Raw genomic sequence first — 225,713 nt, 5'->3', positions numbered from 1 at the left:
AAGAAGCGGTTGGTCTGGCGGTCCCAGAACTGGTTGCTCTCGGCGATATTGGCATCCAGCGCCGCAAGCTCCGTCGTCACCGATGCCACAATCCCCGGCTTGTCTTCGCATGACAGGGTGAGGACAAAGCTGTGCGTATAATCAGAAGGCTGGCGGATAGCGGGCGATGTAGGGGACTGATGATCCATTGGTTCAAACTCCAGAAAGCTCTTTCAGAAAACGGTCCAGTTCGTCATGCGGAATTCCAACCACATGTTCGGCTCCCGGATAGTTTTTTGCATGCACGTCTGCGACAAACTCCGAGAAGGCTGCGACCCTTTCCTGTTGCAGGCGGTCATATTCGGCGGAAAAGTTGCGATAGACTTTCGCGTGGCGCGGATAGTGGCCGCGGTTCGACCCCAAAATATCTTCGGCGAAGAGATATTGCGCATCGCAACCTGCACCTGCACCCATGGAGATCATGAACAGGGAGGTCCGCCCGGAAATGGCGGTTGCGACCTCCACCGGCACCACTTCAATTTCAGCGGCAAAAGCACCGGCTTCTTCCAGCGCTTTGGTCTGGCGCCAGATGTCGAGTGCGCTGATTGCCGTTTTGCCGACGGCCTTGAAGCCGCCCGTCCACGTTGCCCTTGAGGGAATCAGCCCGACATGGCCGCAGACTGGAATGCCTTCATCGCGCATGCGCCGGATCGTCGAAAGGCTGGCGGCGCAATAGACGGCATCACCGCCCGCGCGCAATGCCGTAAAGGCCGCACGCATATAATCCTCCGCCGTGACGAAATCCCCGTACTCAAGGCCGGGTATGGCAAAGCATGATGGTGCGGCATCGCGGAAGGCGGGGGTCAGCAGCGCTGGCGGCACGGAAAGGATATCAACCCGCGCACGCTCGGCCGCTTCCGCTTCCTCAAGCGTTTCGACCCGCAGCATGGTCAGCTGGCGGCGGCCTTTCATTGCGAGAATGTCTGCCACCGTGGGGCGTTTGCTGGTCATGATTGTTCCCGTCCGTTTCAAGCTGCGAGCAATGATTTGAGTTTGATATCCGATGCGGCAAGATGAGCCGGATCGGGGCGGGCGGAGCGGGCAACCAGCATTTCCGCCAGCCGGATATCCCGGGCGACGCTGTTTCCCGGACCGATGCCGCTTGCCGCGACAAGGCGTCCGTCGGCCGCGAGATGGAACAGGATGAAAGCACCTTCGTCGAGATCCCGGCGGATTGTCCGGACACCCTCGTCGGCAAGTCCGGCCACCTGCAATCCCAGTTCATACTGATCGGACCAGAACCATGGGACAGAAAGGTGCGGCTCGGACAGCCCAAGCATGTTGCGGGCGGCCAGAGTGCCCTGTTCCTGCGCATTGCGCCACGCTTCCAGCCGCACACGCCGCCCGCCATAGAGGGCAAGCGGGAATGCGCAGCAATCACCGGCGGCGAAGATATCCAGGTCGCTCGTCTGCAGATGTGTGTTGACGATGATGCCATTGGCGGTTTCAAGACTGGCAGCCTCGGCCAGATCAGTCACCGGTATGGCGCCTATGCCGATGACGACAAGATCAGCATCGAGGCTTTCGGCATTGGTAAGGCTGATGGTGACATCATTGGCTTTGTCAGTGATTGCCGCAATGCCGATGTCGCAACGGATTATAACGCCTTCCTGCTGATGGCGTTCGGCGATGCGTTCGGCGATTTCCTCCGGTACGCCGCGCATCAGGACCCGCGCCTGGGTTTCAAGCACTGTCACCGCCGCACCGCGCTTGCGTGCACTTGCGGCAAGTTCAAGGCCGATAAAGCCACCGCCGATAATGACAATCCGGGCGCCCGGCTGAAAACGTGCCCGAATGGCCAGCGCGTCATCATAGCTGCGCAAATAGGCGCAATGTCTGCTTGCCGCCGCCAGCGGCAAGGGGCGGGGAAGGGCGCCGGTTGCGAGCAGCAACTTGTCATAGGCGAGGCTGTTTCCATCAGCGAAGGCAACTTTCTTCGCTTCCCGGTCGATACCAGCCACTGTGGTGCTGGCGAGAAAACGGATATTGCGTTCGGCAAACTGGTCTTCCCCAGCGATGGTTTTGGCGGGGGGATGGTCTTCTGAAGTCATTGTCTCTTTGGACAAGGGCGGGCGTTCATAGGGAAGGTGCTTTTCCGCGCCAATCAGCGTGACCGGCCCGTCATATCCGTTCTCCCGCAGCGCGAAGGCCGCGCGCGCACCGCATTCGCCTGCACCAATGACGACCATACCTGCTGCCATGATCATTGGCTCAACTGGATGAGGACTTTGCCGGCCTCGACTTTTACCGGATAGGTTTTCAGATTGACGCAGACCGGTGCACCCTTGGCCTGACCTGTCTTGTAGTTGAACCGGCCATTGTGCTTGGGGCACTCGATGATGTCGTCCATGACAAGCCCGTCGGCCAGATGAATATGCTCATGCGTGCAAAGGCCGTCGGTGGCGAAGAATTCGTCATCGGGGCTGCGATAGATCGCAAAGGTTCGGCCCGCATGGTCGAAACGCATGACATCCTCCTCGTCGATATCATCAGCCGTGCAGGCCTCTATCCAGTCATTCATGGTGTATCCTCCCTTTGGTAAGAGCCGCTAAAGCTCCGCCTGCTGGTTCTTATTCGTAAGTATCTTCTTACTGATCTTATTCTGCCGCGGCGCGGGCCGCCTCGCCGTGGAATTCTTCGCGGTAGGGTTTTGCCGTCAGAGGCAACTCACGCCTGAGGTAATAGTCCTCGTTGCGCAACTGGTGCAGAAACGCCGGTACCATTTCGCGGTAGCCGTCCAGAATGGATGGATTGGGTGCCGGAAGATCATGCTTGATCATGGCATGCAGGCGCGGCAGCGCGTGATAGGGCACCATGGGAAACATGTGGTGTTCGACGTGATAATTCATGTTCCAGTACACGAAACGGCTGACGGGATTCATATAGACCGTGCGGCTGTTGAGCCGGTGATCGGTAACGTTGTCGGCAAGGCCGCCATGCTGGAGCAAGCCGGTCAGAACATGATGCCATGCGCCGTAAAGGCGAGGCAGACCGACAAGCATCAGCGGCAGGATCGAGCCGGTGTAGACAGCCACGACAATCGTGACCGCATAGATCGCGAACCAGATGCGGGCGATGCGAACAACCTTGTGTTGCTCTTGCTCGGGAATGAAGGTCTTTTCCTCGGCGCTGACGACACCGGTGGCATTGCGCAGCATATCCACAATCGCATGCCAGGCATCGAGAATGCCGAAGAAGTTCAAAACGACACGGAAAAGATCGGGCGGCCGCATGACTGCGATTTCCGGATCACGACCGACGATGACCGTGTCCGTGTGGTGACGCGCATGGCTCCAGCGCCACGTCACCGGATTGCGCATGATCATGAAGCAGGCGATCTGATAGACGGCATCATTCATCCAACGGGTTTTGAAGGCCGTTCCGTGGCCACATTCGTGCCAGCGGGAATCCGACGCGGAGCCATAAAGCACGCCATAAGCGAGGAAGAAGGGAATGCACCAGATCGTGCCCCACAGGACAACACCCAGTCCAGCAAGGACAACCATGCTGCCGAGCCAGACTGCCGTATCGCGTATGGCTGGCCCGTCCTCGCGCTTCATCAGCTCTTTCATGTCCTTGCGGGGAACGTCCGTGTGATACCACTCGGCTGCTGCCAATCCGGTTTCGACAGCGCGCTGTGAATCGCGGCCAACAAGGCTGTAATCGCGTGATACCGGTAATGCTGCGTCCATGGCAGGACCTCCCAATCCTTTAGGCTCGCAAGGTTCAAAAACCTCCGGCCACGGGATAAGTCTAGCGGCAGCATAGTGCAGGCTCAATTCGTAATGATAATATTCTATCATTACCCATCATTGGATGGTACGGTTTAATGATAGAATCTATCATTCGAGGCATGGATGGCGAACAGACCGACGATAGCAGATCTGGCACGGGTGTCCGGTGTCAGTGTGGCGACGGTAGATCGCGTGCTCAACAATCGCCTGCCCGTGCGCGAGGAGACGGCCCGCCGTGTCTATGACGCCGCCAACAGCATCGGTTATCACGCGGCCGGCCTGATCCGCCAGCGCATGCGGCAGGAGCTGCCGGAATACAGGCTCGGTTTTCTCCTGCAAAAATCCGGCCAGCATTTTTATCAGGATTTTGCGCGGGAGATTGATCATGCGGTGAATGCGGCGCCGCATTTTCGCGGTGTGCCGGTGGTCGACTTCTGCCCATCGCTGGCACCCGAGGATATTATCGTCAAGCTGCGGTCGCTGGCCGGGCGTGCGCAGTCCATCGCACTTGTCGCTCCGGATCATCCGTCGATCACCGCAGTGATCGACGAATTGAAGGTCCGGGGCATCGCAGTGTTTTCACTGCTCTCCGATTTTGCAGCGGGCGTGCGGGAAGGTTATGTCGGCCTGAACAATCGCAAGGCGGGACGTACGGCGGCATGGATGATTGCCAAGACCGCCCGCCGTCCGGGAAAGGTGGCAATTTTTGTCGGCAGTCACCGGTTTCAGGGCCATGAGCTCAGGGAAATCGGGTTTCGCTCGTACTTCCGAGAAGAAGCGCCGGAGTTTACCGTGCTCGATACGCTGATCAATCTGGAAACGCGGCAGATCACTCATGAAGCCATGCTTAATCTGTTGGAACACCACCCGGATCTGGCGGGCTGTTATGTTGCCGGTGGTGGTATGGAAGGGGCGATTGCTGCCTTGCGCCAGAGCAACCTGCCGGAACTCCCTGTGATGATCTGCAATGAGATTACACCGGAGTCCCGTGCCGCATTGGCGGACAATACCGTCATGATGGCAATCGCCACGCCTCTACCGCGCCTCTGCCGTGAACTGGTGGATCTGATGGGGCACACCATCGAGACCGGGGCGGCCAACACGCCGGGGCAAACCTTCCTGCCCTTCGATATTTACCTGCCCGAAAACATCTGAAACAGCCGAATCTATCAGAGATGATAGTTTTTGAATCGCAAGAGCGATTGACTGGCCAGTGAATGGAACAGATGTTTCGCGCGGCGCCAGCGCTGTGCTGGCATTTCATTTCTGGGAGATATTCCGATGAGCGCGACACGATCCGCACCGGTATTTGCAATCAATCACATGGTCACGCCCGCTTTGCGGCCGCAAGCATTCTTCCAGCTCGCCCGTTCCCTCGGTTTGCAGGATGTGGAAATCCGCAATGATCTCGCTGGCAATGCCATTGTTGACGGGACGCCGGCTGCGGATATTCGTGCGCAGGCTGCGGAAACCGGTGTAAAAATTGCTACGATCAATGCGCTGCAGCGCTTCAACGAATGGACACCCGAGCGCGAAAAGGAAGCCATTGAACTGGCTGATTACGCCAGGGACGCGGGCGCAGCGGCACTCGTTCTCGTGCCGGTCAACGACGGAACGGGGCGGCAGGACGGCGAGCGGCAGAATAATCTGCGTAAGGCACTGACAGCGCTTCTGCCCGTTTTGAATGAGCGGGGGCTTAAAGGTTTCGTCGAACCGCTCGGCTTTGAAATCTGTTCGCTGCGTTCGAAACGCGAGGCTGTCGAGGCCATCGAAGCGATTGGCGGACAGGACACATTCCGGATTGTCCATGATACCTTCCATCACCATCTTGCCGGAGAACCGGAGCTTTTCCCGCAATGGACCGGCCTCGTTCATATATCCGGCGTGACCGACGTTGCTGTCTCCATAGGTGATATGCGCGACTCACACCGGGTTCTTGTCAATGCGCAGGACCGTCTCGGCAATATCGCGCAAATCCGGAAGCTCCTGGCCGAGGGCTATACGGGGCTTTTCTCGTTCGAGCCGTTCGCTGAGGAAGTGCATCAGCTTGAAAATCCTGCAGCTGCCTTGTCGCAGAGCATCGTCTTAATCAAATCCCAGCTGCAGGCCTGATGCTCCGGACCGGATATGGAAAGGAGCGGCCGGGAGGGAACTCTGGCCGCTCTGCGATTTCGGATTTTGCACTATGGACGCGATTTTGCCCGATGCTCACGCTCTGTCGATGACCGTTCGTCAAAATGCACAGCAGTGCAAAAATTCGCGCTGGGAAATCCGGGCTAGCAACTGCTGGGTGATTGGCAAAAACTTCAGTCCATTCCTCGTTTTTGTGATCCGCCGTGATGGAATCGCGCTTGACGCCCTCTTTGGAAAATGGAATAAATATTTCACAAACTGGATGGAACGGTTTTTATATTCCGTATGACAAATCCAGGAAAGTTTGCGCGACGTTTCGCGCACTTCGGGATGGAGGTGTCGCTAGCAACAGGGGTTGCGTGGCTGCGATGCTGAAGTTCGCGAAGCTTCCGGATCAGGACGGTGTGGCCGGGCACCATGTGGAGGAGAAGAAATGAAGAAGCTGATTTTGACTATGGCTGTTTCAGCCCTGATGAGCACATCGGCCCTTGCCGCCAATATCGGCGTGTCGATGGCGCAGTTTGATGACAACTTCCTGACGGTTCTGCGTAATGGCATGCAGGACTATGCCAAGACACTGGATGGTGTGACGCTGCAGGTGGAGGACGCGCAGAACGACGTTGCCAAACAGCAGAGCCAGATCCAGAATTTTATCGCTTCCAAGGTTGATGCTATCATCGTCAATCCGGTCGATACGGATGCAACGGCGGCGATGTCCAAGCTTGCAACTGCAGCGGGTATCCCGCTGGTCTACGTCAATCGTGAACCTGTCAATGTGAACGAACTGCCGGCCAAGCAGGCATTCGTTGCATCTAACGAAGTCGAGTCCGGCACACTTGAGACCAAGGAAGTCTGCAAGCTTCTGAAGGGCAAGGGCAAGATCGTCGTGATGATGGGTGAGCTGTCGAACCAGGCGGCACGTCAGCGCACGAAGGATATTCATGACGTTATTGCCACGGACGAGTGCAAGGGCCTGACCATCGTTGAAGAGCAGACCGCCAACTGGTCCCGCACCCAGGGTGCCGATCTTATGACCAACTGGCTTTCTGCAGGTCTTGAGTTCGATGCGGTGATCTCGAACAATGATGAAATGGCCATTGGTGCGATCCAGGCTCTCAAGGCTGCCGGGCGCAAGATGGACTCGGTTGTCATTGCCGGTGTCGACGCAACACAGGATGCGCTCGCTGCCATGGCTGCGGGTGATCTTGATGTGACCGTATTCCAGAACGCAGCTGGTCAGGGCAAGGGTTCGGTTGATGCCGCCCTGAAGCTGGCGAAGGGCGAAAAGGTTGAGGCGAAAGTCTACATCCCGTTCGAACTCGTCACACCGGACAATCTGTCGAAGTATCAGTCCAAGAACTAAGACGCTTCGCCTTGAACCGGAACGCGCTTTTGGGTGCGTTCCGGCCTCTGATCAATGTCTCGGGAGGAGACGACTATGGCAGTCAGCCCAACGACGATGGCTGCGGTTCGCGCCAGTGGTGCGGTGCCGAAGGCCGAATATCTTTTGAATGTTGAAGGTATCCGCAAGGAATTTCCCGGCGTTCTGGCGCTGGATGACGTCTCGTTTCGCCTGAAGCGCGGTACGGTGCATGCGCTGATGGGCGAAAACGGTGCCGGTAAATCCACCCTTATGAAGATTCTCGCTGGAATATATGTTCCAGATCAGGGGGAAGTATTTCTAAAAGGGCTTTCCATCCGCTTGAAGTCGCCGCTCGATGCGCTGGAGAACGGCATTGCGATGATTCATCAGGAACTCAATCTGATGCCCTTCATGACCGTCGCCGAGAATATCTGGATCCGGCGCGAGCCGAAAAACATGTTCGGCTTTGTCGATCATGGCAAAATGTTCGAGATGACGGCCGATCTGTTCAACCGGCTGAACATCGCACTTGATCCGGAAGCGCAGGTGCGGGATCTCAGCGTCGCCAACCGGCAGATGGTCGAAATCGCCAAGGCGGTTTCCTATGAATCCGATGTGCTGATCATGGATGAGCCAACCTCTGCGCTGACCGAGCGCGAGGTAGCGCATCTCTTCGAGATCATCCGAAGTCTGCGCAGCCAGGGCATCGGCATTGTCTATATCACCCACAAGATGAACGAGCTGTTTGAGATCGCCGATGAATTCTCGGTGTTTCGCGATGGCCGCTATATCGGCACGCATGCGTCCACCGACGTGACCCGTGACGACATCATCAAAATGATGGTCGGGCGTGAAATCACACAGATGTTTCCGAAGGAGACTGTGCCGATTGGTGATGTTGTCCTCTCGGTGAAGGACCTCTCGCTGAAAAATGTGTTCAGTGGTGTTTCCTTCGATGTGCGGGCAGGCGAGATTCTCGGCATTGCCGGTCTGGTCGGATCGGGACGCTCCAATGTTGCCGAAACCATATTCGGTGTGACGCCTGCGACATCAGGTTCGATTGCCATTAACGGCAAGCCTGTCGCCATCGCTTCGCCGAACCAGGCGATCCAGCACGGCATGGCCTTCATTACCGAAGACCGCAAGGAAACCGGCTGCCTGCTCATTCTCGACGTGCTGGAAAACATGCAGATCGCCGTGCTGCAAGACCGGTTCGTCAAATTCGGCTTTGTCGCGGAAAAGGAGATTTCCGCTGCCTGCAAGGTCATGAGTGAAAAGCTGCGGGTCAAGACTCCCAATCTGCAGGAGCGGGTGGAAAATCTCTCCGGCGGCAATCAGCAAAAAGTGCTGATCGGCCGTTGGCTGCTGACAAATCCGAAAATTCTCATTCTCGATGAACCGACACGCGGCATCGATGTCGGCGCCAAGGCGGAAATCCATCGCCTTGTCTCCGAACTCGCCAAACAGGGTGTCGCCGTCATCATGATCTCGTCGGAAATGCCCGAGGTTCTCGGCATGAGCGACCGGATCATGGTGATGCATGAAGGCCGCGTCACCGGCTTTCTGGATCGGGAAGAAGCAACCCAGGTAAAAGTTATGGAGCTGGCTTCCAAGTGAAGCCGCTGCCTGACGGGGAGGAATAACAATGACGAGCGAACAAGCAACAGCCAAGGCACCCGCGCCCACGACGTCAAAGCGCGGACGACGACTGCCACCTGAGGTTAGCATCCTTCTGGTATTGATCGGTATTGCCCTGATCTACGAGATACTCGGCTGGATTTTCGTCGGGCAGAGCTTTCTGATGAACCAGCAGCGCCTGACCATCATCATCCTGCAGGTTTCCGTCATCGGCATTATTGCGGTTGGTGTGACGCAGGTCATCATAACCGGGGGTATTGATCTTTCGTCGGGTTCGGTGGTGGGTATGACCGCCATGATCGCGGCGAGTTTTGCGCAGGCCTCGACTTGGGCAAGACCCGTCTATCCCGGCCTGACGGACCTGCCGTTCATCGTCCCTCTGATCGTCGGCCTCGGCATTGGTCTGCTTGCTGGTGTCGTCAATGGCGCACTGATTGCGCAGACTAAAATCCCGCCATTTATCGCGACGTTGGGGATGATGGTATCGGCGCGCGGCGTAGCCAAATGGTATACCAAGGGCTCGCCCGTTTCGGGCCTGACCGACCAGTTCAATTTCATCGGCACCGGTATCTGGCCGGTGGTGGTGTTTCTGGTCGTTGCCTTCATTTTCCACATCGCGCTGCGCTATACGCGCTACGGCAAATTCACCTATGCGATCGGGGCCAATGTGCAGGCGGCGCGTGTCTCCGGCATCAATGTTGAGCGGCATCTGATCAAGGTCTATGCCATCGCCGGTGTGCTGGCCGGTCTCGCGGGTATTGTCACGGCAGCGCGCGCCCAGACTGCACAGTCTGGCATGGGCGTGACCTATGAGCTGGATGCGATTGCTGCTGCTGTTATCGGCGGGACGTCGCTCACCGGCGGCGTGGGACGGATCACCGGAACGGTCATCGGAGCCATCATTCTTGGCGTGATGATATCAGGTTTCACCTTCCTGCGGGTGGATGCCTATTATCAGGAAATCATCAAGGGTGTGATTATCGTTGCCGCCGTCGTGGTAGACGTTTATCGCCAGAAGAAGAGAAAAGTCTGAAACTAATCTGCAATGCCCGGAACCCGTCCGGGCTTCTTTCCAAGAGGTAATGAAATGACTGTACGCTTTGGTCTGCTCGGTGCGGGCCGTATCGGCAAGGTTCACGCAAAGGCCGTGATTTCCAATCCGCAGGCGAAACTCGTTGCGGTTGCGGACGCATTCGAACAGGCGGCGAAGGATCTCTCCAGCGCCTATGGCTGTGAGATCCGCACCATCGAGGAGATTGAAAAGGCAGGTGATATCGAGGCGGTCATCATCTGCACGCCGACCGATACCCATGCGGATCTGATCGAGCGCTTTGCCCGTGCCGGCAAGGCGATTTTCTGCGAAAAACCGATTGACCTCAATGTAAAGCGCGTCGAGGAATGCCTCGCCGTCGTTGATGAAACCAAGGCCACCCTGATGGTCGGTTTCAACCGCCGTTTTGACCCGCACTTTGCCGCCGTGCGTAAGGCTATCGATGACGGTGCCATCGGTGCGGTGGAAATGGTCACGATTACCTCGCGTGATCCGGGTGCGCCGCCAGCCGAATACATCACCCGTTCTGGCGGTATTTTCCGCGACATGACGATTCATGATTTCGATATGGCGCGGTTTCTGCTGGGTGAAGATCCAGTGGCCGTGACAGCTCACGCCTCTGTGCTCGTAGACAAGAAGATCGGCGAGCTTGGTGACTATGACAGCGTCAGTGTCATTCTCTCCACCGCCTCCGGCAAGCAGTGCGTCATCTCCAATTCGCGCCGCGCGACCTATGGCTATGACCAGCGTATCGAAGTGCATGGTTCCAAGGGCATGGTTGCCGCAGAGAACCAGCGTCCGGTCTCGATCGAAGTTGCCAATGGCAGTGGTTACACACGCCCGCCGCTGCATGATTTCTTCATGACCCGCTACACGGAAGCCTATGCCAACGAGATCGCCGCTTTCATCGATGCGATTGCAACCGGTGCCAAGGCTGCTCCGAGCGGCAAGGATGGTTTGATTGCTCTGGCTTTGGCCGACGCGGCCCTGCGCTCGGTCAAAGAGGGCAAGACGATCACGGTTTGAGTTCTATTGAAAACCGCTCTGCCGGTGCATGCACTAGCAGAGCGATTGTGCGTGGTTCGACAAGTTCACCATGAGGGAAAGTGGAGCTGCAAGGCTAATCGGAGATATTGCGCGATAGCTCGCTGCAATCTCGCTCTCCCTCTTGGAGAGCCAACCATTTCCCTCATGGTGAGCTTGTCGAACCACAAACCCGTAATCCGTTGGGTGAAGAGAGAAATCTCCCTCCTACCGCACATCCACCCAGCGTTGTTCATCGAATGACCGGGCCATGGCGTGGACAGTGCGCTCGATTTCCAATCCATCTTCAAATCCGATCAGATGCGCTTCCTGCCCATTGATGCGTTTGATCAGTTCATGGCACTCGATGATCTTGAGATCGTTGAAGCCGAGGCCGTGGCCGGGAGCTGGGATGAAACGGCCGTAGGGATCATGATGCGGCGCGGTCAGGATCGTCCGGTATCCCTGTTCCGTCGGACGGTCCGCCGTGACATAGAGCTGGAATTCATTGGCGCGTTCCTGATCAAACAGGATCGATCCTTTCGAACCGAAAATCTGCAGGGCAATGCGCCCCTTGCGGCCCCAGGCGGAACGGTTGACCTGCAGTGTGCCGGCGACGCCGTTTTCCATATGCAGGAGCACGCCAGCACTGTCATAGGTTTCAACGGCTTTCGTACCGCCGTCCTGGGTTTTGCGTTCGGCATAGGGTTTTGACATGTCACACATGACCCGGCTGACCCGGCCGAACAGCGCCCAGAGCAGCGACAGGGGGTGAACCGCAAAATCGTCAAGCGCGCCATAGCCGGATGTGGCCGCATGTTTCCAGTAGAACAACGCATCGGGATCGGCCATGAAATCCTCGTCCATCTCGATACGCAGATGGTTGACATCACCGATGATCTTTTCCGCCAGCAACTGACGGATATGGCGGATGGCAGGGCCCTGGATGTAGTTATATCCAAGCGCTGCGATCTTGCCGGATTGCTTCGCTGCCTCGGTCATTGCCTTTGCATCGTCGAATGACGGTGCCATGGGCTTTTCGCACCAGACGTGTTTACCGGCCTGAAGCGCGGCAAGCGCCATTTCCGGATGAAACTGGTTGGGTGTGGTTATGGATACGACATGGACGTCGGGGTCATTGATGACAGCGCGCCAGTCGCCCGACGCTTTGCCAAAGCCGAACTCAGCGGCGCGCTGGCCGGCAAGATCGGCATTGGCTTCGCCGAGGTGTACAAGCTGGACAGGAGGGACATCGCCGAAAACTGCGCGGACGGAATTCCAGGCCAAGGCATGGCATTTGCCCATGAACCCCGTTCCAATCAGCCCTATGCCCAGCGCGCGCGCATTCCCATGACCCGACATGTCTTCACTCCCACGACATTGAGGATGTCTGCATCTCTTGCAGATGTTGATTGAAGTAATCTATAACGAATGAAAATGGAATAACTGATCCGTTTTGTGTGTCGGAATATTTTGGTAGTCTCATCGCCGGGCGCACAAAACCAAGGGGAACGATTCGCAATGGGCAGCACCGTCAGCCAAGCATCTCTGCCGCAGGACTTCGATGCCTTGCGTGCGCTGATCCTCGACCGCCGTCAGCTCCTGCCCAAGCGGCTGGCCCAGATCGCAGCCTATGCCCTCGGCAATCCCGATGAGATCGCGTTTGGTACGGCGGCAAGCATCGCCCAGTCAGCCGGTGTGCAGCCCTCAACGCTCATTCGTTTTGCCCAGCATCTTGGTTTTGACGGGTTCACCAGCCTGCAATCGGTGTTCCGCGAGCGTCTTCGGGAACGGCAGGGCTCCTACGAGGAACGGCTTTCAAGCTTGCGCGGCGATACATCGGGCCTTTCCAAGAACCGCGTCATCCTCAACGGGTTTCTGACGGCGGCAAGCCAGTCCATTCAGACTATTTCCCGCAGTGTCGAAGATGATGTGCTGGAGCGTGCGGTGGAGGTTCTGGCGCAGGCGGAAACGATATACCTGATCGCCCGCCGCCGGTCCTATCCCATCTCCGCCTATATGGCCTACGCCTTCGGCAAGCTCAAAATCCGCAATCAGCTGATTGAATCCACCGCCGGTATCGATCCCGAAATTCTTTCCTTTGCCACCCCGCAGGATGCGGCCATTGCCATCAGCTTTTCGCCCTATGCCTCGGCGACTGTGGAGCACGCGGCGGCACTGGCTGCACGCAGTGTGCCTGTCGTTGCTATCACTGACAGCGCCTTTTCTCCGCTGGCGCAATCAGCCAGCGTCTGGTTTGAAGCAGCGGAAGGGGATTTCTCCGGGTTCCGGTCTCTATCCGGGACAATGGCACTTGCCATGGCATTGACTGTGAGCGTGGCGGAGCGGCGGCGCAGTCTTTAATGGTGAGCTTGTCGAACCACGAACCACTTACAAAGCCAACGCAATCGCGCAAATGAAATGCGAGAAACGCAAAAAGAATATACATTCCATATTGACGATTTGATAGAATTATTATTTCATATAGGAAAATTCCCCGCCTGTTTTCAGCGGGAGAGATCAGCATATCGGGAGGACCGTCATGAGCAGCGCTGCAACAGGCAAAAAGCTTGATGTCATTACAATTGGCCGCTCATCGGTTGATCTCTACGGCCAGCAGATCGGCTCGCGCCTCGAGGATATCGCATCCTTTGCCAAATCCGTCGGCGGCTGTCCGGCCAATATCGCCATCGGCACCGCCCGACTCGGATTGCGTTCGGCACTTCTGAGCCGTGTCGGCGACGAGCAGATGGGCCGTTTCATCCGCGAGCAGATGCTGCGTGAAGGTGTGGCTGTTGATGGTGTCATCACTGATGCGGAACGGCTTTCGGCGCTGGTTATTCTCTCGGTCGAGAACGACAAAAGCTTTCCCCTGATCTTCTACCGCGAGAACTGCGCCGACATGGCGCTCAACGAGGACGATGTTGATCCAGAGTTCATCCGCTCCGCCCGCGCCGTGGTGGTGACGGGTACGCATTTTTCCAAGCCCAATACCGATGCGGCGCAACGCAAGGCGATCCGTCTGATCAAGGAAGCGGGCGGCAAGGTGGTGTTCGACATCGACTATCGGCCAAACCTCTGGGGACTTGCCGGTCATGGGGCAGGCGACAGCCGGTATATCGCGTCCGATGCGGTATCGAGCCATTTGAAGACGGTACTGGCCGACTGTGACCTGATCGTCGGGACGGAAGAGGAAGTGCTGATTGCCTCGGGTGAAGCTGATCTTCTGGCAGCATTGAAGACAATCCGGGCGCTTTCAACCAGTGCCACCATTGTTCTCAAGCGCGGCCCGATGGGCTGTATCGTCTATGAAGGCGCCATATCGGACAATCTCGAAGACGGCATTGTCGGCAAGGGATTTCCCATCGAAGTGTTCAACGTGCTCGGCGCGGGTGATGCCTTCATGTCCGGTTTCCTGCGCGGTTGGCTTGGCGGCGAAAGCCTCGCCACGGCGGCGACCTGGGCCAATGCCTGCGGCGCCTTTGCGGTGTCGCGCCTCTTGTGCTCGCCGGAAATCCCGACATTCGAGGAGCTGCAGTTCTTCCTTGAGCATGGCAGTCCGCAGCATGCCCTGCGCAAGGATGAGGCGATCAATCATGTGCATTGGGCGACTACGCGCCGCCATGACATTCCATCGATGATGGCCTTTGCCATTGACCACCGCGTGCAGCTTGAAGAGCTTTCCCAGAAATTTGGCACGGATATCGGCCGTGTTCAGGCGTTCAAGGAACTGGCGGTCAAGGCAGCCGCCCGGGTCGCCGATGGCCGCAGCGGCTACGGTATGCTGCTCGATGAAAAATTCGGGCGCGAAGCAATGTTTGAATTTGCCCGGCACAACTTCGACTGGCTCGGCCGTCCGGTTGAACTGCCCGGCTCGCGTCCGCTGCGGTTCGAATTCTCGCAGGATATCGGTTCGCAGCTGGCCGAATGGCCGGTGGATCATTGCATCAAGTGCCTGTGTTTCTATCATCCGGATGATCCGGCGGAACTGAAGGCGGAACAACAGGCCAAGCTGCGTACCCTGTTCGAAGCGGCGCGCAAGGTTGGACGTGAACTGCTGATCGAGATCATTGCCGGAAAGCACGGGGTGCTCGACGACATGACCATTCCGCGGGCGTTGGAGGAACTTTATGCTCTTGGCATCAAGCCGGACTGGTGGAAGCTGGAGCCGCAGGCTTCCGCGGCCGCATGGAAGAAGATCGAGAGGGTGATCGAAAAGAACGATCCGTGGTGCCGGGGTATCGTCCTGCTTGGACTGGAGGCGCCGCAGGATGAACTGGAAGCGGCTTTTGCCGCGACCGCCAATGCACCTGTCGTCAAAGGCTTTGCAGTCGGGCGGACTATTTTCATGGATGCCGCCGAACAATGGCTGGCGGGAAAGATGTCCGATGAGGCCGCGATTGCCGATATGGCCGATCGTTTCGAAAAATTGACCAGAGCCTGGCTTGCCAGCCGCAAGCAAGAAGCGGCATAGCATCAGGGCCGGGAGGAGATTAACATGACCAAGACGATACGCCTGACGATGGCGCAGGCACTGACGCGTTTCCTTGCCAACCAGATGACAATGATCGATGGCCGGAAGGTGCCGGTTTTTGCCGGTGTGTGGGCGATTTTCGGTCACGGCAATGTGGCTGGTATCGGTGAGGCATTGTATCAGGTGCGCGATGAACTGCCGACCTACCGCGCCCACAATGAGCAGGCCATGGCGCATGCGGCCATCGCCTTCGCCAAGGCCAGTTTCCGCCGCCGCATGATGGCGGTGACAAGTTCCGTCGGGCCGGGCGCGACCAATATGGTGACCGCTGCAGCTCTTGCCCATGTCAACCGTCTGCCGCTGCTGCTTCTGCCCGGTGATGTCTTTGCCAACCGTATTCCCGATCCAGTTCTGCAGCAGGTGGAAAGCTTTGGCGACGGCACGGTTTCGGCCAACGATTGCTTTCGCCCTGTCTCGCGCTATTTCGACCGGATCACCCGGCCCGAACAGATCATACCGGCGCTCGCCCGCACCATGGCAGTGCTCACCGATCCGGCTGAATGCGGCCCGGTGACACTGGCTCTGTGCCAGGATGTTCAGGCGGAAGCCTATGACTATCCGGAAAGCTTCTTCGACGAGCGTGTGTGGTCAACGCGCCGCCCGCGTCCGGACCACGAAGAACTGGCTGCCGCAGCCGCATTGCTCAAATCGGCGAAAAAGCCGCTCGTCATTGCCGGTGGCGGTGTCATCTATTCGCAGGCATCGAACGAACTCAAAGCCTTCGTGGAAGCGGCGGGTATTCCCGTCTGTGAAACGCAGGGCGGCAAGTCTTCCCTGCCTGATAACCATCCCCTGAACATGGCCGCAATCGGCGTGACCGGTACATCAGCGGCTAACCGCCTGGCGGAAGAGGCGGATGTCATTCTGGCTGTCGGCACTCGGTTGCAGGATTTCACCACCGGTTCCTGGGCGCTATTCCGCAACGGAGACAAGAAGTTCATCGGTCTCAACGTGCAGGCTTTCGATGCGGGCAAGCACCGCGCGGCGGCTCTTGTGGCCGATGCGCGGGAAGGGCTGCTGGAACTGGCTGCCGCGACCGCCGGATACAAGGCACCTGTGAGCTGGACCGAAAATGCCAAACAGGGCAAGGCGGAGTGGCAGAAGGCTGCCGCCGAGGTCACCGGACCAACCAATGCGGTTCTGCCGTCGGATGCGCAGGTGATAGGTGCCGTGCAGCGGACTATGGGCAGTGAAGCGACAGTCCTGCATGCGGCGGGCGGATTGCCGGGTGAAATGCACAAGCTCTGGCAGGCGGGCGCACCAGGCTCCTACCATGCCGAATACGGGTTCTCCTGCATGGGCTACGAGATCGCGGGCGGCCTCGGTGCAAAAATGGCCAAGCCGGACGACGAGGTGGTCGTCATGATCGGTGACGGTTCTTATCTGATGCTGAATTCGGAGATCGCCACCTCGGTGATGCTGGGCCACAAGATCAATATCGTGCTGCTCGACAATCGCGGTTTTGGTTGCATCAACCGGCTGCAGATGGGCACGGGTGGTGCGAACTTCAACAATCTCTTGAAGGACAGCAAGCACGAGGTTCTGCCGGATGTGGATTTTGTCGGTCACGCAAAAAGCCTTGGTGCCATTTCTGAAAAGGTGGCCTCGATTGCGGAACTGGAAGCAGCACTTGCACGGGCCAAACATAACGACCGGACGACGGTTATTGTCATCGATACGGATCCGCTTGTTTCCACCGATGCCGGCGGCACGTGGTGGGATGTGGCGGTGCCGGAGGTGAGCCAGCGCCCGCAGGTCAATGCTGCGCGCAAGTCGTATGAAGAGAACCTGAAACTGCAGCGCGTCGGCGATTAACGTGATTTGTAGCTGAACCACGCACACAACAACCGAAGGAAGACAAGAATGATCCGTATCGGGGCGAACCCAATCGGCTGGTCCAATGATGACATGCTCGAAATCGGTGGAGACATCCCGCTGGAAACCTGTCTGGAACAGGCGAAGGCGGCCGGGTTCACCGGCATGGAGCTGGGCAACAAGTTTCCGCGCACGGCGGAAAAATTGCGTCCGATCCTCGATGCTTTCGGCCATAATCTCGTCAGCGGCTGGTACTCGACCGAACTTCTCGTGCGCGACGTGGATGCCGAACTGAAGGCTGTTGTCGGTCATGCCACACTGCTGAAAGACATGGGCTGCACGGTTCTGATCGCTGCCGAGACGTCCAACGCCATTCATTCCAACAAAGACCTGCCGCTTTCCGCACGGCCTGTTCTGGAAAAGTCCGCGTGGACGCAGTTCGGCGAACGCTATACGGCGTTTGCTGAGGCGATCAAGCAGACCTATGGCCTGCAGGTCGTCTATCACCATCATATGGGCACCGTGGTGCAGACCGAGGCCGAAATTGACCGGTTCATGGAAGTGACGGGCGATGCGGTCCATCTCCTGCTCGACACCGGTCACGCCACATGGGGCGGCGGTGATCCGGCACGTCTCGCCCGTCATTACAAGGCGCGCATCAGCCATGTGCATTGCAAGGATATCCGCGAGGCCGTGATGTGGCAGTCCAACCGCGAAGACTGGTCGTTCCTGGATTCCGTCCTTGCCGGTGTTTACACGGTTCCCGGCGACGGCATGATCGACTATGTTCGCGTTCTCAAGGAACTCAAAGGCTATAGCGGCTGGGTGGTTGTCGAGGCAGAGCAGGATCCTGAGAAGGCTGATCCAGCCGTCTATTCCAAGCTCGGCCATGCCAATCTCAGCCGCTTCATCAAAGAGGCAGGATTGGTTTGACCAGCGATTCCAAGCATCCGTTTTTTCGTCCCCTGTGGCGGCGCGTCGCCGTGGTGGTCTTTTGCTTTGCATGGGCCATTTTCGAGTTCGTCACGGGTACACCGTTCTGGGGGACGATAGCGCTTGGTTTCGCCGGCTACGGCATCTGGCAGTTTTTCATAGCCTTTGACGCATCCGAGCCGGTCAAACCGGCGGATGCGGATGAAAAAGAGGAATAGAACCATGTCGAAATTGTTGCTCAAGGCGAAAGCCGGGACGGGCCATGTAGCGCACGTCACACCGGAAAGCGCAGGCTGGACCTATGTCGGGTTCGATCTGCATCGCGCCACGGCGGGGCAAACCATTGCGGGCCGCAGTGGCGACAAGGAAGTCTGCCTCGTGTTCGTCACGGGCAAGGGATTTACGCAGGTGAATGGCCACGATCTCGGCTTACTGGGTGAGCGTATGTCGCCATTCGAGGGCAAGCCGTGGTCGGTATATATGCCTGCCAATTGCGACTGGTCAGTGGTTGCCGATACCGCGCTGGAACTTGCTGTCTGTTCCGCGCCAAGCTTCGGCGGCGACTTGCCGGTGCGTGTGATTGCACCTGACGATCTCGGTCAGGAAACACGCGGCAAGGGCACAAATACACGGTATGTCACCAACATTCTGCCGGAAGGTGAACCGGCGGATTCATTGCTGGTCGTCGAAGTGATCACACCGGGCGGTCACACGTCCAGCTATCCGCCGCACAAGCACGATCAGGACAATCTTCCAGCGGAATCCTATCTCGAAGAGACATACTATCACCGTCTCAATCCGCCGCAGGGTTTTGCCTTCCAGCGGGTCTATACGGATGACCGGTCACTGGACGAGGCGATGGCGATCGAGGATGGCGATGTGGTCATGGTGCCCAAGGGGTATCATCCCTGTGCTGCCTGTCATGGCTATGATCTCTATTATCTCAATGTCATGGCCGGCCCCAAGCGCACATGGAAATTCCACAATGCACCCGAGCATGAATGGCTGATGAAAAGCTGATTGCAGGTAGATAAATGGTTCGTGGTTCGACAAGCTCACCATGAGGGAGAGTGGTGCTGAGGAGCCAATCGGAAAAATTGCAGGTATAGTTCCCTGCAATCTTCGCTCTTCCTCATGGTGAGCTTGTCGAACCACTCACTGTCAGTCCTGCAGTGGCTTCGATCTACCACCGCAGGACGAACCGACCGGCAATCGCGCCGATCAATCCGGATGAAATCACCCCCAGCGTGTACCAGATGGCGATGAATGGCATGGCGCTTTCATCGCAGTGGAACGAGTAGATAAGTGCCGCAATCGATCCTGCCGCAAGGCCTGCGGCGGTTCCGGCAACGGTTGGCCGCGTCGGTGCCAGACCGCGCAGTACCCAGAATGCACCGAACAGCAATGGCAGTGACAGCACGACGATATTGAAGGTGCACACGGTAATCGTGTGGCCCTTCATCATGTGGGCGTAATGGTCACGCGGCGACATGGCAAGCTGCGCAAAAGCAAGTGCGCAGATGAGGGCGATGGCGGCTGCCATGACGACAAGACTGATACGGATGCTGCCAAGCGGGTAGGCAATGCGCTTGACTGCCCAGGCGCCGCCCATGGCCAGCACAAGCGTGTAGGCAAACTTCACCCAGAATGCCATGGTGCCGGCGGCAGTCATCAGATCCGGGCGCATGCCAAGCCAGGACCACATGAGAACAGCTGAGGCGACGGAACTGATGCCGAGGCCAATGCCGACTCGCCGCAGCACGGCCCGCCGCGATACCGGCTTCAATTCGCTGGCGAGACGCTCGATCAGATCATTTGTCGTCATCGGCTGTCTGTCCTCTCAACTTCGCGGCTATGGCCTTCAGTCCTCTGTGAATGCTGACTTTTACAAGCGATTCCGAAAGGCCCGTGCTTTGAGCAACTTCGGCAATCGATTGTCCTTCGATCTTCGTCCGGTAAATCAGGTCCCGTGATTTTTCCGGTATGGTCTGCAATAGGCGATCCACATCCATGCGGTCCGCCGCGGCGTCTGCATTGTCCTGCGTGAGCAGGTCTTCCGCATCATCCAGCGGCACTGTCGCCCGGATACGGTTGCGCCGGAAATGGTCGATCAGCTTGTAGCGCGCAATGGCATGCAGCCATGCGGTAAACGGCCTATCAGGCTCATAGGTCTGCCGCCGGGTATGCAGGGCGAGCAGCGTTTCCTGCACCAGATCATCCGCGTCGCCGCGATGGGCATCGGCGAGACGCCGCAGAAAGTATCCGCGCAAAAGCTTGGCCACTTCATCCAGCAACACACGATAGCTCTGCGCGTCGCCCGCAAGGCTTGCGAGCATCAGTTCCTTCAAACGCGCTTCGACCGAATGCACCCTGGTTCATTCCTTTATTCGCAGCGGCGGCGAAAAGGTTACAGATGCACGGATCATATCGACAGGTGCGGCTGCATGCCAGTGGCCGACAGTCGAACTTTCCGATCACCAATCCGTGATCGATGTAACCAAATTCCACTGCCCGACGAATTGCCTGAAGTGACCGGTGAATATTCCGGTTCACGCCATGAAAATCAGGAGGCCGTTATGGGGTCGCGCAGAAATATCGGATATGTGTGCACAGCGATAATTGCGGGTTTGCTTGGCTTCGGCGCCAGCACAGCCTTCGCAGGCAGTGCCAAGCCATTGACGGTCGTTGAACTCTTCACAAGTCAGGGCTGTTCTTCCTGCCCGCCTGCCAATGCCAATCTGATCGAAATCAGCAAGCGGCCGGATGTTCTCGCCCTGAGTTTTGGCGTGACCTATTGGGACCGGCTCGGCTGGAAGGACATATTTGCGACGCCGGAATATACGGATAGGCAGATCACCTATGAAACCCCGCTCGGCCGCGACGGACCATTTACACCGCAGGTGGTTGTCAATGGCCGTGCCGATGTCGTCGGCAACCGGATCGGCGAGATCGACAATCTGATCGCCACGGCGACAAAGCTCGATCCGTTGCCCCTGACGATCAACGGTAACTCCCTCGCCATCGGTGCGGGCAAGGCGCCGGCGCATGGCGCCGATATCTGGCTGGTGACTTATGACGACAAGACCGTCAATGTTCCCGTCAGCCGGGGCGAAAATACCGGCCATACGCTGCCGCACAAGAATGTGGTTCACAGCCTTTCCAACCTTGGGAGCTGGGACGGCAAGGCGGTGACCCTCGACATTTCTTCAGCCAAACCGGGCCTTCGCACGGCGGTCCTGATCCAGGCCCCGCACGGCGGGCCGATTCTGGCCGCCGCTACCAATTAGTTCCGCAACGCGGACAGAAGAATTCCTGGCATGAAAAGCTGTGAGACACGCAGCGCGATGCCCAGGAAAGTGTGGATGACCATGTGGCCATCCGAAACTCAATGGCACGCAGATACGTGTCTTATTCAAACGAGGAAACTACCATGAACATTCTTGCACGCCGTATCGCCCTGTCGGCTTTCGTCCTCGCATCCGGTTTTGCCGGTATCAACAGCGCTCTTGCAGAAGATGCCATGAAGGCAGACCCTATGAAGACGGAAAGCATGAAGGCTGACTGCATGAAAAAAGCCGGCATGGAAAAAGACTCCATGAAGAAGGATGCCATGACCAAGGAATGCGACAAGCAAGCCATGGCCAAGGATGCGATGAAGCCCGATGCCATGAAAAAAGATGCGATGAAGCCAGCCGACGCCATGGCGCCAAAGAAGAACTAGAATCCTTCCGGTGCCGTCTCACTGATGGAGCGGCACCGGATCATTGCCTCGATAGCCAAGGAAACAATCATGACAAGCGTGACTGATCATGAACCGGCACGGCCAAAGAAAATTCTGTTCTATCGCCATTCGTTTGCCGTGCGTCTGACCCATTGGCTCAATGTCCTGTGCCTCAGTTTTCTCCTGATGAGCGGCTTGCAGATTTTCAATGCGCATCCCGATCTTTACTGGGGGCAGTATGGCGCCGACGCGGATCACTCCTTCATCTCGATCGGTGCTGTCAGCGATGGCGATACGATCAAAGGCATTACGCGTGTGGGCTCGATCTCGATCCCGACGACAGGCGTTCTCGGCGCGTCGACGGTCGATGGTGAACTGACGCCGCGCGCCTTTCCAAGCTGGACCACGATTCCAAGCTACCAGGATCTGGCATCGGGGCGGCGCTGGCATTTCTTTTTTGCCTGGTTCTTTGTCATCAACGGGTTCGTTTATCTGCTCTATGGGCTGATTGCCGGACATTTCCGCCGGGATATCGTGCCGACCAAGGATCAGTTGACGCCGCAGCATCTGGCGCATGAAATTGGCGAACATGCCCGCCTGCGCTTTCCCAAGGGCGAAGAGGCGCGGCGCTACAACAGCCTGCAGAAGCTCACCTACATGGCTGTCATCTTCATCCTTCTGCCGCTGATGGTTCTGACCGGTCTCACCATGTCGCCGGGTTTCAATTCCATCTTCCCGTGGCTGCTCGATGTTTTTGGCGGGCGCCAGTCCGCGCGCACCATTCACTTCATCACTGCATCGCTGCTTGTCGCCTTTGTCGTCGTGCATCTGGTGATGGTGCTGGTCTCAGGCGTCTGGAACAATCTGCGGTCGATGATAACAGGTTATTACGGCCTGACTGTCGATACCGACAAGGAAGCAGCCAAATGAAATTCGAACTCACACGCCGCCGTTTTCTCATCGGCTCCAGTGTTGCTGCGACAGGGCTTTTGACCGGGTGCGATGCGCTGGTGGAAAATGCCAGCGTCAACGATATCCTGCAAAAGGCCGAAGCCTTGACCATGGGCTCCCAGCGTCTCCTGCAGGCACACGAACCATTGGCTCGCGAATTCACCGAGGCGGACCTGTCGCCCACATTCAAGGCCAACGGCACGCAGATGCCTGACAGTGAAGACTATGCCAGGTTGATGGAGGGCAGCTTTGCCGACTGGCGGCTTGTGGTCAACGGCATGGTCCGCACCCCTCTCAGCCTGTCGCTGGCCGATCTGAAGGCGATGCCATCGCGCACCCAGATTACTCGGCATGATTGTGTCGAGGGATGGAGCGCGATCGGCAAATGGACCGGCGTTCCCCTCGGCCTTGTATTGCAGAAGGCGGGCCTTGCCCCCGGCGCGCGCTATGCCGTGTTTTACTGTGCCGACGAGTACGAGAAATCACTGGATGGCAGCGGTCAGTATTACGAGAGCATCGATCTTGTCGATGCCTATCACCCGCAAACCATCCTGTCCTACAGCATGAACGGCAAAGACCTTGAGGTTGCCCACGGCGCGCCCCTACGTCTGCGGGTTGAGCGGCAGCTGGGTTACAAGCATGCCAAATATCTCATGCGCATTGAGCTGGTGGACAGCTTCAAGGGCGTGTGGGGCGGAAAGGGCGGTTTCTGGGAAGACCGCGGCTATGAATGGTATGCAGGAATCTGAGCATGGCGTTTGACTGCAGTCAGACGCGGATCAATAACTGTCGCTGGTGATGCGAAGAACACTCAGAGGTAATGCGGGTTCCACTCCTTTTGACGGACCAGTCCTGTATTCCATAGGCGTCATATCGGTCCATCGGCGGAAGGCGTGACGGAAGTTCGAAGCGTCACTGTAGTCGAGACGACTGGCAATTTCGTCCATCGTCAGTTCGGTTTCGCGCAGATATTTCTTGGCAAGCCCCAGCCGGGTTTCGTCGAGCAGGGATTGGTAGGAGGTGCCTTCGCTGGTCAGCTTGCGCCGGAGGGTTCGCGCGCTGATACCCAGCTGCTCGCAGGCGAGATCGATAGCCGGGAAGCGCCCGGCACTTTGCACGAAGAGTTGGCGCAGGCGGCCCGCCACGCCCGCCGATGACGCCATGCGATCGACCATTTCGTCACATAACTGGCGGACCATGGAAAACGTCATCTCATGGGCCCGCCTCGGCGTTTTTTCCAGCCACGCCACATCGACAAGCAGTTCATTGACGGGCTGATCGTACTGGATCGAGCAGTTGAAAACCCGCTCATAGACAGTAGGGTCCACGGGTTTGGGGCAGCTTAACCGGATGGCTGCAGGACTGAAATCGGGATCGGCAATATCCTTGGCAAAGGAGATTATGGTTCCCAGGACATGTTCGACCTTGAAGAGATAGAGCTTGGGATCGGTCGTTCTGTTCACATCAGGCTCGGTTGACCATATGCCGTGTCTGCTCGTTTCCCGGAACGTCTGCTTGCCCATTGGTACCGTGAGGGCGTGGTATTTTTCGGCAAAATGGCAGGCGCTCCGGCATGTGGCGCTGCTCAGGAGCGCAAAGCCGTAAATCCCGTACATGGTAATCTGCATGCTCAGGCCGAGCCGCAACCCGACATGGGGGTCGTCCGACAGGGTGAACGCGTTGCGGATGGCCGTCAGCATCTGGTTGATGGAGATCAGCGTATCGGGGGATGAAAGCTCCTTTTCATCCAGACCCGTTCGTTGCAATACAAGCGCTGCGGGAATGCCATCACCGGTCAAAAGGTCAACCAGCGCCAGCAATTCTGACGCTGCGTGGATCCTATCGCTGGCGCTGTGGATCAAATCCCGATTCCTCCCCGGATTTATTGGGGAAAATTAGCACGGAGATATCCCCACGGAAACGTATTGTTTTGCTGGCTGGCCGTTATTCACCGGCCATTGACCGTCGCGAACCTTGAAGCCTGGGAATGTCTCCGGCAATGATCGCTTTGATCACGCGCAGGCGGTTTCGTTGAAAGTGCTGACGGGAAACATGACATCCGTGATAGAACACAAGGCGGAGAAGACCGGAGGAAAACACCATGGACATGAATGCCACACCTGCTGATGCATTGGTGCCCATCCTCAGCCGTCTGCGGGCCTCGTGGCTGGCGCATCGCCCTGATTACGCCCAGCGCCAGGACGATCTCAAGCGCCTGCGTGCGGCGCTGAAGGACCGGCTGGAACCCATGGTCAAGGCGATCAGTGCCGATTTCGGCCATCGATCGCGTCACGAAAGCATGCTTGGCGAAGGCATGACTGTCTTTGGCGAGATTGACCACATGCTCTCGCATCTCAAATCCTGGATGACGCCGCAGCGCCGTTCCGCCGGCTGGCGCATGTGGCCTGCCAAAGCGGAAGTACGGTACGTTCCGCTTGGCGTGGTGGGTGTCATTGCTCCCTGGAACTATCCGGTCAATCTGGCTTTGACGCCGCTTGCCACAGCTATCGCTGCGGGCAACCACGTTTTCCTGAAGCCTTCCGAACATACACCGCGCACCAGTGAATTCCTGCGGGAGTTGCTTGCCGATGTCTTTCCGGACGACCGGGTTGCCGTGGCGCTCGGCGGGGCTGATGTGGGCGGTGCGTTTGCCGGCCTGCCCTTTGATCATCTGCTGTTCACCGGCTCCACGGCTGTCGGCCGCAAGGTCATGGCGTCAGCGGCACCGAACCTCACACCCGTGACCTTGGAACTTGGGGGGAAATCGCCCGTATTCATTGGTGAGGAAGCGCCCTTTGCCAAGGCTGTGACGCGCATCGTTACCGGCAAGCTCTACAATGCGGGCCAGACCTGCATCGCACCGGATTATGCGCTGATTCCCTTGGCGCGGCGCGATGAATTTGTCGAGGCCGTGCGCGCGGAGGTCAAATCCCGCTACGCGCAGCTCGATGCCAATCCTGACTATACCCATATCGTCAATGAGGGGCAGTATCGCCGCCTGCGGGGCCTGCTTGATGACGCGCGGCAGCGCGGGCTTGATGTGGTGACGCTGGTCGAGCCGAAAGATGCAGCGCGGGCGGAAGCCGAGCGCCTTCTGCCGCCGACGCTGGTGCTGGATCCGGGCGACGACAGCAAGATCATGCAGGAGGAAATCTTCGGGCCGATCCTGCCGATCAAGACCTATCGCGACGCCGATGAAGCCATTGGCTATATCAACGGACATGACCGGCCGCTGGCGTTCTACTGCTTCAGCAATGACAAGGCGGAAACGGAAAAAATGCTGTCGAATATCGTGGCTGGCGGGGTCTGTATAAATGAGACCTTGTTCCACAATGTCTGCAATGACCTGCCGTTCGGCGGCGTTGGCGCCAGCGGCATGGGCCATTACCACGGTCACGAGGGCTTTCTGACGTTCAGCAAGATCATGCCTGTACTGCATCAGGCGAAAATGCCGCTGACCGATCGGGTAAAACCGCCTTACAAGGGATTGGCGAACACGGTGGTCAAGCTTTTCGCACGCTGAAAATCAAGAAAATGGCAGTGTCTGCCAGCGGTCGATGATCCTGCCTTTGGCATAGACCGCGATTGTACTGAACTGCTGCAGCACGAACTCGCTTTGTGTCGGCCGCAGGAAGGCAAAATCATCCGGTTTGATCGTGGCGCTGGCAGGCAGGCGCATGAATTGCTGATTGGTTGAAAACCCCATGGTTTTGTCGGGCTTCATGCCGAAAGGATAGACGGGCTTTGCCATCCACTTGCCGCCGTAGAGAAAGCAGCCACGCTTGGGAAACAGGCCGAGCTTCTGCATGATCCACGTCCTGTCATCAAGCCCCGGCACCAATGGGTCGACCACCTTCAAGACCGGTGCCGCGATGAAAATGGCGGGTGCCAGTTTGTTAAGGCTGGGTACATCGAAGTCAGTCGGCAGAACGAAGGCGGAGCCCATGGAAACATCGTTGGCGGCTATTGCAGAATCATAGAGCAGGGCGGTTGAACTGCCGCCGAGATTGAGGATCGAGCGCTGATCCGGACCAAGGCAGGCGGCGAATTGTTCAAACAGTGCCTTCGTCTTGGCCAATGCTTTCTTTGGACCGCCAAAGAGACCGGGAATATGATTGATATGGGCCTCGTAAGCCATGAGGCCCTGACAGTGCAGCCGGGGATGGCTTTTAAGCAATTGCAGTGCCTGGGTCAGTGCAGCACCGTCGCGATATCCCCCACGGTGCAGGCCGACATCCACCTCGAAGCAGAAACGCAGGTCGGTGCCAAGCTCATCGGCGAGGGCACCGTAGGCGGCCAGCCGCTCATCCGTGTCGACCAACCATGAAATCCGCTGGGTTGCGTCTTTCACACCATCAAGAATTCCGCCTTTTTTCAGGGCATGGCGCGCGCCGGCGACGGGCATCGGCTTGCCAAGAATCGCGGTGGCATCCGGAAACCCGTCGAGAACCGCTGCCGTCACAGGCAGATGGAATGTCATGAACCGGCGGTCAGGGAACGTTTTGCCGATATGGGCCAGCAATGACAGGCAGGGCAAGGATTTGTCGACAAGCCGCAGGGTCAGGTTCGGCGCCAGACCACGCTTGATCGCTGCGATATTCTGATCCAGCCGATCCAGATCGAGCACAAGGCTCGGCTGATGGATATCCGCCTGCTGAAGCGCTTTCGAGATCGCGGTGAAATAAGGAACGCTCACAGATCAATTCCCAGAAGATCGGCCAGATAGGGCGAAACAAAACGGTTGCCGGGATCCATGTCCCGGCGGACCGCCATGGCGTCAGCCCAGCGCGGGTAAAGGGCGCTTAGTTCCTTCGCCTTGAGGTTGTGCATCTTGCCCCAATGCGGGCGGCCGCCATGGGCGCGGAAGATGGTTTCCGCTGCCTTGAAATAGGGCTGGGGATCCTCGCGCGCATCGTGGTGGATGGCGATCGAACAGCTGGCACGCTTGTAGAACGGGCTGAGCCAGATGTTATCGGGCGCAACGACACGCACCTCGATAGGGAAATAGACGTGCGGGAATTTCTCCTCCAGCAAACGGATGATCTGGTGCAGCACCGCCGCACCTTCTTCGAACGGCAGGTGATATTCCATCTCGTTGAATTTCACATTGCGCTCGGAGGCGTAGACATTGAGCCATTCGCCCACATAATCCTCCTTGGGCAGGCGGGCGATGGCGCTGCCGATCAGCTTGCGGCGCAGCCACGGGAAGCGCTGGAGACAGGTGCGCAATTTTCTCAATGTGCCGAGTGCGTCATCGTCTTCCGTTGGCGGCCGGGTACCTGCGGGTGCTTCGGTTATATCGCTGGCCAGAAACAGCGCCTGCCCGGAAAACGGGATATAGTAGAATTCTGCCGAACGGTGGGCGGCCATGCGTTTGTCGAACTGGTCCAGCACGTCCTTGACCGGCTCGGCCCAGCGGCGGCGGCGCAGGCGATAGTTTGCCATATTCTGGATCGTCACTTCCGTGATGGCGCCGAACGCGCCAAGGGATGCCCCCATCGCATCCATCGCATCGGAATCCGTGGCACGGTCAAACTCGCGGATCTTGCCTTGCCCGTCGACAATCTGCATCGCGGTCAACTGGGTATGATAGGCACCAAGCGTAACGCCGGAGCCATGGGTGGCTGTCCCGAGCCCGCCGCCGAACGCCTGCTTGTCGATGTCACCCATGTTGGGCAATGCTTGGTTAATATCATACAGCAGTCTGGTGAGCGCGCCGATCTTGGTGCCGGCACCTATGCGGGCCTGCAGCTTGTCACTGTCATGCGAAACGATCCCGCTGAAGTAATCAAGCGAGAGTATGGTTCCCTGACTTTTCACCAATGGTGTGAAGGAATGACCCGTGCCCGCGATGCGGATCGGCCCGGGTGCTGATTTGATGGTGGTGCTCAACTGATCCAGGTGCTTGGGATGCGATATCAATTGCGGTTGCGCGGTGACGGAACCCGACCAGTTTTGCCAGTCATTGCCAATTGCGATGTTCATGAACTGTGAGCCCCTTCAATCAAACGGTGATGGCGCGGCGGCGCGAGAACAGAAGAAATGTGCCGAACAGGGCGAGGCTGCACAGCAGCGCACCCATACCGAACACAGGCACAATGCCGACGTCATCGTTTGTTATGAACAGTGACGCCGCGATCGGTCCCATGGCTGCGCCCAGAATCTGGGCAGCGGGAACAAGAAGAGCCGAGCTGCGTGAGGAGTCCGCTGCAACGGCCAAACCGATATGATAGGGGGCAATGAACATCCACACGAACGTGATTGCCAGAACAGCAATCCAGAACATCTGCAGGGACGGGTTGGCAGCAAGGATAGCCGCCGCACTCATGGCAACGAGAGAGCAGGCAACAATTGCCAGCCGGTAATCGAGACGCCGATCGATCCAGGTTGCGCAAAGCACACCTAGGACCTGGAATGCCAGTCCAGTGGATACCAGCAATCCTACGGATCGAGCTTCGATGCCGTAACGTGCACCCAATGGCTCGAGGAAGGCCCATAGAGCGCCGATGAACAGCCAAAAAGTAAAGAGCGCGAGCAGTGCCAATATGGCGCGCACGGTCAGGACGCCATCCATATTGCTGGGCTGTTTGGGCAGGTCCCCATATTCGGATGGAACAAAATAGGCAACGATCAAAGACAGAGCAAAGACGGCGGCGAGCACATGAAAACCACCACTGGAACCCATTGCCGGTACCACCCAAAGCGCAAGCAGTGCGGCAAGGAGACATTGCGCCAGGGTCTGCAACAAGATGAAGAAGCCGCCCAGACGCTCGGCATGGTGAGAACGGGCAATCAGTTCGATCGAGATGGCCACGGTGCCGCCTTCGAGAAGGCCGGCAACAGAGCGAAGGATCAGGAGCTCGTTCGGTGTCGTGGCATAGGAAACAGCATAATTAAGCACCGCCAGTGCAGCCAGAAGCACAGCCGATTTTGTGCGCAGGTGCCGCGTTGAAAGCAGCATTCCGGCTATGACCGAACCCAGCGCGATTGTAATGAATTCAGCCGTGGCGATCATGGCGAGTTCGTCGAAATTGACGCGTTTTTCGGAATAGAGAGCACCGAGGAGAATGGGCTGCAGTCCGAGGATCTGCAATCCTGCCGATCCGATCCACAAGGCGGCCCATTGCTGCACACGGGTGGGGTTTCCGACAAGCCAGTCAGAATGTTGGGACGACGAGGACTGGGCAGGTGCCATGTTATGGCTTCCCTTCATAGTGAGATGGATGATCGCGGCCGATCGGGTATCCGGATACTGTTTGCAAAAGAACCGCGTCTTGGCTGGGTCTATGGAAACAGCTTACCACTTAACCGCGTAGCCAAGGTTCCCCGCAATGGCCCAACCGGCGTCAAATGCCGCGTTGTTTGGGCCATATTTGGTTTCTTCGACTGCAGCCATGTAGCTCACGCCGAGGCCGCCCCGCAGTTCACCGCCGATCTTGTCTTTCCATGAGGCGCCAACTGCGAGCGTCCACGTTTCTCCCGTGGTGTCCCAGCCAGTGGCGACACCCTGATCCCAACTCAAGCTCACGCTGCCTGCGATATCTTTGGTAAATTCGTGGGCGATCCCGCCGGTAATGGTCCAACCGTCGCGCCAATTATACTGGTCGACCGTGCCACCAGCGTCCGAAGTGACGATCAGCGATTTCGTGACGCTCCAGTCGGTCCACTGTACCGCACCGAAGGCCAGCCAGCCGGGGGCAATGCCGCTTTGCAATGCCAGTTCGATGTTCTGGGGCAGATTGCCGTAACCCTTGGCTGCAAAATCAACCTTGGGTAGGGGAACACCAACGAGTTCGCCCGGCACAGACAGGGTACCATCAGCGCCATAGGACGTTGCCGAGCGGTATTTCAGCTGGGCGCGGAAGGCAATGTCGGGAATATCGTAGGCGACGCCCAGCCGATAGCCGGTATCCTGCCCGCCAAGATTGAGATTGATACCGCCGAAATCCTCTCGCTCATAGTCGAGCTGCTCGAGAAACATGCCGCCAATAAGATAGAAGTTGCCCTTGCCCGCCGAGAATTTCACAGCGCAGGTCGCGCCGAATTCATCGATGTGGAATTTTTCCATCAGTTTGCCGTCATAGGTCGGCGCATCGTACTTTTTGCTGCCGCCATAGGGCTGGGTGTAGGTGCCGGCGCAACTGACGCTGTCGGTCAGTTTCAGCTTCACGGCAAAGGATGGAATGACGTAGGTTTCATAAGGGTCCTTGCCGACCAGATCCGGATTGCCGTTCTTTGAATATTTCTGGCTGGGGCGCACGAATGTCACGCCGGACCGCATGTTGAAGTTGCCGTCTTCATAAAGGATTTCCGTGTCGGCGCTGCCGCGGGCGAACCCGCCGGCCTGTGCGGATGTCGCGGCGCCGGCGACCAGTGCGGTCAAAAGCAAAGTCTTGAGATTCATCTGATGCATACGCTCCCCATCATAGCTGCATGTATGATCCTGAGGACGCTGCCGGATACCGTAGTGTCTCCGCCGTGCCGCACGGGTGCGGACGAGGCATACGGTTTTGGTCACGCAATCATCAACCTCTGGTGCAGGACACGCCCTCACGGTCTGCCAAGCGGGTTGTTGTGATCACGCGTCAGCGCCATCAAACAATCATGGTCAGCCTAGAGTGCCGAATTGTATGCCGGCTTCAAAGGTTTGCTGCGGTCAGGGGAAGGTTAATTCCGGCCAAAACTGTTGATCACTTCAAAAAAGTGCGTTGAATCCGGCCCTAACGCCTTTTCGCGGGGCGCATGCGGACAAGAACATGGTCATTCAGGACATAATGATGAATGAGCGCTGCAATGGCGTGTAGCGCCGCCACCACAATGATTGTCCAGCCAACCAGATTGTGCAGTTCGCCGAAGGTGGAACGCAAAGCCGGATCAACGGTGAAGAGGTGCGGAATCGGAAACAGCCCAAAAAACTCGAATGGCTCGCCCTGTGCCCAGCGGAACAGGAATCCCAGTATGACCTGCAGGCAGAGCAGGACATAGAGTGCCACATGGACGAGCCTTGCGGCGATTTCCTGCAGCCCGGTGGTTGCCGGAGGAAGATCCCCTCTACGGACGGTTCTCCAGATGACGCGCAGAATGATGGTGACCGCCAGCAATATACCAAGGGAAATATGGACCGATTGCAGATCCTTGCGCAGCCATGTGCCTCGTTCCAGCTGTTTCCAGATTTCCGCGCTGCCGAAGAGGGCAATCACCAGAAGTGCGGTTAACCAGTGGAATGCGATCGTTGCATGATCATAGTGCAAACGTGCTGCTGGAGTGATGCTTGTATCGGGATTGGCCATCGCGCGGAAACTCCATTATCGGTACAGCCGCATGAACAGCCGAAGTCACTGTATTATTCGGGTGAATAAAGAAAATATTACGGCGGGCATTGTCGTCATCCCCTTGGCCGCTTGTTGTGTTTCGGCCGGGGAAATGACTTGATGCAGCAAAGGCACTGAATGCAGCTTTGGGAGGAGCGCCATGGTGGGGACTGTCGATTATATCGTCGTGGGCGCCGGACCTGCTGGCTGTGCGGTGGCGTCGCGGCTCGCCCGGGCACCCGGAAGCGGCAGCGTGGCCCTGTTCGAGACGGGACCAAGGCAGGCGCCGCACCTTTCCAACATACCGCTTGGACTTGCGGCATTGGTGCCACTGAAGAGCCGGTTCAACTATGGATACCAGACCACTCCGCAAGCGGCCCTGAACGGGCGACGCGGATATCAGCCGCGCGGACGCGGCGTTGGCGGAAGCAGCCTCATCAACGCGATGATCTATATTCGGGGACAGCCGGAAGATTATGACGGCTGGGCGGAGCTTGGCTGCAAGGGGTGGAGCTGGCAGGACGTTCTGCCCTACTTCAAACGCTCGGAGGACAATGTTCGCGGCAAAGATGCATGGCACGGTGCAGGCGGTCCGCTGCGTGTCAGCGAATTGTCCAACGACAGTCCGGCAACTGCCGCATTCGTTGAAGCAGCTGTGCAGGCAGGCTACCCCTACAACGCGGATTTCAACGGTGAAAGCCAGGAGGGCGTCGGCCCATATCAGGTGTTCCAGAAGGATGGTGCACGATACAACGCCGGACGGGCCTATCTCGATGCAAGGCCCGCCATGACCAATCTGCAGGTATTGGCTGGTCAGCAGGTCCGCCGCATCGTGTTCGATGGACGCCGTGCAATCGGTGTGGCTTTCGGTCCGCCGAACCGTGAAGAGATGATGTATGCCAAACGTGAGATCATTATTTCCGGCGGGGCATTCGGTTCACCGCAATTGCTCATGGTGTCAGGCATTGGCCCCGAGGATCAGTTGCGTCAGCATGGTATCAATGTCATCTCGCACGCGCCCGATGTGGGTGCCAATCTTCAGGATCATCTCGATTACATCCATAATATGTGGTCGAAGGCTCCAGGTCTGTTCGGTATGACCCTTCCGGTTCTCCTGCGCGGCGCCAGCTCTTTCCCGGCATACCTTTCCAGGGGGAAAGGGATGTTGACCACCAATGCTGCCGAAGCCGGGGGTTTCATCCGCAGTTCACCGGAGATCGAGCGGCCGGATCTGCAGCTGCATTTCTGTATTGGATTTGTCGATGACCATAATCGTAAGCTGCATCTTGGCACAGGAATGGCATTGCATGTCTGCATTCTCCGGCCGAAAAGCCGGGGCAGTGTACGCCTTGCCAGCCGGGATATTGCAGACGCACCGCTGATCGATCCGAATTTTCTCTCGCATCCGGATGATCTGCGCACGCTGGTGCGTGGTGCGCAACTGACACAAAAGATACTGGCCGCACCCGCGCTTGCTGCCATGAATGGCCGGGCGCTTTATGGCACCGGTGATGAAGACGAAGAGGGGCTGGTCGCGCTGATCCGGCAGCATTCGGATACGATCTATCATCCCGTTGGAACATGCCGCATGGGAGCGGACAGCCGCTCGGTGGTGGATCCTGAACTCAGGGTGCGCGGGGTCGAGGGTCTGCGTGTGGCGGATGCATCGATCATGCCGAATCTTATCAGCGGCAACACGCAGGCTCCATCGGCGATGATTGGCGAAAAGGCCGCTGATCTCATTCTGGCCAAAGGATTGGGGTGAGAGAGTCTGTCTTCCCGCTCACCCTTCATGGCCTAGGCGGTGGCCTCGCTCAGGCGTTTGCCGGGGCCAAAGATGATGAAGCTGACCAGCGCCAGAACCCAAACGCCGATGCCGCCGTAAAGCATGATGAGACCAAAGCCATTGATCAACGCCGCATGGACAATCTTTCCCGACGCGTCCAGCATTGCCAGCTCCGGAAAACTTTGCGGAAGGCTTGCAAAATTCCCCGCAGCAATTTTTTCAGCCAGCGGACGCAGACGGGATGGATCGAATGATCCGGCAAACGCGCTCTTCAGATAGGACAGGGTGCCCTCCAGCAGGATAAAGCCCATCAGGGCTATGTTGATTGCCAGAGTGATCAGCCGTGCGCTCATGTCGATACCGGACGCCATACCGGCACGCGCACTGGAAACCGAACCTGTGGTCGTGTTGGTGACGGGTGTATTGGTCAAGCCAAGCCCCATTCCGGCCAACAGGCTGCCGGGAAGCATGGTGAGCCAACTCGCATGTTCAGCACCGCTGCCAAACCACATCAGCATGAAGCCAAGGCCGATGGCGAACAGACCCAGCGGAATGATGATGCCCGGGCGATACCGCAGCGACAACCGCTCCGCCAAGGGCGGAATAGCCAGTGTGGGGAGCGTATAGGCCAGCAGGGCGAGGCCCGCCGTGACGATGTCGTAACCGAGACCACTCTGGAAATAGATCGGCAGATAGATCATCAGCGGCCAAAAACTGAAATTCATGCCGATAGAGCCGAAGATGGCTCCGGAAAAGTTGCGGATCCGGAAGACGGAGAAATCGAACATGGGGTGCGGGCTGAACTTCTCCGCCAACAGAAACATGATGAAGCTTACGACAGAAGCTCCAATGATGGCGAGGCCTGCCGTACTGGTGAAGCCAAGATCAGGCCCCTGCGTGATAAAGTAGGTCAGGCCGAAGACCGCCAGCGACAGGGTTGCAATCCCGAGAACATCCAATTTCCTGGCTTCAGGGTCACTGGATTCCTCAACGCTGCTGAACACGAGAATGAGGGTCAGGATGGTGAGCGGTACGTGCACCAGAAAGACCCATTCCCAGCTCGTGAGGGCGACGATGATGCCGCCGATGATCGGTCCGAATCCAAGGCCGATGCCGAAAACAATACCCCATATCCCAAAAGCCTTGCTGCGCTCGCGCCCGGCCTGGAACTGGTGGGAAAGAATGGCGATCTGGCAGATCAGCATTGCACCGGCCGCAGCACCCTGGAGAAACCGGCTGATGATAAGAATTGCTGCATCCTGTGCCAGTCCGCAGATGAAGGACGTGATGGCAAACAGCACAAGGCTGATAATGAAGATGCGCTTGCGCCCGTAGCGATCGGCCAGCGTTCCGACAGCCATAAGCACTGTCGTGCAGGCAATGGTATAGGCGTTCATGATCCATTGCATGTCTTTGAGCGTGCCATGCAGTACCTTTTCAAGTGTGGGCAGAATGACGGGTACGCTCGAAATTTCGAGGCCAAACATCAGGGATGACAGGCAAATGGCGGCCAGAGCCACCATGTTCCTGCCGGAGTGGGAGAGACTCATGAAATGTTCTTTCCTAAGTTGGACTTGGCAACAGGATCCAGCCTCCCCGGAACATGTCTGTTGCCGGAGAGCTTTGGACCAGGTCAGGACGAGAATGTGCCCGAGCGGGTGGGGACCGTTCGGACGCTCGACGAAGCAAGTAATGAGACTCACTTTAAGTCAGTCGTTATCATGATAGAAATGATTTAATTTACTAGAATAAATTAGCAATTGTCATTAATCTACTGACATGGATTTCGATCCCACACTCCTGCGTGCCTTCGTAGCCGTCAAAGAAGCCGGAAGCTTTACCCGTGCAGCGCGGCGGCTCAATCTGACGCAATCAGCTGTCAGTCACCAGATTCGGCGGTTGGAGGAGCAGGTGGGGCGTTCACTGCTCTACAGGACAACCCGGAGCGTGACGCTGACGCAGGACGGCAGCGATTTCCTGCGCCATGCGGAGCAGATCCTGTATTCGCTCGATGCGTTGAACCGCCGCTTCCAATCCTCACCGGTGTCGGGTGTCGTCCGCTTCGGCGTTCCTGAAAATTTCATCGGTGACCGGCTGCCGACACTTCTGTGCCAGTTTGCCCGCGCCTATCCTGCCGTTCAGCTGGACGTAAATGTCAGCATGAGCCTTGATCTCGGCATGATGGTCAATGCCTGCGATCTCGATCTTGCCGTGGTGCTGACCTTACCGGAGGCTGCGAATGGCAAGGTGCTGAAGGAAACCCAGTTTGTCTGGGTGGCGGCCGATACCTTCGAGGTCAAGCCTGACGTATCCCTGCCTTTTGCATTCATCCCGGCACCGTGTCTCAACCGAAAGGTCGGCGTCGAGGCGCTGGATCGCACCTCGATCGACTGGCATGTGGTTTTCACATCGGCCAGCATGAAGGGGATTTCCGCGGCCGTGCTTTCAGGACTCGCGATGACCGTCATGACGAGAGACGATGTGGAGCCGGGAATGAAGATCATGGATGGTCAATATGGCTTGCCCTCATTGCCCACAGCGGTTTTCACCCTCGTTTGGAGTGACGAGGGCCAGACACCAGCCACCCGTGAATTCGGGCAGCTGGTTCTGGACATGCCGGAACAGGCTGCAGCGGCTACTCCAGAACGGCCACAACCGCGGCGCAATCCCCGGCACTGACCAGGCCGGGAAAATGCCGGGCAGCAAGGATACCCGAAAGTCGGGCCTTGATCTCCGCCGGCGCTGCACCGGTTCGCCCGATGGGATAGATACGGGCGATAACCTGACCCGCAATGACCCGATCACCCAGATCGGCCATCGTTTCGATCATGCCTGCATCTTCGGCAAACGAGAAACAATCTGCCGAGGGCATGTCGATCCAGCGCGTTTCATGCAGTTCGGCATCGCCGCTCAAAATGCCCGTATGCCGGAGAAAATTGCTGACTCCGCGCTTGGCAATGCGGATTGTTTCGGCACTGGCGGTGCCACCGCCGCCAAGTTCGGTTGTAACGAAGGTCTTGCCCAGTTCTTCAACCGTGGTGTCGTACATGCCCACCGCATCGATCTCCAGCATCCGCATGGACCAGGGCGCTGAAAACGCCTTGACTGCATCGAAACCACGCGCCTCCTGGGCCTTGTCAGGCAGGATGTGGGCAGCGGCAAACGGCAGGAAATCGAGTGTCTTGCCGCCCGAATGAAAATCCAGAACCACGTCGGCGCGGGGCAACAACTCTCGCGTGAAATAGTCGGCGATTTTCTGCGTGACTGTCCCGTCGGGCCTACCAGGGAAACTGCGATTCATGTTGCCCTTGTCAATGGGTGAGGTGCGTGTTCCGGCCCGAAAGGCTGGATAGTTCATGGCGGGAATAATGATCACGGTGCCGTTGACATCTTTAGGGTCGAGCGTTCGTGCCAGATCCGAAAGGGCGATTGGACCCTCATACTCGTCGCCATGGTTTCCGCCGGTCAAAAGCGCTGTCGGGCCATTGCCGTTGCGGATGACCGCAATGGGGATCATGACCGACCCCCATGCGGAATCATCCCTGCTGTAGGGCAGGCGCAGGAAACCGTGCTGCACACCATTCCGGTCAAAATCGACGGTCGGCGTGATCGGGGATGGCGCTGGAAGATTTGCTGACGTCATGGGTATCAATTCTTCACAAAAAGTTGCCGGGGCACGTTGGCAAGACATTCGACGCCGGTGTCGGTAATCAGGATGCTTTCGGTGATCTCGAGACCCATGGTTTCAAGCCAGAGACCGGTCATGAAATGGAACGTCATACCCGGTTCCAGTACTGTCTTGTCACCGGGGCGCAGGCTCATGGTGCGCTCGCCCCAATCCGGTGGATAGGAAATCCCGATGGGGTAACCGGTGCGGTTGTCCTTAACGATGCCGTATTTCCTGAGCACACCGAAAAAGGCATTGGCAATGTCTTCGCAGGTGTTGCCGGGTTTGGCGGCTGCAAGCCCTGCTTCCATCCCCTCAAGCGTTGCCTTTTCCGCATCCAGAAAAGCCTGGGTCGGTTTGCCCAGGAAAACCGTACGGGACAGCGGTACATGGTAGCGGTTGAAGCAACCGGCAATTTCAAAAAACGTACCTTCGCCGCTCTTCATGGGCTGGTCATCCCAGGTCAGGTGGGGAGCAGATGCATCCGCTCCTGATGGAAGCAGCGGCACGATAGCCGGATAGTCGCCACCGAATGTATCGGTCCCGCGAATGCCGGCATCGTAGATTTCGGCAACCAGATCGCATTTGCGCATACCGACTTCGACCTTGTTGACGATGCGCTCGTGCATGAGTTCGACAATGCGTGCGGCCTTGCGCATATAGTCGAGCTCTGTCTTGCTCTTGATGGCACGCTGCCAGTTGACGAGCGCTGTTCCATCGACAAACCGGGCATTGGGCAAATGCTTTTGCAACGAGGCGAACGCTGCTGCCGAGAACCAGTAATTGTCCATTTCGACGCCGATGGTCTTCTTGCCCCATCCACGCTCTTCGAGAAGCTTTGACAGAAAATCCATGGGATGACGTTCGGTGGATTGAACGTAATGATCGGGATAGCCGACAATGTTGTCGTGCCTGAGATAGGCGGTGCGCTTGGCACCATTGGCATCCTGACCGCGGCCGTACCAGATGGGTTCGCCCTCCGGTGGAACGATTACTGCCTGATGCACGTAAAATGACCAGCCGTCATACCCCGTCAGCCATGCCATGTTGGACGGATCGCTGCAGATCAGTACGTCGATGCCCTTTTTCTCCATGGCCTTGCGGGTTTTTGCCAGCCTCTGCGCAAACTCATCGCGGCTGAACTTCAGATTGGGCTCGGTCATTCTGGTTTCCTCACTTTCGAATATCAACTTTCAAACGCTGTGCCGGCGCCGGCCTTTTTGGCGCGGTCACGGGCAAGCGTGGCAATGGCGGTGTCCTGAACGCCGGTTCCGGTCAGATCGGCAACGCTGATCGCATGGTCCGACCGCCGGCCGGCACTGGTGCCTGCAATGATGGCGCCGAGTTCCGGAAAGGCCTGGTTTTCGGGAATCAACCCTGCCGCTATGGCGTGATGGAGTTCGCCCAGCCGCCTTGTCTGTTTCAGGCTATCGGCGACATACAGATCGGCAAACCGGATAATAACCGGATCGATTTCGTTCTTGTGCTCGGCATCCGACCCCATCGCGGTCACATGTTGACCCGGTTCCAGCCATTCCGCCCGAAGCAGCGGCTCCTCGGACGGCGTTGTCGTGACTATAATATCGCTTCCCGCAACGGCCTTCGACGGATCGCTTTCAACGGATATCTGGATGCCAAGCCCGGCCTGCATACGCTTGGCGGTCGCTTCAGCCTTTTGCGGATCACGCGCCCACAGACGAACCTCGTCAATGGGACGAACCAGTGTCAGTGCCTTGAGCTGCAGTTCTGCCTGTACACCGGCGCCAAAGATCGTCGCCACGCTTGCGTTCTTGCGGGCAAGATATTTCGCAGCCACGGCTCCGGCTGCCGCTGTGCGAACATCCGTCAGATAGCCGTTGTCGAGCAACAAGGCTTCGACCAGTCCGGTCTTGCTGGAGAACAGCACCATCATGCCGTTGACGCTGGGCAGGCCGATCTGGGGGTTGTTGAAAAAGCCGGGGCTGATCTTGATCGCAAATGCATCGATACCGGGGACATAGGCGGTTTTGACATCCACTTCGCCGCGATGTTCCGGGATGTCGAGCCGCAGAATCGGCGGCATGGCAACGGCCTTCGTTGCAAGGGCTTCGAAGGCAGCTTCGACACACGCAACCGCATCAAGATCGAGAGAAACGATACGGCGCAGATCGGCTTCAGTGAGAATGGTCATGCGCGACATGGCACGGTCTCCGTTGCATGGTATCCGGCGACGATGCGGCGATGCTGGCCCATGTCGATATTGCGCCCGGAAAGCAGGGCAACCACTGGTCCCTGCAACCTGATCTTGCCCGCAAGAAGCGCACCGATACCAACGGCTGCCGCGCCTTCGATGATTTCCCGCTCCTGCGCGTAAGCGTGGATGATGCCCGCCGCTATTTCTTCTTCGGAGAGCAGCACGACCTCATCGACGAGTTTACGCACCATGCCGAAGGTCACACGGTTGTCGAGGCCGATGCCGCCGCCGAGGGAATCGGCCAGGCTTTGCTGTTCCTCAACGCTGACGGGATGACCGGCTTTGAGGCTGGCAGCCATTGCCGCGCCGTTCTGCATCGAAATTCCGATGACCCTTGTCTTCGGCTTCAGAGCTTTAACCGCTGCGGCGATCCCCGCGATGAGCCCGCCGCCGGAAAGCGGGACGAGAACGGTTTCAACGTCCGGCAGGGCATCAATGATCTCAAGCCCGATTGTTCCCTGACCGGCGACGATGGCCGGGTTGTCAAAGGGTGAAACCATGGCGAAACCATCCTGCGCGACGATTTTCTCGACTTCCTCCTGGGCGTCATCCTGCGATGTGCCGACAATCCGGATTTCTGCACCAAGCTTGCGGATCTCATTCACCTTGTTGCCAGGCACAAGGTTCGACATGCAAATAATCGAGCGAATGCCTTGCAGGCCGGCGGCATAGGCGAGGGCGCGGCCGTGATTGCCGGTTGATGCGGTGACAACACCGCGCTTTCTTTCATCCGACGACAAGCTGTTCAAGGCATTGAGGGCACCCCGCAGCTTGAATGCTCCCGTGATCTGCCGGTGTTCAAGTTTGAGATAGACCGGCACCCCCACCCTTTCGGTCAGGCTTGCCGACAGAAGCGTGGGTGTGTGCAGGATGTGCGGCGCAATCACCGGGCGCGCTGCCTCGATCTCGGTCAGGGTGACAAATGTCCGGGCCATGCTGATTTACCAGGCGCCCATGGACCGGGTCATCAATTGACCAAGTTCCGGTCGCGGCTGATTTTCGCCGCACAGGTGCAATGTTGCCCATGCCGTGGCGAGATTACTCGTGACAACAGGCTTGCCGATCGCCGCTTCGATCTGCGGGGCGGCAATGGCGGCGCGCAATGCGGTGCAGGATATGAACAGGGCGTCGCAGTCCGGGGCCATGGCTTCGGTGGCTGCAGCCACGAGTGATGCGGGCGTAATGCGTGCCATTTCCCGGTCGTCTTCGAGGCCGAAACAGGTGAAACGGGCGATATCGAAACCCTTGGCTTGGAAGTAAGCCAGCATCGGTGTGCTCGTTTCGACGGTATAGGGCGTGAGCACACTGATACGCCTGGCATCGAAGGCATGCAGTGCGCGAACGGCGGCAAGCGGCGGGGTAATGACCGGCACGCCGGGCTTGGCGGCTTTGATTGCGGATTCGATCGCATCGTCACCGATGACCACCGACGCCGATGTACAGGAATAGCAGATCGCATCGAGATTCTCGCCGGGCAGGATCAATCCCGCGCCCACCGTCAGTTCAGGCTGCATGCGACGCAGATTTTCCGGGGTCGTCGGATTGGCATAGGGGATGCGCGCCGTATAGAGGCCGATTGTGTCGCTCGCGACCATGCGCTGAAAGTCCGGTTCCGTCGTATGGTCCGTGGCGAGGATCACGAGGCCGACGCGCTTGGCAATGGGGCGGTCATCGAAGCCAAGCGGCGTCATTGTTTGGGTGACCTTGATCGGAATACCCATGTTATCTCTCCTCGATCCGCCCATAGCGGCGTTCGAGCCAGCGCAGGGCAATGACGGATACAAGACTGATCACCAGGAAGAATGCGCCCACCAGTGTGATCGGCTCAATGTAGCGATAGTTGTAATTGGCGATGCTTCGCGCCTGATTCATCAGTTCAAGCACGGTGATCGCGGAAAGCAGCGGCGTTTCCTTGAACATGGCGATGAAATAGTTGGCGAGTGCCGGGATCATCGGCGGCAAGGCCTGCGGCAGAATGATCCTTGTCCAGGTCTGGAATGCCGAGAGATTGCAGGCGCGAGCAGCTTCCCACTGGCCGCGTGCCACGTTGTCGATGCCACCGCGATAGACCTCTGCCGTGTAGGTGCCGTAATGCAGGCCGAGGCCGATTACACCGGCGACCAGCGGGGAGAGGGTAATGCCCGCATCGGGCAGCACGTAGAAGATGAAATACAGCTGCACGAGCAAAGGCGTGCCGCGAATGAAGTCGGCGAGAAAGCCAACGGGCTTCGAGACAAAGGCATTCTTCGAGCGGCGCAGGATAGCCAGACCAAGGCCGATAATGGCGGCAAGCACCGATCCCAGAAGGGTTGCCAGAATGGTGATCTTCACGCCCTCGATCATGGTCGGAAGAATTTCGATAACAAAGGCCCAATCCCATTCCATCTCAGGACCTCACGCCGTCAAGGCCGCGGGTCAGATAACGCTCCAGTCCGCGGATCGCGGCGGAGATGACCGACGACATAAGGAAGTAAAGAACAAGAATGGTCAGGAAAGGCATCAATGTGCTGCCTGTCTGGGCGCGTACGACCTGCGCCTGGAACGTCATGTCCGAAAGGGAAATCAGCGATACGACAGCGGAGGCTTTCAAAAGCTCGATCGCATTGTTACCGAAGGTCGGCAGCATCAGTACGAAAGCCTGCGGCAGAATGATATGGCGCAAGCTCTGCCAGCGGTTGAAGTTCAGAGCAATGCAGGCCTCATACTGTTCCCGTCCGATGGACTTGATTGCACCGCGCACGACTTCGGCGCCATAGGCTCCCACGTTGAGACCGAGCGCCAGAACACCCGCCTGCAACGGCGTGAGCGAGAAGCCGAACAGCGGCAGCACGAAATAGGCCCAGAAGAGCTGGACGAAGATGGAGGTACCGCGAAAGAACTCGATATAGGTGGTGGCCAGTGCGCGCACAGCCCGGAATCGCGATATCCGGCCGAGGCCGGCGATAAAGGCCATGATCAGCGCAAGCACGGACCCCATCAGGGTCAGCTTGATGGTAACCAGCGCCCCTTCCAGAATCAGCTGTAAATATCCGGCCCACTGGCCCATCGGTCATGCTCTCGTTCGTGACGGAAATTGCGGATGGTCACTCCGGTATCCCTGCCGGAGTGACCATGACAGGGTGCTTGTCAGCCGGCGCAAAGCTTCTCGCGCGTTGTTGACATGGCTGCCTTGGCCGAGAAGCCGTAAGGTTCGACGATCTTCTCAAATTCACCTGATTTCTTCATCTCGGCGAGAACCTTGTCGAACTCGTCGCGCAGGGTGGTCTGGTCCTTGCGGAAGGCCGCGCCATCGCAATAGACCGGTGCGTTCACGACGGGGGCGAAGACTTCGACATTCGGGTCATTGGCCTTCTTGACCAGATCATTGATGGAAAGAACCGGCAGGGAGTAGACATCGATACGCCCGTCCTGCAGCATCTTGATGCCGCTCTGGCCATCGGGAACAACGATCACGCGGTCACGTGGCACACCGGCTTCCAGCGCCAGCCGTTCTTCCGTGCCGCCACCGGGTGCGCCGATGGTTGCTTTCGCATCCACCGCGATATCCTTGTAGCTCTTGAAGCCCTTGGGATTGCCCTTCTTGACCAGAAAAGCTTCGGCATCGCACAGAATTGGCTCGGAATAGGCGACGGCCCGGCAGCGTTCCGGTTTCATGAACAGCCCGGCCGTCACCACATCATGACGTCCGGCCTGAAGGCCCGGGATCATGGCGCCATATTCGGAGATGGATGCAACCACATCGGCCACGCCGAGCTTCTTGAAGACGGCTCGTGCAACATCAGGCCCTGCGCCGGACACTGTGCCATCCGGCTTGACCGCGGTGAAAGGTGGCTCATTGGCAATCGCAATGCGCGCAAAGCCCTGCGCTTTCAGTTTGTCGAGCGCTTCATCCGCTTTTGCAGGCACGGAAAGCGCCAGGGCAGACAGTGCAATCGCTCCGATCGATGCACTCATTGTTTTCAAGTTCAACATGTTCCCAACTCCTCAGTTTTCTTGTGTTTTAAGGTGTGCAGGTGCCGTGCCGATCAAACCCTGTGACCGGCGGCGATGATCTTTTTCAGGAATGCCTGCGTGCGTTCCTGTTTCGGATTGCGGAAGATTTCATCGGGCTTGCCATCCTCGACGATCTTGCCCCGATCAAAGAACAATACCCGATCGGCGAATTCGTGGGCAAAACCCATCTCGTGGGTGACGAGCAGCATGGTCATGTCCGTTTCCTCGGACAGACGCCACAGGACATTGAGCACTTCTTCAACCAATTCGGGGTCGAGCGCCGACGTCACTTCGTCGAAAAGCATGATCTTGGGTTGCAGTGCCAGGGCACGGGCAATGGCGACACGCTGTTTCTGTCCGCCCGACAATTGCGAAGGCATGGATTTGGCTTTATTAGCCAGCCCGACCATCTCGAGCAATTGCATGGCCTGCTCTTCGGCCTGCTTGCGCGGTGTGTTTTTCGTCAGCATCGGTGCCAGCGTCACGTTATCGAGAACGCATTTGTGGGGAAAGAGATTGAACAGCTGGAACACCATGCCGATCTGGGCGCGCATTTTGTGCAGATGGTTTTCGTCAGCCGGTTGCAGGCCGCCATTCTTCTGCATCTGATAGAGATTTTCGCCTGCAACGCGAATATCGCCGCTGTCGATGCCCTCCAGTGTCATGAGAATACGCAGGATCGTGGTCTTGCCGGAACCGGAAGGTCCTATAAGCGCGAGCTTCTCACCCGGCGCGACGTTGAATGACAACTGATCAAGAACCTTGAACGCACCGAAGCTTTTGCTGATGCCGTCGATCTCGATGATCGGCGGGTGGCCCGTCGTTCCTGTTCTTGTCTCGTTGATTGGCGGCATGCGTCTCTCCCTCTGGTTGAGACCGGCTATGCCCTAAACGATGAGAGACTTATCAAATCATGTCAATTATAAAAATTAAATCATGACAATATAAGTTTTATTGCCATGAAATTGCGCGCTTTGACTAAATGGCGAGCAACAGGTGTTCGGGATCACCCTGCAGCAGACTTCCGACGACCGTAAGGCCACGCAACAATTCGGCTTCCGTGGTGGAGCCGAGCGATATGCGCACGGCCGGTGTCCAGTCTTCCTGCGAAATGCGGAATGATGCACCGGGTGCGATGGCGACATTCTGCAAGCGTGCCTGAGCGACGAAGGTCTCTTCCGTTCGCCCGTCGGTCAGTGGCAGCCAGATATGCAGGCTTTGCGGGTGCGAGCGGAAAAATGTACCTGAAAGCACCTGCGACGCAATCTCGTGTCTGCGCCGCAGGGCTTCGCGCTGCCATTGCACCAGTTCCATGGCCGTGCCGTCCTCGACCCAGCGTGTGGCGATCTCCGCAACCATAGGTGTTGCCATCCAGTTGGAAACGAGATGGCGGTTGGCGACAGCGGCAACATAACGGTCAGGCGCTGCCAGATAGCCGATGCGTAAACCCGGTACGACAGTCTTGGTAAAGCTGGTGAAATAGAGCGTCCGCTCGGGAGCCAGTGCGGCAATCGGTGGCGGACGATCCTGGACCAAAGGGCCGAGTATATCGCTTTCGACAATCGCAATATCGCGTTTGCGCGCAACCTCGACAATCTCGGCGCGGCGGACAGATCCCATCACTGTTGCGCATGGATTGATCGCGGCCGGCTGCACAAACAATGCGCGAATGCTGGATTCCTTGCATGCCGCATCCAGCGCTTCGGGGATTATGCCCTGATCGTCAATGGCTATGCCCTTGAGTGTCAGCCCAAGATAGGAGGCCAGCGGCACAAGAGTATGGTGCCCGGTAGCTTCGGTCGCAATGATCGAACCGACAGGTGCAACACTCATGATGGCGACGGTCATCGCAGCGGTCGCACCGTTGGTGACGCTGATATTCGACGCGGGGACATCAAGGCCGCACTCGCGCAGCCACTTGACCGCCGTGGCGCGGTGGCGCGGGAAAACCACGTTCGGACGGAACGACAAAGCGGAACTTGCGGGCAGGGTTTCAGAAAGCCAGCCCAGCGCCTTCTTCAAACGCTCATGATGCATTTTTTCGCAGACGGGCTTGAGGATCGAAAGGTCAATCACTTCGCCAAGACGCTCCGGCAGATAAGGCTGATCGATTTCGCGCCGCTGCGCCTTGACGAAACTGCCACGCCCGGTTTCGCCCGAAAGCATGCCCCGGCGAATGAGCTCCTCATAGGCACGGCTGACCGTCTGCACGGACAGTTGCAGATCTTCCGCCATCTTCCGGTGGGTCGGCAGACGCGTACCTGCTGCCAAGGTGCCGTCACCCACGGCGCGTGCAATCTGGTCCGCCAACGAGAGGTAGGCAGGGCGGGTGAGTGAGCTGATATCAGGACGCCATAATGTCATGATTTCAGATTGATTGAAATCAGGTCAATTGACAATGAGAAAAACACAAGGCCATGATCAATCCACTCTTTGAACTGGAACGGTAATGGGCGCACCTAGGCTTGACGCAATCGATATCCGCATTCTCGATGCCATCCAGCGGGATGGACGGATCACCAAACTCGCCCTTGCCGAACGGGCGGGTATCTCGCCGACACCGTGCTGGACAAGGCTTCGCCGGCTGGAAAAGGCGGGGATTATCACCGGTTATCATGCGCGGCTGGCGCTCAGGCTGGTTGCGCCAGTCGCCAGTATCCTCGTGGAGGTCACGCTCGCGTCGCACAAGCAGACGGATTTCGAGCGGTTCGAGCGGGCGATAAAGCTTTTGCCCGAGGTAACCTCGTGCTGGTCGGTTGGCGGCGGTGTCGATTACATTCTGAAAATTGTCGCCCGGGATATCGATGCCTATCAGCGGCTTATCGATGATCTGTTGCAACGGGAGCTCGGTATCGACCGGTATTTTTCCTACATCATCACCAAGACGGTGAAAGAGGAAACAGCTCTGCCTGTTCATGACCTGATCCAGCCGCTAGTGGAACGAAATTGACATTCGCATCTCATGCGACACGCAAATCTTAGAACGGACCACCCGACTGACACCCCGGTCCATCTCTCCAAATCACGGGGGAAAATCGGACAATCTCTCTCTGCAGGCGGCGCATTACAGTCACTCTCTCCTGACGGGATCGGTGAGCATTGCGGTCTATTCTCAGGGAGAGCCCGATGTCTGCCCATTTCGCACGACCCGAACGCCACGATGGACTTGACCGCCTGCAGGATCGCAGGATGTTGCGCGATCTTGCCTATATCGATGGCCATTGGGTCTCAGGCAAAGGCGGGCAGACATTTGAGGTGCGTGACCCGGCATCGGGAATGCCGGTTGCATGGGTCGCTGCGCTCGGTCAGGAAGAAACCTCTCTTGCCATCGAGGCTGCATCACGCGCATTCCGTTCATGGCGCTCGTTGCTGCCGCAACAACGTGCTTCCATCCTGCGCAAATGGTACGATCTGGTTCTGGCGGCAAAGGAAGATCTCGCGCTGATCATGACGCTCGAGCAGGGTAAACCGCTGGATGAGTCGCGCGGGGAGATCGAATACGCTGCTTCCTTCATCGAATTCTATGCGGAGGAGGGGAAGCGGCTGAACGCAGAGGGCGTAACCAGCCATCTGCCCGGTGCGCAGATGATGGTCAGCCGCGAAGCCATCGGCGTTGTCGGTATCGTTACCCCGTGGAATTTCCCGTCTGCCATGCTGACCCGCAAGGCAGCTGCTGCTCTTGCAGCCGGTTGTACCATTGTCGCGCATCCCTCGTCCGAGACGCCGTTGTCAGCCCTTGCCCTTGCCGAACTGGCGGAGCGGGCCGGGGTGCCAGCGGGTGTTTTCAATATTGTCACCGGCAAGGCAGCACCTATCGTCGAGGCGCTTTGCGCCGATCCGCGCGTGCGCGCCTTGAGTTTCACAGGTTCAACCGAGGTCGGACGTCTGATTGCCGCACAGTGCGCACCAACAATGAAGAACCTCGTCATGGAACTGGGTGGACACGCGCCCCTGATTATCTTTGCCGATAGTGACATTGATCGCGCCGTGGAGATTGCGATCGGTGCAAAATTTGCCACCTCAGGTCAGGACTGTCTGGCGGCCAATCGCATTTATGTGGAACGGCCGGTTCATGATGTTTTTGTCGCTGCGTTTGCTCGAAAAATTAAGGCGTTGAAAGTGGCATCCGGCCTGACAGAGGGGGCGGAAATCGGTCCGTTGATGCATGAAAGGGCCGTGCAGAAGGTCGAAGAACAGGTACAGGACGCACTCGATCGCGGTGCCAGGTGCCTTGCCGGCGGCAAGCGGCACACAGCAGGCCCTTTGTTTTTCCAGCCGACGTTGCTGACGAATGTTCCCGATACCGCTCTGATTATGCGCGAGGAAACGTTCGGTCCAGTGGCCGCTGTGACCGTGTTTGATGACGAGGATGAAGTCGTTCGCCGTGCCAACGATACGGAATATGGTCTTGTGGCCTATGTCGTTACCCGCGACGGCCAGCGCATGCTGCGTCTGGGCTGTGCGCTCGAATACGGCATGGTTGCGATCAACCGGGTCAAAATCACCGGTGCGCCGATCCCCTTTGGCGGCGTGAAGCAATCCGGTCTCGGACGGGAAGGATCGCGCCACGGCATCGAAGCCTTCACGGAACTCAAATATCTCTGCCTCGAAGCAAGCTGAGGCAAAAAGCAGGAGCAATAGACATGTTGGACCGTTCGAACGAGCTGAACGCCTGGGACCGCGACCACTTTTTCCATCCCTCCACCCACATGGGCACCCATGCACGAGGCGAAAGTCCGACGCGGGTAATCAAGGGCGGCGAAGGCGTGCATATTTTTGATGTGAACGGCAGGAAAAGCCTTGATGCCTTTGCTGGACTGTATTGCGTCAATGTCGGTTACGGGCGGCAGGAAATAGCCGATGCGATTGCACAGCAGGCCAAAGAGCTTGCCTATTATCATGCCTATGTCGGCCATGGCACCGAAGTCTCGATCAAACTCGCCAAGATGATTATCGACCGGGCTCCAGAAGGCATGAGCCGGGTCTATTTCGGTCTTTCCGGATCCGATGCCAACGAGACCAACATCAAGCTGATCTGGTACTACAACAATGTGCTTGGACGGCCGGACAAGAAGAAGATCATTTCCCGCTGGCGCGGCTATCATGGCTCAGGGGTGATGACCGGAAGCCTGACCGGGCTCGATCTCTTCCACAATGCCTTCGACCTGCCGCGGGCACCGATCCTGCATACGGAGGCACCTTACTATTTCCGCCGGGAAGACCGCTCGATGAGCGAAGAGCAGTTCTCCCAGCATTGCGCCGATAAACTGGAGGAAATGATCCTTGCGGAAGGGCCGGAGACAGTGGCTGCATTCATCGGCGAACCGATCCTCGGCACCGGAGGTATCGTGCCGCCGCCTGCCGGATACTGGGAGAAAATACAGGCCGTCCTCAACAAATACGATGTGCTTCTGGTTGCCGATGAGGTTGTAACGGGCTTTGGCCGTCTGGGCACGATGTTCGGTTCGGATCATTATGGTATCAAGCCTGATCTGATCACGATCGCCAAGGGTCTGACCTCGGCCTATGCGCCGCTTTCCGGCGTCATCGTTGGCGACAAGGTCTGGCAAGTGCTGGTGCAGGGCTCGGACAAACTCGGATCACTCGGTCATGGATGGACCTATTCAGCTCATCCGATCTGCGCTGCCGCCGGTGTTGCCAATCTGGAGCTGATCGACAAGCTGGATCTCGTGACCAATGCCGGAGAAACCGGAGCCTATTTCCGCAAGGCGCTTGCCGATGCGCTGGGAAATCATCCCATCGTTGGTGAGGTGCGCGGTGACGGCATGCTGGCTGCGGTTGAATTCGTCAGAGACCGGGATGACAGGGTATTTTTCGACGTGTCGCAGAAGGTCGGCCCGCAAATCGCGGTAGCTTTGGCAGAGCGCGGCGTTATCGGGCGGGCAATGCCACAGGGTGATATCCTCGGATTTGCTCCGCCGCTCTGCCTCACGCGGGAGGAGGCGGATATCGTCGTCAACGCCGCAGCTGCGGCTGTCGATGCTGTTGCAAAAACACTCTGAGGTCCGGGATGATGGATATGGTTTCCCGAACAATGTCAGCCGTCCTGCTGACGGGCCACGGTGATCTCGACAAGCTGGTGTACCGAACAGATGTGCCCGTTGCGCAGCCGGCCGCCGGAGAAGTTCTGATTGAAATCTCCGCCTGCGGCATGAACAATACGGATGTTTGGGTGCGTCAGGGCGCCTATGGCACCGAGAATAATGCGAACGCCGTATCCAGCTGGCGGCGGCAGGAGCCGACGCTCGCTTTCCCGCGAATCCAGGGCACCGATATTGTCGGCCACATCGTGGCCGTAGGCGCTGACGTCGCCGATAGCCGTATCGGCGAGCGCGTCATGGTGGATTTCTCCATCTATAACCGCGAAGACGACAGCCTTGCCGACATTGATTACATCGGCCATGGCCGCGACGGGGGATATGCCGAATATGTCGCGGTGCCTGCCGAAAACGCCCACGTGGTCAATACTGATCTCAGCGACATCGAACTGGCCACCTTCTGCTGCGCCTATCTGACCGGTGAACAGATGCTTGAACGAGCCGGGTTGAAATCCGGCGAACGGGTTCTTGTCACGGGCGCGTCGGGTGGCGTCGGGTCGGGCATCGTACAGCTGGCACGGGCGCGCGGTGCCATTCCCTATGCCGTGGTCGGTGCCGGCAAGGAGCAGGCGCTGCTTGATATCGGCGCCGAGGCGGTGATTACCCGCGGTGATGGCGATCTTGTCACTGCCGTGGAACGTGTTCTCGACGGCAAGCCAATTGATGTGGTGGCCGATCTTGTCGGTGGCCCCATGTTCAACGATCTTCTGCGCGTCCTGCGGCCGGAAGGCCGTTATACGACGGCTGGTGCCATTGCCGGACCCGTGGTGCAACTCGACCTCAGGACCATGTATCTGAAGCAGCTACAGCTGCACGGATCGTCCCAGGGCACGCGCGGTGATTTCCGCCGCATTGTCCGCTACATTGAGGAAGGCAAGATCAAACCGCTCGTCGGCGGCGTTTACCCGCTCTCGGAATTCCACCGGGCGCAGAGTGATTTCATGGCAAAGGCCTTTGTCGGCAAGCTCGTCGTGGTTCCCGATGCGAAATATGGTGAAGGCAGCTGAACCTGCTCGTCTGGTACGGCTTACGCCCGACACACTTCAGTGACTTTTCATCGTCGGGACAGCGGGCTAGCTTTTGGGTATGCGTATAGCCGCCTTGCAACGGTTCCCGGTTTTTGGCGCTATCGAGCGAGCCATGCAGGGGCTCTTGCATGATCTGGGCGGATGAACGAAGTGTTGATCTGGCGTCGTTCAGGCGAGAACCCTACATCGAAAGTCTGGAGGCCTGCGCGAAAAGAACAAACCGTTGAGTTATGTCATCGGAGGTTGCTGGCGAGGGGTCGGGTGGCTGGACGAGTTTTGGCTGTACTGCAATTGTTTGTCCTGATGGATTGATTGCTCGAACGGCTGAGCTCATCGCAGATATCGTGATTTGCCGGAGCTGTAGCGCATGACTGATATTCTGGTGGTTGAAGCGACTGAGTCTGATTTGCCCCTGATCTTGCGGGCTGAACGCCTTGACGGATATGATGCTGTCGTGGGCCGTTGGGATGAAGTGCGCCACCGATTGGCGCTTGCCGACAAAAAATACAGATATTTCCTTGCCAAGGACGGCAACGAGGTCGTTGGTTTTGCTATCGTGCGGGACTGGGCATCGCCGGATCGTGTGTCATTGATCAAGCGCATTGCAATGCTGAAGCCGGGCCAAGGATATGGCAGCAGGTTTCTGCAATCTGTCCTGGACCGCATTTTCAATGAAACTGACGTGCATCGTGTTTGGCTCGGTGTTTTTCCCGAAAATGTGCGTGCCCGCCGTGCATATCTCGCCGCAGGCTTTGTACCCGAGGGTATTGCGCGGGGAAGTGCTTACTTTGGGGGAAGCTATCGGGATGAGCTTGTCATGGCTGTTCTGCGTACCGAATGGGATGCTGCCGGATCATGACACTATTTTGACGCCGGGCAGAAACCTGCTTATTCTGAAACCAGTGTCAAAAAATCAAAATCGTGCGTCTGTCCACACTTCGCAACAATGTGAACGGAAAACCGCCTTTTTTGGAAAGGAAATGGTAGCGAAGGAGGGATTCGAACCCCCGACACAAGGATTATGATTCCTCTGCTCTAACCTACTGAGCTACTTCGCCCCATATGTCATGCGACCCGTGAACGGCTAGCCTGCAAATGAGGACCGGGGGACGCGCTGTCAATTGACAGGGACGGGGCGGATATATGTGGGGAGCAACGGCCTGTCAAGCAATCTTCTCCTTATCCAAGACTTGTGTTCGTTTCTTCCTGCGGATAATGGATGCCGACATGAAAAAGGCTGAAAAGATGTCTCCACGGATTGCAGTGCTGGGTTGCGGCTATTGGGGCAGCAACCATATCCGGACATTAAAGAGTCTCGGAGCGCTATTTGCGGTCTCTGACGAGAATACCGATCGCGCTGCCGGCTTTGCCGCGGAGCAGAATGTTCTGCACATTGAAGTCGAGGATCTTTTCACACATCCCGACGTTGATGCCATCGTCATGGCACTGCCACCGCAGTTTCATGCGGCTGCAGCGATTCGTGCCGTTACCAATGGCAAGGACGTTCTTGTCGAAAAACCGATCGCACTGACTGTTCCCGACGCGGAAGCTGCGGTGAAGGCGGCACGCGACAATGGCCGTATCTTCATGGTTGGCCATGTGCTGCGCTTCCACCCGGCTTTTGAAAAGCTTCTGGAGCTGATCAAGGCAGGCGATCTTGGCGATGTGCGCTATATCCATTCCCATCGTCTGGGCCTTGGAAAATTCCACACGGAAAATGATGCCCTTTGGGATCTGGCGCCGCACGACCTGTCGATGATCCTCGCCATTACAGGCACGGAGCCTCTGGAAGTACGCGGTGAGGGTGCGGCGGTGCTTGATCATCTCAGCGACTTTGCGCATCTGCACATGCGCTTTCCCAACAATATTCGCGGGCACCTCTTTGCCTCGCGCCTTAATCCCTATCGCGAACGCCGTCTTACGGTTGTCGGGACCAAGGCCATGGCGGTCTTCGATGACATGGAACAGTGGGACAAAAAGCTGGCGGTCTACAAGCATTCGATCTGGCAGGACAATGGTCAGTGGGCATCGACAACGGAAGAGCCAACCTACATCAAGATCGCACAGGGCATGCCCCTGACACGCGAATGCCAGAATTTCATCGACAGCATCAACACGCGCAGTGAGCCGCTGACCGATGGCGAAGAAGCGATTCGCGTCCTGCGGATTCTTACCGCCGGTACCGTTGCTCACGGCAAGGTCAGCTGAGTCATTGGCAGGACGTAGCCTCGTGGTTCGACAAGCTCACCATGAGGAAGAGTGAGGATTGCAGGGAGCTGTATTCTGCAAAACCTTAGATGGACCTTGCAGCACCACTCTCCCTCATGGTGAGCTTGTCGAACCACGAACCAAAAAATGCCGCCAGATTGCGCTTGACGTAAAGCGTTGTTACAAGACCGGACAAACTTTGAACGACAACGTCTGGCAGTCCTCCCACGGCCCTTCTAAAGAGTTGTCTTGACCGTTTTCCGCGACGGATTCGCGGAGACATTTGATATTGGAGCAATGATGCAATTCATCGATCTCGGCGCACAGCGTGAACGGATTAGCAGCAAGCTTGATGCGGCAATCGCCAAAGTGGTGCGCGAAGGCAAATATATTCTCGGCCCCGAAGTTGCCGAGTTCGAAAAGCGTCTCGGCGAATATCTTGGTGTTGAGCATGTGGTTGCCTGTGCCAACGGCACGGATGCACTGCAGATTCCGCTCATGGCGCGTAACATCGGCCCGGGTGATGCGGTGTTCTGCCCGAGCTTCACCTTTGCCGCCACAGCCGAAGTTGTCGCGCTTGTCGGTGCCGAGCCTGTCTTTATCGACGTGGACGCCGACACCTACAACATCAATACCGAGCAGCTGGAAGCGGCCATCAAGGCAGTATTAGCGGAAGGCCGCCTTCAGCCGAAAGCCATCATCCCGGTTGATCTCTTCGGCCTTGCTGCCGACTACACATCGGTTTCGGCGATTGCGGACAAGTACGGTCTGTTCGTGATCGAAGATGCGGCGCAGTCGATCGGCGGCAAGCGGGATAATGCCATGTGCGGCGCATTCGGCCATGTAGGGGCTACAAGCTTCTATCCAGCCAAGCCCTTGGGCTGCTATGGCGATGGCGGTGCCATGTTCACCAATGACGGTGCGCTGGCTGATCTCCTGCGTTCCATTCTTTTCCACGGCAAGGGCGAGACACAGTACGACAACGTGCGTGTCGGTATGAACTCACGCCTCGATACGATCCAGGCGGCCATCCTCATTGAAAAGCTCGCCATCCTCGAAGACGAGATGGAAGCACGGCAGGTTGTGGCCAAGCGTTATTCCGATGGGCTGAAAAGCGTCGCCAAGGTCGCGCATGTGCCGACAGGCTCGCGCTCGGCCTGGGCGCAATATGCCATTGAGACACAGAACCGCGATGCCCTGAAGTCGCATCTGCAGGCCAATGGCATTCCGTCGGTGATCTATTATGTGAAACCGCTGCATCTGCAGGAAGCCTATGCGCACTATATGCGCGCGCCGGGTGGCCTTGAAGTATCAGAAACGCTGCCGAAGAATATTCTGTGCCTGCCGATGCATGCCTATCTGAGCGAGGCCGATCAGGATCGGATTATCGGAACCATTCGCGAGTTCCACGAAAAAAGCGCCGCCTAGGCGCTTTGGAGGCTGCGTGGTTCGTGGTTCGACAAGCTCAGCTTGCAGCTGCCCTATCCCTCATGGTGAGCTTCCTGAGCCTGTCGAAGGGCGAACCACAAACTACGCAGCACAGATTTGCAGCATGGCCCGCTTTCATCACCGATAGGAGCTTACCGGATCAGGCGACGGCCTGACCCTGCTGGGCCAAACGCTTGAGCATGGCTTCTGCCTGCGGCGCACGTTCCGAGCGGCCGATAAAGCCGCCGCCGAAGACCCTGGCAGTATTGCTGTCGTCGGAATAGAGAACGCAGGCCTGGCCGGGTGCAATGCCACTTTCGCCATCGACCAGTTCCACCCATGTCTCGCCATCACGGTTATGCAGAACGGCAGGGCGGGGTGGACGGGTTGAACGCACCTTGGCATACACTTCAACGCCGCCTTCCGGAATGCTGTCCAGCGCATCATCCCCGAGCCAATTGACGTTGCGCAGGAACACCTTGCGGGTTTCCAGCGCTTCGCGCGGACCGACAACAACGCGCGCATTGGCGGCATCGAGATGCACCACATAGAGCGGATCACCTGTCGCAACACCAATACCGCGACGCTGGCCGATCGTGTAATGCACGATGCCCTCATGGCGGCCAAGGACGCGGCCGTCGATATGAACGATATTGCCGGGATTGGCAGCCTCAGGCTTCAGCTTGGAAATAATGTCGGAATATTTGCCCTGCGGAACAAAGCAGATGTCCTGACTGTCCTGCTTGTTGGCAACGGACAGGCCAAGCTCTTCGGCAATGGCGCGGGTTTCCGGCTTGGTCAGCGCGCCGAGCGGGAAGCGCAGATAATCGATCTGTTCCTGCGTTGTCGCAAAAAGGAAATAGCTCTGGTCCTTGTCGGCATCCACGGGCCGATACAGGGCACGGTGCGCTCCATTGGCCTGGCTGCGGATGTAGTGACCCGTAGCGAGTGCGTCGGCGCCAAGATCGCGCGCGGTCTGCAGGAGATCGGCAAATTTAACGGTCTGGTTGCAGGATACGCAGGGGATCGGTGTTTCGCCGCTAACATAGCTGTTGGCGAACGGATCGATGACAGCTTCCCGGAAACGGGCCTCGTAATCCAGAACATAGTGCGGAATACCAAGCCGCTCGGACACGCGGCGCGCATCTTCGATATCCTGACCGGCGCAGCATGAGCCTGCGCGGTGGGTCGATGCGCCATGATCGTAAAGCTGCAAGGTAACGCCAACGACGTCATAACCCTGGCGTTTGAGAATGCCCGCGACAACAGAAGAATCCACGCCGCCTGACATGGCGACGACGATACGGGTGTCTTCCGGCTTGCCCGGCAGATCGAGATTATTCAGTGTCATAAGCGGATCCGGTTCTTGCAGCGACATAACGGCGCAGGGATATTCAAGGCCCCTATATAGGTCAATTGACTCGATCTTGCCAACAGGAAGTGGCGGGTGCCGCATTTTTCTCACGCAAAGGTGAGCGATGTGTCGCCACGGCCACGGCCGGAGGCGGAGGCCAAAGCAGGCAAAAATGCCATTTTCAACAATCTTTTGGAATTTGCAGAAGTTACCAGAGAATGACTCGAGGTTTAGGCAATTATTAAAGCCCTGCATGTAATGTCAGCTGCGATAGGTCTTGAAGTTTAGTGTAGAGAGTACAATGACCGATCTTGTTCGACCGAGAGTAAAATACGTAATCGGCCCGGATGGCAGTCCGCTGACCATCGCCGATCTTCCACCCGCCAATACGCGGCGTTGGGTTATTCGCCGCAAGGCTGAGGTGGTTGCCGCTGTGCGCGGTGGTCTTCTTAGTCTTGAGGAGGCTTGCCATCGCTATACATTGACGGTGGAGGAGTTCCTGTCCTGGCAGTCCTCGATCTCCGATCATGGCCTGGCTGGACTAAGAACGACCCGGATACAGCAATATCGTCATTAGATGATGTCGCCCTGAGTTTGGCTTAGGCTGGTCGTTGAGACCGGCCTTTTCCTTTTTAAGGCCGGGCGTCTGCTTTTTCCTGCTGCACGATGAAATGCGTGGCGACAGCCGAGAGAATCGCCGATGCCGCAAAAAACCACAGGCCCGGCTGGGCAATTGCCGTGGCCAGTCCGCTGGTCTTGGCGGCAAAAATAACCAGCGCAACCAGCAATACATCCAGCATGGACCATTTCGACAGGATGCCGATCCAGCGATGCAGCACATGGGCGGCGATCGGTTCGTGTGCTGCGGCCAGCTGCGCGACCGCGAGCTTGCCAATCGGCAGAATCACCGAAAAAAGCGTGACGATCACCGCGAGCAACCGGTCGCCGCCTGACCATAGGGCTGCAATCAGACCAACCAGTGACGGATTCGCATCAAAGAAATAGAGCTTGCTGACATTCATCAGCGGCATGGTGAGACCCAATGCGAGTGAGAAAGTTGCAACAAAAAGAATGATGGGAATCAGAATTCTCTTGAATGCCATGATGTTCCGCCACACCTCAAAACCTGATCTAACAGATGATGAATGACTGCAAGGCACTTTGGACGTCAAGGAGAAGATCAATGACGAGCGATATCACTATCACCAAGGAAGAAACCGCAACGGGCGGACGCTATGTGGCCGTCGTCTCGGGACATGAGGCGGAAATGACGTTTTCCCGGGTGAATCCCGAACTCGTTATCGTTGATCACACAGGTGTGCCCGACGCATTGCGCGGCCGGGGTGTGGGGCAGGCGCTGGCGCTGCATGCGGTAGAAGACGCAAGGGCAGGGGGATGGAAGATCATTCCCCTATGCCCGTTCATGCGCGCCCAATCCCTTCGACATCAGGATTGGGCCGATGTGGTGCAGCAGAACTAGACCGTGAATCCGGCTTTCGTTCTCGATCAGCCAATCATGGCGCGTTTGTCAGTGACAGGCATTTCGTCCAGATCACGAACCTTGCCGTCGCGCTGTTCCAGCGCCTCGGCCTTGGCCAGTTCAGCTTCTGATTCGGTTAGTGCCGCCTCGGCATCGTCTTTCTGAGTCTTCAGATCACGGATCGAATCAAAGAGATTGTCACGACGCTGGCGGGCAGCCTTGGCGAATGTCGGGTAGGCAAAATGCGACGTGTCGGTAATGCCCGCCTTTTTTTCCTCGGACATAATCTGCGCGTCCAATTCGGCAGCCATGCGTTCGAATTCACCCATCATAAGATCAAGCTGACCGAGTTGACGGCGCTTTTCCTTGACCTGAAACAGCTTCAATCGAACCAAACCTTCATGCGACTTCATACTCTGTACCCCCACAAAGCCGGTACACAGACCCTCGAACTGGAGTCATCCGGCTGGCGTTTCACCCGAATCACTTCGGAAAAATGAAACAAAAACTTAAAGGTTGCCGCGTCTGGTAACCTTTCCTTTACGTTCAGCATTAATCATACGCCTTAAGACTTAAAGCTCGGTAAACCGAAGTCAGTTGTGTCTGGCTAAAAATTTATTGAGTCGAATGAATCGCTTAGGCGCAGAACCTGAAGCTTTGGCTGATGGTTTTTGACTGGGTGACTCACCTTATGAATCAATGCGGTGTCTGCGATTTTTAACTTATGAGTCAAAGACACTTGCAAAGCTGAATTAGATTTTGTTAACCATTCGGTGGCAATCTTAACGTTATGGAAACGGCTTGTTTCGCGACCTGACTTCGGGATTGCACGGCAACCCATTTCAGCGGCGGGAAAAGGGGAATGATATGCGGGTTCTTTTAATCGAAGACGATAGTGCGACGGCCCAGAGCATCGAGTTGATGCTCAAGTCGGAAAGCTTCAATGTTTATACGACGGATCTGGGCGAAGAGGGTGTCGATCTCGGCAAGCTCTACGACTATGATATCATCCTCCTCGACCTCAACCTGCCGGATATGTCCGGTTATGAAGTCCTGAGGACCCTGCGTCTCTCCAAGGTAAAGACGCCCATCCTGATCCTCTCCGGCATGGCCGGTATCGAGGACAAGGTGCGCGGCCTTGGTTTCGGCGCAGACGACTATATGACCAAGCCTTTCCACAAGGATGAACTGGTCGCCCGCATCCATGCGATCGTTCGCCGTTCGAAGGGCCACGCCCAGTCGGTCATCACGACTGGCGACCTGATCGTCAATCTTGATGCCAAGACAGTCGAAGTCACCGGTCAGCGCGTTCACCTGACGGGCAAGGAATACCAGATGCTGGAGCTGCTTTCGCTCCGCAAGGGTACGACGCTCACCAAGGAAATGTTCCTGAACCACCTTTATGGCGGTATGGATGAGCCTGAACTTAAGATCATTGACGTTTTTATCTGCAAGCTGCGCAAGAAGCTCGACAGTGCTTCCGGTGGTATCAACTACATTGAGACCGTCTGGGGCCGTGGTTATGTACTGCGCGAGCCAGATGCTCAGGATATGCGCGAAATCGCCTGATCTCCTATAACAGGTCAGTCAAACAAAGGCTCCGCCATTGACGGAGCCTTTTGTATTCAGGCCAGATTCAACGTGAATCAGATGGCCATTTCAATCTCGCGGCTGCGGCCAATGCGGGCCATCCACTCGAGATAATTCGGCTCGCGCTTGATCTGCCAAGTATAATGACGGCGGAGTTCATCGACCAGCTTGCCCTTGCGGCCGAGAAGATCATCGGCGTACTGGATCATCAGAGAATTCGGCCAGGCTTGCGGGCGTATCTGTCGCAATCTTTCAAACAGCCGGTCTTCCGAATCGTGCGGATAGGTCTGGGCGAGCAATGAGAGCATGGCCGCCGTCGAGCGCGATATTCCCATGTGGCAATGGATCAGCAGGTGGCCCTCGGCGCCCTCAACCTTTGATTCGGCAAGGCTTTTGCCGAATTTGAGGATTTCCGAAACGTGATCAGGTTGAGGCAGAATCTTGCCTTCATCGGCGTCGATAATGTCGTGAAAGTTCAACGTCGTGCGGTGGTGGGTGCCATAGGCATGAAAGGCTTCGAGTTCCGGCCAGTTCGGATCGAGAATGGAAAGAACGTGGGTAACAGTGCGGCTGCTCTGGGCCGGCAATTCGTCAATGCCGCAAATGGTCAATGTGGAGATGGAGAGAGGTTTCATAGGGAATCGGTAATCCTGATGATTGCGTGGGACCGGCCTCATTGTGGAAGCGTTCAGGGTCGATAGCAAAGATTATCCGGAATTTTCCGACAAATTTACGACGTATGGGGCTGAATCCAACGATGACCGTTCATTTGATCTGCATCAGCTCAATGCGGTTGCCGAAAGGGTCGTTGACGAAACGGCGATCGTATCTCTCAAGCGGCTGGTCCTCGGTAATGGCATAACCTGCCGCTTCCAATGCGCGTGTGAGCGCCGAAAGATCGTCCGTAAGCAAAGCCGGATGTGCCTTTTTTGCAGGCAGGAAGTTCTGCTCGACGCCAAGATGAATCCGCACGTTGCCGATTTGGAACCAGCATCCACCGCGTGCGGCAAGCTGTTCGGGCTTCTGGACCTCGGGAATGCCCAGAAGCCCGTGATAGAATTCCCGGGCCGCCTGTTCTTTGCCCTGCGGCATGGCCAGTTGTATGTGATTAATGCCGGTTATCGCCATCTTCTTGTGCTTTCGGATTTGCTCGTTCCTATCATGCGAGCCTAGCGATGACGCGGCGGGGCGGCAACAGGCGTGAGTCACGTGGTCAGAATGACACTTCCCGTTGTCTTGCCGGCTTCAAGATCTGCTTGTGCCCTGGCTGCATCATGCAATTGGTATTCAGCCCCGATTGGGCTCTCGAGGCCATCCTGCAAGACAGCAAGAAGGGCTTTTGAACCGCGTTCGTAGAAATCCGGATTGTTGACGGAGGCGATGACGCTGGGACGCATGACGGCAATATTGCCCAAATCTTCGATTCGTATCGGGGGAACCGGCCCCGCCGGTTGTCCGATGGAGCCGAGAGTTCCAAAGGGGCGCAGTGTCTTCAATGTTTCCATGAAGAGGGAGCCGCCGATACCGTCTATGGCGAGGTGAACACCCTTTCCGTCGGCGATGTCGCGTGCCCTGTCGATCCATCCCGGCGATTTATACAGCAACACCTCGTCTGCCCCGGTCGCCTTTGCCTGGGCAATCTTGCTTTCCGAGCCCACCGTGCCGATGACGCGGGCACCAAGACGCTTGGCCCAGCGGATAAGTAGCTGGCCGACACCACCTGCGGCCGCGTGCATGAGGATCCACTCATCCCGCTTTATCGCGCGTACCTCGTGCAGAAGCATGTAAGCGGTCAGGCCCCGCAGCAGCGTGCTTGCGGCGACGCGATCCGAAACTGTGTCCGGCAACTTGATCAGGCGTGATTGCGGAATCAGCCGCACTTCCGCATAGCCGCCCAGTGGCATGCCGGCATAGCCGACGCGATCTCCGGGTTGCAGATGGGGAACATTGGTTCCGACAGCTTCGACCTTGCCAGCGCCTTCGAACCCGAGCACGGCTGGCAGGGTTGGCGGCAAATAAAGTCCGTTTCGATAATAGATATCGACAAAATTGACGCCAATCGCCGTTTGGCGGATGCGCACCTCATCTGGTCCCGGTTCCGCCACACTGACATCCCTTGGCTGCAACACTTCGGGGCCGCCATGGCCGGTCATTTCCACAATCAACGACATGATCTTCTCCTTTGGACAGGAGCATTGGAACACGGAACACTCTGTGAGGAAATTCCGTGTTTTATCGCTTCTTCTGTGCAATAATTCACAAATGATCGATTGGCAGGATTTGCATTACTTTTCTGTCCTGGCACGGACCGGCTCGTTGTCTGCAGCTGCCCGTGAGCTTGGTGTTGATCACGCAACGGTCGGGCGCCGCGTGGCATCGCTGGAGCAATCCCTGTCCTTGCATCTCGTTGACCGTTTGCCGCGCCGTTCGCCGCTGACTGCGGAAGGAACAGCCATTGCAGAACTCGTTGCGGAGATGACGAGCCTGTCGCAATCCGTCGAGCGGCGCGCACGCGGTCTGGTTGTCTCGGCGACGGCTACGGTGCGGATCAGCGCGCCACCTGCGGTCGCGGCAAGGCTCATTGCGCCGCACGTGGTGGAATTTCACCGCGAGCATCCTGACATAATGCTGGCACTGGCCGGTGCGGCGCAGAATGCGGCGCTCGACCGCAGCGAAGCTGATCTGGCCGTCCGCATGATAAGGCCGACGGAGAAGGATTTGCTGATCCGGCGGATCGGCGCCATGCGCTTCGCTCTTTATGCCACGCGCGAACAGGCGGAGCGTCCGCCGGCCGCTTTGGCCTTCATCGCCTATGATGCGACGCTGGATCATCTGGCCCAGCAGGTCTGGTTGCGTTCGATCCTTGCAGGCCGCCCCATCATCTTTCAGGCCAGCGACCTGTTTGGCCAGCAAGAGGCAGCGCGCGCTGGTCTGGGAGCAGCGGTGCTTCCCTGTTTCATGGGGGATGGCGACTCCATGCTGGTGAGGCTGCCGGTGGATAAGCCGCCACCGGTCCGTGATCTGTGGCTGACGGCCTATCCGGATGTCAGCCGTTCACCTGCGATGCGGACAGTCATGACGTTTCTTGCCGATATCATCGGCAGGGAATGCCCGATCAGAGCGTCCCGTTCGCCAGAGTAGGTGAAGGCAGGATTCCCGAAATCGATTCACGGTTGAACGGCTTGAGGAGATAACCGGCTGCGCCCGCCCTTTTTGCCCGCATGATCTTCGTGACATCAATTTCCGCGAGGCAGAGATAAACCTTGGCTGCGGCGCCGCCGGGAAGGGCGCGAATCTGGGTGATAATATCGACGGACGGCATATCCGGCAGGGCACAATCCAGAATAATGATGTCAGGCATTTCCACGCTGCAGGCGGAAACCGTCTGGAAGCCGGTGTCGGCAGTCGTAACGACAACATTGTCGCTGGCGAGCAGCCGCGTTGCAACTTTTCGAACGACCGGTGCCCCGTCAACTACCATGCAACGTAACAATGCCAACTCCCCCCGGAATTGCTGCAGGATTGCAGCCGCGCCGGGGAGAAGGGTATCAGGCATTCCATGAAGAAATGCCCAAGGCGGATGGTAAATTTTAGAGCAATTTTTGCCTATTGCGGCCTGATCAGGCGGCCGCAAACACGATTTCTTCCGGCGTGGCATGAATGGAGATCGTCATGCCGGCTTCCTGCGCCAGAAGCAATGTGTAGTAAGGCTGCACCGCATGGGCGTCGATTGGCTCTTCCGGAGTCTTGCCGCTGTGCAGTTCGAGGAACTTTGGCGGAACGCGCAACATCGGACCGCGGGATGTCAAAACAAAACGCGGTTCGGTTTCCGGGGTCTCGAGGGCGACGTTCAATGTGCCGCCGCGCGGCAGGGCCGCATTGCCGATCAGCACGAGATTGAGCAGCAGCTTGACCTTGTTCTTAGGCAGCAGCACGCGGTTGCCCGTCCAGGTGAATTCGGCTTTCTCGCCCTTCATATATTCATTGGCGACATTCTGCGCGTCGCCCGTGTCGATCTGCACGCCGGCGGAACCGGCTGCACCAAAAGCAATGCGGGCAAACTGGAGCCGGGCAGACGCGCTGCGGGCACTCGACTTGATGAGGTTCATCGCATCTTCGTCGGCGCCGCCCTCTTCGAGCAGTTCCAGGCCGTTGTTGATCGCACCCACCGGCGAGATGATGTCGTGGCAGATACGGCTGCTCAGCAGGGCTCCGAGGTCCGTTGCCGAAAGAATGACGGGCAATGTCATAAGAGAGTCTCCTGAAGATTGCTGGCGGTTGGGGTCTGCATATTGAGGTTGAGCCGAATCAGATGTTCATGCCGAATCACTCTGACTGTTGCTGCATTTGGATACATAGCTCAGTCCGCATGGGCAAGAACGACGTCGAAAATGCTCGCTAGCTGCTGAAATCGCTATCTTTTTCTCGTCCTTGGCAAGTCATTGAAATGCCAAGATCGATTCATAAACTTTTATACAAGGTTTAGACCTTTAAATGGTGCTTCAATTGTAAAGCGAACACAAGATTCGCAACTGGCGTCAGACAAAGAAGCGAACAGCCAAAAGGAATTATGATGGCGTCTCTATTCTTGTCTATGAACCGTTTTTTTCTCCTGATCCTGACGATGGTGTCACTCGTTGTCGCGCAACCGCGTATGGCAAGTGCTGCTCAGGACCAGTTCACGATGGACGAGATCGTCAATTCGGGGCAGAGGTTCTTTGGATCGACTTCCGGCGGTTTGGCATCGGCAGTCGAGAAAATCTTCCAGAGCTATGGTTTGCCGAACGGTTATATCCTCGGTGAAGAGGGGTCGGGCGCCATTATTGGCGGACTCACCTATGGTGAAGGCTCGCTTTACACAAAGAATGCGGGCGATCACAAAACATTCTGGCAGGGGCCATCCATCGGATGGGACTTCGGTGGTCAAGGCTCGCGGGTCATGATGCTCGTCTACAATCTCGATGATGTGCAGAACCTGTACGGACGTTTCGTCGGCGTGGCCGGTTCGGCCTATCTCTTCGCGGGCGTTGGCTTCAATGTGCTCAAGCGCAATCAGGTTTTGCTCGTGCCGATCCGCACGGGTGTCGGCGCGCGGCTTGGCGTGAATGTGGGCTACCTCAAGATCACCCAGTCGCCGACCTGGAACCCGTTTTGATCCCTTCATTTTGCTGATCTATAGCTAAGACGCGGAAATCCCTCCGCGTCTTAGTCATTTGATGCCTGACTGCCGTTGTGCCAGATTGAGCCACCAATAGGACCCTTATCGTGATCCAGACTGCGCTTTATTTTGCTCTTGGATTTTTGAGCGCCGTGTTGTTGGCGCTGGTATTCGCGCCCCCTGTCTGGCGTCGCGCCATGCTGCTCACACGGCGCCGGGTTGAGGCGGAAACGCCGCTGACGCTCAACGAGATACAGGCGCAGCGCGATGGTCTGCGCGCCGAACATGCGGTCAGCGAACGCAAGCTGGAAATGACGCTTGGGGAGATGAAGGAAAAGGCAGCGCGCCAATTGGTGGAGTTCAGTGAAAAAGACCGGCAGGTTCGCAGGCTGACAGGCGATCTCACAGTTCGCGACGCTACCATTGCCGAACTGCAGGCTTCGCTTGCCGCGCGCGAGGAAGTGCTGGACAAAGCCGGAAAGGATTTCAGCAGCACCGCACAACTGTTGGAGCAACGTTCGGCGGAACTGGAGCTTTCGCAGCGCCGCCTGACCAGCACCGCAACGAAGGCGGATAGTCTGCAGATCGATGTGGCGGCGCAGAGCACCCGCATCGAAAATCTTTCAGACGAGCTGAAGGAAGCGCGTCAGGCCAGGCGGGACAGCGAAGAGCAGAAACGCAAGCTGGATGCAGAGCTCAAGGCCCTGCAACATTCGTTAGAACAGGAAAAAAGACGTGGCGACGATGCGGAAACACGGGCAAATGCACTTGTGACACAAGACTCGGATAGTGAGGCCGAGCTTTTGCGGCGTGAAAAGGAAATCGAGCGGCTCAATGAGCGTTTGCGCAAGGTGATTGCGGAAGGCCGCAGGCAGGGTGCGGCAGCCACGGAAACGCCCCGTGGCAAACAGGCTCTAGTACAGGCTGAAGAAAGCAAGCTGTTGCGCGAGGAAATGAATACACTCGCCTCACAGGTTGTCGCGATGGTCACCCGGCTTGAGGGACCAGCCTCGCCCGTTCATACGCTTCTGGCTGATACGAAGGACACTTCACTCGTTTATGACGACAGTGGTGAAGCAATAGTCAGCCTCGCAGACCGCATCCGGGCACTGCAAAAGGCTACTTCTGCCATGGGCTCAAACGCCGGAGAACCGGCTAAACCGTGACAGGGCGATTCCCGAAGCAGTGGCAACATTCAAACTGTCGAATGCCTGCGACATCGGAATTCTGACCGTCCGCAGTTTTTGCATCAGTGCTTTCGGCAGGCCTTCTCCCTCCGTGCCCAGCAATAGGGCGGTGCGGGCGCCGGGCTGGGCGGTGTAGATCGTTTCTCTGCCCGACGGGCTCAGCGCATAGATATCAAAGCCAGCCTGCTGCAACTTGCCAACGAGATCTTCAATCGAACCTTCGCGCGCAAACGGGACTTTGAGCGCCGCCCCTACCGAAACCCGGATCGCCTTGCGATAGAGCGGGTCACAGCTGGTTTCGTCCATGAGCAGGCAATCGGCTTCGAAAGCCGCGGCGTTGCGGAAGATCGACCCCATATTGTCATGGTTGGATATGCCGCAAAGGACGACGGCAAGAGATTTTTCCGGTAGCGCGTCAAGCAACTGGCTGGCGGAGCAGGGCGCACTGCGCCGGCCGACGGCAAGTATGCCGCGATGCATGGGGAAGCCGGCAATCGCGTCCATAACCGTGCGGGATACGCTATAAACCGGGACGTCAGCGGGGCAGAGGCCGATTTGCCCAGTCAGTCCCGTCAGCCGGTTTTCCAGAACGAGAAGCGACTCCACAGCAAAACCAGCATTGGCAAGCAGCACGTTGAGCACAACTTTGCCCTCGGCGATGAAGCGACCTTCACGTCCGACCAGATCCCGCTCCCGGACATTGCGATAGGGCGCCAGCCGCATATCCTCGGCATCGTCAATGCGGATGACGCGCTGTTCCAGCCAGCCTTGCTCTTTCGATGGCATCGCCTCAGGCCGTTTCGCTGGGGGTGCCCAAGCCCGTCCGCGCTTCGCCTGCCATGCGAACAAGGCTCATATGCATATCTCTGGCGGAGCCGAGCGGCGTGGAAAACCAGATACGCTGCACGTCATCGCCATCGGCGATGTCAAAACCCTCGGCATCAATACCTGATATATGCCAGCTGCCATCGGGTGCCTTCGCGTAAAACCGCGCATAAAGGGCAATCGCATCGGCATGATCGCCGTTCATGTGTTCCACGGCAGACTTTTCCGCTGTTGCCAGTTCTTGATTGGCAGGATGAAGGCTGAGCAGCTCATCGGCGGCCAATTGGTAAGCCTTGCCAAACCCGCCATTCAGACTTGCGCCAGTGGGTTCCAGACGAAAGAAACGGAAATCCCCCAGTCCAACATAGAGCTTGGCCTTGGGTTGGTGTGAGACGTAGCGCCATTCGAGGCGAGCATGTTCGGCAGTTTCACGGGCAATTTCTTTTGCTTCGGCAAATACAGTGATGCGAGCATGCGCCAGCGGATCACCCTTGCCGACGTCGCCGATCAGAAGTGAGCAACGCGGGTCCGCAATCAGGGCAGGCGTATGAGCGGAAAGGCCCGAGACGAGGATAATGGGTGCGCCATCATGATCGGTGGAAAGGCCGACGCGTGTGGCGATCGGACTGCCGGTCATGGGGTCGAGTGTCGCGATCGCAGCGTAGCGGGCCGTGCGGATCAACGTCTTTGCCAGCCGGATGGCCTCTGCGTCGGTTTCGCGTAATACGTCCTTCTTGTCGGTCACGGCTCATCCCTCGTTGCGTTGAGCGAGAGATAATTGTTCGACCGGTACAGGACAAGTGATTTTCGGAATGTTGCTCCGCCGGAAGAGTGAATCAAAGGAACGTGGCTAAGCGGCGATGGACCTGTTGTCGTTGATGCCGACATCGTTCATGCAATCGGCAAGCAGATCGAGATCGACAGGTCCGATCGTACATAGAACCGGCGCAAATTCTTCAGCAGGAATTTCCAGCGCCATCAATTCGACGAGCGCCTCCATCAGTGCTTCACGCGTATCATATCTTGCGGAATAGCTTGGCATGATTCTGCCTCTCAAGCCGGATCGGTTGTGTAAAACCATACTGTAAATACGGTAAACAAATTCTTAATTTTGCCATTATTGGAAATTTTTTGCTTCTTTTTTGAATAAAATAACGTCATGATTTCAAATAGATGATAGAATGTGGAGACCTGTTAACTCTCTTTGCCATTGTTTGGCCCTAAATCACATCAATCTGTGAGCAACTTCACCAGCAGGAAAAACAGCGATGAGAATTGCTTCGTGATCGGCGCAAGGAAGTGGAAAGCCCCCTCGATTGTGGGTGTTATAGCCGCCATTGGCCTCGTCAGTGGCTGTACCACACAGAATGCCCAGCATGCCGGTAAGGTGAAGGCAAATCTGACAAGCAGCAATACATCAGTCTCCAAGACGTCGAGCTATGCCTATACACCCAAGGACAAGGAATGCCTGGAACGGGCCATGTTCTTTGAGTCCAACCGTTCGAGTCAGGATGGTCTGCTCGCGGTGGGTACAGTGGTAATGAACCGTCTTGATTCCGGCAAATATGCCAACACGATTTGCGGCGTCGTGGGAGAAAAGGGGCAGTTCGCTCCCGGTGTTCTTTCCCGGCCCATGCAGTCAGCCGCACTGCCTGATGTGCAACAGGCAGCAGATGCCGTGCTCAAGGGTCAGCGTCATCCGAAGGTCAAGGAAGCCATGTTCTTCCACACGGCCGGTCTCAGATTTCCCTATCGCAACATGCACTACACAGTTGTTGCTGGCGGAAATGCGTTTTACGAGAAGCGGGATCGGTATAATACCCCGGATTTGGGTAACAAGGTGGCCAGCGTTGCGATTGCCAACGCTTATATTGCCAGTATGAGAAATACGAATCCGGCTGCGGTCAGCAACATTATGGTGGCCAGTGCAGAGCCGGCGGCGCCCGCTGTAATGTCCGGACGTGTTACCAATAAGCCTTTTGCCGTGGCGCAGAACCAGACTGCTCCGGAACCAGCACCCCAGCAGTTGGCCTTTGCCAATATCGCTGTGCCGGTTGATCCGCCAGCGCCTGCCATGGTTTACACGGCACCGGCTCAGGCTTCGACACGAACCGCGGCGGCCGTGCCGCAGTCGGCAGAGCAGGCTGTGCTTGCCTTTGAAGCACCAAAGAGCAAATCGGTCGATGCGATCGGGCAGATGCTGCTCGCGCAGGATCGTCCAGGCTCCCGCAACTAAGAAATGAACGTGTGTGCGCCGTGAAAGCGGCGCTCTTCACATGCGATTATGGCACCAGGTAATGCTGCGACCACTCGTCGTGTGGAACGATCTGTCCGATTGCATACTGAAATGTCAGCACGGTCATATGATCGGGCGACGTCGTGCATGTGTAGGAGAGGTGGTACCATTCTCCCTTGCTGCGAAAAGCAGCGCCGGTGGATTGGATTTTATCCCCGGTCACCTTGGGCTCCTTGAAGGCATAAGCAACAAGTTCGTCTGGCACCAGCTTGACGGGGTCATGGTGAATGCGCTCCATTGCTTCAAGATCGCAACGCTGTTCCAGGCGCGTTTCCGGGCTCAAGCCCTCAAGTTCCTCGGCTTCCTTTGAATCCATGGCTTTGGATGGAGTTGCCATGGCAACAGTCAACAAAAGCATGGCCAGAACTGATTTCATCTACGCAGAGCTCTCTGAAATGTGGGCAGAAATATAATATATCATACCGCGTCCCGCGGACGGCTTCTTGGTCATACATGGCCGTTGGTACCACAGCCCAAAACGTCGCATAAATGCCTCCCGGAATGGGACGAAATTATGGAAACAGGCGGGGTAATCCACAGTGGTAAAGCGGTCGTGATGTTGAATTCACACTGGCTTCTTCGCGGGTGGTTTCTTGTCCCCGTTCACTTCGATGTAAGCATAGATATAGGCAAATGACGGCAGCGCGCGATTGGAAGGTTCGACAAGGCCTGCAACGCTTCCCAATGAGGCAGCATAATTGTTGCAGTTGAAGCCGAACATCGTCCACAGCGGCGGGTTGGCCAGGTTCGCGCGTACCTTGCCGAGAAGACGCTGGTACTGGGCTTCTGTCAGGGAAACGCGATAGGCAGCACCGGTGGAGAAATTGCAGTCCGCATAGCTCGGTTTCAGCTCGGCGGGCATGGGGATGATGGCTCCGCCATAGAGACCGATCAGACTGCCTTTGGGGAAGAGGCCATTGTATTGACGGGTTACAGGATTGCCGTTTGCATCGAGCCTGCCGAACACGACGTACATATGACCGCTCGGAATGCCCGGTGACAGACGCTGCCGGAATTCGATGTAGGCGGGATCACCCGGTTTGGTCCGGTTGGCCGTCAACTTCGCTGCAGAGCCTTTAACGCTTCCATGAGACGCGCAGGTCAGTTCCGGAATTTCCGCGGCATAGGCAGACGGTGTAACGGAAACATCGGATTCCGGCGCCGACTGGCAGGCGGTGAGCGAGACTGCGAAGGCTGATGCCAGCAGCACCTTGAACGGCATGGAAGCGGTTGAAGCAATATTCAGCAAGGCAATTCTCTTTTCAATCCTGTGATGACTTCACCATACGTTATGGATCAGCTTTCAATAGACGAATGGCAGCACGCGCCACGTGCTGGCGCGATACCGACGATAATCCTCCCCGAAGGCTTCTTCCATCATCCGCTCCTCTGCGCCTATTCTCAAGAAGAACAGGAAACCGAACCCCGCCAGACCTGAAAGACCGGCAATATAATTGGGCAAAAGCAAGGCTTGGGTCAATGCCATGAGCCAGAAGGCGGAATACATCGGGTGTCGCAGGCGCTTGTAGATACCTGTCGTGATGAGTTTGTGATCTTGCTTCAATTGGAGCGACACAGACCACATCTGGCCCAGCGCCTTGTGTGTCAGACGAAAAAGTGCAAGCGCGACCAGGCCGGTCAGAACGCCAAGGGCCAGAAGGATGGGGCTTGGGGTGTATGATGCAATTCGCAGTTGTCCTGTTGCCACATAAACCGCCGGTATAACGCCAAGCCCGATCAGGGATATGGCGAGCCGGATCGTATCGGCACCCTTTCTGCGGTCGACGGTGAGTTTGGCGCGGCGTGCGCGCCTGTCGAACGGGCGGCGCAATAGATACCAGGCCACGATAAAGAGGACCCAAAGGGCCTTTCCAGCAACGACAAGCGAAATCATACGGCGGCAGTTTCAGGTATTTTCATGGATGAAGAGGCATGGGCGGTGCATTCGCATGCCAGACCGCCGCTCGTGGCGACGTCGGAAAAAGACTCGGGTCCGCACAATATCGCGTGCCATGAATAAGCCGTGCGTTTTTCGACACCATAGACAAACTGCCGGTGCACGCGGAAAAAATTATGTCGAATGGCCTTGTAGGTTTCATCACACAACTGGTGGCGGAAACGAACCCTGACAAGAACAGGGGATTCCGCGTCAGAAATATTCAGGTCTCTCACCGGATTGGATTTGTAGAAGTTCATGGGATCTGTCAGCGATTGCGCATCGACCCAGACCGCCCGACTGCGCGCAACAGTTTCGACACTTGTGCGCAACGCCTTGGCTGCAGGGTGCAGCGCAATCTTAAGAAGGCTCGAACCCACGGTGAGCAAACCGTAGCGCCTAGAATTGTTCTTGCGCAGTGCTTCGTCGAGAATCTGCAAGGCGCAAATTGCACCCATGCTGTGGGCAGCCACGACAACTTCGGTCGTTGCCGGCGCGCGACTGATACGGTCGGCAGCGTTGGCAATCACGTGTTGCAGCTTGGCTGTAATATCGGGGCGCCGATCCCGCGCCATATCGCGTGCAAAGGTCCAGTCGTCCATGATCAGAAGAAAATGCATCCTTTGCGCCGCCAGCACCAATAATGCCAGCGCCGTGATGATTACAACCGTGATGGATGCTGTTGGATCGCCGGTGAGCTTTTGGGCAATTCCTCCCGCACCGAAGGAAAGGCCGACAATGGAGCCCATGATGACGAGGGGATAGAGGAAGAAAAGTGCGTAGCGCCAGCTGGTCGAGATAAAGCGGAAGAACGTGCCTGTAAAAATGAAGTCGATAAGCGCGACAATTCCGCTCAGAATCCGAACGAAAGGATTTCTGGAGGCATAGAAAAGATTGATATCGCCGAGGCCGTAAAGAACAAAATCGGTCTGTGCCGACCAGTTCGTTCCCGCTGTTTTCAGACGAAACTCGCCGATACTGACGGTATCTTCCGTAGACGAAACTTTCAGCGCACCATCTTCAATCAATGCCATGTCATAGACAGGCGCTGTCTTGGTTGCTTCTCTCAGGAAGCGCCGATGATGGGCCTCCACCGGCATATGTTCAAAGCCCGGCAATAAAACGACCAAGCGATTGATAACGGACATCTGCCACCTTTCCAGGTTCTGATTGCGGTGTTGTCAGCGCTCTCAGCTATATCTAGCCAAAAAGGAATTTAGATGACCGACGTTAACAGAACGTGGTCAATACCAAAGGGTTGCAATGACTATTGGTCGCATCGCAACCTTGCGGTTTATTCGCATTTTGCTTGAACCTGTTCAATCTATCTTATTTAGGCGCCATACGTATTGCGCCGTCAAGACGAATAGTTTCGCCGTTGAGCATCGGGTTCTCGATAATATGCAGCGCCAGGGCGGCATATTCTTCCGGTTTTCCAAGCCGGGAAGGGAATGGAATGGATGCCGCGAGCGAATCCTGAACCTCCTGCGGCATGGCCAGCAGCATCGGCGTTCCAAAGATACCGGGCGCGATCGACATGACGCGGATACCGAAACGCGCAAGTTCGCGGGCCGCCGGCAATGTCAGACCGGCAATGCCAGCCTTTGAGGAAGCGTAGGCGGCCTGGCCGATCTGACCGTCGAAGGCCGCAACCGACGCAGTCGAAATAATGACGCCGCGCTCGCCGGTATCGAGCGGTTCAAGTTTGGATGCAGCATCACCGACAAGCCGAAGCATGTTGAACGACCCGATAAGATTGACCTCGATCACACGGCGGTACAGCTCAAGATCATGGGGGCCATCGCGGCCAACGATCCGTCCGGCATTGGCGATACCGGCGCAGTTGACGAGAATTCGCGCTGTGCCAAGCTTGTCTGCAACGTGGGTGACAGCCTGCTGCGCATCGTCGGCACTGGAGACATTACAGGCGACGGCCAAGCCGCCGATGGCATCAGCCACTTTTTGCGCTGCATCAAGATTGATATCGAAAAGTGCAACTTTCGCGCCCTTTTCTGCCAATGCGCGCGCTGTTGCAGCTCCCAAACCCGATCCGCCGCCCGTTACAATCGCTGTTTGACCCTGAATGTTCACAATGCGTCTCCTCGCTGGTTTTCACGTCTTCTGGCATGAGTTCGGCCCTTGATCCAGCCGATATTGCGCGCTCAGAGAGCAAAGAGTGCCTGGAAGGCAAGATTGTATCGATTTGAAAACGAAGCATAGCAAAAGTTATGGACGGCTCATTTAGTGAATTTCGCTATTTTTGTGGCTTTGTTGAAAAATTTCCCCAGAATCTTCCATTCTTCACTGGCTGGAAGGTTGACTGCGAATAAATCTGCTTGCATTGCGACATTGCAAAGGCTTCCATGCAACCTCGGTTGCGGGCAAGGGGGCCGGCAACACAAAAAACCTCTGAAGGTGGAAAAATGAAGACCTACAAGAAACTCCTTGCGGCGACAGCGCTTGCAATGTTGACGGGTGGGCTGATGGCAGGTGGAGCCTCAGCTAAATCTCTCGTGTTCTGCTCTGAAGCTGCTCCTGGCGGTTTCGATCCCGCGCTTTATACCGGCGGTGAAACGCTCGATGCGACTGGACAGGCTGTTTTCAACAAGCTTGTTGAATTCAAGCTGGGTACATCCGAAGTCGAGCCGAGCCTGGCAACGAGCTGGACGATTTCCGACGATGGCCTTGAATACACGTTCAAGCTGCGTCCGGGCGTGAAGTTCCAGACAACCAGCTATTTCACGCCAACGCGCGATATGAATGCTGATGACGTTGTTTTCTCCTTTGAGCGTCAGAAAGAGGGCAGCCCTTGGGCCAAGTATGTCGAAGGTGCTTCCTACGAGTACTTCGAAGGCATGGATTTCCCCAAGCTGGTCAAGGAAGTCAAGAAAGTTGACGATCTGACAGTCAAGATCGTGCTGACCAAGCCAAATGCGCCAATGATCGCCAATCTGGCAATGGATTTCTCGTCCATTGTTTCCAAGGAATACGCCGATAAGCTGGCTGCTGACGGCACCCTCGGCAAGTTCAACGAACAACCCGTCGGTACAGGCCCGTTCCAGTTTGTTGATTACCAGTTGAATACGGCCATCCGCTACGAAGCCAACCCGAGCTATTTCAAGGGCAAGGTCAAGCTTGATAATCTGATTTTCGCCGTGACAACCGATGCGGCTGTCCGCGTACAGAAGATCAAGGCCGGCGAATGCAACATCACCATCTATCCGGATCCGGCTGATGTTAAGGGCCTCAAGGAAGATGCCAACCTGACGGTCATCCAGAAGCCGGGCCTGAACGTTTCAACGCTTGCCTACAACACGACCCAGGCGCCGTTCGACAAGGCTGAAGTGCGCAAGGCGCTCAATCAGGCCATCGACAAGAAGGCCATTGTTGACGCTGTATACCTTGGTCAGGGCACACCTGCAGTCAATCCGATCCCGCCGACAATGTGGTCGTACGACAAGGCGATCAAGGATGACGAGTACAATCCTGAAGCAGCCAAGAAAGCCCTCGAAAAGGCCGGCGTCAAAGATCTGTCGATGAAGATCTGGGCAATGCCGGTTGCGCGCCCCTACATGCCAAACGGCCGCCGCACTGCAGAACTCCTGCAGTCCGATTTTGCCAAGGTCGGCGTCAAGGTTGAGATCGTCAGCTACGATTGGCAGGAATATCTGAAGCGCGCTTCGGATCCAAAGCATGATGGTGCCGTCATCATCGGCTGGACAGGTGACAATGGTGATCCGGACAACTTCCTTGCAACTCTGTTGTCCTGCCAGGCTGTCGGCAGCTCGAACCGCGCTGCATGGTGCAACAAGGAATTCACGGACCTGATCAACAAGGCTGCCGTGGTTTCCGATCCTGCTGAGCGCACCAAGCTTTATGAAGAAGCACAGGTTGTGTTCAAGCGTGAAGCACCATGGGCAACTTTGGCACACTCGCTGGTAACCGACGTTACGACAAAGAACGTAACCGGCTACGTGCAGAGCGCCTTCGGTGTTCATAACTTCGCCGATGTCGACATCACCGAGTAATTCACTCCTCGCGGTACCGGCTTCAGCCGGTACCGCTTTTTATTAGGTTACCATGTTCCGATACATCGCTTCACGAGTGCTGCTGCTGATCCCGACTTTTATCGGCATCAGCTTTGTGGCTTTTATCTTCATTCGCCTGCTTCCCGGCGATCCCGTTATTGCGCTTGCAGGCGAGCGCGGCATGACGCCGGAGCGTCACCAGCTGCTCATGGAACAGTTTGGCTTCAACAGGCCGATCTGGGAGCAGTATTTCTCGTTCCTCTGGAATATCTTTCATGGGGATTTCGGCACGTCGATCGCCAGCAAACGCGCGGTCCTTGCCGACTTTCTGGCTCTCTTCCCTGCGACGCTTGAACTGAGTATCTGCGCCATGCTGTTTGCCATTATCATCGGCATTCCCGCTGGTATTTTTGCAGCCGTCAAGCGCGGTTCGATCTTTGACCAGCTGAGCATGGGCATTGCACTGGTCGGCTATTCCATGCCGATTTTCTGGTGGGGTATCCTGCTTATCATCCTGTTTGCGGGTATCCTGCATTGGACACCCGTTTCGGGCCGAATGGATCTGATCTATTTCTTCAAGCCTACGACCGGTTTCATGCTGATCGACAGCCTTATTTCCGGCCCCAAGGGCGCATTCAAGTCCGCATTCTCGCATCTCATTCTGCCAACGATCGTGCTGGGAACAATTCCGCTGGCGGTTATTGCCCGGCAAACGCGCTCGGCCATGCTTGAAGTGCTGGGAGAGGATTATGTTCGTACGGCGCGTGCCAAGGGTCTCGCTCCGAAGCGCGTCATCGGTATTCATGCCCTGCGTAATGCCATGATCCCCGTCATTACGACGATCGGTCTGCAGATGGGCCTGCTGATGGCAGGTGCTATCCTGACGGAGACGATCTTCTCCTGGCCGGGCATCGGCAAATGGATGATCGATGCTATCGCAAAGCGCGATTACGTCGTCGTTCAGGGTGGCCTTATGCTGGTCGCGCTGATCGTCATGACCGTCAATTTGATTGTCGATCTGCTCTATGCGGTCGTCAACCCGCGTATCCGCGTAAAGTGAGGAACTGTGACTAACGAAGTTTCCCCTCCCGTACCGCTTGCTGTCGCCCCGAAAGAGGGTCGCATGAGCCGGTTCACGGAATTCTGGTTCTATTTCAGCGTTAATAAGGGCGCTGTGGTCGGCTTTGTTGTTTTGCTCTTTCTATTGCTGGTTGCAGTCTTTGGACCGTTCATCGCCCCGCATGCGCCCTATGAGCAATATCGTGAAGCACTGCTGACGCCACCCGCATGGCAGGAAGGCGGTAATTCGTCATTCCTGCTGGGTACAGATGCCGTTGGCCGCGATCTCCTGTCGCGTCTGATCTATGGCGCGCGCTTTTCCCTGTTCATCGGTTTGATCGTCGTCGCCATCTCGATGGTGACGGGCGTGATCCTGGGCGTTCTCGCCGGTTATTTCCGTGGATGGGTCGATGCGCTGATCATGCGCATCATGGACATTATCCTTGCCTTTCCACCACTGCTTCTGGCGCTGGTGCTTGTTGCAATTCTCGGACCGGGCCTGTTCAACGCCATGATTGCAATCGCGCTGGTTCTGCAACCGCACTTTGCGCGTCTGACGCGTGCAGCTGTCATGAGCGAAAAGAACCGTGAGTACGTGATTGCAGCCAAGCTTGCCGGCGCTGGCCATATACGCCTGATGTTCAAGACAATTCTGCCGAATTGTCTGGCACCGCTGATCGTGCAGGGAACACTGTCCTTCTCGAATGCGATTCTTGAAGCTGCGGCTCTGGGTTTCCTCGGCATGGGTGCACAGCCGCCAACACCGGAATGGGGCACGATGCTGGCAGAGGCACGTGAATTCATCCTGCGTGCCTGGTGGGTTGTTACTTTCCCCGGTCTTGCGATTCTGATCACCGTGCTTGCGATCAACCTTGTTGGTGATGGTCTGCGCGATGCCCTCGATCCCAAACTGAAGAGGAGCTGAGATCATGGCGTTGCTTGAAATCAAGAATCTCTCGGTTGGGTTTGACACGAGTTCCGGCCAGTTCATGGCGGTACAGGGCATTGATCTGCACGTCGATGCACGTGAAGTGCTGGCTATCGTCGGCGAGTCCGGTTCCGGCAAGTCGGTCGCCATGCTCGCTGTCATGGGACTGTTGCCGAAGACGGCCACCGTGACGGCCGATAAGATGGTCTTCAATGGCCATGACATGCTGACCATGACAACCAAACAGCGCCGGGAAATCGTTGGCCGCGATGTGGCGATGATCTTTCAGGAACCCATGGCAAGCCTCAATCCGTGCTTCACCGTTGGCTTCCAGTTGGAAGAAGTTTTGCGTTTCCATATGAAAATGGATGGCAAGGCCCGGCGCAAGCGGGCGATCGAGCTGCTGCAGCAGGTCGGTATCCCCACACCGGAAGAGCGTCTGAGTTCGTTCCCGCACCAAATGTCCGGCGGTCAATGCCAGCGCGTGATGATTGCCATCGCGATTGCGTGCAATCCGAAACTGCTGATCGCCGACGAGCCGACGACGGCACTTGACGTGACGATCCAGAAGCAGATCCTTGATCTGCTGGTCGGCTTGCAGGCCAAGCATGGCATGGGGCTGATCATGATCACCCACGATATGGGCGTGGTCGCTGAAACGGCGGACCGAGTGATCGTCCAGTACAAGGGCCGCAAGATGGAGGAGGCCGACGTGCTCACTCTGTTTGAATCGCCCAAGAGTCCCTATACGCGTGCCCTTCTGTCTGCCTTGCCGGAAAATGCAACGGGTGACCGCCTGTCAACCGTGGCGGATTTCATGAAGAACGAAGCCGCCAATGCAGGAGCAGCATCATGAGCGAGATCGTTCTTGAAGGACGCAATATTGTCCGTGACTACCACGTCAGCGGAGGCTTGTTCGGCAAGCCAAAGACGGTGCGTGCGGTCAAGGGCGTCAGTTTCACGCTGGAGAAGGGCAAGACCCTTGCCATCGTTGGCGAGAGCGGTTGCGGAAAGTCGACGTTGGGCCGCATCCTTACCCTGATTGATCCCCAGTCAGAAGGAGAGCTGCTTATTGATGGCAAGCCCATCAATATTGCCAAGGATCGGGTCACGCCCGAAATGCGCCGAAAGGTGCAGATCATTTTCCAGAACCCCTATGGATCGCTGAACCCTCGCCAGAAGATCGGCGAAGTTTTGGGTGAGCCTTTGCTGCTCAATACCAACAAGACAGCTGCCGAGCGGCGCGATCTCGCCATGCAGATGCTGGTGAAAGTCGGACTTGGCCCGGAACATTATAACCGGTACCCGCATATGTTCTCCGGCGGCCAGCGTCAGCGCATTGCCATTGCCCGTGCATTGATGATGAGCCCCAGCCTGCTCGTTCTGGACGAACCGGTATCGGCGCTCGATCTTTCGGTGCAGGCGCAAGTGCTCAACCTGCTGGCTGACCTGCAGGATGAATTCAACCTGACCTATGTCTTCATCAGCCATGACCTGTCGGTCGTGCGCTACATCGCCGATGAGGTGATGGTGATGTATTATGGCGAAGTGGTTGAATACGGCACGCGCGACGAGGTGTTTTCCAACCCGCAGCACAGCTACACCAAGACGCTGTTTGCAGCGACTCCGAAATCCGATGTTGCCAGCATCAAGGCTCGACTGGAGAAGAAAAAAGCTGCCGCTTGATTTTCCAAACGGTGCGTGGTTCGACAGGCTCACCATGAGGGAGAGTGAGGATTGCAGGGAGCTATATTCTGAGACGTCTCGGATTAGCTTTGCAGCACCACTGTCCCTCATGGTGAACCTGTCGAACCACGAACCACGAACAGCACGATTTTGCAGGAGGAACTGTTATGAGCGGACGTCAGCCAATTGCAACGGCGCCGAAAGACGGCAGCAAGATCCAGGTCTTCTGGAAAGATGAGGACGGGCAGGAAAACGAATCTCTGGCGCAATACCGTTCGCTGGATCGCCTGAAGGCAACAGGCGGTCAGTGGGACGAAACAGATGCTGGCTGGTGGATCTTTACCGATTCAAACACGCAGAAAAAAGTCACACCGAATGCCTGGCAACCGGCCAACAAGGCCGGCGATGACGAGGATGAGGACGGCGGCGACAAATAATATCTGCGCCGCAGCCGTCTAATTTCTCTGATGCTTCAGCAGCCCGCGCACAATGTCGTCGGCGGAGATCATGCCCAGAATGGCTCCGTTCTCGACAATGCCGACATCACCGCCATTCTTTGATACTGCCTGCATGACCTGACGCACGGGAGTGTCCAGCCGTGCCGTTGCCGCAAAGGGGCGGTTGGCGGCGGATCGGCTGCGGTCGAGCGGCACCATGATGTCGCCGGCGGTCAGCACACCCAACGGATTCATGTTGGCGACGAAATCGGCGACATAGTCATTGGCCGGGTTGAGCAGGATGTCCTGTGCCGTACCGCACTGGATGATGCGGCCCCCTTCCATGATGGCAATGCGATTGCCGATCTTCATAGCTTCATCAAGATCGTGGCTGACGAAAACGATGGTCTTCTTCAATCTTTCCTGCAGGCTGAGCAATTCGTCCTGCAGTCGGGTGCGGATGAGCGGGTCAAGGGCCGAGAAGGGCTCATCCATGAGCAGGATCGGTGCGCCGGTGGCAAAGGCGCGGGCAAGGCCGACGCGCTGCTGCATGCCACCCGAGAGTTCACCGACCTTGCGCTTGGCCCAGTCCTTGAGGTTGACCAGCGCCAATTGCTGCGTGACCGCTTCCGCCCGATCTTCCTTGGAAACGCCTGACAGTTCGAGACCGAAGCCGACATTCTCTTCAACTGTGCGCCAGGGCAAAAGTCCGAACTGCTGGAACACCATGGAGACAAGGTGTTTGCGAAGATCGCGCAGCGTGTTCTTGTCGGCCTTGCCGACATCGACGGAGCGCCCGCCGTGATGCACGACAACCGACCCGCGCGAAATCGGATTGAGGCGATTGATGGCGCGCAGAAGCGTGGATTTACCCGAACCGGACAAGCCCATCAGCACGAGGATTTCACCTTCGGCAATGGTGATCGAGCAATTATGGACGCCGAGGACATGGCCTGTTTCCGCCTGAATGTCGGAGCGGCTTTTACCCTGGTCGGCAAGCGCCAATGCTCCATCGGTCTTCTTGCCGAAGATAATACAAACGTTTTCAAGTGTGATCGCGGTCATTCACCTGGCTCCTTGCCGGGACGGAAGATACGGTCAAGCACGATGGCAACAACCACGATGACAAGTCCCGCCTCGAAACCCAGCGCAGTGTTGACCGAGTTGAGTGCACGCACAACCGGAACACCGAGCCCGTCAGCCCCGACAAGCGCAGCGATGACCACCATGGAGAGGGACAGCATGATGGTTTGGGTAAGGCCCGCCAGAATTTGCGGCATGGCATAGGGCAGTTCGATCTTCCACAGAAGCTGGCTCGATGATGCACCGAATGCTTCGCCCGCCTCGACAAGGTGCTGGGGGGTGGACGACACGCCGAGATGCGTCAGCCGGATCGGGGCTGGGAGAACAAAGATGGCCGTGGCGATCAGGCCTGGAACCATGCCGATGCCGAAGAAGACAATGGCCGGAATGAGATAGACGAAGGTCGGCAACGTCTGCATCAGATCAAGCACGGGCCGTATGGCGGAATAGAATTTCGGACGATGCGCGGCAATGATGCCGACGGGAACACCGATGCCCATGCACAGGATGCAGGAGGAGAGCACCAGCGTCAGCGTCTCCATTGTTTCCTTCCAGTAGCCCTGATTGAGTATGAACAGGAACCCCAGCAGTGTCAGCAGCGTGACGGCGATCGACCGGCGCAGCGCATAGGCTATGGCCGAAAATATAGCCACCATGATCAAGGGGTGCGGGTATTTCAGGATGAACATCAGTCCGTCGATGAACGACTGCATGACATAGGCGAGCCCGTCGAAAAACCCGGCGAAATTGTTCGTGAGCCAGTCGACGACGGCCTTCGCCGTCTTGCCTACCGGAATCTTGTCTTGTGTCAGCCAGTCCAAGCGAAAATTCCTCTGTCGGTTGCAGTATCAAACGAAAGGACCGCCCGGCTGATGCGTCGGGCGGTATTGTCGGCGGGTCTTTTAAAGACCGAGAGCTTTCTTGACTGCTGGCATGCCTTCCTTGCCGTCAATTGTCGTTACACCGGCCAGCCAGGTATCGAGAATCGCCGGGTTGGCCTTCAGCCATTCGGTGGCAGCCTTCGGAGCATCCTCACCGTCGTCAGTGATTTTACCCATGATCTCGCCCTCCATCTTGAGATTGAATTTGAGATTGGTGAGCAACTTCCCGACATTCGGGCATTCCGTTGTATAGCCGGTGCGGACATTGGTATGAATGATGGCGCCGCCGAAGTCAGGACCGAATACGTCATCGCCGCCAGACAGATACGCCATCTTGAAATTGTTGTTCATCGGGTGGGGTGCCCAGCCAAGGAAGACAATCGGCTTTTTGCTCTTGGTCTGTTTCGCTACCTGCGCCAGCATTCCCTGCTCGGATGATTCTGCGAGCTCGAAGCTCTTCAGCCCGAACTGGTCCTTTTCGATCATGCCGAGAATAAGACGATTGCCGTCATTGCCAGGTTCGATGCCGTAAATCTTGCCGCCAAGATCGTCCTTGAATTTGGCGATGTCCTTGAAATCCTTCAGGCCCTTGTCAAAAAGGTACTGAGGAACGGCAAGCGTATATTTCGCACCGGTCAGGTTTGGACCAAGGTCATCGACAGTCTTGTTATCGAGATAGGGCTTGATGTCAGCGGTTTGCGTCGGCATCCAGTTGCCAAGGAAAACGTCGATATCTTTCTTACCGAGTGAAGCGTAGGTCACCGGCACCGAAAGGACCTTGATATCGGTTGTATAACCCAGTCCTTTCAATACTTCAGTGGTCGCTGCGGTTGTCGCAGTCACGTCCGTCCAGCCCACATCGGCGAATCGGACGGACTTGCAGCTTTCCGGTTCCGCTGCAAAAGCAGCGCCCGCGGTCAGTGTAAGCGCCAGTGAAATCGTGAGTTTTGTCAGCATTTTCATCGATTGTTCTCCCTCTCCGGTTTTCTACCGGCTGTTAAGGCCCTGAACCAAGCACCAATTTAGAAGGGGTTCAAGCATAGCCGCGCATAAATCCGGTCAATTCGCGACAGTTGTTGATATTCGATCAAAAGTTGCACCTCCCTTACCGGCAAGGCTTCAAGCCAAAGCCCAACTCTGATTAAACCCCAACATGGCAAAACTCTATTTCAGCTACTCGACGATGAACGCCGGCAAGTCCACCATGCTCCTGCAGGCATCCTACAATTATCAGGAACGCGGCATGCGGACGATGATGTTCACGGCTGCGCATTATGCGGAAAACGGCATCGGCGTCATTTCTTCACGTCTTGGTGTGACGGCTGCGGCCGAGCTTTACCGCGATGAGGACAATCTTTTCGAACGCATTGCATCGGCCCATGGTGAGAATCCGCTGAGCTGTGTTTTCGTGGACGAAGCGCAGTTCCTCACAAGGGAGCAAGTGTGGCAGTTGGCACGCGTTGCCGACCGGCTGCATCTACCGGTGATGTGTTTCGGACTTCGTACCGACTTCCAGGGGAAGCTTTTCCCCGGTTCGGCGGAATTGCTGGCGATTGCCGATACATTGCGCGAAATCAGAACCATCTGTCATTGCGGTTCGAAAGCGACCATGGTGGTCCGGCACGATTCGGCGGGGAACGCGATTGTCGAAGGCGATCAGGTCTCGATCGAGAAATCGGTCTATGTCTCGCTTTGCCGCAAGCATTGGGAAGAAGAAACCGGACGGATTGCTTCAGACCATTAGGGCGAATATCGCCTGTCATTTTTCTACAGGCTTTTTTTCGTTAAATGCCGTGTCTATATTCAAACGGCATATAACTTATAATTTTATCTTGGGCACTCAGGGGAGACACGAATGGCGAGTTTGCAGAGTTTTGACACCGAGATCGAAAAGACCCGTAACATGGTCAACGAGATGCGGACGAAGATTGACCAGTCCAGCGTCGTTCTCGACAAATTCGCCAAGGCGGATGCCAAGATCGGAAATCCCGACTTCGATATAGAAAATGCCCGCATTGACGACGTTCTGCGCCAGCAGAAGGTGATGGAAGGCAATATTGCCGATCTGATCATTGGGCTCGAAGACGCGACCAATGTGTTCGGTTCTGAATTTGAAAGCATGAAGAGCTATTCAGGCTGGGAAAAGCTCGTTGGTGTTTTCTCGAAAGACAAGATGCAACGTCTGCGCACCGACCGTGTGCGCAACATGTCGCTGGCCGGCAACCTGCAGGAGCTGCTTTCCAAGTCTGATCGGATCGTCGGTATTCTGAAGGAGCAGAAGACTGTTCTCGATGCCCGCTACAAGACGTCGGAAGCCAGCCTCGCCAATGTCATTGAGCGCCGCAAGACCACGGTAGCGTCACTCGAAGCCACGCAGAAGCGTATCGAAGAGCTTAACCCCCTCCTGCTCGATATTGAGAACAAGATTGCGGCATCCACCGACCAGGGAACGCGTGCGACGCTGGAAGGCGACCGGTCCAAACTGGCAACGGAATACAATGAACGTCAGGCCAAGGAGCAGGAGCTTCTGGCTGAAAGCCAGACGCTGGAGCGCTACACCTCCATGTTTCAGACCTTTGTGGATTCGCTCAACAACCAGATTGCGGCCCAAAGCACGCTGATCAACAAGCTCTCCATCGATACCGAACAGCGCATCGTGCTCTACAAGGCGCTGGAAGACTCGTTGAAAACAGCCGCTCAGCAGGATGTCGCGCACAAGATCAATACGCTCGGCAGCCGGGTTGATACGGCAGCGGAAGAAACCATGGCCGGTGTCGGCGCTGCCGCGCAGAAGCATATTGGCGATCTTCTCGAAATGCACGAGAAGAACATGGTCAGTACGCAGGACATCCAGCGGCGCAAGAAACTTGCCGACGATGCTTTCTCACGTCGTTTCTCGGAAGTTCTGAAGAAACACAATTCCGCTGACTATGTGCAGAATTAATGGTGCAGAATGCTGACCTGACGGCCGCCGAACGTTATTTCGGCGCGATACGTGCTGCACTGGACGGGCTGGAGATCTTTCTCAACAACCAGCAGTCCCCGCTCTACAAGCACGATCTTGTCGCGCAAACCGTATCGGAATATCTGCGGCGGCTGGAGGCTTCGTTCGAATGCTGGCGCAACCGGATCGGTTTCACCGACCGGTTCCAGATTTCGCGTGCGGAAAGCGGTTTTCCGGTTTTCCAGAACGTGCTGGAACTGGAAAACGACAAGAAGGACACGAAATCCCGGCTGGCAGCCATTCCACCGGCGGCGGCGCTCCGCAACGAAATGGCTGATTTCATCCTGCGGCACCGCGAATTCCCACGCGATCTGCAGCGGTCGATGGCCGAGCGGATCTATCTTGAAGCCGTGGAACAGGGCGAGGTTTTTTCACCCTTCATCCTGCCAGTGACCATCCGCGTTTCGGTCAACCCCAAGACGATGCGGCCACTCTATGTGGTGCATTGGGGGGCGTTTGACGGGGCGTCCAACCTGCCGCTGATCTACATGGCAATCATCGAGGATTCGTCGGAGAATCTCGTGGAGACCCTTGTCGGCAAAGATGGCAAGCTCAATCCCAATGTACGGATACCGCTGCCGGTGGGCGGATTGCTCAATCCGGAGCTGGCGCGCCGCTTTGATGATTTCGCCGCCAAGAATTCGGCCTATTCGCTCTCGCCGATAACGATAGCGACCAGTCTCGACAATGATTTCCCTGAACTGCATCCGAAGCAGTTGCGGCGCGTGGTTCTTGGGCCTTTCTACACGGCGGGAATTACCGAGCATAACCAGAAGGTCTCAGATGTGCTGGAGCGCGTCCGCAAACCGGAAGATGCCTGGCTTCTGACGTGGACCATGCAGGAAGTCTTCTCGAAGGCGGAACGGCCGGGAAAACGCGGGCTCTGGTCATCGGAGCCGTCGCGTGAGGAATTCTACATCAATACGGATGATCTGGAGGCGGCCCGTCAGGGCGTCAGCAGCTACGAGCAGCACGCACTCGTGCCGCACGAAGCCTATCAGGCCCTGTATGCCTCCGGTGAGGCGACCCGCGTTTTCAGCGGATTCAAAACCCATATCCTGTCCAATGGCCAGGTCATTAGCGACATTTAGGGGAGCGCAATCATGGATGTCGGTTTGACCACCATTGACGAAAAGGACATAGCGAAGCATCTGCCTGTGGCACAGGCACTGGTGACGCGCTTTGTGGTGCTGGAGACGGGCGAGAGCAAATCCGGAACCGAGATTGCCGGTACCGGGCGGCGGTTTGTCTCGACGGTTTCGACAGGCGGTCTGCGCTCTACGCGTGAAGTGGACCTGACAAAGACCATCCAGTCCGTGCGTCCTGACGATCAAATGCTGTCCATCGCCCAGCACACACTGCTTTTCCGGGCACGGCGCGGTGTTGCCGTGGCACTGGCCGTTGCCGATGTTTTTGGCCGCCAAAGCGATCTGGAAAATCTTCTGGCGCGCAACGCGTCAACGCCCTTGCAGGGTGAAGATGCTAGCCATTTCAAAAAGCTCTTGTCTGCGGCTGCCTACGTGTCCGCCTTTGCACTTGCAGCCTATCTTTCGCAACTGATCGAAGCGGATACCCAGGCAGCCAATGATGTGACGGCACCGGAATTCAATTTCGATACGGCGCAGGACGCACTGAAATCTGTCATTGGCGGGTTGGACCGGACAATTGCCGGTGCGGCCGATGAACAGACCATGCTGGCTCGTGCAAAGGCCTACGCCGCTGCCGCCATTGAAGGGTTGTTGCAACGCAAGGGACGGTTTGACGGGCTCGGCAGCTTTGAAGACACGCATCTGCGTCTCGACAGCGATGATTTCACGCTTGACGGTTTCGATGTGGCGCCGGGCAAGAAACGTACGCCACTCGTCATGACCTTCAAAAAGCCCAGTGAAGTCGTCGGCAACCACATTGCGAAGTATCAGGCATTGAAGCTTTCAAAAATGCTGATGGCCTATGATTTTGACCGCCAGCTTAATCCCTTCGTCGAGCTGGGCGGCTTTTTGTTCACTTTCATCGGCGATGGCGCGCCCGGTACCGGGAAGACAACGCTGATCCAGATGATTGCCGGTCTCGTCAATGATTATTGTCAGGTGGCAGGTTATGCCTTCCATTATGAGAATTTCGGTGTCGACCAGATTTCTTCCTATCAGGGCAAGTCGGGCCAGAACTGCCGTCAGTTCGTCAACAACGTGCTCAATCCGCGCGTGATCGGTTTTGGAACCATCGATGATATCGATCAGGTTGCTGCGCGGCGTTCCGACGACCGCGCTTCCGCAGGTCAGCAGGAAATTACTGGCGTGCTGATGGAAGCGTTTGCCGGTGCATCCACGGTGGTGCGCGGCAATTGTTCATTCGGCATGTTTTCCAACTATCCGGAAAATGTCGACGATGCGTTGCGCCAACGCGCTGGCGCGCGCTGGCTCGTTGACGGACCACAGACGCGAAACGACTACATCGACATTTTCGCGTTGCTGGCGGGCAAGAATCACAGGATTCCGCTCGGCGAACACAAGCTGTTCGAGGATCAGCAGATCGAACGTGCGGTGGATGCCGCCTATGACCAGCTGTCAAAGCCGCAGGAAGACGGATTGAAGGCTGTCTATGAGCGCTTCATTGGTGAGAACGGCGAGCCGGAAACGCTCGCTGATATCGGCACCTATCTGCATATGATCAAGGAGCGCGAACCCCGCTTCACCGGCCGCGCCATCAAAAATGTTACGGATGCGATCAAGATGCGCGCCATGGACATCGAACTGCCGGATGAATGGTTTGAAAAGCCCGAGACGTTCATGCACAAGCCCTATGATGAGAAGAAGGCGATGGTCGAGGAACTGCGCAAGCCCTTCACGATGGAAATGGTGCTGCAGGAAACCAACCGTTATGCGGATTCGGAATTCCGCTATGCCGACAAGTCAGACGATGCTGCCGTTGAAAAGATTGTCCGCGATGCGCGCCTGCGTGAACGGGCAATCAAGGAAGTGGAAGCCTTGAAGGCCCGGGGGCAGTGGGATGCATAGTCTCCTGTTTGCACCCCCCTATGGGCTGTCACCCATCTCCTCCACAAGGGGAGAGAACAGCCGTCATGGCCGTTTCAATCAATCTTTGCCGTTGCAAGGTTGGCGCAACTGTCGATGCCGATATCTCCCCCTTTGTGGGGGAGATGCCCGTCGGGGCAGAGGGGGTTAGCATGGACCTTCTCTATGAGAACGAGTTGATTTACGGGCGTCTTCTGACAATCGACCAGCCGCATCTGATCGAGCGGTATAACCGGGCTCTGACGGCATTTGGCTTCAAGGCAACGAAACTCAAGCAGTTCGACATTGATCGAACTGGCTTTTCGCCTGAGATCGCCACCGAACTGAAAGACCCGTCCTATCTCGATCCGAACGGCGTGAACCGGCGGTTCATTATACTCACACCGGATCAGGCAGTGCTTCCGGTTGTCCACACGCAGTTCTCCAACACATCCCAGTTGATGTACGAGTTCTTCAGCAGCAATGCGCGGGCGATCAATGCGTTGACGATCAAGGATGTGATCTACGGTGAGATCGAGGATACGGTTTCCATCGTCAACGACATAGAGGATCTGCTTTCGATCAATCAGGTCGAATTCCGCGTCCTGTCCGCAGAAAATGTCATGGGGCAAGCGGCAGAACTGCGCTTGCTGGTAGACAAGCTGCAAAACGAACCGAACACGTGGCGCAACAATGACCTGCTCAACCGCATGGTGGAGCTTGCAAAGGTAACTGGTGATATCCGCGAGAATTCGCTGGTTCCGGACAAGGTGGTCTTCCGGCACAGCGCTTTCTGGACCAGCCATTTCGGCGGCGTCTATATTTTTGTCGATGACAATACGACCACGGTCATCGGCGATCCCTCGGCGCCGGGTTTTCGGCGTTCACGCCCATGGCAGGTCAATTACATCTCCATCAAGGACGCCGATCAGGTGTTCCAGTTTCTTGTTTCGACCGGTCGCATCGAGTTGCCGCGCGCATCCTGGGTCGAACAATCCGGCTATCTGGAAAACCGCGGCGAGATGATTATCCGCCATCTCATCCAGACACTTGAGCCGGAGCGGAACCTTGCAGGCATTGACCGCATCTGGCTGCAGACCTGGATCCATGCCAATGCCAGCCTGATCAATCATGACGGGACGTGGCCGTTCCTGAATGCCGTCAAACGCGAAATCGCCCAGACGGGCCAAATCAACCTGTCCGAGATCGATCCGGTACGCCGTTTTCTCGTGGTACGGGCGCTCCCGCGCCATCCCGATGCGTGGCTGGTTAATCAGCTGATCAGTGATTTTGTCCCATGGGATTTCCTGTCGCGCTATGTCTTCAACAAGCAGGGTTTCTACGCCGATTACGGCCGCTGGAACCCTGCCTATCAGGAACACGTTGTCGATATACTCAAAACAACCTATTTGAAGGACAAGGAAGGGCTGCGGAAGCGGCTCTACGGTCTCACCTCCTAGCAAGGATGCACAATGCTCGATCCCGTGATTAACTTCTTCAGCCGGATTTTCTACCTGATCGGACGCGGCATCGGTTATGCGGTCGGGATCGTCCTTTGGCCGTTCCTGTGGGCAGGCAGATGGTACACCCAGCGGGGCTGGATTCTGAAGACCGTCGTCGGAGCGTTTGTGATCCTCTGGATCGGGCTTTATGGCTATTTCTTCTGGGTCACACAGGTCTGGACCAACTTCAATCCGGATTATGTCGCTGCCTACAATTTCGAAAAGCGCGAGGTTGCCGCCGGTGAACCCGTGCCGGCGCAAGCGGCTGATGCGGCACCCAAGAGCTGCGCCCGATCGGCCGTGGTCGAGGTCACAGCCGATCTGACCGATTTCAACGTCAACCAGAATGCCTGGATATCATCCATGCTGCTGTTCAAACTCGGTTTCTTCGGCATATCATGGGACGACACGCCATTCCTTGACAACAAGGCGGCTTTCCAGCGTGGTATCAATTCTGCTGTCCGGCGCACGGGCGTCGAACTCGTTGACACGCTTGGCCGCGTTCGCGGAACCTCGCAGATCGACGGCGATCTGCAGAAAGCTCGCGGCAATCTGCAGTTCACCGAGGATGCCTGGTATTTTGGCCTGAATCCGTTCGGTCCAAAGACACCGACACCGAGCTATTATCGTTCAGCGGTGAAAGATCTCAGGTCGTTCAATTCGAAACTCGAAACCTGCAACGCAATCTTTGATGCGCGGGCCGACAACCTCATCCAGTTCATTGACCGTATCGCCAATGATATAGGTGCCACTTCGGCCATCCTGAAGGACCGTTCCGAGAACAACAATTACGGCTGGTTCGATACCCGCGCCGATGACCGGTTCTGGTTCGCCTACGGTCAGCTTTATGCTTACTACGGCCTGATGAACGCGGCGCAGGTGGACTTCAAGCAGGTCCTGCAGGAGAAGCACCTGACACCGCTGTGGGATGGTATGGACGGGCAGTTGCGCTCAGCGCTCAACATCAGGCCGTGGATCATCGCCAATGGCAGCGAGGGCGGATGGTTGTTGCCCAACCACCTGACAACCATGGGTTTCTATATTCTGCGCGTGCGTTCCAATCTGATTGATATCAAGCAGGTTTTGCAGCAATAAGTAGACTTGATCAGGTAAAATGCTATACTTTGCCTTGGAGTGAGGGCGAGCTTTCGCCCACCCTCTTTCCTGTTACATGAATTGGATCCGGAGGATCACTTGCCAGCGATTCCGGATCCGTTTCATTTCCAGGGTGATGCTGAAGGGCCTAAACCACATCTTGTCACCTCCAAAGTCGAGAGCATGGCTGATGCCACAGTCGGAGCAGCCAATCTCCTCCGATACACCGCTGGCCCGGTGCCGTTGCTTTTGTCCTCAACACGTCCATTGATGATGGAGTTATTCCGGTTCGGCAACGAACGGGGAGTTGTATGAAGATGCGTATCCGGTTGCAGATTGCTTAGACTGGCAGGTGTGTCGTTTCCTTGACTTCTTCCATGACCGCATAGGTGTGTGTCTCGCGCACCCCCGGCAGTGAAAGCAGCGCGTCGGAGAGGAAACGCCGATAATGCTCCATGTCAGCGACGCGCGCCTTGATCAGGTAGTCGAAACCACCGGCAACCATGTGGCATTCCATGACATCGGGGTTGCGGCGCGTTGCTGCAGCAAAGGTCGCGAAAACATCAGGCGTGGTGCGATCCAGCTTGATTTCGACAAAGACCAGCATTGCACGGTCGAGCTTTTTCGGCGACAGTCTGGCGGTGTAGCCAAGAATATAGCCATCCCTCGTCAGGCGCTTCACCCGCTCTGTGGTGGCTGTTTGGGAAAGGCTGATACGCTCGGATAATTCGGTGTTGGAGAGCCGTCCGTCCTTCTGCAGCTCGCGCAAAATGCGCCGGTCCAAGCTGTCCAAATTTTTCATTTCTAAAACACCCCGTATTTTTAGTTTTTTACGCTGCCACAGGAGCGTTCATTGGTGAGAATAACCAAGTGGAATAGATTATATGGGAAAAATCAATAAGGGGAAGCCTGATGACCAGACCGTTGCCGTCTTCAAACGATTTTAATGCACCATATGCTGTTGATGATCAGCAATTGGTTGCATCGCTGCTGAAAACCATTGCCCTGCCTGAAGACGTCAATCGCCGTATCGATGCGCGCGCGAGCAAATATATCGCCACGATTCGCAAGGAAGCCAGCGGTATAGGCGGTGTCGAGGATTTTCTGCGCGAATATGGGCTTTCCACCCGTGAAGGTCTGGCCCTGATGGTGCTCGCCGAAGCCTTGCTGCGCGTACCGGATGCCGCAACACAGGACAAGCTGATTGAAGACAAGCTGAAGCAGGGCAAATGGTCAGAGCATGAGCCAAGCGGCGATACCTGGTTTGTATCGGCATCTGCCTGGGCGCTTGGTCTCTCCGCCAAAGTGATCAAGCCCGGTGAGACGCCGGAAGGAGTGATTTCCTCGCTGGTCAAGCGCATCGGTCTTCCTACTGTCCGCACCGCGACCAAGCAGGCCATGCGCTATCTCGGCCACCACTTCGTGCTCGGCGAAACCATCAAGGATGCGCTGAAGCGTGCTGCTTCGAACGAAGCCAAGGGCTATCGCCATTCCTTTGATATGCTGGGCGAGGGCGCCCGGACGCGCAAGGACGCGCGCGGCTATTTCAAATCCTATTCCGATGCCATCGATGCGATCGGTCGTGCAACGGGTAACAAGAAGCTGCCGGACCGCATGGGCATTTCCGTCAAGCTCTCCGCGCTGCATCCGCGTTATCTGGCCACACATCATGATCAGGTCATGGCCGAGCTGGTACCGGATCTGCTGGCGCTGGCGCAGAAGGCCAAATCCTACGATCTCAATTTCACCGTTGATGCCGAAGAAGCCGACCGGCTTGAGCTGTCGCTTGATGTCATCGACCGTGTTTTCGCCGATCCGTCACTGGATGGCTGGGACGGGTTCGGTCTGGCCATTCAGGCCTATCAGAAGCGGGCGCTTGAAGTAATCGACCACATCGACCGGCTCGCTGCACGCCACAACCGCAAGATGATGGTGCGTCTGGTCAAGGGGGCATACTGGGATACGGAGGTGAAGCGGACACAGGAGCGTGGTCTGCCCGATTATCCCGTGTTTACCCGCAAGCCCGCAACCGACGCGTCCTATATGGCCTGTGCCAAGCGCATGCTCGATGCACGGCCGCGCATATTCCCGCAATTTGCCACCCACAACGCGCTGACCGTCGCCATGATCCTGGAAATGGCCGGTGACGACAAGACCGGGTTTGAGTTCCAGCGCCTGCACGGGATGGGTGAAAGCCTGTACAAACAGATCACGGAAAAGGACGAGAAAATCGCCTGCCGTATCTACGCGCCCGTTGGCGGTTATCGTGACCTTCTGGCCTATCTCGTTCGTCGACTTCTTGAAAACGGCGCCAATTCTTCCTTCGTCTCGGTGGTCGGCGACAGCAATGTACCGATTGCGGATTTGCTGGTGCGTCCGGCGGAAAAGCTCAATGACGGCAGGGGCTATCGCCATCCGCATATCCCTCTGCCCGCCAAAATCTACGGCAAGCGCACCAATTCGGCCGGTGTTGAGCTTGGTGATCGCAAGGAGCTGGCTACGCTCCTGAGCGGAATTGCCAAGGCGTCCCGCACAGTCAGCGCCGTGCCGCTGATCGAAGGTGTGAAAGCTTCGGGCAAAGCACAGAACGTGATTTCGCCGGTTAACGGTACAGCTGTCGGTACGGTGGTATTCGCGACTGCCGATGAAGCGGCAAAAGCGGTTGGCATCGCCAAAAAGAGCTTTGTCTCGTGGTCGCGCGTGCCGGTTGAAACCCGCGCCAAGGCTTTGGAAAAGGCGGGGGACCTTCTGGAAAGCAATCGCGATCTGCTGATGGATCTTCTTTCGCGTGAAGCCGGCAAGACGCTTGATGACGGTATTGCCGAGATTCGTGAAGCGGTGGATTTTTGCCGCTACTATGCCGCTGAAGCGCGTCGTCAGTTTGCGGCCGACAAAGCCATGCCCGGTCCGACAGGCGAAGACAACAAACTGCGCCATCGCGGGCGGGGTGCCTTCGTCTGCATCAGCCCATGGAATTTCCCGCTGGCGATTTTCCTGGGGCAGGTCACGGCGGCACTTGCTGCGGGGAATACGGTTGTAGCAAAGCCCGCGGAACAGACACCGCTGATCGCCTATGAAGCCATCCGGCTCCTGCACGAAGCGGGTGTACCGAAAGATGCGGTGCTGTATGTTCCAGGCGATGGCTCCGTTGGTGCAGCGCTGACATCCCACGCGGATATTGCCGGCGTTGCCTTCACCGGCTCGACCGATACGGCCTGGGCCATCAACCGCACGCTTGCGGCGAAGAAGGGCCCGATCGTTCCGCTGATCGCCGAGACGGGCGGCCTTAACGGAATGATCGTCGATGCCACCGCCTTGTCGGAACAGGTTGCGGACGATGTTGTCATGTCCGCCTTCCGCTCCGCTGGCCAGCGCTGCTCGGCCCTGCGCATCCTCTACCTGCAGGAAGATATTGCCGACAACATGCTCGAAATGATCGAAGGCGCGGCACGCGAGCTGACACTTGGCGATCCGTCGCTGGCGTCCACCGATATCGGTCCGATCATCGATCAGGCGCAGCGCGATATGCTCGCTGCCCATATAGCCGCAATGCGCAAGAGCCAGAAGGTTCGCTATGCCGGTGCAGCTCCAGACGAGGGACTGTTCTTTGCCCCGCATATTGTCGAACTCAATCATGCGGAAGTACTGGAAAAAGAGGTTTTTGGGCCGGTTCTGCACGTAGTACGCTGGAAGGCCAAGGATCTCGACAAGGTGCTCGACCAGATCGCCTCGACCGGTTACGGCCTGACCTTTGGCCTGCACACACGCATCGAAGCGACAGTTGCCAAGGTCATCGACCGGCTCGATGTCGGCAATGTCTATGTCAACCGCAACACGATCGGCGCGGTTGTCGGGACACAGCCCTTCGGAGGCTCGGGTCTTTCCGGCACAGGTCCCAAGGCGGGCGGACCGTCGTATCTGACACGGTTTGCGCTGGAACAGGTGGTCTCGGTCAATACGGCTGCTGCAGGCGGCAATGCCAGCCTGATCGCCATGGGCGAATAAACGGAAAAACCACTGAAAAAGATGTGCAATTGGGGATAGTGAGCCGCTCGCTATCCCCATTTCGTTTCCACGATGCTATTTGGCGTATTCACGATAGGGAGGATATGCCGATGGTTGCCGTTAAGTCCGATATTGAGATTGCGCGCGCCGCGAGCAAAAAGCCGGTGCTTGAGATCGGTGCAAAGATCGGTATCTCGCCTGAACATCTCGTTCCCTATGGTCACGACAAGGCGAAACTCTCAGCGGAATTCATTCGCTCGAAGCATGGTGCCAAGGACGGCAAGCTGATCCTCGTAACGGCCGTCAGTCCGACACCCGCTGGTGAAGGCAAGACGACAACCACGGTTGGTCTCGGGGATGGTCTCAATCGCATCGGCAAGAAGGCGATTGTCTGCATCCGCGAGGCTTCGCTTGGCCCCTGTTTCGGTATCAAGGGTGGTGCGGCCGGCGGCGGTTATGCACAGGTCATCCCGATGGAAGACATCAATCTGCATTTCACCGGCGATTTTCACGCCATCACCTCGGCGCACAATCTGCTCGCAGCCATGATCGACAATCACGTCTATTGGGGCAATGAACTCAATCTTGACACGCGCCGCGTTACCTGGCGGCGGGTGATGGACATGAATGACCGCGCGCTTCGCGACATCGCGTCGTCGCTGGGCGGGGTGGCCAACGGGTTCCCGCGTGAATCTGGTTTTGACATCACGGTGGCTTCCGAAGTCATGGCCATTCTTTGCCTTGCAACGGATTTACAGGACCTGGAGCGGCGGCTGGGCGATATCATCATCGGCTATCGGTTCGACAAGACCGCCGTTTATGCGCGCGATCTTAAGGCAGACAAGGCGATGGCTGTTCTCCTGAAAGACGCCATGCAGCCTAATCTGGTACAGACGCTTGAAAACAATCCGGCCTTTGTGCATGGCGGGCCATTTGCCAATATTGCCCATGGCTGCAATTCCGTCGTTGCGACGACGACGGCGCTCAAGCTTGCGGATTATGTGGTGACGGAAGCCGGTTTCGGCGCGGATCTCGGCGCTGAAAAATTCTTCAATATCAAATGCCGCAAAGCGGGATTGAAACCGGCCGCTGCCGTCATCGTGGCCACGGTCCGTGCCATGAAGATGCATGGCGGTGTTGCCAAGGACGATCTCGGTCTTGAAAACGTGGCGGCAGTGAAGGCGGGCTGTGCCAATCTCGGCCGCCACATGGAAAATGTCCGGCAGTTTGGAGTGCCGGTCGTGGTGGCGATCAATCATTTCAGCGCCGATACGGATGCCGAGATCGAAACGGTGAGGAGTTTCGTTGCGGCCCACGGTGCAGAAGCCATCCTTTGCAAGCACTGGGCGCAGGGATCGGCCGGCATCGAAGAGCTTGCACACAAGGTGGTTTCTCTTGCCGAAAGCGGCGCGGCGCAGTTCTCGCCGCTCTATGAAGATGACATGTCTCTGTTCGACAAGATCGAGACGGTGGTCAAGCGCATATATCGCGGTGCGGAGGCTGACGCTGATGCCAGCGTGCGCGAGCAACTGCGGCAATGGGAGGCGGCGGGTTATGGCCATCTTCCCGTCTGCATGGCCAAGACGCAATATTCGTTCTCAACCGATCCGCGTTTGCGCGGCGCTCCCGTCAATCATGTGGTGCACGTGCGTGAAGTGCGGCTGTCCGCGGGCGCAGGATTTGTCGTTGCGATCTGTGGTGAGATCATGACCATGCCCGGCCTGCCGAAGTCGCCTTCGGCCGAACGTATCCATCTCAATGACCAGGGTCTTATCGAAGGACTCTTCTGACCGATTTTTGCACACGTGATTTTTGCTGTTGCAAGCGTCGCCGCGTAACGCTAACAATCACCGCCATGAACACGCGCGTTATTATTTCAAATGGCTGGTGGTGGGCTCGCTGAACGCGGCCACGCAGCCTTTTGCACGCACGTAAAGGGATCAGGGCCGCAACGGGTTTTCCGGGCGGCCTTTTTGTTTGACCGCCTGTACAACCCCCAAGGCCAAATGCAACGGAGTGGAAATGATGATGCATAGAATTGAGGGTGACGTGGAAATATTCGACACTGCAGGCGCTGTCACGATTTCCCGGTCACGTATTGCGACCGCCTATGCCAGCGCAATCGACGGATATGTCGATGCACTGGATGAACGCTGCGGAGCGGTTTTCTCTTCCAACTACGAGTATCCGGGCCGCTATACGCGCTGGGACACCGCCATCATCGATCCCCCGGTCGTCATCACGTCCAACGGGCGGCACATGACGATCGAGGCGCTTAACAAGCGCGGTGAAATCCTGTTGCGGCCGATTCACAAAGCCGTTGCTGCGCTTGCCGAAGTGTCTATATCGGTCGCGAGCGCTACGAAGCTCGACCTCGAAATCGCCCTGCCGAGCCGTGCGTTCACAGAAGAAGAGCGCTCGCGCATTCCTTCAGTGTTTACGGTCTTGCGCGGTATTGTTGCCCTGTTCTTTACGGAGGAAGATGCCAATCTCGGTCTGTACGGTGCATTCGGGTATGATCTGGCTTTCCAGTTCGATCCGATCCAGTACAAGCTGAAGCGTCCGGATGATCAGCGCGATATCGTGCTCTATCTGCCGGATGAAATTCTCGTGGTTGACCATCATGCTGCCAAGGCATGGCTCGACCGTTATGAATATGCGTTTGAGGGCGCCTCCACCGAGGGATTGTCGCGCGAAACCGAATCCAAGGCATTCAAGCCGACCGACAAGATTCCGGGCCGCGGCGATCACAATCCGGGCGACTATGCGGAACTGGTGAAGAAAGCCAAGGAAAGCTTCAAGCGCGGGGACCTCTTCGAGGTGGTGCCGGGGCAGACATTCTATGAGCGTTGCGAGACCAAACCATCGGTCATCTCGCGTCGTCTCAAGGCCATCAACCCATCGCCCTATTCCTTCTACATCAATCTTGGCGACAATGAATATCTCGTTGGTGCGTCGCCCGAAATGTTCGTGCGCGTGGTTGGCCGCCGTATCGAGACCTGCCCGATTTCGGGAACGATCAAGCGCGGTGAGGATGCGATTGCCGACTCAGAGCAGATCATCAAGCTGCTCAACTCGAAGAAGGATGAGTCCGAACTTACCATGTGTTCCGATGTGGACCGCAACGACAAGAGCCGGGTCTGCGAGCCGGGTTCCGTGCGTGTCATCGGCCGTCGCCAGATCGAAATGTATTCGCGCCTCATCCACACGGTGGATCACATTGAAGGCCGTCTGCGCGAGGATATGGATGCCTTTGACGGGTTCCTGTCGCATGCATGGGCTGTAACGGTGACCGGAGCGCCAAAGCTCTGGGCCATGCGTTTCATCGAAGAGAATGAACGCAGCCCGCGTGCCTGGTACGGCGGCGCGATCGGCATGGTCAATTTCAATGGCGACATGAATACCGGTCTGACACTGCGCACCATCCGCATCAAGGACGGCATTGCGCAGGTGCGGGCAGGGGCAACGTTGCTGTTCGATTCCATTCCGGAAGAGGAAGAGGCAGAAACGGAACTCAAGGCTTCAGCGATGATTGCGGCGGTGCGTGACGCACACAAGACCAATATCCCTGCGGAAGAACGTGCTGTCGCGCGAGTCGGTGAAGGTCTGTCCATCCTGCTCGTGGATCACGAAGATTCATTCGTCCACACGCTGGCCAATTATTTCCGCCAGACGGGTGCAACCGTGACCACTGTCCGCACGCCGGTACCCGATGAAATCTTTGACCGGTTGAAGCCTGATCTGGTCGTGCTTTCGCCAGGGCCGGGCACGCCCGAGGATTTTGACTGCAAGGCGACGATCAAAAAAGCGCGCAAACGCGATCTGCCGATCTTCGGTGTCTGTCTCGGATTGCAGGCACTCACCGAAGCCTATGGCGGTTCGCTCCGGCAGTTACATGTTCCGATGCATGGAAAACCGTCACGTATCCGCATTACAAAGCAGGGCAAGATTTTTTCCGGTCTGCCGAAGGAAATCACGGTTGGGCGCTATCACTCGATCTTTGCCGATCCGGTCCGCTTGCCGGATGAGTTTATTGTAACGGCGGAAACGGAGGATGGGGTCATCATGGCTTTCGAGCACAAGAGTGAACCGATTGCGGCGGTGCAATTCCATCCGGAATCGATAATGACCCTTGGACACAATGCGGGTATGCGCATGATCGAGAACGTGGTGGCACATCTGCCGCGCAAGGCAAAGGAACGGGCTGCCTGATGGAAGGTGAAAATGTCGTCCAGCGACTGGCGTTCTGGTCGATCTTCATCGGCATCGGCGTGCTGGCACTGAAATATGCCGCCTATCATGTCACTGGCTCTGTCGCGCTCTATTCCGATGCGCTGGAATCGATTGTGAACGTGGTGGCAGCGCTCGCAGCGTGGTGGGCGATTCGTGTCAGTCACAAGCCAGCCGACCAGAATCACCCCTTCGGGCACCACAAGGCCGAGTATTTTTCGGCCGTGCTCGAAGGGGTGCTGATCGTTGTCGCGGCGCTGTTGATTCTGCGGGAAGTCTGGTCCGCATGGGAAACGCCGAAAGTCATGGACGAACCGTGGCTGGGTCTGGCGATCAATGGCATTGCGTCTGGGATCAATGCTCTTTGGGCCACCTTGCTGATCAGCCGTGCCCGCAGCCATAAATCCCCGGCTCTCCTCGCGGACGGCAAACATATCATGACGGATGTGGTGACATCGATCGGTGTGTTCATCGGCCTTGTTGGTGCTGTAGTCACCGGCTGGACAATCCTCGATCCGCTGCTTGCCGTCATCGTTGCACTCAATATTCTCTGGCAGGGCTGGAATGTGATCGGGTCTTCCGTGCAGGGGCTGATGGACGTCGGTGTGCCGACCGAAGAAACCATGCGCATCCGTGATATCATCTCGGCCAATGCCGGTGGCGCGCTTGAGGTGCATGATCTGAAGACGCGTATTGCCGGGCGTGTAACTTTTATCGAGTTTCATCTGGTCGTTCATGCCAGAATGAGCGTGGGTGATGCGCATGTTATTTGCGACCGGATGGAAAACGCGCTTATGCAGCAGATTCCCGAATCGAGCGTCGTTATCCACGTGGAGCCTGAAGAAGAGGCAAAACTGCCGATCGGCACCGCCGCTGTTCCCTTCGCCTGAAACAAACTTCACCGGGAAAATCGCCAAAATCGATGCTTGACTGCAACATTTGTCACGCAATGTTTCGGTCCGTCATGATTTCGTTACAATTATATTGACATAGGGTGTCTGCCGGACGACATGGTCGTTCAGCAATGCAATTCTCCATTCATGATGCAACGCCGGGGGCGTGGGTCAGGGGACAAATAATTTGGCGGCAAGCATCAATTCCTTTGAGAATCGAGCGCCAACAACGCATGGCAGCGCCGAGCGGACAACCGCGGCTGTTTACAAAGTTAGTTAACCTTTAACTGTCAGGATTAACTTATGGGTAAACCGTATCTTTATGCACTGATTGCTGGTCTTTCTCTTGCCGGGGCATACCCTGCCAGCGCCAGTGTTACGGCTGATTGTGACAAGCCCGTCGTGACGAAGGCTCAGATTTTGACCGGTGCGGTTGATCCACTTGCCAATACAGGTAAAAATAGCACCGGCGCCTGCGTGCAGAAACCGCAGGCTGCTATGGCAGCGCCTGAAAAGGCGAAGCCTATCAATATCGTTGCAACAGGCAGTGCAGGCATCTTGAAAAAGGCAGTCAAAGGCGAAATTCTTCCACAGGGCGAGAGTGCGCTGCGCGATGATCTTGCATTCAAATATCGTATCTACCGGCCGGAAGATCCGAACGGCGATACGATGGTTCTTCTGCACGGTTCGGGTCAGGATGAAACAAGCCTTGTATCGCTGGCCACGAAGATCGCGCCGAACGCCCTGCTGCTCGCCGTTCGCGGCCGCATCGTGCAGGATGGCACCAGCCGTTGGTACCGCCGCCTGACACCTGTCAGTTTCGACCAGAAGGACATCCACTTCGAGGCGAAGGCGTTTGCCGGCTTTTTGAAGCAGGCTACGGAGAAGTACAAGATCGATCTGAAGCGCACGACCTATCTCGGCTATTCGAATGGTGCAAATCTCGTCGGTGCCGTGATGATGCTCTATCCGGATATGGTCAAGCAGGCGGTGCTTCTGCGCTCGATGCCAGTGCTGACAGAGAACACCGATGCCAATCTTGCCGGTGCACGTGTTCTCACGGTTTCCGGTGCGTCCGATCAAACCTATGCACCGTTTGCCCCGGCACTGGAGACCTTGCTGCGAACACACGGCGCACTCGTCGAAGCGCGTTCGATCAAGTCCGATCATGGGCTCGGCAGTGATGACGTGAAAGTTGTCAGCGAGTGGCTTTCGGGAGCGACCGCCCAGTTGAAGAAGAACTGAGTTCTCTCCAAACACCCTCTTGCATCCGGCCAGACAGTCGTTTAATTGTCTGGCCCATGGAAACGCGCCAGACACATCAGTCGTCTTTTGCCAAATCCGCTTTTGCGGGTTTGACTAGCCGCGCCTATCTCCTTCCGCTACTTCTCGACCTTATCGGCGATCGCCGGGCTCGTTGAGAGGAGCGTCCGGCGGTCGAAAGTGCCGCCAGGCTTTTTGCTCCTTACCCCTTTACAAGACCATTCCAACGCTTGAAAAAGTGCCGCACGAGCGCCACAGATGCGCAGACGGCCGGAAACGAGAAGCAAATGACCGATATGACCGCTCCCCGCATTGTGGGTATGCCCGATGCCCGCAAAAAGTACGAACCCTATCCCACGGTTGACCTGAAAGACCGGCAATGGCCGTCAAAGCGCATTGAAAAAGCACCGATCTGGTGTTCCGTCGATTTGCGCGACGGCAATCAGGCATTGATCGATCCTATGGGACACGACCGCAAGGTGCGCATGTTCGCGCTGTTGCTCGATATGGGTTTCAAGGAAATCGAGATCGGCTTTCCATCAGCCTCGCAGACGGATTTCGACTTTGCCCGCTGGTGCATAGAGGAAGGCAATGTTCCTGACGATGTATCGCTGCAGGTTTTGGTGCAATGCCGTCCGGAACTGATCACCCGCACCTTTGAATCGTTGCAGGGTGCGAACAAGCCGATCGTCCATTTCTATAATTCGACCAGTGAACTGCAGCGGCGGGTTGTGTTCAATAAGGATGTCAGTGGCATCAAAACCATTGCTACGGATGCGGCCAAGATGATCACCGACATGGCCGCCAAAGCCGGTGGCGGCTTCCGCTTCCAATATTCACCGGAGAGCTTTACCGGTACCGAACTCGAAGTGGCTTTGGAAATTTGCAATGCGGTAACGGAAATCGTCAAACCGACACCAGAGAACAAGCTCATCATCAATCTGCCGTCGACGGTCGAAATGTCGACGCCGAACATCTATGCCGACCGCATCGAGTGGATGTGCCGTCAGCTCGACAACCGCGAAAACCTGATCATTTCGTTGCATCCGCATAATGATCGCGGAACGGGCATTGCCACGACGGAACTTGGCTTGATGGCCGGTGCCGACCGCGTGGAAGGCACCTTGTTCGGCAATGGCGAGCGTACGGGCAATGTTGATATCGTTACCCTGGCATTGAACATGTTCACGCAGGGTGTCGACCCCGAAATTGATTGCTCCGATATCAACCGGATGAAGGAAGTCTATGAATATTCCAACCAGCTGGTGATTCCGGAACGTCACCCTTATGTGGGCGAACTGGTCTATACGGCTTTCTCCGGCTCGCATCAGGACGCGATCAACAAGGGCATGAAGGCGATCAAACAGGCCAACAAGGAATTGTGGGAAGTGCCCTATCTGCCCATCGATCCGCAGGACGTTGGACGCAGCTATGAAGCGATCATCCGCATCAATTCCCAGTCGGGCAAGGGCGGTCTCGCCTATATCCTGCAGGCTGATTATGGCATCAACCTGCCGCGCGGCATGCAGGTGGAGTTCCGTGATGACATCCAGCACATCACTGACGAGGAAGGCAAAGAGATGCCGTCCAAGCAGATTTATCAGCGATTCCTCGAGCTTTATGTAGATCAGCCGGATGCACGCCTGAAATTTGTGGATCACCACACCTATCCGGACACGGAGCACAAGGGCATGCGCATCCTCTCCGCCGAAATTACCGACCGCGGCGAGACGAAGCGGATCGAGGGCAGGGGCACAGGCCCGGTCGATGGCTTCATCGATGCTCTGTCACATTATCTCGGCTTTAAGCTCTCGGTTGCCAATTACTCCGAGCATTCGCTCCAGCACGGTTCCGATGCGGCGGCCATCAGCTACATGGAAATCGAGCATCCCAATGGCAAGATTTTCGGGGCGGGCATCAACAAGAGCATTGTTGCCGCCTCGCTTGAAGGCATTGTCTCGGCTGCCAACCGCATCATCGGTAAGTAAGTTGAACACCTTGAAAGGGCCGCTGAGAAGCGGCCTTTTTGTTGTCGGGAGAGTGTCATGCACCAGTTGCACGCAATCGAGATGGGCGAGGGAGCGGGAACGTCCGTCGTGTTCCTGCACGGGTTTGGCGGGACGGCAGCGAGCTGGCATATCGTGCAAAAGGCGGTCAGTGAAACGCATTCGACCATCGCGTTCGACCTGCCCGGCCACGGCACCTCGCTCGACTATCCCGATGCGGTGACAGCGCGCCATTTCGCCGAGGCGGTTATTGATGAATTCAACAGGCGAAACATTCGCAAAGCCCATCTGGTCGGTCATTCAATGGGGGGTGCAACCGCTGCTCTGGTGGCGGTCTTCGCTCCTGAAAAAGTGGCTTCGCTGACATTGCTTGCCCCGGGTGGTTTCGGACCTGATATCAATGGCCGGTTGCTCCGCCATTATGCTGCTGCCCGCACATATGATGCCCTTGAGACTGCTCTGGAAGGCATGTTCGGCTGGCGCAGCCCTGTCGATGAAGAGGTGATCAGCCGGGATGTGGCGCTTCGCCAAAAAGCCGGACAAATCGAGCGGCTCAATGCCATTGGCGCCCGGATGATGAAGGATGGGATGCAGGGGACAATTCCGCGGGAATACCTTGAGGCATTCGTCATGCCGGTCACCGTCGCCTGGGGTAGGCTCGACAATGTTCTGCCCCTGTATCAGTCGGAAGGGCTGCCGCAGCATTTTTCCGTACATCGTTTTGATGGGGTCGGACACATGCTGATCGAAGAGATTCCCGACCAGGTCATCCGTCTGGTTTCTGCAACTGTGCGTACAGGCTGAATTCGAACAAGTTTCTGGTGCAATGGCACGGGCATGTTGTTAATGATGCCTTAACCCTCCTTGCTGGAAACGCCCATGAGTGAGATGCGAGACAAGATCCCGGATGACAGACGCAGGCTTGGCGATGCCATTCGCGGTGCCCAGGTGGCGGCAGCCGATCGCGGTGATGTCGTCATTGACATGAAGGAAGCGGATCTCGCGAGAATCGAGATTCTGGCTCAAGATCTCAAGCCGGTTTTCGATGAGGTGCCGGCTGACGACGAGCAATGGGATTTCGCTATTTCCACCGGGTTGCAGCCTCGCCTGTGGATCGATGCCACGGCGCACGTAATGATGGGGCGGGACCGGCGTACCTATCGTTTTGTCCGTGACACCCGGCTTGGCCGGTTTGTTCTCGCCGAGTCGACCGATGTAAAGCTCATCTCCGATGCAGTTACTACCTACATTGCAGAACGAATTGTCGAGCGCCAGCGCCTGATGGAGGGTGAACGGATCAATCTTCGCCCTGAAGTTTCCGATGCAGTGCCGACCGGCCAACCGGACGCAGTTCCCCAAGCGATGGCTGCTCCGGTTTTTCAGGGCCGCCGGCATCGCTCCATGGTGAATGATTTGGTCAATGCAGTGATCTGGCTTCTGATCGGAGCGCTTGCTGGTGCTGGTGCCTTGCTGGCTTTTTTCTGGGACCGGCTGGCGCCGTATTTCTGATCATCAGACGGGAGCAGAAACCTCTCCCACCCGGAGATCATGCTCCGCTATCGTTTCGATTGTCATTGCGGCATCCACAATACCGCGTTCGGTCATGCGGCACGACCACCCGGCGTTTGTCTTTTCAATGGCAAAGATATTGAAGCGTGCTGCCGGTTTGTGTGCGCCGAAACTCTGGCTGGCGGAAGGGACGCAAACGACAGGTATCTTCCAATCGGGCCCATTGATCTCGTAGCGCGTCGCCAGATGGGTGTGTCCATGCAGGACGAGTTCTGCCCCATGCTGCCGCACGGTTCGCTGAAACAGCCCGATACCCAGCAATCGCTTGTGTGCAGGCGCGGCTCCACGCACGGGGGGATGGTGGATCATGATCACCCGAAAAAGTCCGCGCTTGCCGGTCTCGTCAAGGATTTCGCCCAACCGCCGCGCCTGTCGGTCGCGCAGATCGCCGGTTGCCATGAAGGGTGCCGTTGCGCGAGCGGACGAGACGCCGATCAATGCGACATCGCCGCGAACCCTCAAATAGGGGAACTCGACGGGACGGTGTTCGGCCGCCTCGCGATCTCCCAGCATCCATGGGCCCCAATAACGCCGTGTCTTTTTCAAAGCGCCCGGCACATAGGCATCGTGATTGCCCGGCACCACGGAAACATCCGCCGGATTGCCAAGTGTTTTCAGCCAGCGCTCGGCCGTTTCCAGTTCCTCGTCCAGCGCGAGATTGACAAGATCCCCGGTGACGGCCAGATGGTCCGGCGCCTGCGCCTTCAAATCAGCAACGAGCGTATCGAGTGTACCACCTGTCATCGAGCCCTTACGATTGGATCGCCAGTTGATATAGCCGGTGATGCGCTTCGAAACCAGCTCGCGCAGGGTCAGTGCGGGCAAGGGCGACAGGTGGATATCGGATATGTGAGCAAGGCGGAACATTATTTCAGCTTTAAGAGAGTGTAGCGTAGGAATCCAGTGTTAGAACCTTTGTATCGTTACTGGGTTCCCATTTAGGACCGGTGAAATGGCTGACAAAAGCGTGAAATGGCGTCATCGCCTGTTTCACACCTATTTCCTGCTGAAACGTCCAATGACATTGGGCGCGCGCGGTGTGATCCTTGACGAGGCGGCACAAACCGTCTTTCTCGTCAGACATACCTATGTGCCCGGCTGGCAGTTTCCGGGTGGCGGTGTGGAAACAGGCCATACGTTCGAGCAAACGCTTACGAAAGAGCTGATGGAGGAGGGCAATATCGAACTGACCGGCAGGCCACAGCTTTTTGCCATCTATCACAATGCACATGCTTCGAAGCGCGATCATGTCGCGCTCTATGTCTGCCGGTCGTTCCGGCAGACCACACCGCGTCTGCCGGACCGCGAAATCGCCGAAGCCGGTTTCTTCCGGCTCGATGCCCTGCCGGAAGGCACGACGGCTGCCACGCGGCGCAGGCTTGCCGAAGTTCTCGATGGGGCAGAGGTCCCTCTCACTTGGTGAGGGTCAGAACCGGTCCCGGTCATGGGCCGCGGTAAAATCCAGTTCCGGCCCCTTGGGAATGATGCCCGTCGGGTTGATCGTTTTGTGACTGCCGTAATAGTGCGCCTTTATGTGCAGCAAGTTTACGGTCCCGGCCACTCCGGGCACCTGATAGAGGTCGCGGGTATAATTCGAAAGGTTCGGATAGTCGCCAATGCGCTGCCGGTTGCATTTGAAATGGCCGACATAAACAGGGTCGAAGCGCAGCAGGGTTGTGAACAGCCGCCAATCGGCCTCTGTCAGCTGATTTCCCGTGAGATAGCGCTGTTTGCCAAGGCGTTCTTCCAATTGGTCGAGCGTGGCAAACAGTTGATCAAAGGCTTCCTCGTAGGCTTCCTGTGTGGTGGCAAAACCTGCGCGATAAACGCCATTGTTGATGTAGGGATAGACGAGTGCATTGATGGCGTCGATCTCGTCGCGTCGGGCTTCCGGATAGAAATCCGGCGATGCATCGCCAAAGGCATTGAATGCCGTGTTGAGCATGCGGATGATTTCCGATGACTCGTTTGAAACGATGGTATTCTGCTGTTTATCCCATAGGACCGGCACGGTCACACGGCCGGAATAGGCGGGATCAGCGCGTGTGTAGACTTCATAGAGCCGTTTGAAGCCGAAGAGATGGTCCGGGGTGGCTCCGTCCCTGGCGTTGAAGGTCCAGCCTTCGGTGCCCATGAAGTGATCGACCACGGATACGGAAATGACGTCCTCAAGTTTTTTCAGCGCCCGGAAAATCAATGTACGGTGCGCCCATGGGCAGGCATAGGAAACATAGAGATGGTAGCGCCCGGTCTCGGCCTTGAAACCACCGGTGCCCGAAGGTCCGGCTGAGCCGTCCACTGTCACCCAATTTCGGAATTGCGATTCCGAGCGGATGAAACGCCCGCCGCTGTCCTTGGTGTCATACCACTGGTCGTGCCACTTGCCGTCAATCAGAAGACCCATGTCATACTCCCTGTCCAGCACTGTACTGTGCCGGCGATCCTAACCGTATTTGTATTCCGTCGCCTATACCTAGACACAAATGCCGTTCAAACCAGCTTTGCGGAGGTGAACAGTGCGTCACTTTTTGTGCTGGTCGAGAGAAATTCGGTTTACGCCGCGCTGCTGAGATGCTACGCGGAAAAAAAGGAGACATTTTGTGACAGGATACCTGTTCATCCGACGATGAAACCCGAACCGGCGCTTGAACAGCGCGGCGGACGTTCCTGTGTTGGCCGGAAGGCCATTGTCTACTCCTTTATGAAGATACCCAGCATGCTGACCCATGTCGTGACCTACGCGCCGGAAGAACCGGTGCACGATGCTGCCATCGAAGATATCAACAAAGAAGCCTTTGGACCGGGACGGTTTACCCGCGCCGCCTATCGCATCCGCGAGGGTGGACCACACGACCGCGATCTCTCCTTTGTGGCGCTCAATGGCGATTATGTCGTGGGATCGGTCCGGCTGACACCGATCCTTGTCGGCACTGCGCCGGCAATGCTGCTCGGACCGCTTGCTGTGCGGCCCGCCTGGAAGAAGCAGGGCATCGGTGCGGCGCTCATGCGCAAATCCATGGAAACGGCGCGTCTTGCCGGTCACAGGCTGATCATTCTGGTGGGTGACGAGCCTTACTATGCGCCCTTCGGTTTCCGGCAGATTGTGGGGCACCAGATCGAAATGCCGGCCCCTGTCGAACCGTCGCGCTTTCTTGCCTGCGAGCTTACGCCGCGTGCGCTGAAGGACGTTCAGGGGCGGGTAAGGCATGCAGGCGTTGACGGTCAGTAGATCGGTTTTCACCGGCCTTCGCGATACCACATGCTGCCAAGCACCAGGATCATTGCCGCCAGACCGAGGAAACCCGAGAACAACGGCAGGCGATTGACACTTTTCAGTACGGTTTCATTTGTTGGCCGCAGGCCGATCCAGTTGTCGCCGCTGGCACTGGCAAAACCGCGTGATGCGACAATACTGGGCACGTCGATGGACGGCTGATCAGCGGTTGCGCGCAAGCGGCGCGTACCGCCGCCGCTCTCGCGGGCCAGACCATCAAGCTTGTCCGTGGTTGATACGTTGTCGGCAAATTCCGGTGCATCGACCGGTCCCACATGGGCGAGTGTCGTCTGATCGCCGTTGGCCACCTGAAACAGCCCGATTTCCGTTGTAGGCACCGAGGCGGTGAACACGCCCGGTTCTGTTTCGGTGAGCGGGATATTCTGCCGCTTGCCCGATGGCGTGATGATGCTCGCCTGTTCGGCGGTCTTCTTCATTGTCTGACGGCGGATTTCGAGATTCCGGCCACTGCCGGTTGCCGTCAGCGCTTCCTCTTCCAGTTCCGGTTCTTTCATCAGCCAATGGGCGATCCGGCGGTAGAGCGCCGCATGCGGGCCGCCGCCTTCAAAACCACGGGCCCAAAGCCAACCCTGATCGGAAAGAAACATGCCGACACGGCCTTCACCGATGCGGTTGAGCACCAGCAATGGCTTGTCACCGGCATTCATGACAACGGAACCTTCCGGCTGATTGACATCGATGACACGGAACCAGCGGCTCCACTGCGGCGGTTCCTGCGTGCTGCCTTCAAGACCGCGGGTCACAGGGTGACGTTTGCCGTCCTCGCTCAAACGCGGATAGAACGCTTTTTCGGTAACCTCTCCGGTCGGTGTTGCGGGCAGTACGGTCAGGAGCGGGGTATTGGCGATCGACACGTTGCCCGCATATTCAGGGCCGGCGGCAATCAGCAGCGCGCCGCCCTTCTGCACGTAGTCGTTGATGTAGTCATAATAGAGCAGCGGCAGCACATCACGGTGCTGATAGCGGTCGAAAATAATCAGATCGAACTGGTCGATCTTCTCGACAAACAACTCACGGGTCGGAAAAGCAATCAGCGACAGTTCATTGATCGGCGTGCTGTCCTGTTTTTCAGGCGGGCGCAGAATGGTGAAGTGGACGAGATCCACCGAAGCATCGGATTTCAGAAGATTGCGCCAGGTCCGCTCACCATTGTGGGGCTCGCCGGATACCAGCAGAACCTTGAGATTCTCGCGGATACCGTCAACCATGGCAACCGCGCGGTTGTTCACCTCGGTCAGTTCATTGGGAACGGCATCGACTGCAAGCTCGACAATATTGACACCGGCGCGGGGCAGCGTCACCTCAAGTGGCATCTCCTCGCCGATGATTGCATCCTGCGTTGTTACTTCATTGCCATTGACGCGAACAGTCACGCGCGCCCGGCCGCCTTGCGGCTCACCGGCTGCCGTGACCTTGTAGGTCATCTGCTGCGGCTTGCCGGTAATACCAAAACGCGGGGCACGGACGAACTGCACGCGCCGGTCGATCTCGCCGGGCCTGCCGGTAATGAGACCATGCACCGGTGCATTGAAACCAAGCCCGGCAACACTGTTCGGGATATCATGAACCTGACCGTCGGTGATCATGATGGCGCCGCCGATACGTGACGGCGGAACATCGCGGAATGCACCATTCACTGCCTGGAACAGGCGTGTGGCCGTAGCGTCATCATTCTCGTTGGCGCGATTGGTCTCGACGGTCCGCACCTCGAATTGCGGCAAACGGCCGAGCGCTGCCTGAACCTGTTTGAGCGCTTCCGTTGTATCCGCGGAGCGGTCGCCAATGTCCTGGCTTTGGCTCCGGTCGGCAATCACAGCCACGACACTCTTGAGCGGCTCGCGTTCTTCGTTGATGACGACAGGATTGAACAGAGCCATGGCCAGTGCGGCGACTGCGAGCAAGCGGATCACGCCGCCGCGCTGGCGCAGATAAAGGCCCGCCAATGCAAGCGCCAGCAGGGGCAGAAGCAGCAGCGCCAGAAGCGGTGTCGAGAGAAGGGGCTGGAAATCGAGGGAAAGATACATGTCAGTTCGCCAGCCGCTTCAAGAGTTCAGGTACATGCACCTGATCCGATTTGTAGTTGCCGGTCAGCATGTACATGACGATGTTGATACCCGCGCGATAGGCCAGAACCCGCTGATCGGGATCATTTGGAATTGTTGGAAGCAGAGGCGTGCCGCTGGCATTGACTGCCCACGCCCCGGCAAAATCATTGCCTGTTATCATGATGGGCGAAACCCCGTCGCCAACGCGCACGGGCCTGTCTTTACTGGCTTCCGGTGCCTGTGAAGCCTGTACCCAGAGCTGGCTGCCGCGGAACCGGCCGGGGAAATCCTGCAGGATATAAAAGGCCTTGGTCAGCACGTGATCCGTTGGTACCGGTTCCAACGCGGGTATGTTCAGGCCGGAAAGGATTTCGCGCAGCCGCGCATTGGCCGGAGTGGCGCTGTTGTCAAAACTGATTGCCGCGGCATCCTGATCGCGCGTATCGAAGAGGACGGTGCCGCCCTGTTGCATATAGGCGTCTATCCTGGCGATCGAGGCGGGTGACGGCATTTTGGCAGACGGGTCGATCGGCCAGTAGATCAGCGGGAAGAATGCCAGTTCGTCGCTCTCGGGATTGACCCCGATGGGGTCACCCGGCTCCAGCGCTGTACTGTCGGCAAGGGCTCTGGAAAGGCCAAACAAGCCCGCCTTGCTGATATCGTCAACGGCACTGTCGCCCGTGATCACATAGGCAAGGTGCGTGACATTGACGGCATCCAGTATCGCCTGGTCGCCCGGCTTGCTGTCATTTTGCTGGGCCCGTGCAGGAGAAGGGCCGAGTGCCAAAACAGCGGGAATGAGCAGGATTGCCAGAGAAGCCGCTGCAACAGTCTTCAAACGGCGGCGCATATGCCCGCCAAGCCAGAGAATGGCCAGAGCATCGAGAGCCAGAAGCAGGGCTGCAAGGCCAAACAATGGGCCACGCAGCGGCAGTGACTCGTCAGCGGCATAACGGGCGGTGGTGACGGGTATGGTCAGGTCGGGGCGTACCAAAGGCTTTATCTCGCTGTCTGGGCGGAAGAGATTGAGCGCACTCATTGAATCTTCGACACCATAGAAGCCGGGAGGATTGTCGAAGCTCACCTTGCCAGTTTCTCCTGCCTTGAGGATCAGGGGTTTCGCGTCTCCGCCCGGTGGAGTCAGGGCTCCTTCCGCGTTCAACGTCAGATAAGGCGGAAGTGCGCGGGAAGCGCCAGCACCATTTTCTTGCGGCGAGGGGCCGGTATTGCGTGACAGGGTCAGAATCCGGTGCAGCATGTCGACGAAACTGCCGCTGATCGGAAGATTTGACCAGGTAGCCTCCGGCGTAACGTGAAACAGAACGATCTGGCCGCGTCCGCGGGTCTCGCCGGTCACCAGCGGCGTACCATCGGCCAGATTGGCCCAGCTCTTTTCGAAGAGATCAACAGCGGGTTCCGCCAATACCTGCCGCGTGACAGTCACATCCTGGGGTGTCGGCAGACCAGCAAAGGGGCCCGTATCCGGGAACGCGGCGATGGGTTGCGATTCCTTCCACGAGAGCGCACCACCCAGAGAGCGTTCACCCTTGCGCAGATTGACCGGTAAAAGCGGGTCCTGTTCGCTATTGCCCGCAAGACGCGGTCCGGCGAAACGGATCAGCGTGCCGCCCTTGGCAACCCAGTCAACCATGGCCTGCTCGGTTTCTCCGGGCAGCTTGCCGATATCGGCCATGATGATCACGGACGGTTTCTGCTCCAGAAGCTCGGGAACGGCTTTGGTTAGCTCCGCATTGCGCGGGCGCAGGAGATCTGCGAACGGTTCAAGCGCGCGCGAAATATAATAGAGTGGTGAAAGCAGGGGTTGCGACAGATCCGCTTCCGAGCCTGAAAGCAGGGCCACGCGCCGCCGTTTGTTGTTGTCATCGACGAGGAACGTCGCCCCGGCATGGGGTGCATTGTCGATACGCAGGCTGTTGAAATCGTTGCGCAGTTCGTATGGAGCCGTGATCACGGCTTCACCAGTCGCTTCATTGGCACGGAAAACCAGACCGGTTTCGGCAATACGGCGGCCTTTTTCATCATAGGCGCCGATGGTGACGCCACCCGGTGCCCGGCTGTCATTGGAACGGACGGCGTGGACGGTCAACCCGTTCGCATTGTTCTCCACCTGCCTGATGGCAGAAAGCGCAGCGATTGATGGCTGATACCAGATCACCGATGCAATGCCGCTGGCTTCCATCGATTTCACGGCCGCAGTTGCCTGCGGGGTATCGACGCCATCGTTGAGATAGGCAACGCGAACGCCATTGACGCCTGAAAGTACGGTTTTCAGGCGGTCGAAGGCGGCGGCACGGTCGACAGGGATCGGCCGGACATTCAGCGCGCGCAGCCGTTCGAGTGCGGTTGTGGCATCGAGCGGCCCGACATCCGCATTCAGCTTTTCGGCGGTTCCAAGGATGTAGATGAGCGCACCGGAGGCATTGGCGTCGGCAATCAGCCGTTCAGCCGTTTCCTTGCGCGCATTCCATTCTTCGTTGGAGGACCAGCCATTGTCGAGCACGATGGCGACCGGCTCCTTGCCGTTCAAGGTTTCGGGGCGCGGATTCCAGACCGGTTCAGCCAGTGCCAGAATGACCAGCGCCGCCAGCAGGAGCCGCAGTAATGTCAGCCACCAGGGGCTCCTGTCCGGCGTTTCTTCCTTCTTGAGGATCTGCGCGAGGATTTTCAGCGGCGGGAATGATTCCCGGATCGGCCGCGGCGGTGTTGCCCGCAACAGCCACCAAATGACTGGAAGGGCCAGAAGACCCAGAAGAATCGCCGGTGCACCGAGGGCGAGAGGAAAAGCACCCATCATATGCCGGTCCTCTGGTAACCGGCATCGGCCGTCATATTCAGGTGTATGGAAACGAGTGCTTCCGAGGCAAGCCGGTCCGTACGGTTGGTCGTATAGCTCCAGCCGATGCGACGGCAATAGGCGCTGAGGGTTTCGCGGCGGGCGAAGAACAGTCGCCTGTACTCCTCGGCATAATCCTGGGCGCGTCCGACGGTCAGTATCGCTCCAGATTCCGGGTCGACGAATTCCGTGCGCCGCTTGTAGGGAAAATCCTCTTCTGTCGGGTCATAGATTTCCACCAGATGGGCACGGGCGCCACGCTGGGCAATCTGCTCAAGCATCACAAGTGTTTCGTTGACCGGTTCGAGAAAATCGCTGACCAGAACCACGTCGGAAAAGCGTCTGACCCTGCTGAAATCCGGCTGTTTGGGCAGATTGATTGCATGGGATAGTGCCGTTGCCAGCCGTTCCGCACCGTTGGCGGCGGAGGTTGGGTCCGTCACATCAGGGAAGGCAATGCGTTCGCCGCTGCGCGACAGAAGATCGGCCAATGCCAAAGTAATCACGAGTGCGCGCGATTCTTTTGATACCTGCGCCATATCGGACTTGTAGAGCATGGACGCCGAGGAATCCGCCCAAAGCCATACGGTGTGGGCTGCTTCCCACTCCTGATCGCGGATATAAATCCGGTCGTCCCGGGCGGAACGGCGCCAGTCGATACGCGAAACAGCCTCGCCCTCCGTATAGGGCCGGAACTGCCAGAAGGTTTCGCCCACGCCGCTTTTGCGCCGGCCATGCCAGCCGGTGTTCGTGGTGTTGGCAATGCGGCGCGCTTCGACCAGAAGATCAGGCAACAGTGCAGCGCGCTGGCGCCCGCGCGCCAATGCATCGCGTGTCCCGGTCTTCTGGACCTGAGCGCCGATGGCTGCCATCAGAGGGCGGCCTTGGTCAGGTTCGCAATGACTTCACGGACATTCATCCCATCGGCACGGGCGGCGAAAGTCAGCGCCATGCGGTGCTGCAGGACCGGTTCCGCAAGCGCCTTCACGTCATCGACGGAAGGGGCAAGGCGTCCATCATAAAGCGCACGGGCACGGGCGCAGAGCATCAGCGCCTGACTGGCGCGGGGGCCGGGACCCCACGCGATGAACTTCTGTGCTATCTCGTTGTCCGCGCCGGGACGGGCCGAGCGCACGAGTTTGAGAATGGCTTCGACAACACCGTCTGCAACGGGAATGCGGCGGATCAGCTGCTGCATCTCCCGCAGACGCTCGGCGTCGATGGTCTTGGCGGCGCGAACTTCTGACGTGCCCGTGGTTTCCAGCAATACCCGGCGCTCCGCATCCAGCTCAGGATACAGGATATCGATCTGCATCAGGAAGCGGTCGAGCTGGGCTTCGGGCAGGGGATATGTACCTTCCTGCTCAAGCGGATTTTGTGTTGCGAGCACGTGGAACGGTGTTGGCAGGTCATGCCGTTCGCCCGCAACCGTCACATGATACTCCTGCATGGATTGCAACAGCGCGGACTGGGTGCGCGGCGAGGCTCGGTTGATCTCGTCGGCCATCAGCAGCTGGGCAAAGATCGGGCCCCGGACATAGCGGAACGAGCGTTTGCCGTGATCATCCTGCTCCATGACCTCGGAGCCGATAATATCGGATGGCATCAGGTCGGGGGTGAACTGCACGCGGCGCTCGTCAAGTCCAAGCACGGTACCAAGCGTTTCAACCAGCTTGGTCTTGGCGAGGCCGGGGACGCCGACCAGAAGCGCATGGCCACCGGCCAGCAATGCCACAAGCGTGCGTTCGATCACGCTTTCCTGACCAAAGATGACCGTACCGATTGCAGCGCGTATCCGGGAAATATCGGCCAGCGCCTTCTCGGCTTCTGCTATCATCGCCTTCGGATCGGATGGTTCCCCGGTTTTGATAATCGTCATGGTTTACCTCGTCTCTGGCTTGGAGCTGGTTTATGGTCAGTTCCATTATTAAATGAGTCTAAATCACTATGACATGCTGACAAGCGGTTTAACGGTGACTATTTCGTGACGAATGAACAAAAAGGTCTTGTAATGGCACAGTCAGAAGGCAGTTTGCGGGATGCAGCAGGTCTTGAAGCGCTGATTTCGCGCGCCGCTGCCCAAGGCAAGGGCCTGCCGCCCGTTGAAAAATGGAATCCTGATTTCTGTGGGGATCTCGATATGGAGATCAAGGCGGATGGCACATGGTTCTATATGGGAACGCCCATCGGCAGGGCACCGCTGGTCCGGCTTTTCTCCACGGTCCTGCGCAAGGACGCGGATGGCAAGACCTATCTGGTGACACCCGTCGAGAAGGTCGGTATTCGTGTCGAAGATGCTCCCTTCCTCGGGGTTGAGCTCAATGTGTCGGGCAAGGGCGATGACCAGATCATGACGTTTCGCACCAATGTCGGCGATATCGTCGAGGTGAATGCCGACAATCCGTTGCGCTTTGTCATCGATCCGGCCAATGGCGGGCTGAAGCCCTATGTCTTGGTGCGCGGACGGCTGGAGGCCTTGCTGGCGCGTCCGGTCATGTACGAACTGGTCAGCCATGGCGAAGATATCGTGATTGATGGCAAGTCCATGTTTGCCGTGCGCTCCGGCGGAACAGTCTTTCCGATCATGCCCTCCGGCGAACTGGAAGAGCAGAGCCTATGAGCCAGACCCTGCGACATGAAGACGGCTTTTCTGCCCGCGCCTTTGCCCAGCGCGTCGCCTCAAAAGGCAATGAAACGCTGAGCGTCGACCATGGCGACCATCTGCTCAATCCGGATCTCGACGCCTTGATCGCGGCCACCAAACTGCGTGATGCGGCTGTGCTGATCCCGATCGTCGATCGCGGGGATGAAGCCGGTGTCATTCTCACCCTGCGCAATGCCAATATGCGCAAGCATTCGGGACAGGTGGCTTTTCCTGGCGGCGCCATTGATCCGGAAGATGATTTTGAACCGGAAAAGGCAGCCCTGCGGGAGACTTATGAGGAGATCGGATTGGAGGGGCGGCATGTCGAGCTTCTCGGCCGTCTGCCGCGCTACCTCACCACCACAGGCTATTCCATCACGCCGGTGCTGGGGCTGGTTCATCCCCCTTTTACGCTGACGCCCAATCCGGATGAAGTGGCCGATGTGTTCGAAGTGCCATTGTCCTTTCTGATGAATCCTGCCAACCACCGCAGGGAAAGCCGCATATGGCAGGACAAGGAACGTTTCTATTATACGATGCCGTTCGGTGACCGCTTCATCTGGGGCGTTACAGCCGGCATCATCCGCACACTCTATGAAAGGCTCTATTCTTGAGCACGAGAATTTCCATTGCCGACAAGGCTCCGTGGCTGCAGGACGCGGCTTTGCAAAAGCTGCTTGCGGCCCTTTCTGCCAATGGCGAAGGCGCGCGCATCGTCGGCGGTGCGGTGCGCAATACGCTCCTCGGGCAGGCGGTGTCCGATCTCGACATCGCGACGACCTGCGTGCCGGATGAAACGATACACCGGGCGGAGGCGGCGGGTTTCAAAACGGTGCCGACCGGGATCAGCCACGGTACGGTGACTGTCATCGCCGACAAGCGGCCGTTCGAGGTCACCACGCTGCGCGCCGATGTCAAGACGGACGGTCGTCATGCCGCCGTTGCCTTCGGACGGGATTGGCAGGTGGATGCGGCGCGGCGAGACTTCACCATCAATGCGCTTTACGTCGAGGCAGATGGCACGATCGTTGATCTGGTCGGTGGTCTTGCGGATATTGAAAGCCGGACGTTGCGTTTCATCGGCGATGCGGAGCAACGCATCCGTGAAGATTACCTGCGTATCCTGCGGTTTTTCCGCTTCTTTGCCTGGTATGGCCACGGCCGACCGGAAAGCGAGGGCCTGAAGGCTTGTGCAAGATTGAAAGACGGTCTGGCGCAGCTGTCGTCGGAACGTGTCTGGTCGGAGCTTAAGAATATGCTGGCGGCGCCGGACCCGTCTCGCGCCCTTCTTTGGATGCGGCAGGCCGGCGTACTGACAGCGGTTCTTCCAGAGAGCGAAAAGTGGGGCATCGACACGATCCACGGGCTTGTCAAAACGGAAAAAGAGCTTGGCTGGCACGCCGATCCGCTTCTGCGTCTCGCCAGCATCGTTCCGCCCCATACGGATCGCGTCAACGAGATGGCTCAACGTCTCAAACTTTCCAATCAGGAACGGGAGCGACTGCTGGCATGGGCTGCCGCCGTCGTGCCCAATCCTGAAATTTCAGAGGCGGGTTTCGCCAAACGGCTCTATCGCAGTGACGGGCAAGGCATGATCGACCGCCTGCGCCTTGCACTGGTATCGGCGCGCATGGACGCGCTCAATGACAATGCCGCTATGATGCGGGCGGGGCATCTGTCAAAGCTTCTGGAGTTCGCCGAACGTTACGAAAAGCCCAAGTTTCCGGTTACCGGCGGCGATCTCGTCGCTGCCGGTCTGGAAAAAGGGCCTGAAGTAGGAAAGCTGCAACGTGCTTTGGAAGATACCTGGATTGACTCAGGCTTTATCCTCGACCGTAGTGCGCTGCTTGCCAGAATTCCCGAATTCGTCGCTAAAACCTAGGCGGCCCTAGTCTTTTCAGGCTGAATGTTGGCCTTGATCGTCTCCAGCATGGGTTCGCGAATGGCTGTTTCGCCATGGGTTTCACGAAGATGTTCAGTTGTGCGGCGGATGATTTCAGCTTCGGTGTCGTGACGGGTATGCCACTGGCAACCGGGAACGATGCAATGAAGTTCTTTCATGGCCTTTTCTCCCTGTTGTGAGCCCGGCGTGTGACGAACTCTCTCCATCGAGATACGGCTTCACATGCCGTACCAACAGCAGCATAACGCATGAAAAACGAGATTGATCCCTTAAAAGATCACATCACGGCCATTTGACCGTTGGCGGCATGGACGACAGGATCGAATCCACATTGCCACCGGTTTTGAGGCCGAAGATCGTGCCGCGGTCATAGAGCAGGTTGAACTCGACATAGCGCCCGCGGCGGACCAGCTGTTCCTGCCGGTCTTCGGCGCTCCAGTCCTGATTGAAGTGCTGACGCACGAGATAGGGGTAAACGACAGAAAATGCCCGGCCGACGTCGCGGGTAAAAGCAAAGTCAGCCTCCCAGCCGCCATTCTCTTCGGACGAATGCAGCCAGTCATAGAAAATGCCGCCTGTGCCACGCGGCTCCTTGCGGTGCGGCAGATAAAAGTACTCGTCGCACCAGTCCTTGAACTTCTCGTGATTGGCGACCGCCGAATGCTTGTCGCAGACGAATTTCAATGACTTGTGGAAGGCTGTCGTATCCGCATCGTCCTGCGTCCGTTTGCGGTCGAGAACCGGCGTCAGATCCGCGCCGCCGCCAAACCACTGGCGGGTCGTGACCACCATGCGTGTATTCATATGAACGGCAGGAACATATGGATTTTGCGGATGGGCGATCAGGGAAATACCCGAGGCCCAGAAGCGTGGATCCTCCTCGGCGCCGGGTATCTGCTTACGAAACTCCTGAGAAAATTCGCCGTGGACCGTTGAGGTGTGAACCCCGACTTTCTCGAAGACGCGACCATGCATGATGGACATGATTCCGCCGCCGCCTTTCCCTTCTTCCCGTTGCCACGGCGTCTGCACGAAACGGCCTGGAGCCCGGTCGGAGAGCGGCCCCTCAAGATCATCCTCGATCTTTTCAAGGCTGGCGCAGATCTTGTCGCGCAATTCGGCAAACCACGCGGTCGCGGCTACCTTCTTGTCTTCCAGCGCTTCAGGCAGAATGGCGGGAATGTCTGGGCGGTCCATATCAACGAATCCTTCTTGCTGTGCACTTTATCACATCCGGGCGGCGGCAAAGGAAGGAGCTGTTTCTGCTATCCCAAAAAAATGACTCGTTTTCAGGGCTCGGTTTGATCTAATCTCCCGTGTGTAGGGTTCAGGAAGGGATACGAGATGGTCTCCAAAGTACCCAGGACACACTTTCCCAAGCCACCGCTTGACGGCTTGAGGAAGCAGCTGAAGGAAAGCCGGGGCGAAGCTACCCGGCAGCGCGGGGCATTCATCCGCGAGAGTTTCCGCCTGCCACGCCTTGCTGCACGGGAGAAGGCGAAGGAATGGTTTGAGCAATATCCGAAAGCGGCCTACTGGACAGAGATCGAGAGTTGGTATGAACGGCCGGGCGATATCATCGAATTCACGATGCGCCGTTTGCCGAATGCGGACTGAAAATCATCAAAAATGGTCATTCAACGACCAAAAATCCTCGAACGATCCGCAGAATTGGTCTGATCTCTGCGGAACCGAACATTTTTCTTCATAAAAGACATCAAAATATTTCAATGATGGATTCAGGATTGTCATGAATCGTGGCTGACAGCCCGCCATAAAGACAGTAGAACTTTTTTCCAGTGCCGGAGAATCTTCCGGCCGCGCAATAAAAAATTCAAGGAGGACACTATGCGCTTATCGTTGATCTCTGGCGTGGCGTTGACGGCTGTCATGGCGATGACTTCATTCGCCCGGGCTGACATCGTCATCGGGAACATCGCGCCTGTAACCGGCCCTGTGGCTGCCTACGGCATGCAGGTGAAGAATGGCGTTGCAGCTGCTGCAGAAGCCATCAATGCCGAAGGCGGCATCAAGGGCGAGAAGATCGTCATCAAGCTTTTCGATGATGCCGGCGAGCCGAAGCAGGGTGTGTCGGTTGCCAACCAGGTGGTCGGCGAAGGTATCAAGTTTGTGGTTGGTCCGGTCACCTCAGGTGTTTCGATGCCTGTTTCGGACGTGCTGGCTGAAAACGGCATCCTGATGATCACTCCGACGTCCACCACACCCGACCTGACCACACGCGGTCTGGAAACCGTGTTCCGCACCTGCGGCCGCGATGACCAGCAGGCTGAAGTCGCTGCCCAGTACATTCTTGAGCACTACAAGGACAAGCGCATTGCTGTCGTCTATGACAAGAACACCTACGGCACGGGTCTGGCCAATGGCCTGAAGGCAACGCTCAACAAGGGCGGCGTCAAGGAAGTTGTCGATCAGGGCATCAATGCCGGTGAAAAGGACTACAGTGCGCTCATTACCCGCCTGAAGTCGGAAAAAGCCGATGTGATCTATTTTGGCGGCTACCATCCTGAAGGCGGACTGATTGCCCGTCAGCTGGCCGATCAGGGCATCAAGGCCCAGATCATCGGTGCCGAAGGCCTGTCGAACACCGAATATTGGGCCATTGGCGGCGAAGCTGCTGCCGGTACTCTGTTCACCAACAGTGCTGATCCGACAAAGAACCCTTCTGCTGCGAAGATCATGGAAGCTTTGAAGGCCAAGAATATTCCGGCTGAAGCATTCACGCTCAATGCCTATGCAGCACTGCAGGTCATCAAGGCCGGTATCGAAAAGGCTGGCTCTGCCGATCCGGCAGCCGTTGCCGAAGCGCTGCATTCCGGCGCACCGGTTTCGACCGTTGTTGGCGATCTGACCTACGCGAAAACAGGCGATCTGACGACGCCGACCTTCGTTCTCTACAAGTGGGAAGACGGCAAGGCAGCCGAAATCAAGTAAGCTTGCCTTTGATGGAAATGGAACGCCGGTCAGAAATGGCCGGCGTTTTTCATGCCAGCGAGAATTGCCGCAGGGCTTCACCCGTGGCGATCGCTGCGGACAGCGCAAGATTGAGCGAGCGTGCGCCCGGCACCATCGGAATAATCAGCCTTGCATCCGCCGCTTGGTGAACGTCCTCCGGTACACCGGATGATTCGCGTCCCAGCAGCAGGATATCGCCCGGCTGAAAAGTAAATTGCGTGTAGGGCACCGCCGCCTTGGTGGAGAACAGCAGCAACCGGCGCTTTTCGCCGAGCCGCCAGTTGTGAAAATGCTGCCAGTCCGCATGGCGTGTGAGCGCCGCCTGTTCGAGATAATCCATGCCTGCCCGCTTGAGTGATCGGTCGGAGACATCGAAGCCCGCAGGCTCGATGAGATCGACGCTGATACCGAAGCAGGCGGCCATGCGCAGGATCGTGCCTGTGTTGCCGGGAATATCAGGCTGATAGAGCGCGATGCGCAGGTTGGTTTTTTCTTCAGTCACAGGGGGCGTGCTCCATCGGCAACATTTTGCTCATACAAGCGTATTTCATGAGAATAGGCTCTCGCTTTTTCCGTTCATAATAGGTATAGGGTTTCGACCGCAACGCTAATCTTGGAGGTGTCGATGACTGAATTTTTCCGACTTCTTCCAAACCGGATGGCTTCTCCTGCTGAAGCCGTGGCCGGTGTCGTTGGCGGTCTTGTGTCTGTTTTTTCCGCGTAGTTTTTCTTCCAAGACACGAGTCGCATTCGCCCAACAGGGTTGGCGTTTGCATGTATGTCTCCTTCTACTTTGATCATGCTCCGGCAACCCAAGCGCAGTAACCGCCAGTCTGCGCCGGATTTATTCCTGTCTCGCATTTTTTGCCGGGACTGCTGCCCGAAAGAGGTTAGATAATGTTTCGCTGGTTTGAACAAAGGCTTGATGCGTTTCCAGCTGCCGAGCCCCGTGAGCCACCCAAAACACTGGTTGCGTTCTGTTTGCATTATACACGCGGTGTCTGGCCATGGCTCGCCGTCATGGCGGTATGCACCGCATCGATCGCTGTCCTTGAAGTGTCCATGTATGCGTTCATGGGCAATGTCGTCGACTGGCTGTCCAGCCAGTCGCGCGAGACGTTCATTGCGCAGGAAGGCTGGAAGCTCGCGTTGCTTGCAGGTGTTGTACTCATCCTGATGCCGGCTATCGTGCTGTTCGATTCGCTGGTTATCCATCAGACCCTGCTGAGCAATTATCCCATGCGGATTCGCTGGCTCGTGCACCGTTATGTCGTGCGCCAGTCAATGACGTTCTTTCAGGACGAGTTCGCCGGACGGATTTCCACCAAGCTCATGCAGACATCGCTTGCCGTACGTGAAGCGGTGATGAAGCTGCTTGATGTCCTGAATTATGTGATCGTCTATTTCAGCGGCACGCTGATCATTGCCGCCGCTGCAGATCTGCGTCTCATGATACCGTTTCTGGTCTGGCTGGCAGCCTATGTCGGGTTGATGTGGTATTTCATCCCGAAGCTGCAGGTTGCGTCCAAGGCGCAGGCAGATTCCCGGTCGTCCATGACGGGGCGTATTGTGGATAGCTATACCAACATCGCCACGGTCAAGCTCTTCTCCCATTCCAAGCGGGAGGAAAGCTATGCCCGCGAGGGAATGGAGGAATTCCTGTCGACCGCCTACACGCAGATGCGCATGGTGACCGGTTTCCACGTCACGCTTTACGCGATGAACTGTCTCCTTTTGTTCTCGGTGAGCAGTATTGCGATCTGGCTATGGCTCGGCTCCGCCATCTCGGTTGGTGCCGTTGCGGTCGGTATCGGCCTTGTACTGCGTCTCAACGGCATGTCGCAGTGGATCATGTGGGAAATGTCGGCATTGTTCGAGAATATCGGCACGGTGGAAGACGGCATAACCTCTATCTCGCTGCCACGGCTTGTCACGGATGTTCCCAAAGCGCCGGAACTGGCGGTAACTGCCGGTGCGATCAGCTTCGAGGCGATTGGCTTCCATTATGGCAAGGGCGCCGGCGTCATTGATCGTCTGTCCCTCGACATTCGCCCCGGTGAAAAGATCGGGCTTGTCGGGCGGTCGGGTGCGGGCAAGTCGACGCTCGTCAACCTGCTCTTGCGGTTCTACGACCTGGAGAGTGGTCGCATCACGATCGATGGTCAGGACATCGCGAAGGTGAAGCAGGATTCACTGCGTGAACATATCGGCATGATCACGCAGGATACCTCGCTGCTGCATCGCTCGATCCGGGACAATGTGCTGTATGGCAGGCCCGATGCCTCGGAAGAACTGATGCGTCAGGCCGTGCAGAATGCACAGGCGGAGGCATTCATCGAGGCAGCGTCCGATCCCAAGGGGCGGCGTGGATATGATGCCCATGTGGGCGAGCGTGGCGTCAAGCTTTCCGGTGGGCAGCGCCAGCGTGTCGCCATCGCCCGGGTCATGCTCAAGGATGCACCGATCCTCATCATGGACGAAGCAACCTCTGCGCTCGACTCGGAAGTGGAGGCCGCCATCCAGGACAATCTTTACCGGCTGATGCAGGGAAAGACCGTGATTGCCATCGCACACCGCCTGTCGACCATTGCAGCGCTCGATCGCCTCGTGGTGATGGACAAGGGCAAGATCGTGGAAAGTGGCAGCCATGAGGAGCTGATCGCTGCCAATGGCATCTATGCCAATCTCTGGGCCCGGCAGTCCGGAGGCTTCCTCGGATTGGATGACGAGCAGGAAGCGGCGGAATAGTCAGGTCTGATTCTCCGTACCAAGATGCCGCCTCCCGGTCCTGCCGGGAGGCGTTTTTCTTTGCCGGAGAATATCTGAACGAACTTTAATTTGACCGGCGAGGGGACTCACTCAAAAGTATCTTTTCAGTCGCGCGCTGCACGTCTGACCCAGAAAGGCTTCTGCACCGCATGAGAAATGTTTTCCGTCTTTTCGAAAGCTGGATTGATCCCTACGCCGCACCTCCGGCGGATCATGTTCCGTCGCGGCCCTTTCCGTTCATCTGGTTCTATGTCCGGCAGGCAAAGGCCGCTTTTTTCGCAGTGCTGGTACTCGGCGGACTGGTGGCGCTGACGGAAGCCGGCCTGTTCTGGTTTCTTGGCGGGCTCGTCGATATTCTGGCATCGGTCAATCCTGCAAAGGGCTGGCAGGGCTTGATGCAGGATCACGGCACGCCGCTCCTGCTGATGCTGGCAGGTGTCCTGGTCGCTCGGACAATCATCCTGACGCTGTCCGCACTGGTCGAAGAGCAGACTGTCGTGCCTGGTTTTTTCAATCTGGTGCGCTGGCAGGCGCATTTGCACACCTATCGCCAGAGCCTCGCCTTCTTCCAGAATGACTTTTCCGGGCGCATCGTCACCAAGGTCTGGGCCACCGGGCAGGCGGTGGGCGATTTCATGATGACGCTCCTGCAGGCCATCTGGATCTGCATCGTCTACAGCGTCACCACGATCGCATTGATCGGTGATCTTGATTGGCGGCTGGCCACAATCGTTATTGTCTGGCTAGCGGTGTTCAGCCTGATCGCCCGTTATTTCCTGCCGCGTGTGCGCCGGGCAGCGGCGGAAACAGCCGAAGCGAGTTCAGTTGTCACGGGTCGGCTCGTCGACGGCTACAGCAATATCCAGACATTGAAACTGTTCGGCAGTGCGGAGCGCGATGACGCCTATATGCGTCAGGGCATGCAGCGCTGGCTCGATGCCATAATCCCGTTGACGCGCGGCCTGAGCGGAATCCGTATTGCGCTTGGTGCAACCAGTGGCGTGATGATCTGCGCCGTGGCTGTCGTTTCGATTGATCTGTGGCTGAAGGCGGAGATCACGCCGGGTGCAATCGCTTTCACCCTCGGCCTTGTCCTGCGGTTGAGCATGCTTTTGGGACGGACAATGGCCAACCTCAATGGCCTCTTGCGCAACTACGGCACGATCCAGAATTCAATGGAGCTGCTGGCGCGGCCGGTAACCGTTGTCGACAGTCCGGATGCGACGAAGCTCACCGTGCCCGCGGGCGCCATCAGCTTCGACAACGTACAGTTTCACTATGACAGTTCGAAGCCCGTCTTCGACAGTCTGTCGCTGAGCGTCCTTCCCGGCGAAAAGGTCGGCCTTGTCGGGCGCTCCGGTGCAGGCAAGTCGACGCTGGTTAATCTACTTCTGCGTTTCTACAACGTGCAGGGCGGGCGCATCTTGATCGACGGTCAGGATATTGCGCATGTCACGCAGGACTCGCTGCGCGCGCATATCGGCATGGTGACGCAGGATACGTCGCTGCTGCACCGTTCGGTACGTGACAACATTCTCTACGGCCGGCCCGACGCGTCCGACGAATTGATGCGGCAGGCCGTGGAAAATGCGCAGGCCGAAACCTTCATTGCCGCCTTGACCGACCCCAAGGGGCGGCATGGTTTCGATGCGCATGTGGGCGAGCGGGGCGTCAAGCTTTCCGGCGGCCAGCGGCAGCGCATCGCCATTGCGCGGGTGATGCTGAAAGACGCACCGATTCTCATTCTGGACGAGGCGACATCGGCGCTCGATTCGGAAGTGGAAGCGGCGATTCAGGACAATCTCTACCGATTGATGCGCGGCAAGACAGTCATCGCCATCGCACACCGCCTGTCGACGATAGCGGCGCTTGACCGGCTGGTGGTCATGGATGAGGGGCGAATTGTCGAGAGTGGCAGCCACGAGGAACTAATCGCCGCCAACGGCCTCTATGCTGGACTTTGGGCGCGCCAATCGGGTGGCTTTATCGGCCGCATATGACATCGCTCGCAAAAGCCGAACAGATTCATGGCCAAAGAGTGGAAAAGGTGTGGCGACTTATCCCTGCGACATCCTGCCCTTGTGGCTCTGTCAGGCTGGACAAGCTCAAGCGACATGCTTAGAAACCACGCAATATGCTGGGGAATCCGCGCGGCTCATTTTGTGGGCCAGTCGTCTATTCTAGTGACAAAGTGGACTCTCCTGCGGCGTTGTTATTCGGAAAGGAACAGGCCCCGTGAGCGCACACGATACGACCGAGCCGACACGGCGTGACTTCCTCTATATTGCGACAGGTATGGCCGGTGTGGTCGGTGTGGGCGCCTTTGCGTGGCCCTTTATCGATCAGATGAGACCGGATGCATCCACGCTGGCAGTCTCGTCCATCGAAGTTGATGTTTCAGCGCTGACACCGGGCATGTCCCTGACGGTCAAGTGGCGCGGCAAGCCCGTTTTCATTCGCAACCGAACGCCGAAGGAAATCGAGGACGCGACCAACGTTCAGCTGAGCCAGCTCAAGGATCCGATTGCGCGCAATGCCAATCTGCCAAGCGATGCTCAGGCGACCGATGGGGATCGCGGCGCCGGCAAGGGCAAGGAAAACTGGCTAGTCATGATCGGTGTTTGCACCCATCTCGGTTGTATTCCACTTGGCCAGCAGGGTGATTTCGGTGGCTGGTTCTGCCCATGCCATGGCTCACAGTACGATACCGCTGGACGCATCCGTTCCGGTCCCGCACCGGAAAACCTGCCTGTCCCGCCACTTTCATTCATTTCCGACACCGTCATCAAGATCGGCTAAGGTTCCAGGGGGAGACACGACATGAGCGGTGGACATTCATCCTATACGCCGAACACAGGTATCGAAAAATGGGTCGATGCGCGACTTCCGTTGCCGCGTCTGATCTATGATTCATTCGTTGCCTATCCAGTTCCGCGCAATCTCAACTATGCCTATGCGTTCGGCGGCATTCTGGCGATCATGCTGGTTGCACAGATCATCACCGGCGTCGTCCTGGCCATGCATTATGCGGCCGATACGGGTCTGGCTTTCAACTCCGTTGAAAAGATCATGCGTGATGTGAATTCGGGCTGGCTTCTGCGCTACCTGCATTCCAACGGCGCATCGATGTTCTTCCTGGCCGTCTGGGTTCATATTTTTCGCGGTCTCTACTACGGCTCCTACAAGGCGCCGCGTGAGCTCCTGTGGATCCTCGGTGTTATCATCCTGCTCCTGATGATGGCGACTGCCTTCATGGGTTACGTCTTGCCTTGGGGCCAGATGTCCTTCTGGGGTGCGACTGTTATCACCGGCTTCTTTACGGCTTTCCCTGTCATCGGCGACCCGATTCAGCAGCTTTTGCTCGGTGGTTTTGCCGTGGATAATCCAACCCTGAACCGTTTCTTCTCGCTGCATTACCTGCTGCCCTTCATGATCGCCGGTGTCGTTATCCTGCACGTCTGGGCGCTGCACGTTACCGGCCAGACCAATCCGACCGGTATTGAAGTCAAGTCGAAGACGGACACGGTTGCGTTCACGCCCTATGCAACTCTCAAGGATGCATTTGCGCTGTCGCTGTTCTTCATCCTCTTTGCCTATTTCGTCTTCTACATGCCGAACTACATGGGCCATCCGGACAACTACATTCCGGCTGATTCACTGAAGACACCGGCCCATATCGTTCCGGAATGGTACTTCCTGCCGTTCTACGCGATGCTGCGCGCCATCACCTTCAACATCGGACCGATCAACTCGAAGCTCGGTGGCGTTCTGACCATGTTCGGCTCGATCGCGATCCTGTTCATCGTGCCATGGCTCGACACATCGAAGGTTCGTTCGGCTGTTTACCGCCCTTGGTACAAGCTGTTCTTCTGGATCTTCGTTGCCAATGCCATCATGCTCGGCTGGCTCGGTTCGCGTCCTGCTGAAGGCGTCTACACGCTCCTTTCGCAGCTCGGCACCGCGTTCTACTTCGGCTTCTTCATCATCATCATGCCGTTGCTGGGTTTGATCGAAACGCCGCGCCGCATACCGAACTCGATCACGGAAGCCGTGCTTGCAAAAACCAAGAGTGGCGGCCGGCCCTCAGGTGTTGCTGCCGCTCCGGAAACCAAAGGCTGAGAAACGTGAAGGACTCTCCGATGAAAAAAATCCTCCTCGGTCTCGCAGCTGCTGGTCTTGGAACCATGCTGGCCTTCGGTGGTGGTGCGTTTGCAGAGGAAGCAGCTCACAACGCTGCTGAGCCAACGCACTTCCCGATCAAGCATCCGGAAGAGATGAAGTGGTCTTTCGCTGGACCATTCGGCACCTATGACAAGCAGCAGCTTCAGCGCGGTCTGAAGATCTACAAAGAAGTCTGCTCCGCTTGCCATTCCATGAAGCTGGTGGCTTTCCGTTCGCTTTCGGAACTCGGTTATACCGAAGCACAGGTCAAGGCATTCGCCGCTGAGTATGAAGTGCAGGACGGTCCGAATGCGGAAGGTGAGATGTTCACCCGCAAGGCCATTCCTGCCGATCATTTCCCGTCGCCGTTTGCCAATGAACAGGCTGCTGCCGCCGCCAACAATGGTGCGGCTCCGCCTGACTTCTCGCTGATCGCCAAGGCCCGCGCTGTAGAGCGTGGCTTTCCGCAGTTCCTGATCGACATCGTCTGGGGACAGTATCAGGAAGGCGGACCGGACTATATTCACGCGTTGCTCACCGGTTTCGGCCAGACGCCGCCGGAAGGCATGAAGATTCCAGAGGGAACGCACTACAACCCTTACTTCATCGCCGCAAAGTCATTGGCAATGGCCCAGCCTTTGCAGGATGGCCAGGTGACCTATGATGATGGTTCGCCTCAGACACTGGTTCAGTACTCGCAAGACGTTTCGGCGTTCCTGATGTGGGCTGCCGAGCCGCATCTGGAAGAACGCAAGAAGACCGGCTTCCGTGTCATGATCTTCCTCGTTCTGTTTGCCGGCCTGATCTATGTCGCCAAGCGCCGTATCTGGGCTGATATCGAACATTGATCGGTCAATTATACCTGATCCGGAAAGGGCGCTCGGCGCCCTTTTCTTTTGCGGTGCAGGACCGTTAAACTGGCCTGCTGGCACGAAGGAGCAACGACGTGGATTCAACACTGAAGCAGACGCTGGTGGATGCCATTCGTAATATTCCCGATTACCCCAAACCCGGTGTGATGTTTCGCGACATCACGACCTTGCTGGGAAATGCGCGGGCCTTCCGGCGGGCGATCGATGAGCTGGTTCACCCTTACGCGGGCGGCAAGGTCGACAAGGTTGCCGGTGTGGAAGCACGCGGCTTCATCATAGGGGGTGCCATGGCGCACCAGCTTTCATCAGGGTTCGTGCCGATCCGCAAAAAGGGCAAGCTGCCGCATGATACGGTGCGCATTGCCTACAGTCTGGAATACGGCGTTGACGAAATGGAGATGCACCGCGATGCGATCGTGCCGGGCGAGAAGGTCATTCTCGTTGATGACCTGATTGCCACAGGTGGAACGGCAGAAGCAGCGGTCAAGCTTTTGCAGCAGATGGGTGCGGATATCGTCAGCGCCTGTTTCATCATCGATCTGCCGGATCTGGGAGGCCGCAAGAAGCTCGAGGCACTTGGGGTTAACGTCCGCACGCTCATTGCCTATGAAGGGCACTGAGCGCGCTCTACGGGCGTTTATTCAACCAGCAGAATCAACGCGGCGCTGTTGAACTCCAGAACCTTCTGGTCGTTCTGGTTATAAGCGGCTGATGACATCTGCATCATGGCCCATCCGGGGCGCGATTGCAGCTCGCGAAATCCATTCAGAGTCCGGGTAAAGCGGATCGTGTCGCCGGCGTAAACAGGCTTCAGCCATTTCAGGTCCTCGAAGCCCGGCGAAGGTCCGAACTGCGGCGGTTTTTCACCACGCTCCATGGCCGTCTTGATCTGGCGTTTCATGTCTTCCACATTCAGCCGCATCCACATGGCTGTTGTGTGCCAGCCGGATGCACAGAGCGCACCGAAGTTGCTTTTCCTAGCTGCTTCCGGATCCACGTGAAAGCGTTGTGGATCATACTTCCCTGCAAAGGTGATGATCTCCTCGGCGGTGAATGTGTGGGTGCCGAGATCCCGTTCGATCCCGATCAGCGATTGCAGAGTTGCACTCATGCTGCGACGGGCTCCCGCAATGTAAACATGCCGGTGTTCTGCAGCTCGCAGACGACCACGCCGTGCTGATTGTAGATTTCGTGGTGGAGTGTGACGAAGCCGAGGTTTGGCTTGGATTTGGAAACACGCCGATCCAGGACCGTGCTTTTGCCGGTCAGCGTGTCTCCGGCAAGGACCGGCTTCTTCCACTTGGCGTAGTCGATACCCGGCGCTCCCTGCGATGTAGAATCGAGAAGGTAGGCATCGCACATCATGCGCATGAACATGGAAACCGTGTGCCAGCCGGAGGCAGCTAGGCCGCCAAGAATACTGGCTTTTCCGGCAGCCTCATCCAGATGGAAGGGTTGCGGATCAAACTGACTGGCAAAATCGATGATTTCGCTGGCTTCGACCGATTTAGCGGGCAGCGGCCATTCGCTGCCAACCGTGAAATCTTCGTAAGCATATCGGGGATTGTATGCGCTCATGCCTGATATAATAGGCATGAGCGCATTTGGTTCAAGGGGCAGAAATGCGTCTTATGTATTGAAACGGAACAGCATGATATCGCCGTCCTGCACGACATATTCCTTGCCTTCGTCGCGTGCCTTGCCTGCTTCCTTGGCAGGAACTTCTCCGCCCAAAGTAACGTAGTCATTATAGGCAATGGTTTGCGCACGGATAAAGCCGCGCTCGAAGTCCGTATGGATGACGCCGGCAGCCTGCGGTGCCTTTGAGCCACGTTCCACGGTCCAGGCGCGGGCTTCCTTCGGCCCAACGGTGAAATAAGTGATCAGATGCAGGAGCTTATAGCCGGCGCGGATCAGGCGATCGAGACCGGGCTCATCCAGGTTCATCGCATCAAGATACTCCTTGGCCTCTTCATCCGGCAGCTGTGCAACTTCGGCTTCGATCGCAGCGGAGATCGTGACCGTCTCGGCGCCCTGGGCTGTCGCCATTTCCTCGACGGCTTCAGTGTGTTCGTTGCCGGTTGCAGCATCGCTTTCAGCCACGTTGCAAACGTAAAGCACGGGTTTCGACGTCAGAAGATTGAGGCCCTGCAGAATCAGCAGATCGTCAGGCGCAATGCCGTTCAGCATGAAGCGTACGGGCTTGCCGCTCTGCAAAAGGGAGAGTGCCTGCTCCATGACGGGAAGCACGGTGAGTGCTTCCTTGTCCTTGACGCCCGCGCGCTTGCGGAATTGCACGATACGGCGCTCAAGACTATCAAGGTCCGAAAGCATCAATTCCGTCTCGACCGTTTCCGCGTCGGAGACCGGATCGATCCGGCCTTCAACATGGGTAATGTCGTCATCTTCAAAGCAGCGCAGAACATGCACCACCGCGTCGACTTCGCGGATGTTGGCAAGGAACTGGTTGCCGAGGCCTTCGCCCTTGGAGGCACCACGTACCAGACCGGCAATGTCAACGAAGCTGATGCGGGTCGGGACGATGTTGGCCGACTTGCCGATCTTGGCAATTGCCTGCAGGCGCGAATCAGGAACCGCAACCTCACCCGTATTCGGCTCGATGGTGCAGAACGGATAATTTGCGGCCTGTGCGGCAGCTGTCCTGGTCAGCGCATTGAAAAGCGTCGATTTGCCGACATTGGGCAAGCCAACGATGCCGCATTTGAAACCCATAATCTGCGATCCTTATTCTTTCTTGCCGAAGAGCTTGTTCAGCATGTCGGCCATCGGGCCGGTTTTCGGAATGTTGACGTTTGGCTTTGCCTGACGTGCCTGCCGGATATGGCTTTGACCGGTCGGTTTTGCAACCGGGTTCGGCTCGTTCTTGTGTCCGCTGCCGGTGGCGAGTGCCACACGGTTCATGAAGTCGGCATCGTCCTTCTTGACGAGGAAACCCACATTGTCAGCTATAACGCCGAGAAGAGGCTCAACCCAGTCGCCATCGGCCTTGGCGAAATTGCCCAGAACATGGTTCGTCACCATTTCCTTGACGCCCGGATGGCCGATCCCGACACGAATGCGCCGGTAGTCCTTGCCGCAATGGGCATCGATGGACTTGATGCCATTATGACCGCCTGAGCCGCCGCCGGTCTTCACACGCAGCTTGCCTGGCGGCAAATCCAGTTCGTCATAGATGACGACGAGATCGCCCAGTGCCAGCTTGTAGAAGCGCATGGCTTCACCAACGGACTGGCCGGACAGATTCATGAAAGTCTGGGGCTTGATCAGAATGACCTTTTCGCCGTCGATCGTACCATCGGCGATCAGGGCCTGGAACTTTTTGGTCCAGGGAGAAAAACGATGGCGACGATGTATTTCATCCGCCGCCATGAAACCGATATTATGCCGGTTTGCAGCATATTGGGAGCCAGGATTGCCAAGACCTGCGATGAGCAGCACGGTGCCATAGCTCCCAATAGAGACGATTACTCGCCGTCTTTTTCTGCCGTTTCAGTGGTTTCTTCAACTGCTTCGACGGTCTCGTCTTCAGCAGCAAGAACAGCCGGAGCGGCAATCGTTGCAATAGTGAAGTCACGATCGTGAATAACCGACGTTACGCCCTTAGGCAGGGTAACAGCGGAAATGTGGATCGAGTCACCAATCTGCAAGCCGGTCAGATCGATCTCGATCGCATCCGGAATTGCATTTGCCGGGGCATGCAGTTCGACATCGTGACGAACGATGTTGAGAACGCCGCCGCGCTTGATGCCTGGGGACAGTTCTTCGTTGAGGAAGTGAACAGGGACGTTCACGTTCACAACCGACTTTGCCGACACGCGCAGAAAATCAACATGCACTGGCTTGTCGCTGACCGGATCAAGCTGGAAGTCCTTTGGAAGGACCTGAATGGACTTGCCATCCAGCTGGATGTTCGCGATCGTCGTCTTGAAGCCGCCGGCGTGAATCTTGTAGTACAGTGTCTTGTAGTCGAGGGTAATCGAGATTGGTGCCTGCTTGTCACCATAGATGACTGCTGGCACTTTACCGTTGCGGCGAATTTCCCGGGAGGACCCCTTACCAACCCGTTCGCGCGCCTCGGCCTTGAGCTCGTATGCTTCGCTCATGGCATTTCCTTTCGAGGTTCAAATCTGGAGTGTTTTTCGGGTTGCCTGTAAGGATAGCCCAAAAAACATGAAGCGGTCGCATGGTCATCCGGAACCGGATGAAATGACCGCTCCATTCCGCGTTGCCTCCAAGGGTGTCTACGCGGATGGCGGCTCTATAACGGAAAGAGACGCCATGTGCAAGTTTGTTGGTTGATCCGGGGCGACGAAAGTCTGCGGCCCGCCCGTTGAGCCGCTGTTGCTGAACAGTTTAGTCGAACAGGCTGGAAACGGACTCTTCCGAGGCCGTGCGGGAAACCGCTTCACCGATCAGGTCGGAGATCGACAGGACACGGATATTGTGTGCGGCTTCGATAGCTGGCGTCGGCTGGATGGAATCGGTGATCACCAGTTCCTTCAGTTTTGAGCCGGCGATACGGGCGACGGCACCGCCGGACAAAACGCCATGGGTGATATAAGCGGTAACGCTGGTTGCGCCCTTGGCAAGAAGGGCTTCAGCCGCATTGCAGAGTGTGCCGCCGGAATCGACGATATCGTCGAACAGCAGGCAATCCTTGCCGCTGACCTCGCCGATAACGTTCATGACTTCCGACTCACCCGGACGGTCGCGCCGCTTGTCGACAATGGCAAGTTGCGCATCAATGCGCTTTGCCAGCGAGCGGGCGCGAACCACACCGCCGACGTCGGGTGACACGACCATGACATTCGATGTGCCGTAATGGGCACGGACATCGCGGGCGATAACCGGAACGGCATAGAGGTTGTCCGTCGGGATATCGAAGAAACCCTGAATCTGGCCGGCGTGCAGATCAAGTGTCAGAACCCGGTTTGCGCCCGCCTCGGTGATCAGATTGGCAACCAGCTTGGCCGAGATCGGGGTGCGCGGTCCGGGTTTCCGGTCCTGACGGGCATAACCGAAATAGGGAAGGACTGCGGTGATGCGTTTTGCCGAAGAGCGCCGGAATGCATCGATCATGATGAGCAGTTCCATCAGGTGATCGTTTGCCGGGAACGACGTCGACTGCATGACGAAGACATCTTCGCCGCGCACATTTTCCTGAATCTCGACGAATATCTCCTGATCGGCGAAGCGGCGAACGCTGGCCTTTCCTAGTGGAATGTTGAGATATTTGGCGACAGATTCAGCGAGAACGCGATTGGAATTGCCCGCGAATAGTTTCATGCCCGTATTTTCCCCGGTGCCAGCCAAGTGAAGGATATGGCGGGCCTTGTACTGTGCCTGACGCACATTGCAAGCGGGCAGGGCAGATTCATGCACAGTTCCTCGCTAATATCGCGTCAAACGCGTAAATATGTCACGTCTTGGCGCCGGATACCCACTTCAGATAGCCATCGATTGCCTTGTCGGCGATTGATTCCATGACCTTCGGCGGCACGGTACTCCACGGATCTGTCCCGTTGCCCGGAACAACTTCCTGTCCCTGGATACGATGCAGCCGCGTTCCCGCAGGATCAAGCACGTCCCAGACGTAGATGATCGTGGTCTGGTTGCCGTCGGGCAGGGCGGAGAAGTAGCCCTTCATGATGTGCGTGTTGTCGGTATCGGCCGCCGTACCAAGGACAATGCCCTTGGCCTTGGCAAGCGCTGACAAGCGTTGGGAGAGCGGCGTGGCCGCAGTAATCGGTGCACCGACGATGGGGGCAAAGCGCAGCTTTGCCGTGCGCGTGACACCGGGCTGTGCTGCACCCGATGCAACCGTCGTGCCCGCAGGTGTCGTGGTTCCGGGTTGGGCTGCTACCGGCGTACCCGTCGCGGTGGCGGTCGGTGTTGTCGTGGTTGCCGTCGCCGGTGCTGTTGCGGTGCCGGGAGTGACTGTCCCCGGCGTTGCAGTGCCTTGTGCCGCGGGAAGATCACTCTTTGTCACCGCAATCGGCGTTTCCGCACTGTTGCAGGCGCTGAGGCCGAGAGCCGCAAGCGCCACGCAGGTATAGGTCAGTGATTTGCGAGACATCATCTTTGGTCGAACCCCATCATGAGCCATATGCGTGCCATCTCGAAAAAACGAAAGCTGACAAAAGTTTTATTTTACGATCAAGTCAAGAGGTTGGCGTGAAAGTGGCTCAGCCGCGCCATTGGTTGTGAGGTATGTCCGGCCCAATGTCATTGCCGTGCCACTGTCGGAATCCATGATGATCATGTGGGCGAACAGCGTCATGTCGGGCTGTATCTGCTCCGGGTTGCCCGAATAGAACATCGGCATGTCCATCCACGACGGTGTGAACCGGGCACCCTGCGAATAACCGCAGGCGTTGAGCCGGTGGCGTGTCAGGTCATGGGCTTCCATCACGCGGGAATGCGCATCAAACACATCACCGAAGGTTGAAGCCGGTGTCATCGCTTCCTCGACTGCTTCCAGCGCCTCGCGGGCAGCATCGTAAAGCTCCAGATGGCGCTTGGATGCCTTGCCCGTCAATACGGTACGCATCGCCGCCGCATGGTAGTGGCGATAGACCCCGGCCCATTCCAGTGTGAGCTGGTCATTCTTGGTCAGCTTGCGTCGTCCCGCTTTGTACCGGCACAGGAGGGCATCTTCACCGGAGCCAATGATGAATTCATTGGCCGGATAATCACCGCCTCCAGCAAAAATGGCGCCCTGCATCGCCGCAAGGATCGCGCCCTCGTCGGCTCCTGCTTTGATCAGCTTCAGTGCTGCATCGAGCGCTTCGTCGCCGAGTTCCGCCGCCTTGCGGCTGTAGGTGATTTCGGCGGGACTTTTCAGCACGCGCAGCTTGTCGACGAGACCCGAGGCATCGACGATCTGGCCAAAAGCCGCCAGCTGCTCATCGAGCTTGCGGCCATTGGCGGCGGTCAGGCCATGGGTCTGGTATTCAACGCCGATCCGTTTGCCGAGCAGATCGAGATCATTGAGAAGTTCACGCAAATCCGCCGCGGGATTGGCGTTGTCGCGATCGGCCCAGATCACGATGTTCTCTATATTCGACGTCTGGCGCGCCTGCCGCAAATCGGCGGAGCGGGTCATCAGCACATTGCTGCCGTCGGACTTGACGACGAGGCACTGGAAGAAACAGAAGCCGAATGTGTCGTAGCCTGTCAGCCAGTACATGCTCTCCTGGGCGAACAGCAGAATGGCGTCCAGTTTCTGTTCTGCCATGACCAGCATCAGGCGGTCGCGGCGCGCGGCAAATTCCTCGGGCTCAAAATGAAGGGCCATGATTATTCCTCTAGAATTGTGATCGCGGAGATTTGGCGGCCATAGTCGGGTTCCTTGCGATGGGTCGTGCGCCGGTAGGAGAAGAACTGGTCTTCTTCCGCATAGGTGCATTTCTCAAGCGCGGCAGCATTCACGCCTGCGTTGTGCAGCCGCTTGGTGATGAAGGCCCAAAGATCAAACATCTTGTGGTTTTCCTTGACCGAGTCGCGGAAAAACCGGCCGTAGGACGGGTCGGTTCCCGTGAACTGGTCATAGAACTCTGCACCGACCTCGTAATTCTCGGGGCCGATTGTCGGTCCAAGCACAGCCTGGATGTTGTCGCGTTTCGCACCCAGCGCAATCATCGCGTCGATGGTGTTTTCGAGCACACCGCCAATCGCGCCGCGCCAACCCGCATGGGCTGCACCGATGACTTTTGCATCCCTGTCCGCAAACAGGATCGGGCCGCAATCGGCGGACAATGCGCCGATGACGATACCCGGCGTTGTCGTGACCATGGCGTCAGCCTTTGGCCTGTCGCCGATGATCGGGCCTGTCACGACAAGGACATCGGGTGAATGGACCTGATGAACAGTCACGAGTTGTGGCAGGCCGGCTCCCAGCGCCTGCGCCACACGTCGGCGATTTTCGGTCACGTGATCCTGATTGTCATTGGAACCGCTGCCGACGTTCAACCCTGCGTAGATACCTGTGGAAACACCGCCGATACGGGTGAAAAACCCGTGAGCGATTCGATCCTTCTCAGGGGAACCCAGCAGGGAAGAATGCAGCGCTACTGGTTTTTCGGACGTGATCATGCCGGATTGCTCTTTCTCAAGGCTGCGGATGGTGGTGGAGCATCGACGCGAAGTCAATTGTCTCGTCATATGGATTCAAATGGAAACAAATGTGTGGCGGGATCGGTGACGCACAAAACCTTGAACAGTGTGCCCATCTGATCGGGTCCGGCCAATCGCTCGACATCGGCGCGAATCTGCTCCTGAAACGCGACAGGCTTTCCGCTGCCCAAGGCCCCTGCACGATCAAGCAATCCTAAGGCGAGCAGAAAATCAGCCTGGGTCATGGCACCTGTCTTGCAGCCCTGCGACCGGGCGGCTGTCGCCAGCATGGCAAAATCCACATGGGTGGTCAGATCGGCCTCGCCGGGCTGTGCAAACACGTCGACGGCTTTGTGGCGGCTGAGCGCCTGCAGCGTATCGCCAAAACCCTGCTGCAGGTGACCGTAGTCAATGAGCAGCGCCGCGCCGCGTTCGCGGTTCAGGCGCTCCGCGATTTCCTGCATCAATGCATTGCGGGCAGGGGCAATCTCAATAACACTGCCTTCGGGCGCGTTGTCGTGTTCGGCGGGCAAAAGCGTTGTGTCGATCGATCCCGGCCCCGCCGCGAACGCAAGATCACCGCCACCGTCGACCGTGACGATGCGGTCAATGAAACGTCCGCCGGATTTGATGTATTGGCGGACAGGAATCGCATCAAACAGCTCATTTGCAATGAGAACAAGCGGACCGGAAGGCAGGGTGCCGAACTGTTCCTGCCATTCGATTTCAAGATCGGAAGCGGCGAGCGTTTCCTGCTGGATTTGTGTGAGGCGCGGACTGATTTCAACCATGCGGATGTGTGCGGCTGCAATGAAATCCGGGGCGATTCTGGTTGCCGTCCGCAATACGTCCTGCATCAGCGTGCCGCGTCCCGGCCCCATTTCGCACAGGATGAATTCGGCCGGGGATCCGATCGCCTGCCAGGCACTGACGCACCAGACACCGATGAGCTCACCGAACATCTGGCTGACTTCAGGTGCGGTGATGAAATCGCCCTCGCGGCCGAACGGTTCGCGTGTCGTGTAGTAACCTGCATCCGGATCGAACAGACACAATGCCATATAATCAGCAACGCTGATCGGACCGGCCAGCTCAATCTGCCGGATGATGCGCTGCTTCAGTGTCATCGCCCCGTAGGAACTTCCGGGTTACGGGCTGTGAAAAGCGCCCACAGGCCGATCAGCACCATGGGAACCGAAAGGATCATGCCCATTGTCAGCCAGCCGCCGTAGAGATAGCCGAGCTGGGCGTCAGGCTCGCGGAAGAATTCGACAAAGATGCGCGACAGACCATAGCCGGTGATGAAAGCGCCGCCGATGAAGCGGGGGCTTTTCAGCTTGCGCCCATAGAAAATCAGAAGGGCCAGTGTGGTGAACAGGACGATGCCCTCAAGTGCGGCCTCGTAAAGCTGGCTCGGATGGCGAACGAACGGTCCGCCTGTCGGGAAGATCATGCCCCAGGGCACGTCTGTCATCCGGCCCCAAAGTTCGCCGTTGATGAAGTTGGCTACGCGAACAAGCCCAAGGCCGACGGGAACGCCTGCAGCAATCGTATCGATCATGCTGAAGGCATTGATCTTGCGCGAGCGCGCAAAGAGGATCATGGCGAGCGTGGTGCCGAGGAGCCCGCCATGGAAGGACATGCCGCCCTCCCAGACTTTGAAGATATCAAGCGGGTGGCTGATGTAACGGGCAAAATCGTAAAACAGGATGTAGCCGATACGTCCGCCCAGAACCACGCCGATGGCCGCCCACAGGACGAAGTCGTCCAGATCATTGGGCTTCATCGGCGGCGTGTTGTTGGCCCACAGACGCGGCTTGCTGATGAGTTTCTTGCCGTACCACCAGGCAAAGAGGATGCCGACGACATAGCCGAGACCATACCAGTGCACCGAGAACGGTCCGAGGGAAAAGATAACCGGATCAATATTCGGGAATGCGATCGCGGCCATCGTCGGGACAAGAATTTCGCTCACAATAGGCACTCCGTCATCACTAGGTTTATCGGCGCGGACCATGCGCGAGGGCAGGAACAGCGTCAAGCCGCCTGTCCGGTAACATTTGTGCAATTTGCCGGTACTTTTGCGATTGCCAAAGTTGCTGCAGGGCTTGCCAGCATCAGTTCCACTCCTTTGCTTGCAATCGCCTGCTGTGGCGATTATTTGATGGGTAAAGCAACAGAGGTATTTGCCATGACCAATGGATCAAACCGCGTTCTTGATGAACTGGCCAAGCTCGTGACCGACGCCGCCGGTGCAGCGCAGGGTGTTCGCCGCGAAGTCGAAACCGCTTTCCGCGGGCAGGCTGAACGGCTGCTCAACACCATGGATGTGGTTCAGCGCGAAGATTTCGAAGCTGTTCGCGAAATGGCCATTCGGGCACGCGCCGAGAACACCGCGCTGCTCGCCCGCATTGAAGCGCTTGAGGCGCTGGCCGGCAACAAGGAGAAATCCGCCGGCGATGCGGCCAAACCGGCAAAAGCCGCCTCCACAGGTACCCGCACCAAGAAAGACTGATCGCCTGATCATTTTGACGGGTATTGAAACGGAAAGCCCCGCTCTCGCGGGGCTTTCTCGTCATTGTATCAAGCTCAGGCGTCGTCGCTTTCCGCCAGTTTCTCTTCGCCCGCAGCGAGCGCTTCTTCTTCGGTCTCGAAGGGCCCCACTCTATCACCCTCTTCGTCATCGATGGTGATCACATAATACCACTGCCCATCATCGTTTTTCTGCGTTGCGGTTACTGTCGCGTTTGGCTCTGTGGACATTGCTTTCTCCTTCCGGGGTGAAACATTGCCTACCCTAGGCGGTATGCATATCGAGGATGTGACGGATATCTGACAGGCAGAAAAACTGCGGGAGAACGCCTCTCCTGACTCCCCGTTTTTTGTGCAGATGAATCACGTATGACAAAACGGGTTGCCGGTGCGGCCATCATGAGGCCGGTTTCCCCCGTATTTCGGCCTTCCGGCGCTCTGTCCCCAAAATAAATCTTAAGAAATTATCAACAGGTGGAAATCGCCGAAAATCGTTTTCTTAGAGTCAGTTAAAGGCCGGTCGTGAATCATTTTCATAACGTCTGTCCACACCCATTCGCGCCATTTGACCAAAAGGGGACTGGCGCTCGGACTCAGCATCAATACACTGAAATTACAGCATGATTCGTTTCGGTGGTCATGCAGCGGGTAACAAGTTCATATCCGTGGTCCGGCTGGTGCGTTCTGCCTGCCGGTGAGTTTTCAAGCGTTAAGTGTCCTTTGGGTGGGTGCGCTGTGCTCCCGCAGCGTCAGATGAGATTCGATTGAGCAGGTAATGGCGATGAGCCTTCTGGAAATAGAGATTGCGCGTGATTTGCATCCGGTCGATGTGATTGAACATGTTGCCCATGCCAATGAATGGGCTTTCGAGCGCACCGGGGACGATGAAATTGCCATTACGGTTGAGGGAAACTGGACGGACTACCAGATCTCCTTCTCGTGGATGGAAGATTTTGAGGCGCTGCATCTGGCCTGCGCCTTTGACATCTCGGTCAGTGAGCCGCGCGTCAACGAAGTGATGCGATTGCTGTCACTGATCAACGAGCAGCTCCTCATGGGGCATTTCGACCTGTGGCGGCAGGAAGGCGCGGTAATGTACCGCCAATCGCTGCTGTTATCTGGTGGTGCCGAACCAACGAGCAAGCAGGTGGAGGTTCTCCTGTCCAGTGCGCTTGATGCCTGCGAGACCTATTTCCAGGCATTCCAGTTTGTTGTGTGGTCGGGCTCGACAGCGCGGGAATCGCTCGATAGCATTCTGTTCGAGACGGTCGGTTCAGCCTGATCGTGCGTTCTTTTGGTATCGTTTGAGTTCAGCGCAATGACCATCAGTTTTGACGATTTTGAGAAAGTGGATATCCGCGTCGGCACCATTGTCGAGGCGGAAACCTTTCCCGAGGCGCGCAAGCCTGCCTTCAAACTCAAGATCGATTTCGGTCCCGAAATCGGGATCAAGAAATCTTCGGCGCAGATTACCAAGCACCACTCGCTGGATGAGCTGAAAGGCCGTCAGGTAATGGCCGTGGTGAATTTTCCGCCGCGCCAGATCGGCCCGTTCGTGTCGGAAGTTCTGACACTGGGCTTCCCGGATGAAGAGGGCGGTGTCGTGCTCGCCGCCATCAGCAAGCCGGTGCCGAATGGCGGCAAGCTGTTCTAGGCTGATCGCTTCAATAGGTTTTACCCACGGTCATGGCCGTCCGGAAATCATTATCGCTGTCGATGTAGACCTCCTCCGGGCTCGCTCCAACGGCGTCAAAGAAGCGGCTGACAAAGCACCGAAATGATGCACAAAGCGCGATATCGCACACCTGTTGATCCGTGAATCCGACGGCTCGCAACCGGTCAATGTCCTGTTGTGAAATCCGGGACGCATCCTTTGTTATCTTTTCGGCGTAAGCCAGCATTTCGAGATCCCGGTCCGGCAAACCTGCTGTTCGAAAATCCTGTTGTACCGCCATAACGGCATCTTTCGATCCGAGATCGTCGATCAGCTGCTTGCCGTAGACGTAGGAGCAGTAAGTCGATGGAATGTGCTTGGCAGCAATAAGCGTGATCAACCGCCAATCACGCGGGCTGAGCGAGAATCCGGCACGAATGCTGCGAGAAAATTCAGTGTAAATCGGTAACAGATCAGGCCGTGCCGTGAAGCATTTCGTGGCCTCCATGACAAAGCCAAGCTGCGTTGTCGATGTATTGTAAATTTCAGCAATTGCACCTGTTGCGTCTTCTTCCCCTATTGTCTGCAAGAACATCTGGCCCCTCCCGAGTTCAATACTCTTCCAGATACAATCTAGCAGAAACTCCGCCAATTCGGGATTCTCGATGTTCTGGACCTTCAGAGGCTGATCCCGCCGGGCAAGGCCGACGGAATCGTGCACGTCTGTTTTCAGGCTAGATCGTCTTCGCCCCCATCTCCTTGGCGATGTATTCCGCCTGCCGGATGGCGAGGCTGACAATCGTCAATGTCGGGTTCTCGGCTCCGCCCGAGGTGAACTGACTGCCATCGGAAACGAAGAGATTCTTGATATCGTGGCTCTGGCCGAACTTGTTGACGACACCGTCTTTCGGCTTTTCGCTCATGCGGTTGGTGCCGAGATTGTGAGTTGAGGGGTAGGGCGGTGTCGGCAGGGTGCGTGTCGCGCCGACAGCTTTGTAAAGGGCCTGTCCCTGCTTGTAAGCATGGTTCCGCATTGCGGTGTCGTTGGGATGGTCGCTGAAGTTCACATTGGCGATGGGCAGGCCGTACTGGTCTTTCTCCTCCTTGTGCAGCGTGATCCGGTTATTCTCCTGCGGCATGTCCTCGCCGACGATCCACAGACCTGCCATGTTGGCGTATTCATCGAGTGCCGAGGTGAAGGAACGGCCCCAGCCGCCCGGATCGAGGAAGGCAGCCATGAAGGGAAGGCCGAGCGACAGCGTCTCCATTTCATAGCCGCCGACAAAGCCTCGTGCAGGGTCATGCCGTGCCTCGTCGCGAATAATCCCCGCCATGGTGGTACCGCGATACATGTGGACGGGCTTTTCGAAAACGCCGTACACCGAGCCGGTGGTGTGACGCATGTAATTGCGCCCGACCTGGCCGGAGGAGTTGGCCAAACCGTCGGGGAACATGGTCGAGGCAGAGTTCAGCAGCAGGCGCGGGCTTTCGATCGAATTGCCCGCAACCGCAACGATGCGGGCTTTCTGCACATGCTGCTTGCCGTCCTTATCCACGTAAAGAACGCCGGTCACCTTGCCGTTCTTGTCGTGCTCGATCTTTTGCGCCATCGCATTCGGCCGCACTTCCAGCTTGCCGGTCGCCTCGCCCTTGGGAATTTCCGTATAGAGCGTCGACCATTTAGCACCCCATTTGCACCCCTGGAAACAGAACCCCGTCTGCTGGCAGGACATGCGGTCGTCGCGGTCAGCGGAATTGATCGCCATGTTGCCGGTGTGGCATTCCTTGTAGCCGAGCTTGTCGGCACCGGCCTTCAGCACCTTGAAGTTGTTGTTGCCGGGCAAGCCGGCAATGCCATTTGTGCGGGTCACACCCATCTTGTCCTCGGCCTTGGCATAGTAGGGCTCGAGTTCTTTCAACGTGATGGGCCAGTCAAGCAGGTTGGCGCCTTCGAGCTTGCCGTAATGGCTGAGCGTGCGGAATTCATGCTCCTGCAAACGCAGGGAGGCGCCGGCCCAGTGGGTGGTCGTGCCGCCGACCGATTTGACGATCCAGGCGGGAAGATTGGGGAAGTCCTTGGCAACCCGCCAGTCGCCGGATGTGGTTCGCTTGTCGACCCAGGCGAGCTGGCCGAAACTGTCCCACTCATCGTTGATGAAGTCTTCGTACTCGTGCCGCGCACCGGCTTCGAGAATAACAACGTCGATGCCTTTTTGCGCGAGCTCGTTGCCAAGCGTGCCGCCTCCCGCGCCGGAGCCGATGATGACGACGACATGGTCGTCCTTGAGATCATAAGGTGCAGCCATGGTTTCCTCCCAATAGGCTGAAAAACAATGTGGAATGACTGAGCGGGCTCAAAGCCATTCGATGTCGCTGAAACCGCGAGCGATATAGCCGCCCTTCGAGTAGGCTTCGCCTTCATAGCCAAAGAGTGGCCAGAGCTCTTTCTGGTTGTAGAGCCCGGTGACCAGTCCGCCACGGACGGTCTGGAAGAACGGCGTGTCTTCAATCTGCCGCAGCAGTTTCAACCGGTGATCTTCCCAGTCGAGACCAAGATAGCCGCCATTGCCTGCCCGCTTGTCGAGATCGGCTATGCCCGCTTCGATCAGCTCTTTCTGTTTGGCATCAGACCCTGCCTTCGCGTCGTAGGGTTTGACGGCAATGGCGTAGAATCGATCTGGAATGTTGTCATGCGGGTAGATATCGCGCGCCAGTTGAATGAGCGTTGCCATTGTTTCCGGCTTGAGATTGGACGTCTCCAGACCCCAGGCCTGTTGCGGATGGATAATCGAATTGCTGCTGATTACCAGCAGCGCGCCGAGACTGGCCATGCCGCCCCGTTTGAGCAGCTGCCGCCGCGACAGGCCGGCCTGTCCGCCGGGTTCGTCCGGCGCCGTGGCCTTGCGGTTGAATATCGTTACCATGGATTTCCTCCCTTGCTTGCTATCGGTGCTCTTCCCCGAGTGCACCCTTGCTGGCTGATGGCGTTCCTCCAACGCCGGTCAACCGGTTTCAGACAAACCGGCCTTGTCGTTGCAGGACCTCAATTTTGTAGCCGTCCGGATCTTCGATGAAGAAGAAACGGGCCAGCAGCGCGCCTTCGCGCTTGAATTCGACAATGTCACGGATCTTGAGATTGAGACTTTTCAACCTGACATGCTGAGCGTCGAGGTCATCGACGCTGACCGCGAGGTGGCCGTAGCCGTCACCGAGGTTGTAGGGTTCGGTGCGGCCCTTGTTGATTGTCAGTTCGAGCTCGAAGGCTGTCTCGCTGTTCCTCAGATAGACGAGGGTAAAGCTGTCGAAATCCAGCCGGTCAGCGACCTCCAGACCGAACGCCTGCTGATAGAATGATATGGACGCACCTTCATCGAGTACGCGGATCATGGAATGGATGGCTTTTGCCAAAAAAGACCTCCTTTAATGTTGAACCCTCACCGCAAAACTCCGGTTGCAGTTGCGGGGTATGTCGGTGATTATGGACCCGGGAAAACAGAAAGGGTGGCAATCGGCTACCACACCGTGCGGAGAGCGGAATAATTTTTGCCTGAGATGATCCGATGCGCAAAATTTCACCTATCAAGATGAAGGACGCATCAAGAGGATTGCACAGGGCGAAGCAGATAAAGGGAGGTTCGTTGAATGTGTAAAGTATTCGCAGAACAGGATCCGGAGGGCTACCGGCAGATCAACCGTTCTGTGCGCATCGCCGGGCATTCCACCAGCATCCAGCTTGAGGTGACCTTCTGGAAGCTTCTTGATGAAATCGCTGCAAGCCAGAACATGACGACGCCGCGCTTTATCTCGACACTTTATGACGAAGCCCTTCAGGCGAATGGTGAAATTCCGAACTTTGCCTCCATGCTGCGCACCACCTGCGCGCTATATCTGCGCGGTGTGCAAACACCCGTGGAAAGCGCTTCGGTGACGCCGATCGGCAATCGCGCCGCCTGACGATCAGGCCGGGATACGAACCACGGCGCGCAGGCCGCCCATGGGGCTCGTGTCCAGCGTGATGTCGCCGCCATGACTGCGGGCAATGTCGAGGGCAATGGCAAGGCCCAGACCGGTGCCGCTGGCATCCTGATTGCGCGCCTCATCCAGCCGGAAAAACGGTTTGAACACCTCGTCGCGCATCTCCTTGGGGATACCGGAGCCGTCATCGTCAATGGTTATGCTGAGCCAGCCTTCGCGATGATCGGCGGTGACGACGACATTCTTTGCGTAACGAAATGAATTTGAAACCAGATTGGATATCAGGCGCGAGAAGGCATTGGGGCGAACCTGGATTTCCGGTTCACCGCGAATACTTGACCTGAAGCCGCGCTCCAGCAGAACGCCTTCCTCCTTCAGTTTGGCGAACAGCCGTTCCAGATTGAAGGTTCCGGTTTCTTCTTCCGCCTCGCTGCGGGCAAAGGCGAGATAGCCTTCCAGCATGGATTGCATATCCTCGATATCCTGCTCCATGGCTTCCGTGTCGACCTTGTGGCCGACGAGCGCAAGCTGCAGCTTGAAGCGGGTGAGGATCGTCCTCAGATCGTGGCTGACGCCGCTGAGCATCGTCGTGCGCTGCTCGATCTGGCGTTCGATGCGTTCGCGCATGACGATAAAGGCCGCACCGGCCCGGCGCACTTCTTCCGCGCCGCGCGGCTTGAAATCGGGTGGCGTTGCCCGTCCCTTGCCGAAACTGTCGGCAGCGGCCGCCAGCTGCTGGATCGGTTTGATCTGGTTGCGCAGGAAGAGAATGGCGATAGCCAGCAGCACCAATGCGGAACCCGCCATCCAGACGAGCAGGATCAGGGTATTCGAGGCATAGGCCTGGCTGCGGCGGGCAAAAACCCGCAGAACCTTGCCCTCAAGCTGAATGCGGATTTCCACCAGGTCGGAATCGCCTATTGTGTCGATCCAGAAGGGGCGGTTGATCTGTTTGGTGATCTCCGCGCTCAACGGTTCATCCAGTGTGGAAAAGAACGGTTTCGGGCCGGGGGCGGGCAACGGATCCGGCGGCAGGATAGAAATGTTCAGGGACAATCGCTCGCGTGCGATGCGGATGAGGTTCTCATAGCCCGGATCCTGGGGATAGGTGTCCATCAGGTCGATAATGCCTGAGATGTCGCGCACGACGGCAGTCGACAGGCGCTGCGTCACCGTCTGCCAGTAACGCTCCATGTAAACGAAGGCGATGACGGATTGCAGCAGCACCATGGGGGCAATGATGATGATCAGCGAGCGGGCATAGAGCCTTTTCGGCATCCATTGTGCCAGCCAGCGGGAAAATTTCCGCCATGGGCCAAGCAGCGTGCTGCGTCTGCGCCGCCAATGCCGCTGCCTGACTGCCAATGCGCGTTTTGCACTGTCCGTTTGTGCCATCTGATCAGTGCCCGCTCGCGCATTGGTTACTACGTCCGGATTATTTGATCCGGACTCTACTCCACGCTCAATTTATAGCCGACGCCGCGTACTGTCTGCAACCAAACTGGATTGGCTGGATCATTTTCAATCTTGCGGCGCAGGCGGTTGATCTGCACGTCGATTGTCCGTTCGCCGACGTCGCCTTCCTGGCCGGTCAACTCGTGCCGGGGCACAGTTTCGCCGGCGCGGGCGGCAAAGATCGCCATGATGTCCTGCTCACGATCGGTCAGGCGGATCAGCTCTCCGGAACGCTTCAGCTCGCGCTTGGCGATGACGAATGTATAGGGACCGAAAACGATCTGCTCAATCTTGGCCTGGGATGCCGGAGCACCGCGACGCAGGATGTTGTTGATACGCAGGATCAGCTCACGTGGGTCGAAAGGTTTTGGCAGATAGTCATCTGCACCTGCTTCGAGGCCCGTAATGCGGCTGTCCGTCTCCGAAAGGGCGGTCAGCATCAGGATCGGAACATTCTTTTCCTGTCGCAATGACTGAGTGAGGGCGACCCCGCTTTCACCGGGCATCATCACGTCGAGGATCAGCAGGTCGTAGTCAATGCCGGCCAGCTTGCGCCGCGCCTCGTCCGCATTGGCAGCCACCGTAATGCGAAAACCGCTGCCCGTCAGATATTGCGACAACAGATTTCGAATTCGAGTGTCGTCATCGACAATGAGCAGGTGTGGCGCATCGTCTGAAAGCGGAAGTTCTTCACTCACTAATATCATTCCTTCTCTCTCCGGGCATTTGCGCCCGCCCCTGGTCCCCGGATGTCCCGATCCGTCTTGCAATAAACTAACCTGCCTGTGGCAGACTGTCGATCTGTTGCCTTTGGTCGGGATTGACCATCGCCTTGAGGAAATGTTCGATCACCGTCCGGTCAGCCAGACCGATTTGCTGCAATGCACTGCCAATGCGGCGTGATTGCGGTGCAGCAAGCTCAAGTGCAAGTTCTCTGCCCTGCATCGTGGGGTAGAGCTCCCGTTGACGCCGGTCGCGCGGACCCGGTACCTGCACGACATGATCCGTATCGATCAGCTGCTTGAGCACCCGTGCCAGACTTTGCTTGGTAATTTGCAGCACATCAAGCAATTCCGCCACCGTCATCCCCGGCTTACGGTTGATGAAGTAGAGAACTCGGTGGTGGGCGCGGCCAAAAGCCAGTTTTTCCAGGATCAAATCCGGGTCGGCGGTGAAGTCGCGATAGGCAAAGAAAAACAGCTCAATCAGGTCGAGTTCACGCGCGTCTTCCTTGGTCAGGGCTGTCTCAATGTGCCGATCTGGTGTATAAGATTTCATACAGGGCTCCCGCTCTCACTCATGTGTGCCGAATAATATGTCAGTCTTGTTGACTTAATTTTAGACTGCTGATAATTTTTGGCAAGCTGTTGGCCGCATTTTGAATGAAACGAAAAGCCAATAAGTGTTTCTGAGACATTTTCCTCATCGAAACGCCTATTACTCTCGGGAGCCATGGTTCACCAATTGTGAAGCGGGGCAATTGGCGTCGTCTCAAACCCGTCCAATGATCAGGAATCAAACGCCTGGAGGAAAACATGGCATCCGTACCATTTGATCAGCTTGAAGGTTACATCTGGATGAACGGCGAAGTCGTTCGTTGGGCAGATGCTAAGGTTCACGTGCTGACTCATGGCCTGCATTATGCAAGCTCGGTCTTTGAAGGTGAACGCGCCTATGGTGGCGAAATCTTCAAGCTCAATGAACACACGGAGCGTCTGCACGAATCGGCAAAGATTCTCGGCTTCACCATTCCCTACTCGGTTGAAGAATTGAACGATGCCTGCCGCAAGCTTCTCGCCAAGCAGGGCTTTCAGGATGCTTATGTGCGTCCGATCGCATGGCGCGGCAGCGAGTCGATGGGTGTTTCGGCGCAGGCCAACAAGATCAATGTGGCAATCGCCATCTGGCAGTGGCCAAGCTATTTCGACCCGGCACAGAAGCTCAAGGGCATCCGTCTTGATATCGCTGAATATCGCCGTCCGGATCCGAAAACTGCTCCTTCGAAGTCGAAAGCTGCGGGTCTTTACATGATCTGCACCATCTCCAAGCATGCGGCGGAAGCCAAGGGTTATGCGGATGCGCTGATGCTGGACTGGCGCGGCCAGGTGGCCGAAGCCACAGGCGCCAACGTGTTTTTCGTCAAGGACGGCGTTATTCACACGCCAAAGCCGGATTGCTTCCTCGACGGCATCACCCGCCGCACGGTCATCGATCTGGCCAAGCGCCGCGGCTATGAAGTCGTCGAGCGGGTGATTATGCCGGAGGAACTGGAAGGTTTTGAACAGTGCTTCCTGACCGGTACTGCGGCGGAAGTCACGCCGGTTTCGGAGATCGGACCGTATCGCTTCACGGTTGGCGATATCGCGATCAACTTGATGAACGATTACGCCGCCGAAGTAACGCCCAAGAAAGCAGCGGCTGAATAACTCGCAGCATCGGACTGCAAATAAGGCGCTCTCTGTCCGATACTCCAAGCTTGCTAACGAAAACAATCGGTTGATACCTCTTTATTGAGGCATCAACTGGTTTGACATTGCCTAAAACTTAGTCAACATGCCAGTTGTCAGGCATGAGTCTGGCGCGAAACGTTGACGGGGTGTCAATTATGGGTGCGCTTCTTCCTCTTATCATCCAACTTATCTCAGGTGCGGTCGGCGGCAATATTGTCGGCGGCATTCTTAAAAACCTGACACTTGGCCCGACTGGCAATACGATTGCCGGTGGCGTTGGTGGACTAGTAGGTGGTTACTTGACGCAATACCTTGGCGCCGGTGGTGCCGCGGCTGTGACTGACGCAGTAGCATCGTCGGGGCTCGATCTGGGCTCGATCATCAGCAATGTTGCCGGTGGCGGTGTTGGCGGTCTTATTCTTACGGCAATTGTTGGCGCCATCAAAACATCGCTGGCAAAATCCTGATCCTGATAAGATACGCATGATTTTCAAGGGCGGTCCCATTGGCCGCCCTTTTTATTTGGGTTAAAGCCTGATGTGTGACGTATGAGACAAGCATAAGGTTTGAATGAAATGGGACAATTGCAGGCCGGTATTATCCCCGTTACGGCTTTCCAGCAAAACTGCACCATCCTCTTTGACAGTGATGACAAGCATGGTGTGCTGATTGATCCCGGTGGTGATAACGATCAGGTACTTCATGCGATCCGCTCCAATGGCATCACCATTGACGCGATCTGGATTACCCATGGCCATATTGATCATGCGGCCGGTGCGATGGACATGAAGGAGACGCTCGGCGTCGATATTGTCGGACCGCACGAAGCCGATAAATTCCTTCTGGATTCAATGGAAGAAAAGGCAGCCCAGTACGGCATCCAGGGCAGCGGTGTGCGCAATTGCACGCCGGACCGCTGGCTCAAAGATGGTGATACGGTCTCCTTCGGCTCACATGTCTTCGAGGTCTTGCACTGCCCGGGACACGCACCGGGACACGTGGTTTTTTACAACGCCATTGCCAAATTCGCCCATGTTGGCGATGTGTTGTTCAATGGTTCGGTTGGGCGCACGGACTTGCCGGGTGGTGATCATGAAACTCTGATCAGTTCGATCAAGAACAAGCTTTTTCCACTTGGCGATGATATCGGCTTTATCTGCGGGCATGGCCCCGGTGGCCGTTTCGGTGAGGAACGCCGCACCAATCCATTTCTGACATGACAAAAAGGCCGCCGGATTGCTCCGGCGGCCTTGTGAACTGCGCGCGGATCCGGAGATCAGTTGGCCGTGCAGAAATAGTCGCGTCCGTCATAACCACGGAATGTACCGGTGCCCGGATTGAACGAACGGTAACGATCAGCACAATAGCGGTACCATGAAGGTGACCAGGGACGGGCACCGCCGTAATAGGCTGGCCGTACTTCGCGATAAACGCGAACCGGGGCCCGATAAACGGGGCGATCGTCATAATCGCGATAGATCACATCGGGTTCGCGTGGCTGAGCCAGCGCGCCGCCGATCAGAGCGCCGGCTGCCAAGCCGATGGCACCGGCTGCCAAGGCGTCGCCGCCGCCGCGGTGATGGCGATAGCCGCGATCGCGGTAGTAGCCGCCGTGCCGGTTGCGCCAGCCCCAATCGTCGGCGGATGCCGATGTGGCCAATGGAACAGCAATCGTGGCAAAAGCTGCGGTTGCAAGAATGGCAATTTTCATACCTTTAAACATCTGTGCCTCCTTTGAAGCATCCCTGGCGGAACTTTTCGAACCGCCTGATCGTGTTGGGCTGGACTTTTCAAGTGGGGGCGCCAGCCGTGTTGTGAGTTTTAAACTTCCCAGAATGAATGCAACCTGAACGAAGCCCGCGCACTTTCGTTCCCATCATTCGTGCAGGAGTGACGGCACATCACACGACAATATTAGCAAATCGATGGCAAAACATACGCGGGAGGGTGCAGAAAGCGGGCAATTTCGGGGCATGGCCGCACAAAATCCATACCCGCTGCGGTAGCGCAGCCATCGCTGCGACCGTTTGGCCGTGCATTCCCAAGGAAAAACCCCCGATTTTAGCCGGGAGCTCCAGAACGGCTTACGCCGCTTGAATTATTCCGAAACCGTGATGTTGACGGCCTTGGGGCCCTTGCCACGACGGTCAGGCTCGGTATCGAAGGAAACCTTCTGATTGTCTGCGAGACCTGTGAGGCCAGATGCCTGAACCGCGGAGATATGGACAAAAATGTCCGCCGCGCCGTCATCTGGTTTGATAAAGCCAAAGCCTTTTTCACTGTTGAAGAATTTGACCGTACCGGTCTGTGCCATGCTCAGTTCCTTTTCCTTACTTACCGCGTTCCCCTCCGGGTTTGCGGGATTGGTAGCGTCGCCTTTTGTAAGATACATCCAGCGCAAATCATGCAGGCAGTTCTCGAATTCAGGAAAGGAGCCGATCATTGCCGGGATTTCTCCCGACCCGGTATTCTTGCGGTTCCGGCGCGCCGTTCTTCCAGTCTTCCAGTGTTCGCAGATGCCCGAACGCTTTGAGACTGCTAGAATATGTGTTTTTTGGCAAGCAAAAGTTTTTCTGACATTTAGGCGACTATATCGAACAGCTGTGCAGCAGACATACTTGGCCGCGCAAAATTGTTGCCTGACCCCCGTGTATTGGTGGCGGTGGACTTTACAATTTGAGGTTGTGACGAGTGGGAAAACTGCATAAAACTGTCCAAATGGTCAAATATTGACATATGACCCTAACGGTTGCGTAGAACAATACATGCGCCGCCCGCTCCATGCAGCTGTGCACAGATCGTATTGGCTTCCCCGCGCGTATCGGCGCCAATGCGCACCGCATAGATGCCGCGCCGGCCCATCGGTGTGCGGTATCGGCTGATAACGGGCTCGTGCTGATTGAGAATGGCCGGAAAAGCCCGGCGCAGGCGTTCCATCTGGTTCACGGCGGCCGAGCGGCGGAAGTTGCCGGCAATCTGGATTCCCCATGGTTTCGGCTTGATCTGGGCCATCGAGATCGTGGCAGACCTGATAACCGGCAGCTGGCGGCAGGCCGCATCGAATGGCAGTTTGCTGTTGAGCGGCGCCGCGGCTATTTCTGCGCCGGCAGCAAAATCATCCGCTGGCCGTCCTGTGATATCAAGCACATAGTCTTCGGTTTCCAGAGGCAGGAAACCGCCGCTCGACAGCCATTTCGACACGCGGGTTGGTCCGGCATTGTAGGCAGCAGCAGCCAATCCCCAGTTGCCGAAGGTGCGGCGCAAATCCTTCAACAGGGCCGCAGATGCAGGCAGCGCCTGGGCAAAATCGAAGGGATTGGCCAATTGCCGTTCTTTGGCAGTTCCCGGCATGAACTGGGCAATACCTTGCGCGCCAACCGGGCTTAGTGCCTGGTCGTCAAAACGACTTTCTTTCCAGATCAGACGGGCGAAGAAGTCGCGCGGTACACCATGGCCATCCGCCTGGGTTGCGATGGCTGCGCAAATCTGGCTGACGGTCGGGGCAGGCGGCTGGACCGGTACCGATACGGAAGGGTTGTCAGCAGCAAGCACAACCGATGCGGTCAGCATGGCGAAAGATGCACCCAGAGCGATCTTACAAAGCGCGTTCACCCAGCCCCCATTCGTGATGCATTCTATTGATGAGCATAAAGCACAGAGCAATTCCGGATGAAAGACTGGGCTGTCCGTCCGGTTACATTTGATTTGTTTGCGGCGCGAAGACCTTGATCGCCTTTTCGCGGATACGGAAATGTGCGGGGGTCCATGTGGTCAGGTCGCCATCGGTGTTCACGGCGCGCGGTTTACTGGTCTTGATCGTGATTTCCGTGGTCTGGAAGGCGCGGACATCATCCCAACGCCCATGCGTGCCCTTGCGCAGGCTGGGGAGGAGACCCAACAACCGCCACCAATGATCCACTTCCAGACTGTAGAAATCGAGTCGCCCGTCATCGGCAGTCGCAGTTTCCTCCACGGTCATGCCACCGCCATAGTGCCGGCCGTTGCCGACGGAAACCTGCATTGTCTTGATTGTTTCGACCGAGCCGTCATGCTCGACATAGGCGGTAAACAGCCGCGAACGCGCCAGAAGGCGTGCAGCAACGATGGCATATCCGAGCTTGCCCCAACGCTTTTTGGCTTTTTCCGTAAGCTCTGCCGCAAGTTCTGCGCTGAAGCCGATGCTGGCGACGTTAAAGAACAGGTTGCCGTTTACCTCGCCAAGATCGATGGGGCGGGGCTTGGCTGACAGGATCAGTTCCGCGGCTTGCAGCGGAACGGGCGGAAGACCAATCGTCCGGGCGAAATCATTGGCCGTTCCAAGGGGAAGCACACCCAGCGGCAAACCCGTCTCGACAAGACCGGCAGCGGCAGAATTCAGGGTCCCGTCACCGCCGCCGATGATTACCAGATTACAGTCATCTTTCATGCGGCGGATCACATCGGAGATGGATTCGTCCTTTTTCGGCGCCGCGTCGACCAGTGTCAATCCGCCAGCTTCCAGTCGTTTGCGGATCGGATCGATCGGCTTCCTGCCGCTGCGTGCGTTGGGATTGACGATAAAAAGGGCACGTCGTGGCGGTTTTGCATTGGTCAAAAGGCTGGTGCTCCGGTTGGCAGTTCGTCGCAGGTGGGGTTTCATTTGTGGCGAAACAAGGCTGTACGGGTATCGCGGCGGGTGGATTTTGGCCGATGCAGGCGCTACACAATCGGCAGCACCTGTTCGGCCAAAGCATGAGAGTTCAATGTCTGCAAAATCTTCGCTTACAACCATCGGTTTTGATGCAGACGACACGCTCTGGGAAAATGAACAGTTCTTCCGGATGTCAGAAAAGCGTTTCGAGGCGCTTCTTGCTCCTCATACAGATACACCGGATCTCTCGAACCGGCTTCTGGAAGTGGAACGGCGCAATCTCGATCTCTATGGTTTCGGCATCAAGGGATTCACGCTGTCGTTGATCGAAACAGCGCTTGAGGTGACGGACGGGAAGATACCGTCATCCGTTCTTGGTGAAATACTGGCGGCGGGCCGTGAGATGCTGCGTCATCCGATTGAAACCCTGCCGCATGTGCAGGACACGCTGGAACAATTGGCAGGCCGTTATCGGCTGGTGCTGATCACCAAGGGTGATCTCTTCGATCAGGAACGCAAGCTCGCACAATCGGGCCTTGGTGATTTCTTCGAGGCGGTTGAAATTGTCAGCACCAAGGACAGGGGGACTTATGAGCGGATTTTCAACCGCCATGGCGATGGACCCCAGTACAGCATGATGATCGGCAATTCGCTGAAGTCAGATATTGTTCCGGCCATCGAGGCGGGTGGCTGGGGGGTCTATGTCCCGCATGCACTGACGTGGGTGCTTGAACACGTGGATGCGCCGGTTGCCGAGCCACGCTTCCGGCAGATCGAGCACCTTGGCGAACTAGGGGCGCTGCTCGCCGATATCGGATGATTATTCGGCGGCGTGCTGTTCCTGTGCGCCGTCGTCGGGGCCATTGGGATCACCTGCCATTGTTTCACAGCCAAGATCGGGGAAAGCGACGACGCGATTACCGGCAAAATCGGTGCGAACGACCACCAGTCCCTGTTCTTCGAAATAGGTCAGAAGCCGCCGGGCGCGGCGCGCAGAATGGGTGCCATAGGCACGGGCGAGCGTTGCATCGGACGGGCAGGGATTTCCTGTAACCGCCGCCTGCGCAACGATGAAGAAAACGCCTTGCACGTCGTCAGGCAGGCTCTTGGACAGTTCCAGCGCCTGCTGCCATGGCTCGCTTTGTGCGGTTTCGCCGTCAATGCCGGCGCGCGCTACGGCCAGCTTCCTTCGGAAGGCGGGCAGGGACAGCGCCTCACCTGGTACGCGGCGGATACGGCAGCGCACCAGAAAATCCTGATAAAGAACCGCGTCGGTGCGGAACCCGGCGTCAGGGTCACCAAGCATTTCCTGCATCACACCATCGATAAGCCCGCTGCGCTCGGCTTCGTCGATTTCGGGGAACAGCGTCATAACAGGTGCTTCCGCTTCGGCGGTTGCCTTGGCCAGTGTGAGCTGTGCAAGAATATCTGCCGTCGGGGTTGGCGGCGGCGGTGCAGGCGTGCGCCGCACGACCGGACGCCGCTCTTCGGGGGCAGGTGTGAAAATCAGATCATGGGCGTCGTCGGCCTGCTGCGGCAGCGGTGTCAGCTTCGGACTGGACGAACGGGCAGAGGTCTCGACGGGGCCAATGGTGACGGGCAGCGGACGGCGCGAGAGTGCTGGCCCCAGGGCGACAAAGTGCCCGCGTGCCAGATCGCGGAATTGTTCCGCCTGCCGCCGCTCCATGCCGAGCAGATCGGAAGCGCGGGCCATGTCGATATCGAGGAAGGTTCGGCCCATCAGGAAGTTGGAAGCTTCAGCAGCAACGTTCTTGGCCAGCTTGGCCAGTCGCTGCGTGGCGATGACTCCGGCAAGTCCGCGTTTGCGGCCGCGGCACATCAGGTTGGTCATGGCTCCGAGGGACAGCTTGCGTGCTTCGTCGGACACTTCGCCCGCGACAGCCGGCGCAAAAAGCTGCGCTTCGTCAACGACGACAAGCATGGGATACCAATAGTCCCGTTCGGCATCAAACAGGCCGCCGAGAAAGGCAGCCGCGCAACGCATCTGCTGTTCGACATCGAGACCTTCGAGATCGAGCACCACGGAAACCCGGTGCTGGCGGATACGGGCGGCAATGCGGGTCAGTTCGTTCTCGGTGCGGGCACCATCAACGACCACGTGGCCGTATTTGTCAGCAAGCGTAACGAAGTCGCCTTCCGGATCGATGACGCATTGTTGCACCCACTGGGCGCTCTGTTCGAGCAGACGGCGCAGAAGATGGGATTTTCCCGAGCCGGAATTGCCCTGCACCAGCAGGCGCGTGGCCAGAAGCTCTTCCAGATCGAGCATGGCTTTTGCGCCTGCGGGCGCCGCTCCCATGTCGATGTCGACCTTCATTGCTTCTCCAGACCGGTGGTGATTCCGCGCACGATCAAACGCGCGCGGACCTCCTTAGCATTCCTTTTCGCTCATGCGCGAGCGATATGTCGCTTCTCCCCGGAAACCCACAGATGGTTTTCTGGAGTGCTCGTTTGAAATTGCGTTCCAAACTCTTTCATTCGCGCAATCACATAATCCGGTTCCATCAACCCGTCGGGGAAATAGAGCCCCGGCGCGACCTTTTCTCCACCGGAAAGACCAAGCAAGCGCTCGACTGACAGTGCTACATGCAGGCCAGTGAGAGGTGCCTGACCCTGCGGATGGACGATATCCAGACGCGTTGTCGTCTGCTCGCCGATTTTGAGTTGGCCGCTGATTTCAATGACGATTTCAGTGGAAAAGGGCCCGCCGCGGCGGCGGCTCGCCGATTCGCCGTAAGCCATGTCAAATCGGATGGAGTGTGCATCGGTAGCAACGCCTAGGCTCAGGACGTCGAGAGGCGAGTAGGCGTTCGCCTCCACTTCGATACCGTCGATATCCGTGAAACGGCGGGTGGCTTCCTCGCCTTTAATCCAGTGCCATTTGCCGTTTTTGAGGGTCAACGGATTGGGCGCAGACTGGGTCAGCCGTTCGAAGTCGGCAAAGGCAGCCGGTCCGCCCATATCCTGCTCGTCCAGCACGACGGCGATTGTGATGTCGTCAATTCGGCTGAAGTCCCTGGCCGCTTGAAGCACCGGGAAGGTGGCTGAACCTGCCAGCCATGTGCTGGCCATGAGGATGGGCGCGCTGTTGGGCTTGTGGATGTAGTGCGCCATCTCCGGTCCCACTTCGAACACACCGCTGGAAACGCTGAGATACGGCAGTCCGTGCGCCTGCGCATACTTCAGACTGTTGAGCGTCTCGTCCTTCACGAACAGGACGATGGCGCTGAATGCCTTGCCAGCGGATTGACCGAGATCGGCCCGGTCAAGATCAATTGAAACGGCTTCGGCATTGCCAAGAGAATCGGCCACAGATTTCGCCTTCGCCAGATCACGCCCGCCAACGGCAATGGGTAAATCCGGGTGGAGCTTGCGCAAGGTTTGTGCCGCTTGCGAACCGACGATGCCTGATCCGCCGATGATGAGGACAGGGGCTGTGATGGTCGTGGACATGGAGAATTCCTTTATATTACTATTAGTAAGTTACTTTTAGTAATATGTAGACATGCGATTGCAAGTCAAGGGGTTGGATTGTTATTCTGGTGAAAAAGGAAATCCGCATGAGCAAGACCGCAGCCGCCAAGAAAATGCCGAAAGCCCAGCGGCGGGATCAGCTTATGGAAACGGCGCTGGGGATCGTTCGTGGACAAGGAACGGACGCACTGACGCTCGGCTATCTGGCGGAGCGGGCGGGGGTGAGCAAGCCCATCGCCTACGAGCATTTCGGTACGCGGTCCGGTCTGCTTATCGCGTTGTATCAGCTGCTGGACCAGCAGCAGGTCGATGATTTGCTGGGGGCGCTTGAACAGGCACCGAAACAACTGGGAAGCGTCGCCAGACTGATGAGCGAAGCGTACATGGCCTGCTACAGGTCCATTGGCCCGGAATGGCATGCCATCTCGGCCGCTCTCAAAGGCGATGAAGAGATGGAGCGGTTCCAGAAAACGCTGATCGACGGCTATGTCGATCTCTATTGCACGGCGCTGGCACACTATTCGGCGCTCGCCGCCGCTGATCTGCGCCTGCGTTGCGTGGGTATCATCGGCGCAGCCGAAGCCATTTCACGCGAAATGACCTGCGGCTGTGTGGATGAAGCGACAGCCTCTGCCGCTCTGGGATCGCTCATCCTGCAATGGGTGGCCAGTTAGCTTGTTTCCCATGTTGATGTTCCCGGCCTCTCTCCTTGCGGGGGAGAAAGAGTTTTCTTGGATTTAGCCTCCCTCTCCGTCATCCTCGGGCTTGACCCGAGGACCCAAGCCTGAGGGCGCGGTGAGGGAGGTTGTTCTGTGGTCTTCGCCGTGGATCCTCGGGGCAAGCCCGAGGATGACGGAAAAAGAGGACTTGATGGTCTCCCCCAAGGGAAGATATTGCAATCAGGCGCTCACCGTCCGCTCAAGAAACTCCTGCATCAATACAGCGACTTCCTCGGCATGGTCTTCCAGAAGAAAGTGCCCGCCATCGAAAACGTGCAGTTCAGCCTTGGGCAATTGTTCGGCGAAGGCCTTGGCCCCGGCAAGCGCGAAGAAGGGATCATGCTTGCCCCATGTGATCAGCATGGGCGGTTGATGTTCGCGGAAATAGGCCTGAAAATGCGGGTACTGCTTGAGGTTTGACTGGTAGTCATAGAGCAGGTCGATCTGGGCCTCGGCAATCCCCGGACGGTCGAGGCCGTCCTGCGCATGGGTCCAGGCATCGGGGTTGATTCTGGCTGGATCCTTGGCGCCGAACAGGTATTGGCCCCTTGTATCCTCGATCGTGAGGTGGCGGCGCATCGCTGCTTCGGTTTCCGCATTGCGGTCGGCCCACAGGCGCCGGGCAGTATCAAAACCTTCCGACAAACCCTCCTCGTGCGCCACGGCGTTCTGCACGAAAATCGCCGTCACCCGTTCCGGATGGCGGGATGCGAGGCGGAAACCGACCGGGCCGCCAAAATCCTGCGCATAAAGTGCATAGCGCTTGAGGCCAAGCTTCTGGGTGAATGCGTCGATGATGTCAGCCAGGTGGTCAAATGTGTAACGGAACTCCTTGTGGGACGGGGCATCGCTGTAACCGGATCCGGGATAATCAGGGGCTACGACGTGATACCGATTGGCCAGCAGCGGGATAAGATCGCGGAACATATGCGACGAAGTGGGAAAACCATGCAGCAGGAGCAGCGTCGGCGCATCCTTCGGCCCTGCCTCCCGGTAGAAAATCTTGAGGCCGTTGATCTCCTGCGTCCGGTAGCTGATGACCGGGCGTGCATGTTCGTTCGACTGTGACATCGTTCTTGCTCCTGTTGGATGTGTATTTTCACCGTCTAAATGTTATTTTGATGGTTACTCATAACGAGTAACTTGTCAAATTGAATTTTGATGGTTACTTCTAAAGGTGAAAGGAAATGCGATGCCGTTCATTTTTCTGGGCAATGCCCTCTGGCTGGATTTCGTCAATACGCAGATCATTGATGGCGAGCTTGTCGATCTCATCGGCGGTAGCGGCGCGTTTCTGCAATGGGCCAGGGCTGCCGATCTCCAGACGGATGCTGGAGATACTGTCGCATTCGACGCGACCTTGACCGAGGCGCAGGCATTTCGGGCGCATCTGCGCGGGGCGGCAAACAGCCTCAAGGCTGGGACTGCTCTTGATCCCGCCTTTGTCGAGGATATCAACCGGCGCATGGCGGATCATCCGGTCGCGACTGTTCTGGAGAATTCAGGGGACGGATGGGCGACCCGTGCAAAGCCTGTCACCATAGGCCCGCAGCGCATACTGGCCGAAATAGCCCATGACTTTGCCCGGTTTGTTTCCACCGAGGCAACCAATGTCCGCCAATGCAGCAATGAGCGCTGCTGCATTGTCTTCTACGATACCAGCAAGAATCACACGCGCCGCTGGTGCAGCATGGAGACGTGCGGCAACCGGGCCAAAGCTGCCGGTCGCCGCGCGCGGGTTCACTGACGCCTACTGCTCGAGGCGCAGAAGCTTTGCCGCCTCGACCATGTTGACGAGGGCTGGTTTTACCTCTTCCCATTTGCGGGTTTTCAGGCCGCAATCCGGATTGACCCAGATCTGATCGGGATCGAGATTCTTCCGGGCCTTGCGCAGGAGGCCGACCATTTCATCCACCGGCGGAATGCGCGGTGAATGGATGTCGTAGACACCCGGTCCGATCTCGTTCGGATAATGGTAGGTTACGAACGCATCAAGCAGTTCCATTTTCGAACGTGACGTCTCGATGGAGATGACGTCCGCATCCATGGCCGCAATGGAGTCGATAATATCGTTGAACTCGGAGTAGCACATGTGGGTGTGGATCTGGGTTTCATCCTGCACACCCGACGCGGACAGGCGGAAACACTCGATGGCCCAGTCGAGATAGGCAGCCCAATAGGCCTTGCGGATGGGCAGGCCCTCACGGATAGCCGGCTCGTCGATCTGGATAATCCGGATCCCGGCCTTTTCGAGGTCGCTCACTTCATCCCGTAATGCCAGCCCGATCTGGCGGCAGACCTGATCACGCGAAAGATCGTCACGCACGAATGACCACTGCATCATGGTCACCGGACCGGTCAGCATGCCCTTCATGTGCTTGTTCGTCAGCGACTGGGCATAGGCTGACCATTCGACGGTCATGGCCTTCGGACGGCTGACATCGCCGAAAATGATGGGCGGGCGAACATAGCGCGAGCCATAGCTCTGTACCCAGCCGTGCTTGGTAAAGGCAAAGCCGGAAAGCTGCTCGCCGAAATACTGCACCATGTCATTGCGCTCGAACTCCCCGTGCACGAGCACATCGATGCCGATTTCCTCCTGCCAGCGGATGGAGGTTTCCGTTTCCTTGCGCAGCAGTGCGGCATAGGCATTGGCGGTCAGTGCGCCCTTGCCATGTTCCGCTCGCGCCTTGCGTACCCCTTCCGTCTGGGGAAAGGAGCCGATGGTGGTGGTGGGAAAGTCAGGCAGTCCAAGCGATTTCTGCTTTTCGCGGCGGGCGGGATAGGGGCTCTGGCGCTGTGACAGTTGTGCTGTCACGGCCTTCAGGCGCTGTTTGACGGCCGCGTCGTGAATTTTGGTCGATGTCCTGCGGGTTTCCACCGCGGCGCTGGCCGCTGCAAGTTCGCTGCGGACGCTGTCCCGGCCGGTATTGATCGCTTTGCCAAGGATCGACAATTCCTCAAGCTTCTGCGTGGCGAAGGCCAGCCAGCTCTTGAAGTCAGGGTCGATATCCGTTTCGAGCTCCAGATCAACAGGCGTGTGCAGCAGCGAACAGGATGGGGCGAGGATAAGATGGTCGGTCCCACGCTGTGTGATGACAGGCTCGATTCGCTGGAGAATAGCTTCCAGATCGGCGCGCCAGATGTTGCGGCCGTCAATGACACCAAGGGACAGGACAAGTCCGGCAGGCGCCTGGGTTACGACCGTCTGGAGCTGCTCCGGTGCACGGCAAAGATCGAGGTGCAGACCGGCAACGGGCAGACCGAGCGCCAGATCGAGATTGTCGTCGAGTGCGCCGAAATAGGGCGTCAGCAACAGTTTCAAGCGGGGAAGGGCGCGGGCGAAAAACTCATAGGTAATCTTGAACGCAGTCTGCGTATTTTCATCGAGATCAAGCACCAGCGCAGGCTCGTCAATCTGCACCCACTCGGCACCATTGGCGGAAAGGCGGCGGAGAATTTCCGTATAGACCGGCAGGAGACCCGGGAGCAGAGACAGCAGGTCGAGAGTCTCATCCTTGCTCTTGGCCAGCTTGAGGAACGTGACAGGTCCCAGAATGACCGGGCGCGTGTCAAAGCCCTGTTGCCTGGCTTCACGGTATTCCTCGACGGGCTTGTTGGAGCCGAGGCAAAAATCCTGGCCCTTCGTCAGTTCAGGCACCATGAAATGGTAGTTGGTATCAAACCATTTGGTCATCTCCTGTGCCGCGACACCGTGATGGGTACAGGCGCCGTGATCATGGCCGCCCTGACTGCCGCGCGCCATGGCGAAATAGGTCTCGGGAGAAACGGGCCCCCCCTTCCATTCATAGCTTTGCGGCACTGCGCCCACCATGCTGCTGGTATCCAGCACGTGGTCATAGAGCGAGAAGTCGTTGCTCGGTATGTGATCGAGACCGAGCTTCTGCTGCAAGGCCCAGTTTTCCTGACGCAGTCCCGCAGCGATATCCTGCAGGGTGACGATATGGGACTGACCCGACCAGAATCTTTCCAGCGCGAATTTCAACTCGCGCCGCTTGCCGATCCGAGGGAATCCCAGATTGCTTGTGGTGATAGACATAGTGCTTTACCCCGATGGTTGAGGGCAAAGGCCAGGCGCACGCATGCAGGAAATACAGACGCCAAAGACGTCCGCTTGCAAGCGACACACCGGACACCCCGCCCGTGGACGTTATCTATCGAGGCAGGTCTCCTGGCTCACGGGTCAGCGCTCTTGTCAGGCCTTCCCGATCCATCTGGGATCAGTGACACGAAATTGACAACAGCTCGCCGCTTACAGTTGCGGGGGCAGCTCCGGATTAAATCTCTTGCGGAGATCGCACCGTATTCCCTCTTAGCTCTGCGCCCGAAGGCGCACAGAACCACGATAGCGGGGATGGTAGGCGTGTGTCCGGAGTCTGTCAATAACACATAAAGACATATTTATATGGTTACGTCTTTTCGTGTTAATGGGCCACGGCAGGTTCGCCAACGGTATCGTCCTTGGTGCTTTTCCGGATTGTCAGGGCCAGGAGCGCAGCGATAAGGCAAAGGATACCGGCGGTGAAGAATGCCGGGAGATAAGTTGCATATTCTGTGCGGGCAAAACCGCCACCATAGGCAGCCGACGCAGCTCCAAGCTGATGGCCGGCAAAGACCCAGCCGAACACCATGCCGGCCTTCTCACGGCCGAAACGATCCGTGGCAAGCTTGACCGTTGGCGGCACGGTGGCGATCCAGTCGAGACCGTAGAACATGGCGAATAGCGACAGGCCGTAGATCGAGAAATTGCTGTAGGGCAGGAAAAGCAGTGAAGCACCGCGCAGGCCGTAGTACCAGAACAGCAGCCAGCGATTGTCGACCCGGTCGGACAGCCAGCCGGAGCCGATCGTGCCGAAGAAATCGAAGAAACCCATCATGGCAAGGACGCTGGCCGCGGTGACGGCCGCAAGCCCATAATCACCGCAAAGTGCGACGAAATGGGTCTGGATGAGGCCATTGGTGCTGGCACCGCAGATGTAGAACGTAGCAAACAGCACCCAGAACGTGCTGCTGCGCGATATTTCCTTGAGGGTGGTCAGCGGCAGGATGATGAGAGAAAGAAGCCCGCCTGTTACTGGCGCTGTCTTCGCAACGTCCTTTTCGCCATAGGCTGGCAAGTCGACGTCGGACGGACGGTCACGCATCAGCAGGAATACCGCAGCCGCTGCGACGGCAAGGAGAGCACAAACCATCATGGTCGCTGCGCGCCAGCCGTAGTTTCCGCTGATCCAGGCCATGAGCGGCATGAAGGCCAGCTGTCCGGTTGCCGAGCTTGCGGTCAGCATACCGAGCACCAGCCCGCGCCGCTCCGTAAACCAGCGGGTGGCAACTGTCGCACCAAGTACCATGGCCGTCAGGCCGGTGCCAAAGCCGATCACCACGCCCCACAGCAGAATCAGCTGCCAGATCTGCGTCATGCCAAGGGACAGGAAAGAGCCGCCGGCAATAAGCGCAAGTGCCACACACACGACTTTCCGCACGCCGAAATAGTTCATGAAAGCCGCAGCGAACGGTCCCATCAGGCCGAACAACAGCAGCCGTATGGAGAAGGCGGTGGCGATCTGTTCGGTCGTCCAGCCGAATTCCTTTTCCAGCGGTACTATGAGCACGCCGGGCGCTCCGACTGCTGCGGCCGTGACAAGCATGGTGAGAAAAGTGACTGACACAACGACCCAGCCATAGTGGATGTTGCGCCGGGCGAGGACTGCTGCAAGAGGTGAAGAAATCATGTTCTGTTTCCTGGGACGCGATTGGTCAGATGACGGAAGCTGCGGAGACGTCAACCAGATGCGGTTTGCCGCCGGCGAGACGTGTTCTTGTTCTTTGGCTGGTGACCATGTCGTGCGGTGCACCGAGTGGAATGGCGCTGACAGTGTCCAGCCGCTCGATCTGGTTCGGGCTCAAGGCCACGTTTGCCGCTTCGAGATTGTCCTTCAGCTGGTCAAGGTTTTTCGGGCCGATAATTGGGAGTACGCCCTTCGAGGCCACCCAGGCAATGCCGACCTGACCCGGCGATGCGCCTGTTTCCGCGGCGATTGCCAGAACGGTGTCGACAATCGACGTGCGCTGGGCGGTGTCCTCATACTGGATCACCGCGCCAAGACCGGTTGCGCGCCCGGCTTCACCCTTGCGGTATTTGCCGGTCAGCAGCCCGCCGCCAAGCGGTGACCAGCCGACTGTACCCAGTCCGAACGCCTGTGCCATCGGTAGAAGATCGCGGTCGGCGCTCCGCTCCACGAGGCTGTATTCCGTCTGCAATCCGACCACCGGGGTCCAGCCGCGCAATGCTGCAAGAGTTGCCGCGCTGGCGATGCGCCATGCGGCGAAGTTCGAAAAGCCCGCATAGATAATCTTGCCGGAGCGGGTCAGGTCTTCGAAGCCGCGCATGATCTCCTCGACCGGCGTCACGCTATCGGCAATGTGAGCCCATAACAGGTCTATCCGGTCGGTCTTCAGGCGCTTGAGGCTGGCCTCGACCGACTGGATCATGGATTTGCGGCTGTTGCCGACACCCTGCACCGTGGGATTGGCCGTGGAGCCCTGTGTGTACTTTGTTGCGATGACGAGATTATCCCGTTTAGGGGCGATGAACTCGCTCAGGAGCGTTTCGGCCTCGCCAAACTGATAAACGTCCGCCGTGTCGATGAAATTGCCGCCGGCTTCCGCATAGCCGTCAAACACCTGCTTGGCCACGTCCCGTGTCGAGCCATACCCCCAGCCGGTGCCGAAATTGCCCGTGCCAAGCGAAAGCTCCGACACTTGCAGCCCGGTGTGGCTGCCGAAAACCCTGTAGCGCATGGAATGCTCCCGATCGTTGGCTCGCCGCCACATGAATTTAGATGATGGTCGTCATAATTGACTATTGATGATGGTCATCATATAAAATGTCAATGCAGTTTTTTTGAAGGAATGTTTCATGCGCGTCAGCAGGGACCAGGCAGCACAGAATCGCGCCCGCATCATCGAGATTGCCGGACAACAGTTTCGCGAGAAGGGTTTTGACGGCATTGGCGTCGCTGACGTGATGAAAAGTGCGGGTCTCACGCACGGCGGGTTCTACGGACATTTCAGTTCGAAGGATGATCTGATTGCCGAGGCCTGCGAAGCGGCCATGGCGCTGTCAGTCCGGCGATGGACCAGTCTTTCCGAAGGCGCGCCTGACGATGCGCTCGGTGCCATCACGCAATCCTATCTGGCTGGCGACGCGCATGGTGAAGGACAGATGAGCGGGTGCATGATGGCGGCATTGGCACCTGATATCGCCCGTCGTGGCGGTCCCGTCCGCTCGCGTTTCACGGAGGGCACCAAGGCGCTTCTCGGTATTCTGGTGAACGCTGTGACCGGGCGCACGAAAGCCCGGCAGCGTGAAAAGGCCATTGCCATCATGGCGGGGCTTGTGGGCACCGTCGTGCTGGCGCGCGCGGTGGATGATCCCGAATTCGCCAAAGAGATCAAGCGGGTCGGTGAGGCTGTGTTCGGGAGGGATGTGGAGTAGGGCTGGGATATTCACCCCCCTCTGCCCTGCCGGGCATCTCCCCCACAAGGGGGGGGAGATCACATCGGCATTAGAGATTTCGAGCTATTTTCAACACTGCAAATTGTGCGAAGGCCTCCATGAAGGCTGATCTCCCCCCTTGCGGGGGCCGAAGGCGGGCGAGACCCGTGGCTCGCCCCGGTAGGGCGACAGCCCAGAGGGGGGTAAAAATATCAATTACCGCCCCGGACGCCCCGTCTTACCTGGCCTGCGTTTTTTACGCGCATCATTGGCATCTTCATAAGAACCAATGCCGCTGCGCTCCCGGCGGATGATGGCATCGTCATTCCGGTTGGTGGCACCGGGAAGCGGCGGCTTTTCCGGTATGGCGCCACGCACGGGCTTTTCCGTCCGACCGACGGTCATCTCATCCAGCGAGTTCTTGCGGAACTGTCCGCCACCCAGAGGCCGGGTGGAATCGCCGCCCATCTCGTCGAGATGCGGCTTGCGGAACAGTGGCGAGTTCGGATCGCTGTTTTCGTCCGTGACGACACGGTGCATGGCGCGTCCGGCATTGTGCCGGCCCTTTGTGCGGCCGCTGACCGGGCTTTCCAGTTCCACCTCGCGGGCCATGGGATCGTCCGAGATGGCAAGCTCCGTCTCGCGCAGCCGTTTGATTTCGTCGCGCAGCCGTGCTGCCACTTCGAAGTCGAGATCGTCGGCAGCCACGCGCATCTGTTTCTCCAGATGTTCGAGATGCGATTTGAGATTGTTGCCCATCATCGCGCCGGAATCGGCAAAGCCCGAAATATCGGCCCGGACGTGATCACGCTCGTAAACACTGTTGAGAATATCGCCGATATTCTTCTTGATACTGGCTGGGGTGATGCCGTGTTCCGTGTTGTAGGCTTCCTGCTTCTCGCGGCGGCGGCTGGTTTCGGCCATTGCCCGTTCCATCGAACCGGTCACATGATCTGCATAAAGAACGACCTTGCCGTCGATATTGCGGGCGGCGCGGCCAATCGTCTGGATCAGCGATGTCTCGGATCGCAGGAATCCTTCCTTGTCGGCATCAAGAATGGCAACAAATGCGCACTCGGGAATATCGAGACCCTCGCGCAGCAGATTGATGCCGACGAGAACGTCAAAAGCACCCAGCCGCAGGTCGCGAAGGATCTCTATGCGTTCCAGCGTGTCGATGTCCGAGTGCATGTAACGGACACGGATGCCCTGTTCGTGCAGATATTCCGTCAGGTCTTCCGCCATGCGTTTGGTCAGAACGGTGACCAGCGTGCGATAGCCCTTTGCCGATGTCTCGCGGATTTCGCCCAAGACATCGTCAACCTGCGATTTGGCCGGGCGAATCTCAACCGGCGGATCGATCAGACCGGTCGGACGAATAACCTGTTCAGCAAACACACCGCCGGCTTCTTCCATTTCCCAGTTGCTGGGCGTGGCTGAAACCGCAACGGTTTGCGGGCGCATTGCGTCCCATTCCTCGAAGCGGAGAGGGCGGTTGTCCAGACATGACGGCAAACGGAAACCATATTCCGCCAGCGTCGCTTTACGCCTGAAGTCGCCTTTGTACATCGCGCCGATCTGTGGAACGGTCACATGGCTTTCATCGATGAACACAAGCGCGTTGTCAGGGATATATTCGAACAGCGTGGGTGGCGGCTCGCCGGGCTTGCGACCGGTGAGATAGCGCGAATAGTTCTCGATACCGGCACAGGAGCCGGTGGCTTCAAGCATTTCGAGATCAAAGGTGCAGCGTTGCTCCAGCCGCTGTGCTTCCAGCAGGCGGCCCGCCTGATTGAGTTCGACCAGCCGGTGCTTCAGCTCTTCCTTGATCGACTTGATCGCCTGATTGAGGGTCGGGCGCGGCGTCACATAGTGCGAGTTGGCATAAATCTTCACCTGGCTGAGATCGCCCGTCTTCTGGCCCGTCAGCGGGTCGAATTCCGTAATCGTCTCGATCTCGTCGCCAAACATGGAGATGCGCCAGGCCCGGTCTTCAAGGTGGGCGGGGAACAGTTCGATCGTGTCGCCGCGAACCCGGAAGGAACCACGCGTGAAGTCCATATCGCGGCGCTTGTACTGCTGTGCCACGAGGTCGGCCAGCAATGCCCGCTGGTCGAGCCTATCGCCGATCTTCATTTCGAAGGTCATGGCCGTATAGGTTTCGACCGAGCCGATACCGTAGATACACGATACGGATGCAACGATGATCACGTCATCGCGTTCCAGCAGCGAACGGGTAGCCGAGTGGCGCATCCGGTCGATCTGTTCGTTGATCGACGATTCCTTTTCGATGAACGTATCGGAGCGCGGCACATAGGCTTCCGGCTGATAGTAGTCGTAATAGGAAACGAAATATTCGACGGCATTGTTGGGAAAGAAGGATTTGAACTCCCCGTAAAGCTGCGCCGCCAGCGTCTTGTTGGGTGCGAGGATCAGTGCCGGACGCTGGGTTTCCTCGATGACCTTGGCCATGGTGAAGGTCTTGCCCGAACCGGTCACACCGAGCAGCACCTGCGTCTTGTCATCATCGGCGATGCCCGAAACGAGATCGCGGATGGCTGTCGGCTGGTCGCCCGATGGCTTGAAGTCCGTTTCCATCTGGATGGCAATGCCACCCTCGGATTTCGCTGGCCGGGCCGGGCGGTGCGGTTGCCACGCCATCCCGTTCTTGAACAGCGGATTACCGCTTTCGATCAATGCGGACAGGGCTGCAACCGTTGCGGTAGCGCCGCCAGCCGGCAGATTGCCCGTATCTTCAAGTGCGATGTCCATACCCGCGACCGGATTCAATCCGGCAGCGGCACGGGTCTTCGGATCGCTTGATCCGCCTATGGATGTGCCGCGTGCGGTTCTGGAACTGCTCGTTTCCTTGGCCGCTGCCTTCTTTGGCTTTGCAGCCTTGGGTTGCGGTTTGACGGTTTCCTCGGAAATCTGCTTGGCCCAATCACTGATCGAGCCGGAAAGCGGTGTGCCCTCCAGTTCCGATTGCGGCGCTTCGCTGAAACCATCCGCGTTATATTTGTCAGGAGATTTAACCATGGGTTGAATATGGTGGGAGTCCGGCAAAATGGAAAGACCCAACTCTGCAAAAGTCACCGGAAGCGGCAGGCTCCTGACATAAGGTTGTCAGTAGGAATGTCAGGTGTGGCGCCTCTGCCGGACGTCAGCCGTAGCGCAGTTTCAGGCCGAGAATGGTCAGAATGAGCAGAAGCGTCATGCCGTTGGCGGCGATGACGGGCCAGGAACTGATCATGATGCCATAGAACAGCCAGAGCAGCACGCCGAGTGCCAGCGATGCATTGCTGATCAGCGAAATGCTGCCGGTTTCCCGCTGCCGAACGATCTTGATGATCTGCGGAACCCAGCACAGGGTGGTGATCAAGGCAGCAAGACTACCAACGAGCTCGATATGGAGAGGCACGGACTGATCTTTCAGAAAAAAAGAGATAATTGATATATGAGGGAATTCTTCGAAAAAATACAGCGGAATCATGACGTAACTGCCCATCCGCGATAAAAATTTATATCGCGGATTGTTGGTCTTGTGTCTTTTGCATGCAGGCTACTGAACGGCACCCAGAAGTCGGGCCGGAAGATAGATCACGAGTGACGCTGCACCCGTTATGACCGAGGTACCATCGGCCAGAACGGACTGTCCTGCCGGAGTTTCATCGCCGGACAATACTTTCTCCGACAATTGCCCGCTGCGCACCATGTTCATCAAGGTCGGCGAACTCGCAAACACCCCGTGCGACCCGCCATCGAGGTCGGATGCGTCGAGAACGACGATACCAAGCTTCTGCAGTATGGGAATGCTGGTGCCGTCGCCCACGCGCGGATGACCGCCTGTGATCCGGCCCGATACGCTCAGGGCACTGTCGGCGCGGGAAACGAGGATCGTAAAGGGTTTTGGCAGTTCACCGATATCCCTGACCTGACCCTGAAACACGTCGATATCGATGTCAGGCGCCGCCAGCATGACACCGGACAGGCGGCGGAAAACATCGCGGTGACCGGTCTGCGCCAACTGGCTCAGCGCTTCCATGACGACAAAGGATCCCATGGAATGGCCAACGAGTAGGATTTTGGTGGCCTTGGTCGAAGCGGCAAGCTGCAGAAGTTCGGCCAGACCGTCACGGCCATAGGTGGCGCTGTCGCGGTCATAGACGTAAAGGCCGAGTGAGCCTGCCGACGGCCAGGAGTAGTGTACGGAAACGGCTGGGAGGCCATAATCGTAGGCGAACTGGGCCTGCCGGAACACGCTGTCGGCAAAATTGTTGTTGTAGCCATGCACAAAGACAAAGAGCTCGCGCTGGTTGGCGGGGCGTTTGGCCAGTTCCGCGTTGATCTTCTCGACGAAGACCTGCTTGCTGTCGTAGGGCTGGAATGCCGTTGCGGCGAAATCACGAGCCGGATTGGGCTTGTTGCTGCTCTTTTCCACTTCACCACGCTTGTGGTTCGGCGGGATGCCGACGTCGACGCGGGAAAAATTCACAGTCGCGGAGCGCTTTGCCGAATAGGGCAGGGACAGATTGTCGGAGCGTTCACGGCTGGTCGCCACGAAAATGGGAATGACGGCCTTGGGTCCTGTCTTGTCGTTCAAAATGGGTGCGGGTACAGCCGCATTCGCCTTGATAACGCTTTGCGACGTGAGACCCAGCACGGCGCGGCCACCGCATCCTGTCAACACAAGCATGACGAGCAGAAAGGCCGACAAGCGGGAAACGGTCATGGACGCACTCCAAACTGCATTCCCGAAGTTAGAACCAGCATTTGAACTGCACTGCAACTTAAAAGCGCGTCTTCCCTTGATATAGGCACGCTGATCATCAGCCAGCGTGACAATTTTCCAACAACATTATGCCGTGACGTGTCAGACGATCAGCGGATCCCGGCCCATGTTCAGATGCAGTTCGTGACCATCATAGGCGTGGGCTTCGGCGACGGCTTCGTTGAGTTCAACGCCAAGACCGGGTGCCGTGGGCGGAATAATATAGCCGTTTTCCCATACAAGCGGTCTGGTCAGAATCTCCGCATGAAAACCGCCAAAGGCCTGAATGCATTCGAGGATAAGGAAGTTCGGGCTGCAGGTGGAAAGCTGGATATTGGCTGCGCCGACAATCGGTCCGCAATAGAGATGCGGGGCGATCTGGGCATGAAACGTTTCAGCCATGCCTGCGATCTTCTTGGCTTCCAGAATGCCGCCGACACGCCCCAGATTCATCTGCAGGATATTGGCAGCCCGGTTCACCAGCAGGCGCTGGAACTCGTACTTTGTCGTCAGGCGCTCGCCTGCGGCCACGGGAATGGAAGTGTGCTGCTGCACATAGGCCATGTTCTCAGGCATATCTGGCGGAACCGGCTCTTCCAGCCAAAGCGGATCATAGGGTTCGAGCCGTTTGGCCAGCCGTACAGCGCTGGTGGGTGTCATCTGACCATGGGTACCGAAGAGAAGATCGGCTTTCGAGCCGACAGCCTCGCGCACCAGCCGGACGAATTTCTCGCCGAGATCGAGCTGTTCGAGCGAGAGCTGGCGCGGATCAAAGGATGTATAGGGTGCAACCGGATCGAATTTCACGGCCGTATAGCCCTGCGCGACATATTCTGCGGCGCGCTCGGCCGAGGCTTCGGCATTCCAGTAGATCGCCGACGTCTCACCCAGTTCCGGTTTCGGGTAGAGATAGGTGTAGCTGCGCAGCCGCTCATGCACCCGGCCGCCGAGCAGTTCGTAGACAGGCTTGTCCGCTTCCTTGCCGATTATGTCCCAGCAGGCCATCTCCAGCGCCGATACGGCGCCCATGATGGTCACATCAGGGCGCTGGGTGAAGCCGCCGGAATAGGCGCGACGGAAGAATCGCTCGATATGGTGCGGGTCTTCACCGATCAGCCAGCGCTCGGCCACATCCTCGATCACCTTGCGCATGACCTGCGGGCTCACGGTGGAATTATAGGCCTCGCCATAGCCGACGACACCGGAATCGGTGGTGAGTTTGACGAAGAGGAACCATGTACCGCCGAAAGATGGCGGCGGATTGCCGACAACAAAGGTTTTAACATCGGTGATTTTCATGATCTGCTCCGATCGTTCAGTCTCAACCCGACCCTAAGGGACAGGGCGCCCATGTCAAAAACCGTGCAACGACCCGGCATGTCGGCTTTCTGACAGTTCTTGCACAGAAGGTCTTTCCATTGCCTCTATTGCACTGCATCATGAGCAGATACGCATTGCCTATGGAGACCGGAATTGAGTGAAGAAACCAAGCCAATCGGCGAACTGACCCTGCGCACGCTTGCCATGCCTGCGGATGCCAACGCAGCCGGTGATATTTTTGGCGGCTGGGTTATGGCGCAAATGGACTTGTCCTGCGGTATCCGGGCGGCAGAACGGGCACGCGGCCGTGTCGTGACGGCAGCCGTGAAGGAAATGGCTTTTGCCAAGCCGGTCAAGATTGGCGACACGCTTTGCGTCTACACGCATATCGAGCATGTCGGGCGTACATCCATCACCCTGAAAGTGGAAGCCTGGGCACAGCGCTATCTCTCCGACTTGATGGAGCGGGTTACCCATGCGGATTTCGTGATGGTAGCACTCGATTCATCGGGCAAGCCGACACCGGTGCCACCGGAACCGAAAGGCTAGGCTCTAGCCACCAATCATATATTTGTCCCAGAAATTGGCCTGCGGTTCGGTTTGTTCCACAATGTCGATCCACAGGCCCGACGGATCATGGAAGCCGAAACGGCGCTGACCGAAGGGCTCGTCGGTCAGGGGATATTCGACCTGCAATCCTGTGGTGGTGACTTTCTCGAATGCCGCCGCCGCATCCTCCACCTGCAGCTCAAAACACATGCCCTTGCCGCCGAAACTTTCAGGGCCGGGCGGGGCTGACGGATGGTCAGGCGTCATGAAGGCGATAGAGGCGGTGTGATCTTCACCTGAAAGCCAGCAGAACCATGTGCTGTCAAAGCCGCTTGTGAAGCCGAGATGCCGTATCCAAAAATCGCGGCAGGCTTCTTTTCTGTCGGTGACAATGATCGGATAGCGATCCGTAAAGCGCATGGCATGCCTTTCCCAAGGGTTGTGATTTGCACCATTAAAGGCAGCCCGACCGCTGATGACAAGAGCCTTTTGTCAGTAGTCTTTCCGGAAAATCATGGAAGGTGACATGAGTGTTCATCCGATGAGACATTAACCCGGTACCCGTATCGCAACGCAATCAACTTGTGGTCAAACTGCTAAAAAGCTTGGATTGGGGCCGTTAATCAGGCACCGTTTCCGTGGGGTTTGATGTTGGAGGGCGGCGCATGACACTATCGGGGGCAATGCGGAATTATTCGCGCAGGCGCGGAGAGGGCGACAGCGCCAAGGTTGATTTCGTCGAACTGTTCTTCGACCTCGTCTTTGTGTTCGCCATCACGCAGATTTCACATTTCCTGCTGCACGATCTGAGCCTCAAGGGGCTTGGTGAAAGCACATTGCTGCTGGCGGCGGTCTGGTGGGTATGGGTCTATACGGCCTGGGTCACCAATTGGCTCGACCCGACAACACCCCCGGTACGCGTCATGCTGTTCGTGCTCATGCTGGCGGGCCTGGTGCTCTCCACGTCGATCCCCACGGCCTTTGCCGGCCGTGGGCTGGTCTTTGCGCTGGCGTTCGCAACGATGCAGCTGGGCCGCTCATTGTTCATGATGTGGGCTATGCGGCGCCATAACCGCTCCAATTACCTCAATTTTGTCCGCATTTCGATCTGGCTTTGTGTCTCCGCGCTGTTCTGGATTGCCGGCGGATTGGCCGAGCCGGAAAGCCGGGTATTTTTCTGGCTGATTGCTCTGCTGATTGAAGTTGCGGGTCCGGCGCTGGGCTTTCGCACGCCCGGCCTTGGTGCATCCAGCACGGCGGACTGGGACGTGGACGGCGATCATATGGCCGAGCGTGCGGCGCTGTTCATCATCATCGCGCTGGGCGAATCCATTCTCGTGTCGGGCGCGACGTTTGCCGAACAGGAATGGACGTTCATCTCGTTCTCGGCGTTCCTGACCACGTTCGTCGCTTCGGTGGCGATGTGGCTGATCTATTTCAATGTCGGGCAGCTGCGGGCGCACCATAAAATTGCGTCGACGGACGATCCTGGCCGGATTGCCCGTGTCGCCTATACTTATATCCATGTCCTGCTGGTCGCCGGTATCATCGTCGTGGCTGTTTCCGATGAGCTGATACTGGCACATCCGACCGGTCATTCGGCGCCTGCGGTTCTCTGGACCTCGATCGGCGGCACGGCGCTCTATCTGATCGGAAACCTGCTGTTCAAGGGTTATGTGGAGGGCAGGCCGCCGCTTTCACACATTGCCGGGCTGGTGCTGTGCGCCGTTCTGGCGTTTGCGGGCGGCGCGCTTTCGCCGCTTGTACTAGGTGCTGCAACCAGCCTTATCCTGATCGTTGTGACGATCTGGGAGTATATCGGCCGGGTGAAGGAACCAAGCCACCACTAACGGCAGGCACGATGGCCGTTTCGCCGTTGCATCAGGTCGAAGTGAAAATGGTCCCTATGGAAAATATCGTAGCCGGGCCCGAGCACCGTCGTGAAATAATCGCAGGCGTCCGAGCGAACATTGTTGAGCAATCCACGTTGCCGGAATGCGAAGAGGCCGGGTTTTTGCACCTTGATGTCAGTGCCATTGTTCAGGGTGATCTTGGCGATATCCAGGGCATTGCCCTTCGAATGCTCCGACATATTGGCGCCGCGCCGGTTGCTCATGGTTCGGCAGGAATAGCTTGATGCCTGATGAATGGTGTTAACGCCGGAGAGATAACGCAACCGCGTAGACGGCGAAAGATCGCCCTTGACCCAGCGGGCGAAGGCGAGGGTCATCTGGCAGTTCAGCGTCGCACTGGGTTTTAGCCGGATCTGTCCGCTGGCAAAACCGCTGACGGTCAGCGGATTGTCGATGCGGCACACACCACCATCATTGATGGGCGCACGCTCCTGAAAGACAACGCCGAGTTGCTTCAGCTGTGTTCTACAGGCGGTTTCGCTTGCCGGCATGCCGTAGCGGCTTTCGCTGCGTGCAATGGGGTCGCGGAGGCCGCCGCTGGCGTAACCATAATTCGTTTCGTTGTTTGCCACCGCATGGTTCTCTTCCGTCATGACAGCAGGCTGTTCGGCGGGCGCACTTTCGTCGCCCGCGGGCTGCTCGGCGTCAGTATTGGCGATGCGGTTTTCTTCACCGGCCAAGGAATTGTCTGCCAAGGAAGTGTCTGCAACAGATGTGTCGGAAGTCGTATCCGCTGCGGCAGGTACTGCGATGTACTCGCCTGATTCCGCCGCGCTGGAGCTGTGGCCGACATTGGCCTGCGGACGCCTCACATCGCCCATGCCGCACGCGTTCAGCGTGGTGGCCGTGCACAGGATAAAGACAGTCGAGAGGCGCCTCAACGGCGCTGCGGACGACAACGCAAAACTCATGTCACCACATCCTTTTCGCCTGAAATCAAGCGTCGATGCGATAAAATAAAATCAAAATGTAAAGGAAAGGTCAGCGGTGACGGTAATGCCTGTGTCTATAACAAGGCAGCCGTTGAGCCCTACGCGGCGTTCGTACGGTTGCGCAGCGCCGGAACCACTTCAACGGTGATCATGGCGATGAAGATCAGCGCGCAGCCGATCATGCCGTGGAACGTCATGCGCTCGCCGAGAAGGATGGCGCCGAAGAGGGCCGCAAACAAGGCTTCCGATGACAGCATGATCGCCGCCTGCGGTGCGCTGGTGTAGCGCTGTCCCACCGCCTGCAGTGTAAAGGCGATGCCGCAGGAGAACACGCCGCCGAACAGGATTGCCGGCCATGACAGCATGACCGACGGCCAGTTGAATGGTTCGGTGAACGCGGCAACGCTGAAGCCGAAGACGGCACAGGTGAGGAACTGCACAAGCGACAGCATGAAGGGGCGGCCGTTTTCGTGCGCGAGGCGGTTGATGAAGATGATCTGGAGCGCCCAGAAAACCGCGCACAGGATCGTCAGCCAGTCGCCCGTCGTCAGGTTGTTTAGCTGTCCGCCGGACAGGAGATAGATGCCGCCAAGCGCGGTCAGGGCACAGGGCCAGACAATGGGGCTTGGCCAGTTCCAGAACAGCAGGACACCGAGAATGGGTACCATCACCACATAAAGACCGGTCAGGAAGCCCGAATTGGTCACCGTTGTCGTGGCAAGGCCGATCTGCTGCAGAACCGAGCCGATCGACAGGAACAGGCCGATGAAGACAAAACCGCCATAGTCTTTAAGTGTCACGCTGCGCTTGGCCTGCTGTGCTTCACGCCATGCGAGCGGCGCGACTGTGATGCTCGCCAAAGCAAAGCGCAATCCGATGAACAGAAAGGCGCCGACGTTGCCGACGGCACTTGCCTGCGCAACAAATCCCAGACCCCAGATGGCGCCTGCGAACAGCAGCAACAGATTGGCACGGCCTTGCGTCATGATGAAACCACAGAATTTCCGCGGTCGTCCTCGGCCCGCAGCCTGCTCTACCGGTTGTCATTGGCGACTTCAAGGGTGACTGGAAAAGAAGATCAAAAACCAGCCTAGGCGCGTGTCAGCCGTATGATCTTGCCGTTTGCCTCATCCGTCAGCAGATAAACCGAACCATCAGACGCAATCCTGACATCGCGAATGCGGCCGAACGCGCCGTCAAACATCCGTTCCTCCCCGGAAAACGCGCCTTTCGCGTCCCTGTCGAGTCGTGAAAGCAGCTCGAATTTGAGCGATCCGACCAGAAGGTCACCCTGCCATTCCGGGAACATCGCGCCCTGATAAACCGCCAATCCGGATGGTGCGATGGAGGGATCCCAATAAAAGAGCGGCTGTTCATAGCCGGGTGCGCTTGTGCCCTTGCCGATTGTCTGCCCGGAATAGTGTTTGCCATAGGAGATAACCGGCCAGCCATAGTTCTTTCCCGCTTGCGGCTGGTTGATCTCATCGCCGCCGCGGGCGCCGTGTTCGACAACGAGAAGCGATTGTGTAACCGGATCCCACGCGGCACCTTGTGGGTTGCGATGTCCCTTAGACCAGATTTCGGCAAGGCCCTTTTTGCCATCAGCGTAGGGATTGTCAGCGGGAATAGAGCCATCCGCATTGATCCGAAGGACCGAACCCGCGTGATCCCTGAGATCCTGCGCGCGATCCTGTTCGCCGCGCTCGCCCATGGTCACGAACAGTTTGCCATCGGGCGCAACGACAATGCGCGAGCCGAAATGCTGGCCCTTGGTCGTCTTGCGGTTCATGGAGACCAGCACTTTGACGTTCTCAAGCCTGTTGCTGTTTTCGCCGCGAACAAGCGTCGCGCTGGCAAGTGCCGTTCCGGCGCCGCCTTTTCCGGGCTCGGAGAAGGTGAAGTAAATTGTGCCGTTTTCAGGAAAGCCGGGGGCCAGCACCACGTCAAGCAGGCCGCCCTGACCGGCGACAGCAACAGCGGGGACATTGGCGACAGGGTCCGAAATGCTGCCCTTTGTAACGATGCGCATCTGGCCGGTACGTTCTGTAACAAGCAGTGCCCCATCAGGCAGAAAAGCGAGACCCCATGGATGCTGCAGGCCTTCGGCGGCAATTTCGGCTGCCACGCTGAGCTTTTCGGTTTTGAAGTCCGCTGCTGCCAGCGGCAGGGGCGCGCAAAGCATCAGCGTAAAACCGGTCGCCAGCATACTCATTCGGTTCAGCATCGCGTCCCTCCCATGTTTTGGCCGACCGGATCAGGAACCCGGACGACATGCAGTGTGGAACATTGTTGCGTCAGGGTCCTTTCACACTCAATCACACTCACGTGACCAGCGGCTCAGTCAGCCACGGCTTATTTAAACTGGCCATTGCGCGACATTTTCTACTTTCTTCGTGAAATCGCCGGAAAGAATGCTATATTAAACGACGAATGACTGAACGGTTCCGAAGTCTTGAGCTTCGGTGACCGTTTTCTTTTTGTGTCGCGCGGCCCTAGCGGGGCGCATTTGACACTGACTGCGAAAGGAGAGGGCATGGAAAAGGTCCCGATGACTCAAGGCGGATTTGACAAGCTCAAGGAAGAGTTGCGCTGGCGCCAGCAAGAAGAGCGGCCCCGCATCATCCTGGCAATTTCGGAAGCGCGCGCTCATGGCGACCTTTCGGAAAATGCCGAGTATCATGCCGCCAAGGAAGCCCAGAGCCACAATGAAGGCCGCGTCAGCGAGCTTGAAGGCTATATCGGGCATGCCGAGATCATCGATATCTCGAAACTGTCCGGTGACAAGATCAAGTTTGGCGCCACCGTGCAGCTGATTGACGAGGATACGGAAGACAAGAAGATCTACCAGATCGTCGGCGATCAGGAGGCTGATCCGAAGGCCGGCCGTATTTCCATTTCCTCGCCCATCGCGCGTGCCCTGATCGGCAAGAGCGAAGGCGACACGATCGAGGTCAACGCACCGGGCGGTGCCCGTTCGTACGAGATCGTCGGATTCAAGTTCGCCTGATATCGTGCCGGAACCGGTAAGCAACGTCGAGGTGATCGCTCCGAATTTAAAGCGCAAGCTTTCCGGGGTCACCTCGACTATCGTGCAGCTTATTCCGCTGCAAAGGGCGAACGGCGTCAAAATCGTTGCCATGGGACCAGGTCTTCCTGATTTTCTGCCGAAAATCGGGTGGCGTGCGCTGCCCGGTCTCTGGTTCAAGCCTAAGACACGCCCCTTCCGGATCTGGCACGCACGCCGCAACAACGAGATGATTGCGGGTGTTATCCTGCGGCATATCCTGCGCATGAAGCTGCGGCTGCTGTTTACATCAGCCGCGCAACGCGACCACAAACCCTTCACCAAATGGCTGATCCGGCGGATGAATGCCGTGATTGCCACGAGTGCAAAATCCGGTAGTTATCTCCGCGTGCCGCACACGGTGATCATGCATGGCGTGGATACGGACATGTTCCACCCGCCGGTGACGGACGAGGACACGTTTGCGGCGTCGGGCCTGCCCGGCAAATATCTTGTTGGATGTTCCGGGCGTATCCGGCACTCCAAGGGGACGGATCTGTTCGTGGATGCGATGGTCAACCTTCTGCCGCGCTATCCCGAATGGACAGCCGTCATGACCGGCCGGACAACCGCCGAAAACAAAGGGTTCGAGCAGGCGCTGCGCGACAAGATCGCAAAGGCCGGATTGCAGGACCGCCTGCTCTTTCTGGGTGAAGTGCCTGACGTGAAACTCTGGTATCGACGCATGAGCCTTTATGTTGCACCGTCGCGTCAGGAGGGCTTTGGCCTGACGCCGCTTGAAGCCATGGCCTCGCAAACCGCCGTCGTGACCAGCGATGCCGGTGCCTATGCTGAAATGGTCGACCGCGCCTCGGGCATGGTGGTGCCAGCGGGCGATGCTCCGGCACTGGAAGAAGCCATCGAACGTTATCTTGCCGATCCAGCCAAGTGCGAGGAAGCCGGTAGCGCCGGGCTGGCGCATGTGCGGGAGAACTTTCCTCTGCAGAATGAAGCGGCAAAAATCCTCACGGTTTATGAGCGCCTCTTTGCCAGCACCGACAGGCCTGTGTCGTGAAGGTCTCCGCATTGATCATTCACCTGAAGCGTGCCGAAAAACGCGGCGCGCATGTCAGGGAACTGATGCAGCGGCTGCCGATTGAAGCCAGAATTTTAGATGCCGTTGACGCCCAGAAACTCGCCGAGAGCGAAATCGCCGCGGTTTACAGCCGGAGATCACGGCATTTCCCGCCTTATCCCTTCGAACTGCGTGTCACCGAAATCGCCTGTTTCCTCTCGCACCGCAAGGCATGGCAGGCAATTGTGGACGACAATCTCGATGCGGGACTGGTCATTGAGGACGATGTCGACATTGATCCCGGCTTTGCCGATCAGTTGAAGCTGGCCGGCGATACGATCAAGCCAGCTGACTACATCCGCTTTCCGCGCTGGGCGCGGGGGGAAGAGGGCGGTGAGATTTCCCGACAAGGCGAAATCTCCATCATGCAGCCCAAACTACCCGGCCTCGGCATGCAGATGCAGCTGATCGGCCGCGATGCGGCAATTGCCCTGCTTGAAGCGACAAAGCGGTTTGACCGGCCGGTGGACACCACGCTGCAGATGCGCTGGCTGCATCCGGTTCGCATGCTTTCCGCCCGGCCCATCACTATTCGCGAGATCGATTTCAATCTCGGTGGCACGGTTGTTCAGGGCAAAAAGAGTTTGTCGGATAAGCTGAAGCGCGAGGTGCTCCGGCCCTATTACCGTGTCTTGCTGTTCTTTTATTCAAAAATTCGCGGTTAGAGCACCATCAGGGGTTCGTTCTTGACCGCGCGGATCGTCAGCGACGTGCGGACGGAATCGACATTCGGTGTCGATGTCAGGTCTTCAATCACAAAATTCTGGAAAATGCTGATGTCGCTGGCCACGCAGTGCAGCAGGAAATCGGATTCGCCCGAAACCATCCATGCACGGCGCACAATGGTCCAGCTGTTGGTCTTTTCGGCAAAGCTCTTCAGATCGGCATCAGACTGGCGGTGCAACCGGATCATGCAGAACGCAACGATATCCTGACCAAGGATTGAGCCATTCAGGATGGCCCTGTAGCCTTGAATAATCCCGCTTTCTTCCAGTTTGCGCACCCGGCGCAGGCAGGGCGGCGCCGATATGCCGACACGTTCGGCAAGCTCCACATTGGTAATGCGGCCATTATCCTGAAGCTGTTTCAGGATTTTCCAGTCAATCTCGTCCAAGTCCGCCTTCAAAGGCATGGTCTGATTATATCCCTGTCAAAAGGCGCTTACGGCGAGCACCATAGGCGATTCCTGCCGCTGTGTAATGCATTCCCGTCCGGTTACAAACAGGTTCCTAGCAGGAAAGGCTCTAACGGCTCCAGAAGCTGCGTGTAAACAGAATAACGATGGTGATGATTTCAAGACGCCCGGCCAGCATCAGATAGCTGAGGACAACGAGGGACGCATCTCCCAATGTCGAGAAATTGCCGACCGGCCCAATCGTATCGCCAAAACCGGGCCCGACATTGGAGAGCGCCGTCAGGGCGCCGGTAATCGACGTGCCGAGATCATTGCCGAGCATGGCAAGCACCGTGGCACCAATCACCAGCGACGACATGTACAGAAAAATGAAAAGAAGCGCCGATTGGGCAACCTCCTGGCTGATTTCAGCGCGGCCATAGCGCATTTTCACAATGGCATTGGGCATGATCAGCCGGGTCAGGCTGGCGGAGGCGAGTTGCCAGAGAATGATCAAGCGATTGAGCTTGATGCCACCGGAGGTTGAACCGGCGCAGCCGCCGATGAATGTCACGAGGAAAAAGATGCCCAGCGCTTCGGAGCCCCAGCGGGTGTAATCCTCGGTGGCAAAACCTGTGGTGGAGATGACGGAGACAAGGTTGAAGGATGCGGCGATCAGCGCATCGCCGAAGCCGATACCGGTTTCCAGCGTGAGGTCGACCGCAAGGAAGAAACTGAGGCCGATGACGATGATGAAGAACAGCGTCACCTGCGGATCAGCAAGCGATGACAGGCGTTGCGGCATCACCGCCTTGATGTAGAGCACGAAGGGCAAAGCGCCGAGAATCATGAAGACCGTGGCAATAACGAGGATCGCCCGGTTGTGGGCATAGAAGCCCAGCGATGAATCATGGGTAGAAAAGCCTGCAGTCGCCACGGTTGTCATGCCGTGATTGATCGCATCGAACATGCCCATTCCCGCTGCGAAGTACAGGATTGTGCACAGCACCGTCATGCTGACATAGGCGAGGACAATGCCCATGGCGATCTGGTGAATGCGCGGCAGGATTTTCTCCGACTTGTCGGAGGATTCCATATGCAGGAGCTGGATGCCGCCGACGCGCAGTGACGGCAGAAGCAAAAGACCCAGACCGACGAAACCGAAGCCGCCAAACCAGCACAGCAATGACCGCCACAGCAGAATGCCGCGCGGCATGGTGTCGAGACCCGTCAGAACGGTGGCGCCGGTCGAGGTAATGCCTGACATGGATTCGAACAGCGCTTTGGCAAAACTAATCGGCAATGTGGAGAAATACAGCGGCAATGATCCGAGCAGCGCCGCTGTCAGCCATACGGCAACAATCAGGAGAAAGCCGAGACGCGGGGTAAACCGGACTTCAGGGTTGTTCGTGGCAAGGGCGGTCAGGCCGCAGAGAACGCCGGTGAAAATCGCCGATTGAACGAAGGCGATCCAGTCCCGGTTGCCGATGTGCAGATCAACAGCGGCGGGAATCAGCATGGCGGCTGCCATAACCAGGCCAAATCGCGCGCAAATATTGATGATGGTGCGAAAAATGAGCGGACCTCAGCCTGGAGACATGGACATGGAATGTTTCATAACCGGTTCCATCCAGTGTCACAATGCGGTTGCAACGGCAAAACACCACGTACAAGCTGTGGCTAACCCCGCTATATCAAGCTCAGACCTTGCAACAGAGGGGGCTGACCCACTACCTTATACCAGTGAAGACAGGCGAAGGCCTGTTATGAAGGTTTCTGGCTGAACTTCTGTTTTTATAGGTTTTATTATGACACAGCGCCACGTGCCCGTCCTTATTATCGGTTCCGGCCCTGCCGGATATACCGCGGCGATTTACGCTGCCCGCGCCAACCTGAAACCTGTGATCGTTGCCGGTCTGCAGCAGGGCGGTCAGCTGATGATTACGACCGATGTCGAGAACTACCCCGGCTATGCCGATCCGGTGCAGGGGCCTTGGATGATGGACCAGATGCGGATCCAGGCCGAACATGTCGGTGCGGAGATCATTCACGACATCATTACGGAAGTGGATATTTCCGTTCGGCCGTTCCGCCTCGTTGGTGATGGTGGCACACAGTACACCTGTGATGCCCTGATCATCGCAACAGGCGCGCAGGCGAAGTGGCTTGGTATTCCGACCGAACAGACCTTCATGGGCTTTGGCGTTTCGGCCTGCGCCACGTGCGACGGCTTTTTCTACCGCAACAAGGACGTTGTGGTTGTCGGCGGCGGCAACACGGCTGTCGAAGAAGCGCTCTATCTTGCCAATCTGGCAAAGTCCGTCACGGTGGTGCATCGCCGCGATCATTTCCGCGCGGAAAAAATTCTACAGGATCGCCTTTTTGCCCGCGAAAATGTCAAAGTCGTCTGGGACAACGTCATTGACGAAATCACGGGTACAGAGGCAAAGGCACCTATGCCCGCATCGGTTTCCGGCGTGCGCCTGAAGAATATCAAAACAGGCGAGACGACGGACGTTGCAACGCATGGTGTTTTTGTCGCCATCGGGCATGCGCCTGCAGTTGAACTTTTCAAGGGGAAACTCAAGCATAAGCCGAATGGCTATTTGTGGACTGCTGCGGATTCCACTGCAACCGATGTTCCCGGTGTTTTCGCTGCTGGTGACGTGACCGACGATATCTATCGTCAGGCCGTGACAGCGGCCGGAATGGGTTGCATGGCAGCGCTGGAGGCCGAACGCTGGCTGACGGCACAGGAACCGGTACGCCAAGCCGCCGAATAGGGGCTGATATCATAAAGCCGGTCTCGATGAGCGAAACCGGAATGGGGGAGAGACTGCGCCATGTCGCTTGACTGGGACAAATTGCGAATATTTCATGCTGCGGCGGAGGCTGGGTCATTCACCCATGCCGCCGAGACGCTGCATCTGTCGCAATCGGCCATCTCCCGTCAGGTCAGCGCATTGGAGCAGGATGTCGGCGTTCCGCTGTTTCACCGACATGCGCGTGGCCTTATCCTGACCGAGCAGGGCGAGGTGCTGTACCGCACCGCCCACGAAGTGTTGATGAAGCTGGAAAATGTCCGCTCGCGCCTTACCGAGAGCAAGGACCGTCCGTCTGGCAAGCTGCGTGTCACCACGACCGTGGGTCTCGGTTCCGGCTGGCTGATCGAGCGGGTACAGGAATTCATCGAGCTCTATCCGGAAGTGCAGTTGCAGCTTCTGCTCGATAATGAAGAGCTGGATCTGACGATGCGCCATGCGGATTGCGCAATCCGCCTGCGCCAGCCGCAACAGCCTGACCTGATCCAGCGGCGGCTGTTCACGGTGCATATGCACGTCTATGCATCGCCGGGCTACATTGCCAAGTATGGCAAGATCGAAAGCATCGACGAGATCGACTCCCATCGCATTGTCAGCTTTGGTGAACCGGCGCCTTCTTACCTGACCAACCTCAACTGGCTTGAAGTGATCGGCCGGTCCGATGGCAATCTGCGGCCCGCTGTACTGCAGATCAACAATCTTCTGTCGATCAAGCGCGCCATCCAGAAAGGTGTCGGCCTCGGGGTGCTTCCCGACTATATGGTCGAGAAGGATTCGACCCTCGTGCGCCTGTTGCCGGAGATGGAGATGCCATCCTTCGACACGTTCTTCTGTTACCCCGAGGGAATCAAGAACGCAGCCAAATTGCACGTGTTTCGAGATTTCCTTTTCTCGAAGGCGCGCACCTGGTCCTATTGATCGGTTGTTTCTGTATTTTTGCGGAAAAATATTCTTTCGAAAGTCAGTCGGAATGGAGCATGATGTTGCCTGTCCGCCCTGTAAAGACCCGCCCTCATTTCAAAAATGCCGATAAATTGTCGGTATGCATCCGGTGCATGGGTGCAATGCACAATTGGGGGATTGCAAGAAACGGTCAAAGGGCCCATATCCACATCACTAGCCGATGCGTCTCCTCCTCCCATTGCGCATCCGCTAGTGTTCCCCTCTGGAGGTTTTGCCAGAAATGGCATCCTTCAAAACTTAAGGCCGGGCAATTGTCCGGCCTCTTTTCTTTTCAGGGGTATGTTTCCGATATCAGCGATAGAGCGTTTCGTTTTCGAGCCCCTTGTAGAGGGAAGCGACCTGATCGCCATAGCCATTGAACAGCAGTGTCGGCACGGTTTCGCCCGTATGCAGGACGCGCTCCTGCGCCTGGCTCCAGCGCGGATGGGCAACCTCCGGATTGACGTTGGCCCAGAAGCCATACTCGTTCGATGCCAGTTCTTCCCAGAAACTGACTGGCCGTTTGTCGGTGAAGGTGATCCTGCGGATCGACTTGACCGACTTGAAACCGTACTTCCACGGCAGGGCAAGGCGGATCGGAGCACCGAACTGGTTGAGCAGCGGCTTGCCATAGGCGCCGGTGACCATGAAGGCGAGGTCACTGGCGGCTTCCGCCATGGTGACGCCTTCCACGTAAGGCCACGTATAGAGAAAGCCGTTCTGGCCGCTCGCCATCGACGGATCATTGAAAGTCTCAAACCGGATATACTTGGCTGAGCCGAGCGGTTTTGCCAGCTCAACCAGCTTGGACAGCGAAAAGCCGGTCCATGGAATGGTCATCGACCATGCCTCGACGCAGCGGTGGCGGTAGAGACGTTCTTCGAGCGGGATTTTTGCTTCAAGATCAGCGAATTCTATCGTGAACGGCTTTTCCACCATGCCGTCGACGTCTATCGCCCATGGATTGGTGATCAGGCTCTGCGCCTCCGCGTAAATGCCCTTGTCCGATCCGAATTCATAGAAATTGTTGTATTTCGCGTTGATCTCTTCCGGGGTCAGGCTGCGATCGAGCTTGTAGGCGTCGTTGCGTTTGGCCGGATAGAGGGCCGGACTGCCCGCAGGTTTGCGATCCCCTTCAGCGCGCGCCACTTTTGGCAATCCTGTCAGAGCAGCGGTCGCCAGCACACCAAGACCCCATGCCTGAAGGATTGCACGCCGGTTGAGAAACGCCGTTTCTGGCGTTGCCAAGGTCTCAGCTATCGCCCAGGCGGGCTTGCGGTGAATTGCGGCCATGACTGCTCTTTCATCTCTGCTTGTGCTGCCGTGAAAATATGCCATTTCCCCCCAATGACGATCAACACAAAGCCGTGAAGCCGGAAGATAAAGAAAAAGGGCCTATGAGGCCCCTTTTTCATCTTCAATTTGATTGTGCGATCAGCGAAGGCTGGCGCAGAAGCGCTGGATGCGCTTGCCGGCTTCCTCAAGCTTGGCATCAGACGTTGCATAGGAAATGCGCAGGTTCGGTCCAAGGCCGAAGGCTGAGCCGTGCACGGCGGCAACGGCTTCGCTCGCCAGCAATTCGCTGACAAAATCCTCGTCCGTCTCGATCACCTTGCCCGATGGTGCTGTCTTGCCAATGGCTGCGGCACAGGACGGATAGACGTAGAACGCGCCTTCCGGCTTCGGACATACGAGGAGCGGTGCCTGATTGAGCATCGATACGATGAGATCGCGGCGGCCTTCGAAAGCCTTCTTGAATATGGGCAGATGTTCCTGCGTTCCATCCAGCGCCTCGACAGCGGCCCATTGCGAGATCGCGCTGGTGCCGGATGTCTGCTGGCCCTGCACCATGTCCATGGCGTTGATCAGCGCCTGAGGTCCGGCGGCGTAGCCGATGCGCCAGCCGGTCATGGCATAGGCCTTCGACACGCCGTTCATGGTCAGCGTGCGATCATAAAGGCTTGGCTCGACCTGTGCCGGGGTGACGAATTTGAAATCGCCATAGGTCAGGTGCTCATACATGTCATCGGTAAGAACCCAGACATGTGGATGGCGGACGAGAACGTCGGTGATTTTCTTCAGTTCGTCCCAGCTGTAGGCAGCGCCCGAAGGGTTCGACGGTGAATTGAGGATAACCCATTTGGTCTTCGGCGTGATCGCGCGTTCCAGATCTTCCGGCTGCAGCTTGAAATCAAGCTGCTGAGTTGCGGATACGATAACAGGGGTACCGCCGCACAGCGCGACCATTTCCGGGTAGCTTACCCAGTAAGGTGCAACACAGATGACTTCGTCGCCGGGGTTCAGCGTGGCGAGCAGAGCATTGTAGATGACATGCTTGCCGCCTGTGGAAACGATGGTCTGGCTCGGCTTGTATTCGAGCTCATTTTCGCGCTTGAACTTGCGGGTAATGGCTTCGCGCAGCGGAACAATGCCGGAAACCGGGGTGTACTTGGTTTCGCCGCGGCGGATCGCGGCAATGGCGGCTTCCTTGATGTTCTCAGGCGTATCAAAATCCGGTTCGCCAACGGAGAGCGAAATGACGTCCCGGCCCTCGGCTTTCAGATCACGTGCTTTCTGGGTGATCGCAATTGTTGCGGAAACCTTCACACGGGAAAGGGCGTCGGCGAGGAATGCCATGGTATCGTTCTCCTGAAGCGGTGGTTGACGAGGGATAGCCGGTTTGCGGGTCTGCTATGTCGCAACGGACGAGGAATCGCAAGCAAAAGCGTGCGCAAAAGACTTCACATCGCGCTGTTTCTATGCAGGGTGTGACATGAAACGTTCAAAGCATCACGTCTCTTTGTAAGATGCTTCACACAAACCGATCAGACCGGACACCAGCGGGGATATTCGCCCGCCAAAGGAGACCAGCCATGCCGATACTCTATTCGCAGCTCAGTTCCGGAAATTGTTACAAGCCGCGCCTGCTGATGGCGAAGCTTGGTCTGCCATTTGAGCATGTGGCTGTTTCGTCGGTGGACGGATCGACGCGAAAACCTGAATTCACCGCCAAGAACCCCAATGGCAAGGTGCCGCTGCTTGAGCTGGACGATGGCCGGTTTCTGGCGGAGTCGAACGCAATTCTACTCCACCTGGCCGAAGGGACGCGGTTCATCCCTGACGATTCCTATGCGCGCGCCTTGATGTATCAATGGCTGTTCTTCGAGCAATATACCCACGAACCCAACATTGCGGTTCGCCGCGCGCTTCTTGTTTATCCGGAACGGGCCAAGGATGCCACGCCCGAGCGACTGGCGGCAACGCTGGAAGGCGGCAACAAGGCGCTGCTTGTCATGGAACAGCAGTTGCAGAAGACGCCCTATTTTGCCGGTGATGCGATCAGCATCGCCGACATCGCGCTTTACGCCTACACCCATGAGGCAAATCAAGGCGGCTATGACCTGTCGGCCTATCCGTCCGTGGCGAAATGGTTGAGCCGGGTTGCCGGTGATGATGGACACGTTCCCATTACATGGCTGCCGGAAACCTCAGGCAGCTGATTTGATTTCATCACCTGTGCCGGTCATGCCGGGCAGGCGGGAGGCAAGGGCATCGATGAGCACACGCATGCGGGCGGGCATGAACGGCGCCCTCGGCCAGACCGCATAGGTATCGAAGACCAGTGGTTCTATATCTGGCAGGACCCTGACAAGGCTGCCGCTGGCTACCCGTTCGCGAATAAGCCAGCAGGGCAGCCAGGCAAGTCCCATGCCTGCGACCGCCATATCCGCCGCAGCCTCCAGATCATCGAGGATCAACCGGGTGCGGGCTGGGGCAGCATAGGTGCCACCCTTTCCATCCGGGAAAAGCCAGGGACGGGTGCTGCCATCCCGGCCATAGACGATCGAGTCATGTTCGGCGATATCCCCGATTTCGCGCGGGGATCCGCGTGCCGCAAGATAGGAAGGTGCTGCGCAAATGGTCATGCGTTGCCGTGCGATGCGGCGGGCAGTGAGCACGGCGCTGTCGGGGAGTGTTGTATTGCGAACAACGAGATCGTAGCCCTCATCGATCAGATCCACGGGACGGTCGGTGAACGAAACGTCGAAGCGTAGTCTGCTGTGCTGGCGGGCAAGGTCCGCAATGACGGGAGCGACGCAGTGCCGGCCGAAAATCACGGGGACGCTGATGCGCAGGCGACCCGCCGGCTGCTCCTTGTCGGTGGTCATCGCATTTTCTGCAATATCGAGTTCCGCCAGTATGCGCACGCAATGCTCGTAGAAGGCGTTGCCGTCGCTCGTCAGTGTAAAGGCCCTTGTGGTGCGGTGGCAGAGACGAACGCCAAGCCGGCCCTCCAGCCGGGCTACGGCTTTTCCGACGGACGAGCGTGACAGATGAAGTTTCTGCCCGGCGGCAGAAAATCCCCCGGCTTCCACCACCGCCACGAATTCCTGAATACCTGCCAACCGGTCCATTTTAGCTCCATTGTAGAATATAACGATACAATAATGCATGATATCAGCGCAACTGCATCGATAATCGATCATATAGATTGCTGTCTTCGACCCGGCTGGCGGGTGCATACGAGGATGGAAATCATGACGACGACGATGAAACGCTGGGCCCTGAGTGGTGCCGGTCGTGAAATTCTCAAACTGGTCGAGGCTGAAGTGCCGACACCAGGCCCCGGCGAAATTCTGATCAAGGCAGCCGCAGCCTCATTGAACTATCGCGACAAGCTGTTGGTTGATCTTGGTTTTGGACTGCCGACGCCCCTGACGGAACCGGTTACACCGCTGTCGGATCTGTCCGGAACAGTCGTTGCCGTCGGACCTGACGTGACGCGATTTTCTGCGGGCGACCGTGTTATCTCGACGTTTCTGCCCGGCTGGATCGATGGTGATGACCTTGGTACAGCGCGCAATCCCAATGACCGCAACCTCGGTGCGCCGATGCAGGGTGTTCTTGCAGAATATGTTGTTCTGCATGAGGACTGGGCTGTTCATGCTCCAAGCAAACTGACCGGTCTTCAATCGAGCACATTGCCCTGTGCGGCTCTCACCGCGTGGACGGCGCTGGTCGAACGCGGCAAGCTCAGGGCAGGTCAGACTGTGGTTGTCATCGGAACGGGCGGCGTCTCGATTTTCGGCATGCAGATTGCGCTTCTGCACGGTGCAAAAGTCATTGTTGTCTCCGGCGATGACGAGAAACTTGCCCGGGCGAAAGAGCTGGGCGCTCATCACGGGATCAACCGGCAGAAAGAAGATTGGGTCGAAGCAGTCTATCGCCTGACCAACGATCATGGTGCAGACCACATATTGGAGACAGTAGGCGGTACCCATCTCGACAAGTCCTTGCGGGCCGCAGCGGTCGGCGGGCGTATATCGCTGATCGGAGTCATCGACGGCTTCGAGGTATCAGGTGGATTTGTCGCCTTCGCCCGCAAGCGCGTGATCGTCGAGGGGATTCAGGTCGGCCATCGGCGTGCGTTGGAAGATCTGGTTGCCGCGTTCGATCTGTACGGTGTGACACCCGTCGTGGATGCAGTTTACAAGATGGCAGATTTTGCCGAAGCGCTTGATCATCTGGACCGCGGGCCGTTCGGCAAGGTTGTTGTCGAGATCGGCTGAGACGCGAGAGCGAAATGATAAAATGCAAAAAGGCGGGATTTAATCCCGCCTTTTCAAATGTGTGCGCTGGAAAATCCGAAGATTTTCGCTTGCGGCTGTTAGCCAGCAACGCTGAGGTTGTCAGCGGACGACTTGCCCGAACGACGATCCTGTACGATTTCGTAGTTGACCTTCTGACCGTCATTGAGGCCGCGCAGTCCTGCGCGCTCAACAGCGGAGATGTGTACGAATACGTCTGCACCGCCGGTGTCAGGCTGGATGAAACCATAGCCCTTAGTGCTGTTGAACCATTTCACTGTTCCCGTAGCCATGGGAAATTCCTTTCAGATATAAAACACAGGCAACATACAGCTATGCTGCCCAAGGGGAATCGAACCTATGCAATGGAGTTCATCAGGAAGCGCAACGGGTTACGCGGGTCGCAAAGTCACTCGACCGATAAATCGATGCGGGATACATAAGACAGAATCAGAGCTGAAACAAGCCGGATTCAAATCGGCTCCTTGCCAGCGTCTTGCCTGCGCCCTTGATTAAGCGAAATTGAGCCTTACTTGCCTTGGTGAAATCCACTGCTTTATCCGATGTAAATGAACCAACAATGATAAAGTGGACATGCCGAATCACGGTCGTCCACAGAGGTAGCTCATGGCGGAAGACAAACAGAGCAAGACGTCCGCCATCGCCGTTGCCGGCGAAGTCCAGGTGGGGCTTCTTTCTCAGCTCCGCGTTATCATCGATATCTACTGGATCTCGCCCGTCCGCAACCGGGTCATATTGCTGCTGCTCAGCCTCTTCGCCATCATCATTATTACGTCTGCCGGTCAGGTTCGTCTCAATGCATGGAATGGCCGCTTCCTTGATGCGCTTTCTCATCGCGATTTCACGGCCTTTCTCAACGAACTGCTGATCTTTCTGGGGATTGCAAGTGCGCTTTTGCTTCTGGCTGTGGCGCAAGCCTGGTTCAACCAGATGACCCGCATGAAACTGCGCGAGGGCCTGACCCGAGATCTGATCGGCGAATGGCTGGTCCCGCGCCGGGCTTTCAAGCTTTCCAATTCAGGGCCGATTGGCGTCAATCCAGATCAGCGTCTGCATGAGGACGCGCGCCATCTCGCTGAAATGTCAACGGATCTCGGAATTGGCCTGTTGCAGGCATCCATTCTTGTGGCGAGTTTCATCGGCGTGCTCTGGGGCTTGTCCAGCGGCTTCGTCTTCAATGTCTATGGCTACAATTTTTCCATTCCTGGCTACATGGTGTGGGCAGCATTCCTCTATGCCGGTTCTGCATCAGCCATCAGCTGGTTCGTCGGACGCAAGTTGATCAAACTCAACGCTGACCGCTATCAACGCGAGTCCGATCTGCGGTTTTCACTGATGCGCGTGAACGAGCACATCGACGCGATTTCGCTCTATCGCGGAGAACAGGACGAAAAGGCCAGGTTGGGTGTGGATGTCGATGCCTTGCTGGCTGCCATCCGCAAGCTGGTTTCGGCCTGGACGCAGTTGGTGTGGGTTACCTCGGGCTACGGCTGGTTCACGAGCATCGCGGCTTATCTGGTGGCCGCGCCTGTTTATTTTACCGGGAACCTGTCCTTTGGCGGGTTGATCATCGCCGTCGGTGCATTCAATCAGCTGCAGGCCTCGCTCAAATGGTTTGTCGATAATTTCAGTGCGATTGCCGACTGGCGCGCCACCCTTTTGCGCGTTACCTCGTTTCGGCAGGCGGTTCAGTCGATGGATAGCCTGAACAGCGTCGAGCAGCGGATCAAATTTTCGGAATCGGAAACGAACCAGCTTGTTTTCGACTCGCTGAAGATCACAGCGCCGCTGGCAACTGTGCGTCTGAAGGAGAAGAAAGCTGTCGTCAAAGCGGGTGAGCGGGTGTTGATCACCAGCGAGCCCGGCATCGACAGAACGCTGCTTTTCCGCGCGATTGCCGGTCTCTGGCCATGGGGTGCCGGCAATATCGCCCTGCCGAAGGACACATCCATTCTCTATATGCCGCGGTCTCCCTATTTTCCCCCGGGGAGCCTGCGGGAAGTCATGTCCTATCCGCTCGGCAAGGATGCTTTTCCTGACGAGGAACTGGTCTCCGCCCTCGATGAACTGGGCCTCTATCGTCTCAAGACCATGCTCGACTTCCGCGCCCGCTGGGATCGGGAGCTCAGCGATGACGAACAGCAGTCATTGGCCTTTGCCCGCCTGATGCTGCACAAGCCGAGTTGGGTGGTGATCGACGAATCCCTGGATGCCATGGAGGCCGACGCCCATCACCGGGTCATGGGTGTACTGCGCGACAAGCTCGCCAAATCAACGGTAGTGCATATCGGGCGCGAGGACAAAACCGATCATGTTTTCTCCAAGGTGCTGCATTTTGTCAGTGATCCCAGCGGACACGGGATGGAAGACGAAGGCCTGACTGGCGTTTAGGTATTTTGTTACCGGGAGCATGTATGCCGTGTGGTGCCTGGTTCGTGGTTCGACAAGCTCACTATGAGGGAGAGTGAGGCTGTAAGGCCAACCGGAAATATTGCAGCTTGAACATTCTTGCAGAATATAGCTCCCTGAAGTCCTCACTCTCCCTCATGGTGAGTTTGTCGAACCACGCACCACTTCCCCTGCAGCCCCCGCATTCACCTCACATGAACAGCGGTGCATGCTCCTTTACCCAATGGTGGAAGCTGCGGGGCGGGCGTCCGATGACCTGCTGAACACTTCCGTTGACGGCGCGTCCCTCCAGTGGCGGATTGCTGTTCCAGGCCACCACGTAGTCGATGACATCTTCGCCAATACCGAGCTCGCGCATGGACTGCCGCGTGTGCTCCTCGCTGACCTCGACATAGCGTATGGGTTTGCCCGTGGCCGCGCTGATCGCCCGGATCTTGTCCGGTATGGTCAGGACTTCGGAACCCGTCAGTTTGAGTGTCTTGCGAGCGTGCCCGCCATTGCTCAGAATCCTTGCAGAAACCGCCGCCACGTCAGCCTCGTGAATGAGGGTCCTCGCCATGCTTCCATAGGGTTCGCGTACGATACTGGCCGATTTGATGCTCTTGATCCAGCCAAGCGTGTTGGACATGAGATCAACCGGTTGCAGAATCGTCCAATCCAGATCGCTCGCCCTGACCGCGGCCTCGACGCTGCCAGTCCGGCCATCGCTGAGCACGCAGATGCGCTGCACGCCTTCCCAGCGCGCCAGTTGCACAATGTCCCTGCCGTTTTCGAGGGGGGTGTAATCATCGCCGCCAATAGTGATGAGGTGGATACCCGTGACACCGGCAAGCGCCCGTTCGAATGTTTCGGGCCTTGTCAGATCGCCCTCAACCACTTCAACGCCGGAAGGCAGGTCGGCACTCTTCGCGTCGCGGGTCAGCGCCCGGACGAGATAGCCATTTTCAAGCAGCTCATTGACAATGTGCCGGCCGACATTGCCCGTCGCCCCGGTCACAAGAAACCGCTTTGCCTGAAACAGCTTGAGAAACTGTGCGTCCGTAAGTCTTTCGATATCGCTCAACATGATTGCTCCTGGGTAGATCGATTCCGTTAGGAGTGGGGGTTATAAAACCTCAACTTAAGTTGAGGTCAATCGTCGAGCAAAGGTCATTTTGTCCAACGCCCGACGGGTCTGGTTTCCCGTCTTTGATGCCGCTAGCATGGGGAAGGCGAATCTTGACAATCCCCTAGGGTTTGCAGTACTAAACTATTTGGTTATTTAACCCTGAGGTAATGTAATAAATATGACGCCTGACCGTCTCAGCGGCATTCTATCTGCGCTTGCCGATCCAACGCGGCGGGCTATTCTGGCGCGTCTTGCCGAAGGCGAAACATCCGTCACCGAACTGGCCGAACCATTCGCCATGAGCATGCCGGCAGTTTCCAAACATCTGAAGGTGCTCGAACGGGCAGGATTGATAGCGCGCGGTCGTGAAGCCCAGTGGCGGCCCTGCCGTCTGGAAGCGGGACCGTTGCGCGAAGTATCCGACTGGCTCGACCATTACCGGCGTTTCTGGGACGAGAGTCTTGATCGGCTGGAGGACTACCTGCAGGCTCTGCAGAAAGGTGATCCCGGCGGGACACCCAGCTGACCTATCAATTTTCCACACAACAAAAGGGAGCGGGAATGGCCAAGACGGTTGATGATTATATTGCGGAGCTTGGCGGCTGGCAGGCAGAGGCCGCGGTTGCGCTGCGGCGGGACATATTGAGTGTTGACGGGATCACGGAAACCTTCAAATGGGGTCATCCGGTTTATGAGTCGAACGGGCCTGTATGTCTCTTCAAAGCGCACAAGACGCACGTGGCCTTTGCCCTGTGGCGCGGCGCAGAGATGAAATCAATTCAACCGAAACTGCAGGAGAGCGGCAGTTTCCTGATGGCCTCGCTGAAACTCCAGGGGCCGGGTGAATTGAGGTCGACCGTTGTGCGCAAGCTTGTTGAGGCTGGCGTAGCGCTCAATCATGAAAAGGGCGATCCGACAAAGGAACCCAAGCCCAGCTGAACCCCGCGAAGGAAAATCCGGTCGCGACATAGGTCGCGACCGGATCCTTTTTTAGAAATAATCCTGCAGCGGACGCACTTCGAGCGAACCTGCCTTCAGCGCTGCGATGGCTTCCGCCACGGCATCGGCACCCGACAGGGTCGTGTAGTAAGGCACCTTCTGCATCAGCGTAGCCCGGCGCAGCGACTTCGAGTCCGAGATCGCCTTGGCGCTATCAGTGGTGTTGAACACCAGCTGCACCTGCCGGTTGCGGATGGCATCCTCGACATGTGGACGGCCTTCCTGAACCTTGTTGATCTTCTGGGCGGCAACGCCGTTTTCCGCGAGGAAACGCGCCGTGCCGCCGGTTGCCAGAACCTTGAAACCAAGGTCCGCCAGCCGCTTGACCGGTGCAAGAATACGCTGCTTGTCCTCGTCGCGCACGGAGACAAACAGGGTGCCGTCACGCGGAAGATCGACACCGGCACCGAGCTGCGCCTTGGCAAAAGCCAGCGCGTAGTCGTAGTCAAGGCCCATGACTTCGCCGGTCGAGCGCATTTCCGGTCCAAGCAGGATGTCGACGCCGGGGAACCGGGCGAACGGGAAGACGGCTTCCTTGACAGCGATGTGCTTGCGAGCGGTGCTGGATGGTTTGCCGCCATAGTTGGCCAGCGCTTCATCCAGCGTTTCACCCGCCATGATGCGGGCTGCGATCTTGGCAATCGGCTTGCCGATGGTCTTGGCGACGAAGGGCACCGTACGCGAGGCGCGCGGGTTGACTTCGAGTACATAGATCGTGCCGTCCTTGATGGCATATTGCACGTTCATCAGGCCAACGACGTTGAGCGATTTTGCCAGCGCGGCGGTTTCCGCCTCGAGTTCGGCAACGATGTCAGCCGAAAGCGAATGAACCGGCAGCGAGCAGGCGCTGTCGCCGGAGTGAATACCGGCTTCCTCGATGTGCTCCATGATGCCGGAAACCCAGGTGTTCTTGCCGTCGCAGAGGCAATCCACATCGACTTCGATGGCTTCACTCAGGTAGCGATCGAACAGCAGCGGGTTCTTGCCAAGCAATGTGTTGATTTGCCCCGTCTTGTCGTTCGGATATTTCTGCTTGATATCTTCCGGCACGAGTTCAGGAACCGTGTCGAGCAGGTAGCTCTGAAGCGCGCGCTCATCATGGATGATCTGCATGGCGCGACCGCCGAGTACGTAGGACGGGCGCACAACCAGGGGGAACCCGAGTTCACCGGCAATGGTACGCGCCTGTTCGACCGAATAGGCGATGCCGTTCTTCGGCTGGGTCAGGTCGAGCTTGATCAGCAGCTTCTGGAAGCGGTCACGATCTTCCGCCAGATCGATGGCATCCGGCGAGGTGCCGAGGATCGGTATACCGGCTTTTTCCAGCGCCTCTGCAAGTTTCAACGGTGTCTGGCCGCCAAACTGGACGATGACGCCGTGCAATGTTCCGGCCGTCTGCTCGACGCGCAGGATCTCCAGTACATCTTCAGCCGTGAGCGGTTCGAAATACAGACGATCCGACGTGTCGTAGTCCGTCGAAACGGTCTCCGGATTGCAGTTGATCATGATGGCTTCATAGCCAGCATCACGCAGGGCAAAGGCCGCATGGCAGCAGCAATAATCGAACTCGATACCCTGACCGATACGGTTGGGACCGCCGCCAAGAATGACGACCTTCTTACGGTCCGAAACCTGCGCTTCCGAAGCGAGGGCACCGGCGAACGGCACTTCATAGGTCGAATACATGTAGGCGGTCGGCGACGCGAATTCGGCCGCGCAGGTATCGATGCGCTTGAAGACCGGGTGCACGTCCAGCTTCTTGCGCAGTTTGAATACGTCGTTGGGCTCGATCTTGGCCAGGCTGGCAAGGCGGGCATCGGAGAAGCCCATACCCTTCAGCATACGCAGGTTCTGTGCGTCCTGGGGCAGACCGTGTTCGCGTACGCGTTCTTCGGTGGCGATGATTTCCGCCATCTGTTCGAGGAACCATGGATCGATTTTGCAGCCTTCGTGGACTTCCTCTACGGAAAGGCCAAGGCGCAGGGCTTGTGCCACCATGCGCAGGCGGTCCGGTGTCGGCGTGCCGATGGCGGCGCGGATGGCATTGTTGTCGCTGCCTTCGCCAAGGCCGGGAATGGCGATTTCATCAAGACCGGTGAGGCCGGTTTCAAGGCCACGCAGGGCTTTCTGCAGCGATTCCTTGAATGTACGGCCGATGGCCATGACCTCGCCGACGGATTTCATCGCCGTGGTCAGGGTTGGTTCGGCGCCGGGGAATTTCTCGAAGGCAAAACGCGGGATCTTGGTGACGACGTAATCGATGGATGGCTCGAACGAAGCCGGGGTCGCGCCGCCGGTGATGTCGTTTTCGAGTTCGTCCAGCGTGTAGCCGACGGCAAGCTTGGCGGCGATCTTGGCGATGGGAAAACCAGTCGCCTTGGAAGCCAGCGCCGACGAGCGCGACACGCGCGGGTTCATTTCGATGACGATCAGACGGCCATTTTCCGGATTGACGGCGAACTGCACGTTCGAACCGCCGGTCTCGACGCCGATCTCGCGCAGCACCGCAATCGAGGCGTTGCGCATGATCTGGTATTCCTTGTCCGTCAGGGTCAAGGCAGGCGCCACGGTGATCGAGTCGCCGGTATGGACACCCATCGGGTCGATGTTTTCGATGGAGCAGATGATGATGCAGTTGTCCGCCTTGTCGCGAACGACTTCCATCTCATATTCCTTCCAGCCGAGAACCGATTCTTCGATCAGCACTTCGGTGGTCGGTGACGCGTCGAGACCGCTGCCGATGATCTCGTAGAATTCGGTGCGGTTGTAGGCAATGCCGCCGCCGGTGCCGCCCATGGTGAAGGACGGGCGGATAATGGCGGGCAGGCCGACATGATCCAATGCCGCGCCGGCCATGCCGAGTGCGTGAGAAACATAGCGCTGCTTGCGGTCCCCTTCGCCGAGCTGCCATTCGGTTTCCAGCTTGTCGAGTGCTGCATCCAGTTCATCGCCCGAATATTTGGCTTTGACAACTTCGCGCTGTTCCTTGTGCAGCCGGCGGTCGAGATCCTTCACCTCGGTCGCGTTGGCCAGCATGGACTTGGGTGTTTCCAGACCGATCTTGGCCATGGCTTCGCGGAAAAGCGCGCGGTCCTCGGCCTTGTCGATGGCTTCGGCGTTGGCACCGATCATTTCGACATTGTAGCGTTCGAGAACACCCATGCGGCGCAGCGACAAGGCGGTATTCAGCGCAGTCTGGCCACCCATGGTTGGCAGCAGGGCGTCAGGGCGCTCCTTGGCGATGATCTTGGCAACAACTTCCGGGGTGATCGGCTCGATATAGGTGGCATCGGCCAGTTCCGGGTCGGTCATGATCGTGGCCGGGTTGGAATTGACGAGGATGACGCGGTAGCCTTCCTCCTTCAAAGCCTTGCAGGCCTGTGTGCCGGAGTAATCGAATTCACATGCCTGACCGATGATGATCGGTCCTGCGCCGATGATCAGAATAGATTTGATGTCGGTGCGTTTTGGCATGTTCGGTTCCTTGTCATAGCGGTCTGCACAAAAAACCGCACGGTTTTACCGTACGGGCAGGTACTTGAATTCAAAATGCGAGGCTAAGGCTGCCTTATAGGCAAAGCGATCGCATTGCGTAACCCCAAAAACGCGCAAATCCATGCTTTTTCGCCGCAGTTTGGTGTGGACAAGGAATGAGGCAACTCTTTGTGCTTATCCTGATCTGAAACAACCGGATGACTCTGCATTATTCAGTCATGAAAATTGATCGTGAATCCATTGCAGCCACCAGTTGAAAATAGCATCGTGCATGGAACAAATAAGGGACTATACTGTTGAAGTGCAGCATATCATCGGCTTGGCTGATGGTTCATTTGGAGGTGGGTAATGCGCTGGCAAGGCGGTAGACAAAGTGACAACGTTGAAGACCGCCGCACCGAAGGTGACGATGGCGGCATTCCCGGCGGTATGGGCAATGGCGGCGGTTTTCGTTTTCCCAGCGGCGGCGGCATGCAATCCGTTCGCGGCGGCGGCATATCGGGCATCCTCATTCTTGCAGCCATTTTCCTGTTTCTGAAGTTCTGCACCAATATTGATCCGATGCAGATTCTCGTGGATGGCGGCATGATGGATCAATCGTCGACGGGCCAAAGCCAGCCACAGTCGCCGGCTTCCCGTCCGACGGCCCAGTCCAACGACCAGATGACCCAGTTCGTCAAGACTGTTCTGGCGGAGACTGAGGACGTCTGGAGCGGCATTTTCCAGTCTGAAGGCAAACAATATCCGCCGCCCACAATGGTTCTGTTTAACGGGCAGGTGCGTTCTGCCTGCGGTTTTGCCAGTGCGGCTTCCGGACCATTCTATTGCCCGGGCGACAGGAAGCTCTACATCGATCTGAGCTTCTATGACGAGTTGGATAAAAAGTTTGGAGCTTCAGGTGATTTCGCCCAGGCCTATGTGCTGGCGCATGAAGTGGGCCACCACGTGCAGAACCTGATCGGCGTCCTGCCGAAGTTCAACCAGATGCGCCAGAACATGAGCGAAGCCGATGCCAATGCCATGTCTGTACGGGTCGAGCTGCAGGCGGACTGTTTTGCCGGTATCTGGGGACATTTCACCCAGCAGAAGGGTATTCTGGAGGCTGGTGATCTGGAAGAAGCCTTGAATGCTGCCAAGCAGATCGGCGACGACACCTTGCAGCGCAAGATGCAGGGTTATGTGGTTCCGGAAAGCTTCAACCACGGCACCTCGGCCCAGCGCAGTTCATGGTTCAAGCGCGGTTTTGACAGCGGCAAGCTCGACAGCTGCGATACGTTCAGCGGCGCCATCTGATAAGACGCGCGCTGCACGATAAATTGTGCGTGGTTAGCTAAGCTCACCACGCACATGCAATCTCAACATCAGCCGCCGTTAAATGGCGGTCTGCCGATCCATAAAATCCCGTCCAAGTGCCATTGATACGGCGGCATCGGAGTGGATCGTGGTTGAATCAAACACCGGAAGCGCGACATTGTTATCCGTGATCGAAAGGCAGATTTCCGTGCAGCCGAGAATGACGCAATCGGCACCGGCTTCCTTGCCGCGCACGATGATCTTTTCCAGCGCCTGGCGGGAATCTTCTTTGACAATGCCGCAGCAGAGTTCGTCAAAGATTACCGAATGCACCTTGGCACGGTCGATTTCGTTGGGAACGATCACCTCGATGCCGAATTCATCGCGCATGTAATCGGCGTAGAAGCCGTGTTCCATGGAGTAGCGTGTCGCCAGCAGCAGAGGGCGCTTCATGCCGGCTGCGGTGAGGACGCGGCCGGTCTCCTGGCGGATGTCGATCAGTGGAATGGTGACCGACTTGGCAACGTCGTCAGCCACAAGGTGCATGGTGTTGGTGCAGATGAGAACACAGTCGGCACCGGCTGATTCAAGGCGCTTGGCTGCGTCAGACAACAGCGCAGCAGCATCTTCCCAGCGGTTGCTTTTCTGCAGGGCGACGACTTCGGAGAAATCCAGTGACTGCATTGCGACCTTGGCGGAGGCGAGGCCACCCAAGCGGGCACGGACGGCTTCGTTGATCTGCCGGTAATAAACGGCAGTGCTTTCCCAGCTCATTCCGCCAATCAGCCCAATCGTGCGCATTTTTATTCTCCCATTGATGTGATTGCGGGAATAATAGTTTGAATTGCGCGCGAAAGGTTCGCAAAGTTTGTGAATTAAATCTGCCTGTACGCAAAAAAATGGCGTATGATTATGACACAACGCCGAAATATTGCGTGGGAATTGATATGCTCGATGATCGTGACCGTAAAATCCTGGATTTGCTGCAAGAAGATTCGTCGACAGCCGTGTCGGATCTCGCCGACCGGGTCAGTTTATCCATCTCGGCCTGTTCCCGGCGTATCCAGCGTCTGGAGGAAGAGGGGTATATTGCCCGGCGGGTTGTTCTTCTCGACCGGCCGGCGATGGGCTTGCCAACGACGATGTTCGTCATTGTCCGCACTGCGCGCCATTCCGCCGATTGGCTGGAACAGTTTCGCGCAGCCATTATCGATATCCCTGAAATCGTCGAGGTGCACCGGATGACCGGCACCATCGACTATATCCTGAAGCTCGTTTTACCCCGCGTCGAAGCCTATGACGGCATCTACAAAGCGCTGGTGGAAAAGGTCGAGTTTTTTGACATATCCGCCTCGGTTTCAATGGAGACGCTGAAAGCGACTACCGCCCTGCCAACGCATTATGCGAAGTAGTGTTTGTACTTTCACCCCCCTCTGCCCTGTCGGGCATCTCCCCCGCAAGGGGGGAGATCACATCGCCATCTATGACCGTGCTCAACTTTCACCCTTGAAGGTGAGCTGAAACGGGAGTGAAGGCTGTTCTCCCCCCTTGCGGGGGAGATGCCCGACAGGGCAGAGGGGGGTGAACGTACAAAAGTGAAATGTATTCAATAAGCCATGTTCGGTTGCGACCTCTCTTTGGCAGTATATGTCAGTATGTCTTGGCTCTCGCCCGATATTCTGATGCATTTCCCCCGGTTTTCTGATTATGTTCACGTATTGTTCGCTTGCAGAATTCGACTATGAGCATTTCCCGGATCAATTTTGTTCCGGAAGGCCAAAGGTGCGTGTCCGATGATTGATCCCGTACTTGCCAAGCGTGGGCTGACCCTTGTCTTTGTCATGCTTCTTCTTGATGTCATCGGTATTGCGATCATCGTGCCTGTCATGCCCGCTTATCTCGAACAGCTGACGGGATCGGATGTCAGTCACGCGGCGATAGACGGTGGGTGGCTGCTGTTTGTCTATGCCGCCATGCAGTTCGTCTTTGCGCCGCTGATCGGCAATCTGAGCGACCGGTTTGGCCGTCGCCCTGTGCTGCTAGCCTCGGTGTTCACCTTCGCGATCGACAATCTCATCTGCGCGCTGGCAACAAGTTTTGGCATGCTGTTCGTCGGCCGTGTGCTGGCTGGCATCAGTGGGGCGAGCTTTTCCACGGCGTCAGCCTATATTGCCGATGTCAGCACGGACGAGAACCGTGCCAAGAATTTTGGCCTTCTCGGGATTGCGTTCGGCGTGGGCTTTATCCTCGGACCGATCATCGGGGGACTGCTGGGCGAGCTTGGCCCGCGTGTACCGTTCTTCGGCGCAGCATTGATCGCGTTTCTGAATTTTGTCGTCGCCTATTTTTTGCTGCCGGAAACGCTGGAGATCAGGAACCGCAGGGCATTTGACTGGAAGCGCGCGAATCCTCTGGGCGCCCTGAAGCAGATGCGCGGCCACAAGGGCATTCTCTGGATCGGCCTTGTCTTCTTCATGCTGACACTCGGGCATATGGCTTATCCATCGGTGTGGTCGTTCGTCAGCGCCTATCGCTATGACTGGAACCAGCGGGATATCGGCCTGTCGCTCGGTGTTTTCGGCATGGGCGGCGCGCTCGTCATGATTTTCATCCTGCCGCGGGTCGTTGCCCGGTTCGGGGAGTGGCGGACGGCGGTGATCGGGCTGGTTTTCACGGCGCTGGGTTTCTTTGGCTATGCCGCCGCGTGGCAGGGCTGGATGGTCTATGCGGTCATTGTCGCGACCTGTCTGGAGAGCGTGGCCGATCCGGCCATGCGCAGCATTGCCGCCGCCAAGGTTCCGCCCTCAGAACAGGGCGAATTGCAGGGCGCGATGACCAGTCTTTTCAGCATCACCAATGTCATCGGCCCGCTGATCTTCACGCAGATTTTTGCGATGTTCACCGCGCCTGCCGCATCAGTCACCTTCGGCGGCGCGCCCTATGTGCTCGGCGGAATTTTCGTGGTGATTGCAGTCGCCGTCTTTGTCCTCAGGGTGGAAAAACCGGCTAATCCCGCGCACGAACCGCTGGAACCGGGCGCACTGGTCTCCAGCGAAGCCTCATAACAGACGCTTTTCAATCCGCTGCATGGCCCGTTCGAACACGGCAGGATCATCCAGCGCGCGGGCAAGAACCAAAGCGCCCTGAATGTTGGCCACCGCTTCTTCCGCGAGGTCGATAGCGTGATCCGGCATGCGCCCGGTCTTCTGCAAGGCCGTGGCAAGCGCGTGTTTCCAGTCTGCAAAATAGTCGAGGATGGCCCCGGCAAAGCGATCGCGAACATTGTCGAGGGCAAAGGCACCCACGACACAGACGCGGCATCCTGAATGGAAATAATCCGACACGGCCCGACACATCGCACTGATGGCTGCGGTCGGATCATCCGACTCGCGCAGTGGGCGGTAGATGCGGTCTTCAAACCACGTATCGATATGGAGCAGTACCGCCGTTGCCATCTCTTCCTTGCCGCCGGGAAAGAAGTGGTAAAGGCTGCCGCGGCCAAGGCCGGTCCTGTTGCCGACGACTGCAAGGCTTGCGCCCTCAAACCCATATTCGCGAAAGATCTCGGCAAGGACAGGTATGATGTCGGCGCGTTCGGCGATGGTTTTGGCCATGGCTCAGAGGCCGAGTTCTGTCAGACCCGGATGGTCAGCCGGGCGGGGAGCGGAACGGTCCCAGAAAAACTTCCGCTCGGATTCCTTGATCGGCAGATCGTTGATGCAGGCAAACCGCGTGCGCATCAGGCCGTTCTCGTCAAACTCCCAGTTCTCGTTGCCATAGGCGCGGAACCAGTTGCCGGAATCATCATGGTATTCATAGGCAAACCGCACGGCGATGCGGTTGTCGGTGAAGGCCCACAACTCCTTGATCAGGCGATAATCGAGCTCGCGGTTCCATTTGCGCGTGAGAAATGCGGCAATGGCATCACGACCTTGAACGAATTCGGCCCGGTTGCGCCAGTAGCTGTCCACGGTATAGGCGAGCGCGACCCGTTCGGGGTTGCGGCCGTTCCAGCCATCTTCGGCCGCACGGACCTTCTGAATCGCAGTTTCGCGGGTGAAGGGAGGAAGCGGCGGGCGTTGTTCCGGCATGATCATCTCCGTGAATTGTACTGATTGGTAAAGTTTGTATCAATAGGTACAATTGGCGACTATCATTGTCAACGATGATCGCGGATTTGCAAACGCCACCTTTGATTGGCTGGCCCTTTGCGCTATGCAGCATGTCCCACCTGCCGAAATGAGGTTTCCCCATGTCTGCCCAAAACCGTATTCCGCTCAATTCCGAAGGTTTGTCGCTGTCCCGGCTGGTGCTGGGTGTGTGGCGGCTGCTTGATCAGGGTGCAAAACCGTCGGCAGCGGAGGTGGCGCGCTTGATTGACGAGGCGATCGCGCTTGGCCTGACCAGTTTCGATCATGCGGACATTTACGGCAATTATGGCGTCGAGGCCGCTTTCGGCGCGGGTCTTGCCGGCTGGAGCGGCAAGCGTCAATCCATTGAGCTGATCACCAAATGCGATATCATGCTGACGTCGAGCCAGCGCCCTGACAACAGGGTGAAGCATTACGATACCAGCGCTGCGCATATCAAAACGTCCGTAGACCGCTCGCTGCAGAACCTCAAGACCGACTATATCGATGTGTTGCTGCTGCATCGTCCCGATCCGCTGATGGATGCGGATGAAACTGCCGCCGGATTGCAGGATGTCGTGAAGACCGGAAAGGTGCGCGCCATCGGCGTGTCGAATTTCACGCCGTCACAGATCGATTTGCTGGCCTCGCGCCTGCCATTCCCTGTGGTAACAAACCAGATCGAGATGTCGGTTACCTCCACCGCGCCGCTTGACGATGGCAGTCTCGATCATGCTCAGCGGCTGCGCTATGCGCCGATGATCTGGTCACCGCTTGGCGGCGGTAGCCTGTTTACCGGCACGGGCGAGCAGGAACAGCGCGTGCGTGCCGCGTTGCAGACGGTGGGCGATGAGCTCGGTGTTGACGATATCTCGGCGATTGCCATTGCCTGGCTGCTGCGCCATCCGGCAAGGCTGATCCCCGTTCTGGGCAGTTTGAAGCGGGAGCGTCTGGCGAAAATGGTATCGGCGCTCGATATCAAACTCGAGCGCCAGCAGTGGTTTGCAATCCTGAAAGCCAGCACCGGCCAGGATGTGGCCTGATCAGGCAGCCTGATCGCGCTCGGGCAGGAGCTCAAGTCCCTGACGCGCGCGGATCAGATTGGCGAACCGGCGGAACAGGTAGTGGGAGTCCTGCGGGCCGGGCGATGCTTCCGGGTGATGCTGTACCGAGAAGATCGACTTGCCGGTGACGCGCAGACCGCAATTGCTGCCGTCGAACAGCGACACGTGGGTTTCTTCCACGCCATCGGGCAGTGAATCCGCGTCGACCGCAAAACCATGGTTCATCGAGACGATTTCAACCTTGCCGGTCGTGTCGTCGCGTACCGGATGGTTGGCGCCGTGGTGGCCCTGATGCATCTTCTTGGTATCGCCGCCGAGCGCCAGGGCCAGCATCTGGTGGCCAAGGCAGATGCCGAACACGGGAATGTCGGTCTTGATCAGCTCCTGAATGGCTGGAACCGCATATTTGCCTGTGGCAGCCGGATCGCCGGGGCCGTTCGACAGGAAAATGCCGTCGGGTTTGTAGGCGAGCACGTCTTCCGCCGTCGCCGTTGCGGGGACGATGGTGACTTTGGCACCAAGCCCGGCAATGAGACGCAGGATGTTGCGCTTGATGCCGTAATCGATGGCAACCACGTGAAATTCCGGCGCGGCCTGCTGGTCGAAGCCTTCATTCCAGACCCATGGCTTCTCGGTCCAGACCGAGCTCTGGCCCGACGTGACGTCCTTGGCAAGATCAAGGTCGAGCAGGCCGTGCCAGGCGGCAGCGCGTTTCGTCAGGGCAGGGATGTCGAAGTTGCCGTCCGGATCGTGGGCGATGACGCCATTGGGCATGCCCTTTTCGCGGATGAGAACGGTGAGCGCACGGGTATCGACACCGGCAAGGGCAATCACGCCGCGGGCCTTCAGCCAATCGTCCAGATGCTCGGCAGCGCGGTAGCTCGATGGCGCGGTGATATCGGCCTTGAAGATGGCGCCGACGGCACCGGCGCGGTTGGCCGGGGTCAGGTCTTCGATGTCTTCCTTGTTGGTGCCGACATTGCCGATATGGGGAAATGTGAAGGTAACGATCTGGCCCGCATAGGAAGGATCGGTGAGGATTTCCTCGTAGCCCGTCAACGCCGTGTTGAAGCAGACTTCCGCCTCGCAGGCGCCGGTTGCACCCAGTCCCTTGCCCTCGATCACTGTTCCATCGGCCAGAACCAGAACCGCTGTCGGCTTGAATTCTGTCCAGGCTGCGGTTTTTGCACCTGCGTCTGTGGTTGTCATGCGGCACTCCTGAGCGTGGGCTTGCGTCGTCGTTGTTGATTGGGCATTGAAAAATGCCGTTCGGTATTCCATATGACATGGCTGAACGCGGTGGTCGATTGACCTTACCACCGCTGCAACAACCCAAAATGTCTGGCTAGGTCACGGACCTTAAAGAAAACCGCGCTTCCGGTCAATTGCGACACGACAACTCTTCGTGGAAATCGGTGCCGAACCGATACCGCCACGATGATTGATTTCGCTCGGACCCACCGGTAGGCTGTGCGGACAACAGGAGAGTAAAGCCATGCGCGATACCATCGCCGGGGCACTGACAACCGCCGTCAAGGCACAGGACAAGCGCCGCGTTTCCACGCTGCGCCTGATCATGGCCGCTATTCAGGATCGGGATATTCTCAATCGCGGATCGGGCAAGGACCCGGTCACGAGCGATGAAATCAGCGCGATTCTTGCCAAGATGATCAAGCAGCGCGAGGAATCTGCGAAGCTTTACGAGGAAGGCAACCGGCTTGAACTTGCCGAGCAGGAGCGCAGCGAGATCGAGATTATTCGCGGTTTTCTGCCCAAACAGCTGGGTGAGGAAGACATCCGTCAGGCCTGCTCGCAAGTCATCGATGAAATCGGTGCAGGCGGCTTGCGTGATATGGGCAAGTGCATGAATGCGCTGAAGGAAAAATATGCCGGCCAGATGGATTTCACCAAGGCCAGCGGCATTGTGAAGGAAATCCTTCAGTAGCGTCTCGGACATGATTGAAATGTGGAGGCTCGGATCGGTAACGATTCGAGCCTTCGTGTATATGGCCATGTGCCGAAAATCCGGATTGCCGGGCCAGGTTGTTGCGGGTGCAGTTCACCTCGGGCGGCACAGTTTCACCAGTCCAGCGATGTGTCGTTGGTAGTGGCTTAATTTCTTTCCGATTTCACGGGATAGCTGAGCGGACAACGCTCGCGGACTTCGCTTTCCGGTTTTTACAAGATCGGCACCGCGCGGACCAATAAACCCGAAACCCCTCCATTTAAAGAATACCATTTCTGTCGTGATTAAAACGCGAAGGTTAGGCTCCCAACTTCACTCTTGATGCTGGAAGCACCTATGACCAGACGGAAAGACCAATTGAGTTTGGGCGCCTTTCTATATCCGACAGGCCACCATATCGCTGCCTGGCGGCACCCGCAGGCGCAAGCCGATGCCGGGTCGAATTTCGCGCACTATGCGGCGCTGGCGCGGATCGTCGAAGCGGCCAAGTTCGACCTGATCTTCATGGCGGATGGTGTCGGTACACGCGGCAGGGACACGGAAGCGCTGAGCCGCACCGCAGTCCGGTATGTCGCGCAGTTCGAGCCGCTCACACTCCTCTCCGCACTCGCCGCCCTGACCGAGCGGGTCGGCTTCGTTGCCACGGCTTCCACCACCTACAATGAGCCCTACCACATTGCCCGAAAATTTGCCTCGCTCGATCATATCAGCGGCGGGCGTGCGGGCTGGAATCTTGTGACATCGGCGAGTGAAGATGAAGCGCAGAATTTCAACCGGGATCACCATGTTGCCCATGCCGAGCGCTACGAGCGCGCCGAGGAATTCGCTGATGTCGTGCGGGGTTTATGGGACACCTGGGAACAGGATGCGTTTCTGCGTGATAAGGAAAGCGGCATCTTCTACGACCCGGACAAGCAGCATTTGCTCAATCATCGCGGCAAGCACTTCAAGGTTCGCGGCCCGCTCAATGTCTCGCGGGCGCCGCAGGGGCATCCCGTTGTCGTGCAGGCGGGATCGTCGGAGCCGGGCAGGGATCTCGCCGCCCGCACGGCTGAAGTCATATTTACGGCGCACCAGACGATCGAGGACGCGCGTGCGTTCTATAGTGACGTCAAAGGCAGGCTTGCCCGTTTTGGCCGTTCGGTTGACGATCTGAAGATCATGCCCGGTATTTTCCCTGTCATCGGCAAGACGGAGTCGGAGGCGCGGGAGAAATTCGAACAGATACAGGAACTCATTCATCCGGCTGTGGGTTTGTCACTGCTCAGTGGCATGGCTGGCGATGTCGATCTGTCGGCATATCCACTGGATGGTCCGATCCCGGACGTCACGGAAACCAATGGCAGCAAGAGCAGGCAGAAACTGCTGCTTGAGCTGGCGCGCCGTGAAAACCTGACAATCCGCCAGCTGTATCTGCGCGTGGCGGGGGCACGCGGTCATTGGCAAATTGTCGGAACACCCGAACAGATTGTCGACCAGATGGAAGAGTGGTTCATCACCGGTGCAGCGGATGGGTTCAACGTCATGCCGCCGCATCTGCCGGTTGGCCTTACGGATTTCGTCGAACATATCGTACCGGAGCTGCGCCGCCGCGGCCTGTTCCGCACGGAATATGCCGGCCGCACATTGCGCAGCCATCTCGGTCTGCGCGAGCCGCAGCATCCGTCGCGCACCGCAGTTGCAGCTGAATGAAACATCCTACCGGGAAAGAGGTGGCATCATGACCCCTGTTCATCTGAGAATCCGCAATGTCAGCCGGCGTTTCAATGTCAACGGCACCACGCTGACGGCGCTTGACGATGTCAGTCTTGATATCAAGGCAGGCGAGTTCGTGACCATCGTTGGGGCGAGCGGCTGTGGCAAGTCGACCCTGCTTCGCCTCGGCGCCGGTCTCGATGTCGAGCATGATGGTATCATTGAGCATGACGGCAAAAGCGTTGACGGCCCCAGCCTCGACCGGGGTATCGTCTTTCAGGAGCCAAGACTTTTCCCGTGGCTGACTGTTGAGCGCAACGTTGCTCTCGGACTGGAGAATGCGGCGTTTTCCAAAGCGGAAAAGCGCCAGCTGGTGAGCGAGCAGATCGCTCTCGTTGGCTTGTCGGGCTTTGAAAAGGCCTATCCGCATCAGCTTTCCGGCGGTATGGCGCAGCGTGCGGGTATCGCGCGCGGTCTGGTCAATCGGCCGGATGTGCTGTTCCTGGATGAGCCTTTCGGGGCGCTTGATGCCATTACCAAGGCAAGGCTGCAGGGCGAGCTGCAGGACATATGGGCAACCGAGAAAATCACCATGGTGCTGGTGACGCATGACGTCGACGAGGCAGTCTATCTGGGCGACCGGGTGGTCGTCATGTCGCCGCGGCCGGGCCGGATCAAGCAGATCGTGCCGGTGGGATTACCCCATCCGCGCGAGCGCACGTCTGCCGAACTCGCGGCTATCCGCAATGAGGTGCTCGATATTCTCAACAGCACCAACGGCGAGACACCAAAGCTCGCAACCCGGCCCGTCGCAGCAAAACGCCCTGTCGCAACCGCCAATCACATTCATGCCGCACATCGCGCAAAACTAGCGCAGCCGGCCTTTTCGACAACGGAGATATGAGATGACATTCTCGACGATTACCCGGCGGGCGGCTCTCGCCCTCTTTACTGTTTCCCTTCTGGCAGCGCCTGCGCTTGCTGCCGAACCATTGACCATCCATGTCGGCTATGCGGCCATCGGCGTCGACAACCGGCCCTATGCCGAGGGTACGTCGGCGGCGACGGCGCGGGCCGGCGAGTATCTTGAAAAGGAGTTCGCCAACGATCCCGACGTGAAGATCGAATGGTTCTTCTTCAAGGGCGCCGGTCCCGCCGTCAATGAAGGGTTCAGTAATGACCAGCTCGACTTCGCCTATCAGGGCGATCTGCCGGCACTGATCGGCCGGGCCAATGGATTGAAGACCAAGTATCTTCTGGCAAGCGGCGCGCGCAAGCCGCTTTATCTCGCCGTGGCCAAGGATGCAGACATCAAGTCTGTTGCGGATCTGAAAGGCAAGAAGGTCGCCTATCAGCGCGGCACCAACGGCCATCTCTCGGCGATCAAGATTCTGGAGGCCAACGGCCTGACCGAGAAGGATATTCAGGTCATCAATCTGGACAGCGCCGGTACTGTCGCCGCACTGACCAGTCAGGACATTGACGCCGCCTTCGGTGATACGCAGCTGATCAATCTCGCGGCCAAAGGCAATGCAAAGATCATCTATACGACCAAGGGGCAGGACCCGCGCTATGGCCGCAATGCCGGCATCATTGCCCGCGAGGATTTCATCGAAAAACACCCTGAGATCACACAGCGCGTTGTCGATGCGTTTGTCAAAGCAGCGCAATGGTCATCTGACGAGCCGAACCGTGCCGCACTTTTCGAGCTGTGGCATAAATCGGGCACACCGATCCCCATTCTCGAAGACTATTTCAGCAATGACACACTGGCATATCGCAACTCGCCGCTGATCGATAATCTCCTAGTCTCACAGTATGAGGAGCAGGGCGTCAAGGCGAAGGAGTTCGGATTGATCCGCCGCGAGGTGAGCACCGACGGATGGTTCGAACCGAAATATCTGAAGGCTTCGCTTGAAAAACTCGGACTGCAGAACTTCTGGCAAGCCTATGGTGCCGATGGCAAGCCGGCCGGTTCCTGACAGGGCGTACTGTTGGGTGGCAGACCATAGCATGAGCAGCTTTACAGACACGGTCATTGGCGCAGCTGGTGCCAAGGGCATCGATAACACTGCGGGATGGAAACGTCTGAGGAACCGGCGCGTTGTGCGGCGTGCCGTCATTGGTCTCATCCTGCCGGTGATGCTGGTGTTCACCTGGTGGTTGGCGTCAAGCCGCGGCTGGCTGCCCGAACAGATCCTGCCATCCCCCGCCTATGTCTATGCCACCGCGGTGGAAATGATCGCCTCCGGCGAGATTTTCTACCATGCGGGGATGAGCCTGCGGCGGGTGGTCTACGGATTTATGTTCGGGGCGATTGCCGGATTGTCGCTGGGTGTAGCGATGGGTCTGTCGCGGACAGTCGATGACTACGTACGGCCGATCTTTCTGGCCTTTGCGCAGATTCCGACACTGGGCTGGATCCCGCTGCTGATGCTGATTTTCGGCATCGGCGAGACGCTGAAGATCATTGTTATCGCCAAGGGTGCGCTTGTGCCGATGACAATGAATACTGCGGCCGGCATCCGCTCTGTTCCCGCAAATTATGTCGAAGTCGGCCGTGCCTTGCGGTTCAGCCGCCTGCAGACATTGCGGCTGATCGTTCTGCCGGGTGCCGCTCCCTCGATCTTTACCGGCGTGCGATATGGCCTGACGCATTCCTGGACCGCGCTGGTCGGGGTGGAACTGCTCGCATCGTCGGAAGGGCTTGGCTACCTGCTCGTCTGGGGACGCCAGATGTTCTGGCTCGATGTGGTTATCGTCGCGATGATCGTTATCGGCATTGTCGGCTTTCTCATGGACAAGGGACTTGATGTCGCCGAGACCTATTTCCAGCGCTGGAAGAGAAGCGAGGGTGAGGCATGACCGTTTTGTCCGCCTTGCAAACGCCGAGAGCCGTAAAGATCAGGCGAGGATTGACCTTGCCCGTGCTGCTGCTGATCTTCTGGGAAGTGTCGAGCCGCACCGGCTTGGTGGATGCCCGTTTTCTTCCCTCTCTGGAAGATGTTTTCCTGACCGCAAAACGGGAACTCGTCGATAACAATCTGTTTGGTGAACTGACGGCCAGCCTGTTGCGTAACATCGCCGGGTTTGTCATTGGCTCGGCGATCGGCATTGTGTTTGCGACCCTTTTGGCATTGTCACGGGCGGCCGATGCTCTCGTCACCCCGACTTTCAACGGATTCAAGCAGATATCCCTGCTGGCATGGATACCACTGATTTCCATCTGGTTCGGGTTTGGCGAACAGGCCAAGATTGTCTTTGTCGCTATTGCCGCCTTCATCCCGGTTGTCCTGAATACCTATGAAGGAATGCGCAATGTTCCGCGTGATCTGATCGAGGTCGGCCACGCGCTGAAATTCACGAACGTGCAGCGCGTCACCCGCATCTTCTTGCCTGCAGCCATGCCATCCATCGCTACCGGTGTTCATCTTGGCCTGATATACTCCTGGCTGGCGACCGTTGGCGCCGAGTATTTTCTTGCTGTTGGGCCCGGTGTGGGTGGATTGATCATTGCTGGCCGCGAACGGTTTGATATGGCTCTTGTCATGGTTGGCGTGATCATCCTTGGGCTGGTCGGCTTTCTCTTGAACCGGCTTGCCGCTGCCGGTGAGGCCTACCTTCTGCGTTGGCGCGTCACTGCGCACTGAATTTTTGCTTACAACAGGATAATCCCATGTCTCAACAGGCCATCCATCCCACCAAACTTGAGGCCAATCCCAGGGATACCGAGCTTGGTTTACTGCTTCAGCGCCGATACGGCACCGAGCAGTCTTTGCCTGCGGGTGCTTCGTGGACGGATACGATCGATACGATCCTGTCGCACCGCAGCGTGCGTTCCTATCTACCGGTCCCGGTCGAGATATCAACGCTGGAGCTCGCGATAGCGGCCGCACAATCAGCGCCAAGCTCTTCAAATCTTCAAGCCTGGAGTGTTGTTGCGATTACGGATGAGCACCGCAAAGCCCGGATCAATGTGATTGCCGGTAATCAGAGACAGATCGAACAGGCGCCGTTGCTGCTCGTCTGGCTGGCAGATCTGTCGCGGCTGCGTGGAATCGCTCACAATCAACAATCCACATCACAAGGTCTGGACTATCTGGAGAGTTTTCTTCTGGGTGTCATTGATGCAGCCCTTGCGGCGCAGAATGCTGTCGTTGCGCTGGAGTCACTGGGGCTCGGAACGTGCTACATCGGCGCCATACGCAATGATCCAGCCTTTGTGGCCAGAGAACTGGGGTTGCCAGCCGAGGTGTTTCCGGTTTTCGGACTTACGGTGGGTTATCCGGACCCGAGCGACGTGACTGATGTCAAACCACGCCTGCCGCAAGCCGCCGTTCTGCATTTTGAACAGTATGGCACTGATGAAAAAGGATCGGATTTCAGCGGCTACAACGATGTATTGCGCGGTTTTCAAAAGACACAACGCATGCCGGGAATTGACTGGACCGAACAAATGAGCAGACGCATTGCCACAAAAGAAGCCTTGAAGAACCGGGATAAACTTAAGGAAGTCGTCAAATCTCTCGGTTTCAAACTGAAATGAGATTGAGAGGCGTCGCCTCGATCCCATGTCCTGACCGTCAAAAAAATTGGATCCTGGGCACCGTTTCAGCAGGGAGCTGAAACGGTTGCTTCACAATGTGTAACCGGCTTCGGACGCGCGCTCCAGTACACCATTCCGGCAATCGTCAAGGCGGCAACCCCGGCGGCAACAGAAACACAAAACCCGAAACGTGCACCATAAGCATCGATAACGAGTCCGGATACCGATGAGCCCAGCGCCATCCCGATGCCTATACCCGTCATTGCCCATGTGATGCCTTCGGTAAGTTTCGATGGTGGGACGAGGCGTTCGATCAGGCCCATGGAGATGATGATCGTCGGGGACACCGCTGCGCCTGCGAGGAACAGCAACACCGCGAGAACCGGAATACTGGTCGCGAAAAGCAAAGGCAGTGTTGTGAGCATTGCCAGAGTGATGGCGAGCAGAAATTGTGTTGCCAGAGACCGCTTGAATTTAAGGGCGCCAAAGACAAGGCCGATAATCAGCGACCCGGCGGCATAGCTGGCCAGGACGATGCTTGCCGCAGCCTTTTGCCCCTGTTCCTCGGCAAACGCGATAGCCGTCACTTCAGCGGTTCCGAAGATGGCGCCGATCGCGATCAGTGTCAGCACGATCCATTGCAGAGGGCGCAAGCGGATGACCGATGCTCCCTTGCTTCTATCCTGAGCATGGACTGGTGGCTCCGTTGATCTTTGGGCGATGAACAGGAGCGTTCCAACGGCGAGGAATAGCGTTGCGGCCAACGGCCCGGCTTCCGGGAAGAGGGCGACGCTCAAACCAATAGAGAGGATCGGTCCCAGCATATAGATGATTTCGTCGACCACGGATTCCAGCGCAAAGGCGGTGTGGAGTTTCGGCGTATCGCGATAGATCTCGGTCCAGCGTGCCCGGACCATGGCCGAGATGCTTGGCATGAAGCCCGCCAGTACGGCGAAGAGAAAGAGCATCCAGTTAGGGGCGCCGTAGCGCGCCGATACGATGAGTGCCATCAGAGCAAGAATTGTGATGATCGTTACCGGCGGAAGAACGCGCCGCTGGCCATACCGGTCGATGAACCGTGAGATTTGCGGTGCAATCAACGCGTTGGAAAGGGCAAATGCAGCTGATACCGCACCGGCCAGCCAATAAGCGCCATGGGTCTGGGAAAGCATCGTAACAATGCCGAGGGTTATCATGGCAACGGGCAGGCGCGCGATCAATCCGGATGCGGAGAAAGCAAAACTTCCCGGGGCTTTGAAAATATCCTGATAGGGATTGGTCATAATGAACATTCCTTTGCGACAGATTCGCATTCACATACGTGACGTATGTTTATGAAATAGTTGCATACGCAGCGTATGTCAATTAATATACGCTGTGTATGTGAAAGGAATCCGTATCGTGCATAAATCCCGTGCCGAAATGATCGTGGAAACACGGGCAAAACTGGTTGCCGCGGCCAGAGAGGCCTTCGGGGCGGTAGGTTATGCCGACGCGTCCATGGACGATTTTACATCCGCCGTGGGCCTGACGCGCGGTGCGCTGTACCACCATTTTGGCGATAAAAAGGGGCTGCTTGAAGCGGTTATTGCTGAGATCGATGCGGAGATGGATGCGCGTCTGATCGAAGTCACCAGCAAATCGGCAAGCCGCTGGCAGGGATTTGTCGACGAATGCACCGCCTATCTGGAGATGGCACTGGAGCCGGAAATCCAGCGTATCGTGCTGCGCGATGGCCCATCCGTTCTTGGCGACCCCGCAACGTGGCCGAACCAGAGCAAATGCATCCGTTCAATGTCGGCCAGTCTCGAAGGACTGGGCGCGGCTGGAACCATCAAGCCGGGTGATCCCGAGGCGCTGGCGCGCCTGTTGAACGGCGCCTTGCTGCATGCTGCCTCCTGGATTGCCAACTCATCCGAACCGGAAGCGACGTCACGCCGGGCGGTGGATGGTATTAAGGAATTATTGAATGGTCTGCTGAAGTAGGCGAGCCGTAGTTGCTGCAATTGCATGGTCCGTGGTTCTACGGACCTTGCACTTTCCCCGTTGCCACGCCCGCTTTTGCGTCTGGCCATTGAAAGAGAGAATGACGGGCGGTCCTTGGAACGCGGGTCTTGGGTAGTTCGGTATGCGATGCTTGCGATCCAAGGACCACCCGCCCCGGCGATTTTACGTTTCCGCCTGTTCTGCCTCTTCATTTGGCTGCTGGGCCGAATGAATAGAACAACTTCAGCGAAACCTCCCCAGTCTCACAGGTTCTCCCCGCGAGGCCGAAGCGCCGATCCTTTCCCGACTTTCGAAAGTTTCCGGAAGCATTCCCGCCGGAAAGGACACGATGAGAATACGCGAGGATGAGAAGTGTTGGATAAGTTGGTGTGATTTTTTCTGATCAAAGCCAAATTAGAGGGCTGGTTCACCCCCCTCTGTCCTGTCGGACATCTCCCCCGCAAGGGGGGAGATCAGCCTTCATTGATATTTCGGGCAATTTGCAATGTTGAAAATAGCGCGAAATCTTTGATGTCAATGTGATCTCCCCCCTTGCGGGGGAGATGCCCGACAGGGCAGAGGGGGGTGAATATCCATTCAACATTTGCAAACCCACAACCACGCCATTCCTTCAGGGAGAGCTGCTCTATCAGCGACCGTTCAGCTGTTCAGTGCGCGCAAACGTGTTGTGTTGAGCAGACCCTGTTCTTCCAGAACCGGATAGGCCATGGCGGCAAGCAGAGAGTTGATCTGCTTGAGGTCGCGGATCGTATCGAGATGGATCGAACTGGTTTCGAGGCTGCGCAGTGTTCCCTCGCGCAGGCGGCTGAAGTGCCGCTGGCTGCTCTGCTTTTCCAGATCGCGCAGAAGATCCTTTTCCAGAACCAGCTGGTGTGCCATTTCGCTGTCGCGCGAGACCAGCACATTGAACGCCATGCGTGCATTGGTCAGAACCTTGGCGTGGAAGTTGCTGAGTTCGAGCCAGCCCTCATCGGTAAATTTGAGTTTGCGGTCCATTTTCTTCTGCACAAGGGCCAGCATGTTGCGCACGATGATATCGCCGACCTGTTCGAGCTTGACACAGGCGCCAAGCAGTTCCTGGGCGCGGCCAACTTCCTGCGGCGACAGCGAACGTGTGGTCAGCTTGGCAAGGTAAAGCTTGATCTCCGCGTGCTTGCGGTCAACCTTGTCATCAAGGCCCGACAGTTCATCGATGCGTGGCTGCTCGGGATTTTCGTAGAGGCCGATGATCCGCTGCAGCATGATTTCCACTGTCTCGCAGACGCGCACGGTCTCGCGCGTTGCATTGGCAAGGGCAAGACTTGGCACATCAAGGACGCTTTCATCCAGTGCACTGAGTTCCGCCTGTCCAAGCGGCGGAGCCTGCGTAGCAGGGGCGTTAAGCGCGACGATGGCTTTGGTGGCTTTCAGGACAAGACCTGACAGCGGCACACCGGCAAGCAGAATGATGATGTTGAAGAGGATGTGGGCGTGGATGATCTGGTCGCTCGGAGCCGAACCGAGGAAAGTCACCGAGGGCTTGAAGGTCAGGTACGCGACAAGGATGACCAGTGAACCGGCACCGCGCATCAAAAGATTGCCCATCGGCACGATACGGGCCTGTGGCGCGGCGTTGCGGGTGAGCAGCGGCGCGATGAAGGACGAACCGAGATTGACGCCGAACACCATGACCACGCCAAGTTCCGGCTCGATCAGACCGCGCGAAGCAAACGTGACGAGCAGGAGAATGGCGGCGATACTGGAATGGAACAGCCATGTCATCAAGGCTGCCAGCATGAATGCGGTGATCGGGTCGGTGTTAAGATAGCTGACAATGACAGGCAGGAGGTCGCTGTTGCGCAGCGGCTCCGTCGCCTGGCCGGTCATTTCAAGTGAAAGCACGAGAAGGCCGATACCGACAAGGATACGGCCGATCTGGCGCCAGTCGCCGCGCTCCGTTGACATGAAAATGACGGTACCCGCCAGAAGGCAGACAGGCACAAGCAGCGTCAGATCGAAACTGAGGATCAGGACAACGAGCGCCGAACCAACCTCGGCGCCGCGTACCGCCATCAGGCCGGAAATGCCGCTGACAATGCCGGAACCGACAAAGGAGCCAACGAGAAGGCTGACCGCTGTCGAACTCTGCAGAGCGATGGAAAGCATCGTACCCCAGAGGACAGCAAGAACGGGATTATGCAGGACACCACGCAGGCTTTGACGCATGCGCTCGCCATAGGCGCGCTCGACGCCCGTACGAACCATGCGTGTCGCCCACAACAGGAGGGCCACCGCACCTGCAAGATGCAATAAAACTGTCGAACCGTTCACTTGAGCCAATCCTAACAAGGTGGAAAAATGCGGTAAACAACCAGACGAATTCTAGTCGCTAATTATTAAGATAACATATCAGTCCAAAAGGGGAAAAAATATGTTCCGGCTAAGAAAAATTCTGTCGTTTTTGGCAAAGTGTAACAGTTTTATGACAGTTTTTTGCTGGATTGATGATTATGAGCCGGCTTTCTATAAAATGGCCTGATACATCGATAAGTTGACCTGATGATGAAGGGCCGGACCCGGAATCAGAAAGACAGGATGAACAGGGGATGATTGTCTTGCAGACCTTTCACCACCCCACGATATGATGCAATATGGAACAGGTTCTGCAGACAACTGCCGAAACCGTCAAAAACAGTGAGATTCAGGTCTCAAGACCCGAATCGTCAAATTGAGTGATCGAAGAGCAGCATGCGATTTCCACCATCCTTTCTCGATGAGATCAGGGAACGCGTACCGATTTCCAGTGTGATCGGCACGCGGGTGTCGTTCGACCGGAAAAAAACCAATGCGCCGAAGGGTGATTTCTGGGCCTGCTGTCCGTTCCATGGTGAAAAGTCCCCGAGTTTCCATTGCGAGGACCGCAAGGGCCGTTATCACTGCTTCGGCTGCGGGGTAACCGGCGACCATTTCAAGTTCCTCACGGAGCTTGAAGGCTTGAGTTTCCCCGAAGCGGTGCAGCGGGTGGCTGACATGGCCGGTATTCCCATGCCGGCACGCGATGCGGAAATGGAAATTCGAGAGGCCAAGCGCGCGACACTGTACGACGTCATGGATATGGCGACAAAATTCTTCGAGGAGCAGCTGCAGTCGGCGGCGGGCGCCAAGGCGCGGGCTTATCTGCGTGATCGCGGCCTGTCGGCAACGACGCAGCACGCCTACCGGCTGGGTTATTCACCGGAGAGCCGCAATGCGCTGAAGGAGCATCTGGCGCTGAAGGGCGCAACACGCGAGCAGATCGAAGCGTGCGGCCTTGTGGTCTATGGCGACGACAAGCCCGTTTCCTATGACCGGTTCCGCGATCGCATCATGTTTCCGATCGAGGATCTGCGCGGACGGGTCATTGCTTTCGGAGGCCGGGCACTGACGCCCAATGCTCCGGCCAAATACCTTAATTCCAACGAGACTGAGCTTTTTCACAAGGGCAAGGTCCTGTTCAATGCCTTGCGTGCCCGGCGGGCCGCGCAGCCGCAGGCCGGTCAGGCAGCCAAGGCTGTTATCGCGGTTGAAGGCTACATGGACGTGATTGCGCTGGCGCAGGCGGGTTTTGGTCAGGCGGTTGCGCCTCTCGGCACGGCGCTGACGGAAGACCAGCTTGATCTTCTCTGGCGCATGTCGCCGGAACCGATCCTGTGTTTCGACGGCGATCAGGCCGGTATCAAGGCAGCCTACCGTGCCATTGATCTTGCCATGCCTGCGCTGAAGCCCGGGCGGTCGTTGCGCTTTGCCGTGCTGCCGGAAGGCAAGGACCCGGATGATCTGGTCAAGGCATCGGGCCCGCAGGCTTTCCAGGCGGTGCTCGACGATGCCCGTCCGCTGGCAGACATGCTGTGGACACGCGAGACGAGCGGCGGGATTTTCGATACACCGGAGCGGCGCGCCGAACTGGAATCCCGGCTCAAGCAGATGACGGCTCTGATTGCCGACGAGAATGTGCGCCGGCATTATGCGCAGGACGTGCGCGACCGCATCCAGCAATTCTTCGGGTCAAACCAACGCGGCAATAACAACCGGCGTGACGGCGACCAGCGTGGCAATGGCCAGAATGGCTACGGCGGCCAGAACAGCTATGGCCAGCGGGGCAGGGGTGCGGCCTCGGGACGACTCGCCGTTTCCGACAGTCTGGCCCGCTCGGTTCTGGTCAAAACCACCTCGGCCGCTCCGCCTTTGCGCGAAACTGCCATATTGATGACGCTGTTCAACCACCCCCGGCTGATCGAAGAGGATTTCGAAACGGTGGTACGGCTCGAATTCAGTCATCCGGATCTGAAGCGGTTTCATTCCGCCATGCTCAATGCCCTGGCGGAGCATCATGTGGTGGACGGCGTTGAAATGCGCAAAGCCATGACCGAGGCCGGACATGGCACTCTGATCGAGGCGCTTGAGGCTTTGGCCCGGCGCGCGCGCATGTGGACCGCGACAGCCGAAGCGGCCGAAGAGGACGCGCTGGAAGCATTGCGGCAGGCCGTTCACTTGCATCAGCGCGCAAGCACACTACATAAAGAGCTGAAAGTAGCTGAAACCGCGTTGGCCACGGAAACGACCGACGAAAACCTCAACCGGCTGCTCGATATTCAGAACGACATCCGCAACGCGCAGGCGACGGAAGCACTGATCGAGGGCTTTGGAATCCCTTCCGGACGGTCCGGAAAGGGTTTTTGACGGAATTGATTCGCTTTTTTACCGCGAATCAGTTGAGTCGGGGTTGACGTGGGTCAATAATGACGGAATCAGATTGCGCAGAATTGAAAATATTGAGTTGTTGTTTGTAGGTTTGGCTGAAAAACCGGCAAATACGGCAAATATACAATGTGCTCGCCATCGGAATAACAAGGTTAATCCGGCATTAACGGGATTTCGGCTAGTCGATCATTTATTACCTTGACGCTGTAGGGGAACCGGTGCGCCACCGCACTCGTTAGTTCCCATGCATGAACAAAGCGAAACGTCGCTTGGAGACATAGAATATGGCAACGAAAGCAAAGGAAAACGAGGAAGTAGAAGTCGAGCGCGAAGGCGCGCCGGACGGACCGCTTCTCGACCTTTCCGATGACGCTGTCAAGAAGATGATCAAGCTCGCCAAAAAGCGCGGCTATGTGACGATGGACGAGCTCAATGCCGTTCTTCCGTCGGAAGAGGTCACTTCTGAACAGATCGAAGACACGATGGCCATGCTCAGTGACATGGGCATCAACGTTGTCGAGGATGACGAGCAGGACGCGGACGCCGAAGAAGCTGACAACAGCAGCGACGACGAAAGCGATGCCCGCGAGCTTGCCGACGCAACCGGCACAGCCGTTGCGCCGACCACGACCAAGAAAGAACCGACCGACCGTACCGATGATCCCGTTCGCATGTATCTGCGCGAGATGGGCACTGTCGAGCTTCTGTCGCGCGAAGGCGAAATTGCCATCGCCAAGCGGATCGAGGCTGGGCGCGAGACGATGATTTCCGGGCTGTGCGAAAGTCCGCTGACCTTCCAGGCCATCATCATCTGGCGCGATGCCTTGAACGACTCGCAGATTCTTCTGCGTGAGATCATCGATCTGGAAACCACCTACGCCGGCCCCGAAGCCAAGCAGGCTCCGGTTATCGAACGCGTCGAGGAAGAAAAGCCGGCTGCCGGCAATGACCGTTCGCGCAGCCGCCGCGATGACGACGACATCACCAATGTCGGCGGCGATACGCCCGTTGAAGACGATGATGACGAGGATGATGAAGCCAACCTGTCGCTCGCCGCGATGGAAGCTGAACTGCGTCCGCAGGTCATGGAAACGCTCGACGTTATCGCTGACACCTACAAGAAGCTGCGCAAGCTGCAGGACCAGCAGGTGGAAAACCGCCTTGCTGCCTCAGGTTCCCTGTCGCCAAGCCAGGAACGCCGCTACAAGGAACTGAAGGATCAGCTGATCAAGGCAGTGAAGTCGCTGTCGCTGAACCAGAACCGCATCGAAGCGCTGGTTGCCCAGCTCTATGACATCAACAAGCGTCTGGTCCAGAACGAAGGCCGTCTCCTGCGTCTTGCCGAATCCTATGGTGTGCGCCGCGAGGACTTCCTCAAGGAATATCAGGGCAACGAGCTTGACCCGAACTGGCTGAAGGCTGTTTCCAACCTCACCACCCGCGGCTGGAAAGAGTTCACCAAGAACGAAAAAGACACGATCAAGAACCTGCGCACGGAAATCCAGAACATGGCGCAGGAAACTGCGATCTCGATTTCGGAATTCCGCCGCATCGTCAATCAGGTGCAGAAGGGCGAGCGCGAAGCAGCGCTGGCCAAGAAGGAAATGGTCGAGGCAAACCTGCGTCTCGTGATTTCCATCGCCAAGAAGTACACGAACCGCGGCCTGCAGTTCCTCGATCTCATTCAGGAAGGCAATATCGGCCTGATGAAGGCGGTCGACAAGTTCGAGTATCGCCGTGGTTACAAGTTCTCGACCTATGCGACCTGGTGGATTCGTCAGGCGATCACCCGTTCGATCGCCGATCAGGCGCGCACCATCCGTATTCCGGTGCACATGATCGAAACGATCAACAAGATCGTCCGGACATCGCGCCAGATGCTGCATGAAATCGGCCGTGAACCGACCCCGGAAGAACTGGCTGAAAAGCTGGCCATGCCGCTTGAAAAAGTGCGCAAGGTGCTGAAGATCGCCAAGGAACCGATTTCGCTGGAAACACCGGTGGGTGATGAAGAAGATTCACATCTCGGCGATTTCATCGAGGACAAGAATGCGCTCCTGCCGATCGATGCGGCCATTCAGGCCAATCTGCGCGACACGACCACACGCGTTCTTGCTTCGCTGACGCCGCGTGAAGAACGCGTTCTGCGCATGCGTTTCGGCATCGGCATGAACACCGACCACACGCTTGAAGAAGTCGGCCAGCAGTTCTCGGTGACACGCGAGCGTATCCGTCAGATCGAAGCCAAGGCACTGCGCAAGCTCAAGCACCCGAGCCGCTCGCGCAAGCTGCGCAGCTTCCTCGATAGCTAAGCCGCGGATAAAGTTGGTAGAAATGAAAACGGGATGGGTGAAAACCCATCCCGTTTTGCTTTGCTGGGTAGGTGGCACAATCAGCCAACAGTTGCATCGAACCACGCGCTATGTCGATGCAAATATTTGAAACTCTGGCAAAAAGCGGCGCAGGTGGCACCACCTTTACCCTCCTCCTTGTGGGGAGAGTCGGACCAAAGGGGTAGGAGCAGTGCCTGTTACAAAGGAGGGCGTGCACTCACTGCGCATCACGCGCTGCGCCATCCATCGCCTGCACCATCGCACGTATCTTGGTGGCCTTTTCAAAATGATCGAGCCTGTGGGTTCGTATCCACCATTCCGCTGCTTCCATCAGGAGTTCCGGATCGTCATTCTTGTTGGCAAAGAACGCGTAAAATGACAATCCGACATCAGAGCCCTTTGCGGCGATCTTCCGATCGCAGACCGTCAGTATCTTTTGCTTGAGGCTGGCTCTCATTGGAAATCCCGTGGTTTCATGCGGGGAAACAGAAAAAGCCCGGGAAATCCGGGCTTTTATTTTATCTCATTCAGATCGACGGCTCGTCCGATTTTTTCTCGCCTTTGTCCTTGGCCATGATCTTGTCGATATAGGCAAGGAAGAGGGCGGAGAAGACGAAGGCGAGGTGAATCACCGTGAACCACGTCAGTTGTTCCGTCGAATATTTCGTCAGGTTCAGGAACACCTGAAGAAGGTGGATTGACGAGATGGCGACGATTGTCGAGGCCACCTTGATCTTGAGCGAACCGGCATCGATCGTGCCAAGCCAGTGCACATCATCGGCCTGATCAAAGCGACTGACGAAGTTTTCGTAACCGGAGATGATGACCATGACCACCAGGCTGGCGACCAGAGCCGCATCGATGAGACCAAGCATCTTGAGGATCGTTTCGGTTTCGTCGAGGCTGGTGACCTTGCTGACGAAATCGAACAGCTTTCCGGCAAACGAAAAGGCGTAGATGGCAAGCGCAATGGCAAGGCCGAGGTAGAAAACAACCAGCAGCCAGCGTGAGGCCAGGATGATGCTTTCGATGAAGACTTCAATACGTTTCATAAATAACAGGGTCCGATTGGTTTCATACATCAGATAGCGATGCAGACAGTGAACTCAAGGAAAAACAGGCCGCAACCACAAAAAAACCCGGGCCGAAGCCCGGGTCTTGGATCAAGAAATCCCGACGATGCCTACTTGCTGGCCATTGGCTGTACCAGCGCCGTGATACGCCGGATGGCGACGCGGCGGTTCTGCTGCTCGGGACCATCAACCTTGATCTTGAGGTAGCGCTCGCCATAGCCCTGTGTGGCCATGTTTTCCGGCGGGATACCGAACACATTGGTCAGTGCTTGCGCGACCGATTCCGCCCGCTTGTCCGAGAGAACAAGGTTGGCCTGGTCGGACCCGACGGCGTCCGTGTGGCCTTCAATCAGGAAGGTTTCGGCTGGGTTCTTCTGCAGAATCTGCGCCATTGCCTTGGCGACGCTGTCAAGGTGGGGGATTTGGTCGTCGGAGATATCCGCCGAGCCAAACTTGAAGGTGATCGTATCAAGATCAATACGGCGCACCTTGTCACGAATACGAGCCGAGCGCTTGACTTCATCCACGGAGTAGATGCGTTCGACGCGTTCCACCGGAGGCCGGGCGAAGAAGTCATAAACTTCTTCTTCAGGTGCCTGATCCGCATCAAGAATGTAGTCGCTGACCGGGATATCCAGAACCAGTGGTGGCAAATCCAGACCCGGATCGCGCCACTGATAGCGTTCCTCGCGATCATAATCCGGCGTGTAACTCAGGAGAACCTCACGCCCGTCGGGCATGACACGCGACCGCTGGATCACATCGCCATAACGGTTACGGATCGTCACGACCTGCACGCCATTGTCACGCACGATGGTTTCGCGCGTGCGGTTGCGCGGCAGGTCTTCATAGTAGACATCCTGCGCATCGCGGGACATGCGCGGACGGTCGGAACTTTCAACAAAGACGTTGTTGTTCACTTCGACAATCGTGCGGTTGTCGATCTGCTTGATGACCTGCACGTCGGCCGGGCGCTCTGCCTGTGGTGCCTGTTTGACGCGTGTGCCTTCTTCGGTGCGGATTGGCTCGACCTTGACGGGTACGAGTGTTCTCTGCACTTCGGCGTCATTCTTTGGCGGAGGCGCTGGAGGGGTGGCCGGCGTCTGTACGGCGGGCTGCTGGGCAACCGGCTGCTGAGCCGCAGGCTTCCCGACGACCTGACCGCCCGTACCCTTGACGGGCGGTGCCGGTTTCTGACTGTCGAGCACCGGCGCGGCATTTTCCGGCAAGGGCGGATTGTCCTTGGGACCAGGCTTTCCAGCTTCAACGGGGACGGCGGGTTTTTCACCGGTCGGCTGGCCAGCAGCGGGCTCTGTCCCCGGCTTTTGGCTTTCAATGGGCTGGGCAGGCTTTTCACCCGTGGCAGGTTCGGTAACCGGTGCTGGTTTGCCGCCCGCAGGTTTTCCGGCTGCCGGTTGTTCGCCTGCTGGCTGCCCGGTGACGGGCTTTTGTCCCTCGACCGGCTTGGCCGGCTTTTCGCCAGTAGCAGGCTCGGCGGCGGATGCCGGTTTTTCACCCGCGGGCTTCTGTCCTTCGACAGGCTTGGCAGGCTTCTCCCCCGTCGCAGGTTCGGTAGCCGGCGCGGGCTTTTCAGCTGCAGGTTGCTCTACGGCGGGCTTTTGGCCCTTGGATTGTTGCGGCTTCTCAATCGCGGGCTGCTCGGCGGCTGCTGGAGCTTCCTTCACCGCTTTTTTCGCATCTTCAGCGGTCTTTTCCGTCTGCTGGTCAGCAGCCTTCTGGGCGCTTTCAGCTTTCTTGCGCGCTTCCGCTTCGGTTGCCTTCTGAGCTTCTGCCGCCTTGTTGGCTTCAGCCTCAGTGGTTTTCTTGGCCTGTTCGGCTTCCTGGGCGGCAGCCTTTTCCGCAGTCTTGGCAGCCTGTGCCTCTGCGGCAGCCTTCTGCTTGGCCTCGGCTTCTATGGCTTTCTGTTGTTCGGCAGCCTTGTTGGCTTCGGCCTCAGTGGCTTTCTTGGCCTGCTCGGCTTCCTGGGCTGCGGCCTTTTCGGCCTTGGCAGCCTGTGCCTCTTCAGCGGCCTTCTGCTTGGCCTCGGCTTCTATGGCTTTCTGCTGTTCAGCAGCCTTCTGAGCTTCTTCCTGAGCGGCGTGCTTGGCTTCCTGGGCACGTTCGGCCGCCTTAGCCTCTGCGGCGCGGGCTTCTTCTTCTGCACGTTTTTTTGCCTGCTCTTCGGCCTGTTGCTGGGCGCGAGCAGCAGGTTCTGCTTCCTGTTGCGGCTGGTTCTGTGCTTCTTCAACGGGAGCGGGAGCCTGATCCTTGACCTCTTCCGCTGCCGGTTCAATCTCCGCCTGTGTCAGCAATAGCGGCGCATCGTTCGTGTTGGAGGAAATAAAAGGGCGAGGGAGTGGCGATTGCTCTGCCATCGCCGAGGGCGAGGAGAACAGAATTGCTGTCGAAGCAAAAAAGAGTGCTGTACGTTTCATTGTCATCCCTGTCTTGCGTTTCGTCGAAACACATCAAATGTCTGTGACCGCAGGTTGGGCCAACTTTGTGGCAGCCGATTGACCTTGGCGGTCTTCGTACCGGATTCGCTGTGGGCGCACTTATCAAAATGCGATCCTGCCCGAGTCCGATTACAGCGAGACTGCACGGGCAAGCCTGTATCCCGTGTGAAGGAGCCGTTCATTTTGGGTTCATGCAAAACTCTGGACGCGGCGCTTCGGGAGATGTATTCCAGCGCATGCCCAAAGAACCATTCTGGAAAACCAAGACGCTTGACGAGCTGAATCGCCCGGAATGGGAAAGTCTGTGCGATGGCTGCGGACGATGTTGTCTGCACAAACTGGAAGATGAAGACACGGATGAAATCTACTTCACCACCGTGGCCTGTACGCTGCTTGATGCCGGGACATGCCAGTGTTCCGATTATGTGCACCGGAAGAAGAAAGTCCCCGATTGTGTTTTTCTGACCCCGGAGATTGTACGCGATGTGAGCTGGCTGCCCGATACCTGCGGCTATCGTCTGATCGATGAGGGAAAAGATTTGTACTGGTGGCATCCACTTGTGTCCGGGAGCATGGAAACCGTGCACGAGGCGGGGATTTCGGTGCGTGGCAAAGTGACCGCCTATGACCATGACCTGAAAACAGCCGAAGACTATTTCGACCATATGATGATGGAAGAATCGGCTCCTTCAGAAAATTAATTCTACTGAATGGGAGATGAACGGTACGTTGAAGCTTTGTTCAGGTGGATTGTGGAACAAACGATCACCTTCCGGATTTTCAGATCTGGAGAAACAACAAACAAAGGAGAAACGCCCATGTCCCGCATTTCAATCAAGATGCTCGCCGTGACCGCTGCTCTTGGCCTTGGCTCCATAATTGGAGTGAATGCCGCCTCGGCAGCGCCAGTCACCGCGTCATCTCACGTGGTTGAGGTCGTTGGTCCATCCTCCAACGTTATCAAAGTGGATCATCGCCGTGGTCACCGCTACCATGGCGGCTATCGTCCCGTTCGTGCCTGCAGTGTCAATCTTGCACTGAACAAGGCGAGCCGCATGGGCGTTCGTAATCCGCGCGCCATCGTCAACCGCAATGTGGTCCGCGTCACCGGCTGGCGCTACGGTCACCGCACGGCTGTCGTCTTTGCCCGTGCACCTGGTTGCCCGGTTATCCGCTGATTTCATCCGTACACGTAATGTTCGGGAAGGGCGAAAGTTGTACCTTTCGCCCTATTCCGCCCATAATCAGCTGCGAGGCAGCTGCGTCACTTCATCCTGGGGAGATATTCCATGACACCAAAATTTCTAGCCGTGGCTTTTGCCGCAACCGCAATGATGGCCGTTCCTTTCGCCGCCATGGCGGACGAAACACCACGCCCGCACATTACGGTTACCGGGGAAGGCGAAGCCACTGCCGCACCTGACATGGCCATCATTTCGCTCGTCGTGCTGCAGGAAAAGCCAACCGCACGGGAAGCTTTGACCGCCAACAACGAGACGATGGCAAAGGTTCTCGATGCCATGAAGAAGGCCGGAATTGCAGAACGCGATCTGCAGACGTCGGGTTTCAGCATCGATCCACGCTATGTCTATCCGGAAAACAAGCAGGGCCAGCAGCCTGAAGCGCCGAAGATTGTCGGCTACGCGGTCTCCAATTCTCTTTCGGTGCGTGTGCGTGATCTGAAAAAGGTTGGTGAGATTCTTGATCAGTCCGTGACACTCGGCGTCAATCAGGGCGGTAACCTGACATTCACCAACGACAAGCCGGAGACAATTGTCGAGGAAGCACGCAAGAAGGCCGTGGCCAATGCCATTGCCAAGGCGAAGACCCTGACAGCCGCTGCCGGCGTTGAAATGGGCAAGGTCATCGAAATCAACGAGCAGTCTTTCCAGCCTCGTCCCTACGGCGGAGCACCCCGTGCCAAGATGATGGCGGCCGAAGCTTCTGATTCGGTGCCGGTTGCTGCGGGCGAGAACAGCTACAATGTGACGGTCAACGTCACGTTCGAGCTGAAGAACTAAATCTGGCGGCCAGTCGAGTAAAAAGGGTGCTTTAGGGCACCCTTTTTGTTGGTGCATGCAACCAGATCATCAATCGTTGGCGGCGCGCATCCAATAGGAAATATCTTTCCAGTCGGCGAAGACGGCGCTTGCACCTTTGTCCAAAAGGACCTGTGCATGGGATGTGTAGGTGTGGCCGCCGCCGGTATAGCCGATGGCTGTCATGCCCGCGGCAACCGCACCTTCCACGCCGTACGGCGAATCCTCGATCACCACACAGGCTGACGGCTCGTAAGCCATTTCCCTGGCTGCATGCAGAAACAGGTCCGGGGCGGGTTTGCCGCGCTTTACCATGGATGAGCTGTAGATCGCATCGCCAAAGAAACGGGCAAGCTTTGTGGTTTCCAGGCTGAAATGAATGCGTTCAAGCGACGATGAAGAGGCAACGCAGCGGGGTGTTTCAAGCGCTGCGAGCAGCGTTGCAATGCCCGGTGTCGGTTGCAGGAACTGGCTGAAGACATGCTTTGTTTCCGGCCAGAGTTCGGCCTCACCGGCGTCGGACAGCTGGAACCCGGTCAAATCAGCGATTCGTTTGATGATGTCAGCCTGTTTCATGCCGACGCATTGGGCAACAGTCCCCTCCGGTAGATCCATCCCCTGTCTGGCATAGACATTGTGATAGGCGCGCTCTGCCAGTGGTTCGCTGTCCACCAGTACACCGTCACAATCAAAAATTATCAGATCAAACCTGTTTTGCGGCATTTCCATCTCTCTTCAAGGCCTGCGTTCCGTACATCGACGCAGTTGTTATGGGATCATCGTTATCATCCTTATAATGCACATAGGTGTTGACTAAAATACAAATGTTCAATATTCGATTGGCAGGATAAGAATGGTTTCCGACATCGCATCGGAAGCCTTTTGAGGAGCGTTTTTGGTATGGCGAGCAATGTAGCACTGACGGGATTGGCGCGGGACATGCAGGCGCGTGCGGATGCGGGTCGTCCGATCCGCATC

The 225,713-nt window shown here is 57.3% G+C and carries 217 protein-coding genes, 1 tRNA gene and 1 riboswitch; of the genes, 108 read left to right on the top strand and 110 right to left on the bottom strand.

What is annotated here, in order from left to right; genetic code table 11:
* From FHW16_RS21400 to FHW16_RS21380, 5 genes are all read right to left on the bottom strand, one after another.
* Positions 1–188, bottom strand: a 188-nt coding sequence (locus FHW16_RS21400; protein WP_348643919.1) for an ACT domain-containing protein, incomplete at its 3' end; no start/stop codon positions are given.
* Positions 189–192: 4 nt separating this feature from the next.
* Complete coding sequence (locus FHW16_RS21395; protein ID WP_182551308.1) at positions 193–990, bottom strand: 3-methyl-2-oxobutanoate hydroxymethyltransferase; 798 nt, start codon at positions 988–990, stop codon at positions 193–195.
* Positions 991–1,007: 17 nt separating this feature from the next.
* Complete coding sequence (locus FHW16_RS21390; RefSeq protein WP_182551307.1) at positions 1,008–2,246, bottom strand: NAD(P)/FAD-dependent oxidoreductase; 1,239 nt, start codon at positions 2,244–2,246, stop codon at positions 1,008–1,010.
* On the bottom strand, positions 2,243–2,560 hold the full coding sequence (locus tag FHW16_RS21385; RefSeq protein ID WP_182551306.1) for a MocE family 2Fe-2S type ferredoxin: 318 nt from the start codon (positions 2,558–2,560) through the stop codon (positions 2,243–2,245). Before FHW16_RS21385 ends, FHW16_RS21390 begins: the two co-directional genes overlap by 4 nt.
* A 76-nt stretch (positions 2,561–2,636) precedes the next feature.
* Positions 2,637–3,731: a fatty acid desaturase family protein gene (locus FHW16_RS21380; RefSeq protein ID WP_182551305.1), complete on the bottom strand. Its 1,095-nt coding sequence runs from the start codon at positions 3,729–3,731 to the stop codon at positions 2,637–2,639.
* A gap of 165 nt (positions 3,732–3,896) precedes the next feature.
* Between FHW16_RS21380 and FHW16_RS21375 the strand changes: the two genes are divergently transcribed.
* The 7 genes from FHW16_RS21375 (at position 3,897) to iolG (ending at position 10,984) form a co-directional block, all read left to right on the top strand.
* Complete coding sequence (locus tag FHW16_RS21375; RefSeq protein WP_182551304.1) at positions 3,897–4,928, top strand: LacI family DNA-binding transcriptional regulator; 1,032 nt, start codon at positions 3,897–3,899, stop codon at positions 4,926–4,928.
* Positions 4,929–5,054: 126 nt separating this feature from the next.
* Entirely contained in the window at positions 5,055–5,885 is an 831-nt protein-coding gene (locus FHW16_RS21370) for a TIM barrel protein (RefSeq protein WP_182551303.1), read from the top strand.
* 73 nt (positions 5,886–5,958) lie between these two features.
* Positions 5,959–6,195: a hypothetical protein gene (locus tag FHW16_RS21365; RefSeq protein WP_182551302.1), complete on the top strand. Its 237-nt coding sequence runs from the start codon at positions 5,959–5,961 to the stop codon at positions 6,193–6,195.
* Between the two features lie 144 nt (positions 6,196–6,339).
* On the top strand, positions 6,340–7,269 hold the full coding sequence (locus FHW16_RS21360; protein WP_182551301.1) for a sugar ABC transporter substrate-binding protein: 930 nt from the start codon (positions 6,340–6,342) through the stop codon (positions 7,267–7,269).
* 75 nt (positions 7,270–7,344) lie between these two features.
* Positions 7,345–8,886, top strand: coding sequence for a sugar ABC transporter ATP-binding protein (locus FHW16_RS21355; RefSeq protein ID WP_182551300.1), 1,542 nt, complete (start codon positions 7,345–7,347; stop codon positions 8,884–8,886).
* 28 nt (positions 8,887–8,914) lie between these two features.
* Positions 8,915–9,940, top strand: coding sequence for an ABC transporter permease (locus FHW16_RS21350; protein ID WP_182551299.1), 1,026 nt, complete (start codon positions 8,915–8,917; stop codon positions 9,938–9,940).
* Positions 9,941–9,994: 54 nt separating this feature from the next.
* Positions 9,995–10,984 (top strand): inositol 2-dehydrogenase, encoded by a 990-nt coding sequence (iolG, locus tag FHW16_RS21345; protein WP_182551298.1) that lies wholly within the window; start codon positions 9,995–9,997, stop codon positions 10,982–10,984.
* A gap of 225 nt (positions 10,985–11,209) precedes the next feature.
* Here the strand turns inward: iolG and FHW16_RS21340 are convergent, their stop codons facing one another.
* Positions 11,210–12,343: a Gfo/Idh/MocA family protein gene (locus FHW16_RS21340; RefSeq protein WP_182551297.1), complete on the bottom strand. Its 1,134-nt coding sequence runs from the start codon at positions 12,341–12,343 to the stop codon at positions 11,210–11,212.
* A gap of 159 nt (positions 12,344–12,502) precedes the next feature.
* Here FHW16_RS21340 and FHW16_RS21335 point away from each other — a divergent pair, with 159 nt between their 5' ends.
* From FHW16_RS21335 to iolB, 6 genes are all read left to right on the top strand, one after another.
* Positions 12,503–13,345, top strand: a complete 843-nt coding sequence (locus FHW16_RS21335; RefSeq protein ID WP_182551296.1) for a MurR/RpiR family transcriptional regulator — start codon at positions 12,503–12,505, stop codon at positions 13,343–13,345.
* 178 nt (positions 13,346–13,523) lie between these two features.
* On the top strand, positions 13,524–15,455 hold the full coding sequence (locus FHW16_RS21330; protein ID WP_182551295.1) for a bifunctional 5-dehydro-2-deoxygluconokinase/5-dehydro-2-deoxyphosphogluconate aldolase: 1,932 nt from the start codon (positions 13,524–13,526) through the stop codon (positions 15,453–15,455).
* Positions 15,456–15,479: 24 nt separating this feature from the next.
* On the top strand, positions 15,480–17,330 hold the full coding sequence (gene iolD, locus FHW16_RS21325; protein WP_182551294.1) for a 3D-(3,5/4)-trihydroxycyclohexane-1,2-dione acylhydrolase (decyclizing): 1,851 nt from the start codon (positions 15,480–15,482) through the stop codon (positions 17,328–17,330).
* Between the two features lie 48 nt (positions 17,331–17,378).
* Positions 17,379–18,263, top strand: a complete 885-nt coding sequence (gene iolE, locus FHW16_RS21320) for a myo-inosose-2 dehydratase (protein WP_182551293.1) — start codon at positions 17,379–17,381, stop codon at positions 18,261–18,263.
* Entirely contained in the window at positions 18,260–18,481 is a 222-nt protein-coding gene (locus FHW16_RS21315; protein WP_182551292.1) for a DUF3329 domain-containing protein, read from the top strand. Before iolE ends, FHW16_RS21315 begins: the two co-directional genes overlap by 4 nt.
* A gap of 4 nt (positions 18,482–18,485) precedes the next feature.
* Positions 18,486–19,283 carry a 5-deoxy-glucuronate isomerase gene (gene iolB, locus FHW16_RS21310; protein ID WP_182551291.1) on the top strand — a complete coding sequence of 266 codons (798 nt, stop codon included), beginning with the start codon at positions 18,486–18,488 and terminating at the stop codon, positions 19,281–19,283.
* 163 nt (positions 19,284–19,446) lie between these two features.
* On the opposite strand, the gene FHW16_RS21305 is transcribed toward iolB, so the two are convergent.
* Together FHW16_RS21305 and FHW16_RS21300 are read right to left on the bottom strand one after the other, a co-directional pair.
* On the bottom strand, positions 19,447–20,088 hold the full coding sequence (locus FHW16_RS21305) for an NrsF family protein (RefSeq protein WP_182551290.1): 642 nt from the start codon (positions 20,086–20,088) through the stop codon (positions 19,447–19,449).
* A complete protein-coding gene (locus tag FHW16_RS21300; RefSeq protein WP_182551289.1) occupies positions 20,075–20,632 on the bottom strand; it encodes a sigma-70 family RNA polymerase sigma factor in 558 nt (185 codons plus the stop codon). The genes FHW16_RS21305 and FHW16_RS21300 overlap by 14 nt, the downstream gene beginning before the upstream one ends.
* Positions 20,633–20,839: 207 nt before the next feature.
* Here FHW16_RS21300 and FHW16_RS21295 point away from each other — a divergent pair, with 207 nt between their 5' ends.
* The 4 genes from FHW16_RS21295 to FHW16_RS21280 all read left to right on the top strand — a co-directional run bounded on the left by FHW16_RS21295 (position 20,840) and on the right by FHW16_RS21280 (position 23,684).
* Positions 20,840–21,550, top strand: a complete 711-nt coding sequence (locus FHW16_RS21295; RefSeq protein ID WP_182551288.1) for a DUF1223 domain-containing protein — start codon at positions 20,840–20,842, stop codon at positions 21,548–21,550.
* Between the two features lie 143 nt (positions 21,551–21,693).
* Positions 21,694–21,984 (top strand): pentapeptide MXKDX repeat protein, encoded by a 291-nt coding sequence (locus tag FHW16_RS21290; protein ID WP_182551287.1) that lies wholly within the window; start codon positions 21,694–21,696, stop codon positions 21,982–21,984.
* A 69-nt stretch (positions 21,985–22,053) separates the two neighbouring features.
* Complete coding sequence (locus FHW16_RS21285; protein ID WP_182551286.1) at positions 22,054–22,914, top strand: cytochrome b/b6 domain-containing protein; 861 nt, start codon at positions 22,054–22,056, stop codon at positions 22,912–22,914.
* On the top strand, positions 22,911–23,684 hold the full coding sequence (locus FHW16_RS21280; protein WP_182551285.1) for a molybdopterin-binding protein: 774 nt from the start codon (positions 22,911–22,913) through the stop codon (positions 23,682–23,684). The genes FHW16_RS21285 and FHW16_RS21280 overlap by 4 nt, the downstream gene beginning before the upstream one ends.
* Before the next feature lie 30 nt (positions 23,685–23,714).
* Here FHW16_RS21280 and FHW16_RS21275 read toward each other — a convergent pair whose 3' ends face one another.
* Positions 23,715–24,797 carry an AraC family transcriptional regulator gene (locus tag FHW16_RS21275; RefSeq protein WP_182551284.1) on the bottom strand — a complete coding sequence of 361 codons (1,083 nt, stop codon included), beginning with the start codon at positions 24,795–24,797 and terminating at the stop codon, positions 23,715–23,717.
* Positions 24,798–25,036: 239 nt separating this feature from the next.
* Here FHW16_RS21275 and FHW16_RS21270 point away from each other — a divergent pair, with 239 nt between their 5' ends.
* Positions 25,037–26,458, top strand: a complete 1,422-nt coding sequence (locus tag FHW16_RS21270) for a coniferyl aldehyde dehydrogenase (protein WP_182551283.1) — start codon at positions 25,037–25,039, stop codon at positions 26,456–26,458.
* Between the two features lie 3 nt (positions 26,459–26,461).
* Here FHW16_RS21270 and FHW16_RS21265 read toward each other — a convergent pair whose 3' ends face one another.
* The 5 genes from FHW16_RS21265 to FHW16_RS21245 all read right to left on the bottom strand — a co-directional run bounded on the left by FHW16_RS21265 (position 26,462) and on the right by FHW16_RS21245 (position 32,225).
* Positions 26,462–27,631: an alanine racemase gene (locus FHW16_RS21265; protein WP_182551282.1), complete on the bottom strand. Its 1,170-nt coding sequence runs from the start codon at positions 27,629–27,631 to the stop codon at positions 26,462–26,464.
* Positions 27,628–28,920 (bottom strand): D-arabinono-1,4-lactone oxidase, encoded by a 1,293-nt coding sequence (locus tag FHW16_RS21260; RefSeq protein ID WP_210278220.1) that lies wholly within the window; start codon positions 28,918–28,920, stop codon positions 27,628–27,630. The genes FHW16_RS21265 and FHW16_RS21260 overlap by 4 nt, the downstream gene beginning before the upstream one ends.
* Before the next feature lie 19 nt (positions 28,921–28,939).
* The gene (locus FHW16_RS21255; RefSeq protein WP_182551281.1) at positions 28,940–30,130 is read right to left on the bottom strand and encodes an MFS transporter; all 1,191 of its coding nucleotides are present in this window, start codon (positions 30,128–30,130) and stop codon (positions 28,940–28,942) included.
* 102 nt (positions 30,131–30,232) lie between these two features.
* The gene (locus tag FHW16_RS21250) at positions 30,233–31,339 is read right to left on the bottom strand and encodes an OmpP1/FadL family transporter (RefSeq protein ID WP_246711878.1); all 1,107 of its coding nucleotides are present in this window, start codon (positions 31,337–31,339) and stop codon (positions 30,233–30,235) included.
* 316 nt (positions 31,340–31,655) lie between these two features.
* Positions 31,656–32,225, bottom strand: coding sequence for a cytochrome b (locus FHW16_RS21245; RefSeq protein ID WP_182551279.1), 570 nt, complete (start codon positions 32,223–32,225; stop codon positions 31,656–31,658).
* Between the two features lie 181 nt (positions 32,226–32,406).
* On the opposite strand from FHW16_RS21245, the gene FHW16_RS21240 reads away from it, so the two are divergent.
* Positions 32,407–34,011 (top strand): GMC family oxidoreductase, encoded by a 1,605-nt coding sequence (locus tag FHW16_RS21240; protein ID WP_182551278.1) that lies wholly within the window; start codon positions 32,407–32,409, stop codon positions 34,009–34,011.
* Between the two features lie 32 nt (positions 34,012–34,043).
* On the opposite strand, the gene FHW16_RS21235 is transcribed toward FHW16_RS21240, so the two are convergent.
* Positions 34,044–35,582 (bottom strand): MFS transporter, encoded by a 1,539-nt coding sequence (locus tag FHW16_RS21235; protein WP_182551277.1) that lies wholly within the window; start codon positions 35,580–35,582, stop codon positions 34,044–34,046.
* A 229-nt stretch (positions 35,583–35,811) separates the two neighbouring features.
* Here FHW16_RS21235 and FHW16_RS21230 point away from each other — a divergent pair, with 229 nt between their 5' ends.
* Positions 35,812–36,711, top strand: coding sequence for a LysR family transcriptional regulator (locus tag FHW16_RS21230; protein ID WP_182551276.1), 900 nt, complete (start codon positions 35,812–35,814; stop codon positions 36,709–36,711).
* On the opposite strand, the gene doeB is transcribed toward FHW16_RS21230, so the two are convergent.
* From doeB to FHW16_RS21180, 10 genes are all read right to left on the bottom strand, one after another.
* Positions 36,668–37,675, bottom strand: a complete 1,008-nt coding sequence (gene doeB, locus FHW16_RS21225) for a N(2)-acetyl-L-2,4-diaminobutanoate deacetylase DoeB (RefSeq protein WP_182551275.1) — start codon at positions 37,673–37,675, stop codon at positions 36,668–36,670. The genes FHW16_RS21230 and doeB overlap by 44 nt on opposite strands.
* A 5-nt stretch (positions 37,676–37,680) precedes the next feature.
* Complete coding sequence (doeA, locus tag FHW16_RS21220; RefSeq protein ID WP_182551274.1) at positions 37,681–38,862, bottom strand: ectoine hydrolase DoeA; 1,182 nt, start codon at positions 38,860–38,862, stop codon at positions 37,681–37,683.
* Between the two features lie 23 nt (positions 38,863–38,885).
* Positions 38,886–39,878, bottom strand: coding sequence for an ectoine utilization protein EutC (gene eutC / locus FHW16_RS21215; protein ID WP_182551273.1), 993 nt, complete (start codon positions 39,876–39,878; stop codon positions 38,886–38,888).
* Positions 39,866–40,867, bottom strand: a complete 1,002-nt coding sequence (gene eutB / locus FHW16_RS21210; RefSeq protein ID WP_182551272.1) for a hydroxyectoine utilization dehydratase EutB — start codon at positions 40,865–40,867, stop codon at positions 39,866–39,868. The genes eutC and eutB overlap by 13 nt, the downstream gene beginning before the upstream one ends.
* A gap of 6 nt (positions 40,868–40,873) precedes the next feature.
* Entirely contained in the window at positions 40,874–41,653 is a 780-nt protein-coding gene (gene eutA / locus FHW16_RS21205) for an ectoine utilization protein EutA (RefSeq protein ID WP_182551271.1), read from the bottom strand.
* Position 41,654: 1 nt separating this feature from the next.
* Positions 41,655–42,317, bottom strand: coding sequence for an ectoine/hydroxyectoine ABC transporter permease subunit EhuD (gene ehuD, locus FHW16_RS21200; protein WP_182551270.1), 663 nt, complete (start codon positions 42,315–42,317; stop codon positions 41,655–41,657).
* A 1-nt stretch (position 42,318) separates the two neighbouring features.
* Positions 42,319–42,978 carry an ectoine/hydroxyectoine ABC transporter permease subunit EhuC gene (gene ehuC / locus FHW16_RS21195; RefSeq protein ID WP_182551269.1) on the bottom strand — a complete coding sequence of 220 codons (660 nt, stop codon included), beginning with the start codon at positions 42,976–42,978 and terminating at the stop codon, positions 42,319–42,321.
* Between the two features lie 80 nt (positions 42,979–43,058).
* Positions 43,059–43,904 (bottom strand): ectoine/hydroxyectoine ABC transporter substrate-binding protein EhuB, encoded by an 846-nt coding sequence (gene ehuB, locus FHW16_RS21190; RefSeq protein WP_432652065.1) that lies wholly within the window; start codon positions 43,902–43,904, stop codon positions 43,059–43,061.
* A 53-nt stretch (positions 43,905–43,957) separates the two neighbouring features.
* On the bottom strand, positions 43,958–44,779 hold the full coding sequence (gene ehuA / locus FHW16_RS21185; RefSeq protein ID WP_182551268.1) for an ectoine/hydroxyectoine ABC transporter ATP-binding protein EhuA: 822 nt from the start codon (positions 44,777–44,779) through the stop codon (positions 43,958–43,960).
* A gap of 124 nt (positions 44,780–44,903) precedes the next feature.
* The gene (locus FHW16_RS21180) at positions 44,904–46,289 is read right to left on the bottom strand and encodes a PLP-dependent aminotransferase family protein (protein WP_182551267.1); all 1,386 of its coding nucleotides are present in this window, start codon (positions 46,287–46,289) and stop codon (positions 44,904–44,906) included.
* Positions 46,290–46,374: 85 nt separating this feature from the next.
* On the opposite strand from FHW16_RS21180, the gene FHW16_RS21175 reads away from it, so the two are divergent.
* The 5 genes from FHW16_RS21175 (at position 46,375) to FHW16_RS21155 (ending at position 51,931) form a co-directional block, all read left to right on the top strand.
* Positions 46,375–46,875 (top strand): Lrp/AsnC family transcriptional regulator, encoded by a 501-nt coding sequence (locus FHW16_RS21175; RefSeq protein ID WP_182551266.1) that lies wholly within the window; start codon positions 46,375–46,377, stop codon positions 46,873–46,875.
* A 176-nt stretch (positions 46,876–47,051) separates the two neighbouring features.
* Positions 47,052–48,545 carry an NAD-dependent succinate-semialdehyde dehydrogenase gene (locus FHW16_RS21170; protein ID WP_182551265.1) on the top strand — a complete coding sequence of 498 codons (1,494 nt, stop codon included), beginning with the start codon at positions 47,052–47,054 and terminating at the stop codon, positions 48,543–48,545.
* 23 nt (positions 48,546–48,568) lie between these two features.
* Positions 48,569–49,948 carry an aspartate aminotransferase family protein gene (locus FHW16_RS21165; protein WP_182551264.1) on the top strand — a complete coding sequence of 460 codons (1,380 nt, stop codon included), beginning with the start codon at positions 48,569–48,571 and terminating at the stop codon, positions 49,946–49,948.
* Positions 49,949–49,956: 8 nt separating this feature from the next.
* A complete protein-coding gene (locus FHW16_RS21160) occupies positions 49,957–51,051 on the top strand; it encodes an alcohol dehydrogenase family protein (protein ID WP_182551263.1) in 1,095 nt (364 codons plus the stop codon).
* Positions 51,052–51,439: 388 nt separating this feature from the next.
* Entirely contained in the window at positions 51,440–51,931 is a 492-nt protein-coding gene (locus FHW16_RS21155) for a GNAT family N-acetyltransferase (RefSeq protein WP_182551262.1), read from the top strand.
* Positions 51,932–52,053: 122 nt separating this feature from the next.
* Here FHW16_RS21155 and FHW16_RS21150 read toward each other — a convergent pair.
* Positions 52,054–52,130: transfer RNA gene (locus FHW16_RS21150), tRNA-Met, on the bottom strand.
* 187 nt (positions 52,131–52,317) lie between these two features.
* Between FHW16_RS21150 and FHW16_RS21145 the strand changes: the two genes are divergently transcribed.
* Positions 52,318–53,280, top strand: coding sequence for a Gfo/Idh/MocA family protein (locus FHW16_RS21145; protein ID WP_182551326.1), 963 nt, complete (start codon positions 52,318–52,320; stop codon positions 53,278–53,280).
* Between the two features lie 300 nt (positions 53,281–53,580).
* On the top strand, positions 53,581–54,708 hold the full coding sequence (locus FHW16_RS21140) for a DegT/DnrJ/EryC1/StrS family aminotransferase (protein WP_182551261.1): 1,128 nt from the start codon (positions 53,581–53,583) through the stop codon (positions 54,706–54,708).
* Positions 54,709–54,868: 160 nt separating this feature from the next.
* On the opposite strand, the gene mnmA is transcribed toward FHW16_RS21140, so the two are convergent.
* Entirely contained in the window at positions 54,869–56,059 is a 1,191-nt protein-coding gene (gene mnmA, locus FHW16_RS21135; protein ID WP_182551260.1) for a tRNA 2-thiouridine(34) synthase MnmA, read from the bottom strand.
* 304 nt (positions 56,060–56,363) lie between these two features.
* On the opposite strand from mnmA, the gene FHW16_RS21130 reads away from it, so the two are divergent.
* Entirely contained in the window at positions 56,364–56,639 is a 276-nt protein-coding gene (locus FHW16_RS21130) for a DUF1153 domain-containing protein (protein WP_091878079.1), read from the top strand.
* A gap of 55 nt (positions 56,640–56,694) precedes the next feature.
* Here FHW16_RS21130 and FHW16_RS21125 read toward each other — a convergent pair whose 3' ends face one another.
* Positions 56,695–57,165, bottom strand: coding sequence for a paraquat-inducible protein A (locus tag FHW16_RS21125; RefSeq protein ID WP_182551259.1), 471 nt, complete (start codon positions 57,163–57,165; stop codon positions 56,695–56,697).
* 80 nt (positions 57,166–57,245) lie between these two features.
* Between FHW16_RS21125 and FHW16_RS21120 the strand changes: the two genes are divergently transcribed.
* Positions 57,246–57,542 carry a GNAT family N-acetyltransferase gene (locus tag FHW16_RS21120; RefSeq protein WP_182551258.1) on the top strand — a complete coding sequence of 99 codons (297 nt, stop codon included), beginning with the start codon at positions 57,246–57,248 and terminating at the stop codon, positions 57,540–57,542.
* A gap of 26 nt (positions 57,543–57,568) precedes the next feature.
* Here FHW16_RS21120 and FHW16_RS21115 read toward each other — a convergent pair whose 3' ends face one another.
* Positions 57,569–57,955, bottom strand: coding sequence for a flagellar export protein FliJ (locus FHW16_RS21115; protein WP_182551257.1), 387 nt, complete (start codon positions 57,953–57,955; stop codon positions 57,569–57,571).
* A 454-nt stretch (positions 57,956–58,409) separates the two neighbouring features.
* Here FHW16_RS21115 and ctrA point away from each other — a divergent pair, with 454 nt between their 5' ends.
* Positions 58,410–59,111, top strand: a complete 702-nt coding sequence (gene ctrA / locus FHW16_RS21110; protein ID WP_182551256.1) for a response regulator transcription factor CtrA — start codon at positions 58,410–58,412, stop codon at positions 59,109–59,111.
* A gap of 77 nt (positions 59,112–59,188) precedes the next feature.
* Here ctrA and FHW16_RS21105 read toward each other — a convergent pair whose 3' ends face one another.
* From FHW16_RS21105 to FHW16_RS21095, 3 genes are all read right to left on the bottom strand, one after another.
* Positions 59,189–59,767: a tyrosine phosphatase family protein gene (locus FHW16_RS21105; RefSeq protein WP_182551255.1), complete on the bottom strand. Its 579-nt coding sequence runs from the start codon at positions 59,765–59,767 to the stop codon at positions 59,189–59,191.
* A 130-nt stretch (positions 59,768–59,897) separates the two neighbouring features.
* Entirely contained in the window at positions 59,898–60,260 is a 363-nt protein-coding gene (locus tag FHW16_RS21100; RefSeq protein ID WP_182551254.1) for a VOC family protein, read from the bottom strand.
* A 77-nt stretch (positions 60,261–60,337) separates the two neighbouring features.
* Entirely contained in the window at positions 60,338–61,303 is a 966-nt protein-coding gene (locus FHW16_RS21095; RefSeq protein WP_182551253.1) for a quinone oxidoreductase family protein, read from the bottom strand.
* Positions 61,304–61,394: 91 nt separating this feature from the next.
* Here FHW16_RS21095 and FHW16_RS21090 point away from each other — a divergent pair, with 91 nt between their 5' ends.
* A complete protein-coding gene (locus FHW16_RS21090) occupies positions 61,395–62,273 on the top strand; it encodes a LysR family transcriptional regulator (protein ID WP_182551252.1) in 879 nt (292 codons plus the stop codon).
* Here FHW16_RS21090 and FHW16_RS21085 read toward each other — a convergent pair.
* Both FHW16_RS21085 and chpT read right to left on the bottom strand, forming a co-directional pair.
* On the bottom strand, positions 62,248–62,688 hold the full coding sequence (locus FHW16_RS21085; RefSeq protein ID WP_246711877.1) for a response regulator: 441 nt from the start codon (positions 62,686–62,688) through the stop codon (positions 62,248–62,250). The genes FHW16_RS21090 and FHW16_RS21085 overlap by 26 nt on opposite strands.
* Before the next feature lie 64 nt (positions 62,689–62,752).
* The gene (gene chpT, locus FHW16_RS21080) at positions 62,753–63,382 is read right to left on the bottom strand and encodes a histidine phosphotransferase ChpT (protein WP_182551251.1); all 630 of its coding nucleotides are present in this window, start codon (positions 63,380–63,382) and stop codon (positions 62,753–62,755) included.
* A 374-nt stretch (positions 63,383–63,756) separates the two neighbouring features.
* Between chpT and FHW16_RS21075 the strand changes: the two genes are divergently transcribed.
* Positions 63,757–64,287, top strand: a complete 531-nt coding sequence (locus FHW16_RS21075) for a DUF1134 domain-containing protein (RefSeq protein ID WP_246711885.1) — start codon at positions 63,757–63,759, stop codon at positions 64,285–64,287.
* Between the two features lie 110 nt (positions 64,288–64,397).
* Positions 64,398–65,456, top strand: a complete 1,059-nt coding sequence (locus tag FHW16_RS21070; protein ID WP_182551249.1) for a hypothetical protein — start codon at positions 64,398–64,400, stop codon at positions 65,454–65,456.
* On the opposite strand, the gene FHW16_RS21065 is transcribed toward FHW16_RS21070, so the two are convergent.
* From FHW16_RS21065 to FHW16_RS21055, 3 genes are all read right to left on the bottom strand, one after another.
* A complete protein-coding gene (locus tag FHW16_RS21065; RefSeq protein ID WP_182551248.1) occupies positions 65,427–66,263 on the bottom strand; it encodes a TrmH family RNA methyltransferase in 837 nt (278 codons plus the stop codon). The two genes, FHW16_RS21070 and FHW16_RS21065, sit on opposite strands and share 30 nt — an antisense overlap.
* 4 nt (positions 66,264–66,267) lie before the next feature.
* Positions 66,268–67,047, bottom strand: coding sequence for a DUF2470 domain-containing protein (locus FHW16_RS21060; protein ID WP_182551247.1), 780 nt, complete (start codon positions 67,045–67,047; stop codon positions 66,268–66,270).
* Between the two features lie 105 nt (positions 67,048–67,152).
* The gene (locus FHW16_RS21055; RefSeq protein WP_182551246.1) at positions 67,153–67,344 is read right to left on the bottom strand and encodes a hypothetical protein; all 192 of its coding nucleotides are present in this window, start codon (positions 67,342–67,344) and stop codon (positions 67,153–67,155) included.
* 240 nt (positions 67,345–67,584) lie between these two features.
* On the opposite strand from FHW16_RS21055, the gene FHW16_RS21050 reads away from it, so the two are divergent.
* Positions 67,585–68,538: a cell wall hydrolase gene (locus tag FHW16_RS21050; RefSeq protein WP_182551245.1), complete on the top strand. Its 954-nt coding sequence runs from the start codon at positions 67,585–67,587 to the stop codon at positions 68,536–68,538.
* Positions 68,539–68,584: 46 nt separating this feature from the next.
* Here FHW16_RS21050 and FHW16_RS21045 read toward each other — a convergent pair whose 3' ends face one another.
* The 5 genes from FHW16_RS21045 to FHW16_RS21025 all read right to left on the bottom strand — a co-directional run bounded on the left by FHW16_RS21045 (position 68,585) and on the right by FHW16_RS21025 (position 72,625).
* Positions 68,585–68,974: a DUF930 domain-containing protein gene (locus FHW16_RS21045; RefSeq protein ID WP_182551244.1), complete on the bottom strand. Its 390-nt coding sequence runs from the start codon at positions 68,972–68,974 to the stop codon at positions 68,585–68,587.
* Between the two features lie 189 nt (positions 68,975–69,163).
* Positions 69,164–69,847 carry a hypothetical protein gene (locus tag FHW16_RS21040; RefSeq protein WP_182551243.1) on the bottom strand — a complete coding sequence of 228 codons (684 nt, stop codon included), beginning with the start codon at positions 69,845–69,847 and terminating at the stop codon, positions 69,164–69,166.
* A gap of 54 nt (positions 69,848–69,901) precedes the next feature.
* Complete coding sequence (locus FHW16_RS21035) at positions 69,902–70,492, bottom strand: protein-S-isoprenylcysteine O-methyltransferase (protein WP_182551242.1); 591 nt, start codon at positions 70,490–70,492, stop codon at positions 69,902–69,904.
* Complete coding sequence (locus tag FHW16_RS21030) at positions 70,489–71,682, bottom strand: hypothetical protein (protein WP_182551241.1); 1,194 nt, start codon at positions 71,680–71,682, stop codon at positions 70,489–70,491. The genes FHW16_RS21035 and FHW16_RS21030 overlap by 4 nt, the downstream gene beginning before the upstream one ends.
* A gap of 181 nt (positions 71,683–71,863) precedes the next feature.
* Positions 71,864–72,625 carry an SDR family NAD(P)-dependent oxidoreductase gene (locus tag FHW16_RS21025; protein WP_182551240.1) on the bottom strand — a complete coding sequence of 254 codons (762 nt, stop codon included), beginning with the start codon at positions 72,623–72,625 and terminating at the stop codon, positions 71,864–71,866.
* 332 nt (positions 72,626–72,957) lie between these two features.
* Here FHW16_RS21025 and FHW16_RS21020 point away from each other — a divergent pair, with 332 nt between their 5' ends.
* The 6 genes from FHW16_RS21020 to FHW16_RS20995 all read left to right on the top strand — a co-directional run bounded on the left by FHW16_RS21020 (position 72,958) and on the right by FHW16_RS20995 (position 78,672).
* Positions 72,958–74,562 (top strand): ABC transporter substrate-binding protein, encoded by a 1,605-nt coding sequence (locus tag FHW16_RS21020; RefSeq protein WP_182551239.1) that lies wholly within the window; start codon positions 72,958–72,960, stop codon positions 74,560–74,562.
* 52 nt (positions 74,563–74,614) lie between these two features.
* The gene (locus FHW16_RS21015) at positions 74,615–75,622 is read left to right on the top strand and encodes an ABC transporter permease subunit (protein WP_182551238.1); all 1,008 of its coding nucleotides are present in this window, start codon (positions 74,615–74,617) and stop codon (positions 75,620–75,622) included.
* A gap of 63 nt (positions 75,623–75,685) precedes the next feature.
* Positions 75,686–76,546, top strand: coding sequence for an ABC transporter permease subunit (locus tag FHW16_RS21010; RefSeq protein WP_182551237.1), 861 nt, complete (start codon positions 75,686–75,688; stop codon positions 76,544–76,546).
* Positions 76,547–76,550: 4 nt separating this feature from the next.
* Positions 76,551–77,405 carry an ABC transporter ATP-binding protein gene (locus FHW16_RS21005; RefSeq protein ID WP_182551236.1) on the top strand — a complete coding sequence of 285 codons (855 nt, stop codon included), beginning with the start codon at positions 76,551–76,553 and terminating at the stop codon, positions 77,403–77,405.
* Positions 77,402–78,235 (top strand): ABC transporter ATP-binding protein, encoded by an 834-nt coding sequence (locus tag FHW16_RS21000; protein ID WP_182551235.1) that lies wholly within the window; start codon positions 77,402–77,404, stop codon positions 78,233–78,235. The genes FHW16_RS21005 and FHW16_RS21000 overlap by 4 nt, the downstream gene beginning before the upstream one ends.
* Before the next feature lie 167 nt (positions 78,236–78,402).
* Complete coding sequence (locus FHW16_RS20995) at positions 78,403–78,672, top strand: hypothetical protein (RefSeq protein WP_182551234.1); 270 nt, start codon at positions 78,403–78,405, stop codon at positions 78,670–78,672.
* An 18-nt stretch (positions 78,673–78,690) separates the two neighbouring features.
* Here the strand turns inward: FHW16_RS20995 and choV are convergent, their stop codons facing one another.
* From choV to FHW16_RS20980, 3 genes are all read right to left on the bottom strand, one after another.
* Positions 78,691–79,737 (bottom strand): choline ABC transporter ATP-binding protein, encoded by a 1,047-nt coding sequence (gene choV / locus FHW16_RS20990; RefSeq protein ID WP_182551233.1) that lies wholly within the window; start codon positions 79,735–79,737, stop codon positions 78,691–78,693.
* Positions 79,734–80,576 (bottom strand): choline ABC transporter permease subunit, encoded by an 843-nt coding sequence (gene choW / locus FHW16_RS20985; protein ID WP_182551232.1) that lies wholly within the window; start codon positions 80,574–80,576, stop codon positions 79,734–79,736. Before choW ends, choV begins: the two co-directional genes overlap by 4 nt.
* An 81-nt stretch (positions 80,577–80,657) precedes the next feature.
* The gene (locus FHW16_RS20980) at positions 80,658–81,599 is read right to left on the bottom strand and encodes a choline ABC transporter substrate-binding protein (RefSeq protein WP_182551231.1); all 942 of its coding nucleotides are present in this window, start codon (positions 81,597–81,599) and stop codon (positions 80,658–80,660) included.
* A 190-nt stretch (positions 81,600–81,789) separates the two neighbouring features.
* On the opposite strand from FHW16_RS20980, the gene FHW16_RS20975 reads away from it, so the two are divergent.
* The 6 genes from FHW16_RS20975 (at position 81,790) to FHW16_RS20950 (ending at position 89,248) form a co-directional block, all read left to right on the top strand.
* Entirely contained in the window at positions 81,790–82,380 is a 591-nt protein-coding gene (locus FHW16_RS20975; protein ID WP_182551230.1) for a thymidine kinase, read from the top strand.
* A gap of 111 nt (positions 82,381–82,491) precedes the next feature.
* On the top strand, positions 82,492–83,580 hold the full coding sequence (locus tag FHW16_RS20970; RefSeq protein ID WP_182551229.1) for a hypothetical protein: 1,089 nt from the start codon (positions 82,492–82,494) through the stop codon (positions 83,578–83,580).
* A complete protein-coding gene (locus FHW16_RS20965; RefSeq protein WP_182551228.1) occupies positions 83,580–84,731 on the top strand; it encodes a hypothetical protein in 1,152 nt (383 codons plus the stop codon). Before FHW16_RS20970 ends, FHW16_RS20965 begins: the two co-directional genes overlap by 1 nt.
* Positions 84,732–84,743: 12 nt before the next feature.
* A complete protein-coding gene (locus tag FHW16_RS20960) occupies positions 84,744–86,654 on the top strand; it encodes an AAA family ATPase (protein WP_182551227.1) in 1,911 nt (636 codons plus the stop codon).
* A 170-nt stretch (positions 86,655–86,824) separates the two neighbouring features.
* Complete coding sequence (locus tag FHW16_RS20955) at positions 86,825–88,111, top strand: DUF6638 family protein (protein WP_182551324.1); 1,287 nt, start codon at positions 86,825–86,827, stop codon at positions 88,109–88,111.
* Positions 88,112–88,123: 12 nt separating this feature from the next.
* Positions 88,124–89,248, top strand: a complete 1,125-nt coding sequence (locus FHW16_RS20950; RefSeq protein ID WP_182551226.1) for a DUF2333 family protein — start codon at positions 88,124–88,126, stop codon at positions 89,246–89,248.
* A 340-nt stretch (positions 89,249–89,588) separates the two neighbouring features.
* Here FHW16_RS20950 and FHW16_RS20945 read toward each other — a convergent pair whose 3' ends face one another.
* Entirely contained in the window at positions 89,589–90,050 is a 462-nt protein-coding gene (locus tag FHW16_RS20945; protein WP_105731999.1) for an Lrp/AsnC ligand binding domain-containing protein, read from the bottom strand.
* A gap of 110 nt (positions 90,051–90,160) precedes the next feature.
* On the opposite strand from FHW16_RS20945, the gene putA reads away from it, so the two are divergent.
* The 8 genes from putA (at position 90,161) to FHW16_RS20905 (ending at position 103,154) form a co-directional block, all read left to right on the top strand.
* A complete protein-coding gene (gene putA, locus FHW16_RS20940; RefSeq protein ID WP_182551225.1) occupies positions 90,161–93,253 on the top strand; it encodes a bifunctional proline dehydrogenase/L-glutamate gamma-semialdehyde dehydrogenase PutA in 3,093 nt (1,030 codons plus the stop codon).
* Positions 93,254–93,363: 110 nt separating this feature from the next.
* Positions 93,364–95,043, top strand: a complete 1,680-nt coding sequence (locus FHW16_RS20935) for a formate--tetrahydrofolate ligase (RefSeq protein ID WP_182551224.1) — start codon at positions 93,364–93,366, stop codon at positions 95,041–95,043.
* A 238-nt stretch (positions 95,044–95,281) separates the two neighbouring features.
* Positions 95,282–97,465 carry an anthranilate synthase gene (locus FHW16_RS20930; protein WP_182551323.1) on the top strand — a complete coding sequence of 728 codons (2,184 nt, stop codon included), beginning with the start codon at positions 95,282–95,284 and terminating at the stop codon, positions 97,463–97,465.
* A complete protein-coding gene (locus FHW16_RS20925; RefSeq protein ID WP_182551223.1) occupies positions 97,465–98,373 on the top strand; it encodes a cation diffusion facilitator family transporter in 909 nt (302 codons plus the stop codon). Before FHW16_RS20930 ends, FHW16_RS20925 begins: the two co-directional genes overlap by 1 nt.
* Positions 98,374–98,679: 306 nt before the next feature.
* A complete protein-coding gene (locus FHW16_RS20920) occupies positions 98,680–99,621 on the top strand; it encodes an alpha/beta hydrolase (protein WP_182551222.1) in 942 nt (313 codons plus the stop codon).
* 305 nt (positions 99,622–99,926) lie between these two features.
* Positions 99,927–101,627, top strand: a complete 1,701-nt coding sequence (gene leuA, locus FHW16_RS20915) for a 2-isopropylmalate synthase (protein WP_182551221.1) — start codon at positions 99,927–99,929, stop codon at positions 101,625–101,627.
* 57 nt (positions 101,628–101,684) lie between these two features.
* A complete protein-coding gene (locus FHW16_RS20910; protein ID WP_182551220.1) occupies positions 101,685–102,449 on the top strand; it encodes an alpha/beta fold hydrolase in 765 nt (254 codons plus the stop codon).
* A 75-nt stretch (positions 102,450–102,524) separates the two neighbouring features.
* Entirely contained in the window at positions 102,525–103,154 is a 630-nt protein-coding gene (locus FHW16_RS20905; RefSeq protein WP_182551219.1) for a hypothetical protein, read from the top strand.
* A 3-nt stretch (positions 103,155–103,157) separates the two neighbouring features.
* Here the strand turns inward: FHW16_RS20905 and FHW16_RS20900 are convergent, their stop codons facing one another.
* Positions 103,158–104,081, bottom strand: a complete 924-nt coding sequence (locus FHW16_RS20900; RefSeq protein WP_182551218.1) for a metallophosphoesterase family protein — start codon at positions 104,079–104,081, stop codon at positions 103,158–103,160.
* Positions 104,082–104,181: 100 nt separating this feature from the next.
* On the opposite strand from FHW16_RS20900, the gene FHW16_RS20895 reads away from it, so the two are divergent.
* Positions 104,182–104,637, top strand: coding sequence for an NUDIX domain-containing protein (locus FHW16_RS20895; RefSeq protein WP_182551322.1), 456 nt, complete (start codon positions 104,182–104,184; stop codon positions 104,635–104,637).
* Positions 104,638–104,640: 3 nt separating this feature from the next.
* Here FHW16_RS20895 and FHW16_RS20890 read toward each other — a convergent pair whose 3' ends face one another.
* Complete coding sequence (locus tag FHW16_RS20890; protein WP_182551217.1) at positions 104,641–105,618, bottom strand: glutathione S-transferase family protein; 978 nt, start codon at positions 105,616–105,618, stop codon at positions 104,641–104,643.
* Between the two features lie 312 nt (positions 105,619–105,930).
* On the opposite strand from FHW16_RS20890, the gene FHW16_RS20885 reads away from it, so the two are divergent.
* Entirely contained in the window at positions 105,931–106,443 is a 513-nt protein-coding gene (locus tag FHW16_RS20885) for a GNAT family N-acetyltransferase (protein ID WP_182551321.1), read from the top strand.
* Positions 106,444–106,451: 8 nt separating this feature from the next.
* On the opposite strand, the gene FHW16_RS20880 is transcribed toward FHW16_RS20885, so the two are convergent.
* From FHW16_RS20880 to FHW16_RS20865, 4 genes are read right to left on the bottom strand one after another with little or no spacing between them, the layout of a single operon-like run.
* On the bottom strand, positions 106,452–108,533 hold the full coding sequence (locus tag FHW16_RS20880; RefSeq protein WP_182551216.1) for a hypothetical protein: 2,082 nt from the start codon (positions 108,531–108,533) through the stop codon (positions 106,452–106,454).
* Between the two features lies 1 nt (position 108,534).
* Entirely contained in the window at positions 108,535–111,366 is a 2,832-nt protein-coding gene (locus FHW16_RS20875; protein WP_182551320.1) for a DUF4159 domain-containing protein, read from the bottom strand.
* Positions 111,366–112,280 carry a DUF58 domain-containing protein gene (locus FHW16_RS20870; RefSeq protein WP_182551215.1) on the bottom strand — a complete coding sequence of 305 codons (915 nt, stop codon included), beginning with the start codon at positions 112,278–112,280 and terminating at the stop codon, positions 111,366–111,368. The genes FHW16_RS20875 and FHW16_RS20870 overlap by 1 nt, the downstream gene beginning before the upstream one ends.
* A complete protein-coding gene (locus FHW16_RS20865; protein WP_182551214.1) occupies positions 112,280–113,287 on the bottom strand; it encodes an AAA family ATPase in 1,008 nt (335 codons plus the stop codon). Before FHW16_RS20865 ends, FHW16_RS20870 begins: the two co-directional genes overlap by 1 nt.
* Positions 113,288–113,419: 132 nt before the next feature.
* On the opposite strand from FHW16_RS20865, the gene FHW16_RS20860 reads away from it, so the two are divergent.
* Genes FHW16_RS20860 through FHW16_RS20850 form a run of 3 tightly spaced genes read left to right on the top strand, consistent with a single transcriptional unit; the run spans position 113,420 to position 115,934 of the window.
* A complete protein-coding gene (locus tag FHW16_RS20860; RefSeq protein WP_182551213.1) occupies positions 113,420–114,028 on the top strand; it encodes a DUF1285 domain-containing protein in 609 nt (202 codons plus the stop codon).
* Positions 114,025–114,666: a CoA pyrophosphatase gene (locus FHW16_RS20855; protein WP_182551212.1), complete on the top strand. Its 642-nt coding sequence runs from the start codon at positions 114,025–114,027 to the stop codon at positions 114,664–114,666. Before FHW16_RS20860 ends, FHW16_RS20855 begins: the two co-directional genes overlap by 4 nt.
* A complete protein-coding gene (locus FHW16_RS20850; RefSeq protein ID WP_182551211.1) occupies positions 114,663–115,934 on the top strand; it encodes a CCA tRNA nucleotidyltransferase in 1,272 nt (423 codons plus the stop codon). The genes FHW16_RS20855 and FHW16_RS20850 overlap by 4 nt, the downstream gene beginning before the upstream one ends.
* On the opposite strand, the gene FHW16_RS20845 is transcribed toward FHW16_RS20850, so the two are convergent.
* Together FHW16_RS20845 and hemF are read right to left on the bottom strand one after the other, a co-directional pair.
* On the bottom strand, positions 115,931–116,113 hold the full coding sequence (locus tag FHW16_RS20845) for a DUF1059 domain-containing protein (protein WP_182551210.1): 183 nt from the start codon (positions 116,111–116,113) through the stop codon (positions 115,931–115,933). The genes FHW16_RS20850 and FHW16_RS20845 overlap by 4 nt on opposite strands.
* Positions 116,114–116,237: 124 nt before the next feature.
* Positions 116,238–117,152, bottom strand: coding sequence for an oxygen-dependent coproporphyrinogen oxidase (gene hemF / locus FHW16_RS20840; protein ID WP_182551209.1), 915 nt, complete (start codon positions 117,150–117,152; stop codon positions 116,238–116,240).
* A gap of 147 nt (positions 117,153–117,299) precedes the next feature.
* On the opposite strand from hemF, the gene FHW16_RS20835 reads away from it, so the two are divergent.
* Together FHW16_RS20835 and FHW16_RS20830 are read left to right on the top strand one after the other, a co-directional pair.
* Complete coding sequence (locus tag FHW16_RS20835; protein WP_105732021.1) at positions 117,300–117,572, top strand: hypothetical protein; 273 nt, start codon at positions 117,300–117,302, stop codon at positions 117,570–117,572.
* 231 nt (positions 117,573–117,803) lie between these two features.
* Positions 117,804–118,907 carry an ABC transporter substrate-binding protein gene (locus FHW16_RS20830; RefSeq protein ID WP_182551208.1) on the top strand — a complete coding sequence of 368 codons (1,104 nt, stop codon included), beginning with the start codon at positions 117,804–117,806 and terminating at the stop codon, positions 118,905–118,907.
* Between the two features lie 49 nt (positions 118,908–118,956).
* Here FHW16_RS20830 and FHW16_RS20825 read toward each other — a convergent pair whose 3' ends face one another.
* Positions 118,957–119,430, bottom strand: a complete 474-nt coding sequence (locus FHW16_RS20825) for a TrmH family RNA methyltransferase (protein ID WP_182551207.1) — start codon at positions 119,428–119,430, stop codon at positions 118,957–118,959.
* 395 nt (positions 119,431–119,825) lie between these two features.
* On the opposite strand from FHW16_RS20825, the gene FHW16_RS20820 reads away from it, so the two are divergent.
* The 6 genes from FHW16_RS20820 (at position 119,826) to FHW16_RS20795 (ending at position 127,350) form a co-directional block, all read left to right on the top strand.
* Positions 119,826–121,676, top strand: coding sequence for an ABC transporter ATP-binding protein (locus FHW16_RS20820; protein ID WP_182551206.1), 1,851 nt, complete (start codon positions 119,826–119,828; stop codon positions 121,674–121,676).
* A gap of 170 nt (positions 121,677–121,846) precedes the next feature.
* Positions 121,847–123,697 (top strand): ABC transporter ATP-binding protein, encoded by a 1,851-nt coding sequence (locus FHW16_RS20815; RefSeq protein WP_182551205.1) that lies wholly within the window; start codon positions 121,847–121,849, stop codon positions 123,695–123,697.
* Between the two features lie 235 nt (positions 123,698–123,932).
* Positions 123,933–124,496 carry a ubiquinol-cytochrome c reductase iron-sulfur subunit gene (petA, locus tag FHW16_RS20810; RefSeq protein ID WP_182551204.1) on the top strand — a complete coding sequence of 188 codons (564 nt, stop codon included), beginning with the start codon at positions 123,933–123,935 and terminating at the stop codon, positions 124,494–124,496.
* Positions 124,497–124,517: 21 nt separating this feature from the next.
* The gene (locus FHW16_RS20805) at positions 124,518–125,816 is read left to right on the top strand and encodes a cytochrome b (RefSeq protein ID WP_182551203.1); all 1,299 of its coding nucleotides are present in this window, start codon (positions 124,518–124,520) and stop codon (positions 125,814–125,816) included.
* 20 nt (positions 125,817–125,836) lie between these two features.
* Positions 125,837–126,706, top strand: a complete 870-nt coding sequence (locus FHW16_RS20800) for a cytochrome c1 (RefSeq protein ID WP_182551202.1) — start codon at positions 125,837–125,839, stop codon at positions 126,704–126,706.
* 98 nt (positions 126,707–126,804) lie between these two features.
* Positions 126,805–127,350, top strand: coding sequence for an adenine phosphoribosyltransferase (locus tag FHW16_RS20795; RefSeq protein WP_182551201.1), 546 nt, complete (start codon positions 126,805–126,807; stop codon positions 127,348–127,350).
* Positions 127,351–127,367: 17 nt separating this feature from the next.
* Here the strand turns inward: FHW16_RS20795 and FHW16_RS20790 are convergent, their stop codons facing one another.
* From FHW16_RS20790 to FHW16_RS20770, 5 genes are read right to left on the bottom strand one after another with little or no spacing between them, the layout of a single operon-like run.
* A complete protein-coding gene (locus FHW16_RS20790; protein ID WP_182551200.1) occupies positions 127,368–127,841 on the bottom strand; it encodes a MaoC family dehydratase in 474 nt (157 codons plus the stop codon).
* Positions 127,838–128,308 carry a MaoC family dehydratase gene (locus tag FHW16_RS20785; protein ID WP_182551319.1) on the bottom strand — a complete coding sequence of 157 codons (471 nt, stop codon included), beginning with the start codon at positions 128,306–128,308 and terminating at the stop codon, positions 127,838–127,840. Before FHW16_RS20785 ends, FHW16_RS20790 begins: the two co-directional genes overlap by 4 nt.
* A 51-nt stretch (positions 128,309–128,359) precedes the next feature.
* Entirely contained in the window at positions 128,360–129,463 is a 1,104-nt protein-coding gene (gene ychF / locus FHW16_RS20780; RefSeq protein WP_182551199.1) for a redox-regulated ATPase YchF, read from the bottom strand.
* Positions 129,464–129,475: 12 nt separating this feature from the next.
* The gene (gene pth, locus FHW16_RS20775; RefSeq protein ID WP_182551198.1) at positions 129,476–130,189 is read right to left on the bottom strand and encodes an aminoacyl-tRNA hydrolase; all 714 of its coding nucleotides are present in this window, start codon (positions 130,187–130,189) and stop codon (positions 129,476–129,478) included.
* A 26-nt stretch (positions 130,190–130,215) separates the two neighbouring features.
* Entirely contained in the window at positions 130,216–130,854 is a 639-nt protein-coding gene (locus tag FHW16_RS20770) for a 50S ribosomal protein L25/general stress protein Ctc (RefSeq protein ID WP_182551197.1), read from the bottom strand.
* 67 nt (positions 130,855–130,921) lie between these two features.
* On the opposite strand from FHW16_RS20770, the gene FHW16_RS29100 reads away from it, so the two are divergent.
* Positions 130,922–131,050, top strand: coding sequence for a hypothetical protein (locus tag FHW16_RS29100; RefSeq protein ID WP_281410133.1), 129 nt, complete (start codon positions 130,922–130,924; stop codon positions 131,048–131,050).
* A gap of 54 nt (positions 131,051–131,104) precedes the next feature.
* Here the strand turns inward: FHW16_RS29100 and FHW16_RS20765 are convergent, their stop codons facing one another.
* The 6 genes from FHW16_RS20765 to lgt form a co-directional block, all read right to left on the bottom strand.
* Complete coding sequence (locus tag FHW16_RS20765) at positions 131,105–132,037, bottom strand: ribose-phosphate pyrophosphokinase (RefSeq protein WP_182551196.1); 933 nt, start codon at positions 132,035–132,037, stop codon at positions 131,105–131,107.
* A 133-nt stretch (positions 132,038–132,170) separates the two neighbouring features.
* Entirely contained in the window at positions 132,171–132,830 is a 660-nt protein-coding gene (locus FHW16_RS20760) for a hypothetical protein (protein ID WP_182551195.1), read from the bottom strand.
* A 66-nt stretch (positions 132,831–132,896) separates the two neighbouring features.
* Positions 132,897–134,048: a M24 family metallopeptidase gene (locus FHW16_RS20755; RefSeq protein ID WP_182551194.1), complete on the bottom strand. Its 1,152-nt coding sequence runs from the start codon at positions 134,046–134,048 to the stop codon at positions 132,897–132,899.
* A 2-nt stretch (positions 134,049–134,050) separates the two neighbouring features.
* Positions 134,051–134,845: a peptidoglycan editing factor PgeF gene (gene pgeF, locus FHW16_RS20750; protein WP_182551318.1), complete on the bottom strand. Its 795-nt coding sequence runs from the start codon at positions 134,843–134,845 to the stop codon at positions 134,051–134,053.
* A 65-nt stretch (positions 134,846–134,910) separates the two neighbouring features.
* Positions 134,911–135,993, bottom strand: coding sequence for a class I SAM-dependent methyltransferase (locus FHW16_RS20745; protein WP_182551193.1), 1,083 nt, complete (start codon positions 135,991–135,993; stop codon positions 134,911–134,913).
* The gene (lgt, locus tag FHW16_RS20740) at positions 135,990–136,841 is read right to left on the bottom strand and encodes a prolipoprotein diacylglyceryl transferase (RefSeq protein ID WP_182551192.1); all 852 of its coding nucleotides are present in this window, start codon (positions 136,839–136,841) and stop codon (positions 135,990–135,992) included. Before lgt ends, FHW16_RS20745 begins: the two co-directional genes overlap by 4 nt.
* Before the next feature lie 216 nt (positions 136,842–137,057).
* Between lgt and FHW16_RS20735 the strand changes: the two genes are divergently transcribed.
* On the top strand, positions 137,058–137,381 hold the full coding sequence (locus tag FHW16_RS20735; RefSeq protein WP_182551317.1) for an accessory factor UbiK family protein: 324 nt from the start codon (positions 137,058–137,060) through the stop codon (positions 137,379–137,381).
* Positions 137,382–137,455: 74 nt separating this feature from the next.
* On the opposite strand, the gene FHW16_RS20730 is transcribed toward FHW16_RS20735, so the two are convergent.
* Positions 137,456–137,629 (bottom strand): hypothetical protein, encoded by a 174-nt coding sequence (locus FHW16_RS20730; RefSeq protein ID WP_182551191.1) that lies wholly within the window; start codon positions 137,627–137,629, stop codon positions 137,456–137,458.
* A 550-nt stretch (positions 137,630–138,179) separates the two neighbouring features.
* On the opposite strand from FHW16_RS20730, the gene FHW16_RS20725 reads away from it, so the two are divergent.
* Positions 138,180–138,680 (top strand): YbjN domain-containing protein, encoded by a 501-nt coding sequence (locus tag FHW16_RS20725; RefSeq protein WP_182551316.1) that lies wholly within the window; start codon positions 138,180–138,182, stop codon positions 138,678–138,680.
* Between the two features lie 36 nt (positions 138,681–138,716).
* Positions 138,717–139,052, top strand: coding sequence for a tRNA-binding protein (locus FHW16_RS20720; RefSeq protein ID WP_182551190.1), 336 nt, complete (start codon positions 138,717–138,719; stop codon positions 139,050–139,052).
* A gap of 10 nt (positions 139,053–139,062) precedes the next feature.
* Here FHW16_RS20720 and FHW16_RS20715 read toward each other — a convergent pair whose 3' ends face one another.
* From FHW16_RS20715 to FHW16_RS20700, 4 genes are all read right to left on the bottom strand, one after another.
* Positions 139,063–139,647, bottom strand: a complete 585-nt coding sequence (locus FHW16_RS20715; protein ID WP_182551189.1) for a carboxymuconolactone decarboxylase family protein — start codon at positions 139,645–139,647, stop codon at positions 139,063–139,065.
* A gap of 139 nt (positions 139,648–139,786) precedes the next feature.
* Positions 139,787–141,358, bottom strand: coding sequence for a GMC family oxidoreductase (locus FHW16_RS20710; RefSeq protein WP_182551188.1), 1,572 nt, complete (start codon positions 141,356–141,358; stop codon positions 139,787–139,789).
* Between the two features lie 48 nt (positions 141,359–141,406).
* On the bottom strand, positions 141,407–141,976 hold the full coding sequence (locus FHW16_RS20705; RefSeq protein WP_182551187.1) for a gluconate 2-dehydrogenase subunit 3 family protein: 570 nt from the start codon (positions 141,974–141,976) through the stop codon (positions 141,407–141,409).
* Positions 141,977–142,064: 88 nt separating this feature from the next.
* A complete protein-coding gene (locus tag FHW16_RS20700; RefSeq protein ID WP_182551186.1) occupies positions 142,065–142,460 on the bottom strand; it encodes a VOC family protein in 396 nt (131 codons plus the stop codon).
* A 234-nt stretch (positions 142,461–142,694) separates the two neighbouring features.
* Here FHW16_RS20700 and FHW16_RS20695 point away from each other — a divergent pair, with 234 nt between their 5' ends.
* Entirely contained in the window at positions 142,695–143,006 is a 312-nt protein-coding gene (locus FHW16_RS20695) for a ribbon-helix-helix domain-containing protein (protein ID WP_182551185.1), read from the top strand.
* Positions 143,007–143,009: 3 nt separating this feature from the next.
* On the opposite strand, the gene FHW16_RS20690 is transcribed toward FHW16_RS20695, so the two are convergent.
* From FHW16_RS20690 to FHW16_RS20680, 3 genes are all read right to left on the bottom strand, one after another.
* Positions 143,010–144,305 carry an ATP-binding protein gene (locus FHW16_RS20690; protein WP_432652067.1) on the bottom strand — a complete coding sequence of 432 codons (1,296 nt, stop codon included), beginning with the start codon at positions 144,303–144,305 and terminating at the stop codon, positions 143,010–143,012.
* A gap of 173 nt (positions 144,306–144,478) precedes the next feature.
* On the bottom strand, positions 144,479–145,189 hold the full coding sequence (locus FHW16_RS20685) for a response regulator (protein WP_182551184.1): 711 nt from the start codon (positions 145,187–145,189) through the stop codon (positions 144,479–144,481).
* 67 nt (positions 145,190–145,256) lie between these two features.
* Positions 145,257–145,760, bottom strand: a complete 504-nt coding sequence (locus FHW16_RS20680) for a MarR family winged helix-turn-helix transcriptional regulator (RefSeq protein ID WP_182551183.1) — start codon at positions 145,758–145,760, stop codon at positions 145,257–145,259.
* Positions 145,761–146,017: 257 nt separating this feature from the next.
* On the opposite strand from FHW16_RS20680, the gene FHW16_RS20675 reads away from it, so the two are divergent.
* The 3 genes from FHW16_RS20675 (at position 146,018) to FHW16_RS20665 (ending at position 148,152) form a co-directional block, all read left to right on the top strand.
* Positions 146,018–146,908 (top strand): branched-chain amino acid aminotransferase, encoded by an 891-nt coding sequence (locus tag FHW16_RS20675; RefSeq protein WP_182551182.1) that lies wholly within the window; start codon positions 146,018–146,020, stop codon positions 146,906–146,908.
* A 179-nt stretch (positions 146,909–147,087) separates the two neighbouring features.
* Entirely contained in the window at positions 147,088–147,399 is a 312-nt protein-coding gene (locus FHW16_RS20670; RefSeq protein WP_091877992.1) for a hypothetical protein, read from the top strand.
* Positions 147,400–147,507: 108 nt separating this feature from the next.
* Positions 147,508–148,152, top strand: coding sequence for an MBL fold metallo-hydrolase (locus FHW16_RS20665; RefSeq protein WP_182551181.1), 645 nt, complete (start codon positions 147,508–147,510; stop codon positions 148,150–148,152).
* 56 nt (positions 148,153–148,208) lie between these two features.
* Here the strand turns inward: FHW16_RS20665 and FHW16_RS20660 are convergent, their stop codons facing one another.
* From FHW16_RS20660 to FHW16_RS20645, 4 genes are all read right to left on the bottom strand, one after another.
* Entirely contained in the window at positions 148,209–148,655 is a 447-nt protein-coding gene (locus FHW16_RS20660) for a BA14K family protein (RefSeq protein ID WP_182551180.1), read from the bottom strand.
* Positions 148,656–149,030: 375 nt separating this feature from the next.
* Positions 149,031–149,246: a cold-shock protein gene (locus tag FHW16_RS20655; RefSeq protein ID WP_091877989.1), complete on the bottom strand. Its 216-nt coding sequence runs from the start codon at positions 149,244–149,246 to the stop codon at positions 149,031–149,033.
* A gap of 428 nt (positions 149,247–149,674) precedes the next feature.
* Entirely contained in the window at positions 149,675–150,502 is an 828-nt protein-coding gene (locus FHW16_RS20650) for a lytic transglycosylase domain-containing protein (RefSeq protein WP_182551314.1), read from the bottom strand.
* 124 nt (positions 150,503–150,626) lie between these two features.
* On the bottom strand, positions 150,627–151,526 hold the full coding sequence (locus tag FHW16_RS20645) for a lipid kinase (RefSeq protein ID WP_182551179.1): 900 nt from the start codon (positions 151,524–151,526) through the stop codon (positions 150,627–150,629).
* Between the two features lie 148 nt (positions 151,527–151,674).
* Between FHW16_RS20645 and FHW16_RS20640 the strand changes: the two genes are divergently transcribed.
* Positions 151,675–152,382, top strand: a complete 708-nt coding sequence (locus tag FHW16_RS20640) for an HAD family hydrolase (RefSeq protein WP_182551178.1) — start codon at positions 151,675–151,677, stop codon at positions 152,380–152,382.
* On the opposite strand, the gene FHW16_RS20635 is transcribed toward FHW16_RS20640, so the two are convergent.
* Together FHW16_RS20635 and FHW16_RS20630 are read right to left on the bottom strand one after the other, a co-directional pair.
* Entirely contained in the window at positions 152,383–153,900 is a 1,518-nt protein-coding gene (locus tag FHW16_RS20635; protein WP_182551177.1) for an ATP-binding protein, read from the bottom strand.
* A gap of 71 nt (positions 153,901–153,971) precedes the next feature.
* Positions 153,972–155,036 carry an NAD(P)-dependent oxidoreductase gene (locus FHW16_RS20630; RefSeq protein ID WP_182551176.1) on the bottom strand — a complete coding sequence of 355 codons (1,065 nt, stop codon included), beginning with the start codon at positions 155,034–155,036 and terminating at the stop codon, positions 153,972–153,974.
* Positions 155,037–155,143: 107 nt separating this feature from the next.
* On the opposite strand from FHW16_RS20630, the gene FHW16_RS20625 reads away from it, so the two are divergent.
* Positions 155,144–155,731, top strand: a complete 588-nt coding sequence (locus FHW16_RS20625) for a TetR/AcrR family transcriptional regulator (RefSeq protein ID WP_246711876.1) — start codon at positions 155,144–155,146, stop codon at positions 155,729–155,731.
* 225 nt (positions 155,732–155,956) lie between these two features.
* On the opposite strand, the gene FHW16_RS20620 is transcribed toward FHW16_RS20625, so the two are convergent.
* Positions 155,957–156,847, bottom strand: a complete 891-nt coding sequence (locus tag FHW16_RS20620; protein WP_182551175.1) for an alpha/beta fold hydrolase — start codon at positions 156,845–156,847, stop codon at positions 155,957–155,959.
* 121 nt (positions 156,848–156,968) lie between these two features.
* On the opposite strand from FHW16_RS20620, the gene FHW16_RS20615 reads away from it, so the two are divergent.
* The gene (locus FHW16_RS20615) at positions 156,969–157,523 is read left to right on the top strand and encodes a CGNR zinc finger domain-containing protein (RefSeq protein ID WP_182551174.1); all 555 of its coding nucleotides are present in this window, start codon (positions 156,969–156,971) and stop codon (positions 157,521–157,523) included.
* Positions 157,524–157,526: 3 nt separating this feature from the next.
* Here the strand turns inward: FHW16_RS20615 and metE are convergent, their stop codons facing one another.
* The 3 genes from metE to FHW16_RS20600 all read right to left on the bottom strand — a co-directional run bounded on the left by metE (position 157,527) and on the right by FHW16_RS20600 (position 162,595).
* A complete protein-coding gene (gene metE / locus FHW16_RS20610; protein WP_182551173.1) occupies positions 157,527–159,836 on the bottom strand; it encodes a 5-methyltetrahydropteroyltriglutamate--homocysteine S-methyltransferase in 2,310 nt (769 codons plus the stop codon).
* Between the two features lie 105 nt (positions 159,837–159,941).
* Positions 159,942–160,157: riboswitch (cobalamin riboswitch) on the bottom strand.
* A gap of 64 nt (positions 160,158–160,221) precedes the next feature.
* Complete coding sequence (locus FHW16_RS20605) at positions 160,222–161,526, bottom strand: MFS transporter (protein ID WP_182551172.1); 1,305 nt, start codon at positions 161,524–161,526, stop codon at positions 160,222–160,224.
* 25 nt (positions 161,527–161,551) lie between these two features.
* Positions 161,552–162,595 (bottom strand): aldo/keto reductase, encoded by a 1,044-nt coding sequence (locus FHW16_RS20600; RefSeq protein ID WP_182551171.1) that lies wholly within the window; start codon positions 162,593–162,595, stop codon positions 161,552–161,554.
* 118 nt (positions 162,596–162,713) lie between these two features.
* Here FHW16_RS20600 and FHW16_RS20595 point away from each other — a divergent pair, with 118 nt between their 5' ends.
* On the top strand, positions 162,714–163,292 hold the full coding sequence (locus tag FHW16_RS20595; protein ID WP_182551170.1) for a TetR/AcrR family transcriptional regulator: 579 nt from the start codon (positions 162,714–162,716) through the stop codon (positions 163,290–163,292).
* Between the two features lie 216 nt (positions 163,293–163,508).
* On the opposite strand, the gene uvrB is transcribed toward FHW16_RS20595, so the two are convergent.
* The 4 genes from uvrB to FHW16_RS20575 form a co-directional block, all read right to left on the bottom strand.
* Complete coding sequence (gene uvrB, locus FHW16_RS20590) at positions 163,509–166,331, bottom strand: excinuclease ABC subunit UvrB (protein ID WP_182551169.1); 2,823 nt, start codon at positions 166,329–166,331, stop codon at positions 163,509–163,511.
* A gap of 124 nt (positions 166,332–166,455) precedes the next feature.
* Complete coding sequence (locus tag FHW16_RS20585) at positions 166,456–166,713, bottom strand: SemiSWEET family sugar transporter (RefSeq protein ID WP_348643916.1); 258 nt, start codon at positions 166,711–166,713, stop codon at positions 166,456–166,458.
* Positions 166,714–166,854: 141 nt separating this feature from the next.
* A complete protein-coding gene (locus FHW16_RS20580) occupies positions 166,855–168,024 on the bottom strand; it encodes an alpha/beta hydrolase (protein WP_182551167.1) in 1,170 nt (389 codons plus the stop codon).
* Between the two features lie 141 nt (positions 168,025–168,165).
* On the bottom strand, positions 168,166–169,362 hold the full coding sequence (locus FHW16_RS20575) for a mandelate racemase/muconate lactonizing enzyme family protein (protein WP_182551166.1): 1,197 nt from the start codon (positions 169,360–169,362) through the stop codon (positions 168,166–168,168).
* Positions 169,363–169,587: 225 nt separating this feature from the next.
* Between FHW16_RS20575 and FHW16_RS20570 the strand changes: the two genes are divergently transcribed.
* Positions 169,588–169,932 carry an acyl-CoA thioesterase gene (locus FHW16_RS20570; RefSeq protein ID WP_182551312.1) on the top strand — a complete coding sequence of 115 codons (345 nt, stop codon included), beginning with the start codon at positions 169,588–169,590 and terminating at the stop codon, positions 169,930–169,932.
* A gap of 3 nt (positions 169,933–169,935) precedes the next feature.
* On the opposite strand, the gene FHW16_RS20565 is transcribed toward FHW16_RS20570, so the two are convergent.
* Positions 169,936–170,352 (bottom strand): VOC family protein, encoded by a 417-nt coding sequence (locus tag FHW16_RS20565; RefSeq protein WP_182551165.1) that lies wholly within the window; start codon positions 170,350–170,352, stop codon positions 169,936–169,938.
* Between the two features lie 245 nt (positions 170,353–170,597).
* On the opposite strand from FHW16_RS20565, the gene FHW16_RS20560 reads away from it, so the two are divergent.
* Positions 170,598–171,782, top strand: coding sequence for a low temperature requirement protein A (locus FHW16_RS20560; protein WP_182551164.1), 1,185 nt, complete (start codon positions 170,598–170,600; stop codon positions 171,780–171,782).
* Here FHW16_RS20560 and FHW16_RS20555 read toward each other — a convergent pair.
* The 3 genes from FHW16_RS20555 to FHW16_RS20545 form a co-directional block, all read right to left on the bottom strand.
* Positions 171,779–172,756 carry an extensin-like domain-containing protein gene (locus FHW16_RS20555; RefSeq protein ID WP_182551163.1) on the bottom strand — a complete coding sequence of 326 codons (978 nt, stop codon included), beginning with the start codon at positions 172,754–172,756 and terminating at the stop codon, positions 171,779–171,781. The two genes, FHW16_RS20560 and FHW16_RS20555, sit on opposite strands and share 4 nt — an antisense overlap.
* A gap of 119 nt (positions 172,757–172,875) precedes the next feature.
* Positions 172,876–173,763, bottom strand: coding sequence for a DMT family transporter (locus tag FHW16_RS20550; protein ID WP_182551162.1), 888 nt, complete (start codon positions 173,761–173,763; stop codon positions 172,876–172,878).
* Between the two features lie 104 nt (positions 173,764–173,867).
* On the bottom strand, positions 173,868–174,998 hold the full coding sequence (locus tag FHW16_RS20545) for a PQQ-dependent sugar dehydrogenase (protein WP_432652066.1): 1,131 nt from the start codon (positions 174,996–174,998) through the stop codon (positions 173,868–173,870).
* Between the two features lie 312 nt (positions 174,999–175,310).
* Between FHW16_RS20545 and greA the strand changes: the two genes are divergently transcribed.
* Genes greA through FHW16_RS20530 form a run of 3 tightly spaced genes read left to right on the top strand, consistent with a single transcriptional unit; the run spans position 175,311 to position 177,581 of the window.
* The gene (greA, locus tag FHW16_RS20540) at positions 175,311–175,784 is read left to right on the top strand and encodes a transcription elongation factor GreA (protein ID WP_112526015.1); all 474 of its coding nucleotides are present in this window, start codon (positions 175,311–175,313) and stop codon (positions 175,782–175,784) included.
* Positions 175,785–175,788: 4 nt separating this feature from the next.
* On the top strand, positions 175,789–176,856 hold the full coding sequence (locus tag FHW16_RS20535; RefSeq protein ID WP_182551310.1) for a glycosyltransferase: 1,068 nt from the start codon (positions 175,789–175,791) through the stop codon (positions 176,854–176,856).
* Complete coding sequence (locus FHW16_RS20530; RefSeq protein WP_182551161.1) at positions 176,853–177,581, top strand: glycosyltransferase family 25 protein; 729 nt, start codon at positions 176,853–176,855, stop codon at positions 177,579–177,581. The genes FHW16_RS20535 and FHW16_RS20530 overlap by 4 nt, the downstream gene beginning before the upstream one ends.
* Here FHW16_RS20530 and FHW16_RS20525 read toward each other — a convergent pair.
* Positions 177,578–178,048 (bottom strand): Lrp/AsnC family transcriptional regulator, encoded by a 471-nt coding sequence (locus FHW16_RS20525; protein ID WP_182551160.1) that lies wholly within the window; start codon positions 178,046–178,048, stop codon positions 177,578–177,580. The two genes, FHW16_RS20530 and FHW16_RS20525, sit on opposite strands and share 4 nt — an antisense overlap.
* A gap of 112 nt (positions 178,049–178,160) precedes the next feature.
* Positions 178,161–179,561 carry a TrkH family potassium uptake protein gene (locus FHW16_RS20520; RefSeq protein WP_182551159.1) on the bottom strand — a complete coding sequence of 467 codons (1,401 nt, stop codon included), beginning with the start codon at positions 179,559–179,561 and terminating at the stop codon, positions 178,161–178,163.
* A gap of 277 nt (positions 179,562–179,838) precedes the next feature.
* Here FHW16_RS20520 and trxB point away from each other — a divergent pair, with 277 nt between their 5' ends.
* Together trxB and FHW16_RS20510 are read left to right on the top strand one after the other, a co-directional pair.
* Positions 179,839–180,813, top strand: coding sequence for a thioredoxin-disulfide reductase (gene trxB / locus FHW16_RS20515; RefSeq protein WP_182551158.1), 975 nt, complete (start codon positions 179,839–179,841; stop codon positions 180,811–180,813).
* A 60-nt stretch (positions 180,814–180,873) separates the two neighbouring features.
* The gene (locus FHW16_RS20510; protein ID WP_182551157.1) at positions 180,874–181,770 is read left to right on the top strand and encodes a LysR family transcriptional regulator; all 897 of its coding nucleotides are present in this window, start codon (positions 180,874–180,876) and stop codon (positions 181,768–181,770) included.
* A gap of 336 nt (positions 181,771–182,106) precedes the next feature.
* Here FHW16_RS20510 and msrP read toward each other — a convergent pair whose 3' ends face one another.
* The gene (msrP, locus tag FHW16_RS20505) at positions 182,107–183,087 is read right to left on the bottom strand and encodes a protein-methionine-sulfoxide reductase catalytic subunit MsrP (RefSeq protein WP_182551156.1); all 981 of its coding nucleotides are present in this window, start codon (positions 183,085–183,087) and stop codon (positions 182,107–182,109) included.
* A gap of 141 nt (positions 183,088–183,228) precedes the next feature.
* Positions 183,229–184,431 (bottom strand): pyridoxal phosphate-dependent aminotransferase, encoded by a 1,203-nt coding sequence (locus FHW16_RS20500; RefSeq protein ID WP_182551155.1) that lies wholly within the window; start codon positions 184,429–184,431, stop codon positions 183,229–183,231.
* A 236-nt stretch (positions 184,432–184,667) separates the two neighbouring features.
* Here FHW16_RS20500 and FHW16_RS20495 point away from each other — a divergent pair, with 236 nt between their 5' ends.
* The gene (locus FHW16_RS20495) at positions 184,668–185,294 is read left to right on the top strand and encodes a glutathione S-transferase family protein (protein ID WP_182551154.1); all 627 of its coding nucleotides are present in this window, start codon (positions 184,668–184,670) and stop codon (positions 185,292–185,294) included.
* Here FHW16_RS20495 and FHW16_RS20490 read toward each other — a convergent pair.
* Positions 185,283–186,209, bottom strand: coding sequence for a LysR family transcriptional regulator (locus FHW16_RS20490; protein ID WP_182551153.1), 927 nt, complete (start codon positions 186,207–186,209; stop codon positions 185,283–185,285). The two genes, FHW16_RS20495 and FHW16_RS20490, sit on opposite strands and share 12 nt — an antisense overlap.
* A gap of 123 nt (positions 186,210–186,332) precedes the next feature.
* Here FHW16_RS20490 and FHW16_RS20485 point away from each other — a divergent pair, with 123 nt between their 5' ends.
* Positions 186,333–187,364 carry a zinc-dependent alcohol dehydrogenase family protein gene (locus FHW16_RS20485; protein ID WP_182551152.1) on the top strand — a complete coding sequence of 344 codons (1,032 nt, stop codon included), beginning with the start codon at positions 186,333–186,335 and terminating at the stop codon, positions 187,362–187,364.
* Positions 187,365–187,462: 98 nt separating this feature from the next.
* Here FHW16_RS20485 and FHW16_RS20480 read toward each other — a convergent pair whose 3' ends face one another.
* Positions 187,463–187,675, bottom strand: a complete 213-nt coding sequence (locus FHW16_RS20480; protein ID WP_027233379.1) for a cold-shock protein — start codon at positions 187,673–187,675, stop codon at positions 187,463–187,465.
* Positions 187,676–188,009: 334 nt separating this feature from the next.
* Between FHW16_RS20480 and FHW16_RS20475 the strand changes: the two genes are divergently transcribed.
* Entirely contained in the window at positions 188,010–189,794 is a 1,785-nt protein-coding gene (locus FHW16_RS20475; RefSeq protein WP_182551151.1) for an ABC transporter ATP-binding protein/permease, read from the top strand.
* Between the two features lie 208 nt (positions 189,795–190,002).
* Here FHW16_RS20475 and FHW16_RS20470 read toward each other — a convergent pair whose 3' ends face one another.
* Positions 190,003–190,878, bottom strand: coding sequence for an NAD(P)H-binding protein (locus tag FHW16_RS20470; RefSeq protein WP_182551150.1), 876 nt, complete (start codon positions 190,876–190,878; stop codon positions 190,003–190,005).
* A 220-nt stretch (positions 190,879–191,098) separates the two neighbouring features.
* Here FHW16_RS20470 and FHW16_RS20465 point away from each other — a divergent pair, with 220 nt between their 5' ends.
* Together FHW16_RS20465 and FHW16_RS20460 are read left to right on the top strand one after the other, a co-directional pair.
* Positions 191,099–191,446 carry an ArsR/SmtB family transcription factor gene (locus FHW16_RS20465; protein WP_182551149.1) on the top strand — a complete coding sequence of 116 codons (348 nt, stop codon included), beginning with the start codon at positions 191,099–191,101 and terminating at the stop codon, positions 191,444–191,446.
* Between the two features lie 35 nt (positions 191,447–191,481).
* On the top strand, positions 191,482–191,859 hold the full coding sequence (locus tag FHW16_RS20460; protein WP_182551148.1) for a DUF1801 domain-containing protein: 378 nt from the start codon (positions 191,482–191,484) through the stop codon (positions 191,857–191,859).
* 51 nt (positions 191,860–191,910) lie between these two features.
* Here FHW16_RS20460 and carB read toward each other — a convergent pair whose 3' ends face one another.
* Complete coding sequence (carB, locus tag FHW16_RS20455) at positions 191,911–195,393, bottom strand: carbamoyl-phosphate synthase large subunit (RefSeq protein WP_182551147.1); 3,483 nt, start codon at positions 195,391–195,393, stop codon at positions 191,911–191,913.
* A 369-nt stretch (positions 195,394–195,762) separates the two neighbouring features.
* Between carB and ypfJ the strand changes: the two genes are divergently transcribed.
* Positions 195,763–196,707: a KPN_02809 family neutral zinc metallopeptidase gene (gene ypfJ, locus FHW16_RS20450; protein WP_182551146.1), complete on the top strand. Its 945-nt coding sequence runs from the start codon at positions 195,763–195,765 to the stop codon at positions 196,705–196,707.
* 78 nt (positions 196,708–196,785) lie between these two features.
* Here ypfJ and FHW16_RS20445 read toward each other — a convergent pair whose 3' ends face one another.
* Positions 196,786–197,508: an aspartate/glutamate racemase family protein gene (locus tag FHW16_RS20445; RefSeq protein ID WP_182551145.1), complete on the bottom strand. Its 723-nt coding sequence runs from the start codon at positions 197,506–197,508 to the stop codon at positions 196,786–196,788.
* A gap of 146 nt (positions 197,509–197,654) precedes the next feature.
* Between FHW16_RS20445 and FHW16_RS20440 the strand changes: the two genes are divergently transcribed.
* Together FHW16_RS20440 and FHW16_RS20435 are read left to right on the top strand one after the other, a co-directional pair.
* Entirely contained in the window at positions 197,655–198,119 is a 465-nt protein-coding gene (locus FHW16_RS20440) for an Lrp/AsnC family transcriptional regulator (RefSeq protein WP_182551144.1), read from the top strand.
* A 381-nt stretch (positions 198,120–198,500) separates the two neighbouring features.
* On the top strand, positions 198,501–199,772 hold the full coding sequence (locus FHW16_RS20435; RefSeq protein WP_182551143.1) for a TCR/Tet family MFS transporter: 1,272 nt from the start codon (positions 198,501–198,503) through the stop codon (positions 199,770–199,772).
* Here the strand turns inward: FHW16_RS20435 and FHW16_RS20430 are convergent.
* Positions 199,767–200,321, bottom strand: coding sequence for a TetR/AcrR family transcriptional regulator (locus tag FHW16_RS20430; RefSeq protein ID WP_182551142.1), 555 nt, complete (start codon positions 200,319–200,321; stop codon positions 199,767–199,769). The two genes, FHW16_RS20435 and FHW16_RS20430, sit on opposite strands and share 6 nt — an antisense overlap.
* Before the next feature lie 3 nt (positions 200,322–200,324).
* Positions 200,325–200,798 carry a DUF1348 family protein gene (locus tag FHW16_RS20425; RefSeq protein WP_182551141.1) on the bottom strand — a complete coding sequence of 158 codons (474 nt, stop codon included), beginning with the start codon at positions 200,796–200,798 and terminating at the stop codon, positions 200,325–200,327.
* Positions 200,799–200,959: 161 nt separating this feature from the next.
* Between FHW16_RS20425 and FHW16_RS20420 the strand changes: the two genes are divergently transcribed.
* Complete coding sequence (locus FHW16_RS20420) at positions 200,960–201,880, top strand: aldo/keto reductase (protein WP_182551140.1); 921 nt, start codon at positions 200,960–200,962, stop codon at positions 201,878–201,880.
* Here FHW16_RS20420 and carA read toward each other — a convergent pair whose 3' ends face one another.
* Positions 201,881–203,110, bottom strand: a complete 1,230-nt coding sequence (gene carA / locus FHW16_RS20415; protein ID WP_182551139.1) for a glutamine-hydrolyzing carbamoyl-phosphate synthase small subunit — start codon at positions 203,108–203,110, stop codon at positions 201,881–201,883.
* A 286-nt stretch (positions 203,111–203,396) separates the two neighbouring features.
* Between carA and FHW16_RS20410 the strand changes: the two genes are divergently transcribed.
* The 7 genes from FHW16_RS20410 to FHW16_RS20380 all read left to right on the top strand — a co-directional run bounded on the left by FHW16_RS20410 (position 203,397) and on the right by FHW16_RS20380 (position 210,108).
* Complete coding sequence (locus FHW16_RS20410; protein ID WP_182551138.1) at positions 203,397–203,846, top strand: GatB/YqeY domain-containing protein; 450 nt, start codon at positions 203,397–203,399, stop codon at positions 203,844–203,846.
* 357 nt (positions 203,847–204,203) lie between these two features.
* Complete coding sequence (locus FHW16_RS20405) at positions 204,204–205,559, top strand: LLM class flavin-dependent oxidoreductase (RefSeq protein WP_182551137.1); 1,356 nt, start codon at positions 204,204–204,206, stop codon at positions 205,557–205,559.
* Positions 205,560–205,587: 28 nt separating this feature from the next.
* Positions 205,588–206,466 carry an ABC transporter ATP-binding protein gene (locus tag FHW16_RS20400; protein ID WP_182551136.1) on the top strand — a complete coding sequence of 293 codons (879 nt, stop codon included), beginning with the start codon at positions 205,588–205,590 and terminating at the stop codon, positions 206,464–206,466.
* Between the two features lies 1 nt (position 206,467).
* Positions 206,468–207,544, top strand: coding sequence for an ABC transporter substrate-binding protein (locus FHW16_RS20395; protein ID WP_182551135.1), 1,077 nt, complete (start codon positions 206,468–206,470; stop codon positions 207,542–207,544).
* 31 nt (positions 207,545–207,575) lie between these two features.
* A complete protein-coding gene (locus FHW16_RS20390; RefSeq protein ID WP_182551134.1) occupies positions 207,576–208,427 on the top strand; it encodes an ABC transporter permease in 852 nt (283 codons plus the stop codon).
* On the top strand, positions 208,424–209,212 hold the full coding sequence (locus FHW16_RS20385; RefSeq protein WP_182551133.1) for an ABC transporter permease: 789 nt from the start codon (positions 208,424–208,426) through the stop codon (positions 209,210–209,212). Before FHW16_RS20390 ends, FHW16_RS20385 begins: the two co-directional genes overlap by 4 nt.
* A gap of 26 nt (positions 209,213–209,238) precedes the next feature.
* Positions 209,239–210,108: an NADPH-dependent oxidoreductase gene (locus FHW16_RS20380; protein ID WP_182551132.1), complete on the top strand. Its 870-nt coding sequence runs from the start codon at positions 209,239–209,241 to the stop codon at positions 210,106–210,108.
* Between the two features lie 65 nt (positions 210,109–210,173).
* Here the strand turns inward: FHW16_RS20380 and FHW16_RS20375 are convergent, their stop codons facing one another.
* A complete protein-coding gene (locus tag FHW16_RS20375) occupies positions 210,174–211,391 on the bottom strand; it encodes an MFS transporter (RefSeq protein WP_182551131.1) in 1,218 nt (405 codons plus the stop codon).
* Positions 211,392–211,509: 118 nt separating this feature from the next.
* Between FHW16_RS20375 and FHW16_RS20370 the strand changes: the two genes are divergently transcribed.
* Complete coding sequence (locus FHW16_RS20370; protein WP_182551130.1) at positions 211,510–212,094, top strand: TetR family transcriptional regulator; 585 nt, start codon at positions 211,510–211,512, stop codon at positions 212,092–212,094.
* Positions 212,095–212,754: 660 nt separating this feature from the next.
* Here FHW16_RS20370 and FHW16_RS20365 read toward each other — a convergent pair.
* On the bottom strand, positions 212,755–214,425 hold the full coding sequence (locus FHW16_RS20365) for a Na/Pi symporter (RefSeq protein ID WP_182551129.1): 1,671 nt from the start codon (positions 214,423–214,425) through the stop codon (positions 212,755–212,757).
* Between the two features lie 417 nt (positions 214,426–214,842).
* On the opposite strand from FHW16_RS20365, the gene dnaG reads away from it, so the two are divergent.
* Together dnaG and rpoD are read left to right on the top strand one after the other, a co-directional pair.
* Complete coding sequence (gene dnaG / locus FHW16_RS20360) at positions 214,843–216,813, top strand: DNA primase (RefSeq protein WP_182551128.1); 1,971 nt, start codon at positions 214,843–214,845, stop codon at positions 216,811–216,813.
* A gap of 305 nt (positions 216,814–217,118) precedes the next feature.
* Complete coding sequence (gene rpoD / locus FHW16_RS20355) at positions 217,119–219,146, top strand: RNA polymerase sigma factor RpoD (protein ID WP_182551127.1); 2,028 nt, start codon at positions 217,119–217,121, stop codon at positions 219,144–219,146.
* 238 nt (positions 219,147–219,384) lie between these two features.
* Here the strand turns inward: rpoD and FHW16_RS20350 are convergent, their stop codons facing one another.
* The 3 genes from FHW16_RS20350 to FHW16_RS20340 all read right to left on the bottom strand — a co-directional run bounded on the left by FHW16_RS20350 (position 219,385) and on the right by FHW16_RS20340 (position 222,675).
* Positions 219,385–219,624 carry a DUF6500 family protein gene (locus tag FHW16_RS20350; RefSeq protein ID WP_182551126.1) on the bottom strand — a complete coding sequence of 80 codons (240 nt, stop codon included), beginning with the start codon at positions 219,622–219,624 and terminating at the stop codon, positions 219,385–219,387.
* Positions 219,625–219,694: 70 nt separating this feature from the next.
* Positions 219,695–220,219 (bottom strand): TIGR00645 family protein, encoded by a 525-nt coding sequence (locus FHW16_RS20345; RefSeq protein WP_182551125.1) that lies wholly within the window; start codon positions 220,217–220,219, stop codon positions 219,695–219,697.
* Positions 220,220–220,350: 131 nt separating this feature from the next.
* Positions 220,351–222,675: an OmpA family protein gene (locus FHW16_RS20340; RefSeq protein WP_246711874.1), complete on the bottom strand. Its 2,325-nt coding sequence runs from the start codon at positions 222,673–222,675 to the stop codon at positions 220,351–220,353.
* 257 nt (positions 222,676–222,932) lie between these two features.
* Between FHW16_RS20340 and FHW16_RS20335 the strand changes: the two genes are divergently transcribed.
* The 3 genes from FHW16_RS20335 (at position 222,933) to FHW16_RS20325 (ending at position 224,717) form a co-directional block, all read left to right on the top strand.
* Complete coding sequence (locus FHW16_RS20335; RefSeq protein WP_182551124.1) at positions 222,933–223,397, top strand: YcgN family cysteine cluster protein; 465 nt, start codon at positions 222,933–222,935, stop codon at positions 223,395–223,397.
* Positions 223,398–223,514: 117 nt separating this feature from the next.
* A complete protein-coding gene (locus FHW16_RS20330; protein ID WP_182551123.1) occupies positions 223,515–223,874 on the top strand; it encodes an antifreeze protein in 360 nt (119 codons plus the stop codon).
* 111 nt (positions 223,875–223,985) lie between these two features.
* Entirely contained in the window at positions 223,986–224,717 is a 732-nt protein-coding gene (locus tag FHW16_RS20325; RefSeq protein ID WP_182551122.1) for an SIMPL domain-containing protein, read from the top strand.
* A gap of 69 nt (positions 224,718–224,786) precedes the next feature.
* Here the strand turns inward: FHW16_RS20325 and FHW16_RS20320 are convergent, their stop codons facing one another.
* Positions 224,787–225,458 (bottom strand): HAD family hydrolase, encoded by a 672-nt coding sequence (locus FHW16_RS20320; RefSeq protein ID WP_182551121.1) that lies wholly within the window; start codon positions 225,456–225,458, stop codon positions 224,787–224,789.
* Between the last annotated feature and the right edge of the window lie 255 nt (positions 225,459–225,713).

Source organism: Phyllobacterium myrsinacearum (assembly GCF_014138285.1).
GTDB lineage: Bacteria > Pseudomonadota > Alphaproteobacteria > Rhizobiales > Rhizobiaceae > Phyllobacterium > Phyllobacterium myrsinacearum_A.
This window is presented reverse-complemented; position numbering and strand designations above follow the sequence as displayed.

Bases quoted from the DNA above. Each gene is read 5' to 3' on its own strand.
- FHW16_RS21395 (WP_182551308.1), bottom strand. From the start codon at position 990: ATGACCAGCAAACGCCCCACGGTGGCAGACATTCTCGCAATGAAAGGC.
- FHW16_RS21390 (WP_182551307.1), bottom strand. From the start codon at position 2,246: ATGATCATGGCAGCAGGTATGGTCGTCATTGGTGCAGGCGAATGCGGT.
- FHW16_RS21385 (WP_182551306.1), bottom strand. From the start codon at position 2,560: ATGAATGACTGGATAGAGGCCTGCACGGCTGATGATATCGACGAGGAG.
- FHW16_RS21380 (WP_182551305.1), bottom strand. From the start codon at position 3,731: ATGGACGCAGCATTACCGGTATCACGCGATTACAGCCTTGTTGGCCGC.
- FHW16_RS21375 (WP_182551304.1), top strand. From the start codon at position 3,897: ATGGCGAACAGACCGACGATAGCAGATCTGGCACGGGTGTCCGGTGTC.
- FHW16_RS21370 (WP_182551303.1), top strand. From the start codon at position 5,055: ATGAGCGCGACACGATCCGCACCGGTATTTGCAATCAATCACATGGTC.
- FHW16_RS21365 (WP_182551302.1), top strand. From the start codon at position 5,959: ATGGACGCGATTTTGCCCGATGCTCACGCTCTGTCGATGACCGTTCGT.
- FHW16_RS21360 (WP_182551301.1), top strand. From the start codon at position 6,340: ATGAAGAAGCTGATTTTGACTATGGCTGTTTCAGCCCTGATGAGCACA.
- FHW16_RS21355 (WP_182551300.1), top strand. From the start codon at position 7,345: ATGGCAGTCAGCCCAACGACGATGGCTGCGGTTCGCGCCAGTGGTGCG.
- FHW16_RS21350 (WP_182551299.1), top strand. From the start codon at position 8,915: ATGACGAGCGAACAAGCAACAGCCAAGGCACCCGCGCCCACGACGTCA.
- iolG (WP_182551298.1), top strand. From the start codon at position 9,995: ATGACTGTACGCTTTGGTCTGCTCGGTGCGGGCCGTATCGGCAAGGTT.
- FHW16_RS21340 (WP_182551297.1), bottom strand. From the start codon at position 12,343: ATGTCGGGTCATGGGAATGCGCGCGCGCTGGGCATAGGGCTGATTGGA.
- FHW16_RS21335 (WP_182551296.1), top strand. From the start codon at position 12,503: ATGGGCAGCACCGTCAGCCAAGCATCTCTGCCGCAGGACTTCGATGCC.
- FHW16_RS21330 (WP_182551295.1), top strand. From the start codon at position 13,524: ATGAGCAGCGCTGCAACAGGCAAAAAGCTTGATGTCATTACAATTGGC.
- iolD (WP_182551294.1), top strand. From the start codon at position 15,480: ATGACCAAGACGATACGCCTGACGATGGCGCAGGCACTGACGCGTTTC.
- iolE (WP_182551293.1), top strand. From the start codon at position 17,379: ATGATCCGTATCGGGGCGAACCCAATCGGCTGGTCCAATGATGACATG.
- iolB (WP_182551291.1), top strand. From the start codon at position 18,486: ATGTCGAAATTGTTGCTCAAGGCGAAAGCCGGGACGGGCCATGTAGCG.
- FHW16_RS21305 (WP_182551290.1), bottom strand. From the start codon at position 20,088: ATGACGACAAATGATCTGATCGAGCGTCTCGCCAGCGAATTGAAGCCG.
- FHW16_RS21295 (WP_182551288.1), top strand. From the start codon at position 20,840: ATGGGGTCGCGCAGAAATATCGGATATGTGTGCACAGCGATAATTGCG.
- FHW16_RS21290 (WP_182551287.1), top strand. From the start codon at position 21,694: ATGAACATTCTTGCACGCCGTATCGCCCTGTCGGCTTTCGTCCTCGCA.
- FHW16_RS21285 (WP_182551286.1), top strand. From the start codon at position 22,054: ATGACAAGCGTGACTGATCATGAACCGGCACGGCCAAAGAAAATTCTG.
- FHW16_RS21280 (WP_182551285.1), top strand. From the start codon at position 22,911: ATGAAATTCGAACTCACACGCCGCCGTTTTCTCATCGGCTCCAGTGTT.
- FHW16_RS21270 (WP_182551283.1), top strand. From the start codon at position 25,037: ATGGACATGAATGCCACACCTGCTGATGCATTGGTGCCCATCCTCAGC.
- FHW16_RS21260 (WP_210278220.1), bottom strand. From the start codon at position 28,920: ATGAACATCGCAATTGGCAATGACTGGCAAAACTGGTCGGGTTCCGTC.
- FHW16_RS21255 (WP_182551281.1), bottom strand. From the start codon at position 30,130: ATGGCACCTGCCCAGTCCTCGTCGTCCCAACATTCTGACTGGCTTGTC.
- FHW16_RS21250 (WP_246711878.1), bottom strand. From the start codon at position 31,339: ATGAATCTCAAGACTTTGCTTTTGACCGCACTGGTCGCCGGCGCCGCG.
- FHW16_RS21245 (WP_182551279.1), bottom strand. From the start codon at position 32,225: ATGGCCAATCCCGATACAAGCATCACTCCAGCAGCACGTTTGCACTAT.
- FHW16_RS21240 (WP_182551278.1), top strand. From the start codon at position 32,407: ATGGTGGGGACTGTCGATTATATCGTCGTGGGCGCCGGACCTGCTGGC.
- FHW16_RS21235 (WP_182551277.1), bottom strand. From the start codon at position 35,582: ATGAGTCTCTCCCACTCCGGCAGGAACATGGTGGCTCTGGCCGCCATT.
- FHW16_RS21230 (WP_182551276.1), top strand. From the start codon at position 35,812: ATGGATTTCGATCCCACACTCCTGCGTGCCTTCGTAGCCGTCAAAGAA.
- doeB (WP_182551275.1), bottom strand. From the start codon at position 37,675: ATGACGTCAGCAAATCTTCCAGCGCCATCCCCGATCACGCCGACCGTC.
- doeA (WP_182551274.1), bottom strand. From the start codon at position 38,862: ATGACCGAGCCCAATCTGAAGTTCAGCCGCGATGAGTTTGCGCAGAGG.
- eutC (WP_182551273.1), bottom strand. From the start codon at position 39,878: ATGTCGCGCATGACCATTCTCACTGAAGCCGATCTGCGCCGTATCGTT.
- eutB (WP_182551272.1), bottom strand. From the start codon at position 40,867: ATGGCCCGGACATTTGTCACCCTGACCGAGATCGAGGCAGCGCGCCCG.
- eutA (WP_182551271.1), bottom strand. From the start codon at position 41,653: ATGGGTATTCCGATCAAGGTCACCCAAACAATGACGCCGCTTGGCTTC.
- ehuD (WP_182551270.1), bottom strand. From the start codon at position 42,317: ATGGAATGGGATTGGGCCTTTGTTATCGAAATTCTTCCGACCATGATC.
- ehuC (WP_182551269.1), bottom strand. From the start codon at position 42,978: ATGGGCCAGTGGGCCGGATATTTACAGCTGATTCTGGAAGGGGCGCTG.
- ehuB (WP_432652065.1), bottom strand. From the start codon at position 43,904: ATGTTGAACTTGAAAACAATGAGTGCATCGATCGGAGCGATTGCACTG.
- ehuA (WP_182551268.1), bottom strand. From the start codon at position 44,779: ATGCCGCCAATCAACGAGACAAGAACAGGAACGACGGGCCACCCGCCG.
- FHW16_RS21180 (WP_182551267.1), bottom strand. From the start codon at position 46,289: ATGACATTATGGCGTCCTGATATCAGCTCACTCACCCGCCCTGCCTAC.
- FHW16_RS21175 (WP_182551266.1), top strand. From the start codon at position 46,375: ATGGGCGCACCTAGGCTTGACGCAATCGATATCCGCATTCTCGATGCC.
- FHW16_RS21170 (WP_182551265.1), top strand. From the start codon at position 47,052: ATGTCTGCCCATTTCGCACGACCCGAACGCCACGATGGACTTGACCGC.
- FHW16_RS21165 (WP_182551264.1), top strand. From the start codon at position 48,569: ATGTTGGACCGTTCGAACGAGCTGAACGCCTGGGACCGCGACCACTTT.
- FHW16_RS21160 (WP_182551263.1), top strand. From the start codon at position 49,957: ATGATGGATATGGTTTCCCGAACAATGTCAGCCGTCCTGCTGACGGGC.
- FHW16_RS21155 (WP_182551262.1), top strand. From the start codon at position 51,440: ATGACTGATATTCTGGTGGTTGAAGCGACTGAGTCTGATTTGCCCCTG.
- FHW16_RS21145 (WP_182551326.1), top strand. From the start codon at position 52,318: ATGTCTCCACGGATTGCAGTGCTGGGTTGCGGCTATTGGGGCAGCAAC.
- FHW16_RS21140 (WP_182551261.1), top strand. From the start codon at position 53,581: ATGCAATTCATCGATCTCGGCGCACAGCGTGAACGGATTAGCAGCAAG.
- mnmA (WP_182551260.1), bottom strand. From the start codon at position 56,059: ATGACACTGAATAATCTCGATCTGCCGGGCAAGCCGGAAGACACCCGT.
- FHW16_RS21130 (WP_091878079.1), top strand. From the start codon at position 56,364: ATGACCGATCTTGTTCGACCGAGAGTAAAATACGTAATCGGCCCGGAT.
- FHW16_RS21125 (WP_182551259.1), bottom strand. From the start codon at position 57,165: ATGGCATTCAAGAGAATTCTGATTCCCATCATTCTTTTTGTTGCAACT.
- FHW16_RS21120 (WP_182551258.1), top strand. From the start codon at position 57,246: ATGACGAGCGATATCACTATCACCAAGGAAGAAACCGCAACGGGCGGA.
- FHW16_RS21115 (WP_182551257.1), bottom strand. From the start codon at position 57,955: ATGAAGTCGCATGAAGGTTTGGTTCGATTGAAGCTGTTTCAGGTCAAG.
- ctrA (WP_182551256.1), top strand. From the start codon at position 58,410: ATGCGGGTTCTTTTAATCGAAGACGATAGTGCGACGGCCCAGAGCATC.
- FHW16_RS21105 (WP_182551255.1), bottom strand. From the start codon at position 59,767: ATGAAACCTCTCTCCATCTCCACATTGACCATTTGCGGCATTGACGAA.
- FHW16_RS21100 (WP_182551254.1), bottom strand. From the start codon at position 60,260: ATGGCGATAACCGGCATTAATCACATACAACTGGCCATGCCGCAGGGC.
- FHW16_RS21095 (WP_182551253.1), bottom strand. From the start codon at position 61,303: ATGTCGTTGATTGTGGAAATGACCGGCCATGGCGGCCCCGAAGTGTTG.
- FHW16_RS21090 (WP_182551252.1), top strand. From the start codon at position 61,395: ATGATCGATTGGCAGGATTTGCATTACTTTTCTGTCCTGGCACGGACC.
- FHW16_RS21085 (WP_246711877.1), bottom strand. From the start codon at position 62,688: ATGCCTGATACCCTTCTCCCCGGCGCGGCTGCAATCCTGCAGCAATTC.
- chpT (WP_182551251.1), bottom strand. From the start codon at position 63,382: ATGACATTGCCCGTCATTCTTTCGGCAACGGACCTCGGAGCCCTGCTG.
- FHW16_RS21075 (WP_246711885.1), top strand. From the start codon at position 63,757: ATGGTGTCACTCGTTGTCGCGCAACCGCGTATGGCAAGTGCTGCTCAG.
- FHW16_RS21065 (WP_182551248.1), bottom strand. From the start codon at position 66,263: ATGCCATCGAAAGAGCAAGGCTGGCTGGAACAGCGCGTCATCCGCATT.
- FHW16_RS21055 (WP_182551246.1), bottom strand. From the start codon at position 67,344: ATGCCAAGCTATTCCGCAAGATATGATACGCGTGAAGCACTGATGGAG.
- FHW16_RS21045 (WP_182551244.1), bottom strand. From the start codon at position 68,974: ATGAAATCAGTTCTGGCCATGCTTTTGTTGACTGTTGCCATGGCAACT.
- FHW16_RS21035 (WP_182551242.1), bottom strand. From the start codon at position 70,492: ATGATTTCGCTTGTCGTTGCTGGAAAGGCCCTTTGGGTCCTCTTTATC.
- FHW16_RS21030 (WP_182551241.1), bottom strand. From the start codon at position 71,682: ATGTCCGTTATCAATCGCTTGGTCGTTTTATTGCCGGGCTTTGAACAT.
- FHW16_RS21020 (WP_182551239.1), top strand. From the start codon at position 72,958: ATGAAGACCTACAAGAAACTCCTTGCGGCGACAGCGCTTGCAATGTTG.
- FHW16_RS21015 (WP_182551238.1), top strand. From the start codon at position 74,615: ATGTTCCGATACATCGCTTCACGAGTGCTGCTGCTGATCCCGACTTTT.
- FHW16_RS21010 (WP_182551237.1), top strand. From the start codon at position 75,686: ATGAGCCGGTTCACGGAATTCTGGTTCTATTTCAGCGTTAATAAGGGC.
- FHW16_RS21005 (WP_182551236.1), top strand. From the start codon at position 76,551: ATGGCGTTGCTTGAAATCAAGAATCTCTCGGTTGGGTTTGACACGAGT.
- FHW16_RS21000 (WP_182551235.1), top strand. From the start codon at position 77,402: ATGAGCGAGATCGTTCTTGAAGGACGCAATATTGTCCGTGACTACCAC.
- FHW16_RS20995 (WP_182551234.1), top strand. From the start codon at position 78,403: ATGAGCGGACGTCAGCCAATTGCAACGGCGCCGAAAGACGGCAGCAAG.
- choV (WP_182551233.1), bottom strand. From the start codon at position 79,737: ATGACCGCGATCACACTTGAAAACGTTTGTATTATCTTCGGCAAGAAG.
- FHW16_RS20980 (WP_182551231.1), bottom strand. From the start codon at position 81,599: ATGAAAATGCTGACAAAACTCACGATTTCACTGGCGCTTACACTGACC.
- FHW16_RS20975 (WP_182551230.1), top strand. From the start codon at position 81,790: ATGGCAAAACTCTATTTCAGCTACTCGACGATGAACGCCGGCAAGTCC.
- FHW16_RS20970 (WP_182551229.1), top strand. From the start codon at position 82,492: ATGGCGAGTTTGCAGAGTTTTGACACCGAGATCGAAAAGACCCGTAAC.
- FHW16_RS20965 (WP_182551228.1), top strand. From the start codon at position 83,580: ATGGTGCAGAATGCTGACCTGACGGCCGCCGAACGTTATTTCGGCGCG.
- FHW16_RS20960 (WP_182551227.1), top strand. From the start codon at position 84,744: ATGGATGTCGGTTTGACCACCATTGACGAAAAGGACATAGCGAAGCAT.
- FHW16_RS20955 (WP_182551324.1), top strand. From the start codon at position 86,825: ATGGACCTTCTCTATGAGAACGAGTTGATTTACGGGCGTCTTCTGACA.
- FHW16_RS20950 (WP_182551226.1), top strand. From the start codon at position 88,124: ATGCTCGATCCCGTGATTAACTTCTTCAGCCGGATTTTCTACCTGATC.
- FHW16_RS20945 (WP_105731999.1), bottom strand. From the start codon at position 90,050: ATGAAAAATTTGGACAGCTTGGACCGGCGCATTTTGCGCGAGCTGCAG.
- putA (WP_182551225.1), top strand. From the start codon at position 90,161: ATGACCAGACCGTTGCCGTCTTCAAACGATTTTAATGCACCATATGCT.
- FHW16_RS20935 (WP_182551224.1), top strand. From the start codon at position 93,364: ATGGTTGCCGTTAAGTCCGATATTGAGATTGCGCGCGCCGCGAGCAAA.
- FHW16_RS20930 (WP_182551323.1), top strand. From the start codon at position 95,282: ATGCATAGAATTGAGGGTGACGTGGAAATATTCGACACTGCAGGCGCT.
- FHW16_RS20925 (WP_182551223.1), top strand. From the start codon at position 97,465: ATGGAAGGTGAAAATGTCGTCCAGCGACTGGCGTTCTGGTCGATCTTC.
- FHW16_RS20920 (WP_182551222.1), top strand. From the start codon at position 98,680: ATGGGTAAACCGTATCTTTATGCACTGATTGCTGGTCTTTCTCTTGCC.
- leuA (WP_182551221.1), top strand. From the start codon at position 99,927: ATGACCGATATGACCGCTCCCCGCATTGTGGGTATGCCCGATGCCCGC.
- FHW16_RS20910 (WP_182551220.1), top strand. From the start codon at position 101,685: ATGCACCAGTTGCACGCAATCGAGATGGGCGAGGGAGCGGGAACGTCC.
- FHW16_RS20905 (WP_182551219.1), top strand. From the start codon at position 102,525: ATGAGTGAGATGCGAGACAAGATCCCGGATGACAGACGCAGGCTTGGC.
- FHW16_RS20900 (WP_182551218.1), bottom strand. From the start codon at position 104,081: ATGTTCCGCCTTGCTCACATATCCGATATCCACCTGTCGCCCTTGCCC.
- FHW16_RS20890 (WP_182551217.1), bottom strand. From the start codon at position 105,618: ATGGGTCTTCTGATTGACGGCAAGTGGCACGACCAGTGGTATGACACC.
- FHW16_RS20885 (WP_182551321.1), top strand. From the start codon at position 105,931: ATGCTGACCCATGTCGTGACCTACGCGCCGGAAGAACCGGTGCACGAT.
- FHW16_RS20880 (WP_182551216.1), bottom strand. From the start codon at position 108,533: ATGTATCTTTCCCTCGATTTCCAGCCCCTTCTCTCGACACCGCTTCTG.
- FHW16_RS20875 (WP_182551320.1), bottom strand. From the start codon at position 111,366: ATGGGTGCTTTTCCTCTCGCCCTCGGTGCACCGGCGATTCTTCTGGGT.
- FHW16_RS20870 (WP_182551215.1), bottom strand. From the start codon at position 112,280: ATGGCAGCCATCGGCGCTCAGGTCCAGAAGACCGGGACACGCGATGCA.
- FHW16_RS20865 (WP_182551214.1), bottom strand. From the start codon at position 113,287: ATGACGATTATCAAAACCGGGGAACCATCCGATCCGAAGGCGATGATA.
- FHW16_RS20860 (WP_182551213.1), top strand. From the start codon at position 113,420: ATGGCACAGTCAGAAGGCAGTTTGCGGGATGCAGCAGGTCTTGAAGCG.
- FHW16_RS20855 (WP_182551212.1), top strand. From the start codon at position 114,025: ATGAGCCAGACCCTGCGACATGAAGACGGCTTTTCTGCCCGCGCCTTT.
- FHW16_RS20845 (WP_182551210.1), bottom strand. From the start codon at position 116,113: ATGAAAGAACTTCATTGCATCGTTCCCGGTTGCCAGTGGCATACCCGT.
- hemF (WP_182551209.1), bottom strand. From the start codon at position 117,152: ATGGACCGCCCAGACATTCCCGCCATTCTGCCTGAAGCGCTGGAAGAC.
- FHW16_RS20835 (WP_105732021.1), top strand. From the start codon at position 117,300: ATGGTCTCCAAAGTACCCAGGACACACTTTCCCAAGCCACCGCTTGAC.
- FHW16_RS20830 (WP_182551208.1), top strand. From the start codon at position 117,804: ATGCGCTTATCGTTGATCTCTGGCGTGGCGTTGACGGCTGTCATGGCG.
- FHW16_RS20820 (WP_182551206.1), top strand. From the start codon at position 119,826: ATGTTTCGCTGGTTTGAACAAAGGCTTGATGCGTTTCCAGCTGCCGAG.
- FHW16_RS20815 (WP_182551205.1), top strand. From the start codon at position 121,847: ATGAGAAATGTTTTCCGTCTTTTCGAAAGCTGGATTGATCCCTACGCC.
- FHW16_RS20805 (WP_182551203.1), top strand. From the start codon at position 124,518: ATGAGCGGTGGACATTCATCCTATACGCCGAACACAGGTATCGAAAAA.
- FHW16_RS20800 (WP_182551202.1), top strand. From the start codon at position 125,837: ATGAAAAAAATCCTCCTCGGTCTCGCAGCTGCTGGTCTTGGAACCATG.
- FHW16_RS20790 (WP_182551200.1), bottom strand. From the start codon at position 127,841: ATGAGTGCAACTCTGCAATCGCTGATCGGGATCGAACGGGATCTCGGC.
- FHW16_RS20785 (WP_182551319.1), bottom strand. From the start codon at position 128,308: ATGAGCGCATACAATCCCCGATATGCTTACGAAGATTTCACGGTTGGC.
- ychF (WP_182551199.1), bottom strand. From the start codon at position 129,463: ATGGGTTTCAAATGCGGCATCGTTGGCTTGCCCAATGTCGGCAAATCG.
- FHW16_RS20770 (WP_182551197.1), bottom strand. From the start codon at position 130,854: ATGAGCGAAGCATACGAGCTCAAGGCCGAGGCGCGCGAACGGGTTGGT.
- FHW16_RS29100 (WP_281410133.1), top strand. From the start codon at position 130,922: ATGAAGCGGTCGCATGGTCATCCGGAACCGGATGAAATGACCGCTCCA.
- FHW16_RS20765 (WP_182551196.1), bottom strand. From the start codon at position 132,037: ATGAAACTATTCGCGGGCAATTCCAATCGCGTTCTCGCTGAATCTGTC.
- FHW16_RS20760 (WP_182551195.1), bottom strand. From the start codon at position 132,830: ATGATGTCTCGCAAATCACTGACCTATACCTGCGTGGCGCTTGCGGCT.
- FHW16_RS20755 (WP_182551194.1), bottom strand. From the start codon at position 134,048: ATGGCCCTTCATTTTGAGCCCGAGGAATTTGCCGCGCGCCGCGACCGC.
- pgeF (WP_182551318.1), bottom strand. From the start codon at position 134,845: ATGATCACGTCCGAAAAACCAGTAGCGCTGCATTCTTCCCTGCTGGGT.
- FHW16_RS20745 (WP_182551193.1), bottom strand. From the start codon at position 135,993: ATGACACTGAAGCAGCGCATCATCCGGCAGATTGAGCTGGCCGGTCCG.
- FHW16_RS20735 (WP_182551317.1), top strand. From the start codon at position 137,058: ATGACCAATGGATCAAACCGCGTTCTTGATGAACTGGCCAAGCTCGTG.
- FHW16_RS20730 (WP_182551191.1), bottom strand. From the start codon at position 137,629: ATGTCCACAGAGCCAAACGCGACAGTAACCGCAACGCAGAAAAACGAT.
- FHW16_RS20725 (WP_182551316.1), top strand. From the start codon at position 138,180: ATGAGCCTTCTGGAAATAGAGATTGCGCGTGATTTGCATCCGGTCGAT.
- FHW16_RS20720 (WP_182551190.1), top strand. From the start codon at position 138,717: ATGACCATCAGTTTTGACGATTTTGAGAAAGTGGATATCCGCGTCGGC.
- FHW16_RS20715 (WP_182551189.1), bottom strand. From the start codon at position 139,647: ATGTTCTTGCAGACAATAGGGGAAGAAGACGCAACAGGTGCAATTGCT.
- FHW16_RS20710 (WP_182551188.1), bottom strand. From the start codon at position 141,358: ATGGCTGCACCTTATGATCTCAAGGACGACCATGTCGTCGTCATCATC.
- FHW16_RS20705 (WP_182551187.1), bottom strand. From the start codon at position 141,976: ATGGTAACGATATTCAACCGCAAGGCCACGGCGCCGGACGAACCCGGC.
- FHW16_RS20695 (WP_182551185.1), top strand. From the start codon at position 142,695: ATGTGTAAAGTATTCGCAGAACAGGATCCGGAGGGCTACCGGCAGATC.
- FHW16_RS20690 (WP_432652067.1), bottom strand. From the start codon at position 144,305: ATGCCGAAAAGGCTCTATGCCCGCTCGCTGATCATCATCATTGCCCCC.
- FHW16_RS20685 (WP_182551184.1), bottom strand. From the start codon at position 145,189: ATGATATTAGTGAGTGAAGAACTTCCGCTTTCAGACGATGCGCCACAC.
- FHW16_RS20680 (WP_182551183.1), bottom strand. From the start codon at position 145,760: ATGAAATCTTATACACCAGATCGGCACATTGAGACAGCCCTGACCAAG.
- FHW16_RS20675 (WP_182551182.1), top strand. From the start codon at position 146,018: ATGGCATCCGTACCATTTGATCAGCTTGAAGGTTACATCTGGATGAAC.
- FHW16_RS20670 (WP_091877992.1), top strand. From the start codon at position 147,088: ATGGGTGCGCTTCTTCCTCTTATCATCCAACTTATCTCAGGTGCGGTC.
- FHW16_RS20665 (WP_182551181.1), top strand. From the start codon at position 147,508: ATGGGACAATTGCAGGCCGGTATTATCCCCGTTACGGCTTTCCAGCAA.
- FHW16_RS20660 (WP_182551180.1), bottom strand. From the start codon at position 148,655: ATGTTTAAAGGTATGAAAATTGCCATTCTTGCAACCGCAGCTTTTGCC.
- FHW16_RS20655 (WP_091877989.1), bottom strand. From the start codon at position 149,246: ATGGCACAGACCGGTACGGTCAAATTCTTCAACAGTGAAAAAGGCTTT.
- FHW16_RS20650 (WP_182551314.1), bottom strand. From the start codon at position 150,502: ATGCTGACCGCATCGGTTGTGCTTGCTGCTGACAACCCTTCCGTATCG.
- FHW16_RS20640 (WP_182551178.1), top strand. From the start codon at position 151,675: ATGTCTGCAAAATCTTCGCTTACAACCATCGGTTTTGATGCAGACGAC.
- FHW16_RS20635 (WP_182551177.1), bottom strand. From the start codon at position 153,900: ATGAAGGTCGACATCGACATGGGAGCGGCGCCCGCAGGCGCAAAAGCC.
- FHW16_RS20630 (WP_182551176.1), bottom strand. From the start codon at position 155,036: ATGTCCACGACCATCACAGCCCCTGTCCTCATCATCGGCGGATCAGGC.
- FHW16_RS20625 (WP_246711876.1), top strand. From the start codon at position 155,144: ATGAGCAAGACCGCAGCCGCCAAGAAAATGCCGAAAGCCCAGCGGCGG.
- FHW16_RS20620 (WP_182551175.1), bottom strand. From the start codon at position 156,847: ATGTCACAGTCGAACGAACATGCACGCCCGGTCATCAGCTACCGGACG.
- FHW16_RS20615 (WP_182551174.1), top strand. From the start codon at position 156,969: ATGCCGTTCATTTTTCTGGGCAATGCCCTCTGGCTGGATTTCGTCAAT.
- metE (WP_182551173.1), bottom strand. From the start codon at position 159,836: ATGTCTATCACCACAAGCAATCTGGGATTCCCTCGGATCGGCAAGCGG.
- FHW16_RS20605 (WP_182551172.1), bottom strand. From the start codon at position 161,526: ATGATTTCTTCACCTCTTGCAGCAGTCCTCGCCCGGCGCAACATCCAC.
- FHW16_RS20600 (WP_182551171.1), bottom strand. From the start codon at position 162,595: ATGCGCTACAGGGTTTTCGGCAGCCACACCGGGCTGCAAGTGTCGGAG.
- FHW16_RS20595 (WP_182551170.1), top strand. From the start codon at position 162,714: ATGCGCGTCAGCAGGGACCAGGCAGCACAGAATCGCGCCCGCATCATC.
- uvrB (WP_182551169.1), bottom strand. From the start codon at position 166,331: ATGGTTAAATCTCCTGACAAATATAACGCGGATGGTTTCAGCGAAGCG.
- FHW16_RS20580 (WP_182551167.1), bottom strand. From the start codon at position 168,024: ATGACCGTTTCCCGCTTGTCGGCCTTTCTGCTCGTCATGCTTGTGTTG.
- FHW16_RS20575 (WP_182551166.1), bottom strand. From the start codon at position 169,362: ATGAAAATCACCGATGTTAAAACCTTTGTTGTCGGCAATCCGCCGCCA.
- FHW16_RS20570 (WP_182551312.1), top strand. From the start codon at position 169,588: ATGCCTGCGGATGCCAACGCAGCCGGTGATATTTTTGGCGGCTGGGTT.
- FHW16_RS20565 (WP_182551165.1), bottom strand. From the start codon at position 170,352: ATGCGCTTTACGGATCGCTATCCGATCATTGTCACCGACAGAAAAGAA.
- FHW16_RS20560 (WP_182551164.1), top strand. From the start codon at position 170,598: ATGACACTATCGGGGGCAATGCGGAATTATTCGCGCAGGCGCGGAGAG.
- FHW16_RS20555 (WP_182551163.1), bottom strand. From the start codon at position 172,756: ATGAGTTTTGCGTTGTCGTCCGCAGCGCCGTTGAGGCGCCTCTCGACT.
- FHW16_RS20550 (WP_182551162.1), bottom strand. From the start codon at position 173,763: ATGACGCAAGGCCGTGCCAATCTGTTGCTGCTGTTCGCAGGCGCCATC.
- greA (WP_112526015.1), top strand. From the start codon at position 175,311: ATGGAAAAGGTCCCGATGACTCAAGGCGGATTTGACAAGCTCAAGGAA.
- FHW16_RS20525 (WP_182551160.1), bottom strand. From the start codon at position 178,048: ATGCCTTTGAAGGCGGACTTGGACGAGATTGACTGGAAAATCCTGAAA.
- FHW16_RS20520 (WP_182551159.1), bottom strand. From the start codon at position 179,561: ATGGCAGCCGCCATGCTGATTCCCGCCGCTGTTGATCTGCACATCGGC.
- trxB (WP_182551158.1), top strand. From the start codon at position 179,839: ATGACACAGCGCCACGTGCCCGTCCTTATTATCGGTTCCGGCCCTGCC.
- FHW16_RS20510 (WP_182551157.1), top strand. From the start codon at position 180,874: ATGTCGCTTGACTGGGACAAATTGCGAATATTTCATGCTGCGGCGGAG.
- msrP (WP_182551156.1), bottom strand. From the start codon at position 183,087: ATGGCCGCAATTCACCGCAAGCCCGCCTGGGCGATAGCTGAGACCTTG.
- FHW16_RS20500 (WP_182551155.1), bottom strand. From the start codon at position 184,431: ATGGCATTCCTCGCCGACGCCCTTTCCCGTGTGAAGGTTTCCGCAACA.
- FHW16_RS20495 (WP_182551154.1), top strand. From the start codon at position 184,668: ATGCCGATACTCTATTCGCAGCTCAGTTCCGGAAATTGTTACAAGCCG.
- FHW16_RS20490 (WP_182551153.1), bottom strand. From the start codon at position 186,209: ATGGACCGGTTGGCAGGTATTCAGGAATTCGTGGCGGTGGTGGAAGCC.
- FHW16_RS20485 (WP_182551152.1), top strand. From the start codon at position 186,333: ATGACGACGACGATGAAACGCTGGGCCCTGAGTGGTGCCGGTCGTGAA.
- FHW16_RS20480 (WP_027233379.1), bottom strand. From the start codon at position 187,675: ATGGCTACGGGAACAGTGAAATGGTTCAACAGCACTAAGGGCTATGGT.
- FHW16_RS20475 (WP_182551151.1), top strand. From the start codon at position 188,010: ATGGCGGAAGACAAACAGAGCAAGACGTCCGCCATCGCCGTTGCCGGC.
- FHW16_RS20470 (WP_182551150.1), bottom strand. From the start codon at position 190,878: ATGTTGAGCGATATCGAAAGACTTACGGACGCACAGTTTCTCAAGCTG.
- FHW16_RS20465 (WP_182551149.1), top strand. From the start codon at position 191,099: ATGACGCCTGACCGTCTCAGCGGCATTCTATCTGCGCTTGCCGATCCA.
- FHW16_RS20460 (WP_182551148.1), top strand. From the start codon at position 191,482: ATGGCCAAGACGGTTGATGATTATATTGCGGAGCTTGGCGGCTGGCAG.
- carB (WP_182551147.1), bottom strand. From the start codon at position 195,393: ATGCCAAAACGCACCGACATCAAATCTATTCTGATCATCGGCGCAGGA.
- ypfJ (WP_182551146.1), top strand. From the start codon at position 195,763: ATGCGCTGGCAAGGCGGTAGACAAAGTGACAACGTTGAAGACCGCCGC.
- FHW16_RS20445 (WP_182551145.1), bottom strand. From the start codon at position 197,508: ATGCGCACGATTGGGCTGATTGGCGGAATGAGCTGGGAAAGCACTGCC.
- FHW16_RS20440 (WP_182551144.1), top strand. From the start codon at position 197,655: ATGCTCGATGATCGTGACCGTAAAATCCTGGATTTGCTGCAAGAAGAT.
- FHW16_RS20435 (WP_182551143.1), top strand. From the start codon at position 198,501: ATGATTGATCCCGTACTTGCCAAGCGTGGGCTGACCCTTGTCTTTGTC.
- FHW16_RS20430 (WP_182551142.1), bottom strand. From the start codon at position 200,321: ATGGCCAAAACCATCGCCGAACGCGCCGACATCATACCTGTCCTTGCC.
- FHW16_RS20425 (WP_182551141.1), bottom strand. From the start codon at position 200,798: ATGCCGGAACAACGCCCGCCGCTTCCTCCCTTCACCCGCGAAACTGCG.
- FHW16_RS20420 (WP_182551140.1), top strand. From the start codon at position 200,960: ATGTCTGCCCAAAACCGTATTCCGCTCAATTCCGAAGGTTTGTCGCTG.
- carA (WP_182551139.1), bottom strand. From the start codon at position 203,110: ATGACAACCACAGACGCAGGTGCAAAAACCGCAGCCTGGACAGAATTC.
- FHW16_RS20410 (WP_182551138.1), top strand. From the start codon at position 203,397: ATGCGCGATACCATCGCCGGGGCACTGACAACCGCCGTCAAGGCACAG.
- FHW16_RS20405 (WP_182551137.1), top strand. From the start codon at position 204,204: ATGACCAGACGGAAAGACCAATTGAGTTTGGGCGCCTTTCTATATCCG.
- FHW16_RS20400 (WP_182551136.1), top strand. From the start codon at position 205,588: ATGACCCCTGTTCATCTGAGAATCCGCAATGTCAGCCGGCGTTTCAAT.
- FHW16_RS20395 (WP_182551135.1), top strand. From the start codon at position 206,468: ATGACATTCTCGACGATTACCCGGCGGGCGGCTCTCGCCCTCTTTACT.
- FHW16_RS20390 (WP_182551134.1), top strand. From the start codon at position 207,576: ATGAGCAGCTTTACAGACACGGTCATTGGCGCAGCTGGTGCCAAGGGC.
- FHW16_RS20385 (WP_182551133.1), top strand. From the start codon at position 208,424: ATGACCGTTTTGTCCGCCTTGCAAACGCCGAGAGCCGTAAAGATCAGG.
- FHW16_RS20380 (WP_182551132.1), top strand. From the start codon at position 209,239: ATGTCTCAACAGGCCATCCATCCCACCAAACTTGAGGCCAATCCCAGG.
- FHW16_RS20375 (WP_182551131.1), bottom strand. From the start codon at position 211,391: ATGACCAATCCCTATCAGGATATTTTCAAAGCCCCGGGAAGTTTTGCT.
- dnaG (WP_182551128.1), top strand. From the start codon at position 214,843: ATGCGATTTCCACCATCCTTTCTCGATGAGATCAGGGAACGCGTACCG.
- rpoD (WP_182551127.1), top strand. From the start codon at position 217,119: ATGGCAACGAAAGCAAAGGAAAACGAGGAAGTAGAAGTCGAGCGCGAA.
- FHW16_RS20350 (WP_182551126.1), bottom strand. From the start codon at position 219,624: ATGAGAGCCAGCCTCAAGCAAAAGATACTGACGGTCTGCGATCGGAAG.
- FHW16_RS20345 (WP_182551125.1), bottom strand. From the start codon at position 220,219: ATGAAACGTATTGAAGTCTTCATCGAAAGCATCATCCTGGCCTCACGC.
- FHW16_RS20340 (WP_246711874.1), bottom strand. From the start codon at position 222,675: ATGAAACGTACAGCACTCTTTTTTGCTTCGACAGCAATTCTGTTCTCC.
- FHW16_RS20335 (WP_182551124.1), top strand. From the start codon at position 222,933: ATGCCCAAAGAACCATTCTGGAAAACCAAGACGCTTGACGAGCTGAAT.
- FHW16_RS20330 (WP_182551123.1), top strand. From the start codon at position 223,515: ATGTCCCGCATTTCAATCAAGATGCTCGCCGTGACCGCTGCTCTTGGC.
- FHW16_RS20325 (WP_182551122.1), top strand. From the start codon at position 223,986: ATGACACCAAAATTTCTAGCCGTGGCTTTTGCCGCAACCGCAATGATG.
- FHW16_RS20320 (WP_182551121.1), bottom strand. From the start codon at position 225,458: ATGCCGCAAAACAGGTTTGATCTGATAATTTTTGATTGTGACGGTGTA.